Annotated in this window: 218 protein-coding genes, 1 tRNA gene and 1 pseudogene (2 of these 220 cut by a window edge); 133 read left to right on the top strand and 87 right to left on the bottom strand. The window is 60.2% G+C overall.

Annotation, left to right across the window (positions count from 1 at the left end; all coding sequences use genetic code 11):
* Nucleotides 1–452: the 5' end (the start) of an urease subunit alpha gene (gene ureC / locus J1W56_RS03440; RefSeq protein WP_223611795.1), read on the bottom strand. 1261 nt of this gene lie to the left of the window's left edge; 452 of the gene's 1713 nt are visible here — the first part of the coding sequence; its start codon is at nt 450–452; its stop codon lies off the left edge, out of view.
* 187 nt (nt 453–639) lie between these two features.
* Between ureC and J1W56_RS03435 the strand changes: the two genes are divergently transcribed.
* The gene (locus J1W56_RS03435; RefSeq protein WP_223611793.1) at nt 640–1008 is read left to right on the top strand and encodes a hypothetical protein; all 369 of its coding nucleotides are present in this window, start codon (nt 640–642) and stop codon (nt 1006–1008) included.
* A gap of 32 nt (nt 1009–1040) precedes the next feature.
* Here J1W56_RS03435 and J1W56_RS03430 read toward each other — a convergent pair whose 3' ends face one another.
* Genes J1W56_RS03430 through proC form a run of 4 tightly spaced genes read right to left on the bottom strand, consistent with a single transcriptional unit; the run spans nt 1041 to nt 3394 of the window.
* Nucleotides 1041–1346 carry an urease subunit beta gene (locus J1W56_RS03430; protein ID WP_223611791.1) on the bottom strand — a complete coding sequence of 102 codons (306 nt, stop codon included), beginning with the start codon at nt 1344–1346 and terminating at the stop codon, nt 1041–1043.
* A gap of 8 nt (nt 1347–1354) precedes the next feature.
* Nucleotides 1355–1657 (bottom strand): urease subunit gamma, encoded by a 303-nt coding sequence (locus J1W56_RS03425; protein WP_223611789.1) that lies wholly within the window; start codon nt 1655–1657, stop codon nt 1355–1357.
* A 50-nt stretch (nt 1658–1707) separates the two neighbouring features.
* Nucleotides 1708–2541, bottom strand: coding sequence for an urease accessory protein UreD (locus tag J1W56_RS03420; protein WP_223611787.1), 834 nt, complete (start codon nt 2539–2541; stop codon nt 1708–1710).
* A gap of 37 nt (nt 2542–2578) precedes the next feature.
* The gene (gene proC, locus J1W56_RS03415) at nt 2579–3394 is read right to left on the bottom strand and encodes a pyrroline-5-carboxylate reductase (protein ID WP_223611785.1); all 816 of its coding nucleotides are present in this window, start codon (nt 3392–3394) and stop codon (nt 2579–2581) included.
* A 255-nt stretch (nt 3395–3649) separates the two neighbouring features.
* On the opposite strand from proC, the gene J1W56_RS03410 reads away from it, so the two are divergent.
* Complete coding sequence (locus J1W56_RS03410; protein WP_223611783.1) at nt 3650–5770, top strand: GumC family protein; 2121 nt, start codon at nt 3650–3652, stop codon at nt 5768–5770.
* 8 nt (nt 5771–5778) lie between these two features.
* On the opposite strand, the gene J1W56_RS03405 is transcribed toward J1W56_RS03410, so the two are convergent.
* Nucleotides 5779–7032, bottom strand: coding sequence for a sarcosine oxidase subunit beta family protein (locus J1W56_RS03405; RefSeq protein ID WP_223611780.1), 1254 nt, complete (start codon nt 7030–7032; stop codon nt 5779–5781).
* 211 nt (nt 7033–7243) lie between these two features.
* Between J1W56_RS03405 and folD the strand changes: the two genes are divergently transcribed.
* Both folD and J1W56_RS03395 read left to right on the top strand, forming a co-directional pair.
* Nucleotides 7244–8143, top strand: a complete 900-nt coding sequence (gene folD, locus J1W56_RS03400; RefSeq protein ID WP_223611778.1) for a bifunctional methylenetetrahydrofolate dehydrogenase/methenyltetrahydrofolate cyclohydrolase FolD — start codon at nt 7244–7246, stop codon at nt 8141–8143.
* 38 nt (nt 8144–8181) lie between these two features.
* The gene (locus J1W56_RS03395; RefSeq protein ID WP_105736378.1) at nt 8182–9144 is read left to right on the top strand and encodes a GlxA family transcriptional regulator; all 963 of its coding nucleotides are present in this window, start codon (nt 8182–8184) and stop codon (nt 9142–9144) included.
* On the opposite strand, the gene edd is transcribed toward J1W56_RS03395, so the two are convergent.
* The 3 genes from edd to zwf are packed head-to-tail and all read right to left on the bottom strand — an operon-like array spanning nt 9145 to nt 13144.
* The gene (gene edd, locus J1W56_RS03390) at nt 9145–10962 is read right to left on the bottom strand and encodes a phosphogluconate dehydratase (RefSeq protein ID WP_223611776.1); all 1818 of its coding nucleotides are present in this window, start codon (nt 10960–10962) and stop codon (nt 9145–9147) included.
* 11 nt (nt 10963–10973) lie between these two features.
* Complete coding sequence (gene pgl / locus J1W56_RS03385; RefSeq protein WP_223611774.1) at nt 10974–11672, bottom strand: 6-phosphogluconolactonase; 699 nt, start codon at nt 11670–11672, stop codon at nt 10974–10976.
* 2 nt (nt 11673–11674) lie between these two features.
* On the bottom strand, nt 11675–13144 hold the full coding sequence (gene zwf / locus J1W56_RS03380; protein ID WP_223611772.1) for a glucose-6-phosphate dehydrogenase: 1470 nt from the start codon (nt 13142–13144) through the stop codon (nt 11675–11677).
* 159 nt (nt 13145–13303) lie between these two features.
* Here zwf and J1W56_RS03375 point away from each other — a divergent pair, with 159 nt between their 5' ends.
* The 3 genes from J1W56_RS03375 to J1W56_RS03365 all read left to right on the top strand — a co-directional run bounded on the left by J1W56_RS03375 (nt 13304) and on the right by J1W56_RS03365 (nt 16564).
* The gene (locus J1W56_RS03375; RefSeq protein ID WP_223611771.1) at nt 13304–14779 is read left to right on the top strand and encodes an aldehyde dehydrogenase family protein; all 1476 of its coding nucleotides are present in this window, start codon (nt 13304–13306) and stop codon (nt 14777–14779) included.
* Between the two features lie 54 nt (nt 14780–14833).
* Nucleotides 14834–15583, top strand: a complete 750-nt coding sequence (locus J1W56_RS03370; protein ID WP_223611769.1) for an SDR family oxidoreductase — start codon at nt 14834–14836, stop codon at nt 15581–15583.
* A gap of 135 nt (nt 15584–15718) precedes the next feature.
* Entirely contained in the window at nt 15719–16564 is an 846-nt protein-coding gene (locus J1W56_RS03365; RefSeq protein WP_223611768.1) for an oxidoreductase, read from the top strand.
* 44 nt (nt 16565–16608) lie between these two features.
* On the opposite strand, the gene J1W56_RS03360 is transcribed toward J1W56_RS03365, so the two are convergent.
* The gene (locus J1W56_RS03360) at nt 16609–18213 is read right to left on the bottom strand and encodes an inorganic phosphate transporter (RefSeq protein WP_223611766.1); all 1605 of its coding nucleotides are present in this window, start codon (nt 18211–18213) and stop codon (nt 16609–16611) included.
* A 131-nt stretch (nt 18214–18344) separates the two neighbouring features.
* Between J1W56_RS03360 and J1W56_RS03355 the strand changes: the two genes are divergently transcribed.
* Both J1W56_RS03355 and J1W56_RS03350 read left to right on the top strand, forming a co-directional pair.
* Nucleotides 18345–19469 (top strand): beta-ketoacyl-ACP synthase III, encoded by a 1125-nt coding sequence (locus J1W56_RS03355; protein ID WP_223611764.1) that lies wholly within the window; start codon nt 18345–18347, stop codon nt 19467–19469.
* A 1-nt stretch (nt 19470) separates the two neighbouring features.
* The gene (locus J1W56_RS03350; RefSeq protein WP_223611762.1) at nt 19471–20223 is read left to right on the top strand and encodes a YiiX/YebB-like N1pC/P60 family cysteine hydrolase; all 753 of its coding nucleotides are present in this window, start codon (nt 19471–19473) and stop codon (nt 20221–20223) included.
* Here J1W56_RS03350 and J1W56_RS03345 read toward each other — a convergent pair.
* The gene (locus J1W56_RS03345; RefSeq protein WP_223611760.1) at nt 20208–20831 is read right to left on the bottom strand and encodes a TetR/AcrR family transcriptional regulator; all 624 of its coding nucleotides are present in this window, start codon (nt 20829–20831) and stop codon (nt 20208–20210) included. The genes J1W56_RS03350 and J1W56_RS03345 overlap by 16 nt on opposite strands.
* A 91-nt stretch (nt 20832–20922) precedes the next feature.
* On the opposite strand from J1W56_RS03345, the gene J1W56_RS03340 reads away from it, so the two are divergent.
* Nucleotides 20923–21714: a crotonase/enoyl-CoA hydratase family protein gene (locus J1W56_RS03340; protein WP_223611758.1), complete on the top strand. Its 792-nt coding sequence runs from the start codon at nt 20923–20925 to the stop codon at nt 21712–21714.
* Nucleotides 21715–21721: 7 nt separating this feature from the next.
* On the opposite strand, the gene J1W56_RS03335 is transcribed toward J1W56_RS03340, so the two are convergent.
* From J1W56_RS03335 to aceA, 6 genes are all read right to left on the bottom strand, one after another.
* The gene (locus J1W56_RS03335) at nt 21722–23008 is read right to left on the bottom strand and encodes an NAD(P)/FAD-dependent oxidoreductase (RefSeq protein ID WP_223611757.1); all 1287 of its coding nucleotides are present in this window, start codon (nt 23006–23008) and stop codon (nt 21722–21724) included.
* Between the two features lie 176 nt (nt 23009–23184).
* A complete protein-coding gene (locus tag J1W56_RS03330) occupies nt 23185–24618 on the bottom strand; it encodes a glutamine synthetase family protein (protein WP_223611756.1) in 1434 nt (477 codons plus the stop codon).
* A gap of 155 nt (nt 24619–24773) precedes the next feature.
* Nucleotides 24774–25067 (bottom strand): addiction module antidote protein, encoded by a 294-nt coding sequence (locus J1W56_RS03325; protein ID WP_223611754.1) that lies wholly within the window; start codon nt 25065–25067, stop codon nt 24774–24776.
* Nucleotides 25064–25366, bottom strand: coding sequence for a type II toxin-antitoxin system RelE/ParE family toxin (locus tag J1W56_RS03320; protein WP_223611752.1), 303 nt, complete (start codon nt 25364–25366; stop codon nt 25064–25066). The genes J1W56_RS03325 and J1W56_RS03320 overlap by 4 nt, the downstream gene beginning before the upstream one ends.
* Before the next feature lie 149 nt (nt 25367–25515).
* Complete coding sequence (locus J1W56_RS03315; RefSeq protein WP_027230260.1) at nt 25516–25749, bottom strand: SMc00767 family acetate metabolism repressor; 234 nt, start codon at nt 25747–25749, stop codon at nt 25516–25518.
* A 105-nt stretch (nt 25750–25854) separates the two neighbouring features.
* The gene (gene aceA, locus J1W56_RS03310) at nt 25855–27144 is read right to left on the bottom strand and encodes an isocitrate lyase (RefSeq protein WP_223611751.1); all 1290 of its coding nucleotides are present in this window, start codon (nt 27142–27144) and stop codon (nt 25855–25857) included.
* A 250-nt stretch (nt 27145–27394) separates the two neighbouring features.
* Between aceA and J1W56_RS03305 the strand changes: the two genes are divergently transcribed.
* From J1W56_RS03305 to J1W56_RS03280, 6 genes are all read left to right on the top strand, one after another.
* Nucleotides 27395–28816 carry a helix-turn-helix domain-containing protein gene (locus J1W56_RS03305; protein WP_223611749.1) on the top strand — a complete coding sequence of 474 codons (1422 nt, stop codon included), beginning with the start codon at nt 27395–27397 and terminating at the stop codon, nt 28814–28816.
* A gap of 96 nt (nt 28817–28912) precedes the next feature.
* Nucleotides 28913–29860 carry a DMT family transporter gene (locus J1W56_RS03300; RefSeq protein WP_223611747.1) on the top strand — a complete coding sequence of 316 codons (948 nt, stop codon included), beginning with the start codon at nt 28913–28915 and terminating at the stop codon, nt 29858–29860.
* A 167-nt stretch (nt 29861–30027) separates the two neighbouring features.
* On the top strand, nt 30028–31119 hold the full coding sequence (locus tag J1W56_RS03295; protein WP_223611745.1) for a polyamine ABC transporter substrate-binding protein: 1092 nt from the start codon (nt 30028–30030) through the stop codon (nt 31117–31119).
* Between the two features lie 67 nt (nt 31120–31186).
* On the top strand, nt 31187–32332 hold the full coding sequence (locus J1W56_RS03290) for an ABC transporter ATP-binding protein (RefSeq protein ID WP_223611743.1): 1146 nt from the start codon (nt 31187–31189) through the stop codon (nt 32330–32332).
* A gap of 9 nt (nt 32333–32341) precedes the next feature.
* Nucleotides 32342–33253, top strand: coding sequence for an ABC transporter permease subunit (locus J1W56_RS03285; RefSeq protein WP_223611742.1), 912 nt, complete (start codon nt 32342–32344; stop codon nt 33251–33253).
* A 1-nt stretch (nt 33254) separates the two neighbouring features.
* The gene (locus J1W56_RS03280) at nt 33255–34073 is read left to right on the top strand and encodes an ABC transporter permease (RefSeq protein ID WP_223611740.1); all 819 of its coding nucleotides are present in this window, start codon (nt 33255–33257) and stop codon (nt 34071–34073) included.
* A gap of 12 nt (nt 34074–34085) precedes the next feature.
* Here the strand turns inward: J1W56_RS03280 and J1W56_RS03275 are convergent, their stop codons facing one another.
* The gene (locus J1W56_RS03275) at nt 34086–36032 is read right to left on the bottom strand and encodes an AsmA family protein (RefSeq protein WP_223611739.1); all 1947 of its coding nucleotides are present in this window, start codon (nt 36030–36032) and stop codon (nt 34086–34088) included.
* A 183-nt stretch (nt 36033–36215) separates the two neighbouring features.
* Nucleotides 36216–39380, bottom strand: coding sequence for a histidine kinase dimerization/phospho-acceptor domain-containing protein (locus J1W56_RS03270; protein WP_223611737.1), 3165 nt, complete (start codon nt 39378–39380; stop codon nt 36216–36218).
* Between the two features lie 290 nt (nt 39381–39670).
* Here J1W56_RS03270 and J1W56_RS03265 point away from each other — a divergent pair, with 290 nt between their 5' ends.
* From J1W56_RS03265 to J1W56_RS03245, 5 genes are all read left to right on the top strand, one after another.
* On the top strand, nt 39671–40126 hold the full coding sequence (locus tag J1W56_RS03265) for a phasin (protein WP_105736338.1): 456 nt from the start codon (nt 39671–39673) through the stop codon (nt 40124–40126).
* A gap of 224 nt (nt 40127–40350) precedes the next feature.
* Nucleotides 40351–40427, top strand: a tRNA-His gene (locus tag J1W56_RS03260).
* Nucleotides 40428–40633: 206 nt separating this feature from the next.
* The gene (locus J1W56_RS03255) at nt 40634–41311 is read left to right on the top strand and encodes a response regulator transcription factor (RefSeq protein ID WP_223612394.1); all 678 of its coding nucleotides are present in this window, start codon (nt 40634–40636) and stop codon (nt 41309–41311) included.
* Nucleotides 41301–42686: a sensor histidine kinase gene (locus tag J1W56_RS03250; protein WP_223611735.1), complete on the top strand. Its 1386-nt coding sequence runs from the start codon at nt 41301–41303 to the stop codon at nt 42684–42686. Before J1W56_RS03255 ends, J1W56_RS03250 begins: the two co-directional genes overlap by 11 nt.
* Nucleotides 42683–43786: an ABC transporter substrate-binding protein gene (locus tag J1W56_RS03245; protein WP_223611733.1), complete on the top strand. Its 1104-nt coding sequence runs from the start codon at nt 42683–42685 to the stop codon at nt 43784–43786. The genes J1W56_RS03250 and J1W56_RS03245 overlap by 4 nt, the downstream gene beginning before the upstream one ends.
* Nucleotide 43787: 1 nt before the next feature.
* On the opposite strand, the gene xseA is transcribed toward J1W56_RS03245, so the two are convergent.
* Nucleotides 43788–45371, bottom strand: a complete 1584-nt coding sequence (gene xseA / locus J1W56_RS03240; protein ID WP_223611731.1) for an exodeoxyribonuclease VII large subunit — start codon at nt 45369–45371, stop codon at nt 43788–43790.
* An 83-nt stretch (nt 45372–45454) separates the two neighbouring features.
* On the opposite strand from xseA, the gene J1W56_RS03235 reads away from it, so the two are divergent.
* Complete coding sequence (locus J1W56_RS03235) at nt 45455–46024, top strand: DUF2585 domain-containing protein (RefSeq protein ID WP_223611729.1); 570 nt, start codon at nt 45455–45457, stop codon at nt 46022–46024.
* Nucleotides 46025–46037: 13 nt separating this feature from the next.
* Here J1W56_RS03235 and J1W56_RS03230 read toward each other — a convergent pair whose 3' ends face one another.
* A complete protein-coding gene (locus tag J1W56_RS03230; protein ID WP_223611727.1) occupies nt 46038–46994 on the bottom strand; it encodes a LysR substrate-binding domain-containing protein in 957 nt (318 codons plus the stop codon).
* A 206-nt stretch (nt 46995–47200) separates the two neighbouring features.
* Here J1W56_RS03230 and J1W56_RS03225 point away from each other — a divergent pair, with 206 nt between their 5' ends.
* Nucleotides 47201–47488, top strand: a complete 288-nt coding sequence (locus J1W56_RS03225; protein ID WP_223611725.1) for a DUF1127 domain-containing protein — start codon at nt 47201–47203, stop codon at nt 47486–47488.
* A gap of 111 nt (nt 47489–47599) precedes the next feature.
* Here the strand turns inward: J1W56_RS03225 and J1W56_RS03220 are convergent, their stop codons facing one another.
* The 6 genes from J1W56_RS03220 to J1W56_RS03195 form a co-directional block, all read right to left on the bottom strand.
* The gene (locus J1W56_RS03220) at nt 47600–48559 is read right to left on the bottom strand and encodes a DUF937 domain-containing protein (protein WP_223611723.1); all 960 of its coding nucleotides are present in this window, start codon (nt 48557–48559) and stop codon (nt 47600–47602) included.
* A 78-nt stretch (nt 48560–48637) separates the two neighbouring features.
* Nucleotides 48638–49576, bottom strand: coding sequence for a phosphoribosylaminoimidazolesuccinocarboxamide synthase (locus J1W56_RS03215; protein ID WP_223611722.1), 939 nt, complete (start codon nt 49574–49576; stop codon nt 48638–48640).
* Nucleotides 49577–49652: 76 nt separating this feature from the next.
* Nucleotides 49653–50396, bottom strand: coding sequence for an SDR family oxidoreductase (locus J1W56_RS03210; protein ID WP_223611720.1), 744 nt, complete (start codon nt 50394–50396; stop codon nt 49653–49655).
* A 23-nt stretch (nt 50397–50419) separates the two neighbouring features.
* Nucleotides 50420–51793, bottom strand: a complete 1374-nt coding sequence (locus tag J1W56_RS03205) for a glutamate--cysteine ligase (RefSeq protein WP_223611719.1) — start codon at nt 51791–51793, stop codon at nt 50420–50422.
* 107 nt (nt 51794–51900) lie between these two features.
* Nucleotides 51901–52635: a 16S rRNA (uracil(1498)-N(3))-methyltransferase gene (locus J1W56_RS03200; protein ID WP_319025514.1), complete on the bottom strand. Its 735-nt coding sequence runs from the start codon at nt 52633–52635 to the stop codon at nt 51901–51903.
* Between the two features lie 46 nt (nt 52636–52681).
* On the bottom strand, nt 52682–53119 hold the full coding sequence (locus J1W56_RS03195; protein ID WP_223611716.1) for an Lrp/AsnC family transcriptional regulator: 438 nt from the start codon (nt 53117–53119) through the stop codon (nt 52682–52684).
* A gap of 133 nt (nt 53120–53252) precedes the next feature.
* On the opposite strand from J1W56_RS03195, the gene J1W56_RS03190 reads away from it, so the two are divergent.
* Nucleotides 53253–54152: a DMT family transporter gene (locus tag J1W56_RS03190; protein ID WP_223611714.1), complete on the top strand. Its 900-nt coding sequence runs from the start codon at nt 53253–53255 to the stop codon at nt 54150–54152.
* Between the two features lie 86 nt (nt 54153–54238).
* Nucleotides 54239–54766 (top strand): GNAT family N-acetyltransferase, encoded by a 528-nt coding sequence (locus J1W56_RS03185; RefSeq protein WP_223611713.1) that lies wholly within the window; start codon nt 54239–54241, stop codon nt 54764–54766.
* Nucleotides 54767–54781: 15 nt separating this feature from the next.
* Here J1W56_RS03185 and J1W56_RS03180 read toward each other — a convergent pair whose 3' ends face one another.
* Nucleotides 54782–55387 carry a hypothetical protein gene (locus tag J1W56_RS03180; protein ID WP_223611711.1) on the bottom strand — a complete coding sequence of 202 codons (606 nt, stop codon included), beginning with the start codon at nt 55385–55387 and terminating at the stop codon, nt 54782–54784.
* 72 nt (nt 55388–55459) lie between these two features.
* Here J1W56_RS03180 and J1W56_RS03175 point away from each other — a divergent pair, with 72 nt between their 5' ends.
* Nucleotides 55460–56158, top strand: coding sequence for a type 1 glutamine amidotransferase (locus J1W56_RS03175; protein ID WP_223611710.1), 699 nt, complete (start codon nt 55460–55462; stop codon nt 56156–56158).
* A 174-nt stretch (nt 56159–56332) separates the two neighbouring features.
* Nucleotides 56333–56473, top strand: coding sequence for a hypothetical protein (locus tag J1W56_RS03170; RefSeq protein WP_165401767.1), 141 nt, complete (start codon nt 56333–56335; stop codon nt 56471–56473).
* A gap of 8 nt (nt 56474–56481) precedes the next feature.
* On the opposite strand, the gene J1W56_RS03165 is transcribed toward J1W56_RS03170, so the two are convergent.
* Both J1W56_RS03165 and J1W56_RS03160 read right to left on the bottom strand, forming a co-directional pair.
* Entirely contained in the window at nt 56482–57219 is a 738-nt protein-coding gene (locus J1W56_RS03165; protein ID WP_223611708.1) for a metallophosphoesterase, read from the bottom strand.
* Nucleotides 57216–57998, bottom strand: a complete 783-nt coding sequence (locus J1W56_RS03160) for an FCD domain-containing protein (RefSeq protein ID WP_223611707.1) — start codon at nt 57996–57998, stop codon at nt 57216–57218. Before J1W56_RS03160 ends, J1W56_RS03165 begins: the two co-directional genes overlap by 4 nt.
* A 181-nt stretch (nt 57999–58179) precedes the next feature.
* Here J1W56_RS03160 and J1W56_RS03155 point away from each other — a divergent pair, with 181 nt between their 5' ends.
* Nucleotides 58180–59487: a DUF3422 family protein gene (locus tag J1W56_RS03155; RefSeq protein ID WP_223611705.1), complete on the top strand. Its 1308-nt coding sequence runs from the start codon at nt 58180–58182 to the stop codon at nt 59485–59487.
* Here the strand turns inward: J1W56_RS03155 and J1W56_RS03150 are convergent, their stop codons facing one another.
* Together J1W56_RS03150 and J1W56_RS03145 are read right to left on the bottom strand one after the other, a co-directional pair.
* The gene (locus J1W56_RS03150; protein ID WP_223611704.1) at nt 59488–60387 is read right to left on the bottom strand and encodes a LysR family transcriptional regulator; all 900 of its coding nucleotides are present in this window, start codon (nt 60385–60387) and stop codon (nt 59488–59490) included.
* A gap of 32 nt (nt 60388–60419) precedes the next feature.
* Nucleotides 60420–60971 (bottom strand): MFS transporter, encoded by a 552-nt coding sequence (locus J1W56_RS03145; protein ID WP_223611702.1) that lies wholly within the window; start codon nt 60969–60971, stop codon nt 60420–60422.
* Nucleotides 60972–61178: 207 nt separating this feature from the next.
* Here J1W56_RS03145 and J1W56_RS03140 point away from each other — a divergent pair, with 207 nt between their 5' ends.
* From J1W56_RS03140 to glcF, 3 genes are read left to right on the top strand one after another with little or no spacing between them, the layout of a single operon-like run.
* Nucleotides 61179–62675 carry an FAD-linked oxidase C-terminal domain-containing protein gene (locus J1W56_RS03140; protein ID WP_223611701.1) on the top strand — a complete coding sequence of 499 codons (1497 nt, stop codon included), beginning with the start codon at nt 61179–61181 and terminating at the stop codon, nt 62673–62675.
* Nucleotides 62676–62719: 44 nt separating this feature from the next.
* The gene (gene glcE, locus J1W56_RS03135; protein WP_223611700.1) at nt 62720–63931 is read left to right on the top strand and encodes a glycolate oxidase subunit GlcE; all 1212 of its coding nucleotides are present in this window, start codon (nt 62720–62722) and stop codon (nt 63929–63931) included.
* 1 nt (nt 63932) lies between these two features.
* Nucleotides 63933–65258, top strand: coding sequence for a glycolate oxidase subunit GlcF (glcF, locus tag J1W56_RS03130; protein ID WP_223611699.1), 1326 nt, complete (start codon nt 63933–63935; stop codon nt 65256–65258).
* A gap of 76 nt (nt 65259–65334) precedes the next feature.
* On the opposite strand, the gene J1W56_RS03125 is transcribed toward glcF, so the two are convergent.
* On the bottom strand, nt 65335–66129 hold the full coding sequence (locus J1W56_RS03125) for a L,D-transpeptidase (RefSeq protein ID WP_223611698.1): 795 nt from the start codon (nt 66127–66129) through the stop codon (nt 65335–65337).
* 195 nt (nt 66130–66324) lie between these two features.
* Here J1W56_RS03125 and J1W56_RS03120 point away from each other — a divergent pair, with 195 nt between their 5' ends.
* The 6 genes from J1W56_RS03120 (at nt 66325) to msrA (ending at nt 71778) form a co-directional block, all read left to right on the top strand.
* On the top strand, nt 66325–66972 hold the full coding sequence (locus J1W56_RS03120; RefSeq protein ID WP_223611697.1) for a DNA-3-methyladenine glycosylase I: 648 nt from the start codon (nt 66325–66327) through the stop codon (nt 66970–66972).
* A gap of 143 nt (nt 66973–67115) precedes the next feature.
* Nucleotides 67116–68630, top strand: coding sequence for a histidine--tRNA ligase (gene hisS, locus J1W56_RS03115; RefSeq protein ID WP_223611696.1), 1515 nt, complete (start codon nt 67116–67118; stop codon nt 68628–68630).
* Between the two features lie 6 nt (nt 68631–68636).
* Complete coding sequence (locus tag J1W56_RS03110) at nt 68637–69767, top strand: ATP phosphoribosyltransferase regulatory subunit (RefSeq protein ID WP_223611695.1); 1131 nt, start codon at nt 68637–68639, stop codon at nt 69765–69767.
* The gene (gene hisG / locus J1W56_RS03105; protein ID WP_223611694.1) at nt 69764–70462 is read left to right on the top strand and encodes an ATP phosphoribosyltransferase; all 699 of its coding nucleotides are present in this window, start codon (nt 69764–69766) and stop codon (nt 70460–70462) included. The genes J1W56_RS03110 and hisG overlap by 4 nt, the downstream gene beginning before the upstream one ends.
* 112 nt (nt 70463–70574) lie before the next feature.
* Nucleotides 70575–71069 (top strand): peptide-methionine (R)-S-oxide reductase MsrB, encoded by a 495-nt coding sequence (gene msrB, locus J1W56_RS03100; RefSeq protein WP_223611693.1) that lies wholly within the window; start codon nt 70575–70577, stop codon nt 71067–71069.
* A 22-nt stretch (nt 71070–71091) separates the two neighbouring features.
* On the top strand, nt 71092–71778 hold the full coding sequence (gene msrA, locus J1W56_RS03095) for a peptide-methionine (S)-S-oxide reductase MsrA (protein WP_223611692.1): 687 nt from the start codon (nt 71092–71094) through the stop codon (nt 71776–71778).
* 63 nt (nt 71779–71841) lie between these two features.
* Here the strand turns inward: msrA and J1W56_RS03090 are convergent, their stop codons facing one another.
* Together J1W56_RS03090 and fumC are read right to left on the bottom strand one after the other, a co-directional pair.
* Entirely contained in the window at nt 71842–72249 is a 408-nt protein-coding gene (locus J1W56_RS03090) for a DoxX family protein (protein ID WP_223611691.1), read from the bottom strand.
* Nucleotides 72250–72357: 108 nt separating this feature from the next.
* Entirely contained in the window at nt 72358–73749 is a 1392-nt protein-coding gene (gene fumC / locus J1W56_RS03085) for a class II fumarate hydratase (RefSeq protein ID WP_223611690.1), read from the bottom strand.
* A 159-nt stretch (nt 73750–73908) separates the two neighbouring features.
* Between fumC and J1W56_RS03080 the strand changes: the two genes are divergently transcribed.
* The 3 genes from J1W56_RS03080 (at nt 73909) to J1W56_RS03070 (ending at nt 75526) form a co-directional block, all read left to right on the top strand.
* Nucleotides 73909–74685 (top strand): helix-turn-helix domain-containing protein, encoded by a 777-nt coding sequence (locus tag J1W56_RS03080; RefSeq protein ID WP_223611689.1) that lies wholly within the window; start codon nt 73909–73911, stop codon nt 74683–74685.
* A gap of 69 nt (nt 74686–74754) precedes the next feature.
* Nucleotides 74755–75162 carry an SRPBCC family protein gene (locus J1W56_RS03075; RefSeq protein WP_223611688.1) on the top strand — a complete coding sequence of 136 codons (408 nt, stop codon included), beginning with the start codon at nt 74755–74757 and terminating at the stop codon, nt 75160–75162.
* Between the two features lie 10 nt (nt 75163–75172).
* On the top strand, nt 75173–75526 hold the full coding sequence (locus J1W56_RS03070; protein ID WP_223611687.1) for a VOC family protein: 354 nt from the start codon (nt 75173–75175) through the stop codon (nt 75524–75526).
* Between the two features lie 9 nt (nt 75527–75535).
* Here the strand turns inward: J1W56_RS03070 and J1W56_RS03065 are convergent, their stop codons facing one another.
* Together J1W56_RS03065 and J1W56_RS03060 are read right to left on the bottom strand one after the other, a co-directional pair.
* Complete coding sequence (locus J1W56_RS03065) at nt 75536–76216, bottom strand: glutathione S-transferase family protein (RefSeq protein ID WP_223611686.1); 681 nt, start codon at nt 76214–76216, stop codon at nt 75536–75538.
* A gap of 71 nt (nt 76217–76287) precedes the next feature.
* A complete protein-coding gene (locus J1W56_RS03060; protein ID WP_223611685.1) occupies nt 76288–76848 on the bottom strand; it encodes an NADPH-dependent FMN reductase in 561 nt (186 codons plus the stop codon).
* Nucleotides 76849–76940: 92 nt separating this feature from the next.
* On the opposite strand from J1W56_RS03060, the gene J1W56_RS03055 reads away from it, so the two are divergent.
* From J1W56_RS03055 to J1W56_RS03045, 3 genes are all read left to right on the top strand, one after another.
* On the top strand, nt 76941–77348 hold the full coding sequence (locus tag J1W56_RS03055) for a winged helix-turn-helix transcriptional regulator (protein WP_223611684.1): 408 nt from the start codon (nt 76941–76943) through the stop codon (nt 77346–77348).
* A 73-nt stretch (nt 77349–77421) separates the two neighbouring features.
* On the top strand, nt 77422–77676 hold the full coding sequence (locus J1W56_RS03050) for an AbrB/MazE/SpoVT family DNA-binding domain-containing protein (RefSeq protein ID WP_223611683.1): 255 nt from the start codon (nt 77422–77424) through the stop codon (nt 77674–77676).
* Nucleotides 77673–78074 carry a type II toxin-antitoxin system VapC family toxin gene (locus tag J1W56_RS03045; protein WP_223611682.1) on the top strand — a complete coding sequence of 134 codons (402 nt, stop codon included), beginning with the start codon at nt 77673–77675 and terminating at the stop codon, nt 78072–78074. The genes J1W56_RS03050 and J1W56_RS03045 overlap by 4 nt, the downstream gene beginning before the upstream one ends.
* Before the next feature lie 110 nt (nt 78075–78184).
* On the opposite strand, the gene groL is transcribed toward J1W56_RS03045, so the two are convergent.
* The 3 genes from groL to J1W56_RS03030 form a co-directional block, all read right to left on the bottom strand.
* A complete protein-coding gene (gene groL / locus J1W56_RS03040; protein WP_223611680.1) occupies nt 78185–79831 on the bottom strand; it encodes a chaperonin GroEL in 1647 nt (548 codons plus the stop codon).
* Between the two features lie 65 nt (nt 79832–79896).
* The gene (gene groES / locus J1W56_RS03035; RefSeq protein WP_105736255.1) at nt 79897–80193 is read right to left on the bottom strand and encodes a co-chaperone GroES; all 297 of its coding nucleotides are present in this window, start codon (nt 80191–80193) and stop codon (nt 79897–79899) included.
* 239 nt (nt 80194–80432) lie between these two features.
* Nucleotides 80433–80807 carry a winged helix-turn-helix transcriptional regulator gene (locus J1W56_RS03030; RefSeq protein WP_223611679.1) on the bottom strand — a complete coding sequence of 125 codons (375 nt, stop codon included), beginning with the start codon at nt 80805–80807 and terminating at the stop codon, nt 80433–80435.
* A 100-nt stretch (nt 80808–80907) separates the two neighbouring features.
* On the opposite strand from J1W56_RS03030, the gene J1W56_RS03025 reads away from it, so the two are divergent.
* On the top strand, nt 80908–81921 hold the full coding sequence (locus tag J1W56_RS03025; protein WP_223611677.1) for a zinc-binding alcohol dehydrogenase family protein: 1014 nt from the start codon (nt 80908–80910) through the stop codon (nt 81919–81921).
* A 44-nt stretch (nt 81922–81965) separates the two neighbouring features.
* Here J1W56_RS03025 and J1W56_RS03020 read toward each other — a convergent pair whose 3' ends face one another.
* The 4 genes from J1W56_RS03020 to J1W56_RS03005 all read right to left on the bottom strand — a co-directional run bounded on the left by J1W56_RS03020 (nt 81966) and on the right by J1W56_RS03005 (nt 85442).
* On the bottom strand, nt 81966–83210 hold the full coding sequence (locus tag J1W56_RS03020; RefSeq protein ID WP_223611676.1) for an MFS transporter: 1245 nt from the start codon (nt 83208–83210) through the stop codon (nt 81966–81968).
* A 96-nt stretch (nt 83211–83306) separates the two neighbouring features.
* A complete protein-coding gene (locus J1W56_RS03015; protein WP_223611674.1) occupies nt 83307–83603 on the bottom strand; it encodes an ArsR/SmtB family transcription factor in 297 nt (98 codons plus the stop codon).
* Nucleotides 83600–84604, bottom strand: a complete 1005-nt coding sequence (locus J1W56_RS03010) for a cation diffusion facilitator family transporter (RefSeq protein WP_223611673.1) — start codon at nt 84602–84604, stop codon at nt 83600–83602. The genes J1W56_RS03015 and J1W56_RS03010 overlap by 4 nt, the downstream gene beginning before the upstream one ends.
* A 133-nt stretch (nt 84605–84737) precedes the next feature.
* Complete coding sequence (locus J1W56_RS03005; protein ID WP_223611672.1) at nt 84738–85442, bottom strand: glutathione S-transferase family protein; 705 nt, start codon at nt 85440–85442, stop codon at nt 84738–84740.
* Nucleotides 85443–85576: 134 nt separating this feature from the next.
* On the opposite strand from J1W56_RS03005, the gene J1W56_RS03000 reads away from it, so the two are divergent.
* The 7 genes from J1W56_RS03000 (at nt 85577) to J1W56_RS02970 (ending at nt 94132) form a co-directional block, all read left to right on the top strand.
* Nucleotides 85577–85912, top strand: coding sequence for a winged helix-turn-helix transcriptional regulator (locus J1W56_RS03000; protein WP_223611671.1), 336 nt, complete (start codon nt 85577–85579; stop codon nt 85910–85912).
* 227 nt (nt 85913–86139) lie between these two features.
* Complete coding sequence (locus J1W56_RS02995) at nt 86140–86988, top strand: TIGR01459 family HAD-type hydrolase (protein ID WP_223612393.1); 849 nt, start codon at nt 86140–86142, stop codon at nt 86986–86988.
* 12 nt (nt 86989–87000) lie between these two features.
* A complete protein-coding gene (locus tag J1W56_RS02990) occupies nt 87001–87981 on the top strand; it encodes a bifunctional riboflavin kinase/FAD synthetase (RefSeq protein WP_223611670.1) in 981 nt (326 codons plus the stop codon).
* Nucleotides 87982–88085: 104 nt separating this feature from the next.
* The gene (locus tag J1W56_RS02985) at nt 88086–88934 is read left to right on the top strand and encodes a MipA/OmpV family protein (RefSeq protein WP_223611669.1); all 849 of its coding nucleotides are present in this window, start codon (nt 88086–88088) and stop codon (nt 88932–88934) included.
* A gap of 282 nt (nt 88935–89216) precedes the next feature.
* Nucleotides 89217–92135, top strand: a complete 2919-nt coding sequence (ileS, locus tag J1W56_RS02980) for an isoleucine--tRNA ligase (RefSeq protein ID WP_223611668.1) — start codon at nt 89217–89219, stop codon at nt 92133–92135.
* 191 nt (nt 92136–92326) lie between these two features.
* Nucleotides 92327–93001, top strand: a complete 675-nt coding sequence (locus tag J1W56_RS02975) for a hypothetical protein (protein WP_223611666.1) — start codon at nt 92327–92329, stop codon at nt 92999–93001.
* Nucleotides 93002–93145: 144 nt separating this feature from the next.
* A complete protein-coding gene (locus tag J1W56_RS02970) occupies nt 93146–94132 on the top strand; it encodes an Lnb N-terminal periplasmic domain-containing protein (RefSeq protein ID WP_223611665.1) in 987 nt (328 codons plus the stop codon).
* A 268-nt stretch (nt 94133–94400) separates the two neighbouring features.
* On the opposite strand, the gene J1W56_RS02965 is transcribed toward J1W56_RS02970, so the two are convergent.
* Nucleotides 94401–94832, bottom strand: coding sequence for a nucleoside deaminase (locus tag J1W56_RS02965; protein WP_223612392.1), 432 nt, complete (start codon nt 94830–94832; stop codon nt 94401–94403).
* 108 nt (nt 94833–94940) lie between these two features.
* Between J1W56_RS02965 and J1W56_RS02960 the strand changes: the two genes are divergently transcribed.
* Genes J1W56_RS02960 through J1W56_RS02940 form a run of 5 tightly spaced genes read left to right on the top strand, consistent with a single transcriptional unit; the run spans nt 94941 to nt 101131 of the window.
* Complete coding sequence (locus J1W56_RS02960; RefSeq protein ID WP_223611664.1) at nt 94941–96803, top strand: pseudouridine synthase; 1863 nt, start codon at nt 94941–94943, stop codon at nt 96801–96803.
* 11 nt (nt 96804–96814) lie between these two features.
* The gene (rsmD, locus tag J1W56_RS02955) at nt 96815–97372 is read left to right on the top strand and encodes a 16S rRNA (guanine(966)-N(2))-methyltransferase RsmD (RefSeq protein ID WP_223611663.1); all 558 of its coding nucleotides are present in this window, start codon (nt 96815–96817) and stop codon (nt 97370–97372) included.
* A 56-nt stretch (nt 97373–97428) separates the two neighbouring features.
* A complete protein-coding gene (locus tag J1W56_RS02950) occupies nt 97429–98895 on the top strand; it encodes a M16 family metallopeptidase (RefSeq protein WP_404927833.1) in 1467 nt (488 codons plus the stop codon).
* Nucleotides 98892–100211 carry a M16 family metallopeptidase gene (locus J1W56_RS02945; RefSeq protein ID WP_223611662.1) on the top strand — a complete coding sequence of 440 codons (1320 nt, stop codon included), beginning with the start codon at nt 98892–98894 and terminating at the stop codon, nt 100209–100211. The genes J1W56_RS02950 and J1W56_RS02945 overlap by 4 nt, the downstream gene beginning before the upstream one ends.
* A 17-nt stretch (nt 100212–100228) precedes the next feature.
* Nucleotides 100229–101131, top strand: coding sequence for a patatin-like phospholipase family protein (locus J1W56_RS02940; protein ID WP_223611661.1), 903 nt, complete (start codon nt 100229–100231; stop codon nt 101129–101131).
* Between the two features lie 44 nt (nt 101132–101175).
* Here J1W56_RS02940 and J1W56_RS02935 read toward each other — a convergent pair whose 3' ends face one another.
* Nucleotides 101176–101346 (bottom strand): hypothetical protein, encoded by a 171-nt coding sequence (locus tag J1W56_RS02935; protein WP_223611660.1) that lies wholly within the window; start codon nt 101344–101346, stop codon nt 101176–101178.
* Between the two features lie 81 nt (nt 101347–101427).
* Entirely contained in the window at nt 101428–103248 is a 1821-nt protein-coding gene (locus tag J1W56_RS02930) for a monovalent cation:proton antiporter-2 (CPA2) family protein (RefSeq protein ID WP_223611659.1), read from the bottom strand.
* 143 nt (nt 103249–103391) lie between these two features.
* Here J1W56_RS02930 and J1W56_RS02925 point away from each other — a divergent pair, with 143 nt between their 5' ends.
* The 6 genes from J1W56_RS02925 to lpxK are packed head-to-tail and all read left to right on the top strand — an operon-like array spanning nt 103392 to nt 108976.
* On the top strand, nt 103392–104735 hold the full coding sequence (locus J1W56_RS02925) for a TldD/PmbA family protein (protein WP_223611658.1): 1344 nt from the start codon (nt 103392–103394) through the stop codon (nt 104733–104735).
* The gene (locus J1W56_RS02920; RefSeq protein ID WP_223611657.1) at nt 104722–105531 is read left to right on the top strand and encodes a 3'(2'),5'-bisphosphate nucleotidase CysQ; all 810 of its coding nucleotides are present in this window, start codon (nt 104722–104724) and stop codon (nt 105529–105531) included. Before J1W56_RS02925 ends, J1W56_RS02920 begins: the two co-directional genes overlap by 14 nt.
* A 45-nt stretch (nt 105532–105576) precedes the next feature.
* Nucleotides 105577–105825, top strand: coding sequence for a DUF4170 domain-containing protein (locus J1W56_RS02915; protein WP_105736221.1), 249 nt, complete (start codon nt 105577–105579; stop codon nt 105823–105825).
* 30 nt (nt 105826–105855) lie between these two features.
* Complete coding sequence (locus J1W56_RS02910; RefSeq protein WP_223611656.1) at nt 105856–106629, top strand: lysophospholipid acyltransferase family protein; 774 nt, start codon at nt 105856–105858, stop codon at nt 106627–106629.
* Nucleotides 106626–107948, top strand: a complete 1323-nt coding sequence (waaA, locus tag J1W56_RS02905) for a lipid IV(A) 3-deoxy-D-manno-octulosonic acid transferase (protein ID WP_223611655.1) — start codon at nt 106626–106628, stop codon at nt 107946–107948. The genes J1W56_RS02910 and waaA overlap by 4 nt, the downstream gene beginning before the upstream one ends.
* Nucleotides 107945–108976, top strand: a complete 1032-nt coding sequence (lpxK, locus tag J1W56_RS02900) for a tetraacyldisaccharide 4'-kinase (protein ID WP_223611654.1) — start codon at nt 107945–107947, stop codon at nt 108974–108976. The genes waaA and lpxK overlap by 4 nt, the downstream gene beginning before the upstream one ends.
* On the opposite strand, the gene J1W56_RS02895 is transcribed toward lpxK, so the two are convergent.
* The 3 genes from J1W56_RS02895 to mutL form a co-directional block, all read right to left on the bottom strand.
* Nucleotides 108971–109426: a YbaY family lipoprotein gene (locus J1W56_RS02895; protein WP_223611653.1), complete on the bottom strand. Its 456-nt coding sequence runs from the start codon at nt 109424–109426 to the stop codon at nt 108971–108973. The two genes, lpxK and J1W56_RS02895, sit on opposite strands and share 6 nt — an antisense overlap.
* Before the next feature lie 3 nt (nt 109427–109429).
* Nucleotides 109430–109666 (bottom strand): DUF2093 domain-containing protein, encoded by a 237-nt coding sequence (locus J1W56_RS02890; RefSeq protein WP_223611652.1) that lies wholly within the window; start codon nt 109664–109666, stop codon nt 109430–109432.
* Nucleotides 109667–109732: 66 nt separating this feature from the next.
* Nucleotides 109733–111592: a DNA mismatch repair endonuclease MutL gene (gene mutL / locus J1W56_RS02885; RefSeq protein ID WP_223611651.1), complete on the bottom strand. Its 1860-nt coding sequence runs from the start codon at nt 111590–111592 to the stop codon at nt 109733–109735.
* A gap of 140 nt (nt 111593–111732) precedes the next feature.
* Here mutL and J1W56_RS02880 point away from each other — a divergent pair, with 140 nt between their 5' ends.
* Both J1W56_RS02880 and J1W56_RS02875 read left to right on the top strand, forming a co-directional pair.
* Nucleotides 111733–112923 (top strand): acyl-CoA dehydrogenase, encoded by a 1191-nt coding sequence (locus tag J1W56_RS02880; protein ID WP_223611650.1) that lies wholly within the window; start codon nt 111733–111735, stop codon nt 112921–112923.
* A 2-nt stretch (nt 112924–112925) separates the two neighbouring features.
* Nucleotides 112926–113777: an MBL fold metallo-hydrolase gene (locus J1W56_RS02875; protein ID WP_223611649.1), complete on the top strand. Its 852-nt coding sequence runs from the start codon at nt 112926–112928 to the stop codon at nt 113775–113777.
* Nucleotides 113778–113780: 3 nt separating this feature from the next.
* On the opposite strand, the gene J1W56_RS02870 is transcribed toward J1W56_RS02875, so the two are convergent.
* Both J1W56_RS02870 and J1W56_RS02865 read right to left on the bottom strand, forming a co-directional pair.
* Entirely contained in the window at nt 113781–115067 is a 1287-nt protein-coding gene (locus J1W56_RS02870) for an aminotransferase class I/II-fold pyridoxal phosphate-dependent enzyme (RefSeq protein WP_223611648.1), read from the bottom strand.
* Nucleotides 115068–115148: 81 nt separating this feature from the next.
* Complete coding sequence (locus J1W56_RS02865; protein WP_223611647.1) at nt 115149–115487, bottom strand: TIGR01244 family sulfur transferase; 339 nt, start codon at nt 115485–115487, stop codon at nt 115149–115151.
* A gap of 347 nt (nt 115488–115834) precedes the next feature.
* Here J1W56_RS02865 and urtA point away from each other — a divergent pair, with 347 nt between their 5' ends.
* From urtA to J1W56_RS02800, 13 genes are all read left to right on the top strand, one after another.
* A complete protein-coding gene (urtA, locus tag J1W56_RS02860) occupies nt 115835–117139 on the top strand; it encodes an urea ABC transporter substrate-binding protein (RefSeq protein ID WP_223611646.1) in 1305 nt (434 codons plus the stop codon).
* Nucleotides 117140–117255: 116 nt separating this feature from the next.
* Entirely contained in the window at nt 117256–118878 is a 1623-nt protein-coding gene (gene urtB / locus J1W56_RS02855) for an urea ABC transporter permease subunit UrtB (RefSeq protein WP_223611645.1), read from the top strand.
* A complete protein-coding gene (gene urtC / locus J1W56_RS02850) occupies nt 118875–120062 on the top strand; it encodes an urea ABC transporter permease subunit UrtC (protein WP_223611644.1) in 1188 nt (395 codons plus the stop codon). The genes urtB and urtC overlap by 4 nt, the downstream gene beginning before the upstream one ends.
* Before the next feature lie 5 nt (nt 120063–120067).
* Nucleotides 120068–120814, top strand: coding sequence for an urea ABC transporter ATP-binding protein UrtD (urtD, locus tag J1W56_RS02845; protein WP_223611643.1), 747 nt, complete (start codon nt 120068–120070; stop codon nt 120812–120814).
* Between the two features lie 36 nt (nt 120815–120850).
* Nucleotides 120851–121546 carry an urea ABC transporter ATP-binding subunit UrtE gene (urtE, locus tag J1W56_RS02840; RefSeq protein ID WP_223611642.1) on the top strand — a complete coding sequence of 232 codons (696 nt, stop codon included), beginning with the start codon at nt 120851–120853 and terminating at the stop codon, nt 121544–121546.
* 65 nt (nt 121547–121611) lie between these two features.
* On the top strand, nt 121612–122508 hold the full coding sequence (locus J1W56_RS02835) for a LysR family transcriptional regulator (protein ID WP_223611641.1): 897 nt from the start codon (nt 121612–121614) through the stop codon (nt 122506–122508).
* Nucleotides 122509–122610: 102 nt separating this feature from the next.
* A complete protein-coding gene (locus tag J1W56_RS02830; RefSeq protein WP_223611640.1) occupies nt 122611–123084 on the top strand; it encodes a formate dehydrogenase subunit gamma in 474 nt (157 codons plus the stop codon).
* Nucleotides 123081–124637 carry a formate dehydrogenase beta subunit gene (locus J1W56_RS02825; RefSeq protein ID WP_223611639.1) on the top strand — a complete coding sequence of 519 codons (1557 nt, stop codon included), beginning with the start codon at nt 123081–123083 and terminating at the stop codon, nt 124635–124637. The genes J1W56_RS02830 and J1W56_RS02825 overlap by 4 nt, the downstream gene beginning before the upstream one ends.
* 9 nt (nt 124638–124646) lie before the next feature.
* A complete protein-coding gene (gene fdhF / locus J1W56_RS02820) occupies nt 124647–127526 on the top strand; it encodes a formate dehydrogenase subunit alpha (protein ID WP_223611638.1) in 2880 nt (959 codons plus the stop codon).
* A gap of 2 nt (nt 127527–127528) precedes the next feature.
* Nucleotides 127529–128464 (top strand): formate dehydrogenase accessory sulfurtransferase FdhD, encoded by a 936-nt coding sequence (fdhD, locus tag J1W56_RS02815; RefSeq protein ID WP_223611637.1) that lies wholly within the window; start codon nt 127529–127531, stop codon nt 128462–128464.
* Nucleotides 128457–128708, top strand: coding sequence for a formate dehydrogenase subunit delta (locus tag J1W56_RS02810; protein ID WP_223611636.1), 252 nt, complete (start codon nt 128457–128459; stop codon nt 128706–128708). Before fdhD ends, J1W56_RS02810 begins: the two co-directional genes overlap by 8 nt.
* A gap of 167 nt (nt 128709–128875) precedes the next feature.
* Complete coding sequence (locus J1W56_RS02805) at nt 128876–130531, top strand: OFA family MFS transporter (protein ID WP_223611635.1); 1656 nt, start codon at nt 128876–128878, stop codon at nt 130529–130531.
* A gap of 196 nt (nt 130532–130727) precedes the next feature.
* Nucleotides 130728–134621: an autotransporter domain-containing protein gene (locus J1W56_RS02800; protein ID WP_223611634.1), complete on the top strand. Its 3894-nt coding sequence runs from the start codon at nt 130728–130730 to the stop codon at nt 134619–134621.
* A gap of 174 nt (nt 134622–134795) precedes the next feature.
* Here the strand turns inward: J1W56_RS02800 and J1W56_RS02795 are convergent, their stop codons facing one another.
* On the bottom strand, nt 134796–134987 hold the full coding sequence (locus tag J1W56_RS02795; RefSeq protein WP_223611633.1) for a hypothetical protein: 192 nt from the start codon (nt 134985–134987) through the stop codon (nt 134796–134798).
* Between the two features lie 108 nt (nt 134988–135095).
* On the opposite strand from J1W56_RS02795, the gene J1W56_RS02790 reads away from it, so the two are divergent.
* The 3 genes from J1W56_RS02790 to pbpC all read left to right on the top strand — a co-directional run bounded on the left by J1W56_RS02790 (nt 135096) and on the right by pbpC (nt 143635).
* Nucleotides 135096–135995 (top strand): LysR substrate-binding domain-containing protein, encoded by a 900-nt coding sequence (locus tag J1W56_RS02790; RefSeq protein ID WP_319025513.1) that lies wholly within the window; start codon nt 135096–135098, stop codon nt 135993–135995.
* 77 nt (nt 135996–136072) lie between these two features.
* Nucleotides 136073–141520, top strand: a complete 5448-nt coding sequence (locus J1W56_RS02785) for an alpha-2-macroglobulin family protein (protein ID WP_223612389.1) — start codon at nt 136073–136075, stop codon at nt 141518–141520.
* Between the two features lie 30 nt (nt 141521–141550).
* The gene (gene pbpC / locus J1W56_RS02780) at nt 141551–143635 is read left to right on the top strand and encodes a penicillin-binding protein 1C (protein WP_223611632.1); all 2085 of its coding nucleotides are present in this window, start codon (nt 141551–141553) and stop codon (nt 143633–143635) included.
* 46 nt (nt 143636–143681) lie between these two features.
* Here pbpC and J1W56_RS02775 read toward each other — a convergent pair whose 3' ends face one another.
* The 9 genes from J1W56_RS02775 to J1W56_RS02735 form a co-directional block, all read right to left on the bottom strand.
* Nucleotides 143682–144008 carry an RcnB family protein gene (locus J1W56_RS02775; RefSeq protein ID WP_223611631.1) on the bottom strand — a complete coding sequence of 109 codons (327 nt, stop codon included), beginning with the start codon at nt 144006–144008 and terminating at the stop codon, nt 143682–143684.
* 200 nt (nt 144009–144208) lie between these two features.
* Complete coding sequence (locus J1W56_RS02770; RefSeq protein WP_223611630.1) at nt 144209–145465, bottom strand: D-amino acid dehydrogenase; 1257 nt, start codon at nt 145463–145465, stop codon at nt 144209–144211.
* A 257-nt stretch (nt 145466–145722) separates the two neighbouring features.
* Complete coding sequence (locus J1W56_RS02765) at nt 145723–145932, bottom strand: cold-shock protein (RefSeq protein WP_091881096.1); 210 nt, start codon at nt 145930–145932, stop codon at nt 145723–145725.
* Between the two features lie 363 nt (nt 145933–146295).
* Nucleotides 146296–146562: a hypothetical protein gene (locus J1W56_RS02760; protein ID WP_223611629.1), complete on the bottom strand. Its 267-nt coding sequence runs from the start codon at nt 146560–146562 to the stop codon at nt 146296–146298.
* A 50-nt stretch (nt 146563–146612) separates the two neighbouring features.
* Entirely contained in the window at nt 146613–146957 is a 345-nt protein-coding gene (locus tag J1W56_RS26050) for a hypothetical protein (RefSeq protein WP_319025512.1), read from the bottom strand.
* Nucleotides 146958–147028: 71 nt separating this feature from the next.
* The gene (locus tag J1W56_RS02750) at nt 147029–147169 is read right to left on the bottom strand and encodes a hypothetical protein (protein ID WP_171974043.1); all 141 of its coding nucleotides are present in this window, start codon (nt 147167–147169) and stop codon (nt 147029–147031) included.
* A gap of 46 nt (nt 147170–147215) precedes the next feature.
* A complete protein-coding gene (locus J1W56_RS02745; protein WP_223611628.1) occupies nt 147216–147482 on the bottom strand; it encodes a hypothetical protein in 267 nt (88 codons plus the stop codon).
* A gap of 317 nt (nt 147483–147799) precedes the next feature.
* Entirely contained in the window at nt 147800–148066 is a 267-nt protein-coding gene (locus J1W56_RS02740) for a hypothetical protein (protein ID WP_223611627.1), read from the bottom strand.
* A 1-nt stretch (nt 148067) separates the two neighbouring features.
* Entirely contained in the window at nt 148068–148997 is a 930-nt protein-coding gene (locus J1W56_RS02735) for a LysR family transcriptional regulator (RefSeq protein ID WP_223612387.1), read from the bottom strand.
* Between the two features lie 119 nt (nt 148998–149116).
* Here J1W56_RS02735 and J1W56_RS02730 point away from each other — a divergent pair, with 119 nt between their 5' ends.
* From J1W56_RS02730 to J1W56_RS02720, 3 genes are all read left to right on the top strand, one after another.
* On the top strand, nt 149117–149716 hold the full coding sequence (locus J1W56_RS02730; protein WP_223611626.1) for an NADPH-dependent F420 reductase: 600 nt from the start codon (nt 149117–149119) through the stop codon (nt 149714–149716).
* Nucleotides 149717–149995: 279 nt separating this feature from the next.
* The gene (locus J1W56_RS02725) at nt 149996–151459 is read left to right on the top strand and encodes a Ppx/GppA phosphatase family protein (RefSeq protein WP_223611625.1); all 1464 of its coding nucleotides are present in this window, start codon (nt 149996–149998) and stop codon (nt 151457–151459) included.
* A gap of 20 nt (nt 151460–151479) precedes the next feature.
* Nucleotides 151480–152187 carry an RlmE family RNA methyltransferase gene (locus tag J1W56_RS02720; RefSeq protein ID WP_182547714.1) on the top strand — a complete coding sequence of 236 codons (708 nt, stop codon included), beginning with the start codon at nt 151480–151482 and terminating at the stop codon, nt 152185–152187.
* Nucleotides 152188–152195: 8 nt separating this feature from the next.
* Here the strand turns inward: J1W56_RS02720 and J1W56_RS02715 are convergent, their stop codons facing one another.
* Nucleotides 152196–153596: an MFS transporter gene (locus J1W56_RS02715; RefSeq protein ID WP_223611624.1), complete on the bottom strand. Its 1401-nt coding sequence runs from the start codon at nt 153594–153596 to the stop codon at nt 152196–152198.
* A 249-nt stretch (nt 153597–153845) separates the two neighbouring features.
* On the opposite strand from J1W56_RS02715, the gene J1W56_RS02710 reads away from it, so the two are divergent.
* A complete protein-coding gene (locus tag J1W56_RS02710) occupies nt 153846–154829 on the top strand; it encodes an MBL fold metallo-hydrolase (protein WP_404927817.1) in 984 nt (327 codons plus the stop codon).
* On the opposite strand, the gene J1W56_RS02705 is transcribed toward J1W56_RS02710, so the two are convergent.
* Complete coding sequence (locus tag J1W56_RS02705) at nt 154814–156133, bottom strand: chloride channel protein (protein ID WP_226904590.1); 1320 nt, start codon at nt 156131–156133, stop codon at nt 154814–154816. The two genes, J1W56_RS02710 and J1W56_RS02705, sit on opposite strands and share 16 nt — an antisense overlap.
* 178 nt (nt 156134–156311) lie before the next feature.
* Between J1W56_RS02705 and J1W56_RS02700 the strand changes: the two genes are divergently transcribed.
* The 3 genes from J1W56_RS02700 (at nt 156312) to J1W56_RS02690 (ending at nt 158969) form a co-directional block, all read left to right on the top strand.
* Entirely contained in the window at nt 156312–156731 is a 420-nt protein-coding gene (locus J1W56_RS02700) for a lysozyme inhibitor LprI family protein (RefSeq protein WP_223611622.1), read from the top strand.
* A 176-nt stretch (nt 156732–156907) separates the two neighbouring features.
* Nucleotides 156908–158413 carry an IMP dehydrogenase gene (guaB, locus tag J1W56_RS02695; RefSeq protein ID WP_223611621.1) on the top strand — a complete coding sequence of 502 codons (1506 nt, stop codon included), beginning with the start codon at nt 156908–156910 and terminating at the stop codon, nt 158411–158413.
* Nucleotides 158414–158429: 16 nt separating this feature from the next.
* Entirely contained in the window at nt 158430–158969 is a 540-nt protein-coding gene (locus J1W56_RS02690) for a DinB family protein (RefSeq protein ID WP_223611620.1), read from the top strand.
* A 20-nt stretch (nt 158970–158989) separates the two neighbouring features.
* On the opposite strand, the gene J1W56_RS02685 is transcribed toward J1W56_RS02690, so the two are convergent.
* Nucleotides 158990–160048, bottom strand: a complete 1059-nt coding sequence (locus J1W56_RS02685) for an SDR family oxidoreductase (RefSeq protein WP_223611619.1) — start codon at nt 160046–160048, stop codon at nt 158990–158992.
* Between the two features lie 106 nt (nt 160049–160154).
* Here J1W56_RS02685 and J1W56_RS02680 point away from each other — a divergent pair, with 106 nt between their 5' ends.
* Nucleotides 160155–161054 (top strand): LysR family transcriptional regulator, encoded by a 900-nt coding sequence (locus J1W56_RS02680; protein ID WP_223611618.1) that lies wholly within the window; start codon nt 160155–160157, stop codon nt 161052–161054.
* Nucleotides 161055–161109: 55 nt separating this feature from the next.
* A complete protein-coding gene (locus J1W56_RS02675; RefSeq protein WP_223611617.1) occupies nt 161110–161535 on the top strand; it encodes an MAPEG family protein in 426 nt (141 codons plus the stop codon).
* Nucleotides 161536–161570: 35 nt separating this feature from the next.
* On the opposite strand, the gene J1W56_RS02670 is transcribed toward J1W56_RS02675, so the two are convergent.
* Nucleotides 161571–162500, bottom strand: a complete 930-nt coding sequence (locus J1W56_RS02670) for a hydrogen peroxide-inducible genes activator (RefSeq protein WP_223611616.1) — start codon at nt 162498–162500, stop codon at nt 161571–161573.
* Between the two features lie 146 nt (nt 162501–162646).
* On the opposite strand from J1W56_RS02670, the gene katA reads away from it, so the two are divergent.
* The 4 genes from katA (at nt 162647) to J1W56_RS02650 (ending at nt 166696) form a co-directional block, all read left to right on the top strand.
* Nucleotides 162647–164143 (top strand): catalase KatA, encoded by a 1497-nt coding sequence (katA, locus tag J1W56_RS02665; RefSeq protein WP_223611615.1) that lies wholly within the window; start codon nt 162647–162649, stop codon nt 164141–164143.
* A gap of 115 nt (nt 164144–164258) precedes the next feature.
* Nucleotides 164259–165548: an RsmB/NOP family class I SAM-dependent RNA methyltransferase gene (locus J1W56_RS02660; RefSeq protein ID WP_223611614.1), complete on the top strand. Its 1290-nt coding sequence runs from the start codon at nt 164259–164261 to the stop codon at nt 165546–165548.
* 43 nt (nt 165549–165591) lie between these two features.
* Nucleotides 165592–166050: a TspO/MBR family protein gene (locus tag J1W56_RS02655; protein ID WP_223611613.1), complete on the top strand. Its 459-nt coding sequence runs from the start codon at nt 165592–165594 to the stop codon at nt 166048–166050.
* 1 nt (nt 166051) lies between these two features.
* Nucleotides 166052–166696, top strand: a complete 645-nt coding sequence (locus tag J1W56_RS02650; RefSeq protein WP_404927813.1) for a 5'-methylthioadenosine/S-adenosylhomocysteine nucleosidase — start codon at nt 166052–166054, stop codon at nt 166694–166696.
* Here the strand turns inward: J1W56_RS02650 and J1W56_RS26045 are convergent.
* Complete coding sequence (locus tag J1W56_RS26045; RefSeq protein WP_308526421.1) at nt 166691–166927, bottom strand: hypothetical protein; 237 nt, start codon at nt 166925–166927, stop codon at nt 166691–166693. The two genes, J1W56_RS02650 and J1W56_RS26045, sit on opposite strands and share 6 nt — an antisense overlap.
* On the opposite strand from J1W56_RS26045, the gene J1W56_RS26040 reads away from it, so the two are divergent.
* The 4 genes from J1W56_RS26040 to J1W56_RS02630 all read left to right on the top strand — a co-directional run bounded on the left by J1W56_RS26040 (nt 166865) and on the right by J1W56_RS02630 (nt 169468).
* Nucleotides 166865–167011, top strand: a complete 147-nt coding sequence (locus J1W56_RS26040) for a type II toxin-antitoxin system HicA family toxin (RefSeq protein ID WP_319025520.1) — start codon at nt 166865–166867, stop codon at nt 167009–167011. The two genes, J1W56_RS26045 and J1W56_RS26040, sit on opposite strands and share 63 nt — an antisense overlap.
* On the top strand, nt 167008–167337 hold the full coding sequence (locus tag J1W56_RS02640; protein WP_223611611.1) for a type II toxin-antitoxin system HicB family antitoxin: 330 nt from the start codon (nt 167008–167010) through the stop codon (nt 167335–167337). The genes J1W56_RS26040 and J1W56_RS02640 overlap by 4 nt, the downstream gene beginning before the upstream one ends.
* A gap of 129 nt (nt 167338–167466) precedes the next feature.
* On the top strand, nt 167467–169029 hold the full coding sequence (gene guaA, locus J1W56_RS02635) for a glutamine-hydrolyzing GMP synthase (RefSeq protein WP_223611610.1): 1563 nt from the start codon (nt 167467–167469) through the stop codon (nt 169027–169029).
* 85 nt (nt 169030–169114) lie between these two features.
* Nucleotides 169115–169468, top strand: coding sequence for a hypothetical protein (locus J1W56_RS02630; protein WP_223611609.1), 354 nt, complete (start codon nt 169115–169117; stop codon nt 169466–169468).
* A 4-nt stretch (nt 169469–169472) separates the two neighbouring features.
* On the opposite strand, the gene J1W56_RS02625 is transcribed toward J1W56_RS02630, so the two are convergent.
* Nucleotides 169473–170903 (bottom strand): hybrid sensor histidine kinase/response regulator, encoded by a 1431-nt coding sequence (locus tag J1W56_RS02625; protein ID WP_223611608.1) that lies wholly within the window; start codon nt 170901–170903, stop codon nt 169473–169475.
* Nucleotides 170904–171318: 415 nt separating this feature from the next.
* Between J1W56_RS02625 and J1W56_RS02620 the strand changes: the two genes are divergently transcribed.
* Nucleotides 171319–171981: a response regulator gene (locus tag J1W56_RS02620; RefSeq protein WP_223611607.1), complete on the top strand. Its 663-nt coding sequence runs from the start codon at nt 171319–171321 to the stop codon at nt 171979–171981.
* A gap of 22 nt (nt 171982–172003) precedes the next feature.
* Here the strand turns inward: J1W56_RS02620 and J1W56_RS02615 are convergent, their stop codons facing one another.
* Nucleotides 172004–172621 (bottom strand): LysE family translocator, encoded by a 618-nt coding sequence (locus J1W56_RS02615; RefSeq protein ID WP_223612384.1) that lies wholly within the window; start codon nt 172619–172621, stop codon nt 172004–172006.
* A 345-nt stretch (nt 172622–172966) separates the two neighbouring features.
* Between J1W56_RS02615 and J1W56_RS02610 the strand changes: the two genes are divergently transcribed.
* Entirely contained in the window at nt 172967–175726 is a 2760-nt protein-coding gene (locus J1W56_RS02610; RefSeq protein ID WP_223611606.1) for an autotransporter domain-containing protein, read from the top strand.
* On the opposite strand, the gene J1W56_RS02605 is transcribed toward J1W56_RS02610, so the two are convergent.
* Nucleotides 175709–176689 (bottom strand): AraC family transcriptional regulator, encoded by a 981-nt coding sequence (locus tag J1W56_RS02605; protein ID WP_223611605.1) that lies wholly within the window; start codon nt 176687–176689, stop codon nt 175709–175711. The two genes, J1W56_RS02610 and J1W56_RS02605, sit on opposite strands and share 18 nt — an antisense overlap.
* Before the next feature lie 123 nt (nt 176690–176812).
* On the opposite strand from J1W56_RS02605, the gene J1W56_RS02600 reads away from it, so the two are divergent.
* Nucleotides 176813–177706 carry an SDR family oxidoreductase gene (locus J1W56_RS02600; protein WP_223611604.1) on the top strand — a complete coding sequence of 298 codons (894 nt, stop codon included), beginning with the start codon at nt 176813–176815 and terminating at the stop codon, nt 177704–177706.
* Nucleotides 177707–177726: 20 nt separating this feature from the next.
* Here J1W56_RS02600 and J1W56_RS02595 read toward each other — a convergent pair whose 3' ends face one another.
* Entirely contained in the window at nt 177727–178716 is a 990-nt protein-coding gene (locus J1W56_RS02595) for a zinc-dependent alcohol dehydrogenase family protein (protein ID WP_223611603.1), read from the bottom strand.
* Between the two features lie 102 nt (nt 178717–178818).
* Here J1W56_RS02595 and J1W56_RS02590 point away from each other — a divergent pair, with 102 nt between their 5' ends.
* Complete coding sequence (locus J1W56_RS02590) at nt 178819–179718, top strand: LysR family transcriptional regulator (protein ID WP_223611602.1); 900 nt, start codon at nt 178819–178821, stop codon at nt 179716–179718.
* Nucleotides 179719–179727: 9 nt separating this feature from the next.
* Here J1W56_RS02590 and J1W56_RS02585 read toward each other — a convergent pair whose 3' ends face one another.
* The gene (locus J1W56_RS02585) at nt 179728–180345 is read right to left on the bottom strand and encodes an NAD(P)H-dependent oxidoreductase (RefSeq protein ID WP_223611601.1); all 618 of its coding nucleotides are present in this window, start codon (nt 180343–180345) and stop codon (nt 179728–179730) included.
* Between the two features lie 92 nt (nt 180346–180437).
* On the opposite strand from J1W56_RS02585, the gene J1W56_RS02580 reads away from it, so the two are divergent.
* Both J1W56_RS02580 and J1W56_RS02575 read left to right on the top strand, forming a co-directional pair.
* Entirely contained in the window at nt 180438–181055 is a 618-nt protein-coding gene (locus J1W56_RS02580) for a TetR/AcrR family transcriptional regulator (RefSeq protein WP_223611600.1), read from the top strand.
* 93 nt (nt 181056–181148) lie between these two features.
* Entirely contained in the window at nt 181149–181739 is a 591-nt protein-coding gene (locus J1W56_RS02575; protein WP_223611599.1) for a 2'-5' RNA ligase family protein, read from the top strand.
* Nucleotides 181740–181763: 24 nt separating this feature from the next.
* Here J1W56_RS02575 and J1W56_RS02570 read toward each other — a convergent pair whose 3' ends face one another.
* Nucleotides 181764–182711 carry a PLP-dependent cysteine synthase family protein gene (locus J1W56_RS02570; protein ID WP_223611598.1) on the bottom strand — a complete coding sequence of 316 codons (948 nt, stop codon included), beginning with the start codon at nt 182709–182711 and terminating at the stop codon, nt 181764–181766.
* A gap of 75 nt (nt 182712–182786) precedes the next feature.
* Here J1W56_RS02570 and J1W56_RS02565 point away from each other — a divergent pair, with 75 nt between their 5' ends.
* The 6 genes from J1W56_RS02565 (at nt 182787) to sbmA (ending at nt 188874) form a co-directional block, all read left to right on the top strand.
* Nucleotides 182787–183239, top strand: coding sequence for a MarR family winged helix-turn-helix transcriptional regulator (locus J1W56_RS02565; protein ID WP_223611597.1), 453 nt, complete (start codon nt 182787–182789; stop codon nt 183237–183239).
* Between the two features lie 247 nt (nt 183240–183486).
* The gene (locus tag J1W56_RS02560) at nt 183487–184161 is read left to right on the top strand and encodes a response regulator transcription factor (RefSeq protein WP_223611595.1); all 675 of its coding nucleotides are present in this window, start codon (nt 183487–183489) and stop codon (nt 184159–184161) included.
* Nucleotides 184161–185531 carry a sensor histidine kinase gene (locus tag J1W56_RS02555; protein WP_223611594.1) on the top strand — a complete coding sequence of 457 codons (1371 nt, stop codon included), beginning with the start codon at nt 184161–184163 and terminating at the stop codon, nt 185529–185531. Before J1W56_RS02560 ends, J1W56_RS02555 begins: the two co-directional genes overlap by 1 nt.
* A gap of 134 nt (nt 185532–185665) precedes the next feature.
* The gene (locus J1W56_RS02550) at nt 185666–186256 is read left to right on the top strand and encodes a class I SAM-dependent methyltransferase (RefSeq protein ID WP_223611593.1); all 591 of its coding nucleotides are present in this window, start codon (nt 185666–185668) and stop codon (nt 186254–186256) included.
* A 108-nt stretch (nt 186257–186364) separates the two neighbouring features.
* Complete coding sequence (locus tag J1W56_RS02545) at nt 186365–187516, top strand: YbfB/YjiJ family MFS transporter (RefSeq protein WP_223611592.1); 1152 nt, start codon at nt 186365–186367, stop codon at nt 187514–187516.
* A 107-nt stretch (nt 187517–187623) separates the two neighbouring features.
* Nucleotides 187624–188874: a peptide antibiotic transporter SbmA gene (sbmA, locus tag J1W56_RS02540; protein ID WP_223611591.1), complete on the top strand. Its 1251-nt coding sequence runs from the start codon at nt 187624–187626 to the stop codon at nt 188872–188874.
* A gap of 21 nt (nt 188875–188895) precedes the next feature.
* On the opposite strand, the gene J1W56_RS02535 is transcribed toward sbmA, so the two are convergent.
* On the bottom strand, nt 188896–189939 hold the full coding sequence (locus tag J1W56_RS02535) for a polysaccharide deacetylase family protein (RefSeq protein WP_223611590.1): 1044 nt from the start codon (nt 189937–189939) through the stop codon (nt 188896–188898).
* A gap of 147 nt (nt 189940–190086) precedes the next feature.
* Between J1W56_RS02535 and J1W56_RS02530 the strand changes: the two genes are divergently transcribed.
* From J1W56_RS02530 to J1W56_RS02490, 9 genes are all read left to right on the top strand, one after another.
* Nucleotides 190087–190668, top strand: coding sequence for an NnrU family protein (locus tag J1W56_RS02530; protein ID WP_223611589.1), 582 nt, complete (start codon nt 190087–190089; stop codon nt 190666–190668).
* Between the two features lie 152 nt (nt 190669–190820).
* Complete coding sequence (locus J1W56_RS02525) at nt 190821–191501, top strand: tetratricopeptide repeat protein (protein ID WP_223611588.1); 681 nt, start codon at nt 190821–190823, stop codon at nt 191499–191501.
* Nucleotides 191502–191518: 17 nt separating this feature from the next.
* On the top strand, nt 191519–192991 hold the full coding sequence (gene der / locus J1W56_RS02520; RefSeq protein ID WP_223611587.1) for a ribosome biogenesis GTPase Der: 1473 nt from the start codon (nt 191519–191521) through the stop codon (nt 192989–192991).
* A 252-nt stretch (nt 192992–193243) separates the two neighbouring features.
* Nucleotides 193244–194359 (top strand): cell wall hydrolase, encoded by a 1116-nt coding sequence (locus tag J1W56_RS02515; protein WP_223611586.1) that lies wholly within the window; start codon nt 193244–193246, stop codon nt 194357–194359.
* A 594-nt stretch (nt 194360–194953) separates the two neighbouring features.
* Nucleotides 194954–195364, top strand: coding sequence for an AtpZ/AtpI family protein (locus J1W56_RS02510; protein ID WP_223611585.1), 411 nt, complete (start codon nt 194954–194956; stop codon nt 195362–195364).
* A 35-nt stretch (nt 195365–195399) separates the two neighbouring features.
* A complete protein-coding gene (locus J1W56_RS02505; RefSeq protein WP_223611584.1) occupies nt 195400–196152 on the top strand; it encodes a F0F1 ATP synthase subunit A in 753 nt (250 codons plus the stop codon).
* Between the two features lie 71 nt (nt 196153–196223).
* Nucleotides 196224–196451: a F0F1 ATP synthase subunit C gene (locus J1W56_RS02500; RefSeq protein WP_008125314.1), complete on the top strand. Its 228-nt coding sequence runs from the start codon at nt 196224–196226 to the stop codon at nt 196449–196451.
* A 93-nt stretch (nt 196452–196544) separates the two neighbouring features.
* Nucleotides 196545–197171 (top strand): F0F1 ATP synthase subunit B, encoded by a 627-nt coding sequence (locus J1W56_RS02495; RefSeq protein WP_223611583.1) that lies wholly within the window; start codon nt 196545–196547, stop codon nt 197169–197171.
* An 11-nt stretch (nt 197172–197182) separates the two neighbouring features.
* Complete coding sequence (locus tag J1W56_RS02490) at nt 197183–197662, top strand: F0F1 ATP synthase subunit B (protein ID WP_223611582.1); 480 nt, start codon at nt 197183–197185, stop codon at nt 197660–197662.
* 73 nt (nt 197663–197735) lie between these two features.
* Here J1W56_RS02490 and J1W56_RS02485 read toward each other — a convergent pair whose 3' ends face one another.
* Nucleotides 197736–198395, bottom strand: coding sequence for a ribonuclease HII (locus J1W56_RS02485; protein WP_223611581.1), 660 nt, complete (start codon nt 198393–198395; stop codon nt 197736–197738).
* Between the two features lie 137 nt (nt 198396–198532).
* Complete coding sequence (locus J1W56_RS02480) at nt 198533–199684, bottom strand: PA0069 family radical SAM protein (RefSeq protein WP_223611580.1); 1152 nt, start codon at nt 199682–199684, stop codon at nt 198533–198535.
* Nucleotides 199685–199832: 148 nt separating this feature from the next.
* Between J1W56_RS02480 and J1W56_RS02475 the strand changes: the two genes are divergently transcribed.
* Nucleotides 199833–200339, top strand: a complete 507-nt coding sequence (locus tag J1W56_RS02475) for a glycosyltransferase family protein (protein WP_223611579.1) — start codon at nt 199833–199835, stop codon at nt 200337–200339.
* Between the two features lie 2 nt (nt 200340–200341).
* Here J1W56_RS02475 and moaB read toward each other — a convergent pair whose 3' ends face one another.
* The 6 genes from moaB to J1W56_RS02445 all read right to left on the bottom strand — a co-directional run bounded on the left by moaB (nt 200342) and on the right by J1W56_RS02445 (nt 203996).
* Nucleotides 200342–200884 carry a molybdenum cofactor biosynthesis protein B gene (gene moaB / locus J1W56_RS02470; RefSeq protein WP_223611578.1) on the bottom strand — a complete coding sequence of 181 codons (543 nt, stop codon included), beginning with the start codon at nt 200882–200884 and terminating at the stop codon, nt 200342–200344.
* Between the two features lie 2 nt (nt 200885–200886).
* The gene (locus tag J1W56_RS02465; protein ID WP_223611577.1) at nt 200887–201771 is read right to left on the bottom strand and encodes a 4-(cytidine 5'-diphospho)-2-C-methyl-D-erythritol kinase; all 885 of its coding nucleotides are present in this window, start codon (nt 201769–201771) and stop codon (nt 200887–200889) included.
* A gap of 6 nt (nt 201772–201777) precedes the next feature.
* On the bottom strand, nt 201778–201963 hold the full coding sequence (locus J1W56_RS02460; RefSeq protein WP_091880998.1) for a hypothetical protein: 186 nt from the start codon (nt 201961–201963) through the stop codon (nt 201778–201780).
* Nucleotides 201964–202048: 85 nt separating this feature from the next.
* Nucleotides 202049–202906 carry a S49 family peptidase gene (locus J1W56_RS02455; protein ID WP_223611576.1) on the bottom strand — a complete coding sequence of 286 codons (858 nt, stop codon included), beginning with the start codon at nt 202904–202906 and terminating at the stop codon, nt 202049–202051.
* A gap of 91 nt (nt 202907–202997) precedes the next feature.
* The gene (locus J1W56_RS02450; protein WP_223611575.1) at nt 202998–203771 is read right to left on the bottom strand and encodes a methyltransferase; all 774 of its coding nucleotides are present in this window, start codon (nt 203769–203771) and stop codon (nt 202998–203000) included.
* Between the two features lie 3 nt (nt 203772–203774).
* Nucleotides 203775–203996, bottom strand: a complete 222-nt coding sequence (locus J1W56_RS02445; RefSeq protein WP_117282345.1) for a putative signal transducing protein — start codon at nt 203994–203996, stop codon at nt 203775–203777.
* 173 nt (nt 203997–204169) lie between these two features.
* Here J1W56_RS02445 and J1W56_RS02440 point away from each other — a divergent pair, with 173 nt between their 5' ends.
* The 4 genes from J1W56_RS02440 to glyS all read left to right on the top strand — a co-directional run bounded on the left by J1W56_RS02440 (nt 204170) and on the right by glyS (nt 210567).
* Nucleotides 204170–205186, top strand: coding sequence for a polyprenyl synthetase family protein (locus J1W56_RS02440; RefSeq protein ID WP_223611574.1), 1017 nt, complete (start codon nt 204170–204172; stop codon nt 205184–205186).
* A 153-nt stretch (nt 205187–205339) separates the two neighbouring features.
* The gene (locus tag J1W56_RS02435; protein ID WP_223611573.1) at nt 205340–207154 is read left to right on the top strand and encodes a tetratricopeptide repeat protein; all 1815 of its coding nucleotides are present in this window, start codon (nt 205340–205342) and stop codon (nt 207152–207154) included.
* A 183-nt stretch (nt 207155–207337) separates the two neighbouring features.
* Nucleotides 207338–208273: a glycine--tRNA ligase subunit alpha gene (locus J1W56_RS02430; RefSeq protein ID WP_223612383.1), complete on the top strand. Its 936-nt coding sequence runs from the start codon at nt 207338–207340 to the stop codon at nt 208271–208273.
* Nucleotides 208273–210567 carry a glycine--tRNA ligase subunit beta gene (gene glyS / locus J1W56_RS02425; protein ID WP_223611572.1) on the top strand — a complete coding sequence of 765 codons (2295 nt, stop codon included), beginning with the start codon at nt 208273–208275 and terminating at the stop codon, nt 210565–210567. The genes J1W56_RS02430 and glyS overlap by 1 nt, the downstream gene beginning before the upstream one ends.
* Before the next feature lie 51 nt (nt 210568–210618).
* On the opposite strand, the gene J1W56_RS02420 is transcribed toward glyS, so the two are convergent.
* On the bottom strand, nt 210619–211047 hold the full coding sequence (locus J1W56_RS02420) for a hypothetical protein (RefSeq protein WP_223611571.1): 429 nt from the start codon (nt 211045–211047) through the stop codon (nt 210619–210621).
* A gap of 167 nt (nt 211048–211214) precedes the next feature.
* Between J1W56_RS02420 and J1W56_RS02415 the strand changes: the two genes are divergently transcribed.
* From J1W56_RS02415 to J1W56_RS02400, 4 genes are all read left to right on the top strand, one after another.
* Nucleotides 211215–212207 carry an L-threonylcarbamoyladenylate synthase gene (locus J1W56_RS02415; protein WP_223611570.1) on the top strand — a complete coding sequence of 331 codons (993 nt, stop codon included), beginning with the start codon at nt 211215–211217 and terminating at the stop codon, nt 212205–212207.
* On the top strand, nt 212204–213619 hold the full coding sequence (locus tag J1W56_RS02410) for an FAD-binding oxidoreductase (RefSeq protein WP_223611569.1): 1416 nt from the start codon (nt 212204–212206) through the stop codon (nt 213617–213619). The genes J1W56_RS02415 and J1W56_RS02410 overlap by 4 nt, the downstream gene beginning before the upstream one ends.
* Before the next feature lie 286 nt (nt 213620–213905).
* The gene (locus J1W56_RS02405; protein ID WP_223611568.1) at nt 213906–214478 is read left to right on the top strand and encodes a DUF6101 family protein; all 573 of its coding nucleotides are present in this window, start codon (nt 213906–213908) and stop codon (nt 214476–214478) included.
* Between the two features lie 94 nt (nt 214479–214572).
* Nucleotides 214573–215865: an aminotransferase class V-fold PLP-dependent enzyme gene (locus J1W56_RS02400; protein ID WP_223611567.1), complete on the top strand. Its 1293-nt coding sequence runs from the start codon at nt 214573–214575 to the stop codon at nt 215863–215865.
* On the opposite strand, the gene ubiA is transcribed toward J1W56_RS02400, so the two are convergent.
* A complete protein-coding gene (gene ubiA / locus J1W56_RS02395) occupies nt 215862–216872 on the bottom strand; it encodes a 4-hydroxybenzoate octaprenyltransferase (RefSeq protein ID WP_223611566.1) in 1011 nt (336 codons plus the stop codon). The two genes, J1W56_RS02400 and ubiA, sit on opposite strands and share 4 nt — an antisense overlap.
* Before the next feature lie 139 nt (nt 216873–217011).
* On the opposite strand from ubiA, the gene purD reads away from it, so the two are divergent.
* The 3 genes from purD to J1W56_RS02380 all read left to right on the top strand — a co-directional run bounded on the left by purD (nt 217012) and on the right by J1W56_RS02380 (nt 220338).
* Nucleotides 217012–218292 carry a phosphoribosylamine--glycine ligase gene (gene purD, locus J1W56_RS02390; protein WP_223611565.1) on the top strand — a complete coding sequence of 427 codons (1281 nt, stop codon included), beginning with the start codon at nt 217012–217014 and terminating at the stop codon, nt 218290–218292.
* A gap of 167 nt (nt 218293–218459) precedes the next feature.
* Nucleotides 218460–219791: a TolC family outer membrane protein gene (locus J1W56_RS02385; RefSeq protein ID WP_223612382.1), complete on the top strand. Its 1332-nt coding sequence runs from the start codon at nt 218460–218462 to the stop codon at nt 219789–219791.
* Between the two features lie 109 nt (nt 219792–219900).
* Nucleotides 219901–220338: a VOC family protein gene (locus J1W56_RS02380; protein ID WP_223611564.1), complete on the top strand. Its 438-nt coding sequence runs from the start codon at nt 219901–219903 to the stop codon at nt 220336–220338.
* A gap of 1 nt (nt 220339) precedes the next feature.
* On the opposite strand, the gene J1W56_RS02375 is transcribed toward J1W56_RS02380, so the two are convergent.
* On the bottom strand, nt 220340–220972 hold the full coding sequence (locus J1W56_RS02375; RefSeq protein WP_223611563.1) for a LysE family translocator: 633 nt from the start codon (nt 220970–220972) through the stop codon (nt 220340–220342).
* A gap of 195 nt (nt 220973–221167) precedes the next feature.
* On the opposite strand from J1W56_RS02375, the gene J1W56_RS02370 reads away from it, so the two are divergent.
* The gene (locus J1W56_RS02370; RefSeq protein WP_223611562.1) at nt 221168–221710 is read left to right on the top strand and encodes a helix-turn-helix domain-containing protein; all 543 of its coding nucleotides are present in this window, start codon (nt 221168–221170) and stop codon (nt 221708–221710) included.
* A 7-nt stretch (nt 221711–221717) separates the two neighbouring features.
* Nucleotides 221718–222248: a GNAT family N-acetyltransferase gene (locus J1W56_RS02365; protein WP_223611561.1), complete on the top strand. Its 531-nt coding sequence runs from the start codon at nt 221718–221720 to the stop codon at nt 222246–222248.
* Here J1W56_RS02365 and J1W56_RS02360 read toward each other — a convergent pair.
* Nucleotides 222245–223858: pseudogene (locus tag J1W56_RS02360) on the bottom strand (peptidoglycan D,D-transpeptidase FtsI family protein); the annotation flags it as partial. The gene J1W56_RS02365 and the pseudogene J1W56_RS02360 overlap by 4 nt on opposite strands.
* Before the next feature lie 432 nt (nt 223859–224290).
* On the opposite strand from J1W56_RS02360, the gene J1W56_RS02355 reads away from it, so the two are divergent.
* Nucleotides 224291–225355, top strand: coding sequence for a calcium-binding protein (locus tag J1W56_RS02355; protein ID WP_223611560.1), 1065 nt, complete (start codon nt 224291–224293; stop codon nt 225353–225355).
* Nucleotides 225356–225424: 69 nt separating this feature from the next.
* On the opposite strand, the gene J1W56_RS02350 is transcribed toward J1W56_RS02355, so the two are convergent.
* Nucleotides 225425–226313 carry the 3' portion of a glycoside hydrolase family 25 protein gene (locus J1W56_RS02350; protein ID WP_223611559.1) on the bottom strand. 362 nt of this gene lie beyond the right edge of the window, so 889 of the gene's 1251 nt are visible here — the last part of the coding sequence; its start codon lies off the right edge, out of view; the stop codon is at nt 225425–225427.

Genomic DNA, 226313 nt, shown 5'->3' with positions numbered 1-226313 from the left:
GACATCAGCGCTTCGTCGATCTGTTGCGGGCAGATGAAATGGATATGCGCGTCCATGCCGCCAGCCGTCAGTATCTTGCCCTCGCAGGCGATGATTTCCGTGCCCGGCCCGATAATGATGGTAACGCCCGGCTGCGTGTCGGGATTGCCGGCCTTGCCGATGGCGGCAATCAGCCCGTCCTTGAGCCCGACATCCGCCTTGTAGATGCCGGTATGGTCGACGATCAGGGCATTGGTGATGACCGTATCGACGGCGCCGTCAGCCCGGGCCACCTGGCTCTGTCCCATGCCGTCGCGAATAACCTTGCCGCCGCCGAATTTCACCTCTTCGCCATGGATGGTGAAATCCTTTTCCACTTCAATGAACAGCTCCGTGTCGGCAAGGCGCACCTTGTCGCCGGTTGTCGGGCCGAACATGCGGGCATAGGCGGAGCGGGAGATTTTAGCGGGCATGATGGTTCCCTCCTGGGCTGTAGGTCTGGCACGGTACGCGCACGGCGGCGGGAGACCGGAGCCACATTCCGGCCACGATATCGCCCCGGAATGACCCGATAACCGACCGCTTGAGATCGAATTCCGCAGGTGAACTGCGCCCGTCATCAAAAGATGATCGTTCGCCAATCACGTGAAAGGAAAAACGATGCGAAAGATGATGATCCTGGCCATGTGTGCCGCTTTCCCGCTCGCCACGTCCGCCGCCTATGCGCAGACTGCGGCACCAGCCACGCAGCAACCGGCCAGCAAGGCCCCGGCGCAATCCGGAGCGGTGCCGATCACGACGATCAACATTGTCGATATCAACGAATTGCCGGAGGGGACGAAAACCCAGGTCAACAATGCCGTGGCCAAACGCTCCGACAAGGACATACAGCAGCTGCGCACCTCGATCGATGCATCGCCGCAAGTCTCCGCAGCCCTGAAGGAAAAGGGCCTGACGTCGGCGGCGGTGGTTGTCGCGAGCCTCGATTCCAAGGGCCTTTTGACCCTTGTCACCAAAAAGCCGAGCTGACCGCGCGACAGAGCATTGGGGAAGCTGGTCGGTCAAAGCTTTCCCATGATCTTTTGCTGGAACCCGTAAACGGTCCTGTTGCCGCCAAGCGGCACGAGCGTCACGTCGCGCTCCTGTCCCGGCTCGAACCGCACCGCGGTTCCCGCCGCGATATCCAGCCGCATGCCGCGTGCCTGAGCACGGTCGAATATCAGCGCATTATTGGTTTCGAAGAAATGATAGTGCGAGCCGACCTGCACGGGACGGTCGCCGGTGTTTGCAACCTTTAGTGTTATAGTGGTTGCGCCGGCGTTCAGTTCGATCTCGCCTGCGGAAGGAATGATTTCACCCGGGATCATGGTGCCTCCTAACGGATCGGTTCGTGAACGGTGACGAGCTTGGTGCCGTCGGGGAACGTGGCTTCCACCTGAATGTCGTGGATCATCTCGGGGATGCCTTCCATCACCTGGGCACGGGTGATGACGTGGGCCCCGGCTTCCATGAGTTCGGCGACCGAGCGGCCGTCGCGCGCGCCCTCCACGACAAAATCCGTAATGAGCGCAATGGCTTCCGGATGATTGAGCTTGACGCCGCGTTCGAGGCGGCGGCGGGCGACTATTGCCGCCATGGCAATCAGGAGCTTGTCTTTTTCACGGAGTGTCAGGTTCATTTTGTCCTCTTGGCCATCCCATGTTTGTTCCGTGCGCCGCGGTCCAGGCCCTAGATTGACCAGACTTTAGGCACGCCTGCCTTTTGATTCAGCAGTTCGATCAGCGGTATCAGCCGTTTCCGCAGGGAATAGGCATCCTCATCCACCAGCCTCGCAAGAAGCTTGCCAGACCAGGCAGAAGCGCCGCCTTTTTCACCGATTATTTTTCGCGCCGGCTCCAGATACCGCTCCGCATCGTGGTCGAGCAGCAGGATGGTGGCCATTGTCCGCATTCCGCCGAGCAGGGCAGGCCGGGCAAGCATGGCTGCCGTATCGGGACCAATCGCAAAGTCTTCGGCGTGAACCAGCCTGTCCTGCCGGTAGATGCGCCAGCGGTCACGGAACGTGCAGGTCTGGACGTCCTCGCCCATCGCCTTGCGGCCGAACACCACCGGCTCGATGATCAGCGCGCGGCCCGTTCCGGCAAGCCGCGCCGTCAGCGTTCGCTTCAGGGCGGAGCGCTCAAACAGGATCGTCTCCTGCGGCAGCCAGGCGAGACTGGCGTTCTCGCCAACCGACAGCGTGGTTTCCACCTGGGCGACAGAAAACGAGGCTTTGTAGATACGCTCGCAGGCCTGCGTGGTGATCTGCGCGTGGCAATCATTGCCCGCGTCGAACTGCCAGCGCATGTCGTCGCCGCCGGTCAGGCCGCCGGATGTGTTGATCATCACGGCTTCCAGCGCCGCATCGTCCCGGTCCGGCAGCCGGATTTTCGCGCAGCCTTCCTGATAGAGCGTGGCGATGCGCGTACGCCCATTGACGGGTTTCACCGCCAGCCGGGCGTGCCCGTAGGCGCGCTGCGGCCTGGTTTCCGGTATCAGGTCAAGGGACGGGTGAACGTTCATACCGCAAGGCTAGCGCAGCCCGGCGGGGTGGGAAAGCTCAAACTTTCCCAAGTTCGATGGCGCGCTGGTGCGCCGCATGCACGGCCTCGGTCAGAAGGTTCTTCAGCCGGTCCTCGCCCATGAGCACCTTCAGCGCCGCAGCGGTGGTGCCGTTGGGGCTGGTCACCTGTTCGCGCAGCGTCGTCGGGGTGTCTGCGCTGGCCGCAGCCAGCGCACCGGCGCCATAAACGGTCTGCATGGCGAGAAGGCCGGCGATCTCCCGCGTCAGCCCGGCGGCAACACCGGCCTCGGTCAGGCCTTCGATGAAATGGAACACATAGGCAGGCCCGGAACCCGAAACGGCCGTCACAGCGTCGATCAGGCTTTCATCGTCAACGGAGGCGACAGCGCCGCTGGTTTTCAGCAGCCTATCGACAAATGCCGCATCGTCGTCACCGACATGGGGATTGCGGAAGGTAACGATCATGCCCTTGCCGATTGCCGCCGGGGTGTTGGGGATCGTGCGAATGATCGCGGTCTTGTCGCCCAGATGCTTCTCGAAAAAGTTTACCGTAATGCCGGCAGCCACACTCACGAATGTCGCGTGTTCCGCAAAGCGCTTGTAGGCGGGCAGGACGTCGCCCATCACCTGCGGCTTGACCGCCACCAGGATCACCCGCGGCTGAAGACCGGCGGCAAGCGATGCGGCGCCCGCGACGGCATTGACCCCGAGTGTCGCTGCCCGATCCCGCAAGGCATCAGTCGGTTCGACGACGTGGACCTGTCCCGGCTTCAGTATGCCGGCATCCAGCCAGCCCTTGAGCATGGCGAAACCCATATTGCCGCAACCAACCAGAACCACGCTGTCAACCATCTGTCTTCTCCCAAATCATGTGGCCGCACTTTGATCCGGTCCTAAGCGCCGGGTCAACTGGGCAACCCTGCGGCCGGTGCACCGATCATTGAAATAATGGGAGACACCGCGACACCGCAGGGCATCTTCGGATAAATTCCCCGGTGTTTCACCAATGATTAACGATTTATTTCCCATAGAACTTTAGGTTGGGTTAACCGTAAGCCATGCTTCGGGGGTAATGTATTGAACGGTTCTTATGGAGTGCGGACAGGAATGGGTGATCGGGACAACGGGATAGACAAGCGGCCACGACGCTCGCTGCTCTCGTTTGCCAGCCAGCCGGAAACGGCGGGCAGTGCGCCCGCACGCGTGGCGCCTGCAACACCCCCGCAAGCACCCCGCCGCGAAGACGATCTGGAATACTATCAGCGGATGCGGGCGCTGCGTCTGGCGGCCAGCAGCGAAATCACGCAGATCCCCGCGCCGGAGCCCGATAATGCCCTCACGGATGAAGACGCCGAGCAGATCGCCATCGATCGCATGCGTGCCGACATGGCGGCCATCAAGGCCGAACTCAACCGCCGGATCGACGATAACGCATCCGTCGCGCCGGTTTCGCCGACGGTTGCCGCCGATATACCCGTTGCACCGGCGACAAGCCCCCTTAAGCCTGTTGCTGACAACCATGTCGCGATGAAACGGTTCATCGAGCCGTCCAACGCCCTCAATCGCGTCATCAATTCCAAAAAACTGATTATCGCGACGACCCTGATCGGCACCTTGCTTGGTGCCGGCTATGCGATGACAATGCCGAAGCTCTACCCGTCAACCGCTGAACTGCTGGTAGACCCGAGCAACATCCCGTTGAGCGGGAAAGCGCCTGTGCCCGGTCAGCTGCCGACCGAGGCATCCCTGGCCATTGCCGAGAGCCAATTGCGCGCCATCCGCTCGAACCGTGTGCTTTCCCAGGTGATCGACCGGACGGGTCTCGCCAAAGACCCAGAATTCAATGGCAATCTGAAGGACAAGGGCTGGCTTGCGGCCGTTCGCGAGCTTTTCTCCACCGACAGCACGCCGGACACAGCGTCACGCGAAGCATTGCTGGTGCGCAATCTCTCCGACAATCTCACGGTCGGGAGGAGCGCACAGAATTTTGTTTTCGATATTACTGTCAGATCCAGCGATCCGCAGAAATCCGCGCGCCTTGCCAATACTCTGTCCGATGTCTTCATCGAAGAGCAGGGCAATCCGTCACCGGGTGCGGGAGCAGCGGCCCCGCTTGCCGGCCGGCTGAATGAACTGCGCAGTGCTGCGGAAGATGCCGAGAACGCGGCGCAGAAATTCAGGATCGACAACAATCTCGCCGATGCCCAGGGTGGACCGGCTGACGATGTTGCAAAGGCGGGCGATGCGCTCGCCGCCGCCCGCGATCAGACAATAAAGCTCAACGCGCAGGCTGCCGCCATTCAAGGCGCATCGGTGGATAGCGTTCTCGGCAACACGGTGCCGGATGCGTTGGGGTCCGACGCGATAGCAGCTTTGCGTTCGCAATATTCGGTTCTCAAGCAGCAGGCCGATGCGCTGGCGATCAAGCTTGGACCGCGCCATCCGCTGCTCATACAGGCGCGGTCGGAAGTCGAGGCAATCCGCAAGGAAGTGCGCAGCGAATTGAGCCGCATGGCGGTCTCGGCGCAGGCCGAACTCAAGCGTTCGGTGCAGCGGGAGCAGGATCTGGCAAACCAGCTTGCGCAGCTCAAATCGCGCACGGCCGGAACAAGCGGGGACATGACCCGGCTGCGAGCGCTGGAGCAGGATGCCGCAACAAAGCGCGCGGCCTATGACGCCTATGCGCAGCGCGGCCAGGCAAGCGCGCAAAACGCCGATATGAGCGGCACCAGTATCCGGGTTGTTTCGCCAGCGCAGCCATCCGCCGAGCCCGCAGGGCCGTCACGCGGTGTTCCCGTGATTGGCGGCATGCTGGCTGGCCTGCTTGCCGGACTGGGTGTCGCAATGCTGCGCGGGTGGGGTGCCCGCAACCGACCTGAGCCTTCACCAGCCGGTGCCGGAAACGACGGCCCGTTTGATTCGGGTCCGCCGTCGGGCGGAAAGCGGACGGAACATGGCACGGACAACACGGTTGCAGCGCCCGCCGAGTCACGCCTGGGTGCTGCCATCAAACAGGCCCAAACGCGCAATTCCGCTTCTGATGCGGCTGAAATGGCCGATGAAGATGCGGCATGGGCCGAGGATCAGGTCGCGGTTGCGCAGCTTCTCTACGAATATGCCGACATGCATTTCGCCCCGCGTCATCACGACAACTCCAATATCGAGGACATGCTCGCCGATATTGCCGAGATTCGCGATGTGTTGCGGCAGCGTGCCGCCGGAGACTAAAGCCGAGTTCAGTGCAGGCGCGGCGTGGGGCCCATGCCCTTGTCGTCAATGACGTAGCCGCGATAAAACCGGTCGAGCGTGAACGGTGCCGACAGCGGATGCGGCTCGTCCTTGGCGATGGTCCAGGCGAAGCATTTGCCGGAGATTGGCGTTGCCTTGAAGCCGCCGTAACACCAGCCGGTGTTGAGATACATGCCCGGCAGTGGTCCGGTGGTGATGATGGGGGAGCCGTCCATGGACATGTCCATGATTCCGCCCCAGGAGCGCAGCAGCTTGACGCGGGCCAGCGCCGGCATGAGGGCGACGAACTCGCTCATCACATCTTCCACCACGGGCAGGTTGCCACGCTGTGCGTAGGAATTGTAGCCGTCGATATCGCCGCCGAAAACCAGCCCGCCCTTGTCCGACTGGCTGAAATAGAGATGGCCGCCGCCGAATGTCGCAACCGTATCGACGACGGGCTTGAGCGCTTCCGAAACGAAGGCCTGCAGGACATGCGATTCCAGCGGCAGCCGGTCAACACCTGCCCGGCGCATCAGCTCGCTGGTGTGTCCGGCGACGGCGCAGGCGGTCTTTTTCGCATTGATCGGACCGCGTGTGGTCATGACGCCGGTGACCTTGTCGCCGTCCTTGATGAAGCTGGTGACTTCGCAATTCTCGATGATGTCGACGCCGAGCTGGTCAGCTGCACGCGCATAGGCCCACACTACGGCATCATGGCGCGCCGTACCAGCGCTGCGCTGCATCAGGCCGCCGATAATCGGAAACCGCGCGGATGCGCTGGTGTCGAGACCGGGTATGAGTTTTTCCAGCTGTTTGGGATTCATCAGTTCGCAGTCGATGCCGTTGAGGCGCATCTGGTTGCCGCGCCGGATATAGACATCGAGCTGCGGCAGGTTGTGCGCAAGATTGACCACGCCGCGCTGCGAGAACATCACATTGTAGTTGAGGTCGTGCGACATGGTCTCCCAGAGCTTCATCGATGCCTCGTAGAAGTGCTGGTTTTCCGTCAGGAGATAATTGGATCGCACCGCCGTCGTGTTGCGGCCGATATTGCCGGAACCGAGCCATCCCTTTTCCACCACGGCGATATTGCGGATGCCGTGTTCCTTGGCCAGGTAATAGGCGGTCGCCAGCCCGTGTCCGCCGCCGATGATCACCACATCATAGGCCGGCTTCGGATCGGGTTTGCGCCACGCAGGCTTCCAGTCCTTGTTGCCGTTGAGGGCGTTCTTGAGAAGGGAGAAAGCGGAATAGCGCATCGACGAATCCAGTTTGCAGGCGGAACAGTGTGATCATGCGTGGTTTTGGCGTATTCGCAAGCCCCAGAACCATCCTTGGGTCACATCATCGCATTGCCCTTATGGGCCGCTTTCGTTATTGCGTCAGTGAACGCCGTTCTGGCGGTATTGTATTGCCTAAGAATCCTCAGAATGACGTCCATTCCCGAAGCGCGATGCCCAGGAGCAGCACATGGCAGTGACGATTGATGGCAAGCAGATTGCCGAAGACGTGGTTTCAAAGGTCAAGGCGTCCGCCGCCGAGCTGATTGAGGTCACTGGCATCACGCCCGGTATTGCCGTGGTGATCGTCGGCGAGGACCCGGCCAGCCAGGTCTATGTCGCCTCGAAGGGACGCAAGGCCAAGGAATGCGGCTTCCATTCCGTGCAGCACACCCTGCCGGAACAGACGAGCGAAGATGAACTGGTCAGGCTGGTGGAAACGCTCAATGCCGATCCGGCCATCCATGGCATTCTCGTGCAATTGCCTTTGCCCAAGCACATCGATTCCGGCCGCATCATCCAGACCATTTCGCCCGACAAGGATGTCGACGGCTTCCACTTCATCAATGTCGGCAAGCTGGGGACCGGCGAGCTCGACACCGCATTCGTCCCCTGCACGCCCGAGGGCTCGATGCTGCTGATCGACCGCATTCTCGGCCGTGATCTCTCTGGCCTCAATGCGGTGGTTGTCGGCCGTTCCAATATCGTCGGCAAGCCGATGTTCAACCTGCTGCTCGCACACAATGCCACGGTCACGATTGCCCACAGCAGGACGAAGGATCTGCCAGGCCTTTGCCGCAATGCCGATATTCTGGTGGCTGCCGTCGGTCGTCCGCAGATGATCAAGGCGGACTGGGTGAAGCCGGGCGCGACTGTCATCGATGTCGGTATCAATCGCATTCCGGCTCCCGAGCGGGGTGAAGGCAAGACGCGTCTTGTCGGCGATGTCGATTTTGCCGATGTGGCTCCCGTCGCCGGCGCATTGACGCCGGTTCCCGGTGGTGTCGGGCCGATGACGATTGCCATGCTGATGGCCAACACGCTGGTTGCCGCCCACCGCAGTGCCGGAAAAACACCGCCCCGCTTCTAATTCATTGGTTTGCAACCGGATTGTCGTTAGAACAGCATATGCCCGAAGCCCTCAAGGTCAGTAGAACCTTCGCTTTTCTGCTTGTCGACAAATTCCCGATGTTCAGCCTTGCCGCTGCCATCGATACGATGCGCACGGCCAACCGGATGGCGGAAGAGCCATTCTACGGGTGGACCACCGTGTCCGCCACGGGTGCGCCGGTCACCGCATCCAACGGTCTGCAGATCAATGTGCAATATTCGCTGGCGGAGCTTCCCGCCGCCGATATTTTCTTCATCTGCGCCGGGCTGACCACCGAGTTTGAAGAAAAACCCAAGGTGATTGCAGCGCTGCGCAATCTCGGGCGGCGCGGTGCGGCGCTGGGCGGGCTCAACATCGGCAGTTACATCCTCGCCGAAGCAGGCCAGCTCGAAGGGCATCGCTGCACGATCCATTGGGAAAACCGCGCCGGTTTTCAGGAGCGTTTTCCGCAGATCGAATGCACCGGCAATGTTTTCGAGATCGACCGCAAGCGCTATACCTGCGCGGGCGGGACGACCTCGATCGATCTGATGCTGGAGATCATCCGGCAGGATTTCGATCCCGGCCTTGCCAATGAAGTGGCCAACCAGTTCCATCATGAGCGCATCCGCTCGCAGACGGATCGCCAGCGCATCGGGCCCGAGCGGGACCTGACCGGAAAATCCGAGAAGCTGCGCAAGATCGTCGAGCTGATGGCCGACAATCTCGAACAGCCGAAATCGGCGGTGCGGCTGGCCAAGGCCGTGGGTCTTTCGGTCCGGCAGGTGGAGCGCTTGTTCCTGCGCCATCTCAACATGACGCCGGGGCGCTATTACATGAGCCTGCGGCTTGAGCGGGCGCGCGAGCTGCTACGGCAGACGCATTCGCCTATTCTCGACGTGGCGCTGGCAACGGGATTCACGTCCCATTCCTATTTTGCCCAGAGCTACCGGGCGCAGTTCGGGCGCTCACCCTCCGATGAGCGCCGCACCACCTATTGATCAGCCGAAAACCGACGCGCCTTCGTCGGCGCGGCCCACCACGTTGCGGAAGGCGGCGAACAGTTCGCGGCCCATGCCGTAGCTGTTGTGGCTGAGATCCACGATTGGGTCAGGACGCGCAGCGAGAACTTCAGGGTCTTCCAGCACATCAAGCGTACCGATTTCCGCGTCGAGCCGCACCATGTCGCCGTCGCGGATCTTGGCGATCATGCCGCCACTCAATGCTTCCGGGGTCACGTGGATTGCAGCAGGCACTTTGCCCGAGGCGCCGGACATGCGCCCGTCCGTCACCAGCGCAACCATATGGCCGCGATCCTGCAGGACGCCGAGCGGCGGCGTGAGCTTGTGCAGTTCCGGCATGCCATTGGCTTTTGGACCCTGGAAGCGGACAACAGCGACAAAGTCACGGTCGAGCTTTCCTGCCTTGAAAGCGTCCTGCAGCGCCGCCTGGCTGTCGAACACGATGGCAGGCGCCTCGATAATGCGCCGTTCCGGCTTGACTGCCGATGTCTTGATGACGGCGGTGCCGAGATTGCCTTTCAGCATTTTCAGGCCGCCGGTTGCCTGGAACGGCTCCTTGACCGTGGACAGGACCTTCTTGTCGGCGCTTTCACTCGGGATAGGACTGCGTTCCACGGTGCCGTTTTCACCGAGCTTGACCTCGATGGTGTAGGCACGCAGGCCTTCGCCCCAGACGGTTTTCACGTCCTCATGCAGCATGCCTGCATCCAGCAATTCGCGGATGATGTAGCCCATGCCGCCCGCTGCGTGGAAGTGGTTCACATCGGCGAGGCCGTTCGGATAGACCCGCGCCAGCAGCGGCACCACGTCGGAAAGGTCCGAAATATCCTGCCATGTCAGCTTGATGCCCGCAGCCGCCGCCATGGCGACGAGATGCATGGTGTGGTTGGTCGAACCGCCCGTGGCATGCAGCCCGATAACGCCGTTGACGATGGTCTTCTCGTCGATCATTTCGCCGACCGGCGTGTATTCATTGCCGAGCGCGGTGATGGCAAGGGCGCGCTTGGCGGCCTCGCGTGTCAATGCTTCGCGTAAGGGGGTGCCGGGATTGATGAAGGACGAGCCCGGCGTATGCAGCCCCATGATTTCCATGAGCATCTGGTTGGAGTTGGCCGTACCGTAGAAGGTGCAGGTTCCCGGCCCGTGGTAGGATTTGGATTCCGACTCCAGCAATTTATCGCGGCCGACTTTGCCTTCCGCGTAGAGCTGGCGTGTCTTTGCCTTCTCGTCATTGGGAAGGCCCGTCGTCATCGGACCGGCCGGGATGAACACGGCGGGCAGGTGACCGAATGTCAGCGCGCCGATGACGAGGCCCGGCACGATCTTGTCGCAGACACCGAGATAAACAGCTGCATCGAACATGTCGTGCGACAGGCCAACGGCCGTCGCCATGGCAATGACATCGCGGGAGAACAGCGACAGGTCCATGCCCGGCTGTCCCTGGGTCACGCCATCGCACATGGCCGGCACGCCGCCGGCAACCTGCGCCACGCCGCCCGCCTCGTGCACGGCCGCCTTGATCAACTGCGGATAGGTTTCGAATGGCTGATGCGCCGACAGCATGTCGTTGTATGAGGTGATGATACCGATATTGGGCACAACATCGCCAGCCAGCGCAGCCTTGTCAGATGGTCCGCAGGCAGCAAAGCCGTGAGCGAGATTGGCGCAGGCCAATGCAGTGCGTTTCGGCTTGTGGGAAGCAGCTTCGCGCAGACGGTCGAGATAGACATCGCGGGTCGGGATCGACCTCTCACGGATGCGGTTGGTAATGCTTTTGACCCTTTGCAGGACGGTCATCGGTTTTCTCCTTATGGAGCCCAGAAAATCTCAAGATTGATGGGTGTGTGGCGCAGGACAGCGCGAACGGGCATGTCAGCGGTTGCCCCGTCGCCAAGCGCCTTGTCGAGGACGGCTTTTTTGCCGTCGCCTTCGATGTGCAGGACAACGAACCGGGAATGAACGATCACCGGCAGGGTGAGTGTCAGGCGCGGCTCGCCGGCGCCTTCCGCCTGCATCGGCAGGACGAGCGCCGGCTGCGTCATCGAAATCGCGTCGGCAAGGCGGTCGCCGCCGGGGAAGAACGAGGCCGTATGACCATCGCCGCCCATGCCAAGTATAGTCACGTCGAAAGGCTGGCCCAGTGCGGCGATGGCGGTCGCCGCGGATTGAACCGCAGCGTCCGCATCCGCAGACGCATGATAGAGCCCGACGAAATTGGCCTTCGCTGCGGCATTCTGCAGAAGCAGCTCCGTCACCAGCTTCTGGTTGGAGCGCTCATTGCTTGGCGGCACGAAACGTTCGTCCACCAGCGTGACGGTGATCCGGGTCCAGGGCAGGTCCTTGACCGACAGCGCCTTGAAAAAGCGGGCAGGGGTGGTTCCGCCCGATACGGCCAGAACCGCCTTGCCGCGCGCATCGCATGCGGCCTGCAGGTGTGCTGCAACACTGGTCGCCAGTGCTTCCGCAAGAGCGTTTCCATCGGCAAAACTGTTCAGTGTCTGCTGCATGATCATGTCTCGTGCCAGGTGCGTCCGTCGCGTTCAATCAAGGCGATGGCCGCGGATGGTCCCCATGTACCGGCGGTATAACCTGCTGCGGACTGGTCATTGTCGGTCCAGGCTTTCAGGATCGGATCGATCCAGCGCCATGCGGCAACAACTTCGTCGCGGCGCATGAACAGGGTCTGGTTGCCGCGCACCACATCCATCAGCAGGCGTTCATAGGCATCGGGGCTGCGCACCTGGAACGATTCCGCAAAACTCATGTCGAGCGGAACGTGGCGCAGGCGCATGCCGCCCGGACCCGGATCCTTGATCATCATCCACTGCTTCACGCCTTCATCGGGCTGCAAGCGGATCACCAGCTGATTGGCGACGACCCGGCCCGCGCTCTCGCCAAAGATCGAGTGCGGAATGGGCTTGAACGAAACGACGATTTCAGAGGCCCGCGTGGCAAGGCGTTTGCCGGTGCGCAGGTAGAACGGAACGCCGGCCCAGCGCCAGTTGGCGATCTCGGCCTTGATGGCGACGAAGGTTTCCGTGTTGCTCGTCGCGCCCAGTTCTTCCTGATAGCCCTTGACCGGGCCGCCGGCGGACGCACCGGCGCGGTACTGGCCGCGCACGGTCAGCTCTTCGGCATTCTTGCCATCGATGCGGGCAAGCGAGCGCAGGACTTTCAGCTTCTCGTCGCGCACGGCATCGGCATCCATGGATGCGGGAGGCTCCATCGCAACAAGGCAGAGAAGCTGCAGCATGTGGTTCTGCACCATGTCGCGCAGCGCACCGGCCGTATCGTAATAGCCGGCGCGACCTTCGAGGCCGACCGCTTCCGCGACGGTGATCTGCACGTGGTCGATATGCGCCGAGTTCCACAGGGGCTCGTACAGCGCATTGGCAAAGCGCAGCGCCATCAGGTTCTGCACCGTTTCCTTGCCGAGGTAGTGATCGATGCGGAAAATCTGCTGTTCGTTGAAGACGCTGCCGATCGTGTCATTGAGCGCAATGGCGGATTTAAGATCGCGGCCGATCGGCTTTTCGACGATGATACGGGTCTGATCGGTGATCAGCTCATATTTCTTCAAGCGGCTGGCAATGTCGCCGAACAGGCTCGGGCTGACCGCGAGGTAAAACGCCCTGATCTTCCTGTTCGCGTCGCCAATCGCGCTCTTGAGATCGTCCCAGCCATTGTCCGATGTCGCATCGACGGCAACATAGGACAGGCGCTGCAGGAATTGCTCCACCTGCTTCTTGTCGATCTCTTCCGGTTTGACATGTTCCTTGATCGCGGCTTCCGCAAACTTGCGGTAGTCGGCATCGGACATGGCCGAACGCGATGCGCCAATGATGCGCGTGGGCTCCGTCAACTGTCCGTCCCGCTGGCGTTGATAGAGCGCGGGGATCAGTTTGCGCTCGGCAAGATCGCCGCTGCCGCCGAAGACGATGCAGTCAAAAGGTTCAACCGGGATAATCTGGCTTGTCATAAGATTAAGTCTCGCTATGCCAAAAATAGGTGTTCCGCTGATGCAGGCCTGTATAATCTAATCGATTTAAAAAGGCCAGCACCGATCCGTCTTCTGCGTCAAAATGCATTCCCAAGACGGTTCAATTCCAATACCATCGGCGCAAAGCAGGAACCCGTCATGGATCAGAATCTCTCTCGAATTGTCGCACAGGATAAGAATTTCCTGAATATCATTAATGGCCGGCGGGTCGCCGCACTCTCGCAGGAAACGATCACTGTTTTGTGTCCGTCCGATGGTTTGCCCTTCGCCACCATCCCGGCGGGCAATGCCGATGATGTGGATCGCGCCGTGCGCGCAGCGCGGCAAGCCTTCGAACACGGACCCTGGAGCCGGATGCCGGCTTTCGAGCGTGGCCGCCTGCTGACACGGCTCGGCCAGCTCGTCGAAGAGCATGGCGACGAACTTGCGGCGCTCGAATCGCGCGATACCGGCAAGCCGGTCCGTCAGGGCAAGGCGGATGTCGCCGCGACCATGCGTTACTATGAATTCTATGGCGGTGCCGCCGACAAGATCCATGGCGATACCATTCCCTTTCTCGACGGCTTCACGGCGCTGACGCTGCGCGAACCGCACGGCGTGGTTGCCGGCATCATTCCATGGAACTATCCGATGCAGATCATGGCGCGCGTGGTTGGCGCCGCATTGGCGATGGGCAACACGCTGGTCATCAAACCGGCCGAGGATGCCTCGCTGTCCGCCATCCGCATCGGTGAACTGGCCATTGAGGCAGGATTTCCCGATGGCGTTCTCAATGTCATCACCGGTTATGGCCGTGATGCTGGTGCCGCACTGTCATCGCATCCGGGGATTGATTACGTCACCTTCACCGGTTCGCCCGTCACCGGGACCGCGATCCAGCAGGCCGCCGCCGCGAACAATCGCGGCGTTACCATGGAACTGGGCGGCAAGTCACCGCAAATCCTGTTTGCCGATGCGGACGTGGAAAAGGCCCTGCCGGTTCTGGTCAATGCCATCATCCAGAACGGCGGTCAGACCTGCTCGGCGGGAAGCCGTATCCTGATCGAGCGTCCTCTCTATAATGACGTCGCTGCCGCCCTTGGCGAGCGCTTCAGCAAGCTTGTCGCCGCACCGCACGATATGGACCTTGACCTCGGCCCGATGGTGAACCCGGCGCAGAAGTGCAAGGTCGAGAACTTCATCACTTCCGCTGCCGAGTCCGGGATCGAGGTTGTTGCCCGCGGCTCCATTCATGTCGAAGCGCCCGTGGAGGGCTACTACGTCGCTCCCGTGCTTTTCGGCGCTGTCGATCCCGCGTCGGTTCTGGCACAGGAAGAAGTGTTCGGGCCGGTATTGTCGCTTTTCGCATTCGATGATGAAGCGGATGCCATCAGGCTTGCCAATGGTACCGATTACGGTCTCGTCGCGGGCATCTGGACCCGGGACGGTGCCCGCCAGCACCGTGTCGCCAAGAAAGTTCGCGCCGGACAGGTTTTCGTCAACGCCTATGGTGCTGGCGGCGGCGTCGAACTGCCGTTTGGCGGTTTCAAGAAGTCCGGTCACGGGCGGGAAAAGGGCTTTGAAGCGCTCTTCGATATGTCCGCAACCAAAACGGTCGTGTTCCGCCACGACTGACCGGGCCGACACCCGGAACAATCCCATTCAAGATCAATAGCATGAGGAAATGACATGACCCGTTTGGCAGGCAAGACAGCGATCATCACCGGCGCAGCCGCCGGTTTCGGCGAGGGAATGGCGAAGCGCTTTGCCGAAGAGGGGGCCAATGTCGTCGTCGCCGACCTGAACCACAAGGGTGCGGAAACGGTTGCTGCCGCCATTGGAAAAAAGGCGATTGCCGTAGAGGTGGACGTTTCGCGCAAACACGATATCGATGCGATGGTTGCTGCCGCAATGGATGCATTCGGCCGCGTTGACATCATGATCAACAATGCTGGGTTCACGCACCGCAATGGCTCGATGCTCGAGGTGGATGAAAGCACCTTCGACCTGATTACGGCCGTGAATATGAAGGCGATCTACTATTCAACGCTTGCCGTGGTGCCGATCATGGAAATGCAGGGCGGCGGCTCCATCATCACCACGGCGTCCACGGCTGGCCTGCGTCCGCGTCCCGGCCTCACCTGGTACAATGCGTCCAAGGGCTGGGCCATCACCGCGACGAAATCCATGGCGGTTGAACTGGCACCGAAGAATATCCGGGTCAATTGCCTGTGCCCCGTGGCGGGCGATACCGCGATGCTCAGCCTGTTCATGGGCGAGGACACGCCGGAAAAGCGCGCGCAGTTCAAGGCTTCGATCCCGCTCGGCCGCCTGTCGACACCGCTGGATATCGCCAATGCGGCCCTTTGGCTCGCTTCCAGCGAGGCCGAGTTCATCACGGGCGTGGCGCTGGAAGTCGACGGCGGGCGCTGTATTTAGACGGGATCAACTGATTTTGTCTTGAACGGGAAGCAGATCGGCCTACATCCGGAGTGTCGTCCAATTTCCCCAATGGCTGTATCCGGCTGATCGTGGTCCGATCAGCGGCGCGGCTCATCCTTCAAGGACATGATCATGACATCGAAACCCGTCTGGTTTATCACTGGCTGTTCAACCGGTTTTGGCCGCGAGCTGGCGCGCCATACGCTTGAACTGGGTTATCCCACCGTCATCACCGCACGTAACCCCGCACAGGTCGAAGATCTGGCGCGGGGCAATGAAGACAAGGCACTTGTCCTCAAACTCGACGTGACCAATGCGGACGATATTGCCGCTGCCGTCCAGGCGGCGGAAGCCCGCTTCGGCCGTATCGATGTGCTCGTCAACAATGCCGGTATCGGCTATTTCGGTTCGCTTGAAGAGAGCGACATCGATGAAGTGCGCAAGATGTTCGAAATCAACGTCTGGGGTCTCGTCAACATGACCCGGGCCGTCCTGCCCGTCATGCGCAAGCAGCGGTCAGGGACCGTCGTCAATATTTCATCGATTGGCGGTCTTGTGGCCAATTCGGCCGTGAGCTTCTACAATGCCACCAAGTTCAGCGTCGAAGCGATTTCGGAAGCCCTGTCCAAGGAAGTCGCGCACCTTGGGATCAAGGTTCTGATCGTGGAACCCAGTGGTTTCCGCACGGACTGGGCCGGACGTTCGGCCAACGAGGCACCCACGACCATTGAGGATTATCGCGAGACGTCCGATCAGCGCATGCAGCAGATCAGGACATCCAGCGGCAATCAGCCGGGCGATCCTGTGCGGGCGGTCAAGGCGATCGTCCAGGCCGTGGAAGCGGACACGCCGCCCCTGCGCCTGCTGCTTGGCAAGTTTGCACTCGCCGGAGCCCGCAGCAAGATTACCGAACTGCAGCGGGATTTTGATGCCTGGGCCGAGGTAACCGAAGGCGCCGATGCGCCGAAGGGATCCTGATCAAGCGAAAATGGCCGGCATTGCCGGCCATTTTTCATTCCGGCCTAAATCAGTTGGCGCAGGATCACGAACAGGGTGAATGACAGGGCAATCGACACCGGCAGTGTCAGCACCCAGGCCATCAGCAGGTTGCGCACCGTCGACATCTGCAGGCCCGAGCCGTTTGCCACCATCGACCCCGCCACGCCTGACGAGAGAATGTGGGTCGTGCTGACCGGCAGGCCCAGCGTGTCGGCAGTGAAGATCGTGCCCATGGCAACCAGTTCGGCCGAAGCACCCTGCCCATAGGTGAGGTGCGTCTTGCCGATCTTTTCACCGACGGTGACGACAATCCGCCGCCAGCCGACCATCGTGCCCAGACCGAGGGCCAGCGCCACGGCAACCTTCACCCAGGTCGGGATGAACTTCGTCGCATTGTCGATGGCCTGGTGATAGGTCTTGATGGTGGCAAGGTCGGCGGGCTGCATCGGCAGCAGTTTGGCCTTGTCGATCAGCTTCAACGCTTCGCCGGTCAGATACATGTTGTTGCGGGTGTTGCTGACCATGCCGACCGGAACCGTCGACGCGGAGCCATACGGCGATATGCTGGCATTGGTCTGGTCAATGAACTGGCGCAATGCGACGGTGGTTTCATCGCTCCATGTCTTGTTGCGCACCGCATTGCTGACCACCGCATTGGCATCGGTGACGGTGATGCCGGGCTTTTCATAGGAGCGCAGCGTTGTCGCGGCTGCGGTCGCGGCGGACTTGTAGGCTTCGAGATAATTGATGTCCGGGGTGCGGTTGAGCGCGAAGGATGTTGGCACCACGCCGATCAGGATCAGCATGATCAGGCCCATGCCCTTCTGGCCGTCATTGGAGCCATGGGCGAAGCTGACACCGGTACAGGTGAAAATCAGCAGGCCGCGGATCCACAAAGGCGGAGGAGTCTGGCCTTTCGGTGCTTCATAGAGGGCTTTGTTTTTGATCAGCAGCCGCATCGCCAGCAGCAGCAGGGCGGCCATGCCGAAGCCGACGAGCGGCGAAATCAGCAGCGACATGCCGACTTCCGTGGCCTTCGACCAGTCGACACCGCTGGTGGCAGTGCCTGTCGGTGCCAGGAACTGATTGGCGAGACCGACGCCGACGATCGAACCGATCAGCGTGTGCGAGCTGGAGGCGGGCAGGCCCAGATACCAGGTGCCAAGGTTCCACAGAATGGCGGCGGTCAACAGCGAAAACACCATGGCAAGACCGGCGCTCGAACCGACCTGCATGATCAGTTCCACCGGCAGAAGCGAGATGATGCCGAAGGCAACGGCACCGCTTGCGGTCATGACCCCGAGAAAATTGAAAATGCCCGACCAGATCACGGCGATCTCGGCGGGCAGCGAATTCGTATAGATCACCGTTGCAACGGCATTGGCGGTGTCGTGAAAACCGTTGACGAATTCAAAGCCCAGGGCCGTAACCAGCGCAAGCCCCAGAAGAATCCACGGCACGGCGACCGAACTGGTCAAATCCTGGGTGAGTGAATATCCGACATAAAAAAGGCCGCCGATCAGGATGGCGACCACCGCATAATTAGGCCAATTGCCTAAATTGCTTGGTTTGTCGAGCGGGTGTTCGTCTTTCAACAGACGTGTGTCAGTCGCATTGCTTACCGTCATCAGGAAATCCCCAGTATTTGCTTCAAACACTAGGGGGAACGCTAAGGCCGGCGCGTGAACTCTTGATGACAACTTGCGCGCGGACGTTTGAGCGTCTAACGCTTGAGACAGATAAAAACTATGGAAACGCCATGCATAAGGTTGTCATAAGCGGTACCGGTGTCTTTACGCCGGAACTCTCCATCAGCAATGCCGAACTCGTTGAAGCATTCAACAGCTATGCCGCGCGGCAGAATGAAATCCATGCCGATGAGATTGCGGCAGGCACGCGCGCACTGATGACGATGTCCGCGGAAGACTTCATCGTCCGTGCATCGGGGATCGAGCGGCGCTATGTGCTCAACAAGTCGGGAATTCTCGATCCGGCGATCATGCATCCTGTCCTGCCGGAGCGCAGTGACGATGAACTGTCAGTCATGGCCGAAATGGCGGTCAAGGCGGCAACCGCGGCGCTGGCCAAGGCCGGCCGAACCGCTGCCGACGTGGATGCCGTGATCTGCGCCGCCTCCAATCACGAGCGCCCCTATCCGGCGATTGCCATCGAGGTGCAGGAAGCGCTCGGGATACAGGGTTTCGGCTTTGACATGAACGTTGCCTGTTCGTCGGCGACATTCGGCATCCAGGCGGCGGCCGACATGATCCGTTCGGGATCGGCCCGTGCCATCCTCATGGTCAACCCGGAGATTTGCTCCGCCCATCTCGAATGGCGTGACCGCGACTGCCATTTCATTTTCGGCGATGTCTGCACGGCGGTGCTGCTGGAGCGCGACGACCTTGCAACCGCACCGGACCGGTTCGAGATCATCTCGACCCGCTGCCTGACCCAGTTCTCCAACAATATCCGCAACAATAACGGGTTCCTGCGCCGCACGCGCGAGGGCCACATGACCGACCGCCGCGACATGCTGTTCCGTCAGGAAGGCCGCAAGGTGTTCAAGCAGGTCGTGCCGATCGTCTCCGACCTGATCCTTACCCACCTTGCCGACGAGAATATCGCACCGGCGCATCTGTCGAGGCTCTGGCTGCATCAGGCCAACAAGGGCATGAACGATCTGATCGGCTCGAAGGTGCTGGGGCGTGAACCGGAAACGGGGGAACAGCCGAATATCCTGCAGGACTATGCCAATACGTCTTCGGCAGGATCGATCATCGCCTTCTCCCAATATTCCGACGACCTTGCACCGGGCAGTCTCGGCGTCATCTGTTCCTTCGGTGCCGGCTATTCCGTCGGCAGCGTGATTGTGAGGAAGGTGTAGCTTGGCGGCATCAGAGCCTGTCACCACGGCGAAAACGTTGCGGCCAGATCCGTCGGAGTTCCAGTCAGGTGATTTTGTGTGGCCGAAGAAGCCGGGGGTTATCGTTCCCTATTCCGCGGCCTACGCGCCTGACATGCGGCAGGTTCCAACCGATTTTTACGACAGGCAAAAATTCGAGACTGAGAAGCGTGCTTACCTGGAGCAGGTGGCGAAATCCGATCCGGATTTCACCGCAGCGCGGGAAGCCCGGCTCAACAGGCTGGATTTTGAAGAGTTCGCAAAACTATATCACGGGCCGCAAAAGCTGAGCAAGGAATCGCTGGGGACGGGATCAATCGTCTACGTCGGACATGTCGCTATTCTTGAAATTTGCGATGGCAAGCCGTTTGTGATCGAAGCCGTTTCCGGCAGGGGCGTTGTCAGGCAATCCTATGAAAATTGGCTTGCTTCCCGTCCTGGGGAAGAGGTCTGGCATGGCCGCGTTGCGGACCTGCCGCAGGAACAGCGCTCGGAAATACCAGCCGAAGCAAAAAAATATCTTGACCGCCCCTATGAATTCTTCAATCTGGATTTGAATGACGATTCCGGCTTCTATTGTTCCAAGCTTGTCTGGCTGGCGATCTTCCGCAGTTTGCAATTTGCCATCGATGACGATCCTGAGAGCGAGAGATTTTTCTGGTTCTCTCCCAAGCAGTTGATGAACGCCAGGCGAGTCGAGCTTCTCTACAGTCCCGGAAGCTATTTGGACAACTGAGGCTTGTTTGAAAGCGAATATCGCTCGGCGTCCCTGATTTCAGACAGGTGAACAAGTGCCGCCGCCGCTTTGCCCGCCGCCTCGACATAGCTGGCATCACGATGGACAAGCATGATGGAAAAGGCCCCGTCCATCAGCAGCACGATCTGCCGGGCGAGGGCTGGCGGCTCTTCCACTCCGGCTGTTGCCAGAACATCCGCCAGCCACGCCTCGAATTTCTTCTTGTGCGCGGAACCGATCTTGATGGCGGGGTGGCCGGGCATGTTGACCAGTTCGGCAGCTGTCCGCAGGAAACCGCAGCCCTTCCATTTTTTGTGCCGCGCAGCCCTGGCCAGATGGGTGAAGATCGCTTCGACCTTGTCCGCAACCGTGCCGTCCGCCGCGTTGAACCACTTGGCAAACAGCGCAAGATTGGGCTGGTCGCGCGACTGGAGATAGGCGGCAACCAGATCGTCCTTGCTCTTGAAATGATAGTATAGCGTCCGCTTTGTGAGCTCCGCCGCTTCCGCAACGGCATCCACGCTGACAGCACGAATGCCCTCCGCATAGAACAGGCGGCTGGCAGCATCGAGAATGCGGTCGCGGGTCGGGTCGGATGTCTTTGGCATGGCGATAAAGTATACTAACCAGTGAATATACACAATGCGCATGGAGCATTACATCTTCGGCCTTGATCCTTCCCAGTGAAAGGCAAAATCGATGTCCGATCCCGTGCTCTTCGAAATCAACGGCAATATCGCGTTTCTGACCCTGAACCGGCCGGAAAAGCTCAATGCCCTGAACTACGCAACCAATGATCTGCTGCTGCAGCTTCTCGATCGCATCGAGGATGATCCCGGCATCCGCGCCGTCATTCTGACAGGCGCGGGCGACCGGGCATTTTCGGCGGGCGGAGACATTCATGAATTCTCGCAGAGCATAGGCGAAGGCATCGATATCGCCGTCAGGGCGTTCGTGCGGCGGGGGCAGGCGATGACCGCGCGGATGGAGGCGTTTGGCAAGCCGATCATCGCTGCCGTCAATGGCATTGCCTTCGGCGGCGGTTGCGAAATCACCGAGGCGGTGCATCTGGCCGTTGCGAGCGAGCGGGCCGTGTTTGCCAAGCCCGAAATCAATATCGGCATCCCGCCGACCTTTGGCGGTACCCAGCGCCTGCCGCGCCTTGCCGGCCGCAAGCGCGCGCTGGAACTGCTGTTGACCGGCGATACCTTTTCAGCGGCGAGAGCCCTGGAACTCGGGCTGGTCAACAGGGTGGTTCCCCATGAAGACCTGCTTCCGGCAGCGCTTGAGCTTGCCGGCCGTATTCTGCGTCATTCCCCGGTGGTGGCTGCGGGCATCATCACCGCCGTCACACGCGGGTTGAACATGCCCATCGGCGAGGGGCTGCAGATGGAAAGCGAACAGTTTGCCCGCGTCGCCGCCTCGCACGATACGCGGGAAGGGTTGAATGCCTGGATCGGGCGGCGGGCCCCCGTGTACCGGGGGAACTAGCTGGGATTCAGATCCGGTCCATCAGGGCATACCAGCTGAGCGCGAGAAACAGCAGCGGCGCGCGGAAGGTGCGCCCGCCCGGAAAGGCCGGTACTTTCAGCTCTTCCAGCAGTTTCAGGCGGTCGCGGTTGCCGGCGACGGTCTCGGCATAGAGCTTGCCGACATAGTTCGACAGCATCACGCCATGACCGGAATAGCCGCCCGCCGAAATGACGTTGGGCATGACTTCGCGCACGAAAGGCTGCCGGGGCAGGGTGATGCCGACGGAGCCGCCCCAGGCCTGCGTGATTTCCACGTCGGCGAGTGCCGGATAAATCTCGGCGATCTGCCGGCGGATATGGGTGCTGATATCGAGCGGATTGTCTGCGGTATAGGCTTCCCGTCCGCCGAACAGCAGCCGCCCATCCTTGGAGCGGCGGAAATAGCGCACGACAAAGCGCGAGTCGTCGACACTTTCGCCGCCGGGCAGGACCGGACTGTCTTGGCCAAGCGGCACCGTGGCGCCGATGAACGAGCGGATCGGCATGACATGCGAAGCGCTGATCGGTTCGAGGTTGCCGCCATAGGCATTGACCGCGATCAGGCATTTGGCGGCCGTCACGTTGCCTTTGGCCGTTGCCACCGTCACCCGTCCGTTCTGCGAGGTGATGCCGGTAACCCGGGTATTCTCGTGAAGACGGGCTCCGGCCCGGGCTGCTGCTTGTGCTGTGCCAACCACAAGTTTCATCGGCTGGATATGACCGGTGCCCGCATCGTAGACACCGCCGAGATAGCGCGTGGAGCCGAGGCGTTCCGCTGTCTCCGCCGCATCCATGTAATGAATATGCGGATAGCCGAAACGGTTTGCCATCAGTTCCGCGTGGGCGCGGTAATCTTTCAGATAGCGCTTCTTGTGCACAACGGACATTTGCCCCGGCACGAATTCGATGTCGATCTTGTGCGTGTCGGCGAACTGCAGAAGGTGCGCCTTCGCCTCTTCGGCAAGGTCGAACAGCGCCTTGGCGCGGGTAAAGCCATACTGTCCTTCCAGCTCCTCCGCCCAGGCGCGCTGCCCGGTGCCGAGCTGACCGCCATTGCGCCCGGAGGCGCCGTCACCGAAACGGTAGGCTTCCAGCAGGACGACGTCGACACCCGCCGAGGCGAGGTGAACGGCGGCGGAAAGGCCGGTAAAGCCGCCGCCCACGATGACAACGTCGGCGGTGCGCGAACCGTCCAGTGCCGGATATTCGGTGCGATCCGCAATGGTCGACTCATACCAGGAGACGCCGGGGGAAATCGGTGACTGATAGGGCATGTTATGAAGCAATCTTGTTTGCTGGTTTGCTGCGCGACCATTGTGCGTGGTTCGACAAGCTCACCATAAGGGGAAGGTATTGGCTGCAATGCCGATTCTGCGATCCTCCATCTCCCACATGGTGAGCTTGTCGAACCACGCACAGTGCTCCTGCAACCAAAGAAACCTCACTCAAATCAGACGTTCAACAGCAGATATTCGCGCTCCCATGGACTGATAACCTCCATGAAAGTCTCGAACTCCGCCCGTTTGATGGCTGCATAGGTGATGGCAAAGGACTGTCCCAGCATGGCCGTCAGGTCCTTGTCCTGCTCGAACAATATGGTCGCCTCGATCAGCCCGCGCGGCAGTTCGATCAGATTGTCATTGACCGTGGTCGAGGCCGGTGCATCCGGCTCGATCCGGTTGTTCATGCCGAGCAGGCCGCAGGCGAGGGACGCCGCCAGGGCAAGATAGGGATTGGCGTCGGACGACGGAATGCGGTTTTCCACACGCCGGGCATTGGGGTCCGAACGCGGCACGCGGAAGGCCGTCGTGCGGTTGTCATAGCCCCATTTGACATTGACCGGCGCAGAAGCCGCCGGTGTCAGCCGCCGGTATGAATTCACGTAAGGCGCGAACATGACCAGAGAGGCCGGAACATGCTTCTGCATACCGCCGATGAAGTGGCGGAATGCCTCGCTTTCACTGCCGTCGGGATTGGAAAACACGTTGCGCCCGGTCTTCTTGTCGACGATCGACTGGTGGATATGCATGGCCGATCCGGGCTGGCCCTGGATGGGCTTGGCCATGAAGGTTGCATACATATCGTGCTTCAGCGCCGCTTCGCGGATCGTGCGCTTGAACAGGAACACCTGGTCCGCAAGCTCGACGGGATCGCCATGGCGCAGGTTGATTTCCAGCTGCGCCGCGCCTTCTTCATGGATCAGCGTGTCGATCTCCAGGCCCTGGCCCTCGGAGAAATGATAGATATCGTCGATCAGTTCATCGAACTCGTTGACGCCGGCGATGGAATAGCCCTGGCCGCCGCCGATGGCACGGCCGGACCGGCCGACAGGCGGGGTCAGCGGATAATCGGGATCGGGGTTCTTCTTGACGAGATAGAATTCGATTTCCGGAGCCACAACCGGCTTCAGGCCCTTCTTGCTGTAGGCGGCCACAACGCGCTTCAACACGTTGCGCGGGGTGAATTCCACCGCAGCGCCATCCTTGTTCACGAGGTCGCAAATGACCTGCGCGGTCGGGTCGCTCTCCCACGGCACGACCGAAAGAGTCGAGAGGTCAGGCATCAATTTCAGATCGCCATCGTCTTCCGGATAGGAAAAGCCGTAACCGTCTTCCGGATAGTCGCCAGTGATCGTCGCCATGAAGACGGCGGATGGAAGTGCCAGTGACGTATTGGACGTGAATTTCTTCGACGGCATCATCTTGCCGCGGGCAACACCAGCCTGATCAGGCGTGATGCATTCAATGTCTTCGATATCCCGCCAGGCCAGCCATTCGGAAGCTTCGCGCCAGTTTTTCACGCCGCGTGTGGCTTTGACATAGGCAGGCGTGCGCCGCCGCGTTGAAGTCCGTGCGGGTTTCTTCTCAGGGGTTTCAGAAGGCATCAATCACCAGAATTTATTACGGTTTTCGGATGATAGATCAAAACTCATCGCTATGGGAAGGCTGGCGCGAGAAAATTGTGGTCGTGTTTTTTGCCGTCAAAAACCAAAACCGTCCGCAATCGCTTGCGGACGGTGCAAAGGTACGAAGCTGAACTCTATGCGGCGTGTTTCGGCGTAACAGCAAGCTGCACACCCAGCGCCTTCAGGACGCCAAGCAAGGTGGTCAGTTTGGGATCGCCCTTGGCGCTCAGCGTTTTGTACAGGGCTTCCCGCGTGACACCTGCTTCCCTGGCAATTTGTGTCATGCCTTTTGCGCGGGCAACGATTCCAAGGGCGTCGGCAATATAGCTTGCATCGCCTGTTTCAAATGCATCGCTCAAGAGTTCGGCCTGTGACTCCGGCGTATCGAGATAGCGCGCCGGGTCGAAGGGGGTTGTCCTGATCGTCATTTTTCTTTCTCCAAATCCGCAGCGAGAGCTTTAGCCTTCCGGATGTCTTTCTGCTGGCTGCTTTTGTCGCCACCGCACAGAAGAATGATCAAGACCGTTCCATGCTGGACAAAATAAAGGCGATAGCCGGGGCCGTGGTGAAGACGAAGCTCGCTGATACCCTCGCCGACAGGCTGCACGTCGCCGCTGTGCCCATGCCGAAGACGCACAATCCTTTGCGCTATCATATGCCTGGCGTGCCTGTCCTTCAGGCGATCCAGCCAATCCGCGAAGACCTGGGTTTGACGTATCTCAAGCATGTAATAATTAGATTACAAATGCGATGACGTCAATCAATCCAGACTTTCGGGTAATTCGCCGTCAAAAACCAAAACCGTCCGCAATCGCTTGCGGACGGTTCAGCGCGCCGTGCTGGTTCCAGACCGAAACCAGAGAAGGCCACGGTGAGCTATTGCCGGGTGACGACCACCGGGATCAGCAGGTCGCCCCAGTTGCCGTCGCCGCCATGGTGGCGGGCGGAGCGGACCAGCTCCACGGACACGCCGGCATCCACTGCCTTCATGACGGATTGGTTGAGGCGATGCAGATCATTCGCGACCATGCGAATGACAGCCTGCTGGTCTGCATTCATGGCCGATGATTGCTCCTCGGCCCGTTCCTTCACGCGTGTCTGCGGTGCCATGATGATGCTCCTTGTTTCTGGCGTTGCAGTGGAACAATCAAATGATTGTCCCGTATGGACCGGCGGCATGTAAGGGCCTCGCCGACGGTCCGGATTGGGTGCCTGTTACTCGGCTGCCGGACGGAACTGTGCCGTCTCGGTCGATTCCTTCATGGCCGTCGTCGACGACTGACCGCCCGTGATGGCCAGCGAGACCGCATCGAAATAGCCCGTACCAACTTCGCGCTGGTGTTTCGTGGCGGTGTAGCCGTTAACCTCGGCTGCGAATTCCGCTTCCTGCAGCTCCGAATAGGCGGACATCTGACGATCCTTGTAGCCGCGTGCCAGCTCGAACATGCCGAAGTTGAGCTGATGGAACCCGGCCAGCGTGATGAACTGGAACTTGTAGCCCATTGCACCCAGCTCGTGCTGGAACTTGGCAATCGTCGCTTCGTCCAGATGCTTCTTCCAGTTGAACGACGGCGAGCAGTTGTAGGCGAGCAGCTTGTCTGGATGTTGCTTGCGCACGCCTTCGGCAAAGCGCTTGGCCTGTTCGAGATCCGGCTTCGACGTCTCGCACCAGATCAGGTCCGCATGCGGCGCATAGGCAATCGCCCGGGCGATGCAGGAGTCGAGACCGTTCTTGACCTGATAGAAGCCTTCCGTGGTCCGTCCCGCATCATAATCGACGAAGGGGCGGTCGCGCTCGTCAATATCCGAGGTCAGAAGCTTTGCGGCTTCCGCATCCGTGCGGGCGATGACCAGGGTCGGCGTTCCCATGACGTCGGCAGCAAGCCGCGCGGCATTCAGGTTGCGGATATGGGCAGCGGTCGGGATCAGAACCTTGCCGCCGAGATGGCCGCACTTCTTTTCCGATGCCAGCTGGTCCTCATAATGCACACCCGCTGCACCGGCCTCGATGAAAGCCTTCATGATCTCGAAGGCATTGAGCGGGCCGCCGAAGCCGGCTTCCGCGTCGGCAACGATCGGTGCGAACCATGTATCGACTGACAGGCCCTTGCCTTCCGCGGTTTCGATCTGGTCGGCGCGCTGCAGCGTCTTGTTTATGCGTTTCGCAAGCTCCGGCGCAGCGTTTGCAGGGTACAGTGACTGGTCAGGATACATGGCGGAAGCGGTATTGGCGTCGGCTGCAACCTGCCAGCCGGAGAGATAAATCGCCTTAAGGCCCGCACGCACCATCTGCATCGCCTGGTTGCCCGACAGAGCGCCAAGGGCATTGACGAAGCCGTCTTCGTGGATGAGTTGCCACAGTCGGTTGGCGCCGTTTTCAGCAAGAGTATATTTGATCTGAACCGAACCGCGCAGTTTTTTGACATCGTCAGGCGTATAGGGACGTTCAATACCATCGAACCGACCTCCCGGAGCATTGGGTACGAGATTGTAAAAATCAGTCATTATCTTTCTCCAGCTTCTGTTGACGCGATCGCAGACAGGTCGTTTGGGAGTTTCGATGGCTGCGTTCATGTGACTGAATTTACATTGCGGTGCAGTAATTCCAATAAATATCGCCGTAATTGGCGGATTTATCGAGTTAGCATGTCTCTGCTTTGACAAATATGATTTGTAAATCTGTAAATTTTGTAATATTGGTTGATTGCCTGAAATTGTGTAAATTTTGTCAATATTGCTGACATAAGGGGTGGAAATGGCTGAAGGCAAGATTTTCGCCGGTCCCCGCATCCGGCGCATCCGCAATGAGCAGGGGCTGACGCAGACGGCCATGGCCGAAGCGCTGGGCATTTCGCCGTCCTACCTCAATCTCATCGAGCGCAACCAGCGTCCGCTGACGGTGCAGCTGCTGTTAAAACTGTCATCGACCTACAAGATCGAACTCGACACGCTGCAGGCCGAGACCGGCTCGTCCATGGCGGCACTGAAAGAAGTGTTTTCCGATCCTTTGCTCAATGGTGAATTGCCCGGCGACCAGGAGCTGATCGAGATCGGCGATGCCGCACCCAATGCGGCAGCCGGTGTCATCAAGCTTTATCGCGCCTATCGGGAATCGCTGGAGCGCCTGTCCGACCTCTCGGGAATGCTGGCAAAGGAAGGGCATGTGCCGTCGCTGTCGGCGACGCGTTTGCCGCTCAGCGAAGTGCGGGAAGTGCTGGAGCGCAAGCCCAATCATTTTGCCCGCACAGAAGGGGAGGTCGACAGCTTCATCCATCTGATCAAGCCGGGCGATGATCTCTCAGGCGCCTTGAAGGCATGGCTGAAAAGCGAGCATGGAATCACGGTGCGCGTCCTGCCGGTCGCGACCATGCCGAACTGGCGGCGGCGCTATGACCGCCATTCGCAGCGCCTGTTCATCTCGGAACGGCTGTCGCCATTCGATCAGCTGCGTGAACTGGCCATCGAGGCGGTGCTCATCCGCATGCAGGTGGTCATCGCGGCGGAGATCCAGGAGCTGAAGCTATCCTCCGACGAAGCGCGCCGCATCGCCCGGTTCGAATTTGCCCGCTATGCCGCCCAGGCCCTGATGATGCCGTATCAGGCGTTCCAGACCGCTGCCCTGCGCGCCCGCTATGATGTCGATGTGCTGCGCTCGCGTTTCAATGTCTCCTTCGAGCAGGCGGCCAATCGGTTGACGACCCTGCAAAGACAGGGGGCTGCCGGCATTCCGTTCTTCATGCTGGAGGTGGATCATGCGGGCAACCGCTTCCGCCGGGCCGGGGCACAGGGCTATCCGCAATCGCGCTTCGGCGGCGAGTGTCCGAAGCTGGCGGTGCATGCCGCCTTTGCCCAGCCGGGGCAGATTCTGGTGGAAGCCATCGAGATGCCGGGTGGCGCTGAATTCATGACCATTGCCCGCACGCTTGAGGGGCCGCAAGGCAGTTTCAATGAACGCCCGCGGCGCACGGCGATCCTGCTCGGCTGCGATATCGGTTTCGCCGATGAAACGGTTTATGGCGCTGCGCTCGGCGGCAGGAATATCGGTGCGACGCCGGTCGGTCCGGCCTGCCGTCTCTGCGAGCGGTCCGCCTGTCTTTCGCGTGCCGAGCCGCCGGTCACCCGTCCGCTGGGGCTGGATGAGATGGTGACGGGCCTGAGTGCTTTCGATTTTCAATGATGCCGCTGGATTTGCGGGCGAAAACGATGCAGAAAGCGACAATCGCCAGTCGTTTCCCAAACTCACCGCAGATTTGAAATTTGGCATTGTACCCGCATGAGTGTTTCGTCCGTCCCGCTGCCGCCGGTTGCTGCGCCCGATCCCGCAAAGAGCGCGTCGGAGACCGCGGTCGGCTGCCTGCTGGTTGCGGGCTCGGCAATCGCCTGGAGCACGGGCGGTGCTCTGACCCGCTTTCTCGATACGACGGATAACTGGACCGTGGTGTTCTGGCGGTCGGTATTCGCCGGGCTTTTTCTTTTGTGTTTCATGCTGGTCCGCGATGGTCCGCACGGAACGTTGCGGCTGTTCCGCAACATGGGGCTGGCCGGGGTGGGCGTCGGCATCTGTTTTGCCATCGCGTCGTCCTGCTTCATCGTTGCCCTGTCCTACACGACGGTCGCTAATGTCCTGCTGCTCCAGGCGGCGGTGCCGCTGCTGGCAGCGCTGATTTCCTGGGTGCTCTTTCGCGAAAGGGTCAGCCTTGCAACCTGGGGTGCCATTGCCGTGGTGATTGCCGGCGTTGCCATCATGGTTTCCGATTCGCTGGATGGCGCAGTTTCCCCCATCGGCGACCTTCTCGCCTTGCTGATTGCCATCGCCTTTGCGTCCGCCACGGTGATCACGCGGCGCAAGGCGCATCTGCGCATGACGCCCGCGGTTTTTCTCGGCGTGGTGATGGCCGCCTGTGCGGCCTCGGTGATGAGCGGATCATTCTCGGCGAGCGCGCGGGATTTCGGTTTCCTGTTTGCTCTTGGGGCTGTCAATCTCGGTCTTGGCCTTGCTCTTTTCGTCAGTGGCGCCCGTCTTATCCCCTCGGCGCTCGCCGCATTGATCGGAACGCTCGAGCCTGTGCTTGGGCCCGTCTGGGTCTGGCTTTTGCACAATGAAGTCCCGACGCAGCGCACCATCATCGGCGGCGGTATCATCCTTTGTGCGTTGCTCTTTCATCTGGGCTGGGAATACCGGCGCCAGCGTGCGGCTTCGACACGAAAGCCACCAGCCTGACGCCGTGCGCCAAAATGCGGCGATCAAAATTGCGTTGATCAGCAACTTTAGATGAGGGAGTTGCTGCAACCCTGTTGACGAAGTGATCGCAATCTAAAAAGGTAGGGGAAATTTGGGAACCCCTGGCACGGCTGAAAGATCAGGTGCCAGCAGCATGGAGGCATTTTATGGGTATCAAATCCATCCTTTTAACGGCCACTTTCGCCCTTGGGCTTGCCACGGCAGCCGGCGCGCAGGAACGCGTTGTCAATGTCTACAACTGGTCCGATTATATTGATGACAGCATCCTGGCTGACTTCACCAAGGAAACGGGCATCAAGGTTGTCTATGATACCTTCGACTCCAATGAAATCCTCGAAACCAAGCTGCTGGCAGGCGGAACCGGTTACGACGTTGTCGTTCCGACCGCATCCTTCCTGCAGCGCCAGATTGCCGCCGGTGTGTTCCAGAAGCTCGACAAGTCGAAGCTGCCGAACCTGAAGAACATGTGGGATGTGATCAACCAGCGCATCGAAAAATATGATCCGGGCAATCAGTACGCCGTCGACTACATGTGGGGCACCACGGGCCTTGGCTACAATGTCGACAAGATGAAGGAAATTCTCGGAACGGATGCGCGTCCGAACTGGGATATCCTGTTCAAACCGGAAATGGCGGCCAAGTTCAAGGATTGCGGTGTCCATGTGCTTGATTCTGCCTCGGATGTCCTGCCGTCCACGCTGGCCTATCTCGGCCTCGATCCGGACAGCAAGAATCCCGACGATCTCGCCAAGGGCGCGGACCTGTTGACAGCGGTTCGCCCGTCGATCCGCAAGTTCCATTCGTCGGAATATATCAATGCACTCGCTGCCGGCGATATCTGTCTGGCACTCGGCTATTCCGGCGATATCCTGCAGGCCAAGTCGCGTGCGGAAAAGGCCAATGCCGGTGTGAAGCTGGACTACGCCATTCCGTCGCAGGGTGCGCAGATGTGGTTTGACGTGATGGCCATCCCTGCCGATGCACCGCATGTGGCCGAAGCGCACGAGTTCATCAATTACATCATGCGTCCGGAAGTTGCGGCGAAAGCCTCGAACTTCGTGTCCTATGCCAATGGCAACAAGGCCTCGCAGGAATTCATCGACAAGGCCATTCTGGAAAATCCGTCGGTCTATCCGGATGCGGCCACATTGGCCAAGCTCTTTACCGTGACGCCTTATGACACGAAAACGCAGCGAACCGTCACGCGGCTCTGGACCAAAGTGGTAACAGGCCAGTAAATCTCGAGAAAACCCCGGCAGAAAATGCCGGGGTTTTTAACGTCAAGACCAAAATGCCGGGGCAATCATGAAATCACTGGGAAGCTTTCGCCGTAAATTCGCACCTTGGAATGATCCTGAAGCAAAACCCTATATTTCCTTCGAGAATGTAACCAAAAAGTTTGGTGACTTTACCGCTGTCGATGACTTGTCCCTGACGATCTACAATCGTGAATTCTTTGCCCTTCTCGGCGCATCCGGCTGCGGCAAGTCCACGCTCCTGCGCATGCTGGCCGGATTTGAAGAACCGACCTCGGGCCGTATCCTGCTGGACGGTCAGGATATGCGCGGCATCCCGCCCTACAAGCGGCCGGTCAATATGATGTTCCAGTCCTATGCCCTGTTCCCGCACATGACGGTCGAGGGCAACATCGCTTTCGGTCTGAAGCAGGATGGCATGCCGAAGAATGAAATCGACGCGCGTGTTGCGGAAATGCTCAAGCTGGTCAAGCTCGAGCAGTTCGCCAAGCGCAAACCGCATCAGCTGTCCGGCGGCCAGCGTCAGCGCGTGGCGCTTGCCCGCTGCGTTGCCAAACGGCCAAAGGTCCTGCTTTTGGATGAACCGTTGGGGGCACTCGACAAGAAGCTGCGTGAAGAAACGCAGTTCGAGCTGATGGACCTGCAGATGAAGCTTGGCCTGACCTTCGTCGTCGTGACGCACGACCAGGAGGAGGCCATGACCATGGCCGATCGCATCGCCGTCATGGACAAGGGTAAAGTCAAGCAGGTGGCAACGCCCGCGGAAGTCTACGAAGCCCCGAATTCCAAGTTTGTGGCGGATTTCATCGGCAATGTGAACATGTTCGAAGGTACGGCCTCGACAGTGATGCCCGGCAAGGTCGACATCGATGTCCCGGCCGACAGGATCACCATTCGCACGGATGCAACGCGCGACTGTTCCACCGGCCAGTCCGTCGGGTTTGCCATCCGCCCGGAGAAGATCCGCCTCAGCCGCAAGGAACCGGCAAACACTGCCGTCAACGCGGCGCATGGCGAACTCTACGATATCGCCTATTTCGGCGACATGACGGTTTTCCACGTCCGGCTTGAAAGTGGCCGGATCATCAAGGCTGCCAGTTTGAATGCGGTGCGCACGGTCGAAGACCCGCTTGGCTATGACGACAAGGTCTGGGTCAATTTCGATACCGACGCCGGCATCCTGTTGACGGCTTAGGGGGCTGCCATGCAAAAATTGATCGCGTCCGTCGTCAGCCGCCTCGTCATCAGCGTTCCCTATCTGTGGATGCTGATTTTCTTCCTCATCCCGTTCATCATCGTCTTCAAGATTTCACTCTCGCAAGTGACGATGGCGATACCACCCTATACGCCGACGATTGATGTCTGGGCGGGCTGGCAGGGGCTGATCAACAGCGTGTCGCAGTTCTCCTGGGACAACTATACCTTCCTCGGCAGCGACCCGCTCTATGTCAAAGCCTATCTGTCCAGCGTGATCATTGCCGCCATTTCGACATTCCTGACGCTGCTGGTGGGCTATCCCATCGCCTACGGCATGGCGCGCGCGCCCGCCACTGTCCGGTCAACCCTGCTGATGCTGGTGATCCTGCCCTTCTGGACAAGCTTCCTTATCCGCGTCTATGCGTGGATCGGTATTCTCAAGCCCGAGGGGCTGCTCAACCAGTTTCTCCTATGGGCCAATGTCATCCACACGCCCCTGAACATTCTCAACACCAATACCGCGGTGCTGATCGGCATTGTCTATTCGTATCTGCCGTTCCTGGTGCTTCCGATCTATTCGACGCTGGAAAAGATGGATTATTCCCTGGTTGAGGCGGCGGAAGATCTTGGCTGCCCGCCCATCACCGCCTTCTGGAAGATCACGTTCCCGCTGTCGCTGCCCGGCGTTGTCGCCGGATGTTTCCTTGTCTTCATTCCGGCCGTCGGCGAATTCGTTATTCCCGATCTTCTCGGCGGGTCGGAGACATTGATGATCGGCAAAACCTTGTGGAACGAGTTCTCCGCCAACCGTGACTGGCCGCTGTCTTCCGCGGTCGCCGTGGTTCTGCTGGCGCTGCTCGTCGTGCCCATCGTGCTGTTCCAGCGGTCGGAAGCCAAAGCCCAGGAAAGCGAGAAGTGACATGAACACCACCTGGTCCCGCTTCAATATCGTTTCGCTGGTCATCGGTTTCGCGTTCCTGTACCTGCCGATCGTGCTGCTGGTTGTCTTCTCGTTCAATGAATCCCGCCTCGTCACCGTCTGGGCCGGCTTCTCGACCAAATGGTATGTGTCGCTGTTCAACAACAAGAGCTTTATCGATGCGGCGTGGGTGACCATCCGCGTCGGGTTGATCTCGGCGACCTTCGCGACGATCCTGGGAACACTCGGTGCCCTCGCGCTCACCCGCTATACCCGTTTCCGCGGGCGGATGCTGTTTTCAGCGATGATCTATGCGCCGCTGGTCATGCCCGAAGTCATCACCGGCCTGTCGCTGCTCCTGCTGTTCGTCGCCATTGGCTTTGACCGGGGTATCTGGACCGTCACGCTCGCCCATATCACATTCACCATGTGTTTCGTGGCCGTCGTGGTGCAGTCGCGCCTGGTCACGTTCGACCGTTCGCTCGAAGAGGCGGCCATGGATCTCGGGGCGACGCCGGTCACCACCTTCTTCAAGGTTACCCTGCCGGTGATCATGCCGGCGGTGGTATCCGGCTGGATGCTCGCCTTCACGCTGTCGCTCGATGATCTCGTGATTTCAAGCTTCACTTCGGGTCCCGGTGCCACCACCCTGCCCATGCGCATTTACTCGCAGGTGCGTCTCGGGGTGACGCCGGAGATCAATGCCGCCTGTACCATCCTGATTGCCGTCGTCGCGGTGGGGGTGGTGATCGCGTCGATTGCCAATAAGCGCCGCGAGGTGCAGAAGGCGCGTGACGAGCAGGCCGCTGCCCGTCACTAACCTCTCGATGCACTAATTCGCCGGTGCGATGATCGGCGAGATAAACGGATTGTCCCAGGAACCGCCGATAAAGAAGCGCGTGTGATTGAATACTGGCGCAGGCTTCTGCTCGGCGGGTGCGGCTTGCGCCGTCGCGTCAGCGGGCGCTGCAGCAGGGGCTGCTGTTGCCGCTGGCGCCGGTGCGGGTACCGGTGCCGCAGCAGCAGGAACAGGCACCGCATAGTCTCCCGTCAAGGCCAGGCTTTTGCCGATAAGGGTGACAATGCCGGCAAAGCTCAGCACGCCGGATTTCATCTGGACTTGCGCGGTCTCGAGGGCCGCCACGCCGTCCATGATATTGGCCTTGATCTCCATCCGGTCGAATGCCAGCCAGGCGTCGGTTTTCTCGTTCAGGCTGAAAAACCGGTCCGTTTTGGCCCGGTTGAGCAGATTGTTGAAATCGATGCTTTTGATCTGCCCCGTGCCGAAGCGCATGCTGAGGGTGCCCTTGGCGTTCTCCATGGCTGACGACCACCGGGAGATCGGTCCCTTGAGAAGAAGGGATATCGTGCCTTTGCCGAGCTCGAACCGGTTGCCAAGCCCCAGCAGCGGAGCGATGGCCGCGCTGTTCACATCCGTGCCGTTGAGACGCAGTTCACCCGTGGCGCCGCCATCGCCTTCTTCGGCCAGCTGGAAACTTGCGGCAATGGAGCCATTGAAGGCTGCGGCCTCGCCGATGTCGAAAATGGCCCGGCCGTTGCGAACCTGCGCGGTTGCGGCAACGTTCGTCAGATTGACCGAGCCCGCCGTGGCCTTCTGGGTGGAGACGCGCAGGTCCACATTGGCCTGCTTGAGGAAGCGGGTATCGATAACCGCATTGGCGTTGGCCGATCCGTCGGGCAGCGGCATGAAGCCTGACAGCACGGAGCGGAGGTCAAGCGTCTCGAAGGCGAGCGTGCCGGTGATGCTTGGCGTTCCATCGTTCAGGACGATTTCAATGCCGCCCTTTGCCGGATTGTTGTTCAGGGTTGCCGTCAAACCGTCGAGCTTCATGCGGTTGGCGGAGCCGGAAACCGTGGCGTCGAGGGCGAAGCTGCCAATCGGCGCGCCGGGAATGGATGGGGTCTTCGACCATTCCAGCGTTCGGCGCAGGGACGGGGAGGTCAGCGACAGGGTGCCCTGAAAGAACTGGTTCTTGGCAATATTGGCCGAGCCGTTGAAAGCAAGGGTGAGCGGCGTCGATGTCAGGTTTACCTGCAGCGGGCTGGTGCCGCCGGCCAGCAGCAGCAGCGCCTTGCTGGCGGAGCTGTCGATCTCGGTTTCCTCGCCATGCCAGATGGCATTGCCGCGGAAGCTGGCGACGCCCGAGGTCTGCGGCCATTCAAAAACGCCGCTGATGCTGGAAATCTGCTCTTCCGACCCGTTGAGCGGCCGCTTGAAAGTTACCATCGCATCTTCAAGCCGGATACGTCCGAACGGCTGCGACGACACATTGCTCATATCCGGTTTTGCCGGATTGGCCTCGATGGCAGCCCGTGCCTCGCGCATGACGTCGCCGATGCGCCCATCGGTTTTTGCCAGGGATTCGCCGATCTGCGACAGGCTTTTGATCGGCTCGTCGATGACAAAACGCGGCCGGATAATGGTTGTCTCGGTGAATTCGGTCCGGCCCATCAGCGCGGAAAGCAGCGACAGATCGACTTCGATGCGCTCCGCCTTCATGAAGGGCGTGCCTTCACTCTGCCAGGGATTGCGGATGGTCACGTCGGCGAGCGAGGCGGAAAAGACCGGAAAGAACGAAATTTGCGGCGTCTGCCGCGATTCGACACTGTAGCCGGTCCAGTTGCTGAGTTCCTGAATGAGCCGGGCACGGATGACATCCGTGCTGACGAGATAGGGAATAGCGGCGAGAAGTCCCGCGGCGACGAGAGCCAATGCGATGATTGTCGCGAATATGTTCCTCGGCCGGTACCAGGACATGAATATTCCGATGTCTGCTGTTCTTCCGGCTGCACGCCGGAAGGTTTTACGCTTCTCCATCTACGGTTTAGCGATGATGCGTTGCAATTCAAGGGCCAGAGATCGTCAGGCGCCAATTTGTTGCAGAGCGTTTGCCATCGCATTGCGGACTGAATGAGGCGATGGGAAGCTGTCTTACAATTTTCAGTCGGCGAGGACGCGGGTTGACGGAAAACTGATTTCGACCATCGTGCCGCGCCCCGGCGCGGAATCGATGGCGAAGCTTGCGCGGTTTGCCTCGGCCATGGCCTTTGTTAATGGCAGGCCGAGACCCGTGCCGTCGGTGCGCGCATGTTTGGGCGTGGTGATCTGTTTGTAGGGGCGCAGGGCCTGTTCGACTTCCTGCCGCGTCATGCCGATACCGGTATCGCGCACCCGCAGGAGCACGTCGCCGCTGGGTTCGTAACTGGTCGAAACGATCACCTGTCCGCCCGGTCCGGTAAAACGCACGGCGTTCGACAGGAGGTTGAGGGCAATCTGGGTGATCGACCGCTGATCGGCGACAATATCGGGCAGGCGCGAGGTAAGGCTGGAGCGGATGATCACCCGCTCGCGGTTTGCCTGCGGCTGCATGATCGCCACGGCCTCGGTGAGGGCGTCGTTCAGCGAAACCGCCTGGAAGTCGAACTCCACCGCACCCGCCTCGATCTTGGAAATGTCGAGGAGGTCATTGACCAGCGACAGAACGTGATTGCCGGAACGGCTGATATCGTGGAGATAGTCGCGATACCGCTCATTGCCGACAGGGCCGAATTTTTCGTCGGCCATCAACTCGGAAAAACCGATGATGGCATTGAGCGGCGTGCGGATCTCATGGCTGATCCGGGCGAGGAATTCGCTCTTCTGGCTGGAGGTGCGCTCTGCCTCGCGCTTGGCGCTGAGCAGCTCTTCCTCGGCCTGTTTCCAATGGGTGATGTCCCGCAACACGACGCAAAAGCCTTTTGACGCATCGAGCTTGCCGATGGTCATGAACAGCGGGATGAACCGCCCCTTGCTCTCGCGGCCGATGACCTCGCGGCCGTCATTGAGAACGCTGGCAACCCCGTTGTCCGACAGGCTGCTGACATAGTCCATGGCCGTCCGCTGGCTCTCAATGGCAAAGAGCAGGGAGAACGCCTTGCCTTCCACGTCTTCCGGATTATAGCCAAACAGCGCCGCCGCCGAATGATTGACCGAACGGATGGCACCGGCGGAATCAAGCAGGATAACCCCATCCGTCGCGGTATCCAGAATCGCATTCAGCTCATCGATGCGGGTTTGCAGGAGCTGCCGCTCGCTGTCGTCGAACCGCTGTTCGGGCGATTGCACCACGGGCGGCTGCGCCTCGGGCGACAGGGCCAGCAGCAGGGCGCGTTCGCCGTCCTCGTCCCAGCGCACGGCCTGAAGGTGCGCCTGGACGCGCCGGGTCGTGCCATCGCTCAGACGCAGGTTCACACCGTCCGCCGTCTCGCTGTCGGCCTGTTCCGGATTCTCGGCGAAAAGTGCATTCAGGCCGCCTGCCGCGTTGATGCTCGCATGCGTTGCATAAAGCGTGGCGTCGAGCAGGGCCGTGTTGGCATAGAGAAGAATGCCATGGCGATGGATGAGGACCGGAAGAGGCAGGGCCGCCAGAACAGCGGTATCGACGCCTTGCCGGGCTTGTGTGCGGATATTCTCGGCAAAATCCGTCTGCGGTGCCGGATCGGCTGCAGTTGCCTTTGCCTCTTTGTCTGCCGACACGGTGAAACCGGGGCCGACGACTTCCGCATCGGGAACCGGCGGCACGACCGGATTGGGCACTGCCGGCTGATCCGATGGCGCTTCGGCGTTGGTTACGGCAGCCGCAGGGGCAGCTTCCTTCGGGTTGTCGGCCAGAACTTCGCGGCGCAGCCGTTCGGCGATTTCCCTGAAGGCATTGCGTTCCGCATCGTTCAGGCGCCCGTCATCGCGCGGAAGACGGTTGGTCTTCAACGGGATGACATTGCCTTCGATGATTTCAGCCCTGGCTTCGTCGCGGGCAGGCTCAACCGGTGCGGCCGGTGTGATGGCAATGGCGGGTTTTTCGCCATTGAATGCATCGACGGGAGCAACGGGCTTGGGCGCGAGCGCCTTGCCGATCGCCTCGGGATCGGTCGTAACGTCACCCATGCGGGCAACGCCGAACCCGCGAAAGCCCATGAACACCCGCTCGCGCGAATAGATCGGCAGGGCCGCCAGTTCGATGGGCACGCGTAAATCGGTGCCTTCAATCGGCCACAGGACGGAGCGGCCCGACCATGTGTCGCGCCGTTCGAGAAGTTCAGCAATCTCGCCGCCGCTGTCGAGCCCGTAGACGTTGGCGACGTCGCGGAAGGATTTTCCGATGACCGCCGCCGAGTTGGGACCTACCGCGCCGACAAATTCGGGAGATATTTCGTCGAAATGCGCATCCGCATCCACCTTCCAGACAAAACGGACAGGGTTGTCGGAGGGCCTGTACTGAAAAGGTTCATCCTCGGGCGCCGCGTTTTCCGCCTGTTGCCCCGCTGGTTCAACGGCAGTGGTGCTGTGCGGCGGTTCCGTGGCTTCGACGCCGCTGTCCCGGACATCATGGACAACGGTGATGGGCGGTGCCGCGGGCGGTTCGGGCTGCTTGTCCGCGGCTTTTACCGGTTGCTCTGCGCTTGCATGGACGTCGCGGATGGCGAAGAGAAGATGCAGGGCAGGGCTGTCGGTCAGCCGCGCTATGCCGGCCGGCACAAAACCGTTGGCTGTCTGCACCGGGCGTTTCACCAGCCGGTTGCGTTCGAGGCGCACTTCGCGCACCAGATCGCCCAGCATCTTGTCGTTGAAGCCGATGCTGCGGAACTGCTCGGAGGCTGCCAAGACCGTGCCGGCGGCATCGATCATGGCCGCATGGGTGGTGCTGTCTCCAAAGCCCTTGATGGCCAGCGCGGCGATCTCCGCTTCGGATGTCAGTCGAGCCGTATTGGCGATGGACAGCAGGATGGCGGCTTCGCCGCGCGGCAGGGTCAGGTCGCTTGCCTGGAATGTCAGGATGCGGCTGGCCAAGCCGAAGGCCACGCGCAATGACACCGTGCGGCCATGGCCGATGGCAGGGAAACCGTCGAGCGCCATGAGCTGGCGTCTTGCCTGTACATTGAGCACGGAGCCGGCATCGAGAATATCGTCGATGGTCGCATAGCCAAGCGCGTTTGCACCCTGGCCATTCGCCCAGATGACATTCTCCAGATCCGGCGAAATGACCACAAGCGCATCGCCATTGGCAAAATGCTCGCGAATTTCATCCAGAACGGCAATATCGATGAATGGGTAAGTTCCAGACGTCATCGTTTGACCGGTGCACTCCACAATAAAGCATCCGCTGTCTGCGGATTGTCTTAATACTCTGTTAATAATCGTCTGGCGATCAATCGTCCACTCACAGTCCCTTACGTCACACGTCTTTCTCTTGGTTTAGTTAACTTGGAAGACGCTCCACAAAAATATTTGGATGAAAAATCAGACGTTTGATTGTGCGGTGCGAAAGAAATGTTGCAATGCACAATAAATTGGGTTATACACGTGTCATGAATTCACAAGCAGTCGCATAGACCGGCTGCACATGGAAGGAACATATTATGAGCAAGACCACCAAACAGACTGCTGATGCGTTCTCGATCCCTGCCTTTGATGCGACCGCTGTAACCGATCAGGTTCGCGAATTCACCGAGAAGGGCGTTGCCCAGTCCAAGGAAGCCTATGCCAAGATCAAGGATCAGGCCGAAGCTGCCCAGAAGACACTCGAAAGCACCTTTGAAACTGCACAGTCGAACACTGCTGCTCTCTCCCTCAAGGCTCTGGCTGCGCTGCGCGCCAACACCGAAGCCAGCTTCGCTCATATCGAAGCCCTGATCGGTGTTAAGTCTTTCGGCGAAGTCATCGAACTGCAGAGCGCATTCGTTCGCAAGCAGGCTGAAGCCCTGACCGACCAGGCCAAGGAATTCCAGACAGTTGCAACCAAGGCTGTTGAAGAAATCTCCGCTCCGGTCAAGTCGGCTGTCGAGAAGGCAATCAAGGACGTCAAGGTCGCCTGATTTAAAGGCCTTTGATGAAAAAATACTCCGGCGGCACTCCTCCTCCCAGCCGCTGGACAAGCAAGACCCGATAGTTCCTCCCGTATGGGTCTTGCATTAATGGAAAAGGCCGGTTCCTCCCCCGGCCTTTTCTTTTTTGTTGGTTTTTACCTTTCTGTTGCATCGGGTGCTTGCCAAAAGCATCAATCTTACGTATGTGACCCCTGTCGAAAAGAAGACGGTGCGCGGTCGTAGCTCAGTTGGTTAGAGCGCAGGATTGTGGCTCCTGAGGTCGGTGGTTCGAATCCACCCGTCCGTACCACTTCTTCCCAAAGCTCCCTAAAATACAAAGCCGAATGAAACCAGCCGTGACTGCGGTGCGGCGTCTTTGTGCGCTGCGGCTGATGCCGTGAACCGGCAGCTGCGCCTGTTCTCAAGCCGGTCTCGCCGCCCGCTGCATTCAATCCCTGCATGGTAAAAGCATTCATCGTCAATTGATCCCGGCGGGCGTTCATGCCAATGAAAACCATGCGCATATTGCTGGTTGAGGATACGCATGATGTGGGGGAGGCTATCGCCAAGCGTTTCGAGGCGATCGGCCATGCTGTCGATTGGGAAACCGACGGCCGTGCCGCAGCGGAAATCATCGATTTCACTGAATATTCGCTGATCATCCTCGATGTCATGCTGCCGGGCATGGACGGCTTTGAGATTCTCAAGCGCCTGCGCAGATCCGGCAATGCCGTTCCCGTCCTCGTGCTGACGGCGCGTTCCGAGATCGAGGACCGCGTCGGCGCCCTCGATCTGGGGGCGGATGATTATCTCGTCAAGCCCTTCGATTTTCGCGAGCTTGAAGCGCGCGCCCGCGTGCTGATCCGGCGGCGCACCGGCGGCGAGGCAACCAATCTGATCAAATGCGGCGATATCGCCATCGACCGCGGCGCACGGTCCGTCCATGTCGGCAAGCGCGAAGTCCAGTTGAAGCGGCGCGAACTGACATTGCTTGAAGTCATGGCGGCGCGGCCCGGCCGTGTTTTCAGCAAGGACGAACTGCTCGACCAGATCTTCGGGTTCGACGAGGCCGCCAATGCCAATGCCATCGAGCTCTATGTCGGCCGGTTGCGCAAGAAACTGGAAGGCGCGCAGGCGCGCATCGTGACGGTGCGCGGGCTCGGCTATCAACTGGTGGCCGGCGATGCAGCATGAGCCGTCCCTCTTTGCCCGTCTGGCCCGGCGTATTTCGCTGGTTCTGGGTATCGGTGCGGCGATTCTTGTCAGCGCGGCCTGGTATTACGCGGAAACAGCGGCCGACAAGGCCTATGACCGGCTGCTTGTCGGCGCTGCCCTGCAAATGGCCGAGAGTCTTTCCGTTGAAAGAGGCGCGCTCAGCGCCCGTTTGCCCACATCGGCATTCGAATTGCTGGGACTGGCCGAACGCGACCGGATTTTCTACCGCGTCATCGATACCAACGGCAAGACCGTGACCGGATATGACGATCTGCAAAACCCGGCGCCACCGGATGGCGCGCGCGACGCCGTCAGCATCAGCGAAGGCATCTACAAGGGCGAGGCGGTGCGCATTGCCCGCGCCACCCGCGTGCTGGCGGACCCGTCGGTGACGGGGCATGCCTATGTCGTCGTGGCGCAGACCAATGAGGCGCGCTCCGCCCTGACGCGGGAACTGACGCTGCGTGCCACCATCCTTGTCGTCGTCATGAGCTTTCTCGCCTTTGCCGGTGCCATGCTGGCCATCCGCTATGCCTTGCAGCCCGTGGAGCGATTGGGGGCGGCTGTGCGCCGCCGTGACCCGCATGACCTGACGCCCGTCTCGGTCGGCGTTCCGCGCGAACTCGATCCGTTTGTCAGTTCCATCAATCATTTCATGGGCCGCCTGAATGAACGTGTCGACCTGCTGCAGCGGTTCATCGCCGATGCTGCCCATCAGATCCGGACACCGCTGACGGCCCTGTCCGCGCAGATCGACCTTCTCGGACACGACAAGCTGGACAAGACCGGACGGCAGCATTTCGAGCGGGTGCAGCAGCGCACCGGCGAGCTGGCGCGTCTGACCAACCAGTTGCTCAGCCACGCCATGGTCATCCACCGCGCCGACTCCATCCAGCTCGAGCCGATCAGCCTCGTCGATGTGGCCCGCCGTGCCTACCGCGCCGCCATTCCCATCACCGTGGACCCCGATATCGTCATCTCGTTCGAAGCGCCCGATGACCGCCCCTTTGTCCTCGGCGATGCGGTCAGCCTGCGCGAGGCTATCGTCAATGTCATCGACAATGCCCTGCGGCACGGAACGGATCAGCGGCTTGAGGTGCGGGTGCGCTCCGATGCGCTCGACGCCTATGTCGAGGTCGAGGATGACGGCCCCGGCATTCCGCCGGAGGGCTGGGAAAAAGCCACCCAGCGTTTCGCGACATCGAAATCGCACGAAGGCAGTTCCGGCCTCGGCTTCGCCATTGCCCAGGAAGTCGTCAATGCCCATGGCGGCACGCTGGGTTTTCGCGCACGGGACGAGAAGAGCTTCACGGTTATCCTGACATTGCCGTTGCACAAGGGGCCCGCGAAATGATGAAACGTTTCACGGCCGCCCTGATTGCCACGATCCTAGCCCTGACATCGCAGGTTCTGGCTGCAACCGACAATCATACGCGATTTCCGGCGCTGCAGACGGAAACCGGCAAGCTGACGATCTATTCGACCACCGATCTGGCCGCCATGAAGCCGCTGATTGACGATTTTCAGCGCACCGCGCCGGGCATATCGATTGATTACATCGAGTATCTCACCAATGAACTGCATGCGCTGGCCAGTGAGGCCTGCCGCAAGGACGAGCCGCTCGGAGACCTGCTCCTGTCGTCGTCAGTGGATCAGTTGCTGAAACTGGCCAATGATGGCTGTGCCGCGTCCCACACATCGCCGGAAACGCTGCGTGTGGCGGATTGGGCCAACTGGCGCGACGAGGTTTTTGGTTTCACCTATGAACCGGCCGTCTTCGTCTACAACACCCGCAAGGTGCCGCCGGCCGAGGTGCCGCGCACCCATGTGGAACTCGCCGACCTCCTGCGCGAACGTCTCGATTACTATCGCGGCCATGTCGGCACCTATGATATCCGCCTCTCGGGCATCGGCTATTTGCTGGCCTTCAACGACGCCCGGCAGACGAACACCGTCTTTGGCCGCTTGCTGGAAAGCATGGCACGCGCTTCAGCGGTGGCGCGATGCTGCACCGGCGAAATTCTCGAGGAGGTGGCGAGCGGCCGCCTCTATATCGGCTACAACATGCTGGGTTCCTATGCCTATGACGCGGCGCGAAGGCATCCCGACCTCAGGGTTGTCGTGCCGCGGGACTATACGCTGGTGCTCAGCCGCGGAGCGCTCATTCCCAAATCCGCAGAGCGCAGCGACCTCGGCGCGCAGTTTCTGGATTATCTCCTGTCGGAGCGCGGCCAGTCGATTGCGCGGAGCAATGCGTTCTATTTTTCCGAAACGGGCGGCCTGCCGCCGGATGTCGACGGGCCGCAGAACCTGAAGGAATCGGGAATCGCGCAACCCATCCGCATCGGGCCGGGGTTGCTGGCAGTGCAGGATTGGGCGCAGAGACAGCGCTTCATCGAGGATTGGTCGCGCTCATTGATCGAGCTCAACAGTCCGGAATGGACACGGGAGTAAATTAAAAAAGCGAGCCTTGGTCCGTGCCGGGCGCGGCAGGCTTCTTTGCCGGAGCCGGGCGTTCCGGCTTTGGCCGCACCGGATTGGCTTCACCTTCCCCGGCCACGGCTTGAACCTCGCCATCCTGGAAGCGCAGCGTCAGGTGATCGCCGCTGGCAATGGCAGCGGCGCGTTTTACAGGTGCGCCCGCCGTGTCGAGCACGATGGCAAAACCGCGCTCGAGTACGCTCTCGTGCGAAAGGGTCTTCATCAGCCGTTCGAGTTCGCTGCCGCGTCGCCTGGCCCGATCAAGCGTGATGCCGATGGCCTGATCCTGCCGCCGTTCCAGCTGGGTAAGCGATTGGCGGCCCCGCACGGCAAGGCGGGCAATCGGTTCAGGCGACAGACGCTGGGTATGACGGGCAAAGACAGCGCGCCGGTCACGCAGGAAGACGCTCAGGCTGCGCGGCAGGCGGTCGCCGAAAACAGTCACTTCCCGCTGCTTTTCGCGGAACCGCTGCTGCAGCACCCGCGGCGACAATTGCCGGGCGCGACCATCGAAATGCGCACGCTTTTTCTGGGTGTTCGCCTGCAGGGCGCGGCCGAGTCGGGCGGCGGTTTCGTCGAAATGCCGCCGGGGCAGGGCAAGCAGCTGGTCGGCGGAGGGCAGGGCGCGCGACAGGGCGCGCTGGGCCTGACGGCGATTGTCAAGGTAACGCGACATGCCCGCCGCCAGCCGCGCGCCATAGGTGGCAACGCTCGCCTGCAGGTCAGCCCGCACGGGTACGGCCATCTCAGCCGCGCCGGTCGGTGTTGGAGCACGGACGTCGGCGGCAAGATCGATCAGCGTCCAATCCGTTTCGTGCCCGACGGCTGAAATGACAGGAATATCGGAGGCCGCAACGGCGCGCACGACGATTTCGTCATTGAACCCCCAGAGATCTTCCAGGCTACCGCCGCCACGTGCCACGATGAGAACATCGGGCCGGGGCAAGGCGCCGCCCGGCTGCAGGGTGTTGAAGCCATTGACGGCGGCGGCCACTTCCGCGCCGGAGGTTTCGCCCTGCACGCGCACCGGCCAGACCAGCACATGCAGCGGAAAGCGGTCGGTAATGCGGTGAATGATATCGCGGATAACCGCGCCGGTCGGCGAGGTGACCACACCGATGACGCGCGGCATGAAGGGCAGCAATTGCTTGGCGGCCGGATCGAACAGGCCTTCGGCGCCGAGCTTGCGCTTGCGTTCCTCCAGAAGCGCCATCAAAGCCCCGGCACCGGCCGGTTCCATCTGCTCGATGACGATCTGATATTTCGACGAGCCGGGATAGGTGGTCAGCTTGCCCGTCGCGATGACTTCCATGCCCTCTTCAGGCTGGAATTTCAGCCGGCTCATGCTGCCGCGCCAGACGACGGCCTCGATACGGGCCTTGTCGTCCTTCAGGGAAAAATAGGCATGGCCCGACGAATGGGGGCCGCGATAACCGGAAATTTCGCCGCGCACGCGCACATGGCCGAACGTGTCCTCAACAGTGCGCTTTAGCGCTCCCGAGATTTCAGATACGGAATATTCGGCAACGTTGGACGTCGATTCGGACTTTTCGGTCATTCCCTATTCCTAACGGGGTGATGAATGGCGTCAAGTCTTGGAGGCCTGTGTTGCAGGGCCGGGGGATGAAAAGGGGAATGCTCATGACGCAACGTCTCAGTCTGCGCCATTATCTGATGATCGGCGCCGCGATGATCGCTCTGACCGCCATCATCCTGCTGTGGATGGGCCGCAATCCCATCTGCACCTGCGGAACGGTCAAGCTCTGGGTGGGCGAAGTCAATTCGTCCGACAATTCCCAGCACATTTCCGACTGGTATTCCCTGTCGCACATCATCCACGGCTTTCTGTTCTACGGCCTTTTGTGGCTGGTTGGGCGCAGCAAGCCGGTGGGCTTCCGCCTGCTCCTTGCCATTGTGGTGGAAGCAGCGTGGGAGATTTTCGAGAACACCGACATGGTCATCAACCGCTACCGTGAGGCGACCATTGCGCTTGGTTATACCGGGGACAGCGTGCTGAACTCGGTGTGCGATATCCTGTTCATGGTGATCGGCTTTTTCTTTGCCTCCCGCGCGCCGCTCTGGCTGACGATCATCATCGCCATCGTCTTCGAATTGCTGGCGGGATATGTCATTCGTGACAATCTCACACTTAATATCGTGATGCTGGTCTATCCGCTCGATGCCATCAAGGCATGGCAGGGCGGGCTGTAAGCAGCCCTGCCTGCTACCAGCCCGGAACCAGCTCTGTAGAGCGCACCTGCCGCAGGCGCTGGTTGACCTGGTTTGGCGCGGCCGCCGGCGCCATGCTGACCGGGGTTGGCATCGACAGGTTATCGAGGCTTTCGACGATATGCTGCGCCAGCGCATCCACGATGGCGGAGGGCTTGGTGTGGCCGCGCATGATGCCGATGCCGAACTCAGGCAGGCGGCCAAAGCCGTCGGCTTCGGTGAGCACACGCATGCCGGGGCGCAGGGCGCATTCCGGCAGGATCGAGACGGCAAGGCCGGCAAGCACCGCTGCTGCCAGGACCGTCGCCGACCAGCTGGTGAACAGGATGCGATAGTCGTGATGCATGGTGTCGAGCACGTCGATTGCCGCGGCGCGCCAGATGCAGGTGGGTCGGCCAACGGCAAGCGGCAGCACCTTCTCCTCATGCACCGTATGGTGCGCCGAGGTGACCCAGAGCAACTGCTCGCTTCGCACCACTTCCGAACGGCGCATGTCGTCGCACTGGGTGACCAGCGCCAGATCAAGCTGCCCCTTGCGGATCATCTCGTCGAGATTGACCGTGGGTTCGCACACCACCGAAAGTTCGACACGCGGGTTGGACCGGGAAAAGCGCGCCATGATTTCCGGCAGGAAGCGGTCGGCATAATCGTCGGGCGTGCCGATGCGGATATGGCCCTGCAGCTGCGTGTCGTCAAAGGCGGCGATGGTTTCACCGTTGAGCTGCATCATGCGCCGTGCATAGGCCAGCAGACGTTCGCCGTCTTCGGTCAGCTTGTTGGTGCGGCCATCGCGCTCAAACAGTGCCTTGGAAACCCGCTCTTCCAGCCGGCGCATCTGCATGGAGACCGCTGACTGAGTCTTGTTGACCGCATCGGCAGCTCTGGTGAAGCTGCCGCTGTCGGCAATGGCGATAAATGTCTGCAATTGGTCAAGATCAAGAGGCGCACTCATGGCTTTGCTCCCGGACGGTTCAATCCATCATTATTATTGAACGTTTACATGAAAAACATTCGTTTGAATAATCAATTTTTGTGGATCATTCTACGGATGTTCAGGAGACGCCTGTGTTGAAACGATACCGGGCGTAATGCGTAGAAAATGGTTTCCACGCGATTCAACCCTTCTTGATCAGCGCCATTCAAAAAAGGAGTAGGGCGATGACGACGACAACGAGAACGACTGAAGTAAATGGATTGGTGCCCGCGATCACTTTCGCGCTGGCTCAGGCCTTTGGCTTTGTCACCCGAATGATCGTCGCCCGCCGCAATCGCAAAACGATTTTGAGCCTCGGTGAGTGGAACGATCAAATGCTGCATGACATCGGTGTCACGCGCGGTGATCTGCATTCGGCCCTTGGCACGTCGCTGCTTGAAGATCCGAGCGAAAAACTGGGCGCATTGGCCGATGTACGGGCCCGTTTGCGCGCAGCACGCTCGATCAGCTGAGCATCGATTTTGACGGTTTAGCAGGCGTCCCATTCACACCGGAATCCCCTCCCGGTGCCCCGCCTGCCCACTGCCCGGCCTTCTGGCCGGGCTTTTTCTTTATGGGGCCGACTATTTGTTGCGATCCATGCCGCGCAGATACTGGTCGAAAATGGATTCCACACCCTTCTGATACTGCTCGTTGGTTTTCCGGCCCGTTTCGAACATCTGGTCGAGGACATCCTTGAACGGATTGTTGGCAGCGGGCGGCTGGTCCGGCTGCCGGGGCTGAGGCTCCGGTGCCGTGCGCTGTTGCGCGCCGCCGCCGAGCATATCGCCGAAGATTTTGCCGAGGGGATTGTCGCCGAACGGGTTCTGCGCGTTTCCTGTCGGCTGCTGCCCTTGCGGCGTTGCGCCGGGAAACCCGCCGCGCGTCATCTGTTCGAGGATTTGGCCAAGCGGATTGTTACCCCACGGATTGGCCTGGCCCTGCGGCTGCTGCGGCGCTCCGGCAGCGCCGCCGCCGAGCATGCTTTCCAGAATCTGGCCCCATGGGTTGGCGGCGCCCGGCTGGTTCGGGGCGGTCTGGCCGCCGATGCCACCGCTTTGCCGCATCATCTGCTCGATGAAATCGCCAATGACATTGCCGCCGCCGAGCCCGGCCGCCGCAAACTGGCCCGTCGACTGCTTGTAGAGCCCGCCCATCGTCATCGATGCGAGCACGGGCAGCATCTGCTGCAGCGTGCTGACAGCGATCCCGGTCATTCGCGCGGCATGATCGGCGACGGCACGTGATAATTCCTTCGAGCCGAACAGATTGTTCAAAATGGCATTGCCGTCGGCAATGCCTGCCGGATTGAAGGCCGCCTGCGGATTATCAAAATAATTGACGTGCTGGCCCGACGACAGCGACTGGATGAAGGCGCCGACACCCATCGGATCGGCGGTATTGCGCTGCAAGCCCTGCGAAAAGGCGGGCATCAATGCCTCGATGGCGGCGATTGTCTGTTGTTGTGAGAGCTGAAACTGGCGGGACAATGCCTCCACGGCCTGCCCACCCTGTCCCTTCAGGAACATGTCTACGAGATTCATGGCGCCGATCCTCCTTCGGGCTGATGCACGAGAGAAGAGTAGCCCTGCCGATAAGCAAAGTTCAATCTTTTTATCGGCTTAGAAGTACTTCGCCAGATTGTTCCTGATGCGCTCCAGCGGATCGACGGCGGGATCGCCTGGCGTGAATGTTGCACCGGTAATCGTTTCATAGGCCTGGATATAGACCTTGGTCGTCGCGTCGATCATATCCTGCGGAATCTCGGGGATATCGTCCTTATACGGATCGCAGCGCTCGACCACCCAGGTGCGGATGAAATCCTTGTCGAAACTGACCGGGCGCTTGCCCGGCGCATAGCTGTCGGCAAACCAGTAGCGGCTGGAATCCGATGTGTGGATTTCATCGGCCAGCACGATGTTGCCATCCGCATCCGTGCCGAATTCGTACTTGGTATCGGCCAGGATGAGGCCGCGGCTGGCGGCGATTTCCTGTCCGCGCGCGAAAAGCTTGAACGCATAGGCGGAAATCGTATCCCACTGCTCCTGCGTCAGCAGCTTCTGGTCGAGTATTTCCCGGGCGGTCAGCGGTTCGTCGTGGCCGCCATCGAACGCCTTGGATGTCGGCGTGATGATCGGTGCGGGAAGCTTTTCGTTGTCCTGCAGGCCGTTGGGGAAGGTCGTGCCATACATCTCCCGCTTGCCGGCCTTGTAGAGCGTCAGGATCGACGTGCCGGTGGTTCCGGCGAGATAGCCGCGCACGATGATTTCGACCGGCAGGATATCGAGGCGACGGGCAACCACGACATTCGGGTCGGGATAATCGAGCACATGGTTGGGACAGATATCCTTGGTCTGCTCGAACTGGTAACGCGCGGTCTGCGTCAGCACTTCGCCTTTCAGCGGAATGCAGGCAAGAATCCGGTCAAACGCGCTGATGCGGTCCGTGGCGATAATGATGCGCCGTCCATCCGCCAGATCATAATTCTCCCGGACCTTGCCGCGGTAATAGTTCGGCAGTTCGGGAATGAAGGCTTCAGTAAGCGCTTTGTGTGTGGGCATGGTGTGAAGAATCCGCGTCAGACAATCTGGCTTCCGCATAACACATAAGTCGGGGAACGGGAGTCAAATTCTGTAGCTAGCGCCCGCCGGTTACATCGAGAAGCGCCCCGGTCACATCGGACGCGGCATCGCTGAGCAGCCAGACGATGGATTCGCCGACTTCGTCAGCCGTGCCCGGCCGCCCGAGCGGTGCCGTCACGCCGAGGCGCTGGGCCCGGTCGGGCTGGCCGCCGCTGGCATGAATGTCGGTCTCGATCAGCCCGGGGCGGATGGCATTGACGCGGATGCCTTCGGGGCCAACTTCCTTGGAAAGGCCGATGGTCAGCGTATCCATCGCCCCCTTTGATCCGGCGTAGTCGACATATTCCGATGGCCCGCCAAGACGGGCGGCGGCGGATGACAGGATGACGATTGATCCACCCTTGCCGCCGCGAGACCGCGCCATCCGGCGGACACCCTCGCGGGCGCAGATGTAGGCGCCGAGAATGTTCACATCGAACATGCGCTTGAGACGTTCGGTGTCGATATCCATCAGCTTGGATGCGGGCGCTACGATACCGGCATTGACGACGAGGCCGTCGAGCGGGCCGAGTTCCTCGGTCTGCCTGAACATGGCGATGACGTCGGCCTCGTTGGCCACATCGCCCTGTATGGCTTTTGCCTTGCCACCCGCTGCCATGACTGCCGCAACGACGTCGTCAGCAGCGGCCTTGTTGCCGATGTAATTGACGCCGACCGACCATCCCTTTTGACCGGCAAGAATGGCCGCCGCACGGCCAATGCCACGGCTCGCACCGGTGATCAGGATGGTCTTGGTCATCGCATGTCTCCCAAAGGGTGGAATTAGTAGGCATACTCCAGAAAGGCGGGTTCAACCGAGCCGCCCCAGACGGTGTTGTATTGGCTAAGCATCTGCTCGGCGGAGGTTGTACCGCGTGCGACAACTTCCTCAAGCGACGCGAGATAATGCGTCTCGTCAAAGCCTTCGCTGTTGAGCAATGCGCGGTTTTTCAGGCCAAGGCGCGAAATCGCCAGCACGTCGCGGGAAATGTCGTGCACCGAGCGGTTGCGCAGCGTGGCGCGCAGGCCTTTTGCCGGCACCTCGTCGCGCAGGGCCTGCACTTCCGGGTAGGTCCAGTCGCGGGTGAGGGCTTCCGCGGCATCCAGTGCCTCGGCGTCGTAGAGAATGCCGACCCAGAATGCCGGCAGCGCGCAGATGCGCCGCCACGGGCCGCCGTCGGCGCCGCGCATTTCAAGGAAGCGCTTCAACCGTACTTCCGGGAACAGCGTTGAAAGATGGTTCGTCCAGTCGCCCATGTTGGGCGTGGCGTCCGGAATGGAATCTTTCAGCGCGCCGTTCATGAACTGGCGGAAGGTCACATGCGTGCAGTCATGGTAACGGCCATGGCGCAGGACAAAATACATCGGCACGTCGAGCGCCCATTCCACGTAATCGGCAAAGCCGAAATTCTCGTTGAAGATGAACGGCAGCACACCGGAGCGGTTGTTGTCCGTATCGCGCCAGATATTGGAGCGCCAGGACAACAGGCCGTTCGGCTTGCCCTCGGTAAACGGCGACATGGCGAACAGCGCCGTGGCGATGGACTGCAGTTTCACCGAAACCTGCATCTTGCGGCGCATGTCGGTTTCCGAGGCGAAGTCGAGATTCACCTGGATGGTACAGGTGCGGTACATCATGTTCAGCCCGTCCTTGCCGACTTTCGGCATATAGTTGGACATGATGTTGTAGCGGGACTTCGGCATGCGCGGCGTTTCCGCCAGGGACCATTTCGGACTGCCGCCAAGACCCAGGAAGCGGATGCCGAGCGGCTCGGCTATCTCGCGCACCTGCGCCAGATGCGCATTGGTTTCGCGGCAGGTCTGGTGAATGGTGGAGAGCGGTGCGCCCGACAGTTCGAACTGGCCGCCCGGCTCAAGCGAAATAGCGCCCTGGCCGGTCGGTTCGACGAGGCCGATGATATTGCCTTCGTCAATGATCGGTTCCCAGCCCAGTTTCGACTGCATGCCTTCCAGAATGGCCCGGATGCCGCGCGGACCGTCATAGGGAACCGGGCTGTTGTCTTCGGTATAGAACGGGAATTTTTCGTGCTCTGTGCCGATGCGCCATGCGGATTGCGGCTTGGAGCCCTGGGCGAGGTAGGTCGCCAGTTCTTCCGTGCCGGAAAGGGGCGTCTCGTCTGTTGTATCGCGCGCCATGGATGGTGCTTCCCCACTAGAATTTTTGAACTTGCGGCGTGATTGGCTGTTTTCGGAAACGAGCGCAAGCAAATTTCGCTGATGCACTCATCAAGAGAATTTGTAACTCACCAATCGCCGATCGTCGCCTGAATAAGCGCGAGTGCGGCAACGGCGGCAGTGTCGGCGCGCAGAATGCGTTGACCCAGCGGAATGGCGGTGACGAACGGCAGCTTGCGCAGGGTTTCGCGCTCCGCATCCGAGAACCCACCTTCCGGCCCGATCAGAACGCCAAGCGGCCCGCGCGGCAGACTTTGTAGCAGCGGCAGCGGGTTATGGGTATCATGACCTTCGTCGCAGAAGATAAGGCGTCGGTCCGGACCCCAGCCATCCAGCAGTTTCTCGAGCCTGACCGGCTCGCGTGTTTCCGGGATGGCCAGAACGCCGCATTGCTCCGCCGCTTCGATGGCGTTGGCCTCGATCCGATCCATGCCGATTCTGGCGACCTGCGTGTGCTGGGTAATCACCGGTTGCAGAACCCCGGCGCCCATTTCGACGGCCTTTTGCACGAGGTAGTCGAGCCGTCCCTGTTTGAGCGGGGCAAAGCAGTAGATGAGATCGGGTGATTCCAGCTGCCCCCGCGTCAGTTCAAGCGGCTCCAGCGCCAGCTTCTTCCTGCTTTCAAAGCGCAGGGCAGCGCGCCATTCGCCATCCCGACCGTTGAAAACGAGGATTTCATCGCCGTCCTTCATCCGCAGCACATTGGCGAGATAGTTGACGGCTTCCGCCGGGGCGTCCGCCCGCCTGCCGGCCGCCAGATCCGCGGTAATATAAAGCCGTTGCATTCTGTAATTTGCGCGCATGGGAGATGGATGCCAGAGAGGGGATGGGGCGGTCAAGCAGGCGATGTCAGCCGAGAGGCGGCAGGCGTCGTTTCACCGGCGAGGATTTGACGATGGAGGTGTTGGTTTCGGCCTTTTCCGCCAGCCGGTCGAGCAGCGTGTCCAGCTGTTCCATGGTGCGGAAATGCAGCTTGCCGACAAAGCAATCGTCGCCCGTCACCTTGTCGCATTCGGTGATTTCAGGCATCTCCTGGATCAGCCGCTCGACAATATGCAGCATGCCGGGCAGGGGCCTGACCCGCACGATGGCTGTCAGATTATAGCCGAGCGCCGCCGGGTCGATATCGACGGTGAAGGCGCGGATCACCTTCTTTTCCTCGAGCCGCCGCAATCTCTCGGACACGCTGGGAGACGAGAGCCCGACTTTCTGGCTCAGTTCCTTCAGCGAGATTCGCGCATCTTCGATCAGGATGCCGAGGATGGTCTTGTCCATTTCATCGAGCATAGCAACCTCGTAAGGCAGATCAGGCGTTTTGCCTGCATTAAACAGGTCAAGCGAACTTTACGCCTTTTTCCATATATATCAAACTACCATTGCTCCGAATAGTCTCGTGGTGCGAGACGAAAGGACAGGTGGCATGGAACGGGATATGGCGAGAGGCAGCGTGGAAATGACCGCTGCGATGATGATTTCGGGCACGATCGGCTGGTTCGTGCTGATGTCCGGTCAGCCGGTCTTATCAGTCGTGTTCTGGCGCTGCGCCTTTGGTGCACTGACATTGCTCGGCGTTTGCGCCGCACTCGGTCTGCTGCGTCCGAATGTTATTTCTTTGAAGCTGTTCGGCCTTGCTGTTCTTGGCGGCATCGCCATTGTCCTCAACTGGGTTCTGCTCTTTGCCGCCTATTCCCGTGCGTCCATTGCCATTGCGACGACGGTCTACAACGTGCAGCCGTTCATGCTCGTCGTGTTGGGCGCCCTGATCTTCAAGGAGAAGCTGACATTCACCAAGCTGTTCTGGCTGGCGGTCGCATTTGCCGGCATGCTGCTGATCGTTCAGGCCAAGCCCGGCGGCGGTTACACGGGCACGAACTACATGGCCGGTATCGGCCTGTCGCTGGGTGCAGCCTTCCTCTACGCCATCGCATCCATCGTGGCCAAGCGGCTGAAGGGCACGCCGCCGCACCTGATTGCGCTGATTCAGGTCTGTGTCGGTATCGTGCTGATGGCGCCGCTTGCTGATTTCAGTGTCATGCCGAAAGGCGCAGCCGAATGGGGCAGCATCGTCACGATCGGTGTCGTTCATACGGGATTGATGTACATTCTGCTGTATAGCGCCATCCAGAAGCTGCCGACCCATCTCACGGGATCGCTGTCCTTCATCTATCCCATCGCTGCCATTCTGGTTGACTATTTTGCCTTCGGGCATCAGCTGCAACCGATACAGTTCCTGGGTTCTGCAGCCATTCTCGTCGCAGCGGCCGGCACCAGCCTTGGATGGAAGCTGGGCCGGTCGGTGCCGGCAAGTGTCAAAATCTGATCGCGGATACCACTTGATTGCCATGCTACATTTGTTCTATATGCCACTAAAGAGCATATTATGTCTGACGTATATAGAGCAGGAACATGGAACTCCGTGCACTGAAACGCAGCGAGATCGAACAGGTCTGGACCATCGATCGCCGCGAGATCATTGAAAACCTTTATACGCTGCGGGGCGGCAAGCTCGTCCTGCATGCGGAATATTTTGATGTTCCCGGCTGGGAAGAAGGCGAGGCGAAGAAATACACGCCCCTGCTGCAGGAAAGTTTCGATCGGGGTGGAAAATTCTTCGGCTTCTTCGACGGCGATACACTGGCGGGCGTTGGGGTCGTGGATACCATCTGGCGTGGCCCCGGGAAGGATCTCCTGCAGTTGAGTTTCCTTCATGTCGGCAATGACTATCGCGGCCGGCGCTTGGGTGTGCAGCTCTTTGAGCACTGCAAGGATGTGGCCAGGGAAATGGGCGCACGAGGGCTGTACGTTTCTGCGATACCATCCGAAAATACGGTCAATTTTTACCGGCGTCTCGGTTGTGTCGTCACGGAAGCTCCAGACGCGGATCTGGCGGCCCTGGAGCCGGACGACATTCAATTGGAATGCATTTTCAGATAGAATAACGCATATGAGTTATATCCCCAGAACGACCGGGATATAACCGGCGGCCAAAGTCCGCACCGTCGAGGGCGGTGTCAGCAGGCTGATATCCCTTGTGGGCGGCGGGCAGGCCTCATAGCCATCCCACGACCAGAGATAGGTCTGGCCCCGATGCACCAGATAGGCATTGTCGCCGGAGGCGATCATGCTGCCGTCCGGCAGGTCCAGGATCGCCGTTGCAAGCGGGTGGTGTTTCTTGCCGCCGTTCCCCTCGACGCGCTCCCCGTGCAGCACGCGATCCATTTCCGGCGCCGATGGTTTGGCCATGCCATCGGCCCATGCGGCCTGAAAAGCCTTCGCCCGTTGCCGCTGGCAATAGAAGCATGGGCGGTGTCCGGCGCTGAGCGCCGTCGCTTCATCGAGGAAGAACAGCTCGGTCCAGCTTTGCCGGGCCATGACGGCGCGCCGGACGTTCCTGAAGTCGCAGACGCAGATGATCCACGCTCTCGTCGACCAGCGCCGTTTCAGCAGGGTGCGCGTTGACGGGTCGTGGATGATGCCGCGATTGCCCATAAAGGTCCCGCGCTGGGGAACGGCGGTGATATCGCCGAAGGGTGTGACACGGTTTTGCAGGGGCATTTGATGGCTTCCGGCTGTGAGGGGTCCATGCTATCGCAGGATCATCGTCAATGCGATCATCAGGCAGGTAGAATGCGCGTTCTCGTTGTACAGAATTATCAGAATACCGGATTGGGACTGGTTGGACAGGCCTTGGCGGAGGCCGGTGCACAGATTGATCTGGTGCAGGCCCATACCGGTGAACCGCTGCCTGCCGATGATGCGGGTTACGACGCACTGATCTCGCTCGGCGGCGATCAGAATGCCCTTGCCGACGACCAGTTTCCCTATCTTCCCGCGCTTGCCAGGCTGATCCGGCGTTTTGGCGATGCGGACAAGGCGGTGCTTGGCATCTGCCTGGGCAGCCAGCTTGTCGCACGCGGTTACGATGCCGAAAACATTCTCGGACGCCCGCAGGAATTCGGCTGGCATGCGGTCACTGCGACGGCCGAAGCGGCAGCCGATCCCGTGCTGTCCGCTGTTCCCCACGCCTTTCCGATCTTCCATTGGCACAGGGATACATTTTCCCTGCCGGAAGGCGCCGTGCATCTCGCTTCGAGCGCGATGACGCGCAATCAGGCCTTCCGCATCGGGCGGGCGGTGTACGGCATCCAGTTCCACTTCGAGGCGGACACTGCACTGGTCGAGGAATGGCGGCATGTTTTTCACGACGAGATCATGAGGGACAACCCGGCCTGGCTTGAAAACTATCCGGCGCGGGTCGCGGAAAGTGGCGCTGCCGCCGATGCCGCGGGTCTTGCTTTGGCGCGCGCCTGGGTGGCGCTGATCTAGCGGCGGGCGATTCAGTTGCATCTGTGCAACAGGCAAAATTTGAATCAAATTGCCCCGTCGGTATTCATGGGGAGCGTGGCTTTCGTTCACTTGCTGGAAAGAATTGTGCGCTGTAGTTGCCGGGCCGGTTAGCTGGCATGAAGCCAGGCCGTAGAGACTGATGGAAACGCCCGAATGACTATGAAAAGTGCCGCCCTTTTGACCGCAATGATGCTTGCATCGATCCTGTTCATGGGCGCCGAACTGGTATCGGTTGATGCCGGAGGCCGCACCGTATCGAGCGACGGCTACGGAATCAGCTCCGCTTCGCGTTAAGACTTGTTCTAGACAATCGCTTCCAGAAAAGACTTGCCTTCAGCGTCGATCTTGATGGCGCTGAGGCGCCCGCTGGCATAGGCGCCGGTATCGAGATTGACCCGGTTCTGCCGCACTTCCACATCGCTGGCCGGTGTATGGCCATGCACGACAACCTTGGAATGCAACCGGGGATCGTCGAGAAATTCCCAGCGAATCCAGATCAGATCTTCGGGATTTTGCCGGTCGAGATCAACGCCGGGTCTGATGCCGGCGTGACAGAAGAAAAAATCGCCCAGTGTCATCGAGCGCCGCAAACCGCGCAGAAACTCCACATGGGTTGCCGGCACGGCGCGCAGCAGGGCGGAGCGTCCCGCCGATACCGAGGCCGGATCGTCAAAATCGATCGTCACGCCATAGGAGCGGGCCGTCTGCCTGCCGCCGTGCCGGGCGAAGATTCCATTGATGTCGCCGGTGGCCAGAAAATCCAGAAATCCGATATCGTGATTGCCCGCCAGCGTCAGCATGCGGTGATTCTTCCTCTGGGCATTGACCAGATGGTCCAGTACCCCCCTGGAATCCGGGCCCCGATCCACATAGTCGCCAAGATGCACCGCCACCCAGTCGAACGGCGGCGACTTGGCGTTTTCGGCCAGAATGCGCCGGTGCATCTCCTGCAGCAGATCGAGGCGGCCATGCACGTCGCCGATGGCATAAACCCGCAGGCGGTCGGGACCGCGCGCATGCTTGAAGTCGACTGTCTTCATGGGCGGTCCAGCTCCCTCTGCCTGCGCCGTAGCCGCGACGTTTCCTGCCAGGCATTGCTGCGTGCCGCGTCCTTTTGTGCCTGCTCGATAAAGTCGATGTGCCTGTGCACGGCAGCCCGCGCGCCCTCGGGGTCTGACGCCATGATGGCATCGGCGATGGATGTGTGCTGTTGCAGCAGCTTTTCCCGGGCGCCTGGAAAACCGTAGATGATGGTACGATTGTAGAACACATCGTCGGCGAGAAGCCGGTAGCACGACCGCAGCGTGTGCAGCAGAATGATGTTGTGGGCGCATTCTCCGATGGTGCTGTGCAGTTCGACATCCAGCTCGGCTTCCCTTTTGAAGTCATCGGTCTCGTAGGCGCGCTGCATCGCGTCAACAATCCCGCGCAAAAGCAGGCGGTCATCATCCGTTGCCCGGCGGGCGGCATACTCCGCTGCGATGCTTTCAATCTCCCGGCGGTATTCGAGATAGTCCGCCGCGGCCTTCGGATGGCTCGAGATCAGGTCCATGACGGGCTTGGAAAAAACCTCGCCGATGACGTCGGCAACGAACGTTCCGCCGCCGTGGCGGACGACAAGCAATCCCTTGGCCTCCAGCACTTTGAATGCGCTGCGCAGGATCGGGCGGGATACATCGAATTGCACAGCAAGGTCCCGTTCGCCGGGCAAACGGTCGCCCACGCGCAGAACACCCTCAAGGATCAATGTTTCGATCTGGCTGACGATGTCGTCGGCCGTTCGGGAAGAATGGATGCGGGCAAAGACCGGGCTGCTCATGTTGAAAGTCGTCCGCAGGAGTGATGTGTCGTGCCAGCGTATCGGCAAATCACGAAACTGGTCAATTCTTTGATCCAGTGGGCAAGCGTCGCATAGCCGCAGCCTTCCGGCGCAAAGGAGCATTGAAAGGGCCGGCCATTGCGTTCACCATCTTGTGAACAGTCTATACCAAGGGGCCGATATGAAGGGGAAAAGACTGAAAACCGCAGCGGCGTTTTCAAATTCCGCCACGAGTCCGGGTGTGATGGGCTTTCCGGGGCATGCGGAGCGTTCCGTGGCGCTGGGAGAAGTGCATGCGCGGCCCTATCCATTGATCGATACGCCGCGCATTCTTATCCAGCTTGCATTCATGACCGAGGGCGGGTCCACCGTCGATCATGCGGTTCTGGCGGAACTCAGCCGCAGCATAGGTGTAGCCTCTCCGGCGCGCGATGCCCGTCACCACATCATGCCCTGGGGCAATGGCACGCTGCGCTGGGAGCGGCACACGGAATTCTCGACCTATCTGTGGGAAGGTCCGCTGCCGCGCACCGGCCAGGCTGCGCAGCATCCCTTCGGAGAAGGCTTCAATCCGCCTGGCACGGTGATCGACGGTGTGCGGCTGGAGATCATCCGCAAGGACGCCGGCGCCGCGGCTTTGATTGAGGCATTCGATCCGACGAGCCTGTGCTATAGCGATGTCGAGAACGGACTTGCCTCCATTGTGACGGATTTCCGGCAGGACGGTGACGGGATGACCCGCATTCTCATCCTCGATGATGGCCTGTCGCCCGCCCGTGCCGGCGCCTTGTCGCAGCGTGTGATCGAAATCGAGACCTACCGTACCCTCGCCATGCTCGGACTGCCGCTGGCGCATTCCCTGTCGCCGCGCATTCGCCGCATCGAAGACCGCCTGGCGGGCCTGACGACGGAAATGCGCGCGCCGGATGCCGACAATCACAAACTGTTGGACGAGTTGACATCGCTTGCGGCGGAACTCGAAGCCGATGCGGCCTCGAGCCTCTACCGGTTCGGAGCGAGCCGGGCTTACAATGGCATCGTGCTGGAACGGCTGGCCGCGCTGCAGGAAGAGCCGGTGACCGGTTATGAAACCTGGGCGGCGTTCATCCAGCGGCGCATGGCGCCGGCCATGCGCACATGCCATTCCGTCAGCGGAAGACAGGAAAACCTGTCGGAAAAACTGTCGCGCGCCGCCACGCTGCTGCGCACGTCGGTGGATGTGGAACTGGAACGGCAGAACCGTGATCTCTTGAGCTCGATGGACCGGCGCGCGCAATTGCAGCTGCGCCTGCAACGGACGGTGGAAGGCCTGTCGGTGGCCGCGATTTCCTACTATGTCGTTGGTCTGTTCTATTATCTTGCCAAGGGTGCCGAGGCATATATGCCGGAACTGCACTCGTCGGTTGTCACGGCGGCGTTCGTTCCCATAGCGATCCTCGCCATGTGGTTCGTGGTGAAATCGATCCGCAGATCGCACAAGGATGAATGATCAGACCCGGTCCCACGGCGCCACGGGGCCGTAGAGGCCCGCGAGATAGTCGATGAACACCCGCACCTTTGCCGGGAGAAACTGCCGCGAGGGATAAATCGCATAAATCGCGATATTATGCGAAGCGGCATAGTCGGTCAGCACGCGCACCAGCTGGCCGGCGGCAAGCTCCGGCCCGATATCCCAGGTGGAGCGCAAGGCTATGCCAAGCCCGCCAAGCACCGCGGCGCGCACCACCTCGCTGGAATTGGTCAGGATCGGCCCGGTCGGGCGCAGGGATACGCTGCCATCCGGTCCGTTCAATCGCCAGGGGTCGCCGTTGTGGGCGGCGAGGCAGATGTGGTTGTCGAGATCGGCAATGGAGCGCGGGGCTCCGTGTTCTGCGATATAGCGCGGCGACGCGACAAGATACCGTTGCACCGGCGCGAGCTTGCGCGCCACCAGGCTGGAATCGGACAGTTCGGCAATGCGGATGGCAAGATCATAGCCTTCCCCGACGATATCGACGAATTCATCCGTCAGCACGAGATTGATGGACAGATCGGGATTGGCCCGCATGAAGGGTTCGAGATGCGGCGCAATATGCATGCGCCCGAACGTGGTGGGCGCCGAGACTTTCAGCAGGCCATGTGCCTGTTCGGAACGGCGCGATACGAAAGCTTCCGCTTCCTCGACGCCCGACAGGATCGCCAGGACCCGCTCGTAATAGCCTTGCCCCGTTTCGGTCAGGGCAATCTGCCGGGTGGTGCGCTGCAGAAGGCGCGTGCCCAGCCGTTCCTCAAGCCGCCGCAGCCGCTTGGAAATGACGGCGGGCGATACGCCGAGCTCCCGTCCTGCCGCCGACATGCTGCCGGATGAAACCACGCGCGCAAAAATTTCCATGTCATTCAGATGATCCATCGGCGCACTCTTTCCGCGGGATCAGTACAAGGTCAAGCCCCTGAAGGGCCTGCCGCCCGGCGATAGGCGATGGCGCGCAGCAACGGAACGCAGGGAATGTACAGCATCGCGCCGGAAATCCAGACAAAGCCGCTCCAGTCGGTCCGGGTGGCGGCGTAGATGGCGGTAAACGCCACCGGCCCGATGATGCCGGTCAGGCTTGTTGCGCTGGCAAGGATGCCCTGGACTTCGCCGAGCCTGGTTTCATCCACCTGCCGCGTGATGATCGACTGGAGCGCGGGGATCTGGCCAACAAGCTGCATGAGGGTGAACACGACAATGAGCGGCGTCAGGTTTTTGATGCCGGTCGCCCAGCGGAAACCGCCGAGCGGATTGAGGTTTTGGACCGCAAGCAGCGTTTTTACACCTTTGCTGGTTTCCGGCAGGAAGAAGAGCGCGAGCAGGAAGTTGACGCCGTTGAGCGCCATGGCCAGCAGAAACGGATAGTGGATGCCGAATCCTCCGGCAATGCCGCCGAGCAGGGGACCGGCGATGAAACCGAGGCCGAAACAGGCGCCGATCATGCCGAAGCGCTGCTCGGTCAAGCCTTCCGGAAGCTTGAAAATGTCTCGCCGGATGAAGGTTTTGAATTCGGGCTTGTCGCGCTTGTTGCGGGCTTTGAAAGTCTGCTGTGAGACGCGTCACTTTGGCTGTGTGCCACCTCCGTTCAACAGTTTAGACTGTTTACAAACTCGAACGGACACTGGTAAACATAATTTACCAGTTGATGGAGTTTGCTGGGAGGAGGTTTCATGTCCGGATTGGTGATGCCGAAGGCCGATGCGGCGACCATGTCGCGCCGCAAGGAGATCGTTGCTGCCTTGCAGGCCATCGTTCCGGGTGAAGGCGTTGTCGACGTTACCAACGAAATGCGCGCGTTCGAATCCGATGCACTGACCGCCTATCGCCAGCTTCCGCTCGTCGTCGTGCTGCCGCAGACCGTGCGGCAGGTTTCGCAAATCCTGAAATATTGCCACGACAACAATGTGAAGGTCGTGCCGCGCGGGTCGGGAACATCGCTGTCTGGCGGCGCCCTGCCACTCGAAGACGCGGTGCTGCTGGTCATGTCGCGGTTCAACCGCATCCTTGAAATCGACTATCCCAATCGCGTCGCTGTCGTGCAGCCGGGCGTGACCAATCTCGGCATCACCAAGGCGGTGGAGCACGAAGGTTTCTATTACGCGCCGGACCCGTCATCGCAGATCGCCTGTTCGATCGGCGGCAATGTCGCGGAAAATTCCGGTGGCGTGCATTGCCTGAAATACGGGCTCACGGCCAACAATGTCCTCGGGCTGGAGATGGTTCTGATCAGCGGCGAGGTCGTGCGGCTTGGCGGCAAGCATCTCGATTCGGAGGGCTATGACCTGCTCGGCCTGATGACCGGCTCGGAAGGGCTGCTCGGCGTGGTGACGGAAGTCACCGTCCGCATCCTGCAAAAGCCCGCAACGGCGCGGGCCTTGATGGTCGGGTTTCCCTCAAGCGAAACCGCCGGGCAATGCGTTGCCGATATTATCGCTGCGGGCATCATTCCGGGGGGCATGGAAATGATGGATCGTCCGGCGATCCACGCCGCCGAGGATTTCGTCCATGCGGGCTATCCGCTTGATGTGGAAGCGCTGCTGATCATCGAACTCGACGGCCCGGCGGTGGAGGTCAACCACCTGATCGACATGGTCGAGAAGATCGCCGGCAGGAACGGCGCGTCCTCCTGCATCATATCACAGAGCGAAGAGGAGCGGATGACGTTCTGGGCGGGCCGCAAGGCGGCCTTTCCGGCCGTCGGGCGCATTTCACCGGATTACCTCTGCATGGACGGCACGATTCCGCGCAAGGAACTGCCGCAGGTTCTGGCGGGCATGCGCGCGCTTTCGGAAAAATACGGGCTGCGCGTCGCCAATGTCTTCCATGCGGGGGACGGCAATCTGCATCCGCTCATCCTGTACGACGCCAATATTCCTGATGAACTGCGCAAGGCGGAAGATTTTGGCGCCGATATCCTGCGGCTGTGCGTCAAGGTGGGCGGCGTTCTCACCGGTGAACATGGCGTGGGCGTCGAGAAACGTGAGCTGATGCCGGAAATGTTCAACGAGATCGATCTCAACCAGCAGATCCGTGTGAAATGCGCCTTCGACGACAAGCACCTGCTCAACCCCGGAAAGGTTTTTCCGCAGTTGCATCGCTGTGCCGAACTGGGGCGGATGCATGTGCATCGCGGCCAACTGCCCTTTCCCGATATTCCGAGATTCTGATCGATGCTGTTGAAGATATACACGTTTGAGACCATGGCGCTGACATGACCATATTGACCCCTTCAACCGAGACCGAAATTGTCGAGGCGGTGCAATGGGCATTGTCCGAGGGCGCGCCGGTGGAAGTCTGCGGCCATGGGTCGAAGCGTGGACTTGGCCGTCCGCTGCAGACCGAGCACACGATTGCCTTGTCGAACCATTCCGGCGTGACGCTCTATGAACCGGATGAACTGGTATTGAGCGCCAGGGCCGGAACACCCATCGCGGAGCTGGAAGCCCTGCTTGCCTCCAAGGGCCAGGCCTTTCAATTCGAACCCATGGATTACGGACCATTGCTGGGACAGGCGGCGGGGCAGGGCAGTCTTGGCGGTGTCCTTGCCGCCAACCTGTGCGGTCCGCGCCGGTTGAAGGCGGGGTCCGCCCGCGATCACGTGCTGGGCGTACGCGTCGTCTCGGGGCGCGGCGAACTGTTCAAATCAGGCGGCCGGGTGGTCAAGAATGTGACCGGCTATGATCTGTCCAAGGGCATGGCCAATTCGTGGGGTACCCTTGGCATTGCCACGGAAATCACCTTCAAGGTCCTGCCTGCGCCGGAGACGGAGACGACACTGGTCGTTCGCGGATTGATGGATGACGAGGCCGCACGGGCCATGGCCATCGCCATGGGATCGAGCGGCGAGGTGGCGTCTGCCGCGCATTTGCCGGTGAACATTTGCGGACGGTTTATCGAGGGCGTTCTGAAAGGCGAGTCTTCGACACTGCTCCGGCTGGAGGGCTTTGCCCCTTCCGTTGCCGACCGTGTGGCGATGCTGCGCGGCCTGCTGTCGTCCGCTGGTGCCATCGAGGAAATTTCCGGGAAGATATCGCGCAAGCTCTGGCAGGAGGTGCGCGACGTCATTCCGTTCGCCGATGGAACCGAGCGGCCGGTCTGGCGCGTGTCCATGGCACCGATGGAAGCCCACAAGCTGGTGGCATCCATGCGCATGGGCGCTGCGGCCGATGCCTATTATGACTGGCAGGGCGGACTCATCTGGATGCGGCTCGACGGTGAACCCGAAGCGGAGGCAGTCCGGGCCCTCGTCCGCAAATATGGCGGTGGCCATGCCACGCTGGTGCGCGCGCCCGACGCGGTCCGCGCGGCCACAGCCGTCTTCGAACCGCAGCCCGCAGCACTGGCGGCCCTGTCGAAGCGGCTGAAACAGCAGTTTGACCCGGACGGTATCCTCAATCCCGGCCGCATGGTTGCAGGAGTGTAGCATGCAGACCAACTTCACCCCGCAGCAGTTGCTTGACCCCGGTGTTGCCGAATCCGAAAAGATCCTGCGCAAATGCGTTCATTGCGGGTTCTGTACCGCCACATGCCCGACCTATGTCACGCTGGGCAACGAACTCGACAGCCCGCGCGGCCGCATCTATCTCATCAAGGACATGCTGGAAAACGGCCGACCTGCCGATGAGCAGATTGTCAAGCATGTCGATCGCTGCCTGTCCTGCCTTGCCTGCATGACCACCTGCCCGTCGGGTGTGAACTACATGCATCTGGTCGATCATGCCCGTGCCCACATCGAAAAAACCTATAAGCGCCCCGTGATGAACCGTTTCATCCGGGCGCTGCTGGCGTTTGTTCTGCCGCATCCCCAGCGCTTCCGGCTGTCATTGACGGCGGCGAAATTCGGTCGTCCCTTGGCGCCGCTGTTCCGGTCCATCCCGGCGCTGAAACCGGTTGCAGCCATGCTTGAACTCGCGCCGAAATCCGTTCCGGCAAAATCACGCTTTGCCGAACCGGGCCTGCACAAGCCGGCGCGGGAAAAGCGCGGCCGTGTCGCCATCCTGACCGGCTGCGCCCAGCCGGTGCTGAAACCAGGCATCAACGAGGCGACGATCCGTCTTTTGACCCGCCTCGGCGTTGAAGTCGTCGTGCCGAAGGGCGAGGGCTGCTGCGGCTCCCTCGTCCACCATATGGGCCGCGATGAGGCTGCGCTGGATGATGCCCGCCGCAATGTCGATGTCTGGACGCGTGAGTTGAACAGTGGCGGGCTCGATGCCATCATCGTCACCGCTTCGGGCTGCGGCACGACGATCAAGGATTACGGCCATATGCTGCGGCTCGATCCGGACTACCGCGACAAGGCGGCTGTCATCTCCGGGCTTGCCAGGGATATTACCGAATATCTGACGACCCTCGATCTGCCTGCGCCGTCGCAACCGGCGGATCTCGTCGTCGCCTATCATTCCGCCTGTTCGATGCAGCATGGGCAGAAGCTGACACGGCAGCCGAAGGATTTGCTGAAAGCCGCCGGCTTTACCGTCCGCGAGCCCGCCGAGGGGCATCTTTGCTGCGGATCCGCCGGGACCTACAACATCATGCAGGCGGAGATTGCCCGCACGCTGCGCGACCGCAAGGTGAAAAACATCGAGGCGACCGGGGCAAGCGTCATTGCGACGGGCAATATCGGCTGCATCACCCAGATTGCCAGTGCGGCGAAAATGCCCATCGTCCACACGGTCGAATTGCTGGACTGGGTCTATGGCGGACCGCGGCCCGAAGGCGTGCATGCGCCTGTCTTGCGCGCTGCCGAGTAGGCAAAAGAAAGGCGGTGGCTCCTATGGAACCACCGCCCAGTTTCGGCACCGCCCCCGGTGCCGTCCCCACTAACTCTCACATCACAACGACTTTTGTGCCGACTTTGACGCGTTCGTAGAGATCCGTGACATCCTCATTACGCATGCGGATACATCCGCTGGAGACGGCGTGGCCGATCGTCCAGGGCGCGTTGGTGCCGTGAATGCGATACAATGTATTGCCAAGATAAAGCGCGCGGGCGCCGAGCGGGTTGGCCGGGCCGCCTTCCATGTGAACCGGGAGAATCTTGCCCTTTTCTTTCTCGCGCTCGATCATCGAAGCAGGCGGGCGCCAGTCCGGCCATTCCGCCTTGCGTGTGATGTTGTTGGTGCCGTTCCAGCCAAAGCCTTCCTTGCCGACGCCAACACCATAGCGGCGGGCCTGGCCATCGGCTTCGACGAGAAAGAGGAAACGCTGGGAGGTATCGATAACGATGGTGCCGGGCGCCTGGGGTCCGTCATAGGCAACGGTCTGCGGCAGGAATTTCGGGTCCATGCTGCGTTTCTTGGGTTGTGCTTCCGCCGCGGGTTCAGCCGGGCGGCGGAACGACACTTCGCGCACGGCCGGGTTGGCCGCCTCTTCGGTCCGGGCGGGACGGCGTGCCTCGCGGCGATGCACGCTTGAGCCGCGTGCCGGCGGGTCGCTCAGGACAACGCGGTCGCGTATATTGGCCGAGGTGCCAATGGGGCGTTCCCGCAGCTGCATCACCCACGGCGCGGACAGGTCGGGGCTCATCACCACCGGCGGCCGGGTCGCGTAGCGCTCGCTGGCATTGGCGTGGACAGTAAAGGCGGTCAGGCAGGAGGTGACAAGCAGCAATGCGGTCTTCATCGGGCAATTCTCTTGGCAATCAACGCTCCTGACAGGATTTGTCAGGTTTCGGATTGAGTTTGCGCGCGTGGCGGTAGAAAAAAGTGAACGAGGATCAATAAAAACCGATTCTTTCCGGAAACTATTTGTTGTGGTTACCGGATGGTTTCGCACACTGGTTAATGCCAGGTGAACATGTTCCGGAAGGACAGGCAGATGACGGAAGAAGCGCCGGTAAAGACGGGTTTGATGACAGGCGATGATGGTGAAACCAGATGTTCCTGGCCCGGAGCGCTGCCGGAATATATCCACTACCACGATCATGAGTGGGGACGGCCCGTAACGGACAACTACCGCCTTTTCGAAAAGATATGTCTGGAAGGCTTTCAATCCGGCCTGTCGTGGCTGACCATCCTGCGCAAGCGCGAGAATTTCCGCGAGGCGTTCGACGGTTTCGATTTCGAGCGCATCGCCCGCTATGGCGAGAAGGATATCGAGCGGCTGCTGGCCAATGCCGGGATCATCCGCCATCGCGGCAAGATTACCTCGACCATCAACAATGCCAGACGCGTCCTTGAGCTCCTTGAGGAGAAAGGTTCGCTTGCCGCCTATTTCTGGAGCTTTGAACCGCCTGTTGATGAGCGACCCAGAATTGTCGATTATGGCACGCTGATGGCCAATCCGACGACACCGGCGTCGGTGCGCCTCTCCAAGGATTTGAAGAAACGCGGTTTCAGCTTTGTCGGACCCACCACCATGTATGCGCATATGCAAGCCATGGGGCTGGTGAACGACCACGTGGAAGGCTGCAAGTGCCGGGCGGAGATCGAAAAAATCCGCGCCAATTTCAAACGGCCTGTCTGATCCATCTGTAGTAAACTGAAAACGACATGCGGGCTTGCTTTGCTGCGGCAATTGCGAGCCGGTAATTCCTTGCCCTCCATGCCCTGATCGGTTAGAGCAAACTCCAATTCAAAGTTGATACTTCAAGGCATCGGATCAAAATCATGACAACGAAGGCAGACAGGTTGAAGGCGCGGCTGCCGCGCGGTTTTGTGGATCGGGTTCCCGATGATCTGCGTGCTGCCGACACGATGATGGCCGACATCCGCAAGGTCTATGACCTCTACGGTTTCGAGCCTGTGGAAACACCGCTCGTCGAATATACCGATGCGCTCGGCAAGTTCCTGCCCGACCAGGACCGGCCGAACGAGGGCGTGTTTTCCTTCCAGGACGATGACGAGCAGTGGCTGTCGCTGCGCTACGATCTGACGGCGCCTTTGGCGCGTTTTGTGGCCGAAAACTTTGAGAGCCTGCCAAAGCCCTATCGCAGCTATCGCGCGGGCTGGGTATTCCGCAATGAGAAGCCGGGTCCCGGCCGTTTCCGCCAGTTCATGCAGTTCGATGCCGATACGGTCGGCGCGCCCTCCGTCTCGGCGGATGCGGAAATGTGCATGATGATGGCTGACGTGATGGAAGCTGTCGGCATCAAGCGTGGCGATTACGTCATCCGCGTCAACAACCGCAAGGTGCTGGACGGTGTGCTGGAATCCATTGGGCTCGGCGGTGATGACAAGATGGGCCAGCGTCTGGTCGTGCTGCGCGCTATCGACAAGCTCGACAAGTTTGGCGTTGACGGCGTGCGTCTTTTGCTCGGCAAGGGCCGTCTTGACGAAAGCGGCGACTTCACCAAGGGCGCGGGCCTCGACGAGGCGGCGATCGCCAAGGTGCTGGCATTTACCTCAGCCGGTGGCGCCAATGGCAGTGAGACCATTGCCAATCTGGAAGCCGTTGTCGCCGGAAACGACAAGGGTGTCGAAGGCGTTGCCGAACTGGCGACCATCGAGGCTCTGTCCTCGGCTGCCGGTTATGGCGCGCGCATCCGCATCGACCCGTCCGTGGTGCGCGGTCTCGAATATTACACCGGCCCTGTCTTTGAAGCCGAACTGACCTTCGACGTGACCAATGAGAAGGGCGAAAAGGTCGTTTTCGGTTCCGTTGGCGGCGGCGGCCGTTATGACGGTCTGGTGTCGCGCTTCCGCGGCGAGCCCACGCCGGCAACGGGCTTTTCCATCGGTGTATCGCGTCTGATGACGGCGTTGAAGAACCTTGGCAAGCTCGATACCTCGGATAATGTCGGGCCGGTGGTCGTGCTGGTCATGGACCGCGACACGGCAAGCCTCGGCCGCTACCAGAAGATGGTTTCGGACCTGCGGCAGGCGGGCATTCGCGCCGAAATGTATCTCGGCGGTTCCGGCATGAAGCCGCAGATGAAATATGCCGATCGGCGCGGCGCACCCTGCGTTATCATTCAGGGTTCGCAGGAACGCGACAATGGCGAAGTGCAGATCAAGGACCTGATCGAAGGTGCGCGTCTTTCGTCCGAGATCGAGGACAATACGGTGTGGCGTGAAGGCCGTCAGGCGCAGATCACTGCCAAGGAAAGCGATCTCGTCGCGGAAGTGCGCAAGATTCTCGAAGCCCAGGCTGAGGATCGCGCCAACGCCTTGAAGGCTGGCTGATCCGCTATGACCGGTTCCCGCGCTCCTGTCTTTGCCAGTGACCTTGCCGCGCTGATTTCCGCGCGGGATGCGGAGCTTGTGGATATTCCGGTCATTCAACCAGCCGACCAGTTTCTCGACATGGCAGGCGAGGATTTGCGCCGCCGGATTTTCCTCACCGAGAACGAGAACGGCCAGAGCCTGTGCCTGCGCCCGGAATTCACCATACCGGTCTGCCGCAACCATATCGAGCTCAATGCCGCGACGCCCAAGCGTTATGCCTATCTGGGGGAAGTGTTCCGCCAGCGGCGCGAGGGCGGCAACGAGTTCTTTCAGGCCGGGATCGAGGATCTGGGCGATGCCAACCGCGCCCGTGCGGACGCCCGTTCGCTGGCCGATGCCATTGCCTCCATCCGTCTTGTCGCGCCGAAGGCTGAACTCGAAACGCTGCTCGGCGATCAGGCGATTTTCGAAGCGGTTCTCGCGGCACTGGGCCTGCCGCGCGGCTGGCAGAAAAAGCTGGCGCGCGCCTTTGGCAATCCGGGTCAGCTGAAGGGCCTGCTCGCCGATCTTTCGTCCAGCCAGAAGAACGGTTCTCTGCCCGACCGTCTCACTGCGCTGGTAGCGGACGGTGACGAGACCGGACTTGCCGCCGCGCTGGAGCAGGACATGCAGGTGGCGGGTATTTCGCCGGGCGCCGGGCGCAGTCCGCACGAGATTGCGCGCCGTCTGATCGAAAAAGCCAATCTGGCTTCGGTCAAGCTGCCGGCACAGGCCTTTGCCGCGCTCGAAACATTCCTCGCCATCCGGGTGCCATTGCAGACGGCTTCAACACACCTGCGCACTTTCTCGCGGGCCAATGAATTCGACCTCGGGCCGGCGCTCGACCAGTTCGAAGCCCGGGTTGTCGCCGTGCGCGAGGCGGGAATCGAGCAGGAAAATATCGTCTACGATGCCGCTTTTGGCCGTCCGCTCGATTACTACACCGGCCTTGTCTACGAGACCCGCGCGCTCGCCAGTCCTGATCTTGGCGCCATTGTCGGCGGCGGGCGCTATGACCGGCTTTTGACCATGCTTGGCGCCGTCGATTCCATTCCCGGCGTCGGTTTCTCGATCTGGCTCGACCGGCTCGAGAAAATTGCCGGAGATGCGCGATGACCATTACCCTTGCGCTTCCCTCCAAGGGCCGCCTCAAGGAACAGGCCCTTGAGGTCCTTGAAAAAGCCGGGCTGAAAGTCATCCTGCCCAAGGACCAGCGCAACTATCGCGCGCAGGTCGAGGGTGACAGCAGGATCGACATCCTGTTTCTGTCGGCCTCGGAAATCGCCCGCGAGCTTGGCTATGGCAGCGTTGATCTCGGGGTAACCGGCGAGGACCTGATCCGTGAGAGCCTGTCGGCAGCCGACGAGCGCGTGCAGATCGAAGCGCGGCTTGGCTTCGGCCATGCGGATGTGGTCGTGGCCGTGCCCGAAGTCTGGTACGACGTGTCAACGATGGCTGACCTTGACGACGTGGCTGCCGAGTACCGCCAGCGTCACGGCCGGCGTTTGCGGATCGCCACCAAATACTGGCGCCTGACCCAGCAGTTTTTCTCGCAGATGCACGGTATCCAGGTCTACCGCATCGTTGAAAGCCTTGGCGCCACCGAGGGCGCTCCGGCATCAGGATCCGCCGATATCATCGTCGATATCACCTCGACGGGCTCGACCCTGCAGGCCAATCACCTGAAGGTTCTGGAAGACGGCATCATCCTCAAATCCGAGGCGTGCCTCGTTTCCTCGCGCCGCAGTGCCGATCCGACGGCGGTTGCGGCTCTGGCGCAACGGATACAGGCCGCGATAGCGCGCGGCTAAGCATCAACTATCCGTGATATCACGTGGCTTTGTAACTTTTACGGCCGCTCATACGTATTTCCCAACGAGATGACTGATATGTTTCGGTCATCCTGTTCAGGGAGACTTTGTCATGATGACACGCCGATCGCTTTTTGGCGGAGCTGTTCTGGGACTTGGAGCGCTGATTGCCGCGCGCTTTTCCTCCCAACCCAAAGCCTATGCAGCCGGTACTTTTGAAGTCGAGCATACGGATGCCGAATGGAAGAAGCTGCTCACCTCAGACCAATATGATGTGCTGCGCAAGGAAGGCACGGAGCGCCCGTTCACCAGCCCGCTCAACCATGAAAAGCGCAAGGGGACATTTGCCTGTGCCGGGTGTGATCTGGCGCTCTTCGATTCCGACACCAAATTTGACAGCGGCACCGGCTGGCCGAGTTTCTGGGCGCCGATCAAGGGTGCCGTGACGGAAGTATCGGACAGTTCCTTCGGCATGACACGCACCGCCGTCAACTGCCACCGCTGCGGCGGCCATCTGGGCCATGTCTTTGACGACGGGCCGCAGCCGACCGGTCTGCGCTATTGCATGAACGGCGTTGCCCTTACCTTCAAACCAGCCGCCGCCTGATATCCGGGAAAGGATTATCGATATGAAATTGCGTCAAATTCTGCTCGCTTCCTGCCTCATCTTCACGCCGGTCACTGCCTTTGCCGAAAGCATCACCATGGTTCCGCCACCCGCCATGGACCAGACGGCAACCGCAAAGACGGAAACGATCGTTCTCGCCGGCGGCTGCTTCTGGGGCGTGCAGGGTGTCTACCAGCACCTGAAGGGTGTCACCAATGCCGTGTCCGGTTATTCCGGCGGCAAGAAGGAAACCGCGAGCTACGAGATTGTCAGTTCCGGCAACACAGGCCATGCGGAATCCGTCGAGGTGACGTTCGATCCCAAGGTGGTCAGCCTCGGCAAGATCCTGCAGGTCTATTTCTCCGTAGTGCACAATCCGACAGAGTTGAACCGGCAGGGCCCGGATTCGGGAACGCAGTATCGCTCGGCGATTTTCACCACGAATGAGGATCAGGCGAAGATTGCCAGCGCCTATATCGCCCAATTGGACAAGGCAAAGGCCTATTCGGGACCGATCGTCACCAAGATTTCCGCGCTGGACAAATTCTATCCCGCGGAGGGCTATCATCAGGATTACGCGACGCTGCATCCTTCGCAGCCCTATATCGCCTATTATGATCTGCCGAAGATCGAGGGGCTCAGCAAACTCTTCCCGCAGGACTACCGGGACAAACCCGTTCTGGTCAGCGAGGCGAAAGCGTCAAACTGACGGGAAACCGGGACAATAAAAAGGCCGCGTTAAGCGGCCTTTTCTATGTAACATGGATCGATTTCAGCGAAGCTTGGCATCGACCGAAAGCGTGCCTGCACCATGCTGGGCCAGAACGAAGAAACCGCCGGCGATTGCAAGGTTCTTGAAGAACTGGATGCTTTCGAAGGGTGCCCAGTGACCGACATAGGCGGCGCCGAGTGTAAAGAGGCCGAGAAGAATGGCTGCGTAGCGCGTCTGGAAGCCGAAGAGAACGGCAAGGCCGCCCACGAGTTCGACGAGACCGACGATAGCAGCTGTTACGGTTGGCAGCGGCAGGCTCTTGGCTGCAAAATATTCAGCCGTACCGGCCAGGTTGGTCAGCTTGCCATATCCCGCCGGGATGAACAAAAGAGTCAGCAGAATGCGGCTGATCAGCGTGACGATGGCATTGCTGGACGTTGTTGAGTTGGCAAGTGCGTTGTCTGACATGGGATCGTTCTCCAGAGTTTGTCGTGACAATCGAATACCTAAATTCGATTGTCAAACAAAGCCACTATTTTCTCGACGCATTGTTCACAATGAAATGATTTTCTCTTCTCATTCCGGTGCGATCATGCGTTCCGGGCGAACGAGACGGTCATAATCCTCGGCCGAAACGTGGCCGCTGGCCAGTGCTTCCTCGCGCAAGGTCGTGCCATTCTTGTGGGCGGTCTTGGCGATTTTGGCTGCATTGTCGTAGCCGATGGCGGGCGCAAGCGCCGTGACCAGCATCAGGGAACGCTCAAGCAGGTCCTTGATGCGCACTTCGTCCGCTTCGATGCCCTCGACGCAATTGTCGGCGAAGGACACCATCGAATCGGCAAGCAGGCGGATCGACTGCAGGACGTTGAGGGCAATGACCGGCTTGAACACGTTGAGCTCGAAATGGCCCTGGCTGGCTGCAACCGTCACAGTCGTCTGGTTGCCAAACACCTGTGCTGCAACCATCGTCAGCGCTTCCGCCTGGGTCGGGTTGACCTTGCCCGGCATGATCGACGAGCCCGGTTCGTTTTCCGGCAGCTTCAGTTCACCGAGGCCAGAACGCGGGCCTGAACCCAAAAAGCGGATGTCGTTGGCGATCTTGAAGAGATCGGTGGCAAGCGCGTTCAGGCTGCCGTGGAAGTTGGCGAGCGCGCCGTGGCTGGCAAGCGCTTCGAACTTGTTCGGTGCCGTCCTAAAGCTGAGACCGGTGATATCCGACACCGCTTCGGCAAAGCCCGTATCGAAACCAACCGGTGCATTGAGGCCGGTGCCGACGGCTGTGCCGCCCTGCGCCAGCAGGAACACATCGGCAAGGCTCTGTTCGATGCGCTTGCGGGCATATTCCAAAGCGGCGCGATAGCCGGAGAATTCCTGGCCGAGCGTGACTGGTGTCGCATCCTGCGTGTGCGTGCGGCCGATCTTGATGATGTCGGCAAAGGCCTTTTCCTTCTTCGCGAGCGCCGCGGTCAGATGGTCAAGGGCAGGATAGAGCCGCTTGGTCGCCTCGACGGCGGTGGCGATATGGATGGCGGTCGGGAACGTATCGTTCGACGACTGGCTCATGTTGACGTGATCGTTGGGATGAACCGGCTTCTTCGAGCCCTTTTCTCCGCCGAGCATCTCGATGGCGCGGTTGGAGATGACTTCATTGGCGTTCATGTTCGACTGGGTGCCGGAACCGGTCTGCCAGACGACGAGCGGAAAATGATCGTCCAGCTTGCCTTCGATGACTTCTTCCGCCGCAACGGTGATGGCGCGGCCGGTGACTTCATCAAGCTTGCCGAGCGCCATGTTGGTCTCTGCGGCAGCACGCTTGACGATGCCAAGGGCGCGGACGAGCGGGATCGGCATTCTTTCGCCGCCGATCTTGAAATTATGCAGCGAGCGCTCGGTTTGCGCGCCCCAGTATTTGTCCGCGGCGACTTCGATGGGACCAAACGTATCTGTTTCGGTGCGGGTATTGCTCATCGTGCTTTCTATCCTGTTGGAAGTTGCCGGAAGAACTACTGCTAACCTCCGCGCGAGGCAAGGTTTGCCAGGAGAATGTTGTTCTGGAAATCGTTCGGCAATGGGATAAAATCGATTATACGGCGTTCTGCGCAAATGAAAATTTCGGCAAGGTTACCCATGAATTCACCCCAGGAGACGCCTGTTCTTGCCAATTGCTCGGGACAGTATCGTGAGTCGGCGCCCCAGGCAGCGCTGAGGCCGCATTTTCTCTGTGTCTGGAGCCATGTAAGCCCGCTTGCCTGGGGAAAGCCGGTGACCGTTGTCCCCGATGGTTGCGTCGATATTCTGTGGTCGCAAGGCCGTTTGAGCGTGGCCGGTCCCGATATCGCACCCCATGTGGTTGATCCGGGTATTACGAGCGTTGTCGGCATGCGCTTCGCGCCGGGCGCTGCCGCAAAATGGCTCGGCCTGCCCATGTCCGAACTCGTGGGATTGCGCGTTGATCTCGGCGAATTGTGGGGTGCAAAAGCCGAGGCGCTTGTGGACACGCTGAGCCCGGCGCAATCGGAGACAGAGGCAATGCAACGGCTGGAATCGGCTATTGCCGCAATGGCGGGTTCGATGGACCGGCCTGATGCGGTCATGGCCCGTACCTTTTCGGCGCTCGGCCGGGTGGGTGAGGGTTCGCACGTATCCCGGCTCGCAAGGCTTCTCGATATGAGCGAACGCACGTTGCGGCGGCACTGCCGGACGCATTTCGGTTATGGTCCGAAAACACTCGAACGCATCCTGCGCTTCCAGCATTTCCTCCGTTTGGCACAGTGCACGCCGGAAAGCAGCCTTGGCATGCTGGCATTTGAGGCGGATTATGCCGATCAGGCGCATTTGAGCCGGGAGGTAAAAGCGCTGGCGGGCATATCGCCCGGCGATGTCGTGCAGCAGATGGCGGCCTGATTGGCCGTTTTGTTCAAGACAGGCCGGTGCGATAAGCGATAGGTAACATGCAAATGGGGAGGACAGGCCGTGGTGACGCGTGACTCGCGAACTCTACAGGTTTCCATCGAACGGGATTGGCATGCGGTCTACGACTTCGCGTCCAATCCGGAGAATGTGCCGAAATGGGCATCCGGGCTGGCATCCGGTTTGCAAAAGCTCGGGGATGAGTGGCTTGCGGACGGGCCGGTCGGGAAGCTGCGCATCCGCTTCGCCCCGTTGAATGCCTATGGGGTTCTGGATCATTGGGTTATGACGGAGACCGGCGAGGAGGTCTATGTGCCGTTGCGCGTGATCCCGAACAATGATGGCTGCGAGGTCAGTTTCACGCTGTTCCGCATGCCTGACATGAGCGAAGGCAAGTTTGCGGAAGACGCCGCATGGGTTTTGCGAGATTTGACGGCATTGAAAGCCGTTTTGGAAACGCAGCAGATATGAAGGACGGATGATGGCTCAATCGGGCAGGGACAAACGGATCGACTATATCGAATTCAACGTCAGCGACGTCGGCCGCATGCGCGCATTTTATGGCGAGGCGTTCGGCTGGACATTCAAGGATTACGGTCCGGAGTATTGCGAATTTTCCGATGGCAATCTCACGGGCGGCTTTGCCGTCGGCGGTGACGTGCGAACCGGCGGCCCGTTGGTCATTCTGTTCGCCGATGACCTTGCCGATGCCCAGAAACGTGTCGAAAGCGCCGGCGGGAAAATCGTCAAGCCTATTTTTGATTTCCCGGGCGGGCGGCGCTTTCACTTCGCCGACCCCGATGGCTATGAACTCGCGGTCTGGTCCGACAAATAGACAGGCCGTTCAGGCGGCCAGTTTCAGCATGTGCGCGTCGTAGCGCTCCATGAACTGGCGCAGCAGCTGCGGATATTCCGGCGTGACCGCCGCCTTGACGCTCGGACGCTCCGACAGGGCCTGGCGCCACGCCCGGACCTTCGGGTAAGCGGCAAACACGCCATGTTCTGTGAGTGTGTCGAAGGTGTCGAAATAGCGGAAAACGGGGGCGAACACCGCATCGACAAGGCTGAATGTCTTACCCGCAAAGAACGGCCCGTCGCCGAGAACCTCTTCGAGGCGGGCAAACTTGGCTTTCAGTGTCGCAAGCTTGTCGTTGAACAGCGCCGCATCCCCTGTGGTTTCCAGTGACCAGATATCCGAAAGGATGGTCGAGCCGAATTCCATCCAGCCACGATGGCGGGCACGCTCGAGGGCATTGTCCGGATGCAGGCGCGGTTCACCTTCGGTCTCTTCGATATATTCGGCAATGACCGTGCTTTCGAACAGGACAGCCTCGGAGCCATCGTCCTGTTCCACCTTCAGCAGCGGGACCTTGCCCAGCGGCGATATCTTGAGGAACCAGTCCGGCTTGGCATTGAGATCAATGTAAATCTTCTCGAAGGGCACGCCCTTTTCCGCCAGTGCAATCGCCGCGCGCTGCACGTAGGGGCAAAGGAGATGGCTGATCAGGGTAAGTTTCTTGGTCATGGCGGGTCTCCCTATTCGTGATGGCTGAACAAGCAAAAAGGGCGGCCGTCGAAACGGCCGCCCTTTGGAATTTATGCGGAGCGCGCTGCCTTCAGGGCCTTGCCCCACCAGACGAGCTGATCGAGCTGGTTGGTGGCTGCCTCATTCAGATGGGCATAATCGCCAAGCGTCTTTTCGCCCTTGACCACGCTCAGATATTCCGGGAACGAGATGTGGATACCTGTCTTGACCGAGGCTGCACTCATCTCGACGAAAATCCCGCGCAGGTGCTCGATGGCGCGTGCGCCGCCGACACCGCCATAACCGACGAAACCGACCGGCTTGTGGATGAAGTCGCCAAGATCGATCGCGTTCTTCAGAACTCCCGTTGGTGCGTGGTTGTATTCGGCGACCGTAATGACATAGGCATCGAATTCACGCAGCTTCTCCTTCCAGCGTTCCGCCGTCTCGCTCTGTTCCGTGGTTGCGCGCTCTTCACCGAAAAACGCCATCGGATAGTCGATGAGATCAAGGATTTCGACCTCGACATCGTCGCGTTTGCCCGCAACGTCGGCGATCCATTTCGCCGGGAACTCGGCAAAGCGGCCAATGCGCGTGCTGCCAACGATGATGCCGATCTTCAGTTTCGTCATATTCAGAATTCCTCAGGTTTTTTGCTGTGGTAACTATTGGTTACTGGCGCTATATAAGTGACTGTTGAAAATACCCGCAAGGAGGCACTTTTTTGAAACCGAAGCACTTCCAAGTAACCTCTGCCTGTACGGCGGTGAATCACATTCTGGCCCGTGTCGGTGACAAATGGACCGTGCTGGTTATCAACTATCTGGGCAATGGTTCAATGCGCTTTAACGAGCTGAAACGAACCATCAACGGAATTTCGCAGAAGATGCTGACCAGCACGTTGCGCGGGCTTGAGCGTGACGGCTTCGTCACCCGGACCGTCTATCCGACCATTCCGCCGCGCGTGGATTACGAGTTGACTGATCTTGGCCGTGAACTGCTGGTGCCGGTGCGCGGGCTGGCAGATTTTGCCATTCAAAACGAGCAACGTATCGCCAATGCGCGGGCACGGTTCGACAACGCCACCGGCGTGGCTGACATTGCCGCATCATTCGCCCACGCAGCTGAGTAACGCGTTCATCACTACTCTTGAAAGTAAGGTAAAAATGCCTTACTTTGTTGTGGGTTAAACAGGTGGCGATGTGATGAGCGTACTGACAGTGACGGCAAAGGGCCAGGTTACTCTTCGAAAAGATGTACTTCAGCATCTGGGTGTGCAGCCCGGCGACAAAATCGTGGCAGAGCTTCTGCCTAATGGAAAAGTTGAGGTTCATGCCGCCAAGCGGTCTGGTTCGATAGAGGATTTTATCGGACTTCTAAGCCGCCCGGATCAAAAACCGCTCAGCGTCGAAGAGATCAATGAGATCATTGCTGACGGATGGGCTGGTCTCAAAAAATGAAGGCCACGCTTGATACCAACGTTCTCCTCAGGGCCGTTGTTCAGGACGATCCGGTCCAGTCCGCCACCGCAGCCAACCTGCTTAGAGACGTTGAATTGGTGGCTGTCAGCACGACATCCCTGTGTGAATTCTGCTGGGTGCTCGCCAGAGGCTATAAGTTTGATCGAAGCGATATTGCGCGAGCCGTGCGTGCATTAACCGAAAGCGAAAATGTGGCCTCCACCAAAGCTGCCGTCGAGGCCGGTCTTGCGGTGCTCGATGCGGGTGGTGACTTTGCCGATGGCGTGATCGCCTTCGAAGGGCAGCGATTGGGCGGTGAAGTATTCGTCACTTTCGATAAAACTGCTGCCACTCTCGTTGGAGCAAGTGGTGTGTCGGTAAAGCTCCTATCGGCTTAACAGGCTGTAACCGAGCGATAATCCTCTTCGATAGAACCCTGCTTAAAATACAGACAACAAAAAAGGCGGGCCAAGGCCCGCCTTTTCCGTATGCGATTGGCGTGGACTGATTAGAAGTCCATACCGCCCATGCCGCCCATTCCGCCACCTGGCATCTGGGGAGCGCCGCCATTGTCCTTCTTCGGAGCTTCGGCGATCATGGCTTCTGTCGTAACAAGAAGACCGGCAACCGATGCTGCGTCCTGCAGAGCCGTACGAACAACCTTGACCGGGTCGACGATGCCCATGACGATCAGATCGCCATACTCACCATTGGCCGCATTGTAGCCGTAGGTTTCCTTCTTGCTCTCAAGGATCTTGCCGATAACGATGGAAGCTTCATCACCTGCGTTCGTTGCGATCTGGCGAGCCGGAGCCTGCAGCGCACGACGAACGATGTTGATGCCAGCGTCCTGATCGGAGTTTGCACCCTTGAGTGTCAGGTTTGCCGAAGCGCGGAGCAGGGCAACGCCACCGCCGGGAACGATGCCTTCTTCAACAGCAGCACGTGTTGCGTTGAGAGCGTCGTCGACGCGGTCCTTCTTTTCCTTCACTTCAACTTCCGTTGCACCGCCAACGCGGATAACGGCAACACCGCCAGCGAGCTTGGCAAGACGTTCCTGCAGCTTCTCACGGTCGTAGTCGGACGTGGTTTCGTCGATCTGCTGCTTGATCTGGCCGACGCGGGCGTTGATTTCGCCCTTCTTGCCATGACCGTCAACGATCGTGGTGTTTTCCTTGGTGATCGACACCTTCTTGGCGCGGCCGAGCATGTCGAGCGTAACGCTTTCGAGCTTGATGCCGAGATCTTCGGAAATAACCTGACCACCGGTGAGGATCGCGATGTCTTCCAGCATGGCCTTGCGGCGATCGCCGAAGCCAGGAGCCTTGACGGCAGCAATCTTCAGGCCGCCGCGCAGCTTGTTGACAACGAGCGTTGCAAGAGCTTCGCCTTCGACGTCTTCGGAGATGATGACGAGCGGCTTGGAAGTCTGGACGACAGCTTCGAGAACCGGCAGGAGAGCCTGGAGGTTCGAGAGCTTCTTCTCGTGCAGAAGGATGTAGGCGTCTTCGAGGTCAGCAACCATCTTTTCAGGGTTGGTGACGAAGTATGGGCTGAGGTAGCCGCGGTCGAACTGCATGCCTTCGACGACTTCGAGTTCGGTGTCAGCGGTCTTGGCTTCTTCGACGGTGATAACACCCTCGTTGCCGACCTTCTGCATTGCCTTGGCAATCATTTCACCGATTTCGGTCTCGCCATTGGCAGAGATCGTGCCAACCTGCGCAACTTCTTCCGAAGTCTTGATCTTCTTGGCGCTCTTGCCGAGCTGCTTGACGACTTCTGCAACAGCAAGATCGATGCCGCGCTTCAGGTCCATCGGGTTCATGCCGGCAGCAACAGCCTTGCCGCCTTCCTGAACGATTGCCTGGGCCAGAACAGTCGCAGTCGTGGTGCCGTCACCGGCAATGTCGTTCGTCTTCGAAGCGACTTCACGGACCATCTGTGCGCCCATGTTTTCGAACTTGTCTTCAAGTTCGATTTCCTTGGCAACGGTTACGCCGTCCTTGGTGATGCGCGGAGCGCCGAAGGACTTGTCGATAACGACGTTGCGGCCTTTCGGGCCGAGCGTTACCTTGACAGCGTCAGCAAGGATATTGACACCGCGCAGCATGCGCTCACGCGCGTCGCGGCCGAATTTTACTTCTTTGGCAGCCATTTTATCTCTCCTGGGATTGAACCCGGTTTGATCGAAATTCGTTGATTAAAGGGTAAACCGGCTGATTAGCCGAGGATGCCCAGAATGTCGGATTCTTTCATGATCAGCAGATCTTCGCCGCCGATCTTGACTTCCGTGCCCGACCACTTGCCGAACAGGACATGATCGCCTGCCTTGACATCGAGCGGGATGAGCTTGCCGGCTTCGTCACGAGCGCCGGTACCGACGGAGACGATTTCGCCTTCCTGTGGCTTTTCCTTGGCAGTATCCGGAATGATGATGCCGCCTGCAGTCTTTGCTTCGGATTCGATACGGCGTACGACGACGCGATCGTGAAGCGGGCGGAACTTGGTCTTGGCCATGGTTAGAACCCTTGATGTTGGTGTCAAAACGGTGAAGCGAACGAGTGATCGTCCGCGTTATTAGCACTCACAAGTGACGAGTGCTAACTGGGCTCGGAAATAGTGGGCAGCCATGGAAGAGTCAAGGGAGAGGTTTGCCGAATTTTCGGCGAATGACTGAAAAGCAATGCACGCCGGCGCGTCTTCAGCCACGCAAAATCATCCCATGCAATTGTGAACCAATGATGACGCGTCTGCGGCTATGCGGCCCGCGACCGCACCGTTGCAGCCTTTGCCGCTTCGGAACGCAGATGGGTATCTCCCCAGACCTTGAGGGCCAATATGATCGGCTCCAGGCTGCGGCCATGTTCCGTCAGGGAGTATTCCACCTTGGGTGGTACCTGTGCATAGACCTTGCGTGTGATGAAGCCGTCGGCCTCCAGCTCGCGCAGCTGGTTGGTCAGCATGCGCTGGGTAACGCTGTTCAGGTGACGGCGGATTTCGTTGAAGCGCAGCGTACCGGACATCAGGTGAAAAAGGATCATACCCTTCCATTTGCCGCCGATGAGATTGAGCGTTCCTTCCACCGGACAACCCGGTGCGCAATCAAAATTCGTATGGCGGATGCGCGGCATCACGGTATCCTTTATGACACTATATGCAATTTATGTGCATTCTTGCACTGTTCGAACATAGCGCGCATTTGAACAGCGTCAACTTATCTGGAGAATGCCTATGCGCGCCGTCGCCTATTATGAACCGCAGCCGATCACTGCGGAAACCTCACTCGTCGATATCGATCTGCCCAAGCCCGAAGCGCAGGGGCGCGACCTTCTGGTCGAAGTGAAAGCCATATCGGTCAATCCCGTCGATACGAAAATCCGCGCAGGTGCAAAGCCGGAAGCGGGCCAGCCGAGAGTTCTCGGCTGGGATGCGGCCGGTATCGTTACAGCGGTGGGGCCGGATGTCCGGCACTTCAAGGTTGGCGACGAGGTGTTCTATGCGGGAGCGGTGGATCGCCCGGGAACCAATGCCGAGTATCATCTTGTCGATGAGCGTATCGTTGGCACGAAGCCGAAGTCCCTCGATTTCAGCGCCGCGGCTGCCCTGCCGCTGACGTCGATTACCGCATGGGAAATGCTGTTTCACAGGCTCCACATCGACATACCGGTGGTTGGCGCAGCCAACGCCATTCTGATTATCGGCGGTGCCGGTGGGGTCGGTTCGATTGCCGTGCAGCTTGCGCGCAAACTGACCAACCTGACGGTGATCGCCACGGCCTCGCGCCCGGAAACCCGCCAATGGGTGGAGGAACTGGGCGCCCATCATGTCATCGATCATTCAAAGCCGCTCGCCGCGCAGGTGGAAGCGCTCGGTCTCGGCGCACCCGCCTTTGTCTTTGCGACGACAAACTCCGATACGCATCGCACGGAGATTGCGGCACTGATTGCGCCGCAGGGCCGGTTCGGCCTGATCGATGATCCGAAAAGCTACGATATCATGCCGTTCAAATGGAAAAGCGTTTCCATCCATTGGGAGGTGATGTTCACCCGCTCGCGTTACGATACCGCCGATATCGAGGAGCAGCGCAAGCTGCTCAACAGGGTGGCGGAACTGGTGGATGCCGGCACGCTGCGCACCACACTTGCCGACAATCTCGGACCGATTTCAGCCGCCAATCTGAAGAAGGCCCATGCGCTTATTGAAAGCGGGCGAGCCCGCGGCAAGATTGTCCTGACCGGCTTTTAAACAACTGCGGCGGGCAGGGCGTCCATGCTCTGCCCGCTATCGCTTTATCGCGCAAACCGCAGCCAGCCAATGATGGCCACCGCGAGATAGGTGCCGCCGCAGATGAGGAGGAGATCGCCGGCGCTGACGCGGCTGCTCATCATCGGGGCAACGAGCATGCCAAAGAGCATGCCGGCGTGAGAGGTCACGATATAGATGCGTGTGGCCGGTGCGATATCGGCTGACGGCAGCAGGGTCTGGCGCAGGGTTGCAAAGGCGACGTCCTTGAAGGGGCCGCCGAAACCCGACACTCCCGAAGCGATGACAAAGCCGATGAGACGCCAGTGCACAGGCATGGGTGCAAGGGCGGCCAGCGCCATCAGCAGGATACCTGTGCCGGTTGCACACACGCCGAGATAGATTATCCGCGCCGGATGTTCCGGCATGGGACGGTTGCCAACAATGAGATTGGCGATGAGATTGCTTACCCCGAATGCCGCGATCACCAGACCGTAGAGCCCGAAACCGGTTGTCAGCGACGCATCGAACTGGCTGGAAATGATCAGGGGAACAGCGAGGAAGAAGGCCACATACCATGCACCGCCGATGAAGGCATTGCTGTCGAGCAGGAAGCCGAGCAGCGGTTGCCTGTGCATGGCGCGATAACCATAGGACAGGCTGGCGAGCGGGTGTTTTTTCTGCTGGTTCACGGGCGGCGCGACCGGTGTCGAAGACAAAGGCAATGCCATGATCGCTGCCGCTGAAAGCAGGAAGCTCAGGGCATTGGCGGTGAAGAAATGAATGGGGGAAATGATCGCGCCAGCCAATGCAATCAGTCCGGGACCAAGCAATCGCGCCAGCCGGTTCGTCGCATCGAGCAACGCATTGGTGCCGGCCAGCAGGCCCGGTTCATTGGCGATCAGCTGCGGCAGAATGGTCTGCAGCGCCGGCAGGAACAGGGCTTCACCGGCGGCAAGAACCGCGACGGCCAAGGCAAGCACCCAGGCGTCCGGTTGTCCTTCGATCATCCAGACGAGAACCACGAGCACCAGGACCGCGCAGCGGCAAAGGTCGGCGCCGATCATCGTGCGGCGGCGGTCCCAGCGATCCGACATGGCGCCGCCCAGGAACAGGACGGCAAGGATGATCGCCGATTTGACCGCGGCGATGTAACCGGCGGCCGGGCCGAATATATCAACGGCAATCCAGCTCAGCGCGACCGTGTAGAGTTGGTCGCCGATGGCGGACAAAGCAAGGCCGGACCAGAGCAAACCGATGGAGCGTCGGCGAAGCAGTGTGATGAATTGCATGGGGCGAAAACAGGCTTGCGGAGGAACAATCCGGTCAGACTAGTGCAAAATCTTTGCAGTGAATATGACGACCCTGACGGTTTATGTCAGGAACCTTCAACCGTCTTCGCGCACGTGGTGGGCCATATCCATCAGCATGCCGCTGACATGCGCATCGGAAAGCGCATAGAAGATTTGCCTGGCACGCCGGTCGCCGCGCACGAGGCGGGCGCTGCGCAACAGGCGCAAGTGATGGCTGACCAGCGATTGCGACAGGTGAAGGCTTTCCGCGATATCGCCGACGGATCGCGGCGCATCGAGGCAATAGAACAAAATGCGCAGGCGGGTCGGATCACCGAGGAGTTTGAAGGTTTCAGCCAGGCTTACGGTGTCGGATTCGGTTGGCATCGTCATGGCTGTCTATGCTTGTGTCCCGCGTGGCTGTGATCGTGGCTTGCGTGCTTGCCGTCCGTCTCGTGATCTCCCGAGGCGGATGCCGGCTGTAGCCCGATTTCGCCTTCGTCATGCGGCATATCCGGCCAATCGATGGCGATGGTGGCATGCTGGATGTCGAAGCGTTTGGCGAGCTCCGCCTCGACGGTCTTCACAAGATGGCGCGGGTCGGTGCCGTCCTTTGGCTGGACATGCAGCGTGGCAAGCGCCTTGCCTGACGTGATCAGCCAGACATGCACGTGCCTGACGGCGGCAAGCCCTGTAACCGCTCCCATGAGATATGTCTGGATTTCTTCCGGTTTGGCATTTTCAGGCGCGCCTTCCAGCAGGATGTGCAGCGCGTTGCGCAGCAGGGCCCAGGCGCTGCGCAGGATCAGCACGGAAACCAGGATGGAGAGAATCGGGTCGATGGGCGTCCAGCCGGTAAAATAGATGACGATGGCTGCGCTGATGGCGCCGACGGAGCCGAGAAGGTCGCCCATGACGTGCAGGACGGCGCCCTTGATGTTCACGTGTTCCTTGTCGCCGCGGGTCAGGATCCAGAACACCAGCATGTTGATGAGCAGCCCGATGACGGCCACGAGGAACATGGGGCCCGCCAGAATTTCACCGGGTGAGCGGAAGCGGTTGATCGCTTCGATGGCGATCCAGACGACAATGGCAAAGAGCGCGATGGCATTGATGAGGCCGGCAATAACCTCGAAGCGCAGATAGCCATAGGTGCGGCTTTGGTCTGCCGCGCGCTGGCCAAAGCGGAACGCGGCATAGGACAGGGCGAGTGCGCCCGCATCCGTCAGCATGTGTCCCGCATCGGCAATCAGCGCCAGCGAACCGGACATTACGCCGCCGATCACCTCGATGATCATATAGGAGAACGTGATGACGAAGGCGATCAGCACCTTGCGCTGATTGTCGTTGTTTATTTTGGGGCCATGGTCGTGCCCTGCGTGCGACTGCGACATTGTTCCGGCTCGTCCCGTTGATGACATACAACATATAAATACATGTTCATATGTTGTATGTCAATCGCAGCGGGTCCGAACGGCAGTGTGTTCGATCCGCCGGAAGGGCCCCGGCGGATCGTCATCGGCGCGATCAGGCGGCCAGCCGCGTTCCAGCCTCGTCCAATGTGATATGGCCGAGGAATTGTCCGCTGGTAAAAGCCGGGGTTTCATCCTCGATGGCATGGGCAAAAATCACGGCCTTTTCGGCTTCCAGCTTCTGCAGATAGGCGTGAAGGCCGGGATACTCCGTTTTGAGGTCGAAGAGACCGAGATCCTCGCCCCAGCGGGCGATGCCGATCATGTAGGCGTCGGCAATCGTCCTGTTGGCGCCGACAAGCCAATCCCGCCCCAGCAGATGGGATTGCAGATGGGCATAGCCGGAGGCGGCCTTCTCCCGCGCCAGGTCGCGCAGTATTTTGATCGCCGGATCGCCCTCTTTCAGCTTGTAGGCGGTCCAGGCCGACGAAAAGGCCGAGTGAAAGCTGGTGTGCAGATAGGCCAGCATCTGGTTGAGCCTGTCATGCGCCTCGGTGCCCTGGGCAAACCCCAGCTGCCTCCCAAGATCGCGTGCGGCGATGTTGTGGAGAATGGCAAAGCTTTCGCGCAGGCTCCTGCCGTTTTCCAGAAGCAGCGTCGGTGTCTGGTGCATGCTGTTGACGCGGCCATAGATTGCGCTCTTTGACTTGGCCAGCATGTCGATACGGGCAAGACGATAGGGTTGGCCGAGCCATTCCAGCGCGACGATTGAACCGAACGAGCAGCCATGCGGCACGCCATAAAACAATACGGGTTCCATTTTCATTTCCTCATTTTTTGAATGTCATACCGCGGTGAAAATGAAGATGGCGATATCGGTAACTATTGTAAAGAAGGCACAAAAATGTCATGTTGGTACAAATTTTATACCAACAGTCGGATGGAATGGGCGTCATGAAAGACCTGGTTTCCAAATGCCCCGTCGAAAATGCCATGCTGGTGCTGGGCGGGCGCTGGCGCATCCTGCTCATCTACTATCTGCTGGAGGGAACGAAGCGTTTCAGTGAGCTGCGCCGTGACATGCCGAAAATTTCGCAGCGCATGCTCACCCTCGACCTGCGCGCCCTCGAAGAGGCCGGCTACGTGACCCGCACGATCATTCCGCAGGTTCCGGTGCGTGTCGAATACAGCCTGACGGAGGAGGGGTGGGGCCTCAAGACGCTGGTCGAAGTGCTCGGCGAATGCGGTGACCGGCTGGCCAGCCGCGGCTACGTCAAGGCTGCAGCGTGATTACCAGGGGTGCGTGGTTCGACAAGCTCACCATGAGGGAAGTTTGTGGGCTGCAATCAAACCACCTCCCTCATGGTGAGCTTGTCGAACCACGCACGATTGTTCTGCCACATTCCAGATGAACTGAAGAGCCAGAAGCGACAATCACAGGTGACACGATTGCCGCTATCGGCTAAGCGATGCCATCTTATTCGCTCCGGCAATCTGAAAGGACCGGCATGACCGACATGGTACATTTGCAGCGTCTCGATGCGCTCAGAGACCGATATGATGTTCTCCTGTGTGATGTCTGGGGTGTTCTGCACAATGGTATTGATTCCTTCGCCGCCGCATCCAACGCGTTGCAGCGGGCACGGGAAGCCGGGCAGACGGTGATCCTGATCACCAATGCGCCGCGGCCATTTGCCGGTGTGGCCCAGCAGATCAAGATGCTCGGTGTACCCGACGCCGCCTATGACCGCATCGTCACATCGGGCGATGTCACGCGCGACCTGATCCGCAACGCGCCGCGCCGCGTGTTCCATCTGGGGCCGGAACGCGATGAAACGTTGTATGAAGGGCTTGATGTCGAGCTGACCGAAGAGCGTGAAGCGGATGTCGTGGTCTGCACCGGCTTTTTCGATGATGATGCCGAAGGTCCGGACGACTATGCCGACATGCTCACGCGCTTTCGCTCGCGCAACCTGCCGTTCATCTGCGCCAATCCCGACATCGTCGTCGAGCGTGGCGACCGGCTGATCTGGTGTGCAGGTGCCCTGGCGCGCGATTATGGCCAGTTGGGCGGGCGCACGCTCATTGCCGGAAAGCCGCATCGCCCCATTTACGAAGCGGCCATTGCCGCGGCGGAGGCCGTGCGCGGCGGGCCTGTCGACCTTGCGCGCGTGCTCGCCATTGGTGACGGCATGTTGACGGATGTGAAGGGCGCCGATCTCTTCGGAATCGATGTGCTCTATATTTCCGGCGGCATTCACGCCGGCGATTATGTGAGAGGCGGCATATTTGATCTGGAAAAGCTGCTCGCCTTTCTCAAGAAGCACGGCAGCAACCCCGTTGCCACCATGCCGGCTCTCGCCTGAGGTACACGCACCATGCCGATTCTACGCCTGACCGACCCTTCGCATCTGCCGCAGCATCTGAAGGGCGCCGTGGTGGCGATCGGTAATTTTGACGGTGTGCATCGCGGCCATCAGGCTGTTCTGGGGCGGGCGCTTGATGCCGCCAACACCGCCGGAAAGCCTTCGCTGGTTCTGACCTTCGAGCCGCATCCGCGCAGCGTCTTCGTGCCGGATCAGCCGGTCGACCGGCTGACACCCGCGGCGGAAAAAGCTTCCATCCTGGAAGCCCTCGGTTTCGATGCGGTGGTGGAATGCCATTTCACCCGGGATTTCTCACAGCTTACGGCCGATGTGTTCGTGGACGAGATTCTTGTTGCCGGTCTTGGAGCGAGCCGCATCGTGGCGGGGTTTGACTTCCACTTCGGCAAGGGACGCCAGGGCGGTCCGGCCTTTCTCATGGATGCCGGGGAAAAGCGCGGCTTTCAGGTCACGCTCGTCGATGCGTTCCGCGACGAGGGCGGGCAGGCCATTTCATCCAGCCGCATTCGCGAACTTCTGGGTGCGGGCGACATTGTCGAAGCGTCGGGGCTTCTGGGGTACCGCCACCGGATTCGCGCGGAAGTGGTGCATGGCAAGCAGCTTGGCCGCACGATCGGCTTCCCCACGGCCAATATGGTGCTGCCACCCGAGACGCATCTGCAGGAAGGCATTTATGCCGTGCGTTTTCGCCGTGCGGACGGCACGCTCCATGACGGTGTGGCCAGCTTTGGCCGCAGGCCGACCGTGGATACCGACGGCGCGCCGCTGCTCGAAACCTATGTCTTCGATTTCACCGGCAATCTCTACGACGAAATCTGCGCGGTTTCGTTCTTCGGCTATTTGCGCGGCGAGGAAAAGTTCGACGGGCTTGAGCCGATGATGCAGCAGATCAGGCGCGACGAGGAAGAAGCGCGTGCTCTGTTGCAGGGAGTGAAACCGTTATCCGCTCTGGACGACACGATTAATTTTCGATGAAACGGTAAATTGTTTACCATAAGAATAAATCCAATTTTATCTATCCTTCGCTAGCGTCATTCTCAAATCTGCCGCCCTCCCAGGCGAAATTTTGGAGTGATTTCATGCATGTTCGTCTCGTCGCCGCTCTTTCGGGCGTCCTTATACTTGCCGGTGCCGTCCCGGGCTCTGCCGATGATTATTATTACGAAGGCCAGCAGAACCAGACGGCGGCTGCGCCCCGCCAGCATTGGTGGTCGGGCGACTGGTACCTGACCCTCGGCGCCAAGGGCTTCATCGCTCCGCGCTATGAAGGCGCCAAAGACTATCTTCTGCGGGCCGCGCCGGTTATCTCGCTGGGCCGTGCCGGAGCCGCCGCCCGTTTCAGCTCCCTCAATGACAATGCGTCGATCGGCCTGATCGATACGGGCGTGTTCCGCACCGGTATCACCGGCAAGCTGATCACCGGCCGCGACAGCGGTGACGCGAATCTCAAGGGCGTGCATGATGTCGATTGGGGTGTCGAAGTGGGCGGCTTCGCCGAATTCTATCCGACGGACAATATTCGCGGCCGTGTCGAGGTGCGCCGGGGTATCGGTTCGCATGACGGCGTCGTTGCCGACTTTGCCGTCGATGCCTTCAAGGACCTGACGCCGACCGTGCGCGTTTCGGCCGGGCCGCGCGCCACCGTGGCGTCGCGCGATTACTTCAAGCAGTATTACGGGGTGAACCCGACGGAAGCGGCTGCATCCGGTCTGTCGACCTACCGTCCCGATGGCGGCGGTCTCAAATCGCTTGGTCTCGGCGGCCAGATCACCTGGAAGGCGACGGACAAGATCGAAACCAGTGCCTATGCGGAGTATAGCCGCCTGATGGGACCGGCGGCCGATTCCAGCATCGTCAAGGAGCGCGGGTCGGCCAATCAGGCGACCTTCGGCCTGCAGGCAACCTACCGTTTCGACTTCGCGCTTTGACCGATATATCGGGCTGACGCGAAGTTTATTGCGTCAGCCCCTTTATTCTGGAAGCAGTGATTGCTAAAAGCGCGCTCATGAAAACTGTTTCCTGGACCCTTGCACAGTCCATACCGCTTCAGACACCACGAATTACTGGCCCGGCCTTCCGGTTTGCCTGAAGCCTAGGCTTGCGGGTGCGGAAGGTCCGGGTTTTCCGGATGCGCCATTGCGCTCTTTTTTGATTTTCGTCACATCTTTGCCTGCTGCGATCACGCGCGGGCCTGTTCACAAGCTGGAAAAATGACCGACACCGCCAACCCACTCGACTATTCGAAAACACTTTATCTGCCGCAGACAGATTTTCCGATGCGCGCCGGCCTGCCCGCCAAAGAGCCGGAATTCGTCAAGCGCTGGGGCGAGATGAATCTCTACAGGAAATTGCGCGAAGACGGGAAGGGGCGCCCGCTCTATGTGCTGCATGACGGTCCTCCCTATGCCAATGGCAATATCCATATCGGCCATGCGCTGAACAAGATCCTCAAGGACGTCATCACCCGCTCGTTCCAGATGCGCGGTTTCGATTCCAATTATGTTCCCGGCTGGGATTGCCACGGCCTGCCGATCGAATGGAAGATCGAGGAACAGTACCGCGCCAAGGGCAAGGACAAGGACGACGTGCCGATCAACGAATTCCGCAAGGAGTGTCGTGAGTTCGCCGCCAATTGGATCAAGATCCAGTCCGCCGAATTCAAGCGCCTCGGCATCGAGGGCGATTTCGACAATCCCTATACGACGATGGCTTTCCATGCGGAAAGCCGCATCGCCGGGGAATTGCTCAAGTTCGCCATGTCCGGCCAGCTCTATCGCGGTTCGAAGCCGGTGATGTGGTCGGTGGTCGAGCGCACGGCGCTGGCGGAAGCCGAGGTCGAGTATCAGGACTATGAAAGCGACACCATCTGGGTGAAATTCCCGGTCGCAGATGGGGCGGGCGATCTTGGTGCGGCGCATGTGGTGATCTGGACCACGACACCATGGACCATCCCGGGAAACCGTGCGGTCAGCTATTCCCCGCGCATTGCCTATGGGCTTTACGAGGTCGAAACCGCTGAAAATGATTTTGGACCCCGGCCGGGCGAAAGGCTGATCTTCGCCGACGCGCTTGCGGAGGAATCCGCGGCCAAGGCCAAGCTGACCTTCAAGCGGATCAAGACCGTTGCGGCCGACGAGTTTGCCGCCATGACCTTGGCGCATCCTTTCAAGGGGCTGGGCGGCGGCTATGAATTTGTGGTTCCGCTGGTTGCCGGTGATCACGTTACCGACGATGCCGGTACGGGTTTCGTGCATACCGCCCCAAGCCACGGCCGCGAGGACTTTGACGCCTGGACCGCTGCTGCGCGTGAACTCGAGGCGAAGGGTATTTCTCCGGCTATCCCGTTCACCGTTGATGATGCCGGTTTCTATACCAAGGACGCTCCGGGCTTTGGGCCGGACCGCGAAGGCGGCGCCGCGCGTGTCATCGACGACAACGGCAAGAAGGGCGATGCCAACAAGGCCGTCATCGAGGAGCTTATCGCGCGCAGTGCGCTGTTTGCCCGCGGCCGGCTGAAGCACTCGTATCCCCATTCATGGCGTTCGAAGAAGCCGGTCATCTTCCGCAACACGCCGCAATGGTTCGTCTATATGGACAAGGATCTGGGCGATCTGACCACATTGCGTTCGCGCGCCCTGGCGGCGATCGACGAGACCCGTTTCGTACCCGCCGGCGGCCAGAACCGGCTGCGTGCCATGATCGAAGACCGTCCCGACTGGGTCCTGTCGCGCCAGCGCGCCTGGGGTGTGCCGATCTGCGTGTTTGCCGATGAGAATGGCAACGTGCTCAAGGACGATGCGGTCAATGCCCGTATTCTCGAAGCATTCGAGCAGGAAGGCGCCGATGCCTGGTTTGCCGAAGGCGCGCGCGCGCGTTTCCTTGGCGAAAAGGCAAACGAGCCGTGGGTGCAGGTGCGCGACATTCTCGATGTCTGGTTTGACTCCGGCTCGACCCATGTCTTCACGCTTGAGGACCGCCCTGATCTGAAATGGCCTGCCGATGTCTATCTGGAAGGCTCCGACCAGCATCGCGGCTGGTTCCATTCGTCGCTGCTGGAAAGCTGCGGTACCCGTGGCCGGGCGCCCTACAGCACCCTCGTCACCCATGGTTTCACCATGGACGAGGAGGGGCGCAAAATGTCGAAGTCGCTCGGCAATACGGTCACGCCGCAGGATGTGATCAAGGATTCCGGCGCCGATATCCTGCGCCTGTGGGTCATGACCACGGATTATTGGGAAGACCAGCGTCTGGGCAAGAACATCATCCAGACGAACATCGATTCCTATCGCAAGCTGCGCAACACCATCCGCTGGATGCTTGGCACCCTGGCCCACGATGCCGGGGATGAAATCGCCTATGCTGATATGCCGGAACTGGAAAAGCTGATGCTGCACCGTCTCACCGAGCTCGATGAGGTGGTCCGCTCGAGCTACGATGCCTTCGAATTCAAGCGCATCACGCGTTCCCTCATCGATTTCATGAACGTCGAATTGTCGGCGTTCTATTTCGATATCCGCAAGGATGCGCTGTATTGCGATGCGCCGTCCAGCATCAAGCGCCGTGCGTCCCTGCAGGTTGTGCGTCACCTGTTCGACCGTCTGGTGACCTGGCTTGCGCCCATGCTGCCGTTCACCACGGAGGAAGCCTGGCTCGACCAGTATCCCGCCGCCGTCTCGGTTCACCTTGAGCAGTTCCGCGCGACGCCGTCCGAATGGAGGAACGAAGCCCTGGCCGAGAAGTGGCGCAAGGTGCGCGATGTCCGGCGGGCCGTCACCGGCGCGCTGGAGCTGGAGCGGGCGGACAAGCGCATCGGTTCGTCGCTCGAGGCTGCGCCGGTGGTCTTTGTCGCCGATCCGGAATTGTTCGCTGCCGTTTCCGATCTCGATATGGCTGAAATCTGCATCACCAGCGCCATCACGATCAGGAACGAAGCCGCTCCGGCCGGGGCATTCATTGCCGAGGACGTGAAGGGCGTGGCGGTCGTTCCCGAGCGCGCATCGGGTACAAAATGTGCCCGTTCATGGCGTTATACCCATGATGTCGGCTCCGATCCGGCCTATCCGGATGTCTCGGCCCGCGATGCGGCGGCACTGCATGAACTGGCAAAACTCGGCAAACTCGCCATTTAAGTGTATAAATGCGGATCATTCTCTGGATGATCCGCATTTTGCTTAACAATAGGTTGCTTCGGCTTGCTTATTGGGACGGGCCTCATGTAAAAGGCTTGCCATTGAGTTGCCTGATTTAACAGGCAGGGCATTGATCAAGCATATTGACTCGGCGGAGTCGGCAATATGAGCTTGAGGCGAAAGTGGCGAGTATGGATTTGAACGGACGTATTACGGTTCTTGGTGCAATGCTGGCGTCCTTGACGCTGGCCGGGTGCATGTCGTCACCAACCTATGGCACCAACAAGACATCTGGCAGCCAGTTGCTGGACGACGTTTCCAATATCGCTTCGTTCGGACCCAAGAAAAAAGACCCGATAACCTATAATCCGCGCCCGGATCTCGTTCGCCCTGTCGCTGGCAAGCCAGGCCAGTTGCCGGCGCCGCAGGAAAATGCCGTCGCCGCGAACGGTGCGAAGTGGCCGGAATCACCGGAACAGCGGCGCAAGCGTTTGCGTGATGACGCTACGGCCAATCAGAACAATCCCAACTATGTGCCGCAAATCGAAAATGACACGCCGCCCGCAACAAGGGCTGTCGATAATGGCGAGCACGGCGTCTACAACGACAGAAACCCGCCGCCCTCGGGTGTGAGCACGGCAAGCAAGCAGTCTGCGGAATTCCGCGCCCGCCGCCTGGCTTCGACCGCCGGCTCGGCGACCACGCGGCGTTATCTGAGCGAGCCGCCGCTGGCCTATCGCGCCCCGGCGCCGACAGCCGCTGCCGATGAGCTTGGTGAAGACGAAGCCAAGAAGGAACGCGACCGCAAGGCCGCTGCCCGCAAGGACAAGGGCTTCAGCTTCAAGAACCTCATTCCCTGGAATTGATGCCACCGGAATTTGAACCGCTGCATGACACGTGAAAGGCTCCCTCAGGGAGCCTTTCTTTTTTGGACGTCAGAAAGCGTCTTGCCTTTGCCTTGATGTACCGAGACTATTGCGTCACAGCTTGTCAGTTGAGGGCCACCGATCTTGCGTCTTTTGCGTCTTCCCGGATTGATTATTCTCATTCTCCTGACAGCCTTCGGTTTTTTCTGGGGCGGATTTGCGCTCTGGTATCAACTTCCTCTGGACCTGCCCGGTGTGACCGGCGGTGTAATTGTCTGGGGCCTGATCGGGCTTGTGGTTCTTTGGCTCGAGGTAACGGGGCGGGTGCGGCGCGCCCTGATTGTGCTCATTCCGGTCATGGCGGCCCTCCTGTTCTGGTGGAGCACCATAACTCCGTCGCTCAATCGCATCTGGGCGGATGATGTGGCGCAGACCGTTACGGGAACACTGGTCGGCAATCATGTGACGCTGGCCAATGTCCGCAATTTCGAATGGCGCAGCCAGACGGATTACACGCCGCGCTGGGAAGTCCGGTCCTATGATCTGGAAAATCTGGCTTCGGTGGATGTGTTTTTGTCGTACTGGTCGAGCCCGGCCATTGCGCATACGCTGGTGAGTTTCGGTTTCAACAATGGCGATCAGGTGGTTTTCTCGGCCGAGATCCGCAAGAAGCGGCACGAGCAGTTCTCGGAAATCGGCGGCTTTTTCAAACAGTTCGAACTGGCGATGATCGCCGCCGACGAGCGCGACATCATCCGGTTGCGCAGCAATATCCGCAAGGAGGATGTGTATCGGTATCGGGTCAACCTGACGCCGGAAATGCGGCAAGCGCTGTTTCTGTCCTACCTCGACACCGGCAACCGGCTGTCCAAGCAGGCGCAATTCTACAATACGGTGACGGCCAATTGCACGACGGTGATTTTTGACATGATCCGGGCAATCACCCCCGGAGTGCCGCTGGACTACCGCGTCGTCCTTTCCGGTTACCTGCCTGGCTATCTCTATGATCTGGGCGCCATTGACCGGAGCAGGCCGCTCGAAGCGGAGATCGAGGCGGCTTCGATCAACCAGCGCGCCATGGATGCCGACAAGGCGGAAGACTTTACCGCCCGGATACGCGCCGACAATTAGAGCCTTTCCTGCTTAAATAGAATCGTTCTGCCGGAGGGAATTTGGTTCAAGGTCGAGGGGTTAGGCGAGACCGATGTCTTTCCATCGGGCGAAGCCGAAGCCCGATGGGATTGGGCCAAATTCACCCGGCCCTTCGGGTTTCCGGCTGGCGGACACCCACTTTGTCAGGCAGCTTCGTCCGATGGGTAAACATCGGTCTTGCTACCTTCCTAGTGGATTGTCTCGCCATCCGGGAAACAGAACGGGTTCTATTTAAGCAGAAAAGGCTCTAAAGCCGCTTTGCGCGGAAGAATTCCTTGAGGATGGTTTCGGCTTCCTGCTCGCGGAAGCCGGAATAGACCTCCGGCGCGTGATGGCAGGTGGGCTGGGCAAAAAATCGCGCGCCGTTTTCCACGCCGCCGCCCTTGATGTCCTGCGCCCCGTAGTACAATCGCCGGATACGGGCGAAGGAAATGGCGGCAGCGCACATCGTGCACGGCTCGAGCGTGACATAGAGATCGCAACCCGTCAGACGCTCATCGTTCAGCGCTTCGCAGCCCTGCCGGATGACCAGAATCTCCGCATGGGCGGTGGGATCGTTGCGTTCCCGGGTGCGGTTTCCGGCCTGGGCCAGAACCACACCGTCCTTCACCAGAACGGCACCGACGGGCACTTCGCCGCGTTTTGCCGCTGCCTTCGCCTCGGCCAGGGCAAGGTCCATGGGTCCCATAGGATCAGTTTTTTGGTTCACGCTGCACTCATGGTCCAGAATTTACTCGCAAGCTGCCGTCATAGCTGGTAGTTAGCCCCGCTGAAAGGCAAACATTCCATGACCAGTTCAAATGATGACGGAAAGGGCGGTAAACGTCCCTTTGAAAAGCGCAGCTTCGACAAGAAGGGCGCCGATGGCGGCCGCGGTGGCCGTCCGGCTCCGCGCAAGTTCGATGACGGAGCGCGGGATCCCGCGACGCGCGGTCCGCGCAGATCATCGCATGAGGAAGCGCCGGTCGACGACAGCGAGCGCATCGCCAAGCGCCTTGCCCGCGCAGGGATAGCCTCGCGCCGCGAAGCCGAGACAATGATTGCTGCAGGCCGTATCTCGGTCAATGGCAAGGTGCTTGCCAGCCCCGCGATCAATGTCAAGCGTGAAGACCGCATCGAAGTCGACGGCAAGCCGTTGCCGCAGAAAGAACGCACGCGCCTGTGGCTCTACCACAAGCCGGCCGGTCTGGTGACAACCAACCGCGATCCGGAAGGACGCCAGACGGTTTTCGAATCCCTGCCGAAGGATATGCCGCGTGTCCTTTCCGTCGGACGTCTGGATATCAATACCGAAGGTCTTTTGCTGCTGACCAATGATGGCGGCCTGTCGCGCGCCCTCGAACTGCCGTCCACCGGCTGGCTGCGCCGCTACCGCGTGCGTGCCCATGGCAGCGTGACCCAGGAAAAGCTTGATACGCTGAAGGATGGCATTGCGGTCGAAGGCGTGTTCTACGGCGCGATCGAAGCCACGCTCGAACGCGAGCAGGGCTCCAATGTCTGGATCATGATGGGCTTGCGCGAGGGCAAGAACCGCGAAGTCAAGAATGTGCTCGGTGCGCTTGGCCTGTCCGTCAATCGCCTGATCCGTATCTCCTATGGTCCGTTCCAGCTTGGCGATCTGCCGGAGGGTTCGGTGCGGGAAATGAACGGCCGCACCCTGCGTGACCAGCTGGGCGAGCGCCTGATCGAAGAATCCGGTGCCGATTTCGAGGCGCCGATCATCAATGTCTTTTCCAACGATGCGGTGAAGGGCGAGGCGGTACAGCAGCCAGCTGCCGCCGATCGTCCGGCGCGCCGTTCCTCCGAATGGATATCGAGTGCACCGGTGGCGAAAAGCCGTGGCCCGCGCAAGTCCAAGGACGAAAGGCGCGAAGAAGGCCTGTCGCGCCTGACGACCGATCGCAGCGAACGGCCTGGAGCCTCGCGCGACGCACGCGGCGGCCGCGACGAACGTCCGGCCCGTGCACCGCGTGCGGACGACCGCAAGCCGCGCGATGCCGCAGGCCCCAAGGGTGCGCGCGGCGCAAAGGCTGAAGAGGCCGCGCCTCCACGTGCCCGTTCGGCCAATGTCTGGATGGCGCCGGGTGCACGCCCGGTTGGCAAACCCAAGGCAAAGACCGGAGAACCGCGCGGCGAGCGCCGCCATTCCGATGCACCGCGCACGGAACGGCCGCGCCGTTTCGAGGAAGGTTCCGCGCGCCCTGCGGGGGACCGGCCGCAGCGTGAGCGTCCTGCCGGTGCCTATGCGGGCGGCGACAAGCCGCGCAGCTATTCCCCGCGCCCGCCCCGCGGCGACGATGACAGAGCCGAGCGCCCGAAGCGTTCCTTCGGATCGGATCGGCCGGAAGGTTCACGCGATGGCCCGCGTCCACCGCGCCCGCCACGGGTGGGCAAGCGCGAACGCGCCGAACTGAAGGAGCGGGAAGCAGCTGGCGACAAGCCGTCCTTCCAGTCCGAGCGCCCCAATCGCGCCGAACGTCCATACGGCACCAGCGGCCGCCCAACCCGGCAGGATGGCCGCTCCGGTGACCGGCCCTATGGCGGGCCGAAAGGCGCGGCACCGCGTGGTGCGCCATCAGGTGCTCCCAAAGGTCCGCGCGGCGGTTCCGGCGGCGGCGCAGGCCGTCCGCCACGCAAGCCCAAGCCATAGGCGTGGACTTCATGCGGATTGTCGGCGGCAAATTTCGCGGGCGGGCATTGGCGACGCCGAATACCAATGCCATCCGGCCGACCACGGACCGGACGCGGGAAAGCCTGTTCAACATTCTGGTGCACAATTATCCGGAAAAGTTTGAAGCGACCCGCGTGCTGGATCTTTTCGCCGGAACAGGCGCCCTGGGGCTTGAAGCCATATCGCGGGGCGCGCGCTATGGCGTCTTCATCGAGGAGTCTACGGAAGGGCGCGGCCTGATCCGCACCAATGTCGAAGCTTTCGGTTTGCTGGGAAACACCAAGATTTTCCGCCGCGATGCCGCCAAACTCGGCGATGCCGGCACGATCGAGCCATTCGATCTCGTTTTTGCCGACCCGCCCTATGGCAAGGGCCTAGGCGAACTCGCCTTCAAATCCGCTCTTGAAGGCGGCTGGCTCAATCCCGACACACTTCTCGTGCTTGAAGAAGAAGCCGAGGCCGTGATCAACCTGGATTCGCGATTCTCGGTGGCCGAAGAACGCCACTACGGCGGAACAATCATACGATTTGTCACGTTGAACGGCTAAGCAGACGACCGGACCGGAAAACTTCCGGCTTTGAACAGAATTGCGAAGGAAGATTGATGTCGCAAATAGTGAGCCGTACCATTGCGGCATTGGTTTTGGCCGGAACAGTATCGACCGCCGGTTTCATTCTTCCCGCACATGCCCAGACGATGGCGCAGCTCACCGCGGAGGTCCAAAAGGCCGATAGTGCCGGTGTCTCGTCCTTCCATTTGGACAATGGTCTGGAAGTGGTGGTGATACCCGACCATCGCGCGCCCGTCGTCACCCATATGCTCTGGTATCATGTCGGATCAGCCGACGAAGATCCGGGCAAGTCGGGCATTGCGCATTTCTTCGAACATCTGATGTTCAAGGCCACCAAGACCTATCCGGCCGGTGAATTCTCCCGCAAGGTGGCTGAAATCGGCGGCCGCGAGAATGCGTTCACCTCCTATGATTACACCGCTTTCTTCCAGCAGGTGTCGCCGCAGGCGCTTGAAATGGTCATGACCTATGAGGCGGACCGCATGGAAAACCTCATCCTGAACGAGGATGTGGTGAAGACCGAGCGCGACGTGGTGCTCGAAGAGCGCCGGTCGCGCACTGATACCAATCCCGCCGCCCTGCTGTCGGAAGAGGTCAACGCGACGCTCTATCAGAACCACCCCTACCGCTTCCCGGTGATCGGCTGGTTGCACGAGATGCAGCAGCTCAACCTCAAGGATGCGCTCGCCTTCTACGAAAAATTCTACACGCCAAACAATGCGACGCTGGTTGTCTCGGGCGATGTCGATGCAGCGGCGGTAAAGGCGCTGGCGGAAAAGACTTATGGCAAGGTGCCGCGCCGTTCGGAACCCGGCAAACGCATGCGGCCGCAGGAACCGGAACAGAACACCAAGCGCACCGTATCCCTTGCCGACCCGCGCGTGTCGCAGCCAAGCTTCCAGAAAATATGGCTGGTGCCATCCTATAACAATGCCAAGCCCGGTGAAGCCGAGGCGCTTGATCTCCTGAGCGAAATCCTCGGCGGGTCCACGCGCAGCCGCGTCTATCAGGCACTGGTCGTGCAGGATGGATTGGCCGCCAGCGCCGGCGTCTATTACCAGGGCGGCGCGCTTGATGACGGCACGTTTGCCGTCTATGGCGCACCGCGCGGTTCAGCCTCCCTGCAGCAGGTGGAAGCCGGCGTGGATGCGCAGATTGCCCGCATCATCAAGGACGGCATTACATCAGATGAACTGGAGAAAGCCCGCAACCGCTTTCTGAAGAGCGTTATCTTTGCCCGTGACAGCCAGGCGGGCATGGCCCGCATCTATGGCTCGACGCTGTCGACCGGTCAGACGATCAAGGACATTCAGGAATGGCCGGATCGCATCCAGGCGGTGAAGGTTCAGGATATTCAGGACGTGGCCAAGCGCTATCTCGTCGATTCGCGCTCGGTGACCAGTTACCTGATGCCGGAGAACGGCAAGCCTGACGAGAAGATACCGTCGACGGGTGAGACCGCGCCGATGCAACCACAGACCGAGGGAGTCATCCAATGATCCGCCTGTTGACACCCGCTTTCAAGCGGATGGCCGCCGCCTTGCTGCTGGTCATCCTCGCCGTGGCACCGGTCTATGCGGTGGAAATCAAGGAAGTCGTTTCTCCCAAGGGGATTCGCGCCTGGCTGGTGCAGGATGATTTCGTTCCGCTGATTGCCCTGCGGTTTTCCTTTGAGGGCGGTTCGGCGCAGAACCCCAAGGGCAAGGAGGGCCTCGCCAATCTGATGACCGGGCTTTTCGATGAGGGTGCCGGCGATCTCGATTCCGATGCATTTCAGGAGAAGCTCGACGATGTCGGCGCTGAAATGGCTTTCAGTGCCGAGGATGACCGTATTTCCGGCGCCATGCGCATGCTTGCCGACAAGCGCGATGAAGCGGTCGATCTCTTGGCGCTCGCCGTCAATAAGCCGCGCTTCGATCAGGCGCCGATTGACCGGATCCGCCAGCAGGTGGTTGCCAACATCAAGGCCGCCGAGCGCGATCCGAACACCATCGCCGGCCGCAAGTTCGCCGAAGCGCTGTATGGCGATCATCCCTATGGCCGCCAGTCGCAGGGCACCGAAGCCAGCCTGGCATCGATCACCCGCGATGATCTCGCCGCTTATCACAAGCGGGTCTTTGCCCGTGACCATCTTATTGTCGGCGTTGTCGGTGCAATCAGTCCGGAACAGCTGGGACCGCTGCTCGACAAGGTGTTTGGCGATCTGCCGGACAAAGCCCAGCTTGATCCGATTGGCGATGCCAAGCTGGCCTTGGGCAAAACAACCCGCGTCGATTATCCCCTGCCGCAGACATCCATTTCCATGGTTTATCCGGGCGTGCGGCGCCAGGATGCGGATTTCTTCCCGGCCTACATCATGAATCACATTCTGGGCGGCGGTACCTTCTCCTCGAGAATTTACAGCGAAGTGCGCGAGAAGCGCGGTCTTGCCTATTCCGCCGGTTCCGCCCTCATCAGCAGGGATCACATGGCCGCCCTGACCATATCCACGGCAACCCGCTCCGACCGGTCCGGGGAAACCCTGCAGATCCTCAAGGATGAGGTTGCCCGCATGGCCAAGGACGGTCCGACCGAGCAGGAACTGGTCGAGGCCAAGAAATATCTCGTCGGCTCCTATGCCATCAACAATCTGGATTCGTCATCGGCCGTCGCCAGCACGCTGATCGGCCTGCAGGATGAGCATCTGGGCCGCGACTATATCGACAAGCGCGCGGATCTGATCAATGCTGTGACATTGGATCAGGTGAAGGCAGCGGCGCGGAAACTGCTTGAAACCGATCCGGCCATTCTGATCATCGGGCCGCCCCAATCCTGATCAGCCGGGGATATGTCATGAGCGCACGCGATCTCGAAAGTGTTTCCGGTTCTGCGGGAACCGGCGTCGTCAGCAGTTCGCCAAGCTTTGCGGTTGCTTTTGGCGGCGGCGGGGCGAGGGGACTGGCGCACATCAATGTCATCGAGGCGCTGGACGAACTCGGCATCAGGCCGGTCGCCATTTCCGGTTCTTCCATCGGCGCCATCATGGGCGCGGGCATGGCAGCGGGCATGTCCGGCCGGGATATACGCGACTATGCGGTGGCAACATTGTCGCGGCGCGCCGAAATCGCCGCGCGGCTCTGGCGCCTGCGCCCGGCGACCTTTGGCGAAATGTTCGGCGGCGGCATCCGCTTCAGCCAGTTCAACATCGAAAAGCTGCTCAAGACATTCCTGCCGGAACAGATACCCGATACGTTCGAGGAACTGCCCATTCCGCTCAGCGTCACCGCAACGGATTTTTACGGTCAACGGGAAATTCCCATCCATCAGGGCGATCTCTTCAACGCCATAGCCGCTTCCGCGGCCATCCCGGCGCTGTTCCGTCCGGTGCGCCGCGACGACCGTGTGCTGATCGATGGTGGCATCTACAATCCGGTGCCCTTCGATCATCTCAAGGACAAGGCGCAGTTCGTCATCGGTATCGATGTGGTCGGCGGCCCGGAAGGCGACGGCCGCAAGTTTCCGTCGTCGATTGACGCGATGTTCGGCGCGAGCCAACTGATGATGCAATCGATCATCGCCACGCGGTTGCGGACCGATCCGCCGGCAATTTTCCTGCGGCCCAGCGTTGCCCGGTTTGGCGTGCTGGATTTTCTGCGGGTCGAACAGGTGCTGAACGAGTCGATCGGTATCAAAGATGAATTAAAGCGGGCTGTTGATGCCGCCATTGCCTATACGGAACATGCCGAACAGGAATAGCGGCCTATAATCAAGAGGTGGCCTGTTCCGTTGGCCGCGTCCATTCACAGGAACGACAGGACCTCGAGATAGACGGCCCACCAGAAACCTATTCCGAACGCCGCCATGCCATACCACAGGAGTGCCATGGCAAAACGGTTGCGCTTTCCTGTCCAAAACCCGCGATGCAGGGCGGGTTTTGGTTTGTCGGCGGCTGCAAGTGCGAATGTCACCATGATAAATGAGCCTGACTGAGTGTACGTTCGTCGCTTTTTATCAGGATCAGGGTTTCATCTGAATCCGTAGTCTTACCGACCTCACTCCGCCGGCTCGGGATCGGGAAGCATCTCTTCCGTGTCGATGCGCTTGGATTCGCGGGTCGGCTTGATCAGCGGCTCCGGCGTGACCGGGCGTGTCAGCAACAGGTCATTGCCCGCCATCAGGCCTTCGGCCGCCTGGATGTGCAGCCGATCCTCGTCACGGCGGCGGATGTCTTCCATGATCTCGTAGGCCACATCTTCGCTGGTTCCGAGCTCTTCGAGCGTGCGGCGGCCGAACAGCAAGCCTGATTCAAAGGTCTCGCGCAATTCGTACTGCACGCCGCGGGCGCGCAGTTTCAGCGTGTGGCCCCGGTCATAGGACCGCACGAACAGTTTGATATCGGGATATTCCGACTGGATGAGCTCGACGATCCGGTCGGTGGTCTCCTTCTTGTGCGTGCAGATGGCAACGATTTTCGCCTGGCGGATACCGGCTGCCTCCAGCACTTCCTTGCGCGTGCCATCGCCGAAATAGATGCGGAAGCCGAATTTCGAGGCGGCGCGGATGCGGTCGGCCGAGGCATCGATCAGCGTGACGCTGGTGCCGCCCGCCAAAAGGATCTGCGCTGCGATCTGCCCGTAGCGGGAAAAGCCGATCATCAGCACGTCGGCACCGGCAGCACCGTCGAAATCCTCGTCGATCTGTTCTTCCGCATGGGCGTCGACGAGGAAGCGGTTGCCAAGGGCGACCGACAGCGGCATCACGGCCATGGACAGCGTGACCACCGCGATCATCTCCGATGCCGTCGAGGTGCTGAGCAATCCGGCCGCCGCCGCCGTGGTGAACAGGACGAAGCCAAACTCACCGCCCTGCGGCAGGAAGAACGCGATGCGGGTCGCGTCATTGTGATTGCATCGGAAGAGCCGCGCCAGGATGTAGACGACCAGAGCCTTCACCGCCATGAACACGGGCACCGCAAGAAGAATCGCCTCCCAGTCGGCAAGGATGACCTTGAGGTCAATCGACAGCCCGACGGCCATGAAGAACAGGCCGAGGAAAATACCGCGGAACGGTTCGATGTCCGCCTCCAGCTCGTGCCGGTAGGACGATTCGGCCAGCAGGACGCCGGCGATGAACGCGCCCATGGCCATGGACAGCCCGGCAAACTGCATCAGCAGCGCGGCGCCGAGCACGACGAACAGGGCGGCGGCAATCATCACCTCGCGCGCGCCGGTATTGGCAATGAACCGGAACAGCGGATTGAGGAGATAGCGGCCCACCGCAACGATGGCGCCGATGCAGATGATGGCGATGAGGAATTTACCAAGCGGATCCGCCTGATGCTGGGCGGAACCGGGTGCAAGCACGGGAATCATGGCCAGCAAGGGAACGATCGCCAGATCCTGGAACAGCAGGATGGCAAAGGATGTCTGCCCGTGCGGCATATTGGTCTCGCCGCGCTCTTCCAGAATCTGCATGGCGAACGCCGTGGACGACAGGGCAAGGCCGAAGCCGATGACCAGAGCCGCCTGCCAGTTGACGAGATGGAAGGCGAGGATGAGCCCGGTCAATGCCGCACCGGAAACAATGACCTGCGCCGCACCGAGGCCGAAAATCGCATGGCGCATGTTCCACAGGCGCGTGGGTTTCAATTCGAGGCCGATCACGAACAGCAGGAAAACCACGCCCAGTTCGGAAAAATGCAGAACCTGTTCGCCATCGGTGATGAGATTCGCCAGCGGCCCGATCAGCAGGCCCGCCGCGAGATAACCCAGCACCGTCCCAAGCCCGAGCCGTTTGAACAACGGGGCGGCAATGATCGCCCCAGCCAACAGAGCCAGAGCCTGAAAGTAGAGATTGCCGCTTTGTGAAAGCATGAGCCTGACCCAGTCTGTTGCGAATGTTACCAGTGTTTGCCTTGATAGACCCCAATTTGCACCATATAGGAGGCAGTGCATTGTCTGATCATTGGTCAGATATGTCCTTGCATCCTATCATGCAATCAACTCTAGGGATGAATATGATCGAGCCGGCCAATTCCCGCGAATTCGTTGACAATGCTGCTGCGCTTGTCGAAGCCGCCCGCCGGGCCGGAGCCGACGCCGCCGATGCGGTTGTCGTGCGTTCGCGGTCCACGGGTGTCAGCGTCAGGCTTGGCAAGGTCGAGGCGACCGAATCGTCGGAAAGTGACGATTTCTCCCTGCGCGTCTTTGTTGGCAGGAAAGTGGCAAGCATATCGGCAACCGCCGGTTCCGACCCGAAAATTCTGGCCGAGCGCGCCGTCGCCATGGCCAGGGTTTCGCCGGACGATGCGTTTGAAGGCCTGGCTGATCCAGCCAATCTGGTGCGCACCATCCGTGATCTTGATCTGTATGATCCGACCGTCGTTGCGGCAGCGCGGCTGACCGAAGATGCATTGGCTGCGGAGGCTGCCGCCCTTGAAGTTGACGGCGTTACCAATTCCGGCGGTGCGTCGGCTTCCGCCGGGCTCGGCGGCATGGTTCTGGTGACATCGGGCGGGTTCGTCGGCCATTACATGGGGTCGCGCTTTTCCCGTTCGGTCAGCGCCATCGCCGGTACGGGTACCGGGATGGAACGCGACTACGATTTTTCCTCGCGCCAGCATTTCGATGCGCTCGAGGACCCCGCAGCCATCGGCCGTTCGGCCGCCGCGCGCGCGGTCAAACGCCTTGGCGCCCGGCAGGCCAAGACCGGCGTGGTCAATGTGGTTTACGACCCGCGCGTGGCACGCGGCATCGCGTCCCATCTTTCCAGCGCCATCAATGGCGCATCCGTTGCGCGCAAGACCAGTTTTCTGAAAGACCGCATGGGCCAGAAGATTCTCGCGGACAGCATCAATGTCACGGATGATCCGCTGCGCATCCGCGGCTCGTCCTCGCGGCCCTTCGACGGTGAAGGAATTGAAGGCGAAGCACTGACCATGGTCGAGAACGGTGTTTTGAAGCACTGGTTCCTGTCCACATCAACGGCTGCGGAATTGGGGCTGAGCACCAATGGCCGCGGTGTGCGTTCAGGGTCGACCGTTGTTCCGTCGTCCACCAATTTTGCCATCGAGCCGGGGGATGAAGCGCCCGAGGCCCTGATCCGCGCTGTCGGCAATGGCTTCTATGTCACGGAGCTTTTTGGCCAGGGCGTCGATATGATCACCGGGCAGTACAGCCGTGGCGCGTCCGGTTACTGGATTGAAAATGGCGAACTGGCCTATCCCGTCAGTGAAGTCACGCTTGCCTCCAACCTGAAGGATATGTTCCTGAACATGGTCGCGGCGAACGATATTGACCGTAACTTTGGCGTCGCCAGTCCGACACTCCTGATCGAAGGCATGACTCTTGCCGGCAAGTGAAAAAAATCGCGATGATCTAGCCCTGATCCGGGAAGCGGCGGAAGGCGCCGGGCGTATCGCCCTGTCCTATTTCCGCCAGGACCCGCAGGTCTGGATGAAGACCGGCAATTCGCCGGTGAGCGAGGCAGATCTTGCGGCGGACAAGTATCTCAAGGACATGCTTCTGACGGCCCGGCCCGACTATGGCTGGATTTCCGAGGAAACCCTCGATGACCGCGCGGCGACAGCGCGACGGCGCTTTTTCGTCGTCGATCCCATCGACGGTACGCGCGCCTTCATCGAAGGGTCGGATGTCTGGTGCGTCAGCGTGGCGGTTATCGAGGATGGCCGGCCGGTGGCCGGTGTGCTGGAATGTCCGGCGCGCGGCCAGACGATCACAGCGCTTCCAGGGCAGGGAGCTCAACAGAACGGCACAGCCATTCATGTCAGCACCAGCGGCGTTCCGTTCAAGGTCGCGGGTCCGGGGCCTTTCCTGAAGAAGCTGCCGGACCATTTCCAGCAATCCATGATTGCCGCGCCCTACATCGCTTCGCTGGCCTATCGCATTGCCATGGTTGCCCGGGGTGACATTGCTGGGACCTTCGTCCGGCCGAATTCCCACGACTGGGATCTGGCGGCGGCGGACCTGATCCTTGCAGAGGCGGGCGGCCATGTCCTGACGGCAAACGGCAAGCCGCTGACCTATGGTTTGCGCAACAATGAAACGGGCGATTATCGCCATGGCGCGCTTGTCGCTGCCAGCGGTTTATTGATGGACAACATGTTGGACGTTGTCGCCGAAACCGCCTTCGGTTAAACAGACTGAAAATTCAACGATTGATCACTGAACGGATGGGCGACCATGAGCGAAAATACAGCAGAACCGAAGCAGTTGCTTCACCTGGTTTTTGGCGGCGAACTGAAGAAGCTCGGCGGTGTTGAATTCCGCGATCTGGAAAAGCTGGATATCGTCGGCATCTACCCGAATTTCGAAACGGCACAGCGCGCCTGGAAGTCCAAGGCCCAGCAGACCGTCGACAACGCACATATGCGCTATTTCATCGTGCACATGCACAAATTGCTCGATCCCGACACGGGCAAGGCAAGCTGACCGGTTCTCCGGTCACGCATTGACAACGGCATGATTGACAACAGCACAGCAACCGCCAAGGCGCCCCGCAAGAAGAACGGGGTGCTGAAACGGTTTTGGCGTTCCATCCGGGGCCCGCTGGCGAAGTCGCGTTTCGTCCGCTTCCTCGTGGTCTGGCTGATTACCCAGTTCTTCCGGCTGGTGAATGCCACCAACCCGCGTCTGCCCGGCTCGTCCGATCTGGAGGATATGAAGCGGGGCGGTGAGCCGTTCATTGCCGTGGCCTGGCATGGCCAGCATCTGATGGCGCCCTTTCTGATGCCGCGCGGCGTGCGCTTCGCCGCCATGTTCTCCAAGAGCAAGGATGCGGAACTCAACGCGCGGGTGGCCGAACGGTTCGGTGTCGAGATCATCCGCGGTTCCGGCGGGCGGGAGCCGACGAAAAGCATCGAAAAGGGCGGGGTAAGGGCCTTGCTCGCCCTGAAAAAGGCATTGAAGGACGGTAAGACCGCGGCAATGATTGCTGATATTCCCCATGGGACACCCCGCGATTCCGGTCAGGGGGTCATTCTCCTTGCCAAACTGTCGGGCCGCCCGATCATTCCCATCTGCTATATGACGTCGCGCAGGAAAATTCTCGAGAAGAGCTGGGATAAGACAACCATTCCCTTGCCATTCGGCAGGTCAGGGTTGATTGTCGGCGACCCGATCTTTGTCCCCGAGGATGCCGATGATGCAATGCTTGAAGCCAAGCGTGTCGAATTGACCGCCAGCCTGAACGCCAATACGGTACGGGTGCAGGCGCTTGTGGATGGCCGGGCATGAGCGAACGGTGGGCGCGCATTGTCCTGAGCACCTATCGCTGGGTGGGTGCCATGGTCTTTCCGGCTGTCGGCGCCTATGTCGCCTTCCGCGCCAGCAAGGGCAAGGAAGAACGCGGACGTCAGGGTGAGCGTTATGGCGTGGCCAGCGTTGCACGGCCGGCGGGACCGCTGGTTTGGGTCCATGCGGCGAGCGTCGGCGAAACCTCTGCCGTCACGCCGCTGGTTGAAACCATCGTCGACATGGGAATCAATGTCGTTCTCACCACCGGGACCGTGACATCGGCCAAGATGGTGCAGGAACGTCTGGGTGACCGGGTCATCCATCAATATGTGCCGCTCGACCTGAAGCCGGCGGTCGACCGGTTCCTCAGCCACTGGCAGCCCGATCTCGCCGTTATCTGCGAATCCGAGATCTGGCCGATGACCATTCTTGAACTGGGACTGCGGCGGGTGCCGCAGGTTCTGGTCAATGGCCGCCTGTCCGACAAATCCTTTGCTGCCTGGCAGAAACGGCCGTCCATCGCCGAAGCGCTGTTTGAAAATCTCGCCCATGTGGTGGCCCAGTCCGACATTGACGGCGAACGGTTCCGCGCGCTCGGAGCCCGTCCGGTCACGGTATCGGGCAATCTCAAAGTCGACACCGCAATCCCGCCGGTCGTGGAGTCGGAACTCGAGGCTCTGCAGAGGCAGATCGGCAAGCGCAAGACCTGGGCAGCGATTTCCACCCATCAGGGTGAGGAAGATGTCGTCGCACAGGTTCATCACATGCTGAAGGTCAGGCATCGCGACCTCCTGACGATCATCGTGCCGCGTCACCCCGACCGCGCCCCGGCAATTGCCGAAGAAATCGAAAAGCTCGGCATGAAGGTGGCATTGCGCAGCCGCGGCGATGTCATCGCGCCGGATACCGACATCTATCTCGGCGATACGATCGGCGAGATGGGCCTGTATCTGCGGCTGACGGAAATCGCCTTTGTCGGGCGGTCGCTCATGGCGCAGGGCGGCCAGAATCCGCTGGAGCCCGCCATGTTGAAGACGGCAATCCTTTCGGGCCGCAACGTGCAGAATTTCCGCGATTCCTACCAGCGCCTGATCAAGAATGGCGCGGCCAAGCTCATCCGCGACAAGGACATGCTGGCTGGGGCCGTCAACTACCTCTTCAACAATCCCGCTGAACGCCAGGTGATGATTGATGCGGGAACGAAGACGGTCGAGGACATGCGCGGTTCGCTTGATCTGACCATGACGGCGCTCGAGCCCTTCATCCAGCCCTTGGTGCTGAAGGCGCGGTTGAGCGCGCGTGAAGGTGGCTGGAAATGACCAGCGAAGCGCCTCCTTTCTGGTGGGAAAAGCCGGATTGGCGCGCGCGGGCCCTCAGCCCCCTGTCAAAGATTTACGGTATGGTTGCCGGACGGCGCATCCGCCGCGCCAAGCCGCCTGCCGTGTTGGTGCCGGTGCTTTGCATCGGAAATTTCACCGTTGGGGGCGCGGGCAAGACCCCGACGTCCATTGCCTTTGCGCAGGCCGCTGTTGCCGCTGGTCTCAAACCTGGCATTGTCTCGCGCGGTTATGGCGGCGCCTTCTCCGGACTGCACCGGGTCGATCCCGATCACGACAGCGCCCGGCATGTCGGCGATGAACCCATGCTGCTTGCCCGCCATGCGCCGGTGGTTGTCTGCGCCGACCGGTTTGCCGGGGCCACTGCACTGCAGGCGGCGGGATGCGATTTCATCATCATGGATGACGGGTTCCAGAGTGCCCGCCTGCATTTCGACTATGCGCTCATGGTCGTCGATGCGGGGCGGGGTATCGGCAACGGCCACGTCATTCCCGGCGGCCCGCTGCGCGCGCCACTGACGGATCAGCTGGTGCGCACCGATGCCCTGCTCAAGATCGGTTCGGCCAATGGTGCGGACCAGCTTGTCAGGAACGCCGCACGTGCTGCCAAGCCGGTGTATGAAGCCACGCTCCGGCCCAAGGCGGCGCTTGCGGTTGCGGGCAAACCGCTGCTCGCCTTTGCCGGCATTGGCGATCCCGCGAAGTTCTTCCGCACGCTGGAAGAAGCCGGTGGAACGATCAAAGAGGCACGTCCCTTTCCGGATCACCATCCCTATACGGACGAGGAAATCGCCGATCTCCTCAAAAGTGCCGATGCGGACGGTTTGACCCTGATCACCACGGCGAAGGATCATGTCCGCCTGCTCGATGGCAGCGAAACCGCCAGGGCATTCGCCGCGAGAACGCAGGTGCTGGATGTGGAGCTGGTTTTTGCGCACCCGCGGACCGTATCGCGCGTCATCAGTGAAACCCGGGAAAGGGCGCGCCTGCGAACGATCCGGCGCCTATAATCCGCGGCGGAAGTTGCGTATGCGTGGCGGCGTTTCACCCATGGATATATCCATGGAGCGGCCGGTTGTCTGGCTGTATTGCCGGTCATTTGCAAAGAGGATTCGCCCTGGCGTGCCGATCTGCACTGACAGGGCTACCTTCGGCGCCGATTTCGCCGCCGGGATTTCAATCTCGTAGGCAATGGGGAAATAGCCGCTGCGGCCCAGCGTGAAGCTTGTCTCGCCGATCACCGGCATGGGTTTGGAGTTGCCGTTGGTCGCATCATAGGCGGTGATGTAAACGAGGGAGCTTGGTGAAAGCCGTGCCAGCGGCGAGCCGCGCAGATAGCCCTTGATCGTCTTGGTCGGTCCGCTATAGGCCGGTTCGCGTTTGGCACCCATCGTGGTGCAGCCGCCGGCCAGAAGCGCGGTCGCGGCAAGGGCCAAAAGCGTGGACCGGCGATTGATCACCGGTCAGGCCTTGCTGCGCTGGCGCAGCGATGGGTTCATTTCAAGCTCGCGCTCAAGCGAAATCGTTGCATCCGCATAGGCTTCCTGGCGGGCAACGCTCCAGTACCGCAGTTCATCCAGCGCGATCTTTTCCGACGTCACGGCGCAGAGCACGTAGGAGCCCGGCGACAGGACCTGAAAGTCGCCGTCGAGGTAGCGTATCTTGGCTTCGCGTGAGCCGGGGCCTTCAAACCTGTTCATTGTCCGGTGGTTTCCAATTCTTTTCGTCAGCTCATTTAGGCGGCAGATGCCCCGCGGGTCAAGACGTCAGCGCCTGCCGAAAAGCCGCTCGATATCCGTGAGCTTCAGTTCGATGTAGGTGGGCCGGCCGTGATTGCACGTGCCTGAGCCGGGCGTGTCTTCCATCTGGCGCAACAGTGCGTTCATCTCGTCCGGCTTCAGCCGCCGGCCGGAACGCACGGAGCCATGGCAGGCCATCGTGGCGGCAACATGGTCGAGAATGGCCTTCAAACCGTCGGATGTATCGTGTTCGGCAATCTCGTCTGCGAGGTCGCGGATGAGCTGCTGCACGTCGATCTCGCCCAGCATGGACGGGGTTTCCCGCACGGCGACCGCACCGGGACCGAAGGCCTCCACGCCCAGACCGAAGCGCAACAGGGTTTCCGCATGGGCCACCAGCCGCTCCACGTCCTCTTCCGGCAGATCGACGATCTCGGGAATGAGCAGCATCTGCGCGGGCAGGGGCCTTGAATGCAGCGCCGTCTTCAATGCCTCGTAGACAAGCCGCTCATGCGCGGCGTGCTGATCGACGATGATGAGACTGTCTTCCGTCTGCGAGACGATGTAGTTCGCATGTATCTGCGCGCGTGCAGCGCCGAGCGGCGCGGCCAGCAGGGCTTGCGGCACCTCTGCAGTGCTTGCCCGCGTATCGGTGGCCAGCACGTCCGCTTCAGCCAGGAAGCCGCGTAGCGGTTCCGCAAATCCGTTGCCCGCATGGGATGGTGCCGGGTCCGGTGTGATGGGACGAAAGGCAGACTGCTGGGTTGTATAGTTCTGGTTGACCGACGGCGAACCCTGCCAGTGCGGTGCCGGTTGGGCCGGGCGCAAAGGCTCCGCTCCGCCGAGCCGGAAGGACTGCAGCATGGCTTCCGCCCCGCTGGTGGCAGCGCGAATGCCGGACTGGCCGAGCGCCTGGCGGATCGCACCGACGATCAGCCCGCGCACCAGGCCCGGATCGCGGAAGCGCACATCGGCCTTGGCCGGATGCACATTGACGTCGACCAGCGCCGGATCGAGGTTGAGGAACAGCACCACGACCGGGTGCCGGTCGCGCGAGATCACATCCGCATAGGCGCCGCGGATGGCGCCCCATATCTGCTTGTCGCGCACCGGCCGGCCGTTGACATAGGCAAACTGATGCAGGCTGTTGCCGCGGTTGAAGGCCGGTATCCCGGCAAACCCGGTCAGACGCACTCCGTCACGCTCGGCGTCGATGGCAAGCGCGTTCTCCGGGAATTCCCTGCCCAGCACCTGCGAAATCCGTTCCAGCATGCCGGCGGAGCCAATGCCCGTCGCCGCAAGCTCGAGCGGCGTGCGGTCGCTGCCCGCCAGGGAAAAGCGGATATGCGGGAAGGCAATGGCAACCCGCTTGACGATATCGCTGATGGCGGAGGCCTCAGCCCGGTCGGTCTTCATGAATTTCAGGCGCGCGGGTGTAGCAAAGAACAGATCGCGCACCTCGGCAATCGTGCCGTTGTTCATCGCCGCCGGGCGCGGTCCGTCCATATGGCCGCCATGCACGCTGATCTCAAAACCGGAATCGGCCTGTGCCGTGCGGGATTTGACCGACAGGCGCGAGACCGAGCCGATGGAGGGCAGGGCCTCGCCGCGAAACCCCAGCGCCCGGATATCATGCACGTCATCCGTCAGTTTCGATGTGCAATGGCGCGAAACGGCCAGCGTCAGTTCATCCGATGGGATGCCCGATCCATTGTCGGTGATGCGGATGAGGTTCTTGCCGCCGCCCGCCGTCACCACTTCGATGCGGGTTGCCCCGGCATCGATGGCGTTTTCGACAAGCTCCTTCACCACGCTTGCGGGGCGTTCGATGACTTCACCCGCAGCGATCTGGTTGATGATGGTTTCGGTAAGCTGTTTGATGGCCATGCCATACATATAGGGGATTCGTCCGGCGACGGAAATTGTTCGCTGCCAAAGCGCACCGGAATATATTTTAAGCCAAAACTATCTGGTCATCGACGCGATTTTGGTGCTAGGTCTGGGAAAAGCATTATGGAGGAAATTACATGGCGCATTCCAAAGCTTCCTTTGTCTGGACGGATCCGTTTCTGCTGGAAGATCAGTTGACCGAAGACGAACGGATGATCCGGGACAGTGCGCGCGCCTTCGCGCAGGGAGAGCTGGCACCGCGTATCGAGGAAGCCTATCTTGAGGAAAAGACTGATCCGGCGCTTTTCCGCATGATGGGCGAGGCCGGGCTTCTGGGCGTCACGTTGCCGGAAGAATACGGCACCGCCGGTGCGTCCTATGTCGCCTATGGTCTGGTTGCACGTGAAGTCGAGCGTGTCGACAGCGGCTATCGCTCGATGATGAGCGTGCAGTCCTCGCTGGTCATGTATCCCATCTACGCCTATGGCTCGGAAGAACAGCGCAAGAAATATCTGCCGAAGCTGGCTTCGGGCGAGTGGATCGGCTGCTTTGGCCTGACGGAGCCCGATGCTGGTTCCGATCCCGCCGGTATGAAGACACGCGCCGAGAAGGTTGCCGATGGCTACCGGATTTCCGGTTCAAAAATGTGGATTTCCAATTCACCCATCGCCGACGTCTTCGTGATCTGGGCCAAGTCCGATGCGCATGACGGCCAGATTCGCGGCTTCGTGCTCGAGAAGGGCATGAAGGGGCTTTCCGCTCCGAAGATCGGCGGCAAATTGTCATTGCGCGCGTCGATCACCGGCGAAGTCGTCATGGACGGCGTTGTCGTCGGCGAAGAACACCTTCTTCCCAATGTTTCAGGCCTCAAGGGGCCGTTCGGCTGCCTCAACCGTGCCCGTTACGGCATTTCCTGGGGTGTGATGGGGGCCGCGGAAGATTGCTGGCAGCGCACGGTGCAATATGGTCTCGACCGCAAGCAGTTCGGCAAGCCGCTGGCGGCCACCCAGCTGTTCCAGAAGAAATTTGCTGACATGCAGACGGAAATCGCGCTGGGCCTGCAGGCGAGCCTGCGGGTCGGGCGCCTCATGGATGAAGACCGGATGGCACCGGAGATGATCAGTCTGGTCAAGCGCAACAATTGCGGCAAGGCGCTGGATATTGCCCGCGTTGCCCGTGACATGCATGGCGGCAACGGCATCCAGATCGGCTATCACGTGATGCGCCATGCGCAGAACCTTGAAACGGTCAACACCTATGAGGGCACGCACGATGTGCACGCGCTCATTCTCGGGCGCGCCCAGACCGGCATTCAGGCATTCTTCTAGGAATGGCCGACAGGCTCGTCCTGCTTGGAACCAAGGGTGGCCCGGCAATCCGTCCGGGCGGCCCGTCGCCGACATCGTCGCTGCTGGACATATCCGGACGGCGGATCGTCATCGATTGCGGCCTTGGCGTCACCCGGGCCTTGGTCAATGCGGATCTGTCACTCAAGGATCTGGATATGATCCTGATCACGCATCTGCATTCCGACCATGTGCTCGAATTCGGCCCGCTCGTGCATACGGCATGGACGTCGGGGCTGGCGCACAAAATCACGGTCTACGGCCCGGCCGGAATTGAAGACTACTGGTCAGGCTTCCTGCAATCCATGCGCTACGACATTGATCTGCGCATCGAGGACGAGGGGCGGCCCGATCTGCGCGATCTTGTCGATCTGCAGGTCTTCGCCGATGGTTTGGTCTATCAGGGCGCGAGCCTGACGATCACCGCCTTGCGCGTCGATCACCCGCCGGTTGTCGATTGTTTTGCGCTGAAGATCGAAGCATCAGGCAAATCCATCGTCTTTTCGGCGGATACGGCCTATTTCCCGCCACTGGCCGGTTTTGCCCGGGGGAGCGATATCCTCGTGCATGAAGCGATGCTGCCGGAAGGCGTGGACCGTCTCGTCGCGCGGACGGGCAACGGCGCCCGCCTCAAAGAACATCTTCTCGCCAGCCATACGCTGGTTGAAGATGCCGCGCGGATCGCGGCGGCCGCCGAGGTGAAGCATCTTGTGCTGCACCACCTCATTCCCGCCGACGATCCGCAATTCGACGAAGCCGACTGGATTAAAGCTCTGGATGGCAAGTGGGATGGCCGTTTGACCATCGGCCGCGACGGTCTGGTCATCCCGCTTTAGACATCAGCCATTCCGGGCCGAATGCAGCTTTTCCAGTGCCGCCAGCAGAATGCACAGCGCGATACCCTGCGAGGCCAGTTCCACTTCCTGCAGGGAAGGGAATGTCGGCGCCAGCCGCAATGTGCGGTCATGCGGGTCCTTGCCGTGCGGTGAGGTCGATCCTGCCGGCGTCAAGGTCACCCCTGCCTGCTTGGCCAGTTCGACCACATGCTTGGCCGTGCCTTCCATAGCATCGACGCAGATGAAATAGCCGCCCTGCGGCTTCGACCATTCGGCGACGCCCGTGCCGGCGAGGCGCTTTTCCAGGGCTTCGTTGACCATGTCGAATTTCGGCGCGATCAGGGCGCGATGCGCCGCCATATGCTTGCGTATGCCGTCCTCGTTCTTGAGGAATCGCACATGCCGCAGCTGGTTCAGCTTGTCCGGTCCGATTGTCCGCTTGCTGGCGCTGGCAAGGTACCAGCGCACATTGGCTGCTGACGAGGCGAAGAAGGCAAGGCCGGCACCCGCCAGCGTTACCTTGGACGTGGAGGCGAAGACAAAGGCGCGGTCGGGATGTCCGGCATTTTCGCACAGGTCGAGAATATCCGGGATCTGATGCTCGGTTTCCGTGAGATGATGCACCGCATAGGCATTGTCCCAGAACAGGCGGAAATCAGGAGCACCGGTTTTCATCGCGGCAAGACGTTCGATCACCGCGTCGGAATAGGTTTCGCCCGACGGGTTCGAGTATTTCGGCACGCACCACATGCCCTTGACGCTCGGATCGGCAGCGAGTTTCTCGACCATGTCCATGTCAGGCCCATCGCCCTTGAGCGGTACGGGCAGCATGCGGATGCCGTATTCCTCCAGAATGGAGAAATGCCGGTCATAGCCGGGCACCGGGCAGATGAAAGCCGGGGCTTCCGTCTTCTGCCAGGGTTCAGTGCCGCCGGGAACGCCCTTGACCCAGGCCCAGAGCAGGCAGTCGTGCATCAGTGCCAGACTGGAATTGTCACCGACAACGATCCGATCCGGCGAGGTGCCGAGCGTCGGCGCGAACAGCGTGCGCACTTCCGCCAGTCCCTGCAGATTGCCGTAATTGCGGGCATCTTCACCGGCTTCGCTGAAGTGATCGCCATTGCCGGGCAGGGTCAACATGCCGTTGGCGAGCGCCAATTGCTCGGGGCTCGGTTTGCCGCGGGTCATGTCGATTTTCAGTCCACGGGCACGGAAGGCCTCGTATTCTTTCAAAGTCTTTTGGCGCAGGGCGGCGAAATCGTCACTGTTCAGATCGGCAATACGGCTCATGGGAACGTCAGCTCTGTTGTCTATAGGCTTGGGGAGGTCAACGGTAAGACGGCTGCGGGGTCCGCAGCCGTCCTTGCATGGTCAGCCTTTCTGCTGCTGAACGATGCCGTAAATATTGGTCGAACGGGCGCCGGAGCGGCAATAGGCCAGCACCGGGCCTTCCGCTTCTTCGAGTGCGGCGGCCATCGCGTCCACGTCGTCCTGGGTCAGCTGGCCTGAAACCACGGGGACGTAGTAGATCGGGATGCCTGCCTTTTCGGCGACCTTGGCGATTTCGGCGAATTCCGGCTGATCCGGCGATTCACCATCGGGGCGGTTGCAGATCAGGGTCTGGTAGCCTGCCGCAGCAATATCGCGTACATCGTCGGGTGAAATCTGCCCGGTCACGGCAAAGCCTTCGTCAATCTGACGGATATCCATTTTCTTTCCTTGAGAATGTGATTGGTGGCAGCACCATACATCAAACGCTGACCAATGCTACATCAAAGCCAATTGATCGGAGCCGCAAATTGCGAGCATTGCTCCATAAATAGGCATATGCGACTAATTGATAATAATATAGGCATTTGATTGCCGAAACGGTGCTGGCCGCACCGTTGTTTCCGCCGCTGCGGTCTTCATAATATTCAAGGCCTGTGGCGCTTGACCGTTGTAATCTCGGGCTAATCCAAAGATTTCACACGAGCATGACGCTGCAATCCGCAGTTGGCACGGTCGTTGCATAGTATTCCCTCGGTACAAACAACCATAAAGAGGGGTTTACCTGAATGTTCAGTCTAACAGCCAGATTTATTGGAACCTTGGCGGCCGCCGCCGTGGGAGCGACACTGACCCTTGCACCGGCAAAGGCAGCCGAGGACACAATCAAGGTCGGTATTCTGCATTCGTTGTCCGGTACGATGGCGATTTCCGAAACCACGCTCAAGGATACGATGCTCTTCCTCATTGACGAGCAGAACAAGAAGGGCGGGGTTCTCGGCAAGAAGCTTGAAGCCGTCGTTGTCGATCCGGCGTCGGATTGGCCGCTGTTTGCAGAAAAAGCCCGTCAGTTGATCGAACAGGACAAGGTTGCGGCGGTTTTCGGCTGCTGGACATCGTCCTCGCGCAAATCCGTGCTTCCGGTTTTCGAGGAACTGAATTCCCTGCTGTTCTACCCGGTTCAGTATGAAGGCGAGGAAAGCTCGCGCAACGTCTTCTACACGGGCGCTGCACCGAACCAGCAGGCCATTCCCGCCGTGGATTATCTCGCCAAACAGGAAGGTGTGGAGCGCTGGGTTCTCGCCGGCACGGACTATGTCTATCCGCAGACCACCAACAAGATCCTGAAGGCCTACCTCAACGCCAAGGGCGTGAAGGATGAGGACATCATGATCAACTACACGCCGTTCGGTCATTCCGACTGGCAGACGATCGTGTCCGACATCAAGAAATTCGGCTCGGCCGGCAAGAAGACTGCCGTTGTTTCCACCATCAACGGCGATGCCAATGTGCCGTTCTACAAGGAACTCGCCAACCAGGGCATCAAGGCCGAAGACATTCCCGTTGTCGCCTTCTCGGTGGGCGAGGAAGAGCTGGCCGGTCTCGACACCAAGCCGCTGGTCGGCCATCTCGCCGCCTGGAACTACTTCGAATCCGTCGATTCCGACGCCAATGCCGACTTCATCAAGAAATGGCACGCCTATATCAAGAACGACAAGCGCGTGACCAATGATCCGATGGAAGCAACGTTCATCGGTTTCAACATGTGGGTAAAGGCCGTCGAAGCCGCCGGCACCACCAAGTCGGATGCCGTCATCGATTCGATCGTCGGCGTCTCCGTCCCGAACCTGTCCGGCGGTTACGCGGCAATGATGCCCAACCATCACATCACCAAGCCGGTCCTCATCGGCGAAGTGCAGGCCGATGGCCAGTTCGACATCGTCTACCGGACGCCGGGCCTCGTCGTCGGCGATGAATGGTCCGACTATCTGCCAGGCTCGAAGGACCTGATCTCCGATTGGCGCAAGCCGATGTCGTGCGGCAATTTCAACGTTGTCACCGGCAAGTGCGGCGGCGCGACCAAGACGAACTAAGCGCTAAAATCAGGCTCCGGCTTCGGGTCGGGGGCGACAACGCCGAAGCCAACTCCATCCCCGTCTCGTGGCGGGGATGGAGCTCCTCCCAGGAATTTCAAATCCAGGATTGTTGAATGTCATTGAGCCGCTTCCTGTCCATCATCGCGATACTCGGGCTTTGCCTGTTTCCTGCGGCCGCCGGTGCGCAAGCCATGGACGACGCCAAACTCAAATCGCTGGTCCAGGCGCTGGCCGGTGATAATTTCGACGAGACGAGCAAGGCCGTTTCAGAACTTGCCAAAAGCGGTACGCCGCGCGCCGCTGCCATTCTCAACGCATTGAGTGCCGGCGATCTCTATGTTTCGAAGGCTGACAAAGCGGTGTTTATCGGTACGCGCGATGGCGCGGATTATGCCGCAACCGATCCGCTGAGCGGTGCAAAACTGCCTCCCGTTCCGCGCAACACGGCCGATAAGATCAAGGTCAACAACCGGCTGCGCCGCGATATCGCCGCTGCCATCGGCGGCCTGACACTGATGAGCACCGACGCGGCGGAGCGCCGGTCCGCTGCCGAAGCAATCCTGAAGAACCGCGACCCTGAATCCATTCCGTTGCTGGACCAGGCGCTGTCGGCGGAGAAGGATGCGGGGATCAAGGTGCTGATGCAGCGCGCCAAGGCTGCTGCCGTTCTCAATTCCAGCGCGGCAGACGATGTGAAGATCGCCGCCATTGCCGCAATCAAGTCCGGGAACGGGCGCGAGTCGCTCGGTCTGTTGACGCCGCTCGCCGGCGTTCCGGGACCGGTCGGCGAAGCCGCCAGTGCCGCCATATCCAGCATCAACGCAGAACTCGAAATCTGGAACGGTATCCAGAATGTCATTTACGGCCTGTCGCTTGGCTCGGTCCTGCTGCTCGCGGCTATCGGCCTTGCGATCACATTCGGTGTCATGGGTGTCATCAACATGGCCCATGGCGAAATGGTGATGATCGGCGCCTACACGACCTTCGTGGTGCAGCAGATCATCCGCACATCCATGCCGGGGCTGTTCGAATATTCACTTCTCTTTGCCTTGCCTGCGGCCTTTCTCGTCTCCGGCGCCATCGGCGTCGTCATTGAGCGCGGGATCATCCGCTTTCTCTATGGCAGGCCGCTGGAGACCCTGCTCGCCACCTGGGGCATATCGCTGGTGTTGCAGCAGGCGACGCGGTCGTGGTTCGGTGCCTCGAATGTTCAGGTCAGCAGCCCGTCATGGATGTCGGGCTCCTTCGATGTCGGCATGCTGACGCTGACATGGTCACGCCTCTGGATCATCGTGTTCGCCCTGTCGGTCTTTGCCGTGCTGCAGCTGGTGCTGAAGAAAACCATGCTCGGCCTGCGCATGCGGGCGGTCACGCAGAACCGGCGCATGGCATCGTCCATGGGCATCCGCACGCCATGGGTCGATGCGCTCACCTTCGGTCTTGGTTCCGGTATTGCCGGCATTGCCGGCGTTGCGCTCAGCCAGATCGACAATGTCAGCCCCAATCTGGGCCAAGGCTATATCATCGACAGTTTCATGGTCGTGGTCTTCGGCGGTGTCGGCAATCTCTGGGGAACGTTGGTCGGTGCCATGTCGCTCGGCATTGCCAACAAGTTCCTCGAGCCCTTTGCCGGGGCCGTCCTTGGCAAGATTCTCGTGCTGGTCCTCATCATCCTGTTCATTCAGAAGCGCCCGCGCGGTCTCTTCGCACTCAAGGGAAGGGCCATCGAGGCATGATCACCCAATGGTTTTTCAGACATGGCGACCGGCGCAGCCTGATTGCGATCATCATTCTGGTGGCGGTTGCCTGTCTCGTGCCCGTCCTCAATCTGCTGGTGCCGGACACGTCGCCCTTTCACGTACCGACCTATCTGGTTTCCCTGCTCGGCAAATACCTCACCTATGCACTGCTCGCCGTGGCGCTCGATCTGGTCTGGGGTTTTTGCGGCATTCTTTCGCTTGGCCATGGCGCGTTCTTTGCCCTCGGCGGCTATGCCATGGGCATGTATCTGATGCGCCAGATCGGCCCGCGCGGTGTCTATGCCGATCCGGTCCTGCCGGATTTCATGGTGTTCCTCAACTGGAAGGAACTACCGTGGTTCTGGTACGGTTTCGACAATTTCTGGTTCGCGGCCCTGATGGTCGTGCTGGTGCCGGGCGTGCTGGCCTTCGGCTTCGGCTGGCTGGCCTTCCGCTCGCGTGTGACGGGTGTCTACCTCTCCATCATCACCCAGGCCCTGACCTATGCGCTGCTGCTCGCTTTCTTCCGCAACGACATGGGCTTTGGCGGCAATAATGGCCTCACGGATTTCAAGGATATTCTCGGCTTCAATGTGCAGGCGGGAACGACCCGTTCAGCGCTGTTCGCAGCAACCGCCCTGTTTCTGGCGCTGGCCGTCCTTGTGTCCAGTTTCATCATTCGCTCGAAGCTCGGCAAGGTGCTGGTCGGCGTGCGCGACGCGGAAAGCCGCATGCGCTTCCTCGGCTATCGCGTCGATCGGTACAAGCTGTTCGTCTGGACGGTCTCTGCCATGATGGCGGGCATTGCCGGGGCGCTCTATGTGCCGCAGGTGGGCATTATCAATCCGTCCGAGTTCGAACCCGCCAACTCCATCGAAGCGGTCATCTGGGTGGCGGTCGGCGGGCGCGGCACGATCATCGGTCCGATCATCGGCGCGATCCTCGTCAATTTCGGCAAGACCTACTTTACCGCGGCGTTTCCGGAGATTTGGCTGTTTGCCCTCGGTGCGCTGTTCATCCTCGTCACGCTGTTCCTGCCCAAGGGCATTCTCGGGCTCTATGGCTCGTGGCAAGCCCGCAGAGCCAGCCATGCGGCACAAAAAGACGATGAAGTGCTGCCGCCCGTCGTGAAGCAAAGCAGCAAGCGATTGGCAGAACCCGAACCCCAGGCTGCGGAGTAGCTCCCATGAAGGCCAAGGACACATTGCTTTATCTCGATGGCGTTTCGGTTTCCTTTGATGGATTTCGTGCCATCAACAATCTTTCGCTCGTGCTTCAGTCGGGCGAGATGCGGGCCATCATCGGTCCGAATGGGGCGGGGAAAACCACCATGATGGATATCATCACCGGCAAGACCAAGCCGGACAGCGGCGATGTCTATTTCAACGGCACGGTCGACCTGACCGGGCATGACGAAGCCGACATTGCCATGCTCGGCATCGGCCGCAAGTTCCAGAAGCCGACGGTCTTCGAAAGCCACACGGTGGAGGACAATCTGGTGCTGGCATTGTCCGGGCCGCGCTCGGCCCTGTCAGCGCTGTTTCATCGTCAGAGCAGGGATGAAACCGACCGCATTCACGAAATCCTCTACACGATCCGGCTGTTTGAAAAGCGCCACTGGCTGGCCGCCAGTCTCTCGCACGGCCAGAAGCAATGGCTGGAGATCGGCATGCTGCTCGCGCAGGATCCGAAATTGCTGCTGGTGGATGAGCCGGTCGCCGGGATGACCGACGCGGAAACCGCAGAGACGGCGAAACTCCTGCGCGACATCGCCCGCACCCGCTCGGTGATCGTGGTGGAGCATGACATGCATTTCGTGCGCGAACTCGGCGTGAAGGTCACCTGCCTGCACGAGGGCTCGGTGCTGGCTGAGGGCTCGCTCGATCATGTCAGCAACGACCCGCGCGTTATCGAGGTCTATCTCGGGCGATGAGGCGGTGTGTGGCACATCAATGGGAGGGAATTTCTGATGCTTACGGTTGAAAATGCTTCTCTTCACTACGGCGCCGCGCAAGCGTTGCGCGGCATATCGCTTGAGGTGAAGCCGCAATCCATCACCTGCGTTCTTGGCCGCAATGGGGTTGGCAAGACGAGCATGCTCCGGGCGATTGTCGGCCAGCACCCGCTATCGTCGGGGTCGATCAGCTTCGATGGTGCGCCGCTCGGCAGGAAGCCGCCCTACGACCGGGCGCGGGCCGGCATTGCTTTCGTGCCGCAGGGGCGCGAGATCTTTCCGCTGCTCACCGTGCGTGAAAATCTGGCGACGGGCTTTGCCGCCGCCAGACGCGGCAACCGCAATGTGCCGCCGGAGGTCTTCGAGCTTTTCCCGGTGCTCAAGACCATGCTGGGCCGGCGCGGCGGGGATCTGTCCGGCGGTCAGCAGCAGCAGCTCGCCATCGGCCGTGCGCTGGTCACGCGCCCGCGGCTGCTTGTTCTGGATGAGCCGACCGAAGGCATCCAGCCGTCGATCATCAAGGATATCGGCCGCGCCATCCGGTTTCTGCGCGATCAGACCGGCCTCGCGATCCTTCTCGTCGAACAATATCTCGATTTCTGCCGCGAGCTGGCAGACCATGTCTACATCATGGATCGCGGCGAGATCGTCCATTCCGGCGATGCGGCAAGTCTCGACAGGCCGGAGGTGCGCAAGTTCCTGACGGTCTGAATGGACCACCGCTCTTGCTGTCGGCGGGTAATCATCGATAGAGTCTTCTCGGAGGACGGATTTCGATGATCGACAAGCTGGAATTTTTTATCGCTCTGGCGCGCAACCAGCATTTTGGCCGCGCGGCGGAGGAATGCGGCGTCACGCAGCCAACCCTTTCGGCCGCGATCCGCCAGCTTGAAGATACACTGGGTGTCGTCCTCGTTCAGCGCGGCTCACGCTACAAGGGATTGACGCCGGAGGGCCAGCGCGTGCTCGAATGGGCGCGGCGCATTGTCGGCGATACGCGGACGATGCGCGAGGAAATCCGCGCTGCACGCTATGGTCTGTCCGGGCATGTGAAGATAGCGGCAATCCCCACGGCGCTTGCCATGGTTTCGCGCCTGACGACGCCATTTCGTGAAAAGCACCCCGATGTGACCTTTTCGGTGACCTCGCGCACCTCGCTGGAAGTCCTGACGCTGCTCAGCAATTTCGAGATCGATGCGGGAATCAGCTATCTCGACAATGAGCCGCTCGGGCGGGTGACTTCGGTTCCGCTCTATTCGGAACGCTACCAGTTGATCACCTCCACGGGCAGTACCTATTCGGATCGCGAATTTGTGACCTGGGCGGAGGTTGGTCAGTTGCCGCTCTGCCTGCTCACCCAGGACATGCAGAACCGCCGCATCATCAACAAACATCTGCACGAAGCGGGGGTGGACGTGCATCCGACGCTGGAATCCAATTCGATGATTGTGCTGTTCTCGCACATACGGACCGGCAAGTGGGCGAGCATCATGCCGCTCAACCTTGCGGAAACACTGGGTTTTTCCGAGCCGATCCGCGCTATTCCCATTGTCGAGCCCGATGCACGCCATCTTGTCGGGCTGGTGGCCGCCGACCGCGAACCCCATACGCCGCTGGTGTCCGCCCTGCTGCATGAGGCCCGGGCGCTTGCCATCGAACTCAATATGGTTTGATAGAAATCTTCTATCGACCAACGGGACTGGTATATTGATTAGTTGTGTCGTTTTTGATCTGTTCTAACCTACGAGGAGCATTTAGGGAGGGCGCTGCACGAAATGCAGACCGCAAGTACCGATATCGCTGGGAGAGCGATAGACATTATCAATCAGTTGAAGGGTCAAGAAGGCCCGCTCCTTCCGATTCTGCACGAGTTGCAGGGCGAGTTCGGCTATGTGCCGCAGGAGACTTTGCCGCTGATTGCCCAGGCGCTGAACATATCGCGCGCCGAGGTGCATGGTGTTGTCACATTCTATCACGATTATCGCGATCATCCGGCAGGCCGGCATGTGTTGAAACTGTGCCGTGCGGAGGCCTGCCAGTCGATGGGCGGCGATGCCATGGCGCAGAAAGCCCGCGAGCTGCTCGGCATTGATTGGCATGGAACCACCGCCGATGGCGCCGTCACGCTTGAACCCGTTTATTGCCTTGGCCTTTGTGCCTGTGCGCCCGCCGCCATGCTGGACGGCGAGGTCATTGGCCGCCTGGATGACGAAAAACTCGAAGAAATAGCGACGGGAGTGCGGCTATGACGGTCACATTCTTTGTCCCGCGCGATTCCGGCGCGCTTGCCCTCGGCGCCGAAAAGGTTGCCCGGACGCTGCAGGATGAGATTGTTGCCCGCAATCTCGATGCGCGCATCGTTCGCAACGGGTCGCGCGGCATGTACTGGCTCGAACCGATGGTCGAGGTGGAAACACCGTCCGGCCGCGTGGCTTATGGCCCGGTCAAACCTTCCGACCTGGCTTCGCTTCTCGATACCGGCATGGCTGAAGGCCGAACCCACCCGCTGTGGCTTGGCCTGACCGAGCACTTGCCATTCCTGGCAAAACAGACCCGCCTGACCTTTGCCCGTTGCGGCATAACCGATCCTGTCTCGCTCGATGATTACCGCGCCCATGACGGCTTGAAGGGGCTGGAGAAAGCCCTTGCCCTTTCGCCGCTCGAAATCGTCACCCAGGTGACGGAATCCGGTCTGCGCGGGCGCGGCGGTGCCGGTTTCCCCACCGGCATCAAATGGAAGACCGTCCTCGATGCGGCGGGCGAACGCAAATACATCGTATGCAATGCCGATGAGGGCGACAGTGGCACCTTTGCCGATCGCATGATCATGGAAGGCGATCCCTTCGTTCTGATCGAAGGCATGACCATTGCCGGTATCGCCGTCGGCGCCACCAAGGGTTACATCTATACCCGCTCCGAATATCCGCATGCGATTGCCGTGATGAATGAGGCCCTTGATATCGCCCGCAAGGCTGGCGTGCTCGGCGCTTCGGTGCTGGGGTCTGCCCATGCTTTCGACATCGAAGTGCGAGTCGGTGCGGGCGCCTATGTCTGCGGCGAGGAAACCGCGCTGCTGGAAAGCCTCGAGGGCCGCCGCGGCATCGTCCGCGCCAAGCCGCCTCTGCCTGCGCACAAGGGGCTTTTCGGCAAGCCGACGGTCATCAACAACGTGATATCGCTTGCCTCCGTGCCGGTCATTCTCGACAAGGGCGCGGCATTCTACAAGGATTTCGGCATGGGCCGCTCGCGCGGCACCATTCCGCTGCAGATCGCCGGCAATGTTCGGTATGGCGGGCTTTTCGAAACCGCCTTCGGCCTGACACTCGGCGAAATCGTCGATGATATCGGCGGCGGTACTGCGACAGGACGTCCGGTCAAGGCGGTGCAGATCGGCGGCCCGCTCGGCGCCTATTTCCCGCGTGAACTCTTCGATACGCCCTTCGACTACGAGGCCTTTGCCGCCAGGGACGGGCTCATTGGCCATGCCGGGCTCGTTGTCTTCGATAACAGCGTCGACATGCTGAAACAGGCACGTTTCGCCATGGAATTCTGCGCTGTCGAGTCCTGCGGCAAGTGCACGCCCTGCCGTATCGGCTCGACCCGCGGTGTCGAGGTCGTCGATCGCATCGCTGCCAATATCGAGCCTGAAAAGCAGATCGCGGTTCTCACCGACCTCTGCAACACGATGAAGTTCGGTTCGCTCTGCGCGCTGGGCGGTTTCACGCCCTATCCGGTGATGAGCGCGCTGACGCATTTTCCTGAAGATTTTCGTCCTGCGCCCGTCGCGCAAGCGGCGGAATAGGAGCCCAAAATGTCCCTGATCCACGAAATCGATTTCGGCACGCCAGCCTCCAAATCTGAAAAGATGATCACACTGACCATCGACGGCAATGAGATCACGGTACCCGAAGGCACCTCGATCATGCGCGCCTCGATGGAAGCGGGCATCAAAGTGCCCAAACTCTGCGCGACCGACATGGTCGATGCCTTCGGTTCCTGCCGTCTTTGCCTGATCGAGATCGAGGGGCGTAACGGCACGCCTGCCTCCTGCACAACCCCGGCCATGGAAGGCCTTGTCGTTCACACCCAGACCCAGCGCCTGAAGGACATCCGCAAAGGTGTGATGGAGCTCTATATTTCCGATCATCCGCTGGACTGCCTGACCTGCGCGGCCAATGGCGATTGCGAACTTCAGGACATGGCCGGTGCGGTCGGCTTGCGCGATGTACGTTATGGCTATCACGGCGACAACCACGTCTTTGCCAAGGCCGACAACGCTGCCAATGACCGCTGGCTGCCCAAGGACGAATCCAATCCCTACTTCACCTACGACCCGTCGAAATGCATTGTCTGCTCGCGCTGCGTGCGGGCCTGCGAGGAAGTGCAGGGCACGTTTGCGCTGACCATCGAAGGGCGGGGTTTTTCCAGCCGCGTTTCGCCCGGCATGCACGAACATTTCATCGACAGTGAGTGCGTTTCCTGCGGTGCCTGCGTGCAGGCCTGCCCAACCGCAACGCTGACGGAAAAGTCGGTTATCCAGATCGGCCAGCCGGAACATTCCAAGGTAACCACCTGCGCCTATTGCGGCGTCGGTTGTTCGTTCAAGGCGGAAATGCGCGGCGAGGAACTGGTGCGCATGGTTCCCTACAAGGATGGCAAGGCCAATCGCGGTCATTCCTGCGTCAAGGGCCGGTTTGCCTATGGCTACTCGACCCACAAGGATCGCATCCTCAACCCGATGATCCGCGAGAAGATTTCCGATCCGTGGCGCGAAGTCTCCTGGGATGAAGCCTTCAAGCACGTTGCCAATGAATTCCGCCGCATCCAGTACCAGTATGGCCGCAACTCCGTCGGCGGCATCACCTCGTCGCGTTGCACCAACGAGGAAACCTACCTTGTGCAGAAGCTGGTTCGTGCCGGTTTCGGCAACAACAACGTCGATACCTGCGCCCGTGTCTGCCATTCGCCGACCGGTTACGGCCTGAACAAGACATTCGGCACATCCGCCGGCACGCAGGATTTCGACAGTGTCGAGCACACGGATGTGGTTATCGTCATCGGTGCCAACCCGACCGATGGTCATCCGGTCTTTGCCTCGCGCCTGAAGAAGCGTCTGCGCAAGGGCGCCAAGCTCATCGTCATCGACCCGCGCCGCATCGACCTCGTGCGCTCGCCCCATGTGGCGGCGTCGTACCACCTGCCGCTGCGCCCCGGCACCAATGTGGCCGTGGTCACCTCGCTGTCCCACGTCATTGTCACGGAAGGCCTGTTCGACGAAAAATTCATCCGCGAGCGCTGCGACTGGGATGAGTTCCAGGATTGGGCTGCCTTTGTATCCGCACCTGAACACAGCCCCGAAGCGATCGAACAACTGACCGGCGTGCCGCCGCAGACGCTGCGTGAAGCCGCCCGGCTGTTCGCGACCGGCGGCAATGGCGCCATCTACTATGGCCTCGGCGTGACCGAGCACAGCCAGGGATCGACAACGGTCATGGCCATCGCCAACCTCGCCATGGCCACCGGCAATATCGGCCGCAAGGGCGTTGGCGTGAACCCGCTGCGCGGCCAGAACAATGTGCAGGGTTCCTGCGACATGGGTTCGTTCCCGCACGAGCTTCCCGGCTACCGCCATGTTTCCGGTGAAGCCACCCGCGATATCTTCGACAAGCTGTGGGGCGTCAAATTGCAGGACGAGCCGGGCCTGCGTATCCCCAACATGCTGGATGCGGCCGTCGATGGCACGTTCAAGGGCATCTACATCCAGGGTGAGGACATTCTCCAGTCCGACCCCGATACAAAGCATGTGGCTGCCGGTCTTGCCGCCATGGAATGCGTCGTGGTCCACGATCTCTTTCTCAACGAGACCGCCAACTACGCCCATGTGTTCCTGCCGGGCTCGACCTTCCTCGAAAAGGACGGCACCTTCACCAATGCCGAGCGCCGCATCAACCGTGTGCGCAAGGTCATGAGCCCCAAGAACGGTTTTGCCGACTGGGAAGTTACCCAGAAACTGGCGCAGACCATGGGTCTCAACTGGAATTATACGCACCCGTCGCAGATCATGGATGAAGTTGCCCTGACGACGCCAAGCTTTGCCGGTGTGTCCTATGACCTCCTGGAAAAGGAGGGCTCCGTTCAGTGGCCGTGCAATGAAAAGGCGCCGCTGGGCACACCGATCATGCACATCGAGAGCTTTGCCCGTGGCAAGGGCAAGTTCGTCCGCACGGAGTACGTGGCAACCGACGAAAAGACCGGGCCGCGATTCCCGCTTCTCCTCACCACCGGACGTATTCTCTCCCAGTACAATGTCGGTGCGCAGACCCGCCGCACGGACAACGTGGTCTGGCACGAGGAAGACCGGCTGGAGATTCATTCGCACGACGCCGAACAACGCGGTATCCGCGATGGCGACTGGGTGAAGATATCAAGCCGCTCGGGCGAAACCACCTTGCGCGCGCTGATCACTGACCGGGTTTCGCCGGGTGTGGTCTATACGACCTTCCACCATCCGACGACGCAGGCCAATGTCATCACCACGGATTTCACCGACTGGGCAACCAATTGCCCGGAATACAAGGTGACGGCGGTGCAGGTAGGTGCATCCAACGGGCCGAGTGACTGGCAGGTCAAGTATGACGAGCAGGCCCGCCAGAGCCGGCGCATCGCCCAGACGCTCGACGCGGCGGAATAACCATGGCCGGGCGCCCCACACGGTTGCAGGTCCCGCGCATCACCCGCCGCCGCAAGGGCGAGGGCGATGTCTACGCAACCAGCAGCCGCATGGTGCCCGAGGAAACGCCCGTCGCGTTCAGCTACAACGGCACCACCCATGCGGTGATGATGGCAAGCCCGGCCGACATGGAGGATTTCGCCGTCGGCTTCAGCCTGTCGGAGGGCATTGTTGCCCGGCTCGACGAAATCAGCGAAATTGCCATTGAAGATCATGGCGAAGGCATCGATATCCAGCTGCGGCTGGCTGATGAGGCCGGACAGGAACTCACCGACCGCCGCCGCCGCATGGCGGGACCCGTTGGCTGCGGGCTGTGCGGCATCGAGTCCATCGAGCAGGCGTTGAAGCCGGTGGCTTCGGTCGACGCGACGCGCCTGCAACTGACGCCGGGCGATCTGGCGCAGGCGGTGCGACTGCTGTCGCCGCTGCAGCCGCTGCACAATGAAACCGGTGCGGTGCATGCCGCCGGATTCTATGTTCCCGGCCAGGGTATCGTGGCCGCGCGCGAAGATGTCGGCCGCCACAACGCCCTCGACAAGCTTGCCGGTGCCCTGTGCCGAACCGGCATCAGCGGTGCATCGGGCGCCGTCGTGATCACCAGCCGCGTCTCCATCGAAATGGTGCAGAAGGCGGCAATCATCGGCGCCTCCGTACTGATTGCCGTATCCGCGCCAACGGCCTTGGCTGTGCGTACCGCGCAGGCGGCGGGCATGACGCTTGTTGCGCTGGTCCGCGGCGATGAGTTTGATGTCTTCACGCGTGCCGAGCGTATTCCGATCGCTGTAAATGCCGTGGCGAGTGCAACCGATGACACCGCTGTGTCCGGAAAATCCAACCTGGATCAGGCCTCGCCCACCCTTGTGCAAAGTCCAACTGTTCGATTGGTGCAATATGGATAATGAGAATCATCGGCAGTCAACTGCCGACAAGCTGGTCTATATGGCCAACCAGATCGCCACCTTCTTTCACACCCAGCCCAAGGATGAGGCGGTAGAGGGTGTGGCCGGCCACATCAACAATTTCTGGGAGCCGCGCATGCGTGCCCAGCTCTTTGCCATCCTGGAAAAGGATGACAATGGCCTCGACCCGCTTGTGGTCGAGGCAGCGTCCCATATCCGCAAGCCGGCTCCCGCCTCGGCTTGAACGTTGCAAGGGTGGCATTTTTGGCCGCTCGACGTGCGTTGCCTCTTGATGACCAGAAGGCCGGAGAACACCCGAACAAGAAGACGATCAGGCCGCCCGGAACCGGCCGATAAACTGAAATACTAAAACATGAATCACCGCCATAAGGGCTTGGAGGAGGAATTCACATGTCAGCAACCGACAGGGCAGAGCCGAGGATTTATGAAAACCCGGGTATTCTCGACCGGGAACGCATCGTTGCCAAAGCGGGTTTCAACCGCTGGCTGGTGCCGCCCGCAGCGCTTGCCATTCACCTTTGTATCGGCATGGCCTACGGGTTCAGCGTGTTCTGGCTGCCGCTGTCGCGCGCCATCGGTGTCGAGCAATCGGTCGCCTGCGCGGATCTCAACCTTCTGACAGCGCTTTTCACCACGAGCTGTGATTGGCGCGTCAGCGATCTCGGCTGGATTTACACGCTGTTTTTCGTGCTTCTTGGCTGTTCCGCCGCCATCTGGGGCGGCTGGCTTGAACGCGTCGGGCCGCGCAAGGCTGGCGTGGTCTCGGCCGTGTGCTGGTGCGGGGGTATGGTGCTGGCGGCCATTGGCGTCATCACGCACCAGCTCTGGCTGATGTGGGTCGGCGCCGGCGTGATTGGCGGTATCGGCCTCGGGCTCGGTTACATCTCTCCGGTGTCCACGCTGATCAAATGGTTTCCCGACCGGCGCGGCATGGCGACCGGCATGGCCATCATGGGCTTCGGTGGCGGTGCCATGATCGGGGCGCCGCTGGCTAACCTTCTGATGAATCATTTCAAGGCACCGGATACTGTCGGCGTCTGGCAGACCTTTCTGGTCATGGCCGCCGGCTATTTCGTGTTCATGATGTGCGGCGCCTTCGGCTACCGCATTCCGCCGGCCGGCTGGCGTCCGGAAGGCTGGGCACCGCCGACGGATGCCAAGGCGATGATCACCACGCGGCACGTGCATCTGCGCGATGCCCACAAGACGAAGCAGTTCTGGCTGATCTGGGCCGTGCTCTGCCTCAATGTGTCCGCCGGTATCGGCGTGATCGGCATGGCCTCGCCCATGCTGCAGGAAATCTTCGCGGGCAAGCTCATCGGCCTGCCTGACGTCAGCTTCACCCAACTGGATGCGGGCCAGAAAACCGCCATCGCCTCCATTGCGGCTGGGTTTGCCGGCCTGATTTCACTGTTCAACATCGGCGGGCGGTTCTTCTGGGCCTCGCTCTCCGACCGGATCGGTCGCAAGGCCACCTATTTCACCTTCTTTGCGCTTGGCATCGTGCTCTATGCGCTGGCGCCGACCGCCGCCCATATGGGCAGCCAGGCGCTGTTCGTCGCGATTTTCTGCGTGATCCTGTCGATGTATGGCGGCGGCTTTGCCACGGTTCCGGCCTACCTCGCCGATATTTTCGGGACGCAGTTCGTCGGCGCCATCCATGGCCGGCTGCTGACGGCCTGGGCAACGGCTGGCATCGTCGGGCCTGTCGTGGTCAATTATATCCGTGAGTTCCAGATCAATGCGGGCGTGCCGCGCGATCAGGTCTATGACCGCACCATGTATATTCTCGCGTGCATGCTGGCGCTGGGCTTCATCGCCAATTTTTTTATCCGCCCGCTTGCATCGAAATGGTTCATGTCCGACGCCGAGGTTGCTGCCCTGCAGGCCAAGACCAAGACAGCCGATGCCGGCGCCACCGGCTCGTTCGGCATCGGCCATGGCGGGCTCGACGCCAAGGCGGCGCTCGCCTGGGCCGCCGTGGGTATTCCCATTCTCTGGGGTGTCTGGGTGACCGTCCAGCAGGCGGTCGTGCTGTTCCGATAACAGTGTTCATACGCGTCAAGGCAGGCTCCGTTCGCGGGGCCTGTTTTGCTGTTGCTGGGCGTTGCTATTCTCAAAGCGGATTTGCCTGCAACTTAAGTAGCTCTTGACTGCAACATGCGATCATCACCCTATAAGTCTCATACTGCATATTCTGTTGTTTTTTGTTGAATGAGAATTATATCGGGAACCATATTTCATGTTTTTTCACGACTCTGGCGCGGTGTTTTCCGCGCGTTCTGATCGTTTGTCCAAATTCCGCAACCATCTGATGAGCAGCGTCTGTGCTGCGCTGATCATCGCCGCTGCCGGCCCCGGAGCCCATGCGCAGGAAGCGCCGGCCAAGTATTTCAATGCCGATGGAAGCAGGACGAATGATCTGGAGGCGGCAAAGAAAAGCTGGCGGGAAGATGCGGAATTTATCGGAAAATCGATGGGTGCCTCACCGTTTAAACCGCAGAACTTTCCGCTGCGGGCCATCAATGCAGATACGGCCTATGCAAGAGGATTTACCGGTAAAGGCGTCAAGATCGGTGTCATTGATCAACCTGTCTGGCATGCCCATCCAGAATTTGCCGGCATCGACAAACTCACCGTCGTCCCGATCAGCGGCATCCGCACCTACAGCGATGTTCTTATCCATGTAAAAGCCGGTGATCCATATGTCTATGATGGCAGAGCTTATGTCGACGGAAGGCATGACATTGCCGTTCATGGTACACACGTGGCGGGCATTGCTGCAGGCAATCGCAACGGCATCCATAATGGCGAAGGGATGCAGGGCGTTGCTTTTGATGCGCGGGTCTTTGCCGTTGATAATGGCGATCCGGGCCCGGAAGATGGCATCGTCAAAGGCAATGATGGCGGCGTCTATAGCAAGTCCTGGGATGCGATGATCGACAGTGGTGTTGATATCATCACCAATAGCTGGGGGATCGGCGTTAATCCAAACTTGCCCCGATGGACTTATTCCGAAGCCCACGCGCAGTTTAAGGAGATAAAGGCAATTCTCGGTACACCGGAAGGCGGCGCCTATGATGGTGCTCTCAAGGCAGCGCGTCATGGTATCGTCGTTGAATTTTCGGCTGGCAATGATCACGGCAAAGAGCCCGATGCCATGGCGGGGCTTGCAACCTTTGTGCCCGATGTCGAAAAAAACTGGCTGGCAACAATGAGCCTCAATGCCGATAAGAATAATCCGCAAGGCTATTCGAGGAGTAATTTTTCCAGCATTTGCGGTTATGCGAAATATTACTGCGTTGGCACGCCCGGAACACAAATCAACAGCAGTCTGCCCGATGGCGATATAAGCCGCAAAAAGAATGGCGATGTTCTGGAAGATGCCGACCTGCATCCCATATACAAACTTTACAACGGTACATCCATGGCAGGTCCTGTGGCCACTGGTGCTTTTAGTGTTGTAAAACAGCGCTTTTCTTATCTCGCCAATGGGGAAGTCAATGAGATACTCAAGACCACGTCCACGGACCTTGGCGATGCGGGTGTTGATAAGGTCTTCGGCTGGGGCTTGATCAATCTTGACAAGGCCATGAACGGCCCTGCCCAATTCCTCGGCCGGTTCGATGCCAATCTGGGTGCCGGCGTCAAGGACACGTGGAGCAACGACATCTCGCAGGTGGCGCTGGACGAGCGCAAGCGGGAAGAAACGGAAGAAGTGGCGGTTTGGGCTGTGCGAAAGAAGGTGCAGGGCTGGGAAAGCGGTTTTGGCGAAAAACAGCGCTCGGAACTGGCGAAGATAATCGAACCGCAGTTTTCTTCTGATAAGATCGCTACCGCCGAAGCCCTGTTGGCTGATCTCTTCAAAGCCATGGCCGCGGGAAAACCTTCCCCTGTTTTTGATCTGGAAGCGTATAATCTTGACAAGGGTGCTGCTTATTCTGCGGCTTCAACCGCCGCGAATAAAGCCAATGCCCCAATAAACGCAGCCAACAGCAAAATCATAGCTGATCCGCTTGCATCGGCCCTGCTTGCGGATTTTAAAAAGGCTTATCCGAAAGCAGTCACAACCTACGGAACAGATCCCAGCGCAGATTTTGCAGCTTACAAAGCCGGTCGAAAGGACGATCCGCTCGCGGTGCTGAAACAGAAAATGCTGGCTGAACAGATAACGCCGCTGGAAACAGAATATCAAGTCACCGAGCCCCGCACGGCCTATCTCTCCGGCAAGCTTGCCGATCCCAAATCCTACGATGCGGGGCTGACGAAATCCGGGCCGGGCTCATTGTGGTTGACGGGAAAGGACACGTATCGCGGCGATACGGTGATCAATGGCGGCGAACTTGGCATCGGGCTTGGCGGTTCTGTGGTTTCAACATCGGTCATCAATGATACGGGCCTTTTGACCGTCGATGGCACGGCGGCTGCGGTGACGGCGAATGCGGGCGGGCAGTTGAAGGTCAATGCCACGGGTGCGACCGGCGGTCTCATGCTGAATGGCGGCTTTGCCTCCGTCGATGGCCGCAGCGGCACGACGATTGTCAACACCGGCGGCGTGCTCGGCGGCATCGGCACGGTGGAGCGTCTGGCCATGCATGAGGGCGGCGTGGTCGCGCCAGGCAATTCCGTCGGCACGCTGCATGTGGCAACCGATGCCAGCTTCGACAAACATACAGGCTTGGTCATTCAGGTGGCTGCCGACGGGCGCAGCGACCGTTTGGAGGTTGCAGGCAAGGCGACGCTGCTCGGCGGCGTGGTGACTGTGACGACCGAAGACGGCACGGCACCATTGTCTCCGGCCGAAACGCTCGCGCTGCTGGGTAAGACATACACGATACTATCAGCGGTGGGCGGCGTGAGCGGAACGTTCGATACGGCCCTGCCGCACTATTACTTCATCGGCGCCGCACTCGCCTATGCAGCCAATGACGTCACGGTGAGCCTTGCGCGCAACAATGTTGCCTTTGCCGCTATCGGCGAAACGAGAAACCAGAAGGCGGCGGCTTCCGGGGTTGAGAGCCTGGGTCGCGGCAATCTCCTCTATGACACGGTAGCTGTCTCAACCGTGACGCAGGATCTGCCCGCCGGTTTCTCCGCCCTGTCCGGCGAGGCGCATGCCACCTTGCGCGGCACGCTGCTGCAGGATGCCGGGCTGGTCAGCGGAGCGGCGTCTGAGCGGGTGCGCGCGGCCTTTGACGGTGTCGCCGCCAAAGCCGCACCAGTTGCAACGCCGCTCGCCTATGGTCCCGATGACAAGGCCAAGGGCAAGCAGAGTGCCGCTGAGGCTTTTGATACAGCAACCCCGGTCGCCGCAACCACCGCTTTGTGGGGACAGGCCTATGGCGGTTGGAGCCATGGTGCCGGCGATGGCAATGCTGCCGCCTATAGCAGAAACACCGGCGGGTTTGTCACCGGCATGGACGGCGTGATTGCCGGGACATGGCGGCTCGGTGTGCTGGCCGGTTATGGCTCGACATCGCTGCATGGGGCGGGGTCGTCCGTCTCCGCCGACAGCTATCAGGTTGGCATCTATGGCGGCACGAAAATCGATGCACTGACATTGAGCCTTGGCACGGTGCTGGCGCATCACGAGATCGATACGCGTCGCACGGTCGCCTTCGGCTCGTTGGCCGAGACGGACACCGCCGGTTACAGCGCCAACACGGTGCAGATCTTCGGCGAGGCCGCTTACCGCATCGAGACGCCCTATGCGGCGCTCGAACCCTTTGCCGCGGCGGCCCATACCCACCTGAAGACGGCAGGCTTCAGCGAGACCGGCGGCATTGCCGCCCTGTCGGCGCCATCATCCACCACGGACCTGACGACGACGACGCTGGGACTTCGTGCATCGCGCGCCTTCACCCTCGGCAATGCCGCAAGCCTGACGGCACGCGGCATGGTGGGCTGGCGGCATGCCTATGGCGATGTCACGCCGCAGGCGCAGCTGGCCTTTGCCAGCGGCGGCGAAAGTTTCGATGTCAGCGGCCTGCCCATTGCCGCCGATGCGGCGCTGGTGGAAGCCGGCCTCGCCTATAATATCGGCAGGACCACCACGCTGGGCCTCACCTATACCGGACAGTTCTCCTCCGGCGTCAACGACAATACAGTCAAAGCCGATCTGACGGTCAGGTTTTGAGGCAGCGCAGAAAATAAGCCCGCCAGAGGAACCGGCGGGTTTGATCTGGGCCATGAAGGTCACTTCGCGCGCGGCCATTGCCGGATAGAAATACGATCTTACTCCTTCCATATCGCTGTCCCATTCCGATACGGTTGGCAGGCAGGCTACGCTTAACCTCCGGTGCTCATTTTGTCAGCAACTGCGCAGACCGCATGGATCGAAGGGCAGGTCGGCCAGTTCATCGAGGCCCATGGCTTGCAGTGCCGGGTGAGAGAGCGGATCACGGCGCCAGTGATCCAGCGCATCATGATCGACAGGACTGCTGTCCTCGCTGGGCGGAACGAGAGTCTCTGCAAACCATTTTATTAGCCAGAAAATCTTCATCACACAGCTCCCATGAATCGAGGAATATGCTATTTTGATCCGGTTCTCTGCGGTCAGCAATCAAGAATGGCGATATCTTGATGTAGAAAAACTGGATGAAGAATTTGCATGATGAAGAATTTGAATAGGGTTCACATCAACGGATTGCGCGCCGTCGAGGCAATCGGGAGGCTGGGATCATTGCCGAAAGCCGCCGCCGAGCTTGGTGTTTCGGTCAGTGCGGTCAGCCAGCAATTGATCCGGACGGAAGCACAGATCGGCCATGCGGTGTTCGACAGGACCCGGGCGGGGCTGGTCCCGACCTTCTTCGGCAAGGCGTTCATCGCCCGGCTCGAAGAGGGCTTTCAGCATCTGTCGCGCGCCGTGGCGCTGGCGGACGATGTCGAGCAGACCCTGCTTCTCTCCGTCGCCCCGACCTTCGCGTCAAAATGGCTGGTGCCGCGACTGGGCCGGCTGCGGGCAACGCATCCCGAGATGAAGATCCGCATCGATCCTTCGCCTGGGGTGCTCGACCTGAAGAGTTCCGACATCGATCTCGCGATCCGGCTTGGCAGCGGCGAGTGGCGGGATGGCACGCCGGAATGCCTGCTGCCGCAAAGGATGTTCCCGGTCTGCACGCGCGGCTTTGCCGAACGCCTGACCGGACCGGCGGATATTTTCCGCCAGCCGATCATCTGTTACGAGAACCCCATGTTCAGCTGGGACGAATGGCAGGCCGCTGCCGGGCTCGATGGCCCGCTCGCCTTTGATGGCCCGACATTCTCCGATCCATGGCTGGCGGTCGAAGCAACGATCAGCGGGCAAGGCATCATGCTGGCCTGGGAGCTCTTCGTCGAAGACGCGCTGGCAGACGGCCGGCTGGTCGCACCCTTTCCGCTGCGCGTGCCCTCCAATATCGCCTATTGGCTGGTTTCGCCGAAAAACCGCAAGCCGACCCAGCAAATGCAGCATTTCCAGGCGTGGATCCGTTCGGAAATCGCCGAAGACAACCGCGCTCCCACCGCATGATCTGTTGACAAGTTATACTGAAGTTTGAACAGTGCGGCTCACCACCATACGGGTTGCGTTGGGAGGACTTCATGTCTATGCGCGCGGTTATCGGCTTTTCGGTTTTTCTTCTCTCAGCCTTGGTTTCAGGGGCACCTACCGGTGCCGCCGAAACGAATCGCGACATTGTCACGACCAAGGATGGCGACTATTTCGGTTTTGATCTGCGCACCGAACAGGACGTGACCCTCGACCAGTGCGAGGCGGTCTGTCTGGCCGAGACAAGCTGCAAGGCCTTCACCTACAACCCCAAGGTGAAATGGTGCTTCATGAAGTCCGACTTCAATGAACTGCACAGTTTTCCCGGCGCCATCGCCGGCAAGGTGGTCGAAACGACGAGCGAGCCGGATATCGGCGCGCCGCCAAGACTGGCATTCCTGTCCGACCAGCTTGTGCAGGATGCGCGCCAGGTCAAGACACGTCTCGCCCTGACGGACGAGCAGAAGGGGCAGGGCGCCGCCAGCCTGAAGGAAACGGCCCGCGCGCAGCTCGCCGCCGGCAATATCGAGAATGCGTTGAATGCCTTCAAGGGCGCGCTGGCGGTTTCGCCGGAGGATGCGGATCTCTGGGTGGAGACCGCCCGCGCTGCCAACCGCGCCGACAAGAACACTTATGTCGCCGGCCAGGCGGCGCTGGCCGCCTATAGTGGCTATCTCTTGACGCGCACGACCCAGAGCCGTGCCGACGCTCTCGCGGTGCTGGCAACCGCGTTGCAGAATGCCCAGAACTATCGCGCCGCGCTCAACGCCTACAAGGCGAGCCTTGCGCTTGTCGATGCGAAGACCGTCAACGCCGCCTATCTCGATCTGAAGGCCCGCCAGGGATTCCGTATCGTCAATCACACCATCGATGCGGATAGCGCCGCGCCGCGCGCCTGCGTGCAGTTCTCCGAGCCCTTGGTCAAAATGGGTACGGATTATGCGCCGTTCGTGACGCTGGACGGCGTCGCCCCCAAGGCGGTCGAAGCCAAGGGTAGTGAGATTTGCGTGGAAGGCCTGACCCACGGCCAGCGCTACAAGCTGGCGCTGCGTGCCGGCCTGCCATCTTCGGTCGGCGAAGCGCTGGAAGGCCAGGTTGATCTCGAAATCTACGTCAAGGACCGCTCGGCCGTCGTGCGCTTTACCGGTGACAGTTTCGTGCTGCCCAGCACGGCGCGCCGTGGCATCCCGATTGTCTCGGTCAATACCACCAGCGCCAACCTGAAGCTGTACCGCATTGGCGACCGCGGCATCGCCTCACTGCTCACCAGCTCGCAGTTCCTCACCCAGATTGATAGCTACAACGCCCAGAAACTGCAGGATGAGTCCGGCGAACTGGTCTGGCAGGGGGCGATCGATATCCAGTCCGACCTCAACAAGGATGTCGTCACCAGTTTCCCGGTTGACGAGGCTTTGCCGAAACGCAAGCCGGGCGTCTATGTCCTGACCGCCGTCTCCACCGATGCCCACAGCAATGAATGGGATTCGCAGGCGACCCAGTGGTTCGTCGTTTCCGATATCGGGCTCTCCACCTATACCGGTACCGATGGGCTCAATGTCTTTGCGCGGTCGCTCGCAACCGCCCAGCCGTTGATCGGCGTGGAACTGCAGCTCCTGGCCAAAAACAATGAAATTCTCGGCACCGCGATCACCGACACGGACGGGCGTGCGACATTTACCGCCGGATTGCTGCGCGGCACGGCCGCCATGACACCGGCTGTCATCACCGCCAAGAACGGCGATGCGGACTATGTCTTTCTTGATATGACGCGGGCCGGCTTTGACCTCTCCGACCGCGGCGTGACCGGCCGCACGGCTCCCGGCGCAATCGATGTGCTCGCCTGGACCGAGCGCGGCATCTACCGTGCCGGTGAAACCGTGCACGCATCGGCCCTTGCCCGCGATATCGGCGCCAAGGCGATCGAGAATCTGCCATTGACCTTCGTATTCCGCCGCCCGGATGGGGTCGAAGACCGCCGCATGGTCAGCGATGGCGCAGCGCTTGGCGGCCATACGCTTGATCTCGCCCTGCAGGCGAATGCCATGCGCGGCACCTGGAACATGCAGATCTACACCGACCCGAAGGGTTCGCCCATCGCCGAAAAATCTTTCATGGTCGAAGATTTTGTTCCCGACCGGGTCGAGTTCGACCTGACGAGCGAGGCAAAGGCCATTACCATGGGCACGCCCACGCCGGTCAGTGTCGATGGCCGTTTCCTCTATGGAGCACCGGCGACAGGCCTCACGCTGGAGGGCGAGGTCAGCCTCAAACCGACGCACGAGGATGCCAATTTCAAAGGCTATCGCTTTGGTCTGGCCGATGAACAGGGTAACCAGGACACGCGCATTCCGCTCGAGGATTTGCAGGCACTCGACGAGAACGGCAAGACAACGTTCGATGTGACGCTGAACGAAGTCCCGTCAACGACCCAATTGCTCAACGCCAATATCGTCGTGCGCATGCAGGAGGCGGGCGGGCGGGCCATTGAACGCAATTTGACGTTGCCGGTGAAATCACAGGGCGCGAAGATTGGCATCAAGCCTGAGTTCGATGGGGATCTGGCCGAAAATGCCATCGGCAAATTCCATGTGATCGGCATCGACAACAACGGCCAGAAACAGGCCATGAGCGGCCTGAGCTGGAAACTTGTTGCCGTCGAGCGCAATTACCAATGGTACCGGGATGGCAGTTCGTGGAAATATGAGCCCATCATTTCGACCAAGCTGGTTGCCAACGGCACGGTCGATGCAACCGCCGATGGTGCAGAGATTTCCGTTCCCGTGACCTGGGGCCGCTTCCGCCTGGAGGTTGAAACGGCAGACGTCGAAGGCCCGACATCCAGTGTCGAATTCGACGCGGGATATTATGTTGCCGCCACCTCGACCGAAACCCCGGACGGGTTGGAGATCGCCCTCGACAAGCAGAATTATGCGCCGGGCGATACGGCAAAGCTAAAAGTATCGCCGCGTTTTGCCGGCGAGCTTCTGGTGACGGTCGGTGCCGAGAGCCTGGTGGCGACCAAGCGCCAGAGCATTCCCGCTGAAGGCGGCGAGGTGGAAATTCCGGTCACTGCGGACTGGGGTGCCGGTGCCTATGTCACCGCAACGCTCTACCGTCCCGGCAATGACCGGGACAGTCACATGCCGATGCGCGCCATTGGCGTGAAATGGTTGGGGGTCAATCCGGGGGACCGTAATCTCGCGGTGAAGCTGGATACGCCCGAGAAAACATTGCCGCGCCAGCCACTGAACATTCCGCTTCAGGTGACCGGCGCAGGCGTTGGCGATACGGCCTATGTCACGGTTGCTGCCGTCGATGTCGGTATCCTCAATCTCACCCGTTACGAGGCGCCCAATCCCGATGGCTGGTATTTTGGCCAGCGGCAGCTGGGCCTGGAAATCCGCGATCTCTATGGCCGTCTGATCGACGGCTCGCAGGGTGCGGCCGGCCGTCTGCGCACCGGCGGCGATGGCGCACAGATGCCGTTGCAGGGCAGCCCGCCCACGGAAAAGCTCGTTGCGTTCTTCTCCGGTCCGGTCAAGCTTGACGCGGGGGGCAAGGCCAATGTGAGCTTCGATATCCCGCAGTTCAACGGGACGGCGCGGGTCATGGCGGTTGCCTGGTCCAAGGCCGGTGTCGGCCATGCCAGCAAGGATGTGATCATTCGCGATCCCGTCGTGGTAACGGCAAGCCTGCCGAAATTCCTGGCGCCCGGAGACAAGACGGCGCTGCGGCTTGATATCGCCAATACGGATGCCCCGGCAGGCGACTACCAGTTGCAGGTGACGAGCAATCAGGCCGTCGGCGTCGAGCAGCAGGCGGCCGCGCAGACCGTCAAGCTGACGGCGGGCGGAAAGTTCAATCTGACACTGCCGCTCAAGGGCCAGCAGCCGGGTGACGGCGTTGTCTCGGTCAAACTGTCAAACGCGGCAGGTATTTCGCTGGAGCAATCGCTGAACATTCCGGTCCGCCCGGCGTCGCTGCCGATCACGGTGCGCAATCCCATCAAGATCGCACCGAACAGCACGCTGAAGATCGACCGCGAATTGCTGGCGAGCAGCCTGCTGCAGGGCGCATCGGTCAGCCTCAACGTGTCGCGGTCGTCGGCCTTCGACATACCGGCCTTGCTCATGACGCTCGACCGTTATCCCTATGGTTGCGCGGAGCAGACGACAAGCCGCGCCATGCCGCTGCTTTACCTCAGCGAACTGGCCAAGCAGTCGGGCCTGGCCGACGATGGCGATGTGCAGAAGCGGGTGCAGGAGGCAATCTTCCGCGTCTTGTCCTACCAGTCCTCTTCCGGCAGTTTCGGCCTGTGGGGTCCGGGTTCGGGTGATCTCTGGCTTGATGCCTATGTCACGGACTTCCTGACCCGCGCACGCGAACAGAAATATGACGTGCCGGAAAAGGCGCTCGTCCAGGCGTTGGAAAACCTGCAGAATTCGCTGAGCTATGACGTGAATGTCAAGGATCAGGGCAATCAGATCGCCTATGCGCTCTATGTTCTCGCCCGCAACCGCAAGGCTGCCGTCAGCGATCTGCGTTACTACGCCGATACGAAGCTGTCCGAATTCCCGACGCCATTGTCGCGCGCCCATCTGGCTGCGGCCCTGGCGCTTTACGGGGATGCACAGCGGTCGCAGAGCATCTTTACCAATTCGCTGCAGATGTCGACCAAGGCCACCAATGTCAGCCTTGTGCGCTCGGATTATGGCTCGTCCCTGCGTGACGATGCGGCGGTTCTGGCTCTGGCAGCGGAAAGCCGTCCGGTCCCGGCCATCATTCCGCAGCTGTCGCAGATCGTTGCCAAGGAATGGGAGCGCAAGATCTATACCAGCACGCAGGAACAGACCTGGATGCTGCTGGCTGCCCGCGCCATCCAGGGCGGCGACAACGATCTGAAGCTTGCCATCAATGGCGTGGCGCACGCGGGCGGCTATGCCGCGCGGATGACCGGCGACGAGCTGATCGCCCAGCCAGTCAGCATCACCAACGGATCGACCGAGGCCGTTTCGGCTGTCGTGACAACCGTTGCCGCACCAGCCCAGCCTTTGCCCGCTGGCGGCAATGGCTTCAACATCCAGCGGACCTACTACACGCTCGACGGATCGGAAGCCAATGTCAGCGAAGCCAAGCAGAATGAGCGCTATGTCGTTGTCCTCAAGGTCACTGAGAACAACAACTGGCCGTCGCGGGTGCTGATCACCGATCTTCTGCCCGCCGGTTTCGAGATCGACAATCCCGGCCTCGTCAACAGTGCGCAACTGTCGAATTTCGACTGGATCGGCGAGGTGGAAGCCGCCCATACGGAATTCCGCAGCGACCGTTTCGTTGCCGCCTTCGATCGCAACACCGGCGACAACAGGGAAATCACCCTGGCCTATGTGGTCCGGGCCGTGACGCCGGGTACCTACGATCATCCGGCGGCCAGCGTTGAGGACATGTATCGTCCGCAATTCTCCGCACGCACGGCCACGGGCCGGATGGAGGTCGTGGCGGCACAGTAAACAAACCTTGGCTCAAGACCGGTTGATCCGATGATCACATGGCGCGCATTCTGTATCGGCATCTCCGCCAATCTGGTAGTGGCGACGGCGCTGGCCTTCGGCCTTGATCTTGCCGACAAAAAGTTTCCGCCGCCGCTGGAAAAGGCGGTGGAAGTCTCGCCGGAAGTGGTCGATGCCAATGGCCAGCTGCTCCGTGCCTTCGCCACATCGGAGGGGCGCTGGCGCCTGCGGACGACGGCCGCGGATGTCGATCCGCAGTTCATTCGCATGCTTGTCGCCTACGAGGATCAGCGCTTCTGGCAGCATCGCGGCGTCGACCCCCGAGCCGTGGCCCGCGCCGCACTGCAACTGGTCCGCAATGGCCGCATCGTTTCCGGCGGTTCGACCCTGTCCATGCAATTGGCGCGGCTGATCGAACCGCGGGAAGGGCGCTCGCTTAGCGCGAAGTTTGCCCAGTTGGTGCGTGCGCTGCAGATCGAACGCCGTCTGACCAAGGCGCAGATTCTCGATCTCTATCTCACGCACGCGCCCTATGGCGGCAATCTGGAGGGTATCCGTGCCGCCAGCCTCGCCTATTTCGGCAAGGAGCCGCGCCGCCTGACCGTATCCGAATCCGCCTTGCTTGTGGCGTTGCCGCAATTGCCGGAAAAGCGCCGGCCCGACCGCAATCTCGCTGCAGCAGAGACAGCGCGCGAGCGGGTTCTGGACCGCATGGCCGTTGCCAAAGTGGTGGGTGAGGGTGAGGCCGAACGTGCCGGGCTGGTGCCCATTCCTGCCCGCCGCCTGCAGCTTCCGGCCTATGCCGCGCATCTGGCGGAAGCCGCCTTGCGCCGGGAGCCGCAGGTCAACCGGCATCAGACCACGCTGCGCCGCCCGATCCAGCAGGGCCTTGAAGCCGTTGCCAAGGCTGCGGCGGCCAAGCTTGGCCCCAAAGTATCGATCGCCATGGTCATGGCCGATGCCCGCAGCGGTGAAATCGTCGGCGAAGTGGGCTCTGCCGATTATTTCGATGCCAGCCGCTCCGGCTGGATCGACATGACGCGGGTGATGCGCTCGCCCGGATCAACGCTGAAACCCTTCATCTACGGCCTCGCCTTCGAGGACGGGCTCGTTTCGCAGGAGACGATCATCGAGGACCGTCCAGCCGACTTCTTCGGTTACCGGCCACGCAATTTCGACATGAGCTATCAGGGCGACGTCAGCATCAGGCAGGCGCTGCAACTGTCGCTGAACGTGCCTGCCGTCCGCCTGCTTGACGCCGTGGGTCCGACGCGTCTGCTGGTCCGCTTCCGCCGGGCGGAGGTGAGACCCGTGCTTCCCGCCAATGAAGCCCCGGGTCTGGCGATCGGCCTCGGCGGTGTCGGCATTACGCTGAAAGACCTGGTGCAGCTCTACGCTGCGCTGGCCAATCGCGGCAGGCCCGTGCTTCTGGGGGATGGCATTCAGGGTAAGCCGCAGCCCATCGAAGCCGAACCGTTGCTGGAACCGGTGGCCGCATGGCATGTCGCTGATATCCTGTCGGGTGTCATGCCGCCGCTGGGCGCAGCGCAGCGCGGCATCGCCTACAAGACAGGGACGAGCTACGGCTACCGCGATGCGTGGTCTGTCGGTTTCGATGGCAACTACGTGCTTGGCGTCTGGGTCGGCCGTCCGGATAATGGCGCTGTGCCGGGTATCACCGGTTTCGGCACGGCGGCACCGATCCTGTTCGAGGGATTTGTCAAATCCGGTGTGCCAGTTGCGCCGCTGCCGCGCGCGCCGGGCGGTGCGGTGCGCATCGCGCAGGCGCAACTGCCGATCAGCCAGCGCCGCTTCACCCGGACATCGAGCGGTCTGCTGGCTGCAACGACGCGCGAACCGGCGCCGCAGATCGTCTATCCGCCGGAAGGCGCGCGGATCGAGCTTGGGGCGAAGACCGGCGGGACCCTGTCACCCCTCGCGCTGAAACTGCAGGGGGGGCGGGCGCCGTTCCGCTGGCTGGCCAATGGCAAGCCTCTGCCCGATATGTCGCGTCGTCGTGACAATCAGTGGGTGCCGGACGGAGCTGGTTATTCGACCTTGACGGTCATCGATTCTGCCGGCCGTGCCGCAAGCGTCCGGATATTTGTCGACTAGAAACAAAAAGCGGCGCCGAAGCGCCGCTCTGGTTTGACCGGGATAATTACCGGCCGTGGATCATCGATGCGATGATGCCGGATGCGATGCTGACCATGACGTAGTCATTGTTGACGCGCACCCAATGATAGCCGCGCGGCGGTGTCTTCAGGTGATAGCGATGATAGTCGCGCACCACGTTGCGGCGATAGTTGCTGGGCAGCTTGTGGCCGCGCACCCAGCGCGTCTTCTTCACGACGGTGCGTTCGTTGACGACCCGCTTCTTGACCATCCGGTCCTGCTGCTGGTGGCCATAGCCTTGCTGCTGCTGCGCAAAGGCTGCAGGTGTTGCAATCAGGGAAATGGCAAGGGCTGCCAGGGCGATCTTTTTCATGTTGGTTCCTCGTTCATTGCAGGGTTCATGATCAAACACCATGCTGTTTTACGAGGGGCGAGATGAACCAAAACTGAACGTCAACCTAAACAATTTGTAATGTTTTAAATGGCTTAGCTGGCGCATGCATGGTGTCGTGGATTGGTTGCCCTCCGCCCGTGGCAGCATGCGCGGGGCGGAAGGCACCTGCTTCACAAAGCTCAGGCGTAGCGGCCGATGCCGAGTTCCGATGCGTCGACATCCGGCGTTTTGCCGGAAATAATGTCAGCCAGCACCCGGCCGGAACCGCACGACATGGTCCAGCCAAGGGTGCCGTGGCCGGTGTTGAGGTAGAGGTTCTGGTATCTGGTGCCGCCACCGATAATGGGCGGGCCGTCCGGAGTCATCGGGCGCAGGCCGGTCCAGAAGGTTGCCTTCGACAGATCGCCGCCACCGGGGAAGAGATCGCCGACCGAATGCTGCAATGTGGCTTTGCGCGCATCGCGCAAGGTCAGGTCATAGCCGGAGATTTCAGCGGTGCCCCCGACGCGGATGCGGTCGCCGAGCCGGGTGATTGCCACCTTGTAGGTCTCGTCCATGACAGTGGATTCCGGCGCGCAACTGGCATCGGCGATGGGTACGGTGATGGAATAGCCCTTGATGGGGTAGACCGGCACCGGTACGCCGATGCGGCGCAGCAGAAATGGTGAATAACTGCCGAACGCAACCACATAGGCATCCGCCGTCAGTTCTTCCGTCTCCGTCGACACGCTGGCAATGCGATTGCCGCTGGTGTTGATCGAGGTAACAGTGGTGTTGTAGCGGAAGGTCACACCCTTCTCGGCCGCAAGGGCCGCCAGCTTCTCCGTGAAAATCTTGCAATCGCCGGTTTCGTCGCCGGGAAGACGCAGACCGCCGACGAATTTCTCCCGCACATTGGCAAGGGCCGGCTCGACGGCGATGCAACCTGCGGGATCAAGGAGTTCATAGGGCACGCCGAACTGCTTGAGCACTTCGATATCGCCGCCCGTGCCGTCATACTGGCTCTGCTTGCGGAAGAGTTGCAGGGTGCCCTGACTGCGCTCGTCATAGGCGATCCCGGTTTCCGCACGCAAATCACGCAGCGAGTCGCGGCTGTATTCAGCGATGGGGACCATGCGGATCTTGTTGCGGGCGTAGCGCGCCGACGTGCAGTTGCGCAGCATACGCACCAGCCACAGCGCCATGTAGGGGTCGAATTTCGGCCGCACGACGAGCGGACCGAAATGCATCAGCATCCACTTGATGGCTTTGAGGGGAACGCCGGGACCCGCCCATGGCGAGGAATAGCCGGGAGAGATTTCACCGGCATTGGCAAAACTCGTCTCCAGAGCCGGACCGGGCTGCCGGTCGACCACCACCACCTCGTGGCCCGCCTGGGCGAGATACCAGGCTGACGTGACGCCGACGACGCCACTTCCAAGGACGAGAACTTTCATAAGCGGAACGCTCCTTCAAACAACGCGAGATATGCCAGCCATTTCCGATGCCGGCGCAAGAGTGACTCGCACTCTGGGATGCCGCGGAAATTCTTTCCAGAGTTTTCTTGGGGAATGCGCTGAAATGTCTTGGTTTTTTGGAGTGCGCGCCTGAATTCAGGGCAAAATAAAAGGCCGGGTAAACCCGACCTTCTCAAATTCATCTCTGCTGTCAGTGCCAGTACATCCGTGGTCAAAGACGCGAAGACGAATTATTTTTAGCCAGCCTGAAGCTGGTCAGCAGTCATCTTGCCGGACTTGTTGTCACGAACCAGCTCGAAGCTGATCTTCTGACCGTCATTGAGGCTGCGCATACCAGCGCGCTCAACTGCGGAGATGTGAACGAACACGTCTGCCGAACCATCGTCTGGCTGAATGAAGCCGAAGCCTTTTGTGGAATTAAACCACTTTACTGTTCCAGTGCTCATAATGAACCCTTTCAAGGAATATGTTTTGGTCACCTACCATGCGACTGCACGATAGTTTTAGCTCGATTTTTGAAGAAGGATCGTTGAGAGCGCTTTGGCGCAATAAAACTAATAACAAACTACCAAATACCGATGGGGCATACATAGTGACTGTGAGACATTCCGTCAATGCTGCGCCAGAAAAAATAATTTAATTATAAAAACTTAGCGGAATTCGACTAATGATTCTGATGTTTTTATTGAACAATATTTCGCCAATACCAGCGATCATTGAATAAAGCGCAAGCATTTCCCGATGCGGATAAACGGGTTCACACGCGGCCGCAAGGCCTCGTCAACGTCGGGCATGATAAGTATGGGGCGCTATTTGCCCTTGGTGGCGAGCGTCACCTTTGCCTTGGCCCTTGCCGGCTTCTTGGCTGGCTTCAAGGCGTTCTCAGCTTCTTCTTCCGCTTCCTTGGCCAGACGCAATGCCTTCAGGCGCGCGGTCTTGCTTTCCCACTTTGCGGTCTCGTCATTGATAATGGCGGATGCAGCTGCGGTTGTGGCCAGGCTTTTCTGTTCCGAAGGACTGAGAACCCGCTTCGGGCGGACACCAACTTCAGGCAATTGTTTTGGACTGTGTTTCATCGTGTCTCGCATTTTTGAGCCACAATCATCGCACGCGGCGGTTCACAAGTCTATCGTGCAATCCGATTCTGTCCCGGTGTCCAGCCCCGCGCAAAGCCATAGGACATGGCCAGGGAGGCATATTCAATCTCCCGCAACAGGAACTCACGCTCGGCCAGAAGCGCCGCTATTGTCGCGCGAACATCACCCTGATGATAAGCCAATGCCTCGTCAATTTCGTCGTCCGGCTGTTTCAATATCGCATTCATTGGATTCTCCTTCGCAATCCAGAATGGCACAATCCGGTCCACGTGAAAAGAAATTTGTTCCTGTTTTGTTCTAATTTTACTCTTGACGCGTGTTTCGGGTTGTATTGCTGGAAGAAGGGGAGTGACCGCAGGGACAGTGGTATCCATGTGCGGTGCGGCGCCATCATCGGGATGGCGCCGCACCTGAACAATCGGGTGTTGGCGTGCCAGGCATGCCCTTAGCTCTTGGGCTTGCCCTTGCTGGCGACTTCCGTCTGTTTGCCGATCGAACTTGCAAACGGAACAGCGGTCTTTACCTCTACCTTGTCCTTCTTTGGTTTGCGTACTTCGCGGTTGCTGCGTTGTTGACCTTTAGCCATGGTGGTTCTCCTTCAGGTTTCGGGTAGGGATCGGGGCGGGAAGTGATTAGCCGGGCCGGGACTGATCCTCGAGAAGTGCAGCTTCCAGATCGAAATGGTCGATCGGGAAAACCTGCCGGGTGCCAAGCTTCGACGACCGGGCCGGAACATGGATGTAGGTGGCCACGCGGCGATACGCAGCGCGGGACAACCCGTCAATGAGTTCTTCATCTTGATCCACGTCGTAATCGCCGGCGGGCAATGGCTTGTCCACACCCTTCAACACGAATGGTGCGTCGAAGTGGACGATGGAATGTGATGTGCGCGTGAACATGCCAATCCTCCTTTGGAAGTGGCAAGCAGCGGAAGCTGGCCTGCTGTGTTCTCATCCCGGCGGGTGCCGGAGATCAGTCGTCATGCAACGTTCAAAAAACCGTCGTCATTTTGGAACGAGATTGGCGGGTCGAGAACCTCTGACGCTGCGAAGAGCCAAATCTGAAACGAGGATATCCAAAAGGCGATAGCAAAACAATCGTCATGATTTGCGGTTTATTTGCGGCCCTGTATCTCTGGTGGCGGAACGGTGATAGGGTGCGTCCACTTGCCAAAATACTGCACGTCTAACCGCTGGATCACCGGTCCACAGCGGCCCTATGGCATTTCCGTTGGAGGAAAAATCATGATGTTATTACGAGTGTTGAGCTTTCTGAAAGGCATGAGGATGCCGGTTACCCAAGCACCGGTTGCCACTGTCAAACCAGCCAAGCCCATCCCGTCGGTCAAAAGCAAGGCGCGGCGCGACATTGCGGACAGCGACGGTAAAATACGGCGCCAAAAGCATATGGTTGAATGCAACCGGCTGATCTGAAGCAGGGCGTGGCGCCGCTCCCCGGTGGCGCCGTTCTCAAGAGAGTTCATTCTATCCCAGAACGCCCGCAAAGCTTTTCGTCAGCTTTCCCTGCCGGAACGCCTCGGCGATAAAATCAACGAATACCCGCGTTTTTGCGGGCAGCAGCCTGCGGCTGGCATAATAGATCGATACGGCCCCGGCGTCGGCATACCAGTCCGGCACGAGGCGCACGAGCTCGCCATTTTCTAGGTGCGGCAGGGCAACGGGGGCCGAGAGGATGGTCACGCCCAGGCCGAGCAGAGCCCCCTGACGCATGGCGGCGGGGTCGTTGACCACAATCCTGTCCCGGATATGCGCCGGCATTTCCATGCCAGCGCTGTTGCGCATCATGCGCACCGGAATGCGCCCGGTGCGCTGCTGGCGCAGCACAATCCCGTCCATCGTCGCCAGCCCGGCCGGATCCGCTGGAAATGCGCGGCCCCGCATGTAGGCCGGAGACGCCACGGCTATGAGATGAAGGGTTGCAAGCGATCGGGACACGACACCGGGCAGAAGTTCGAAGCCGCCGCCGATAGCTGCATCGAAACCTTCCGCGATCAGGTCGACCTGCCGGTTCTCGAAATGCCATTCCGGCCGGATCAACGGAAAGCGCTCGAGAAAGGCCGGGAGCAGCGGCATGACAAACCCGATGCCGAGCGTCGGGCTCATGCTGACCTTGAGCACACCGGCGGGTTCGTCGCGATGCGCCGCAACGTTGGCGATCGCCGCCTGCAGATCCTCGAGATTTGTGCGGACCGCCTGCAGGAAGCGCTCGCCTTCCTCCGTCAGGGCCAGAGTTCGTGTGCTGCGATGAAACAGCCGCACGCCAAGATTGCGTTCAAGCATGGCCACGTTCCGGCTGACCGCCGCAGGCGTCAGTGACAGGCGCCGCGCCGCTGCCGAGAAACCTCCGGTTTCGGCGCTGCGCACGAACGACTCCAGATTGGCCAGGGTCTCCATATCCATACCTTCAACTAATGATTGAAAATATTTAAAGCCATTACCTGCTTTTCGTCAATGAATGGATGGCCCATTCTCATGTCATGCAATTTCATGCATTCGCAAAGAGGAACAAGATCATGAGCATTGGTATTATCGGAGCCGGGCTGATCGGCACGGCTTTTGCGCGGACATTGGCCCGGGCCGGTATCGAAGCAACCATTTCCAATAGCCGCGGACCGGACTCGTTGAAGGAACTGGTTGGTGAACTCGGGTCGTCCATCAAGGCCGGCACCGTAGAGCAGGCGGCAAGCGCGGATATTGTCGTGATTGCCGTCAACTGGTCGAAACTGCCGCAGGCTTTGGCCGGTCTGCCCGCCTGGAACGGACGCATCGTCATTAACGCCAACAATGCCATCGAAGCCCCGTCCTTCAAGCCCGTTGATCTCAAGGGGCGCTTGCCGAGCGACGTCGTCGGCGATCTCGTGCCGGGCGCAAAACTGGTGAAGGCGCTCAACCATCTGCCCGCAGCCGTGCTTGCCGGCGACCCCAAGGCCGAAGGCGGTCAGCGCGTGCTGTTCTATTCCGGCGACGATGCGGACGCCAAGGCGAAGGTCGGCGCCCTGTTTGAAAAGCTTGGCTTTTTCCCGCTCGATCTGGGCAGCCTGGCGACGGGTGAGAAGATGGCGGGATTCCCCGGCGGCCCGCTTGCCGTCCTCAATCTGGTGAAGTTCGGCTGACGACAAGCGCAGGGCCTGTCCCACGGGCAGGCCCTTGCAGAATTATGCGGCCGCTGCCGCAAGGCGGCCTGCAGGCCCGCATCGGGCTGGGGCTCATGGCCGCCGATATCGGGTGCATGGAAATGCCCGGTTCCACCTCTCAACATGCTGTCCTGGCCGCCTAATTTGCCTCAGGCACTTTTATATTCGGCAAATGATGTTACATTGGCTTCAACGTTAATGAACAAGCGCCTTGCCTGCGTCCTCCAGAGGTTCGCGCGGCGCCCGAAGGATAAGATTTTGAAAGACCCCGAATCGGGCGCCCGCAAAGCGTCGAATGAAGGGGCGTCTGGCGGTCATACGGTGTCGAATGGCATCCCAGGTCCCGCCAAGAACGGACCCGGACCACAAGGGGATTCTGCGCGTCAACCGCAGGAGAGCCGGTCCGATTCCCAGGAAGGACGCTTCGAGAAAAACCCCAAGAAACGGGCACGCCGCCGTCGGCGCGGCAAGTCGAAACACGGTGCTGTTTCGGCACAAAACCCTGTTGCCTCCGCCGCACCTGCGCATCCGGCGGGAGAAGCCGATGCCGCAGCGCCGGTCAAAACCGGCAAAAAGCGCCGCCCCAACCGCCACAGGCGCCGGGGGCGTTCCGGCGCAAAACAACAGGAAACCGTTGTCGCGGCGACTGTGGAACAGAACAGTCCGGCCAAACCATCCGAACCTGACAACCCGCGGCGCGAACCCAGATATGCCGGTGCTCCGCTCTATGCAGCGCTGGATCTGGGCACGAACAACTGCCGCCTGCTGGTGGCAACGCCGACGCGGCCGGGCCAGTTCCGTGTGATCGATGCGTTTTCGCGCATTGTCCGTCTTGGCGAGGGGCTGGGTGCAACCGGGCGCCTGAGCCCGAATGCCATGAGCCGAGCCATCGAGGCGCTGAAGATTTGCCGCGACAAGCTGGAAAACCACGATGTACGGCGCGCCCGCCTCATCGCCACCGAAGCCTGCCGCCAGGCGGAAAACGGTGCCGAATTCCTGCATCAGGTCAAGCATGAGACCGGCCTTGATCTGGAGATCATCAACCGCCAGACCGAGGCCCGCCTTGCGGTTTCCGGCTGCGGCACGCTGGTCGAGCGCGAAACCGATGCGGTTGTTCTGTTCGATATTGGCGGCGGTTCCTCCGAGATTGCCCTGATCGACCTGTCGGAGCGCCGTTCGCCGCGTCTGGCCGAGCATATCATTGCCTGGACATCGCTGCCTGTTGGCGTCGTCACGCTGGCGGAGCGTTTTGGCGGCCGCGATGTGACGACTGACAATTTCGCCGTCATGGTCAATCACGTGGCGGAACTCCTCAATGATTTCTCGGAGAGGCACAAGCTCGGCGATCTCGTCAACAGCCAGAATTTTCACCTGCTCGGCACCTCCGGAACGGTGACGACGCTTGCCGGCATTCATCTTGGTCTGGACCGCTATGACCGGCGCCGCATCGATGGTATCTGGATGCAGAACGACGACGTGACCGAGATGACGAGCAGGCTCCTGTCGTGGAGTTTTGACGAACGGGTTGCCAATCCCTGCATCGGTGCCGACCGGGCGGATCTTGTTCTTGCCGGCTGTGCCATTCTGGATGCAATCCGCAATGTCTGGCCCAGCCAGAAGCTGCGCGTGGCTGATCGCGGCCTGCGCGAAGGTATTTTGACTGAACTCATGTCGCGCGATGGCGCGTGGCGCAATCGGTGGTTTCGCGCCAATGTCGCGTAAAAGAGGGGCGTACATTCCCAATGGCTAAGACAACAACAGGCGGGCGCGGCGGTACGGGTACGCGCGGCCTGCATACCAAGATCAAGAAGAAGGCGGGCACGATCAAGGAATCGTCGCGCCGCTGGCTGGAACGTCATATCAACGATCCCTATGTGCAGCGGTCAAAGGCCGATGGCTATCGGTCGCGCGCGGCCTACAAGCTGATCGAGATCGACGACCGCTACAAGATCCTGAAAAAGGGTCAGCGCATCATCGATCTGGGCGCCGCCCCCGGTGGCTGGAGCCAGATTGCGGCGGGGATCGTCGGCTCTCCCGAGGATGCGCCGACGGTTGTCGGCATCGATTATCTGCACATCCCCCCCTTGCCGGGCGTGACGCTGCTCGAGATGGATTTCCTCGACGATGCGGCACCGGATAAACTGATCGAAGCGCTGGGCGGGCAGCCGGATATCGTGTTGTCGGATATGGCGGCTCCCACCACGGGGCACCGCCGCACCGACCATATCCGCACGACGCATCTGTGCGAAGTGGCGGCGGACTTTGCGGTTTCCGTTCTGCGGCCGGGTGGTCACTTCCTGACCAAGACCTTCCAGGGCGGCACGGAAAACGAAGTGCTGACCCTGCTCAAGCAGCACTTCAAATCCGTGCATCACGTCAAGCCGCCGGCCTCGCGCGCCGAGTCCGTGGAGCTTTACCTGCTCGCCCGTGATTTCAAGGGCCGGTCTTAAACGACGGTCTATTCGGCAGGCGCGGGCTTCGCATCCGGGTAATGCCCGGATACTTCCGCGCCCGCATCCGGCTTCATCGGCATGAACGAGAAGAATGCCAGCGACGATATGGCGGCCACCAGGAAGAATGCCGTGTGGAAATCCGAGAGCTGCAGCGGCCCGCCATGCAGATTGGTGGACACTTCCAGAATGCCGCCGGCAACCGCAACGCCCAGGGCAATGGATATCTGCTGGGCGACCGATGCGATCGGTGTTGCAAGGCTGGTCTGTTCATTCGGCACTTCCGCATAGGCAAGTGCGTTGGCCCCGGTAAAGAACAGTGAGCGGAAGAAGCCGCTGACCAGAAGCAGGCCAAGAATGAGCGCGGTCGGTGTTTCCGGCGTGAAGAAACCATTCATGGCAATGAAACTTGCGGCAATCAGCGATCCATACATCAGCGCATTGCGGAAGCCCGTCTTGCGGAAGAACCATTTGGTCACGAATTTCATGCCGATGGCACCGGCAGCCGATATGAAGGTCATGAGGCCGGACTGGAACGGTGTCATGCCGAAGCCGATCTGGAACATCAGCGGCAGCAGGAACGGTGTTGCACCGACGCCGATGCGGAAAAGACTGCCGCCAAAAATCGACGCACGGAACACCTGGTTCTTGAACAGGTCGAGCGCCAGCAGCGGTTCCGGAGTGCGCTTGGCATGGATGAGGTAGAGCACCGTCGAAACGATGCCGACGCCGAGCGTCGAGAACCCGACCCATGCGGGGAGCGCCGGCAGGCTGACCACGGAAAGCCCGAACACAACGCCGGATGCGGCGATGCCGCTGAGGAAGAAACCGGGCACGTCGAGCTTGCGCTGGATCAGCGTTTCCACATCCGGCAGGTAACGTGTTGCGAACCAGATGCCAAGCACGCCGATCGGCACGTTGATCAGGAAAATCCAGTGCCAGGTGAAATAGGTGGTGAGGAACCCGCCGATGGGCGGCCCGACCAGCGGCCCGACCAGTGCCGGCACGGTCAACCAGGCCATGGCGCCGACAAGCTCGCTGCGCGGCGTCGAGCGCACCAGAACCAGGCGGCCGACCGGCGTCATCATGGCACCGCCGACCCCCTGCACGAAGCGTGAGACGACGAAGGCCAGCAGCGAGTTGGAGGCTGCGCAGGCGATCGACCCAAGCACGAACACGACGATGGCCGCGCGGAACACATTCTTTGCGCCGAAACGGTCGGCCATCCAGCCGCTGACCGGGATGAACACGGCGAGCGAGACGAGATAGGCGGTCAGCGCGAGTTTCAGCGCGATGGGGCTCGTACCGATGTCGGCGGCAATGGCGGGCAGGGATGTGGATATGACGGTCGAGTCCATCTGTTCCATGAACAGGGCGACAGCGAGCACGAGTGGAACAATGCGATTCACAATGAATTCCAGTTCTCAATAAAGAGCTTCGTCAGCAATCGGGGTCCGTCGCGGGACTCACAATAAAAAGCAACCCTTGCTGGCGCTGCGATAGCACCAGTGTGGCGGGTGCTCAAGCACCGATCAATCAGATGTGATCCAGCACAATACGATTTTCCGCTATGCAAAAGGGAACGGCCCGGCAGCCATGACGTTGCCTGTGCACGATCTCAACCGCAGACCCCAAGACTGCCAGAAGGAGATGAACTCATGACGTCATACGAGATTTCCCGCCGCGACCTGTTTCTTGCATCGAGCGCCATAGCCGGTGGGCTCGCCATGTCGCAGGTCATGCCGGATCCTGCCGCCGCAGCGGTTCCGCTTTCGCCGGTGAAGTCGCCGGGTTTCAAGCGCTTCAAGCTGGGTGAATTTGAGGTCACCACGCTTCTCGATGGCCTGCGCCTGTCCGATGGCCCGTTTCCCACCTTCGGTGCCGATCAGTCACAGGAGAAGGTGGCAGAACTGATGCGCGTCAACTTTCTGCCCGAAACGAAGTTCGTCAATGGTTTTGCCCCGGTGCTGATCAATACCGGTGCTGAACTGATCCTGTTCGATACGGGTTTTGGCGCTGCAGGGCGCGACAACGGTTTCGGCCAGCTGGAAGCCAATATGAAAGCGGCGGGTTACACGCCCGATCAGGTGAGCGTTGTCGTCATCACCCATATGCATGGTGACCACATCGGCGGCCTGATGAACGGCGAAATGCCTGCCTTTGCCAATGCGCGCTATATCGCGGGGCAGATCGAATATGATTTCTGGACCGATCCGGCCCGGGCGGGCACGCCGGCGGAAGCGGGGGCCAAGGGTGTTGCGGCCAAGGTGAAACCGCTGGCGGAAAAGACCACCTTCATCAAGGCGGGTGATGCGGTTGTGTCAGGGATTACCAGCGAAGCGGCTTACGGCCATACGCCCGGCCATATGATTTTCCACGTGGAATCCGCGGGCAAGCGTCTGGTGCTGACCGCCGATACCGCCAATCACTACGTTGCAGCCCTGCAGCATCCGGAATGGGAGGTGGCTTTCGATACGGACCGGGCCAAGGGCATCGAGACGCGCAAGCGGGTGCTCGACATGATTGCCACCGACCGCGTGCCGTTCATCGGTTATCACATGCCGTTCCCGTCGGCTGGTTATCTCGACCGGCAGGGAAGCGGCTATCGCTTCGTGCCGGTGACCTATCAGTTCGATGTCTGACCCTGTCCGGGCGTTGCCGCTGCGGCTTCGGCGCGCTTGCGCCGGATCGCATCCGCAATGAACACCCGTGACAATGCGTGGTAGAGCGGTTCGTGCGAGATGATGCGTGCCGTGCCGTAACCGAGCATGGATGTGCACATCAGGGCAATGACGCTGTCATGGCTGCCGGTCATTTCCAGAATGATGACAAAAGCCGTCATCGGCGCTTGCACCACACCGGCAAAATAACCGGCCATGCCGAGCACGGCGGCGAGGCCGATATTGCTGCCGGTCAGCAAACCGACCGTGCTGCCGAAGCTCGCGCCGACGGAGAGAGACGGGGCAAAAATGCCGCCGGGAATGCCGGAGACCATGGAAAGGAAACTGGCGAGCAGTTTCTCCAGGAAGAAATACCACGGCAGGGCATGGCCTTCCACGGCGCCGCGCGCTTGCGCGTAACCTGTGCCGAAGGTTGTACCGCCTGAAGCAACCCCGATCAGCGCCACGGCGAAACCGCACACAGCGGCGAGCAGCAGGGTACGGCGAAACGGATCGGGTGTCGTCCAGCGCTTGATCCTGCGCAATGCCCTGACAGCACCGGCGCTGAAGCAGGCACCGAACGCACCGCCGCCGACACCGCACAGGATCACCAGAAGCCAGTCGGAAAAGCTGGTTGCAACGGCAACGGATGAACCGAAATAGGTGTAGTTGCCGACAAGCCCGATGGCGGCGAGGCCGGAGAGGATGACGGCGGTCAGAACAAGGCCGTTGGTGCGTGCCTCATAGGAGCGGCCCATTTCCTCGATGGCAAAGACGATACCGGCGAGCGGCGTATTGAACGCCGCGGCAATACCGGCGGCGGAGCCTGCAAGGATGAGCCCGCGCGCCTGCGCCATGCCGCCCCAGCGCGCCACCTGCAGCATCAGCGACGCGCCGACCTGGACTGTGGGGCCTTCACGCCCGATGGAGGCACCGGAAAACAGGCCGACAACGGTCAAAAGGATCTTGCCGAAAACCATGCGCAGAGAAAGCAGCCTGACGCGATCCTCGTGATCGTTGAGATGACGGGCCGCGATGGCCTGCGGAATGCCGCTGCCCTGGGCATTGGGAAAGAAACTGTAGGCCATATAGGCGCAGAAGATGAAGCCGAGCGGCGTGATGATCAAGGGCAGGAATATCGTCCAGCCGCTGGTTCCGATCACGCCATGAAACGTTTCCTGGGCAAGATCCGCCAGCTTGGCGAAGAGGACGCTGATCACACCAATGGCAACCGCCCCCGCCCAGAACACCAGGCGCGGCCGCCAGACCCGCGTGTTGCCCCACATGGCACGGGACCGGCGCAGGAAGGAAACTTTTCGGTAAATCGGGCGCACCACATCTCCTGCGTTCAACCGTCCAAGGGATCGTATGGTCCTAACATGGGGGAAAGCGATGGGCCAGTCTCAACAATTCACCCTTTTGCTGCCAAGATGCATAGGGCATTTTGCCACCAAGGAGGACGTCATGAAACGATTCTTTGCCATGCTTTGTGTCTCACTGTCGCTCGGGGCTGTGTCGTCGGCGGTCGCCGCTTCACCGGAGGAAAAGGTCGATCCGATCGACAAGGCGGCAACGGAATGCCTGAACAGCCCGGCAGGACAGACGACCGTAGGAATGGTCGACTGCTCGCACAAGGCCTTTGTCGCCTATGACAAGCAGCTGAACGAGATTTACAAGAAAGTCCTAGCATCGGTCGATCCGGAATCAGCCAAACAGATTCGCGATGCGCAGCGCAAATGGGTGGCGTGGCGCGAGGCGCAGATCAAGGCCGACAACGGCCCATGGCGCGCCGACCGGGGTTCCATTGCCAGCATGGATATCGAGGCGCTGAATGTGGACGCCGTGCGGGCGCGCATCAAGGAACTTCAATATTATGCGCAGTAGGCGCGGCATCCATCCACCCCTAGAGGGAGATCGCGTATCGCTGATTGCGGAATAAATACGTTTCCACCTTTCCAAACCGACATATCCATGTTACCAGCCCGTGCCAATTCACCGGAACATTACTGACTCGGCGCACCGCCATCGTGGTGCGCTTGTCGCATTTTAAGGAATTGGTTATGGCAAAAATTGTTGAATCCGCGACGGGCGCGCTGGCACTGACATTTGACGATGTCCTGCTTCAGCCGGGTCATTCCGAGGTCATGCCCGGCCAGACTGACATTCGCACCCGTATTGCTCCCGATATCGAACTGAACCTGCCGCTGCTCTCCGCTGCCATGGACACCGTCACCGAGTCGCGCCTTGCCATTGCCATGGCTCAGGCTGGCGGCATGGGCGTCATCCATCGCAATCTGACACCGGAACTGCAGGCCGAAGAGGTCCGGCAGGTCAAGAAGTTCGAATCCGGCATGGTCGTCAACCCGGTCACCATCGGCCCGGACGCAACGCTTGCCGATGCGCAGGCATTGATGCGCGCCCATGGCATTTCCGGCATTCCGGTGGTCGAGAACGCCGGCGAGGGCAGCCGCAAGCCGGGCCGTCTCGTTGGCATTCTGACCAACCGCGACGTGCGCTTTGCGTCCGATCCCAATCAGAAGATTTACGAGCTGATGACGCGTGAAAACCTCATCACCGTGCGCGAAAACAATGTCCAGCACGAGGAAGCCAAGCGTCTTCTGCACCAGCACCGCATCGAGAAGCTGCTGGTGGTGGACAGCAAGGGTCATTGCGTCGGTCTGATCACCGTCAAGGATATGGAAAAGTCGCAGCTGAACCCGAATGCTGCCAAGGATGCGCAGGGACGCCTGCGGGTTGCCGCTGCATCCAGCGTCGGCGAAGACGGTTTCGAGCGTGCCGAACGGCTGATTGCCGCCGGCGTCGACGTGCTCGTCATCGATACCGCTCACGGCCATTCGCAGCGTGTGCTGGATGCGGTCACCCGCGCCAAGAAGATGTCGAACGCCGTGCGCATCATTGCCGGTAACGTTGCAACGGCTGCGGGCACGCAGGCGCTGATCGATGCGGGTGCCGATGCGGTCAAGGTCGGTATCGGACCGGGCTCCATCTGCACCACGCGCATCGTTGCCGGTGTCGGCGTGCCGCAGCTTTCCGCCATCATGTCGGCCGTGGAAGCCGCGCACAAGGCCGGTGTTCCGGTCATCGCCGATGGCGGCATCAAATATTCCGGCGATTTCGCCAAGGCGCTTGCGGCCGGTGCCGCTGCTGCCATGGCAGGTTCCGCCCTTGCCGGAACCGAGGAAAGCCCCGGCGAGGTCTATCTCTACCAGGGCCGTTCCTTCAAGGCTTATCGCGGCATGGGTTCGGTTGGCGCCATGGCCCGCGGTTCGGCGGATCGCTACTTCCAGGCGGAAGTCCGCGACGAGCTCAAGCTTGTGCCGGAAGGCATTGAAGGCCAGGTGGCGTACAAGGGGCCGGTGTCGGGCGTACTGCACCAGCTTGCCGGCGGTCTTCGTGCATCAATGGGCTATGTCGGTGCCAAGAACCTGGAAGAGTTCCGCGACAAGGCGACCTTTGTCCGCATCACCAATGCGGGCCTGCGGGAAAGCCACACCCACGACGTGACGATTACGCGCGAAAGCCCGAACTATCCCGGCGGCAACTGATCGGGGCGCGGAGGCCATGTCTGACAACGCCCTCCGCGACCACTTCTCGGCCATGGCGCGCAACAGCGCCTGGTCGAACCATCGGCTGCTCGGCGCCTGTGCGGGGCTGACGGATGCCGAATTTGCGCAGGAGCGGATCAGTTTCTTCCCGTCGCTGCAGATGACGTTGAATCACAATCTCATTGTCGATCACATCTATCTGGCTGACGTGACCGGCGTCGGCCGCAAGAACATCAGCCTCGTCGGGGATATTCCCTTTCCCAAACTGGCTGATCTCCGAGAAGCGCAGGAGGCGTTCGACGCCGATCTGATCGCCTTTTGCGACAGTCTGAGTGCGCCGGATCTCGACCGGATCGTTATGATCGAATGGCAGGACGGGCAGGTTTCACAGGAGCCGATCCGGCTTATTCTGTCCCATCTGTTCGTGCACCAGATTCATCATCGCGGGCAGGCGCATGCGATGCTGGCGGGAACAAAAGTGCCCCCGCCGCAGCTTGATGAATTTTTCCTGAACTACGATATTGCGCGCCGAAAGGGCGAACCTTTCGCGACTTGACCTCCCTCAAAGGGGGCAGTTCACGGAATAATCTTCCGCGCCCGCAAGTCCCGGAAGACATTCAGGAACATTTCTTCCGTATCGATATGGTCGTGGAAGCCGGCGCGCCGCAGTTTGCTGCCGTCGGCGAAGAAATCGTAATTCCAGCCGAACACTGCATCGCCGAAACCCCATGAAGAAACATCCTTGTACGGCACGTCGGCAAGGCCATGCTTGCGCACCATCATATCCCAGAGCGGTTCCTTGTCGGCCATGACGACATTCAGCGACATGGGCAGGGGTGGGGCAACCTCCAGATCGAAAAACTTGGCAATTTTCGGCCACATCTCGCTCCAGCGGAAGAGATCGCCATTGTTGATGTTGTAGGCCTGATTGCCTGCAGCAGGATTGGTGGCGATGAACACCGTTGCCCGCGCCAGCAGACCGGCATCGGTCATTTCAAGCAGGCTGTCATAGGCTCCGGGCTTTCCGGGAAAGCGCAGGGGAATGCCAAGTTCCTTGGACATCGAGGCATAGACGGCGATTACCGAGGCAAGGTTCATCGGGTTGCCCAGCGCATATCCGATAACGACGGACGGGCGCAGCGCGGACCATGTCCAGCGTTTTCCCTTTTGTGCGGCTTCGAGAAAATCCTGCTGGTCGATGTTGAATTCCGGCGGCATGTGATTGGCATCGCTCTCGCGCGCCGGGGTCTTGAACGGGCCGAGATGCGCACCGTAGACCTTGTATCCCTGCATGAGGCTGATGTGCCGGAGGCCGGGTGCGATGGGTTCAATGGCGTTGACGACATTGATCAGCATGGCAAGGTTCGGCGGCACCAGCTCGGCCCAGGTCGGACGGTCCTGATAGGCCGCATAAAAGATATGGGTGACATCGGTGAGGTGCGCGAGCTTTGCCTTGGCATCCGCCGCATCAAGCAGATCGACGGCGATGTGGCTGAGCCTGCCATCTGCAATCCCGCCGCGCCGGGACAGGCCGATAATCTCCCAGTCACCCAATTCCTTGAGATATGCAATGAGATTGCCGCCGATGATGCCATTGGCACCCACAATCACGGCCTTTTTCATGTCCTGCGTCATTTCAACAGCTCCATATTGGTTGGTGCCGTTAGCATCATCCATTTGCATAGATTTGCGTAGCCTATCAATTGTGATATCATTCATAAGAAAATTTTTGAGGTGATGAGTGGACCGCTTTGCTGCAATGAAGACGTTCGTGCGGGTGGCGGAGCTTGGCTCTCTGTCGGCGGCGGCGCGGGAACTGGGGCTCACGCAACCGGCCGTCAGCCAGCAGATGGCGGCGCTGGAACGTCATCTGAACATGCGCCTTCTGCATCGCTCGACACGCCAGCTGGCCCTGACCGACCGCGGCGAGACCTATTACCAGCGGGCGCGGCATATCCTGCAGACCGTCGACGAGGCGGAAGAGGCGGTGGCTGGCCTCACAGCTTCGGTTCAAGGCAACCTTCGCGTGCATGCGCCTGTCGGGTTCGGCCAGATGCACCTGACGCCGCTGCTGATCGATTTTCAGCGCCAGCACCCGGATTTGACTGTCGAATTCATTCTCGATGACCGCTTTGCCGATCTGGTGGCCGAGGGTGTGGACGTTGCCATCCGGTTCGGCGCACTCGCCTCCTCCGGGCTGGTGGCACGGAAACTGGCGACGTTCGAGCGCATTCTCGTGGCTTCGCCGGATTATCTCGCGCGCCATGGCAGCCCCCTGCTGCCGGAGGAACTGTCAGAGCATCGGCATGTCAGGTTCATCTGGTCGCCGCAGGGCGAGGCGGTGCCGCTGATCGGCCCGGAGGGGCCGATTGTCGTGCCGGTCAAATCAGGCTTTCTTGCCAACAACGCTTTTGTGCTCAATCAGGCTTTGTGTGCGGGCGTGGGGATTGGCGGGGCGCAGGTGCCGCTGGTCCAGCCGTTTCTCGAGGACGGCACGCTGGTTCGCGTGCTGCCCGCTTACCGCTATGCCCCCATGGATATGCACGTGGTCTATGCCTCGGCAAAGTTTCTGCCGCGCAAGGTAAAGGCGTTTGTCGATCATCTCGCGGCTGGCTTGTCCGGAATTCCCGGGTTGAATTAACAGCTTGCGGAAAAAATGAACGTAGACGTAAGATGCGCCAACGTTGGAGGACCCCATGTCGCAGACCGCAATTTTCTGGCCGATGATCGCACTGACCGCGCTGATCTATATCGTCTACGGCCTGGTATTCCTTCGCCGGATGGAGGCGGTGAAGAGCGGCCAGGCGTCGCCCCGCGATTTCAAGCTGCCGCTGAAGGAGCCGGAAGTCAGCGTCACGGTGATCCGCAACCTGATCAATCTTTATGAGCTGCCCGTCCTGTTCTACGCCGTCTGCATTTCGCTTTATGTGGTCAATGGCTCATCGTTTCTTGCCGTCATTGTTGCCTGGCTGTTTGTGGCAGCACGCGTCGCCCACACCGTCGTGCATGTGACGTCGAACCGTTTGAGGCTGCGCCAGCCGATTTTCACCATCGGCTATCTCTTGAACGGTATTCTCTGGGTCATTCTCGCGCTGCATCTGGCGATACCCGCAACGGCTTAGAAAGCGGTGAAGGGATTGCGGGGAACGGCCAGGAACTAAGCCGCCAGATCGTCCAGCTCTTCGGCTGAGATCAGCAATCGCCTGCCACACTCGACAATCGTAGCGGCAAGGGCCTCGAAATCGTCGCGTCTTTCGCTTTGCCGGCGCCAGATCAGGCCGATCTCCCGCGAGGGTTCGGGATCGGCAAAGGCAAGGATGCGCACATTGTTTCGGCTGGCTTCCGTGCGCACGGCAATTTCCGGGATCAGCGTCAGGCCCATGCCATGGCTGACCATCTGCAGCAGGGTTGTCATGCTGGTGGCGCCATAATTGACCAGCTGCCGCTGCTTGACGCTGGTGCACACCGCCAGGGCCTGATCGCGCAGGCAGTGGCCTTCTTCGAGCAGCAGCAGCCGCTCCAGCGCCACGCTCTCCTGGGTCATCGGCGAGGTGAGAATGTCGGTATCATTGCTTGACGTGGCAATCAGAAACCGGTCGCGGAACAGCGGTTTGGCGACAATGCCATCGCTGTCGATCGGCAAGGCGGCGATCAGCGCGTCGAGATCGCCGAGCCGCAGATCCTCGACCAGTTTTGACGTCACCGCCTCGCGCAGCTCGATGGTCAGCTCAGGATAGGCTTCGCGCAGTTCCGGAATGAGAATGGGCAGGAGATAGGGCGCTATGGTCGGGATGATCCCCAGCCGCAGGCGGCCCTGCAGAATGCCGCGCCGCTGCGACGCCAGTTCTTCCAGCGATCGGATGCCGTTCAGGATGCCGCGAACCCGCGGCAAAAGCCGCTTGCCCATATCGGTCAGAACCACCGTGCGGCGCGTCCGCTCAAACAGGGGTGTTCCCAGCCGCTGCTCCATCTCCGCGATCTGCGCCGAAAGCGCCGGCTGCGAAATGCGTGCGAGTTCTGCGGCCTTGCGGAAATGCAGAGTGGTGGCGAGGATATCGAAATAGCGCATCTGACGGACGGAAAACATGATAACCAAATCCTATCAATAATAATTCTAAATTCAATTGGAAACTATGATTGGAATAGTTCTATGGTCACCCCTGAGATCGCAGAGAGCCCGCGCGCCGTGCGATTCTGAAAATAGTGTCAAAAACGAAATTCAAGGAGAAGCCAATGGCTGACCGTCCGACGTTGACAACAACTGCCGGTGCACCGGTATCAGACAATCAGAATTCGAGGACTGCGGGCGAACGCGGTCCTGTTCTCCTGGACGACTATCAGCTGCTTGAAAAGCTTGCCCACCAGAACCGTGAACGTATCCCGGAACGTGTTGTTCACGCCAAGGGCTGGGGCGCATTCGGCACGCTGAAGATCACCGGCGATATCTCCCGCTACACCAAGGCCAAGGCCTTGCAGCCGGGCACCGAAACGCCGCTGCTGCTGCGTTTTTCCACGGTTGCCGGTGAACTTGGCGCTGCCGATGCCGAGCGCGACGTGCGCGGTTTCGCCCTCAAATTCTACACGAGCGAAGGCAACTGGGATCTGGTCGGCAACAATACGCCGGTGTTCTTCGTGCGCGATCCGCTGAAGTTCCCTGATTTCATTCACACGCAGAAGCGCCATCCACGCACCAACATGCGTTCGGCCACCGCCATGTGGGATTTCTGGTCGCTGTCGCCGGAAAGCCTGCACCAGGTCACCATCCTGATGTCGGATCGCGGTCTGCCCGTAGCACCGATGTACATGAACGGTTACGGCTCGCACACCTATTCCTTCTGGAATGACAATGGCGAGCGTTTCTGGGTAAAATTCCACTTCAAGACCCAGCAGGGCCACAAGCATTATACCAATGCGGAAGCTGAAACCCTGATCGGCAAGTCACGCGAAACCTACCAGGAAGAGCTGTTTGGCGGCATTGAACGCGGTGAATTCCCGAAATGGACCGTTCAGGTTCAGATCATGAGCGAAAGCGATGCGGAAAAGACCTCCTACAATCCGTTCGATCTGACCAAGGTCTGGCCGCATGGTGAATTCCCGCCGATCGAAATCGGCGTCATGGAACTCAACCGCAATGCCGACAATTATTTCGCCGAGATTGAACAGGCTGCCTTCTCGCCGTCGAACGTCGTTCCCGGCATCGGTCATTCGCCGGACAAGATGCTGCAGGCACGTGTGTTCTCCTATGCGGATGCGCATCGCTACCGCCTTGGCACGCACTATGAAGCACTGCCCGTCAACCAGCCGAAGTGCCCGGTCCATCACTACCACAAGGATGGCCAGATGAACTTCTTTGGCCAGAAGACCGGCAATGTCGATGCCTATTACGAGCCCAACAGCTTCTCGGGCGCCGTCGAGCAGCCGTCGGCAAAAGAGCCGCCGCTGGCTCTTTCCGGCAATGCGGATCGCTACAACCACCGCATCGGCAACGATGACTACGGTCAGGTGACGGCACTGTTCAACCTGTTCGACGCCGGTCAGCGTACGCGCCTGTTCTCTAACATTGCCGCGGCAATGGGCGGTGTTCCCGGCGCTATCATCGAGCGCCAGCTGGCGCACTTCAAGCGCGTTCATCCCGCGTATGAAGCCGGCGTGCGGGCTGCCCTCAAGGAAGCGCATGGCTATGAAGCCAACGCGATTTCCAACGAAGAAAAGCACGCCGCGGCCGAGTAATCGCTGCCTGCAACAACTTTGTTGTTCAATGTGGAAGCCGGAGCGTGATGCTCCGGCTTTCTTTTATTGGCTTTGCCATGTATGCGAAGCCGGTAGACAAAAAGAAGGAATTCCCATGCGACTTGGCGGACGCCTGCAGGCGGCAATCGAAGTACTGGACGATATTGAGACCCGCAAACGCCCGGCTTCCGATGCGCTCAAGGATTGGGGACTGTCGCACCGCTTTGCCGGTGCGGGTGACCGCGCGGTCATCGGCAATATCGTTTATGACGCCTTGCGGCGGAAATTGTCGCTCGGCTGGCGCATGGACAGCAACGCGGCCCGTCATATTGCCTTTGGCGTGCTCCTGTCCGATGCCGAACTGGTTATCGATGAAATCAATGCCGCGCTGGATGGTGACAAGTTTGCGCCCGCACCGCTCGAAGCCGACCGCATGGCTATCTGGCTGGAGCGTGACCTCGCAGCGGCGCCCGATCATGTGCGCGCCGACGTGCCGGAATGGTGCGTTCCGCATTTCCAGGCAATTTTTGGCGATGCCTGGGTAAACGAAGCCGCTGCCCTCAGCGCCCGCCCGCCGGTCGATCTGCGCGTCAACACGCTGAAGGCCGATCGCGAAAAGGTGCTGAAGGAACTGGTTCGCGCCGGAGCCAGCGCCGCGCCGCTGCTGGAAACCGCCGTGCGGGTGCCGCCGCTGCGCGCCATGGGCCGTCATCCGAACGTGCAGGCGGAACCGGCCTTCCAGCGTGGCCTTTTCGAGGTGCAGGATCTCGGCTCGCAGATCGCCGCCAAACTCAGCGGTGCCAGGCCGGGCGAACAGGTGCTCGACTACTGCGCCGGAGCCGGCGGCAAGACGCTGGCGCTGGCGGCCCAGATGGGCAACAAGGGGCAGATTCACGCCTATGACGCGGAACGTGCCCGGCTTGCCCCCATTTTTGACCGGCTCAAACGGGCAGGGGTGCGCAATGCGCAGGCCCACGCCAATTCCAGCGAACTCATTCCGCTTGAAGGCCAGATGGATCTCGTTCTGGTCGATGCGCCTTGCACCGGTTCTGGCACTTGGCGGCGCCGGCCGGACGCGAAGTGGCGCCTCAGCGAGCAGCAGCTGGAACGGCGTGAGGTGGAACAGCGTGAGGTGCTTGACGCGGCCAAGGCCTATGTGAAACCGGGCGGGCGGCTGGTCTACATCACCTGTTCGCTGTTTGCGCCGGAAAACGGCCAGCAGGTCGCTGCGTTCCTGGGGGCAAACCCTGATTACACCCCGGTCGATACCCGCCCGCTTTGGCAGGAGGCGGTGTCGGCGAGCGACGGTCTCGGGCCCTTGTTCAAGGATGGCAACACGATCCTGTCGCCATTGTCGACGTCGACAGACGGCTTCTTCATTTCTGTTCTCAGACGCGAGAAATAGCGGTACAACCATCCGCGACATTGTCCGCAGGAAAGGTTCTTCCATGTCCCGGTCCGTAGGGTTTCTCTTGTTTCTCGTGTTGGCTGTCGGTGGCGGTCTTGCTATCGGCTATATCACGCTGCCGGGCGAATGGTATGCCGGGCTGGTCAAGCCTTCATTCAACCCGCCGAACTGGATTTTTGCGCCGGTGTGGACGATCCTGTATGTCCTGATCGCCGTTGCCGGGTGGCGGGTGTGGGATCTCGATATGACCTCCGCCCAGCAATTCTGGTGGGCGCAGCTCGTCCTGAATTTCCTGTGGTCTCCGACCTTTTTCGGCTTCCAGCAGATGGGATTTGCCTTGCTGGTCATCGCGCTTTTGCTGGTCTCGATCATCGCCTTCATCCGGGTGACATGGGAGCCCGATAGATCGTCGGCTGTCATCTTCATTCCCTATCTCGTCTGGGTCGCCTTCGCCACGCTTCTCAACGCATCGCTGTATCTGCTCAATCCGGTGTCCTGACATGAGCTTGCCCTATCAACTGGCCGCTATTGGCGGCAAACAGGTGCTGTTCGTCATGGCGGTGGATGCGGAGTATGGGGCGCATCTGCAACGGCTGTTCCGGCCGCTGATGACCGGTGTCGGACCGGTGGAGGCAGCGGTCAGCCTTGCAGCCAATCTGGCGGCGCTGGAACGGGATGGAATCGTACCGGACCTCGTTGTATCGCTGGGATCAGCCGGGTCGCGGACGCTGGAGCAGACCGAAGTCTACCAGGCGACAAGCGTCTCCTATCGCGACATGGACGCTTCGCCGCTTGGCTTCACCAAGGGGGCAACGCCGTTTCTCGATCTGCCGGTCACCGTGCCTTTGCCGCTGCGCATCCCGGGCGTGAAGGAAGCATCGCTTTCAACCGGCGCGAACATCGTCTCGGGCAGCGCCTATGACCGGATCGATGCGGATATGGTGGAGATGGAAACTTTTGCCATATTGCGTGCCTGCCAGCGTTTTGGCCTGCCGTTGATCGGGCTGCGCGGCATTTCCGACGGTGCTGCCGATCTGCGCCATGTTGGCGACTGGACCGAATATCTGCATGTGATCGACGAAAAACTGGCGCTGGCCGTGGAAGCCATGGGCCATGCGCTGGAGGCCGGGGCGATCACGCTATAATTTTTTGATTTTCTTATCGACTATTTTATTGATACTGAAAAGTGATATCATTATGTGGATCTCAACCGGAAGCATCGGGCGACGCTTGCCGCCATTTTTGCCAAACCCGTGCGTGCAGGTATTGCTTGGCGGGATGTTGAGGCGCTCATCCTCGCTTGTGGAGGCGAGATTACGGAAGGGCAGGGCTCGCGGGTTCGTATCGCCCTGAATGGCATCCGCGCGGTGTTTCATCGACCGCATCCGCAAAAGGAAACGGATAAGGGCGCGGTGAAATCAGTGAGGCGCTTTCTGCTGGAAGCGGAGACAAGACCATGAGTACGATGCACTACAAGGGCTATGAAGCGGTTATCGAATACGATGAAGATGCTTCTCTTTTCCACGGTGAGGTTATCAATCTTCGCGACGTCATTACCTTTCAGGGAACATCTGCGGCAGAGCTGAAGCAAGCGCTTGCCGGCTCCATCGAGGATTATCTGGCCTTTTGCGCCGAGCGTGGCGAGGAGCCGGAGAAACCATTTTCCGGTCAGTTTGTCGTGCGTGCGGAACCGGTTCTGCACAAGGCCATTTCCAGTGCCGCGCGCCGCGCCGGGGTGAGTCTCAACAAATGGGTTGTCATGACGTTGGAGCGATCGTTGCGCTAGAGGTTCGGATACGAACAAACACCACAACACAAGGATGATTCCTCTCAAATTGTGAACAAATGCAATTGGCATCCGCGTGTGGTGGAGTGACCCATTGCATCGACTCGGCAATTGCTTTAAAGGCCCGCCATGAACACACCCACTCATCCCGATACAGTCCTCATCGTCGATTTCGGCAGCCAGGTAACGCAGCTGATTGCACGCCGTGTGCGCGAAGCTGGTGCCTATTCCGAGATCGTTCCTTTCCAATCCGCTGACGAAGCATTCCGCCGCATCAAGCCGAAGGCGGTCATTCTTTCCGGCAGTCCGCATTCCACCGTGGATATCGGCAGCCCGCGCGCGCCGCAGGCCGTGTTCGAATCGGGCATCCCGGTTCTCGGCATCTGCTATGGCGAGCAGACCATGTGCGCGCAGCTTGGCGGCAAGGTCGAAAGCGGCCATCATCGCGAATTCGGCCGCGCTTTCCTCGACATTCAGGAAGAATGCGCCCTGTTCGACGGCATCTGGGCCAAGGGGACACGCCATCAGGTCTGGATGAGCCATGGCGACCGCGTCGTTTCCATTCCCGACGGTTTCAAGGTTGTCGGCACATCGACCGGCGCGCCGTTCGCGGCCATCGCCAACGAAGCCAAGAAATTCTATGCCGTGCAGTTCCATCCGGAAGTGGTGCACACGCCCGATGGCGCCAAGCTCCTGCAGAATTTCGTGCATCGCATTGCCGGCATCAAGGGCGACTGGACCATGTCCGCCTATCGCGAACAGGCCGTCGCCGCGATCCGCAAGCAGGTTGGCGACAAGAAGGTAATCTGCGCCCTCTCGGGCGGTGTTGATTCCTCCGTTGCTGCCTTGCTCATCCATGAAGCGGTTGGCGATCAGCTCACCTGTATTCTTGTCGACCACGGTCTGATGCGCAAGAACGAGGCTGCCGATGTGGTTGCCATGTTCCGCGAACATTACAACCTGCCGCTCATCCTCGTGAACGCGCAGGACCGTTTCATCGACGCGCTGGAAGGCGAATCCGATCCGGAGAAGAAGCGCAAGACCATTGGCCGCCTGTTCATCGAAGTGTTCGAGGAAGAAGCCAAGAAGCTTGGCGGCGCGGATTTCCTCGCACAGGGAACGCTCTATCCGGACGTGATCGAAAGCGTCTCCTTCACTGGCGGCCCTTCGGTGACCATCAAGTCGCACCACAATGTCGGCGGTCTGCCCGAGCGCATGAACATGCAACTGGTCGAGCCGCTGCGTGAGCTGTTCAAGGATGAAGTACGCGTGCTTGGCAAGGAACTGGGCTTGCCCGATTCCTTCATCGGTCGCCATCCGTTCCCCGGTCCCGGCCTTGCCATCCGCTGCCCCGGCGGCATCACCCGCGAGAAGCTGGAGATTTTGCGTGAGGCCGATGCGGTCTATCTCGATGAAATCCGCAAGGCGGGCCTTTACGATGTGATCTGGCAGGCATTCGCCGTGCTTCTGCCGGTGCAGACCGTCGGTGTCATGGGCGACGGCCGGACCTACGAATTCGTCTGCGCCCTGCGTGCCGTCACTTCCGTCGACGGCATGACAGCCGACTTCTACCACTACGATATGAGCTTCCTTGGCCAGGCGGCCACGCGGATCATCAACGAAGTCAAGGGCATCAACCGCGTCGTCTATGACGTCACGTCGAAGCCGCCAGGCACGATCGAGTGGGAGTAAGAAAAATTGACGGCCATCGTGTCCCTTTGGCGGGAGTGCGACGAAGCCGTGATTTAATCGTTCGGCGCCACACGAAAGGGCAATCATGAACGACTCCGAGCAGGACAGTGCAAACATAGCCAGGAATTTTGAGGCTATGGGCAATTTCATCGAGCATTTTGGCATCAACCGGGATCGGGGTGAGCGGTGCCGTTTCGACGCCGATGTTATCTTTCAAAGTGCGCGGCTGGCACATGAACACACGCGGGTATATCTCAGCTTTCGCGACGACGATGTTTCGTCCGTGCGGTTTGCCGAGAAGGGCGAGCTCAATCCCGTCTTTGTCCATACGGAATTCCGGGTCACGTCCTCGCATTTTCAGTTTGAAAACAATGAGCTGCAGATTACCGGTTCCTCGCCCAAAGTAGGCACGTACAAGGTCCGCATCATACCATCATAGCTGATCAGGAAAGGCTCTGAGGCATGTTCCGGTGCACGGCTTTGTCGATAGCGGCCTGAAGAGCGTCGCCATCGACGGGTTTGTTGAGCATTTGCAGGCCGCTTTCAGCTATCTGTTTCAAGACGGACGGGGATGTATCGCCTGTCAGCAGGAGCGCCGGAACCGTATAGGTCAGATGGTTGAACAGGTCGGCAATCGCCTCCAATCCGGTTGTTCCGGCGGCCAGTCTGTAATCGGCGATGATCAAATCCACCGGCGTCCGTTCCGGTGCCGAAGCGTGTAGCCGTATCACAGCCGCCGCAGATTTGTCCGCGTAAACCCTATGCCCCAGGACCGTCAGCAGTTGAGTGATGGCGTCAAGAACATCCGGTTCATCATCGACCACCATGATGCAGAGAGAGCCGGAAAGTGCAGCCTGCCGCGCGGGGAGAGACGCCGGCGGGCGCAACGTCAGCGGAACAAGGATCGAGAACATCGAACCGCGTCCCTCCCGCGACACGAGCCTCAAGGGATGACCGAGCAATTGTGCCGTACGGCGGACGATTGCCAGACCAAGGCCCAGCCCCTTGTCGCGATCCCGCGCCGGATTGTTCAACTGGTGGAATTCGTCGAACACCGTTTCCTGCTGGTCGGGAGGAATGCCGATACCGGTATCGAGCACCTGTATCTCGACATTTGAACCGCGCTTGCGGCAACCCAGAAGAATTTTCCCGTGGTCGGTGTAGTTGAATGCGTTGGTGAGGAGGTTTGCCAGGATACGCCGCAGCATCATCGGGTCGGTGTAGACCCAGAGATCGCGATCAGCCAGACGCCATTCGAGGTTGCGCTCCCGCGCGGTTCCGCTGAATTCGTCATGCAGATCATCGAACAAGCGCGACAGTGAAACGGGTTCTTTTGCGCTTGTGACGATGCCGGCGTCCAGGCGCGACATGTCGAGCAATGCATTCAGCAAGCCGCTGAGGTTTCCCGTGATCGATTTTACCCGCTTCGCCAGCGTGCGTGCGTCTACACCGCGGACGTCGCCCCGTTCGCCCAGTGTGGCCAGCGTCGAATTGAAAAGGCTGAGCGCGTGCAGGGGCTGGCGCAGGTCATGGCTTGCCGCCGCCAGAAAACGCGACTTGGCGCGATCGGCCGCCCGGGCCTTGTCCCGCTCTTCCTTCAATTGGGTAATGAGTGTCATGTTCTCAAAACGCAGCAGAACGGTCTCGACCATCGATTTGTATGACACACGGCTGTAGTAAAGATTGACACCGGCAAGGCAAACAACAAACACCAGATAAACGTCATTGATTGCTGCTTCCGCCGTCAGCGCGCGGATTGCCATAGGCAACAGCATGGCAATCAGCGAACCGGCATAGGCCGGCGGAAATGCGGACAGTGATGGAATGGCGCCGCATACCAGGCCGGTGAGTACGATGGTGGTGAAAGCCTGCATTTGCGGCTCTGCCGATAAAAACCCGTACCAGCCAAGCAAACCCCACAATGCGCTCGATGCCCACGACAGGGTTGTGAAACGCCAGGCCCAGGCCGACAAAGCCGTGCCGGCTTGTTCCGCCTCGGATTTAGGGCGCCCGAAATAGCGTCTTGATGTCAGGACACGAGCGATTGTCAGGCAGTAAATCGCCCCCACCCACGACACAAGAAGCTCGCTTTGTACAAAATTCCAGAGAACATACAAAACCGGAAGGGGAATAATGAAGTTGGCAAATAATACTGCGTAAGATTGTCGGTATAAAAGATCGATAAGATGAGGCTGTAAATGTTGATCAATTCTCATTGCTGTTTTAACTCTGGCTCGGGAATGCGAGCATGATGCACGCCGTTGGTTTTTTAACAAGAAGGTACGCCTTATGCTCGAGTTTTCGCGGGTCATCCTTGCTGACGATCATGCTCTTGTGCGTGAAGGGCTCAAGCTCCTGCTTTCGACCATCGACGGCGTGACGGTTGCCGGCGAAGCGGCGGATGGCGACACGGTCGACCGCCTGCTCCGGGAAACGGCCGCCGATCTTCTCATTCTTGACCTTGGCATGCCGGGCGTGAACGGATTTCAGTTCATCAGGAATGTGCGAGCGGCCTGGCCCGAGCTGAAGATTCTGATTGTGACGGCAAATCTGGAACCGCGTTCTGTGCGCGCCGCCTTTGATGCCGGCGCGAACGGCTACTTGACGAAAAGCGGCGACGCGACAGAATTTCTGGCCGCCATCGAGGCCATGCGATGCGGCGAACCCTATGTTGCCGACGAGGTGCGTTTTGCCGTCGACCAGCACGGCAAGCGAGACGGCTTCCATGAGCCCAAACCTGCTATTGCGTCTCCCGTCGAACTGACGCGGCGCGAGCAGCAAATCCTGACCCTTATTCCTCACGGCATCTCCACACGTGATATTGCCGAGCGTCTCGGGATCAGTCCGCTCACGGCACGCAAACATCGCGAAAACCTCATGCGTAAACTCAATCTGCACAGTGGAGCCGAACTGACGGCCTATGCCATCCGTCTTGGACTGTCCGCCGGCTGAACGCCGGCAAGGCCGTGTCCCGTCAGATATTCTTGGTTGCCAATGTGACGCCCAGACCAATCAGAATGGACCCGCAGACCTTTGGAACAATCCATCCTGATCCGGCCCTCGTCATCCGGCCAAGCGTGACCGAGGCAATGCCCACAGCCGCAACGTCCGCCGCTGAAAAGGCGAGATTGACGATGATGCCAAGCAGCAGAAACTGCAGCCAGACTGGAGCACTCAGATTGGCGTCGATAAACTGTGGCAGAAATGTCAGGAAGAATAGCGCCGTCTTCGGGTTGAGGACCTCAACGACGACACTGTCGCGAAAAACACCGGGACCCGCGGAAACGGTGTCTTTATGCCCGCCATTTCCGCCCATGAACATGGTGATGCCCAGCCAGACGAGATAGGCGGCGCCAGCAAACTTGATCACCGTGTAAAGCAGTGGTGCGCTGTGAAGGAGTGCTGCCAAGCCCAGCGCCGTCGCGACAATGTGCACGTAACAGCCGAGATGAATACCGCAGGCAGCCTTCAGCCCGGCACCGGTTCCATGCGTCAGCGTCTGGGCGGTCATGTAGAGAATCGCTGGCCCCGGCATGCAGGCAAAGAGCAATGTTGCCAGGACAAATGGCATCAGTTGTTCGAGCGGCAACATCATTATTCCTCCGGCAGATGGGACCGCTCTCATTATCCGGAGCGATTTTGGTCGATCGCGACATTGATCGAACCAAGCGACGACATCATGCGGAGGGACAATTACGGCCGGAAACGCGCAGGGAACATACGGCACTCGTCGTACTTCGACAGCATGGGCGCCGGAACAGAACGACAGGGTTAACAGTCTGCAACGGAAAGCGCGGGGAGCTTCCCTGCCCTCTGTATGGCACGAAATACGGCAAATGCCGTATGGCTGATCGAATCGCTGGACTATATCCCTCCAACAATTAGAAGTTGTGCTGTCGTTCCCAGGGGGGGCACGGTGGAGCTGGGGGAAACGACCATGAAACTTGCCAGCAAGTGCCGGCAGCACGTTGCCGTGTTGCTTTTAAGCGTATGCTTTTCCGGGACAGCATTCGCGCAAGCGGCAGGCGACCCCACCGATCCAGAGACGTGGCGGACACCTGAGTATAAGACCCAGTTTTGGCTCGATTACATTTTCGCCGATTATGCCTATGCCATGGGCGTGGACGGCAGCGGCGTTAAAGTTGGCGTTATCGATTCAGGTTTTGCCAGAGATCACCCGGAATTTGCCGGACGCTATGATGAGGGTATCACCGTCCAGCCCGACAAGCCCTGGTATGTCGATTCAAGCTCGGTGACGCACGGTTCTGCTGTTGCAGGTGTGATTGCAGCAAACAGGGATGGCAAGGGAATGCATGGTGTTGCGCCAGGCGCGACGATCGTTGCCGTGAATGCTGAAGAGGAAGACGGATATATCGATGCAAAGGCTGTCGTCGCTGGAATATATGGTTTGGTTTCCCGCAACGTGCATATCATCAACAACAGCTATGGCTCAGAAGCTGGAATCACGGATTATACGCCCGACGTCGTCTCTTCGATGTACAAGGCCGAAATCGCCGCGTACAGGCACGCCGTAGCCAACGACACCCTGATGATCTGGGCAACCGGCAACGACAGTCGTAGCCAGCCCTCCATTGACGCTGGGTTGCCCTATCTCATTCCGGAGCTGGAACGCGGCTGGCTGGCAGTGACCGGTTATGATTATGAATATGGCAATCAGTGTGGTGTTGCCAAAAACTGGTGTCTGGCCGCGCCCGCTTATGCCGTCTTTACCGTAGACGGACGAGGCGGGTATCAGGCGATGAGTGGAACGTCCTTTGCGGCTCCGCACGTTGCCGGTGCCGCAGCCCTGGTCAAACAGATGTTCCCTTACATGACGATGGATCAGGTCCGGCAGGTTCTGCTAGGAACCGCTTTCGACATTGGCGCTCCCGGTGTGGATGATGTCTACGGATACGGGCTTCTCGATGCCGGCCGTGCCGTGCTTGGGCCGGGGAAATTTGATTGGGGCGATTTCAACGTCAAATTTGACGGCGGTCAGAGTAGATGGTTCAACGACATTACTGGCGCAGGCGGCTTGGTCAAATCGGGTGATGGCGCGCTGTTGATGTTTGGCGACAGCACCTATGCCGGCAAAACCCGGATTGATGGCGGTACTCTGGCGCTGGCGGGGAGCATCGCATCCGATACGCTGGTAAGCCGTGGCGGCGCCCTTTCCGGAGACGGCATCATTTACGGGAATGTCGACAATCAGGGCATCGTCTATGGCGGCTGGGGCGGCGCCGGCGGAACGCTGACAATTGATGGCAACTATCACCAATCCGCCGATGCCAGCATGCGGGTCAAGATCGGCGCAGCGGCGGGTACCAGCCGTGTCGACGTGACGGGCACGGCGCAGCTTGATGGTGGCACAGTTGATGCTTTCCTCAATCCGGGCACGTTTCGCGGTGATGCCCGATACACGATCCTTGCTTCGGGCGGGCTCACCGGAACGTTCAGCCGTGTGCAGGCTGACTACGCCTTCCTCGACCTGACACTCGGCTACGATGCCACCAATGTCTATCTGAACGTTTTGCGGAACAGGACGGCTTTTGCCGATATTGGCACGACGAAGAACCAGAGATCGGTGGGTGCCGGTGTGGAAAGTTTCGGCGGGCTGGTGCTGTCCGGTACTGCCGGGACAGGCAATCCCGCCGCATCCATCTACGACCTGATTATCGGGTCGAATGCCCATGATGCGCAGACAATATTCGACAAGCTCTCCGGTGAAATCCATTCGAGCGTCAAATCGGCACTGCTCGACGAAAGCCGGTTTGCCCGGGATGTCATCTCCGCGCGGCTGCGCGCGGCATCGGGGGCTGCTCCGTCTCCGTCGATGCCTCTTCTGGCCTACGGTCCGGGTGGTCAGATTCCGGCCGCACCCGATGCGTCCTCGGCGGTCTGGGGGCTGGCCTACGGTTCATGGGGACACCTGTCGGGCAATGCGAATGCTGCGAAGCTCGAGCGCTCCTCGGGCGGATTCTATATTGGGGCTGACGGCGAATTCGGGCAGTCATGGCGCGCAGGCTTTGCCGGAGGATATGGCAGCAGTTCGCTTGACGCTCCGGCACGCGCGTCCTCGGCGTCCGTCGACAGCTATACGATCGCTGCCTACGCCGCTGCGCAGATGGATGCGCTGGCCTTGCGTTTTGGCGCGGCCCACACGTGGCACGCGGTGGAAACAAGCCGTTCCACGGCATTTGGTGCATCCGCTGCCGATTACGCTGCGAGAACGGTGCAGGTTTTCGGGGAGGCAGGCTATGCCTTCGATTACAACCGTGTGGCATTGGAGCCATTCGCAGGTCTCGCCTATGCAAACCTTCACACCGACGGCATCGGGGAAAGCGGGACTGCAGGGCTCAAATCCCGCGGCGACATTGATGACAACGTCTATGCAACGCTGGGCCTGCGTGCCCGGACGGATATTCCCGTCGGTGACACGGCCAAGCTGGCGGCAAGGGGAATGCTCGGATGGCAGCATGCCTTTGGCGATGTTGCTCCGGATACAACATTTGCCTTGGCCGGAGGGTCGCCATTCCCGGTCGAGGGTTCGCCCATTGCGCGGGATGCTCTCGTTGCTGAAGCCGGACTGGATTTCTCGCTGACAAAGGCTGTCACGCTGGGTGTTTCCTATACCGGCCAGATGTCGTCTGCGGTGCAGGCGCATGGGGTGCGTGGTGATCTAAGCTGGCGATTCTGAAAGGGCACGCCGCACGAGGGGCGATGCGAGGGGGCTCTCCGATGATAAGGCGGTCCTCCCGCTATGGCCGTATTGGCGCGGCGAACAGCCCATGACCCGTTTGAAGGCAGTACTGAAGGCGTTTTCGGAGTCATAACCCAGTGACAGGGCAATGGCGGACACGGGATCGCTTGAATTCTCCAGCCTGTCTCCCGCCACCAGCATGCGCCAGCGTGTCAGATATTCCATGGGGGACTTTCCGACGGTCTGCTTGAATTTGAGTGCAAAGGTTGAGCGCGACATGCCGGCCCGTTCCGCCAGTGTCTGCAACGTCCAGTGGCGCGCCGGATTCTCATGCATGGCGTTGATCGCCGCGCCCATTTGCTTATCCGCCAGAGCGAACAGCCAGCCGACGCCGCCTTGCAATCCTCCGGCCAGATGCAGTCGCAGCGCCTCGATCAGCATCATATGGGCCAGGTGCTGCACGAGGAGAAAGCCGCCGGGCTGCCGTTCGCGCAACTCCCGCATCATCAGTTCCACGGGCCAGCGCAACACGGACTGATCCGAGTCTTTGCGGATGTGCACGATCGGCGGCAGCATTCCCAACAGCACGCTTGCATGATTGCCGGTCAGGGCAAAACGGCTGCTGACAAGAAAGCAATCGCCGCCGCCTTTATGCACGGCGATGCCACCATTGCGCGCAGCGGAAAAAACCGTGACAGCCTCGACGGACGACAACGTCAGATCGCTTGCCAGGCGAAACGGCCGACCGTACGGCAACAGGAAGCAGTCGCCCGTGCCGAGGTGCACGGCATCGGCAACGCCCTCCACGGACAGCCAGCATTGACCGGAAACCACGGCGCCACATTTGATACTGTCCCGGCTTTCCGGAAACTGGATCGACCATTCACCCCCGGCATCGAAGCCGGCGGACATGTAATTATGCGGTTTCAGCAGGGACAGGACGTCTGAGAGCGGATCCATGGTCATTCCGGACGATTGCGAAGATAATGCGGACTTTACAGCATAGATCGTATTTCTCCAACCGCCTATCTTCTCCACTACGGCCGTGATTGCGGTCATTTCATTCTAAAATGGAGAAGTGGAATGCGTGTTTTCGTTACCGGTGCCACCGGCTTTGTCGGCTCTGCCGTCGTGGAGGAACTTGTCAAGGCGGGCCATCAGGTGCTCGGCCTTGTCCGCACGGACGCGGCGGTCAAATCGCTTGCCGCCCTCGGCGCGCAGGCGCATCGCGGCGATCTCGACGATCTGCCAAGCCTGCGCGATGGCGCCGCCGCCGCAGATGGAGTGATCCACACGGCGTTCAATCATGATTTCTCGAAATTCGCGCAGAACTGCGAGATGGACCGCCGCGCCATCGAGACGCTTGGCGCTGCGCTCAAAGGCTCGGATCGCCCCTTGCTTGTCACCACGGGAATGGCGCATCTGGGACGGGATCGCCCGGCGACGGAAGAAGACCTGCCCGGCCCGGCTTCCGCGGCTGTGCCCCGCGTTTCGGAAGCGACCGCTGCGGCGCTCGCGGCGGATGGAGTGCGCGCGTCGGTGGTTCGTCTTCCTGCGTCGGTTCATGGTGACGGCGACCATGGCTTCGTACCGCACCTCATCAACCTCGCGCGCGAAAAAGGCGTGTCTGCCTATGTCGGCGAAGGGCTCAACCGCTGGCCCGCGGTGCACCGGCTGGATGCGGCTTCCGTCTACCGGCTTGCCCTTGAACGGGGGACCGGCGGCGACCGTTATCATGCGGTTGCCGAGGAGGGTGTGCTGTTCAAGGACATCGCCACGCTGATCGGCCGCCGGCTGAATGTGCCTGTTGTGGCCAAGACTCCCGAGGCGGCGGCCGAACATTTCGGCTGGTTCGCCGTCTTTGCCGGCATGAGCGCTCATGCCGCAAGCGCACGAACCCGCGAATTGTTGAACTGGCAGCCGAACCAGCCCGGGCTGATGTCCGATCTCGACCGGCCGCGCTATTTCGAAATGTAGGGGACGGAGGCTCCAGCCCTTCAAATCGTCACGACGATCTTGCCGAACTGCTCGTTCGATTCCAGAAAGCGATGCGCATCGACGATCTGGTCGAACGGGAAGGTTCTGGCGATGACCGGCTGCAGGGCACCGGATGCCAGGCCGTCCAGGATGAAAGCCTTGGCTGCTTCCAGCCGCGCGGGATCACCAATAATCTCGTGCACGAGATAGCCCCGCAGCGTCAGGGATTTGCTCAGGACGGTAAACAGCGGGAAAGGGGTCGGTTCCGGGCTCAAGCCGCCATATTCCACGAGGATGCCGCCCGGTGCCATGGCAGCGGTCAGCGGGCCGAATATCGGACCGCCGATGGGGTCGAGCACCACGCGCACGCCGTCCGGCCCGGTGATGTCCTTCAGCCGCGTCTCCAGGTCTTCCTCGGCGGCGGCAATGACATGGGCGGCGCCGAAAGCCAGCAGCTCCTGTTTCTTGCCGGAGGTGCGCGTCACGGCAATAGCCGTCGCGCCAACCCTGTTGGCAATCTGGATCGCCGCAAGTCCCACGCTGCTTGACGCCGCGGTGATGACGATGAAATCTCCCCGGCGCAGCTTGGCGATGTCGATCAGCGCGCCGTAAGCGGTCAGGTAAGGCATCCACAGCGCCGCCGCCTTTTCCCAGCTGAGCCATTGCGGATGTTTGACAACCGATCCGGCGGGGAAGGTCACCAGTTCGCCATAGGCCGGCCAGCGCACCATCGATTTGGGCGGTATGACGCTGACCGTATCACCCGGCGCAAAGTTCTCGACGCCTTCGCCAATCGCTTCAACGATACCCGCTGCCTCAAGGCCAAGACCGGACGGCAAAACCGGCGTCTCGATGTAGGTGCCGGTACGCAGAAGCGCTTCGGCACGGTTCAACCCCAAGGCCTTGACGCGGATTTGAACCTCGCCCGGGCCGGGCTGGGGAATCTCGACATTCTCGATGCGCAAAACCTCGGGACCGCCGAATTCATGGAAACGAACAACACGTGCCATAGTCATAACTCCAAACCATTTGAACGGAATAGGCTATGCCAGCAGGAGAAATGCGGATAAATGGCGCATAATGAAGTTCTGTAGAAACCAGGAGTTTCGAATATGGATCGCCTCGCCAGCATGGCCGTGTTTGTCAGAGCCGTTGATCTCGGCTCCTTTGCCGCGGCTGCGGACGCGCTTGGCCTGTCCGGCCCGATGGTCGGCAAACATGTCCGGTTTCTGGAAGAGCGGCTGGGCGTACGCCTGATCAACCGCACGACACGCCGCCAGAACCTGACCGATTTCGGGCGTGCCTATTATGAACGTTGCCGGGTGATACTGGCCGAAGCGGAGGCCGTGGATGCGCTCGCGGATGATCAGCTGTCCGAACCGCGCGGCCGGTTGCGGGTGACGATGCCCGCGCATTTCGGCCGGCACTGCGTCACCCCCGTATTGCTCGGGCTCGCCCGGCAATATCCCATGCTGGAACTTGACCTGTCGCTGAACGACCGCTTCGTCGATCTCGCCGAGGACGAATATGACCTTGCCATCCGGACCGGCACTCCCGACGACAGGGGCGGCGTGATTGCGCGGCGGATCGCCCGCCAGCATATGGTTGTCTGCGCCGCGCCGGCCTATATCGCGAACCATGGCGAACCACGGGCGGTCGACGACCTTGCCGGGCACCAGGCCATCATGTATCGCCGGTCGGGCCGCATCCGCCCATGGCTGTTCCCGCGCGGCGACCAGCCGCCGGCCGAGGCGATGCCGGTCAATCGCGTGCGGCTGGATGACCTCGACGCCATAGCCGACGCTGCCATGGCCGGCATGGGGCTGGCCTGGCTGCCGTCCTGGCTCATCCGCGACCGGATTGCCGCGGGAACACTTGTGCAATTGCTGCCGGATCAGCCGGATTATCTCTACGACGCCTATGCGTTGTGGCTGCCGGTGCCGCATTTGCCGCTGCGGGTCCGCCTGGCCGTGGATGCACTCGCCGCCGCTTTGCCCCGGCTGATGGGGTGAACGGCGCCCTCAGGCTGCCTGCATTCCGCATAGCGGCGATGCTTCAAACAGCCTGCTGCCAATGGTTCGCGCCCTGTCGAGGTGTATTGCCGGATCCTGCGTTTCCGAATCGAGCAGCAGCTCCGACGTGACGACACAGGCACCGCAATAATCGAAGATGCCGTGATCGATCTGCGTCTTCATGGCATCGAAGTAACCGCGCCGGGTATAGGTTCGCGCATCGGCACCTCCAACGCCGATGAGATGCACCTTGAGGTGGCGGAGCTTCTTTTCCAGGCCGCCGTCCAGGCTGAAGTCGAAAGCCCAGCCATTGGAAAAGACCCGGTCGATCCATCCCTTGAGCAGCCCCGGCATCGACCACCAGTAGACGGGAAAGACCAGCACAACAGCATCGGCACGGTCGATCCGCGCCTGTTCGGCAGCGACATCGGCGGGCGGTGCCGCCCGGGTGCGGTGAACGGCGAGATCGGCAGCGGAGAAGCGCGGATCGAACCCTTCGGCCGCGATGTCGGCGATTTCGTGGGAATTACCGGAACCGCGCAGCGACAAACCCTCCGCGATCTGTGCAGCAATGCCGTGGGTGAGGGATGCGGGTTCGGGATGTGCGACAACGATGAGGGCGTGCATGACAAAACTCCTGTCAACGGATTGCAGATGGCGCGTTGATGTTATATACTTTTGGTAAGTTATAATCTGTAAGTTACTTTTGGTATATAGTGATGTCAAGCACGCGAACGAAGGATGCAACGGCGGCTGTCCGTCCGCGCCGGCGGCTGACGCGGGAGGACCGCTTCCGCCAGCTCATGGATGTCGCCTGGCGGATTGTCCGGGAGGAGGGGACAGAAGCCTTGACGCTCGGCTGGCTTGCCGAAAAGGCTGAGGTGACGAAGCCGGTGGTCTATGATCATTTCGGCACGCGCGCCGGTTTGCTGGCAGCGCTTTACCGGGACTTCGATGCCCGCCAGACAATGCTGATGGACGCGGCGCTCGCCGCGAGCAAACCGGCGCTGGCGGATCGGGCTGCGGTCATCGCCTCGTCCTATGTGGACTGCGTGCTTGTGCAGGGGCGCGAAATCCCCGGCGTGATCGCAGCGCTTGCCGGATCGCCCGAACTGGAGAAGATCAAGCGCGAATATAACGGCGTCTTCATCGAGAAGTGCCGGGTGATGCTCGCGCCGTTTGCCGGAGCCGGGACCATTGCTTCGGCGGGCTTGTGGGCGATGCTCGGTGCCGCGGAAGCGCTGTCCTATGCCGCCGCAACGGGCGACGTCACCGCTGCGCAGGCGGAGCACGAGCTGTTCGAAACCATCATTGCTATGGTTGCCAGGAACAGGTGACGAGACAGGCGTTCGCAAAAATACTTGCGGATTGTTCCCTTTTTGTTCTAATGTGCTCGATCGGAAATGCGGTTGCATTTCGGGAGGTCGGCCATGCAGGGCGAATTGAATCTGGGCGATAACTGGCAAAACCGACCGAAACGGCCTGCTTTGCAGGAGCGGCTTTTCTTCGGCATCATGCTCGATCCCGATATGCAGGAGATTGTCGATGCCTGCAGGACCGGCGTAATCAACGATCATGGTCTGACGCGAAAGAGCTTGATCGGGTCTTGCCGTTTTCATATTTCGCTGCACCACTTGGGGGATCACAAGCGCGTGCCAAGCCCTATCCTTTTCGCGGCCAAGCGGGCCGGGAGCGCCGTGTCCACGCCGCCGTTTGAGGTGGCACTACGCTCGCTTAAGAGTTTCGAGGGTGGCGGGCCGGGCCGGAAGCCGCTGGTGCTGATCGGCGAGGGCGAGGGGTTGACCCGGCTCCACACGATTCTCGGTGCTTGCCTCGAGCGCAACGGGCTGCCGGGCAATCGCGGCGCATTCACCCCGCATTTGACGCTTCTCTACAATTCCCGAACGATCAGCGAACAGCCGATTGCGCCGATCCGCTTTGTCGTCAGGGATTTTGTCTTGATCCACAGCAAGCGGGGACTTTCCGAATACGAGATACTGCAGCGCTGGACGCTGCATTGAAGCGCTCCGTTGCGGTCCGCATTCCTATTTCCTGCTCAGATATTTCATGCCGGTGTCGCACATGACGGTGACGACGGTTGCACCAGGGGCAAGCGTATCGGCCAGTCGCAGCGCCGCAATCACATTGGCTCCGGTGGAGGTTCCGGCAAACAGTCCTTCTTCGCCGGCCAGCCGCTTTGCCATGGCGCTGGCTTCCCCCGTCGAGACCTGTTCGATCCCGTCGGCGATGTCGTCCTGCCAGAGCGGCACGACATAGCCCGCGCCAATCCCGTCAATTTTATGCGCGCCGGTCTTGCCACCGGACAGGACGGGCGATTCCGCCGGCTCCACCGCAACGATGCGGATCTGGTCATTGTATCGGCGCAAGACCTCGCCGGTTCCCCGGAGGGAAGCCGCCGTGCCGACACTTTGCACAAAGCCGTCGATGCGTCCGTTTGTCTGGTCCCAGATTTCGGCGGCCATGGCGTGATAGGCCGCCAGCTGATCCCTGTTGTTCATCTGGTCGGTCCAGAAACTGCCGGGGGTTTGCCTCGCGATGATACGCGCCGCTTCGATCATGTCGCGCGTCAATTTCTCGGTCATGCGTCCGCTGTCGCTTGGCACGATGTGCAGTGTGGCGCCGAGAATTGCCATGTGGTCGAGTTTTTCCCGGGCAAAGGCGTCCGAGGTGACGATGTGCAGGGGATAGCCTTTGACCGCGCAGACGAGCGACAGGGAAACGCCGGTGCTGCCGCCGGTATATTCCACCACGGAGCCGTTGGCAGCTAACCGCCCATCCGCCTCCGCCGCCTCGATCATGGCAAGCGCCATGCGGTCCTTCATGCTGCCGGTGGGGTTTTCGCTTTCAAGCTTCACGAGGATGCGGGCGCCGTTGGCGGGACGGATGGTCCGCAGGGCCAGCAGCGATGTGTTGCCGATGGTGTCAAGGATCGTTCGTTGCGAGGCGTGCATGGTCTCGATACTCCGCGTCAAACTGCACTATCCGGTTCGGGGGGGGCGCAAAAACCGGTTTCCATGTAGATACATATTATGTATATGCATATATCCATGACCTTGGCAAAACAACCGAAAAAAACCTTGCGGACCGACGCCCGCGCGCTGGTTGAGAATTGCGCGGGCTGGAACAGCCGTCTGGCGGCGCGCCGCATCACGGCTTTTCTGGATCGCGAATTGGCGGATCTTGGCCTTAGCGCGGCGCAGCTTGGCCTGATGGCGCAGATTGCTGCCCTGACCGATGATACGCTGGGCGCGCTCGCCCAGCGCAGCGGCCTGGAGCAATCCACCCTGTCGCGCAACTTGCGCACGCTTGAGCGCGAACAACTGATCGAAATCACCCTGGTGGAAACCGACCTGCGTCGCCGCGCGGTGTGGCTGACGGAAACAGGCGCGCGCCGTCTCGAAGCGGCGATACCCGTGTGGCGGGAAGCGCAGGCCAGGCTCGCGCAAGTCGTGCCGACGGATATTGTTCGCCAGCTGGCGGATCAAAGCGAGGCGCTCTGAGGCGGGAAAAGCCTGCCCGACGCGCAGTTGCCCTGATGTTGCAGGGCGCAACCTTGGTGCAATGTGAGTGGCCTAATTGTGTTGCGGCGAATGAAGAGTGCGGGCAGGGCACAGCGATTGCGGCGTATGAAATGGGAACGGGCCTCGCCATGGCGGCCCGAACGGTACTATTTTGCCAAAGCAACGGCCGGTGTCCAAATTCCTTGTGTCGCCATGTTTTAACCCCGTACATGACTGGTCCTGAATAGTGCGTATTTTGCTGGTGGAAGACGAGCCTGAAATGGCCGCTGCCCTTGGGGAGGCTCTCAAGAATTACGACATGATCGTTGATCACGTGGGCTCGCTCGCCCACGCCGAGGAGGCCGTGTCGCTCAACGCCTATGCCGCCATTCTGCTGGACCGGCAGTTGCCCGACGGCGATGGCCTGACCATCGTGCCGCGTCTGCGGGCAAAAGGTGCGGGCGTGCCGGTCATCGTGCTGACGGCGCGCGGTGAGCTGGCGGACCGTGTCACCGGTCTCGACAAGGGGGCGGACGATTATCTTGCCAAGCCCTTTGCCGTGGAAGAACTGCTGGCGCGGCTGCGCGCAGTGCTGCGCAGGCCCCTCAACATGCCCTCGGAACCCCTGAATGTCGGCAACCTGTCCTTTGACCTGATCAACCGCGAAGCCAGCATCGGCGCCAACCGGTTCGACCTGCCGCGCCGCGAACTTCTGGTGTTGGAAACGCTGTTGCGGCGCATGGGGCGCACGGTGCTACGTTCTTCGCTGGAAGAAGCAGTCTACGGCATTGGCGATGAAATCCAGTCGAACGCCCTCGACACCCATGTTTCCCGGCTGCGCCGCAAGCTGACGGAATCCGGCGCCGGCGTTGAAATTCACGCCATTCGCGGCGTCGGCTACCTGTTGAAGCGCCTCTCCTGATGGCGCAGGCAAGGCCGCATTCATTGAAATGGCGGCTCGTCAGCCACCTTGTCCTTCTGCAGGCGGTCATGCTGACGCTGTTCGTGGTGCTGGTGCTCTGTGCGCTCTGGTACACCGGATTTCTCGGGTCGGTCGATCCTGAAGATACGACGATCAACGCCGTGCGCGATTCCATCGGGCGCAGTGCAAATGGCGCCCTCGTCTTGCGCGAAACACCCGCACTGGCGCGCGAGCGGGTGACAAGCCCGAGTTTTTGGTTTGTGGCGCGCGACATGCAGGGACAGACCTTGTCGGAGGGCGAGGTCCCGCCGGAATATGCGCGCATCGGCGATGCGTTGAGCGCCGTGGGACAGGCGCGATTTGGCTGGAATCTCGGTGATCCGCCCCGTTCCAACGCCCGGTTCAAACGCGTGACAACCACCGCCGGCGTGGTCCAGATCCTTGCCGGACCCGGAAGTACAGTCCCCTTCGGCTTTTATCTCTCGGCGCTCGGTACGGTTCTTGCAACCATCATTGTCCCGCTCATCCTTGTGATGGCGCTGGCGACGCTCCTGGTAACGCCATTTGTCGTGCGCAGGGCCCACAGGGGTCTGGGGCATGTGGCGAACCAGGCTGAAAAGATCAATATTGACGAGCGTGGAACGCGCTTGCCGCTGGATGATGTGCCGCAGGAGGTCACGCCGCTGGTGACGGCTGTCAACAGCGCGCTCGGCCGGCTCGACGACGGCTATGAACGGCACAAACGGTTTCTGCTGGATGCAGCCCATGAATTGCGCACACCGATCGCTATCCTGCAGACCCGCCTGGAATCGCTCCCGGCCAGCCCGACCAACGGGCGTCTGCTGGAGGATGTCGCCCGTCTTGGCATTCTCGCTGAACAATTGCTGGATCTGCAGCGACTGAGCCAGAACGGAATGCAATTTGCCGCCGTTGATCTTGTCGCCGTCGGCCGGCGGGTGGCGGCCGATCTCGCGCCGCTTGCCATCGCGGCGGGTTATGCCATGTCGTTTGAACCCGAAATCGCGCGTGTTGCCGTGCGGGGCGATCAGGCGGCGCTGGAACGGGCCATGATCAACCTTGTGCAAAATGCCATCCAGCACGGCGGACGCAAGGGCACCATCACCATCCGGGTGAAGCCGGATGCGGCCGTCGTGGTGGAAGACGAGGGGGCGGGCGTGCCGCCCGATCAGCGCAGTGCCATCTTCGAGCCTTTCCGGCGCCTGCACGCCCGGGATCGCGGCGTCGGTCTGGGCCTCAACCTCGTCCAGGAAATCGTGCAATTGCATCGGGGGCAGGTTGTGGTAACAGAGGCATCTGGCGGCGGCGCCTGTTTCACCATGAAGTTTGCTGCCGCATCTATAATATCGTAACATTCAGTCAATAATTCAGTCCTGTTTAAGCCATTTTGCTGTGGGTATCGTTGCCGCAGAAGGTGCACGCAATCTTCCCTCAATATTGGCGCGCCATACAGATGCAGCCTTAAGAACGTTGGAGCTTGATTTTTATGACGACGGGAAGTGTTTGGACTTTCGTGCGGGCACTGCTGACCGATCCGTTTCGCGTCAGTGCGATTGCCCCTTCGGGAGCGGCCCTTGCAAGATTGATCACCAGCGAAATCACCCCGGCCTCGGGTCCCGTGCTTGAATTGGGACCGGGCACCGGCGTGTTCACCGACGCGCTGCTTGCCCGCGGTGTTCGCCCCAAGGACCTCACCCTGATTGAATACGGTGCCGAATTTGCGCGGCTTTTGCAGGCGCGCTTTCCCGGCATGCGCATCCTGCAGATGGACGCGGCCCAGCTCGACCTGCACGAGTTCTTCGACATTCAGCCCGCCGGTGCCGTTGTCAGCGGCTTGCCGCTTCTCAGCATGACGCAGGAAAAGGTGGCGGCAATTCTCGGCGGCGCATTCAGCAATCTGCGGCCGGAAGGCGCCTATTACCAGTTCACCTACGGCTTCCGCTGCCCGGTGCCAAAACCGGTGCTGGATCAATTGCAGCTGGAGGCTGTCTGCATTGGCCGGGCATTCCGCAACCTGCCGCCTGCGGCGGTCTACAGGATCACCCGCAGAGGTGTCACCACACCTGTCGCCATCTGATCCCCGTCCGGCGGACAGGTGGTGGGTGATCCGAACGATCACCGATCGTAATCGGTCGATCAATTTTATTGTCTTGTCATGCTGCATCGCAGCGATAATGTCCGCGGCATGACCCCACCAGCCTCTTCTCCCGTTCGTTACGCCCTTGGCGGATTTGTCACGATGGCAGTCGCAATGGGGATCGGCCGTTTCATTTTCACGCCGATCCTGCCGGCCATGATGACCGATCTCGGCCTGTCGCCGGGTGATGCCGGAATCATCGCTTCGGCCAATTATGTCGGCTATCTCCTCGGTGCGATCATTGCGGGTTACGGCTGGGCGTCAGGCATGGAGCGCGCCGTGGTTCTGGCCTCCCTTGCCGCCAGTGCGGCACTGTGTCTCGCCATGAGCCTCAGCGACGGCATCATCGTCTTCTCGATCCTGCGGTTCCTGGCCGGCATGGCCAGCGCGTTCATGCTGGTGCTTGCTGCAACCATCGTCTTCAGTCATCTCGCTGCGGCCAACCGGCCGGGTTTGCAGGCACTGCATTTCGGCGGCGTCGGTGCCGGCATTGCGCTCTCCTCGGTGCTGGTGGCGGCAAGCGCCGCAAGCGGCTACAACTGGCGTCAGGATTGGGTCGGTGCGGCTATCCTCTCCATCCTCGGGCTGTTTGCCGTGCTGTGGCTGCTGCGTGAAGGGCCGGTTCGTGCGGGAACCCAAATCAAGGAACCGCCGGTGCGCTGGACGCCCGCATTCCTCAAGATCAACATTGCCTATGGCATTTTCGGCTTCGGCTACATCATCACCGCCACATTCATCATTGCCATCGTGCGCACCAGCCATGGCGGCGCCTCCATGGAAGCGCTGGTCTGGTTCGTGACCGGTGTGAGCGCCGCCCTGTCCGTCTGGTTGTGGGGGCCGCTGCTGCGCCAGGTCGGCCCGTTTGCCGTCGTGGCGCTCGGCATGCTGGTGCAGGCCGTGGGCGTGGCCGCCAGCGTGGTCCTGCCGCCTCCCGTAGGGCCGCTTCTCGGAGGCGTGCTCCTGGGGTTGACCTTCATCGTGATCACCGCCGCCGGTTTTCAGGCGGGGCGGGCCATTCTGCCGCAGTCGCCGCGCCGGGTCATGGCCGTCATGACGGCGGCCTTCGGCATCGGCCAGATCATCGGGCCGCTCGTCGGCGGCTATCTCGCCAATATCACCGGCAATTTTACCATCGCGACCCTTGCCGCCGCCGCCAGCCTCGTCGTCGGGGCGGCCTTTGCGTTTCTTTCCAGAGCGTGAACATTACAGCAATTTAATTGCTGGCGTTCATTCTTTGCCCTATTCGTGGTGGTAGGCTCACATCAAATCAACCCTGATTTGTGTGTTTATGCGAGGGTCCATCTGCCGTGTTTGTCTCATTTTTTCCCAAGCCGAAGTTGTTTTTCATCTCGGCGCTTCTGTGGGCCTTGGCCGCAGTTCTGCTCTGGTATGCCGGAGGTCAACAATTTGGTTCCTACGTGGGACTGGCTCCCGCTGACCCGGCGGTACCTCCCATCGTTGGCATCACGGTCTTTTTCACAAAGCCCTATCTTTGGGTCTATGTCTATTTTGCTGTATTCATTGGTATTTTTTATGCGTTCTGGGCGTGGTATTCGCCTCACCCATGGCAGAATTGGTCAATTCTGGGCTCCGCTCTTATCCTGTTTTCGTCGTATTTTTCCGTCCAGGTCGATGTTGTTTTGAACAACTGGCGCGGCTCGTTCTTCGACATGGTTCAAAAGGCAATGGGCGGTAAAAATGTTGTTGCTGCCACCGATCTTTATGCCGGCGTTATCACGTTCGCGGTGATCGCCTGCGTGGCAATTGCGGTAGCGGTCGCAACGCTTTTCTTTACCAGCCACTACGTCTTCAGATGGCGAACGGCCATGAACAGCTACTATATGGAACATTGGGAAAGGCTCCGGCATATTGAGGGTGCGGCACAGCGCGTTCAGGAAGACACGATGCGTTTTGCATCGATTGTTGAAGGTCTGGGTATCACCTTCATACAGTCGGCCATGACACTGATAGCGTTCCTGCCCTTGCTCGCACAGCTCTCCAGCCATATCGTCGCCTTGCCTGTTTTCGGTGTCATACCACATCCGCTGGTTTTCGCGGCCATTGCTTGGGCAATCTTCGGAACCGGCTTGCTGGCAATGGTCGGGGTAAAGCTTCCGGGTTTGCAGTTTCGCAATCAGAGAGTTGAAGCGGCCTACCGAAAGGAACTTGTTTATGGTGAAGATCATGGCGATCGTGCCCAGCCGCTTGCCGTAAAGGAGCTCTTTGCAAACGTCAGGAAGAATTACTTCCGTTTGTATTTCCACTACGTCTACTTCAACATCTTCCGCTACGTCTATCTGCAGGCCGACAATGTCTTTGGCCTTTTCCTGCTTGTTCCGACATTGGCAGCCGGCACGATCACCCTGGGTATCTTCCAGCAGATTTTGTCAGCGTTCTCGAATGTGACGAACTCTTTCCAATTTCTGGTCAATTCGTGGACGACAGTTATCGAACTGCTTTCGATCCAGAAGCGCTTGAAAGCCTTCGAGGCTACATTGGAGGGCGAGCCTCTGCCATCCATCGATCAGCTTTATCTGGAAACAGGGACTGAACGCTAAGAATGCAGTGACGGGCGGCGGTCAGATGCCGCTGTCCGTTACCTTCCTCCGGTTGATCGCCGGAGCGACGACGGCGGCCGCTTCGGCGCCGGTCTGTTTGAGATAATCGCTATAGGTCGTGCAACGCACGTCAGGCTGCGTGCAGACGTCGGATGTGAAGCGTTCCAGTGCCCGCCAATAGGCGTCGCCGTTCATCAGCGTAAAATGGATGCCGATCTGGAAGGGAATGCGCTCGCCCTTATACTGGCGGTCAAAGGCACCCTTGAACGCGTCATAGGCGCGGTTTTCAAATTCGTTGAGGTGATCCGCCCGCTCGAAGCCGCCGGAATGGCGCACGAACATGTTGTAGTCCATCGCCACAACCGGGCGGTGTTCCGGGCCTTCGCTGATGGTGGGCAGCGCAAACTGATATAGCCCGCCGGCATGGATCGGCAGAGCCGGACCCTTGGAAACGCTGCTGGCGTCAAAGGCATAACCCATGTCTTTCAATGCCGACAGCAGGGCAGGGCTGGCGGAGAGATATGGAGCCCGGAAGCCGCGCACTTCCGTGTCGACAAAGGCTTTCCAACCCTCCGGTTCGGGATCGCTGCCATATTTTGCCCAGGCCGTGCGCAGCACCTGCTTGTAGGCGGTGAATTCCCTGATCCAGTCCGCCTTCGACCAGGTGCGTCCATCAAAGTGGCCGCAGGCGTGGCTGGCAATCTCATTGCCCTCATTGCGCGCCCGCCAGATATTGTCGAGCCGTTTGGCAATGTCGTCCTTCGATGCGGCATAGCCGATATTGGAGCGGCCATTGGATTCGCCGGGGGCCTGATAGGATTTGCGGTCAGCGCGGTCGATCAGAAAGACACAGGAGAGAAAGTAGGTGAATTTGGCATTGGAGCGCTCGGCGAGCGCCCGGCTGCGCTCCCACAGGGCATTGCTGCCGGAATTGTCGAAGGAGATCAGCACATATTGCGGCTTGCTGCCAAGGGAGCCGCGCAGTTGCGTGCCTTCGCTGGCAAAAGCGGGCATGCATGCCGTGAGGGCAAGGGACGCGGCAAGGGCACAAGAAATCAAACGCATAATGCTGATACGACGCTGTCAATGGGAGGAATGATTCTCGCTACAGGGGAATTGTGGCGATGATCGGACGCGTCGATCCACCGCAAGCACCTGTCTTGGAACTGTTCCAACGCCGCTGTACTCTCCCGGCAAACGGGGGAACCGGTCATGCTGGTGCTGATTCTGGGTATTGTTGTCTTTTTGGGAATTCACTCGGTCCGCATCGTTGCGCCGCAATGGCGTCTCGACAAGATCGCCGCATGGGGCGAGAACAAGTGGAAGGGGTTTTACTCCGTCATTTCCTTCCTTGGTTTGATACTTATCATCTGGGGGTATGTGCTGGCGCGGCCTTATTCGCTGTTCATTTATGAGCCGCCGATCTGGCTGAAGCACATCACCCTGCTTCTGATGCTGTTTTCGTTCATCTCGCTGATGATTTCGAATTTCAAGCCGGGAAAGCTGAAGCCCATTCTCAAGCACCCCATGCTGATTGCCGTTAAAATCTGGGCGCTGGCGCATCTCATGGCCAATGGCGATCTGGCGTCGCTCGTCCTGTTTCTGTCATTTCTGGCCTGGGCCGTGGTCGATCGCATTTCCATCAAGCGGCAGGAGCGGGCGGGCCTGATGCGCACGGTGATTGTGCCCGGACCGGTTTCCAACGATATCATGGCCATTGTCGCCGGTGTGGTGCTCTATGCCCTGTTTGTCTGGAAACTGCATGCCTGGCTGATCGGGGTATCACCAGTTTAAACCGCCGGCTGAGGGCTATTTTTCACTTGGCCCTTACATCCCGAGGATTTTCCGACTAAAAGCGCTCTAACTGTGTGCGCGGAGTGGCGAGGGCTGCTTCGCGCATCTGCAATTCATTTCATCGCAGGCCCCAAGGGCACCAATGAGGCACTATGACTGACGACGGCTTTTTCCGTGAGGTAAATGAGGAACTCCGCTCCGACAAGATGCGGGCGTTTTGGAAGCGCTTTGGCGGCCTGCTGATCGGCGCTGCCGTGGCCCTTGTCGTCGGCACGGGTGTTTTCGCCTTCTATGAATACTGGACCGAAAAGCAGGCGTCGAAATCCGGCGACCAGTTTCTGGCTGCGCTCAATCTTGTCCGGGACGGCAAGAATGATGAAGCGCTGAAGACGCTGGGTGAACTGGAAAAGACCGGTTACGGCGCTTATCCCGTGCTGGCACGCATGCGCGCTGCCGGCGTGCAGGCGCAAAAGGGTGACCCGGCAGCCGCAGTGGCTGCGTTTGACGAAGTAGCGGCGGATGCCTCTGTTCCCCAGTCCCTCCGGGATCTGGCAAAACTGCGCGCTGCCCTGCTGCTTCTCGACACGGGCTCCTACGACGATGTTGCCAAACGCGTCGAATCTCTTTCGTCCGACGGCAATCCGATGCGCCATTCCGCGCGTGAGGCCCTTGGCCTTGCCGCATGGAAAGCTGGTCGCGGCGGTGATGCGGAAAAGCTGTTCAAGCAGATTTCCGATGATCAGGCCGCTCCCGCCAATATCCGCCAGTTTGCCGACACGATGCTCGACATGCTTCGCAGCACTGGCGCAGCACCCGCTGCTGCTGCCGGTTAACACAGGAATTTGAGTCTTTGAGTTTCACCCTCGCCATTATCGGCCGTCCGAATGTCGGTAAGTCCACCCTCTTCAACCGGCTTGTCGGCCGCAAGATCGCTTTGGTGGATGATCTGCCGGGCGTTACGCGCGACCGCCGTGTCCATGCCGCCAAACTCTACGATCTGAAGTTCGATGTCATCGATACCGCAGGTCTCGAGGAGGTCCCCAGCGATTCGCTGGAAGGCCGCATGCGTGCCCAGACGGAACTGGCCATCGGGGAGGCTGATCTCATCCTGTTCCTTGTCGATGCCAAGGCCGGTATCACGCCCACCGACGTAACCTTCGCCGACCTCGTCCGCCGTTCCGGCAAGCCGGTTATTCTGGTTGCCAACAAGGCCGAGGCGCGCGGTGCCGAATCCGGCATGTACGATTCCTATCAGCTGGGACTGGGCGAACCTTGCCCGATTTCGGCCGAGCACGGGCAGGGCTTCCCTGATCTGCGCGATGCGATCGTCGAAATACTGGGAGAAGAGCGCGTTTTCCCGGATGAGTACGAGACGAAAGATCCCGAGAGCGACGCGGTCGCCGTCACCATTCCCGCCGTTGCGGGGCCGAAGGACGATCTGATCGGCGACGACATCGACGATCCGGATGCCGAAGACATCCCGGCCTATGATTCCAGCAAGCCGCTCCGCATCGCCATCGTCGGGCGCCCGAATGCCGGTAAATCGACACTGGTCAACACGATGCTCGGTGAGGATCGGCTGCTGACCGGACCGGAAGCGGGGATCACGCGCGATTCCATTTCCGTCGACTGGGAGTGGAATGGCCGCAAGATCAAGCTGTTCGACACCGCTGGGCTGCGCCGCAAATCCCGTGTTCAGGGTAAGCTCGAAAAATTGTCCGTGGGCGATGCGCTGCGGGCCATTCGGTTTGCCGAGGTCGTCATTATCGTGCTTGATGCGACGATCCCCTTCGAAAAGCAGGATTTGCAGATCGCCGATCTGATCATCCGTGAAGGCCGCGCACCGATCATCGCCTTCAACAAATGGGATCTGGTCGAAAACCGCCAGATGGTGCTGGCCGATCTGCGCGAAAAGACCGAACGGCTTCTGCCGCAGATTCGCGGTATCCGTGCCGTCCCGATCTCGGGTGAACGCAACCAGGGCATCGACAAGCTGATGGCCGCCGTTGCCTCGACGGACGAGGTATGGAACCGCCGTATTTCCACCGGTCGCCTGAATCGCTGGATGGAAGGTGTGACGACGCATCACCCGCCGCCCGCCGTCGCCGGCCGCCGTCTCAAAATCAAATACATCACGCAGGTCAAAACCCGCCCGCCGGGCTTTGTCATCTCCTGCTCGCGGCCGGAAGCGTTCCCGACCTCCTATGTGCGCTATCTGACAAACGGACTGCGCGAGACGTTCGATATGCCGGGTGTTCCGCTGCGGCTGGTCCTGCGCACCTCTGATAATCCATTTGCCGGACGGGCAAAAAAGAAGCGCTAGTCTATTCCACTGCAACAAATCCTGCCGCCCTCGTGTTTTTGCACGGGGGCGGTTTGCGTTTGCACGGGTCCGCCAAACCAACCGGCTACGCTCTTTCGCGAGGGCTGTTAACTCTCCATCAAGGTTAATGCTTCATTTTTGCAACCAGTATTGTTCGGTTGTGAGTGGGGTATCGGCGTGCGTTTCTCTGAGTTTTCTAGGGCATTGAAGCCCCTGCAAAAGAATCGGACAAACAGGAATTTTATCGGTCCGGTGATTATCGGCACGGCCATCTATCTGTTCTCGCCCACGATCGTCGCCTATCAGGACATGGCCAGCATGCTGTCGGGTGCCGAATCCGGCAAGGGCCGCTGGACGGCGTATCTGGAAAAGTCACCCGCCGGCTCCATCCAGAAAGCCAATATGTCCCTTGTCGACGACAAGGCCATCACCTCGAGTGTTCCCGCCAGTGGTATCGACGTGCCGGGCATCGGTCCGATCGTTGTCAACGGCACCGGGAAATCACCCGGCGCGACACCCGATGAAGATCGCATCAACCGGGCCGAGAAGCAGGGGCGCATCGTCACCATCAGCAAGAAGGCCCCGCCCAAGGCGTTCAGTGCAGGTTCCATCCTCCAGCGATCGAGCATGCTGATCCGCCCGACCCATGGCGTCGAAGTCGAAATGGCTTTTGCCAAGCCGAAGATCGCCGGCAAGGAAATCCAGATCGCTCTGGCATTTCATAATCGCGCACCGGCCAAGGCCGATCCGCAGGTCTCGCCCATGCTGGCCAGCCTGATCACCAACAACACGCCGGATGTCCTGGCATTGGGTTATGCGCCGGCTGAACCTGATTACGCGAAAACCTCGCCTTTCGACAACATTCTCAATGAGCCAAAGCAACCCGGGCGATTTGTCCCGCAACTGGGGGCTGGCGATCATGCCTGGCTGGCATCACCGCTGCCGCCGGTCGTTTTCACCAAGGAAGAACAGAAATGCCTGGCGACGGGCATTTACTTTGAGGCGAGAAGCGAAAGCCTGAAGGGGCAGGCCGCCGTTGCGCAGGTCATTCTCAACCGTGTCCGCAACCCTGCTTACCCAAAGACCATTTGCGGTGTCGTCTACCAGAACGACGACTGGATCAACCGCTGTCAGTTCTCGTTCGCCTGTGAAGGACGCAAGCTGGTCGTGACGGAACCGAAATACTGGAAAATGGCGCAGGAAATAGCGATGGCTGTTACGTCAGGGCGCATCTTCCTGCCGGAGGTCGGCTCGGCCACCCACTATCACGCCGTCTATGTCCGGCCAAACTGGGCGCACACCATGAAACGCGTCGACAAGATCGGCCAGCACGTCTTCTACCGCACCTATGGCGGTGGTTGGATTTGATGCCACTTGGAAGCTCAGCGAAAACTGCTATATTGGACTTGGAGTGAGGGACAGGCTTTCGCCCGCCCCTCCTTCCTGATTATTTGAATTGAACCCGGATTGACAGCGACCAACTGGTCCGGGTTCTTTTCAATATCAGGGTGATGCTAAGTGGCAGTTTCCACACAGATCACCTCCAAGTTTGAGAGCAAGGCCATTGCTGTGGTCGGGAGGCCCATCGTCCCGATACACCGGTTGGCTCGGTGCTTTCTGCTTCACTCTCAAAACGTCACGAGCGTTATTTATTGTTTGGTTCGCTTTCTGCCGCAAGAAACGCTGGGTTGCGCCGGGGGCGGAATCGGCGATTGAAAAGTTGCATTGCCCCAGCCCTCAAGCGCCCTCGAATGGGGGTGTCGTCCACAGGATTCGCGCGCGATTTTTGCCCTCAGAGGTGAGACATAAAGTCATATTTACCTAAGGTATTGAAATTTCCCGCGAAAATTACCCTTGAGACTCCTGCTTCTGCGCCTTGACTAGCGCGGATCGTAACAATATGTTGCGCGCGACTTCGAAGCGGGGGTGAAGCCTCGCATTCAGCGTGTAAAGGACATGCCATTGGCCACGGGAAACAAGCCCGATCAGTCAGGTTCTGTCGGTAATACGCCGGATGCCGGAAAGCCGCTGACTTCGGATGAACTGGAAAGTCGCCGCCGCGATCTGGAAGCAAAACTGGCTTCAAAGGGCGTAGGCGGGAAGACCGGTTCGAAAGACGAGGGGACGGGGACCGCCTCCGGTGTCGCGCAGGCCATGAAACTGTCGAGCGAATTTATCGCCGGCGTTCTGGTTGGTGCGGGGTTGGGCTGGTTAGCTGACCGATTTTTGGGCACTTCACCCTGGGGGCTGATCATTCTGCTCCTTCTGGGTTTTTGTGCCGGAACGCTGAACATCCTGCGCTCCGCAGGACGTGTGGCGGAGAACCGCGGATTTGAGCTCGACAAGAGCGATGACCGTGAGAAACCGGAATAAGCCTGCGGGCATGGAACGATATAGACGAGGTTAGCGTGGCCAACGATCCGATCCATCAATTCCAGATTGCACGATGGATTCCCATTGATGTCGGTGGAATTGACCTGTCCTTCACCAATTCGTCCGCCTTCATGGTGGCGACGGTTGCGGTTGCTTCGGCGTTTCTCTACCTGACTTCTTCCAATCGCGGCCTGATCCCGACCCGTTTGCAGTCGGTTTCCGAGATGGCCTACGAATTCGTGGCTTCCACGCTGCGTGATTCGGCCGGAACCTCGGGAATGAAATTCTTCCCGTTTGTGTTCTCGCTCTTCATGTTCGTGCTTGTGGCCAATATGCTCGGCATGTTCCCGTATTTCTATACGATTACCAGCCAGATCATCGTGACATTCGCGCTTGCGATCCTCGTGATCGGTACGGTTCTCGTTTATGGTTTCGCCAAACACGGCTTCAAATTCCTTGGTGTTTTTGTGCCGTCCGGTGTTCCGGCGCCGCTGCTGCTTCTCGTGGTGCCGATTGAAATCATTTCTTTCCTTTCCCGCCCGATCAGCCTTTCAGTTCGTCTTTTCGCCAACATGCTTGCTGGCCACATCACGCTGAAAGTGTTTGCTGGTTTCGTGGTGTCGCTGAGTGCGCTCGGAGCTGCCGGTATCGGCGGCGCGATTCTGCCGCTCGCCATGACGGTCGCTTTGACCGGTCTCGAATTCCTGGTGGCTTTCCTGCAGGCCTACGTCTTCACCGTGCTGACATGCATGTACCTGAATGACGCAGTGCATCCTGGCGGTCACTGAGAACGAACTTCGCCGGCGGGGCTCCGCCAAACGCAATCGATCAATAACTATTCTATCCAAAGGAGTTTAACATGGATCCCGTAGCAGCAAAGTACATCGGTGCAGGTCTCGCCTGCTTTGGTATGGCCGGAACGGCCCTCGGCCTTGGCAACATTTTCGGCAGCTACCTCTCCGGTGCATTGCGCAACCCATCCGCAGCTGATGGCCAGTTCGGCCGTCTGGTATTCGGCTTCGCCGTTACTGAAGCTCTGGGCATCTTCTCGCTGCTCATCGCTCTTCTGCTTCTGTTCGCTGTTTAATCAGCAAGCAATTCATACTGGCTGCGCTCTGCGCGGCCAGTATAATATTTAAAGTCAGCAGATCGGGAAATGCCCGAACCAAGGGGACAACATATGTTTGTGTCTTCGGCTCATGCCGCATCCACAACCGCTCAGACCGAGACACCTGCGCATGCCGACACGGCTGCAACGGGTGGCGCGTCTGATGCCCATGCCACTGCGACCCACTCCGAAACGGGTGTGGCGCATAAAGGTGTTTTCCCGCCTTTCGACTCCAGCCATTTTGCTTCGCAGCTGCTCTGGCTGGCACTGACATTTGCATTTTTCTACCTGTTCCTGTCGCGTGTGGTTCTGCCACGTATCGGCGGCATCATCGAGACCCGCCGCGATCGCATCGCAACCGATCTCGATCAGGCTGCCCGCATGAAGCAGGAATCGGATGAGGCGCTCGCCGCCTATGAGCAGGAACTTGCCGAAGCCAAGAAAAAGGCCGGCAGCATTGCTCAGACCGCCCGTGATGAATCCAAGGCCAAGGCAGACGCTGAAACAGCGGAAATCTCTGCTGCCCTGGAAAAGAAGCTGGCTGAAGCCGAGGCAAGCATTGCGTCCATCAAGGACAAGGCAATGGCTGGCGTCGGTGCCATCGCCGAGGAAACGGCGGCGGAAATCGTCAAGAAGATCATCGGTGGAACTGTCGATACGGCAAGTGTTTCCGCTGCGGTCAAAGCCGTGCGCGGTTAAGGAGAAGCATGATGGACGCAACATTTTGGGCCCTGATTGCGCTGGTTATCTTCCTGGCGCTGATGGTTTACCTCAAGGTTCCGGGCGTTGTCGGCAAGTCGCTTGACGGCCGCGCCGAGCGTATCCGCGACGAGCTGGAAGAAGCCCGCCGCCTGCGTGAGGAAGCGCAGTCGCTGCTGGCCGAGTATCAGCGCAAGCGCAAGGAAGCCGAAAAGGAAGCTGGCGAGATCGTTGCCGCAGCGCAGCGCGAAGCCCATGCTATCATTGAGGAAACCAAGCAGAAGACGGAAGAGTATGTTGCACGCCGCAACAAGCTTGCCGAGCAGAAGATCGCCCAGGCCGAGACCGAGGCCGTCAACGACGTTCGCGCTTCCGCAGTCGATATCGCTGTTGCCGCTGCGGGCCGTATCCTCAAGGACAAGGTTGACGCCAAGACATCGGCCGACCTGTTCAAGTCTTCTCTGAGCGAAGTGAAGACCCGCCTGAACTGATTGAGGGCAAATGGAATTTGAGAAAGCCGCCGCGAGGCGGCTTTTTCTTTTGGGCGAAGGAGCGGTTGCCGCTTTAAACGTCCCGGTTCTTCAGCGGTGCGAAACTGAAACGGTGCAGGCCAGCTACCGGTCCGTGGGTTAGCATCGCGCTGCGATGAAACGCTGTTCCGTAGCCTGCATGGGTCTCAAGTCCATAGGCCGGGTAGTGGCGGCCGGCCTGCGCCATCATCCGGTCGCGGCTGACCTTGGCGAGAATGGAGGCCGCGGCAATGGAGACCGAACGCTGGTCGCCCTTGATCATCGCCGTGCCGGGGCAGGGAAGGCCGCGCGGCACATCCCGCCCGTCGATGAGTGCGTGGCCCGGCAGGATGGAAAGGCTGCAGGTGGCGCGGCGCATGGCCTCCAGCGCGGCTTTCAGAATATCTGTCGCATCGATTGCCGGCGCGGCGACACTGGCAATACCCGACGCCAGCGCTGTCTGCAAAATGATGTCGAACAATTCCTCGCGCTTCCTGGCGGTCAGGCGTTTTGAATCGTCAAGACCATCGGGAATCCGCTCGGGATCAAGGATGACCGCGGCGGCGACAACAGGGCCTGCCAGTGGCCCGCGACCGGCTTCGTCGATCCCTACGACAAAAGGCACGCCATCGCGCATGAGCCGGCGCTCCGTCGCAAAATCGGGTTTGCCGGTATCGAGAGGAAGAAGCAGAGAATCAGAACGCGATCGAGCCATGTTGCGGCGAGACTCGCATTCGTTCTGATTCTCTGCAAGGCCCCGATGCGGATGGGGTAGGGCATCGGGACTTCCGTCAGCGGGATGGGGGGCGCCCGACGGATTTTCAGAAACGGGTCGGAGACCCGTTTGATTGGTTAAAACAGCGACAACTGTTCGCTGCCGGCGGTTGGTACGAACAGATCGGTGCGCAGACGGCGCTTGGCGAGATTGAGACCAAGCCGCTTGGCAGCGATTTCAAACCGGCGCCCGATCTGCCAGGCATAGGGACCATCGCCGCGCATGCGCTTGCCCCATTCCGCATCGTAATCCTTGCCGCCGCGCATGGAGCGCACGAGGGAAAGAACATGGCGATAACGGTCCGGGTAGTTGCGCAGCAGCCATTCCTTGAAGATGGGACTGACCTCGAGCGGCAGGCGCAGGAGCACGTAGCCGGCTTCGCGCGCGCCCATGGCATACACGCTGTCAAGCACGCGCTCGATCTCGTGATCGTTGAGACCCGGAATGATCGGGGCCACCAGGGTTCCCGTCGGAATGCCCGCATCCGAAAGGGCGCGCAGTGCCTGCAACCGCCGCGTCGGGGTTGAGGCCCTCGGTTCCATCGTCCGGGCAAGCTTGCCGTCCAGCGTCGTGACGGAAAGGCAGACCTTGGCAAGACCCTTCTCGGCCATGCGGGCGAGAATATCGATATCACGCATGATCAGCGCCGATTTGGTGACGATGCCAACCGGGTGCTGATGCTCTTCGAGCACCTGCAGAATCTCGCGCATGATGCGCCATTTCTTCTCGATCGGCTGATAGGGATCCGTATTGGTGCCGATAGCGATGGTCTTGGCGGTATAACCCGGTTTGGACAGTTCGCGGTCGAGCATCCTGGCGGCATCGGGCTTGGCAAACAGTTTCGATTCAAAATCGAGACCGGCTGACAGGCCCATATAGCTGTGGGTGGGGCGGGCGAAGCAATAGATGCAGCCATGCTCGCAACCGCGATAGGGATTGATCGAGCGGTCGAATCCGACATCCGGCGAGTCATTGCGCGTGATGATCGTGCGCGGCTTCTCGATCTGCACCTCGGTCTTGAAGGCGGGCAAGTCCTCGATTGTCTCCCAGCCATCGTCAAAGACATGGCGCGTTTCCGGCTCGAACCGCCCGGACGGGTTCACGCCCGCGCCGCGTCCGCGCCGGCGTCCATGGTCGATCCGCAACCCGGCTTCGTCGACCAGCACATTGGCATGTTCGGCCCGGCCTTGCCCGAAAGCGGCCTTGTCCGCCTGTACCATGATGTTCATTGACATTCTCCTTGAGACCGGAGCGAGACTGAGTCGCTCATACCGTCGCAACATGAATGTATTCCTAACAAATTATGAGAACAAAGCAAGAACAATCTGCTGAAAAAGGATGATGGAAATTTCAATAATAATACTATAACTGAAATGGATGATTTCCGTCCTGATTGAAACCCGCAATGCCGATGAACCCTTGGCCAGAACGCTCGGCGGACTGGTGGGCGGAGCTGTCGAAGGTGTGTTGAGCGATGTCATCGTCATCGATCACGGCTCGACTGACCAGACTCACCGTGTGGCCGATGCGGCCGGGTGTATTTTCCTGCAGGACCAGACATTGATCGACGGTCTGCGCCGCGCGCGCAGCGACTGGATTTTGTTCATCGAACCCGGTGCGCGGTTGATCGACGGCTGGATCGAGGCTGTCTCCCTTCATGTGGAACGCATGCAGGGGCCAGCCTGTTTCACCCGTTCCCACGCGCATCGGAAGCCGTTCTTCGCGCGGGTTTTCGCGCCCGGAAATCCTCTCGCCAATGGGCTGCTGATTTCAAAGCGTCAGGCGATGGCTTTGTCGGCTCCGGGCAAGAGTGCGGCGGACCTGGCGCGCGGTCTCGCCATGAAGCGTTTGCGGGCGGAGATTATTCCCGGGGCGTTGAAGTAGTCTCAGCCCCGTTTGAGATGTTCACCCAGCCGGGGCATGATCTCGACGAAATTGCAGGGCATGTGGCGGTAGTCGAGCTGGAACTGGAGAATATTATCCCAGGCATCCCTGCAGGCGCCGGGTGAGCCCGGCAGCACGAAAACGAATGTTGCATTGACCACACCGCCGGTTGCCCTGGACTGGATGGTCGATGTGCCGATCTTGTCGTAGGAAATGCGGTGGAATACCTCGGAAAAGCCGTCCATCCGCTTTTCGAAGATCGGCTCCAGCGCTTCAGGGGTCACGTCCCGGCCGGTAAAGCCCGTACCGCCTGTGGTGATGACCACATCCACATCGGGGCTGTTTGACCAGGCAAGCACCTTGTCGCGTATCGCTTCGCGATCATCAGTCACGATGGCGCGGTCCACCAGGCGGTGTCCTGTTGCCGTGATGCGGTCGGCCAGCGTCGTGCCGGATTTGTCGTCATCCAGAGTGCGCGTATCGGAAACGGTCAGCACGGCAATCCCGACGGGTACAAAGGGGCGTGTCTCGTCAATGCGGGCCAAGATCAGTTCCCTTCCATGTTGCTGCTGGTGGCGACGACAAACCACGCGGGCTGGCTTTGGCGCAACCGCATTGCGGCTGCATCAGCCGCCGCGTCATCGCTGTAGAGTGCAAAGCAGGTGCCGCCCGAGCCGGACATGCGCGCGAGCAACGGGTTGGTGTCCAGCAATGCCTGCATGCTTCCGTTGATCGAAGGCGCAAGCTTTTGCGTGGCTGCGAAAAGATGGTTGTCCGTCTGCCGGAGATAGGCGCAAACCTCCGCAAGGCATGTCAGGCGAGGCAGCGCGGGCAGGGGAGGATTGTCGCGGCGGGTCAGCGCGGAAAAGACCTGCGGTGTCGACACCGTCACCCCATTGTTGACAAGGACCATGGGCAGGCGCGGAAAGGTTGCGATGCGCTCGATCTCTTCGCCGATGCCGCGCGCGATCAGCGCCTCGCCGTGCAGGCACATCGGCACGTCGGCACCCAGCGGCAGGCCGAGTGCGGCCAGGTCCGTCAGGCTGGCATCGATAGCCCACAGGGCTGCCAGAGCGCGCAGGGCAGCAGCAGCATCGCTGGAGCCGCCGCCGATGCCGGAGGCGACAGGGAGATGTTTCTCCAGATGGATGGCGACGGGCGTTGCCTGCCTGCCATACCGCCGGCGCAGGGCGTCCCGCGCCCGCAGCACCAGGTTTGTATCGTCGGCGGGAAGGCCCATGCCATAGGGACCGGACAGGGTGAAGGAATCTGCCGCTGCTTTCGTCACGCTCAGCCGGTCGCCGAAACGGGCAAACACGACGAGACTGTCGAGCAGATGGTAGCCATCGTCACGTCTGCCGGTCACATGCAACGCGAGATTGATCTTGGCCGGGGCGGTGAGGCTGATTGTATGGTCAGGACTGGCAAGCATGGACGCTCAGTCTTTGCGCAGGCGGTATTCACCGGTTTCGGGATCCTGGACCAGTGTTCCCTGTGCACGATTCTGTGCCTCTTTTTCGGCCTCGCGCACGCGCTGCGAGACGCGCTGCGCTTCCTTCTTGAACGAACGATAGCCGTAATAGGCGGCGGCGCCGACAAGAGCAAAAAAGATCAATTGTGGCATCGTCTGTAACCCTCGACTACCGATATCATTCCTATCCGCATTCATAGCACGGAGTTCCGGCCTTGCCAAAAAATCCTGCGCCGGTTTACAGGCCGAAACGCGACCAGAGCGCCCGTTCCTCGGCCGCGTCCATCAGCCCATTGGCCAAACCGCTGCCAAGCCCTTCGATCTGCACGCTGGCGGATGGAATTCTGCGCCCGAACAGGCCGCGCGGCTGCGAGATCAGTTTTAGCTTGGTTTTGGGGCCATATTGCGACTGGAGATAGGAGCGCATGTCGCCAAGACCGTCGACCAGACCGAGTTCAACACCGCGTGTTCCCGTCCAGAACTGGCCGGTGAAGAGATCGGCGCTGTCGCTCAGCTTGTCGCCGCGCCGTTCCTTGACCAGATCGATGAAGGTGTCGTGGATTTCCAGCTGCAACGCCTTCAGATGTTCGATATCAGCCTTGTTTTCCGGCTTGAAGGGATCGAGCGTCGCCTTGTTCTTTCCTGCCGTATAGACGCGCCGTTCCACGCCGATTTTCTTGATCAGTTCCGTAAAGCCGAAACTTGCGGAGACAACGCCGATCGAGCCGACGATCGATGATGGATCGGCAATGATCTCGTCACCGGCAACGGCGATCATATAGCCGCCGGAAGCCGCGACGTCCTCGACGAAGACATAGACCTTCTTGTTCTTTTCGGCTGCCAGGTCACGGATGCGCCGGTAAATCAGGCGCGACTGTACCGGAGAACCACCCGGCGAATTGACCGAAATCGCCACTGCAGGTGAATCCTTGTCGTCAAAGGCTTTTTCCAGAACCGATGCGACGGACGCAAGGGAAAGATTTTGCCGGAATTGACCACCGCCAGACATGATGGCGCCATGCAGGCGAACCACTGGTATCTCCACGAAATCGGGGCGCCAGCGGCGCGGCAGCAATTTTCGGATCAATCGGGCCAATGCTTTCTCCTTCTATGCGTTCGGGCACGGGGTTGGGTCATGCGCATGTAAGCGGTGCACATCAAATCACAATGGCACCGTGCGGAAAATGCTACAAAAGTGACGTCAGGCCATTGTTTATCGCCGTTGCACGCTCGGTAAAGCCGTTGCCCGTCTCATGATGCATGATCAGGGCAGGAGCAAGCGTAAGGCCCGCACGGCTGCCGCGAATACCTTTGATAATGATGCGGATGGCCGCATCCTGCGGTCTTGGCTGCACCGGCACGATGACCAGTCCGCCAAAGCGGCGCTGCAAGGCATCGAGCAGTTCGGCTATCGAAGCCGGGCGGGCGATGATGGCCAGCGCGCCGCCGGGTTTGACGATGGCAGCGGCTGTGCGGATCCATTGCTCCATCATGCCGTCGGTCATGACATGGGCTTCCGCCTTCACGGGATCGGGCGTTGCGCGGTCGGTGGGCCGGTTGAAGGGCGGGTTCATGATCACGAAATCAAAGCTATTGTCGGCAAGCCCTGCCGCAACCCGTGCCTTGCCGGTCAGGGTGACATCCGCCTGCACAAGTTCGGTGCGGGCAGCGATGGCGGCATTTTCCGGCAGCGCGAGTGATCTGCGGGCGAAGTCGGCCATGAAATCGGAACGCTCGATCAAGACCGCCTTGGCCTTGCTGCAGCGCGCGAGCACGGCAAGACCTGCCGCCCCGGCACCGGCGCCAAGGTCGGCGACACGGCCGGAAAAATCATCGGGTACGGCACTGGCAAGCACCATGGCATCGACCCCGGACCGGTGCCCCTTCAGCGCAGGCTGGAGCAGGTGGAACCGGCCGCGATGGAACGCATCCAGCGTATGGGGCGTATCGGTCGATGGCATGGATCAGCCGCGCAGCTCGCGCTCGAGGCAGGCGTCTTTGAGCAACCGCCGGACTTCGTCCTCCCGGTTGGCATCGACCAGCACCCGGCGTGCGAGAATGCCGACGGAACCTTCGAGGACGCTCATGTTGGAATCGGCGATAAAGTGCCGGATGCCGGCATCCTTGAGCAGTGATTCGACAAAGGAGATCAGAACAGGATCGTTCGTACGCATGATTTCGATCATTGCCATTACCCATATGACTGGCCCGGAAGTGCCGTAAGTCCTGTAGCATATGTGTGGGCTTTATCACGAATTTGTAACCCCTGCCATTTTTGCGCGCCAATTCGCCGCTTGCGGGTTATAGCCTGTCAAAATAAGGTGTCGCCGCATTATGCGAGAAGTTTAGGAGTTTCGTTTTGGGCGTTGTTGTCAGTCTGGACGATAAGAAGAGCAGCACGGGATCGGTGCAGCCGCTGATTGATCTTACCAAGGCCGACATGGCCCGTGTCAACGAACTGATCCTGTCGAAAGCAGGTTCGGACGTCGAGATGATTCCCGAAGTGGCGAACCATTTGATCTCGTCCGGCGGCAAACGCCTGCGCCCGATGATCACGCTCGCGGCTGCCCGCATGTTCGGTTACCAGGGCGATGGCCACGTCAAGCTCGCCACCAGCGTCGAGTTCATGCACACGGCAACGCTTCTGCACGACGACGTGGTTGACGAGAGCGACCTGCGCCGGGGCAAGAGCACGGCGCGTATGATCTGGGGCAATCAGGCCAGCGTTCTCGTTGGTGATTTCCTGCTCGGCCAGGCGTTCAAGATGATGGTGGATGTCGGCTCGCTCGAAGCGCTCGATGTGCTGGCAACGTCGGCTTCGGTCATTGCCGAAGGCGAAGTCATGCAGCTTGCGGCGGCAAAAAATCTTGAGACAACCGAAGATGAGTATCTGGCGGTGATCAAGGCCAAGACAGCCGCGCTGTTTTCCGCTGCGGCGGAAGTGGGGCCGATCATTGCATCCTCCTCGCGCACGGATCGCCAGGCACTGCGCTCCTACGGCCTCAATCTCGGCCTCGCATTCCAGCTGGTGGACGATGCGCTGGATTACGGCGGCAATGCCAAGGACCTCGGCAAGAACACCGGCGATGATTTCCGCGAAGGCAAGATTACCCTTCCCGTGGTTCTGACCTATCGACGCGGCACGGCGGAAGAGCGCCTGTTCTGGAAGGAAGCGCTGGAGAACGGTGTCAACGACGACAAGGCGCTGGAAAAGGCCAAGGGCTTGATGACCCGCTATGGTGCCCTTAGCGATACGATCCAGCGCGCCCGGCATTTTGGCGGGATTGCCCGCGATGCATTGGCCCCGCTCGATCAGTCGCCGCAGAAGGATGCCCTTCTGGAAGTCATCGACTTTTGCATCAGTCGGGTGAACTGATCCGTTGTGGATCGAACGCCTGCCATGGCCTCTGGCAGGCAATTGCCTTTATTCTTTCGATGAAACTTGAGAGTAGACCGTAAAAAGGCCATGCTTTTCCTGAGGATTCGGGCGATCATTTCATGATGACGACAATGAAGAGGGATTTTGTATATGCAGCGCAGTAAATTGCTTGGCTCCGTGATGGGCGCAACACTCGCTGCCTTGACCATCAGTGTCATTTCCGCACCGGCGGCGACCGGCAAGGATCTGGTAACTGCTGCGGGATCATTGTCCGGCGCCTTCCTCTCTGCCCGCACCGCTGAACGCAGCAATGATTTCGACAGCGCCATTTCCTTCTACCGGCAGGCTCTTGCCTATGATCCGAAAAACAAGGAACTGCGCCAGAGCCTCCTGCTGGTTCTCCTGACCGACGGTCAGTTCAAGGAGGCATTGCCGATTGCGCAGGAACTGAAATCGGTTCCGGAGATCGAACGCTTCTCGCGCCTGGCGCTCGGCATCGATGCCCTGAACAAGAAGCAGTACCAGAAGGTGGATACCCTGATGATGCTGTCGCTCCAGTCGGATCTCGACAGAATGATCACCGGTCTGATTTCGGCCTGGGCCAAGGCCGGGGCGGGCAAGCCCAATGAAGCGCTGGCCATGATCAGCAAGCTGAAGGGCCCGGACGGTTTTGCCCTGTTCAAGATCTACAATTCGGCGCTCATCGCCGACATGGCTGGACAGAAAGACAAGGCGGCAGCGTTCTATCAGAGTGCTCTTGAGGACCGCCCGAGCCTGGCTGCGGCGCCCGATACCTATGAAAGACTGATCGAGGCCTATGCCTCGTTCAAGATGCGCAACGGTGACAAAGCCGGCGCGGAAACGCTGATCAAGGACGCATCGGAAGTGCTGTCCGGCCGCATGGTTCTGGTCGAATTCGGCAAGCAGCTTTCGTCCGGCAAGGCCGTCAAACCGCTCGTGGAGACCCCGCAGCAGGGCGCGGCAGAAGTGCTCTATACCTTGGCAACCGCGATCAACCGCAGCGGAGCGGAAGCTTTTTCCAAACTCTATCTGCAGATGTCGCTACCGCTGCGCCCCGATCACGATGCAACCCTTTTCCAGATCGGTGACATCAGTGCCAAGCTGGAGCAGCCGGAAAAGGCCGTCGAATACTTCACGCGCATTCCTGCCGATTCCGCCTATAACCGCGATGCGGAAATGCAGATTGCCATCAATCTTGCCATCTTGAAGCGCCATGACGAGGCGATCACGCATTTGAACGGACTTCTGGCGGCCGATCCGAAGGATATCCGCACCTACCTTGCCATCGGCAGCATCTATGCGCAGGACAAGAACTACGCCAAAGCCGCTGAAACCTATGACAAGGCTGTTGCAGCGATCGAAAAGCCCGAACGCAACGACTGGATGATTTTCTACCAGCGTGGCATTGCCTATGAGCGGCTGAAGCAGTGGGACAAGGCAGAGCCGAATTTCACCAAGGCGCTTGAACTCTATCCGGATCAGCCGCAGGTGCAGAATTACCTCGGCTATTCCTGGATCGACATGAATATCAAGCTGGAGCAGGGGCTGGACCTGATCAAGAAGGCCGTCGCCTCGCGCCCGCAGGATGGTTATATCGTCGACTCGCTCGGCTGGGCCTATTACCGGATGGGCAATTATGCCGATGCTGTCATCCAGCTGGAGCAGGCGGTGAAGCTGCGTCCCGAAGATGCAACCATCAATGATCATCTGGGTGATGCCTATTGGCGTGCAGGGCGCAAGCTGGAAGCGACTTTCCAATGGGCCCACGCCCGTGATTCCAAGCCTGAGCCGGAAGATCTGGTCAAGATCGAGGAAAAGCTGAAGAACGGCCTTCCCGATGCAAAGGAACCGGGCGTTGCCAAGAATGGCGGCGATGCCCCGAAAGCACCGGAACCTCCAGCGCCGCAACCGGCTCCTGTCCCGGCTCCGGACAACAAGGGCTGATCATCATGGGAAACACGGGTGCTGTTCCCGGCACCCTTGCCATGATTTCCGCTGCGGGTGCCTGGGAAAGCCATTGTCATGGCGTCCTTTCTCTTGACCGGCCAGACGGCACGCCTTAGGACGGGCACTCCATTTCCGTTCGTCAAAAAGGCCTGACCGGTGACCGTCCCATTGCCCGATCATATGCACCCGACCCGTTCGTTCCAGGGTCTCATCCTGACGCTTCATAATTACTGGGCCCAGCATGGATGTGTCATCCTGCAGCCCTATGACATGGAAGTCGGCGCGGGTACGTTTCACCCGGCCACAACATTGCGTTCGCTCGGTCCCAAGCCGTGGAAGGCAGCCTATGTCCAGCCATCGCGCCGCCCCAAGGATGGCCGTTACGGCGAGAACCCCAACCGCCTGCAGCACTATTACCAGTATCAGGTGATCATGAAGCCATCGCCTGCCAACCTGCAGGAGCTTTACCTCGGCTCGCTGGCGGCCATCGGCCTTGATCCGCTGCTGCATGATGTGCGTTTCGTTGAAGATGACTGGGAAAGCCCGACGCTCGGCGCCTGGGGTCTGGGCTGGGAATGCTGGTGCGATGGCATGGAAGTGTCGCAGTTCACCTATTTCCAGCAGGTCTGCGGCATTGAATGCGCGCCCGTTTCGGGTGAGCTGACCTATGGTCTGGAGCGGCTCGCCATGTATATCCAGGGCGTCGACAGCATCTACGACCTGAATTTCAATGGCCTCGAGGGCGATGAAAAGGTCACCTATGGCGATGTGTTCCTGCAAGCGGAGCAGGAATATTCGCGGCACAATTTCGAACATGCCAACACGTCGGTCCTGCTGCGGCATTTCGAGGATGCGGAAGCCGAGTGCGCAGCGCTTCTGCGCGCGGGCGCACCCAAGGACGGCGACAACAGCCCGATGCACCGGATGGTCCTTCCGGCCTACGACCAGTGCATCAAGGCTTCGCATGCGTTCAACCTGCTCGATGCGCGCGGTGTGATCTCGGTGACGGAGCGGCAGAGCTATATCCTGCGGGTCCGCAATCTCGCCCGGCAGTGCGGCGAGGCGTTCCTTTTGACCGAAGCCGGCGGCGTTAATTTCAAGAGTGAGTCCGTATAATGCCCGATCTTTTGCTCGAACTTCGCTCGGAAGAAATTCCCGCCCGCATGCAGCGCAAGGCGGCCGGCGATCTGAAAAAGCTCGTCACCGATGGTCTGGTCGAGGCTGGCCTCACCTATGAAGCGGCTGGTGACCACTGGACGCCGCGCCGCCTCACGCTGGATATCCGCGGCCTGACCGCACGGTCGAAAGACGCGCATGAGGATCGCAAGGGGCCAAGCGTCAGCGCGCCGGAGGCGGCCATCGCAGGCTTTCTGCGTTCCGCCGGCCTGACGGATATTGCACAGGCCCACGTGCACACCGACCCGAAGAAGGGTGATTTCTACGTCGCCCATCTGACAAAGCCGGGCCGGCCCGCCGAAGAAATCATCGCGGAACTCCTGCCAAAAATCATCCGCGAATTTCCATGGCCGAAATCCATGCGCTGGGGGGCAGCCTCGGCAAAGGCTGGCAGCCTGCGCTGGGTGCGTCCGCTTCAGTCGATCGTCTGCATGTTCGGCGGTGAGACCGAAGAACCGGTTGTCGTCGATTTCGAGGTGAGTGGCCTGCGTTCCGGCAATATCACCTATGGGCACCGGTTCCTGAGCAACGGCCAGCCGATCACCGTTCGCCGCTTTGACGATTATGTCGCCAAGCTGGAAAAGGCCAAGGTCGTGCTCGATGCGGATCGCCGCAAGGAGATCATTCTGGCGGATGCGCAGAATATAGCCTTTGCGTCGGGCCTTGAACTGGTTGAGGACGAGGGCCTGCTGGAAGAGGTGTCGGGTCTCGTCGAATGGCCCGTCGTGCTGATGGGCGAATTCGAGGACAATTTCCTCGCCATCCCGCCGGAGGTCATCCGTCTCACCATCAAGACGAACCAGAAGTGCTTTGTCACGCGCAAAGCCGGCGAGACGGACAAGCTCTCCAACAAGTTCATCCTGGTTTCCAACATCGTGGCCAGCGATGGCGGCAAGGAGATCGCCTACGGCAATGGCAAGGTCGTCCGTGCCCGTCTTTCCGACGCGCTCTACTTCTGGACGACCGACCAGCACGATCTGCCCGATATGGAAAAGCTCGCGGCTGCCGCCATCCGCTTCGATCTCGATCTGAAGAAGCCGCTCGATCAGCGCATGGCGCGGCTCGATGCCCTGAATGTAACCTTCCACGCCAAGCTCGGCACCCAGGGCGAACGCGTCACGCGGATCAAGGCGCTGGCACGCGATATCGCGCCGCTGGTCGGGGCCGACCCGGTACTGGCCGCCCGCGCGGCCGCACTGGCCAAGGCCGACCTTACGACGGAAATCGTCGGCGAGTTCCCGGAACTGCAGGGTGGCATGGGCCGCAAATATGCGCTGCTGCAGAATGAACATCCATCGGTCGCAGCCGCGATTGAAGAACATTACAAGCCGCAAGGACCATCCGACTTTGTGCCGAGCGATGCGGTTTCCGTGGCTGTCGCGCTTGCTGACAAGCTCGATACGCTGGTCGGTTTCTGGGCCATCGACGAAAAGCCGACAGGCTCGAAAGACCCCTATGCCCTGCGCCGTGCGGCGCTTGGCGTCATCCGCCTGTTGCTTTCAAGCGACTGGCAGATCGCGCTTCTGCCGCTCTTCCAGGCCGCCTTTGCGCAACTGCGCGAAGACGCCGTCGAAAAGCATGTCGAGCGCTACGAAGCGCAGCAGGCCGCCCAGAATTCTGGCGATGTCGATGGTGAGGAAGATGTCACCAACGCCATTTCCGGTTTTGAAAAGCGCTTGCGCGGCGAGGTGGCCGAGCATGCGCAGCCGGTTCTGCTTGACCTTCTGGCGTTCTTCCATGATCGCCTGAAAGTGCATCTGCGCGAACTCGGCGCACGGCATGATCTGATCGATGCGGTGCTGACCGACGGCGCCGATAATCTTCTGCTGATCGCTCGCCGCGTTGAAGCGCTGGTGGTCTATCTCAACTCGGAAGAGGGCAAGAACCTTCTGGCCGGCACCAAGCGCGCGGCCAATATTCTGAGCGCCGAGGAGAAGAAGGGTACGGTTGTCGCCGATACGGTTGACCCGGCGCTGCTTGCCCTCGATGCGGAAAAGACGCTCTTTGCCGCGATGAATCAGGCTGAGAAGGACGCGGCGCAAGCGATTCAAAAACAGGATTTTTCCGGCGCCATGATTGCACTGAGTGCTTTGCGTGAACCGGTTGATTCATTTTTTGAAGATGTGCTGGTTAATGACGAGAATCCGGCCGTTCGAGCCAATCGCCTGGCGCTGCTTGCCCGTATCCGCACAGCCACGAACACGGTCGCTGATTTCTCGAAAATTGCTGGATAATCAACGGGCAGGCGCGAAAACCTCGCGCTTGTCCGGTTGCCTTGCGCTGGCTTATTGCATGCTGGCGCGCAGCGGCGTCGCTTCGACTGCCAGCAATCCGCTGGCGGCGGCGGGTGCCGCTGGTGCCGGCGTCGCCGTGGTTTGCGCGACCGGTGCTGCGTGTGCTGCCGGCAGTGTCGCTGCATTGGCGGTGGCGATAAAAGAGTCCGGTTTGGGGCCGTTGCCCTGAAGGCGGGCCATGTATTGGCGTGAGCGTTCGCGGCGTTCCAGATAGGCCTGAAGCTTGGCGGCTTCCGCCGCGCGCTGCTCGATGCAGGGCGTGCAGACAGGATTGCCATTGGCATCGAAACTGTCATAGCCGACAAAGGTGACCGAGTTTGGCCGTGCCGACGGGCCCTTGAGCTTGATGGATTCTCCGGCGTGCGCAATGGCCGGTGCGATAAGGGCAGCAGCTATGATGGCAAGCAGATGGCGGAACATGTGGCTCTATCCTCGTTGACCGCCCATCTCTATCAGCCAAACCTTGCTAATTTTTACCACGGGTGGATTCAATTTTACGCATCACCTCATACGGTGAGTTCATCAGCGCAGGCTTGCGGCGAGCCCTGCCCATCGTGTAGGCAATGCGCACGATCGGAGAAGCGCCCTTGGCCGAGACAATAGCACCAGATGAACAGGCAATTCTGAAGGCGGCCCAGACGCTGGCTGCAGGCCAGCTTGTCGCCATTCCGACCGAGACGGTCTATGGCCTGGCGGCTGACGCCACCAATGGCGATGCCGTTGCCGGTATCTTCGAAGCGAAGGGCAGGCCGCATTTCAATCCGCTGATCTGCCACGTTTCGGATATCGCCATGGCGGAACGCTATGCGGTGATCGATCCGTTGTCTCGCAAACTGATGGATGCGTTCTGGCCCGGTCCCCTGACACTGGTCCTGCCGTTGCGGCCCGACACCCATATTCATCCCCTGGTGGCCGCCGGTCTCGATACGGTGGCACTGCGCATGCCGCGCGGTGTCGCCGGAAAGATCATCGCAGCGCTCGGTCATCCGCTGGCTGCCCCCAGCGCCAACACATCCGGCAGGATCAGCGGCACCAATGCCCAGGCAGTCGCCGATGATCTCGGCAGCAAGATTGCCCTGATCCTCGATGCCGGACCGTCCGAGGTCGGATTGGAATCGACCATCGTCAAGGTGGACGGCGACGCGGTTCTGTTGCTGCGGCCCGGCGGGCTTGCCGCCGAGGATATCGAAGCTCTCATTGGTCAATCGCTGCGGCGCATGGACCAGCGTGCCGCGATCGAGGCGCCCGGCATGATGGCCTCGCATTACGCTCCTGCCGCCGGTGTCCGCCTCAATGTGCACGAGGTGCGGGATGGCGAGGCACTGCTAGCCTTCGGTCCGGACCGCGCTGCGGATGCCCATAGGGCGAGCGCGCGCCTCAATCTCAGCGAGACGGGCAATCTGCGGGAGGCCGCCACCAATCTTTTCGATTACATGAAGCGTCTCGACCGTCTCGGCGGTGCCGTCATTGCTGTCGAGCCGATCCCCTTCACCGGACTGGGCGAAGCCATCAATGATCGCCTTGTCCGCGCTGCCGCGCCGCGCGTGCCTCCCATAGAAGAGTTGGAACAGATCAAATGACCCTGACGCCAGACCTTGTTGCCCGTTTTACTGCCATCGTGGGTGAGAAAAACGCCTTGCATGACGCGCAGGACATCGAACCCTACCTGATCGAGCCACGGGAAAAATTCGGCGGCAAGACGGGACTGGTTTTGCGGCCGTCCACCGTCGATGAGGTTTCGGCAATCCTCAAACTGGCGACTGAAACCGGTACGGCCATCGTGCCGCAGGGCGGTAACACCGGTCTTGTTGGCGGTCAGATGCCCGATGAAACGGGCCAGCAGGTCATCCTGTCACTGTCGCGTCTCAACAAGATCCGCTCGGTCGAGCCGGCCGGCAATCTTATCATTGTCGAGGCTGGTGTCGTCCTGCAGAAATTGCAGGAAGCAGCCGAGAAAGCCGGCCGTCTGTTTCCGCTTTCGCTGGGCTCGGAAGGCTCCTGCCAGATCGGCGGCAATCTCTCCTCCAATGCGGGCGGTACGGCGGTGCTGGCCTACGGCAATACGCGCGAGCTCTGTCTTGGCGTCGAGGTCGTGCTGCCGACCGGCGAGATTCTCAACGATCTGCGCTACGTCAAGAAAGACAACACCGGCTACGACCTGAAGGATCTGTTTGTCGGCGCGGAAGGCACGCTTGGCGTCATTACCGCCGCTGTCATGAAGCTCTTCCCGCTGCCCAAGGGCAAGGGTGTCGCCTATGCCGGGCTGAACAGCCCCGAAGACGCCCTGAAACTTCTGGGGCTGGCGCAGAGCCATGCGGGCGCTGCACTCACCGGCTTCGAACTGATGCCGCGCATCGGTGTCGAGTTTTCGGTGGCGCATACGGAAGGTGTGCGCGATCCGCTGCAGGGCGTGCACAACTGGTATGTGCTGATCGATATTTCCTCGTCGCGCTCGGCTGAAGATGCGCGCGAGACCATCGAGGCCATTCTGACGGAGGCTTTTGAGGCGGGACTGGTGGAAGACGCCACGATTGCCGACAGCACCGCCCAGGAAAAATCCTTCTGGCATATGCGCGAAGCCATGTCGATGGCGCAAAAGCCCGAGGGCGGCTCGATCAAACACGACATTTCGGTGCCCGTGGCGCGCATCCCGGAATTTATTGCCGAAGCCGATGCGGCCGTGCTCGCGATGATACCCGGTGCGCGCATCGTGTCCTTCGGTCACATGGGCGACGGCAATCTGCATTATAACATCACCCAGCCCATCGGTGCCGACAAGGAAGCGTTCCTTGCACGCTGGGGCGAGGTGAATGCCCGCGTGCACGGGATCGTCCGCGCCTACAAGGGATCGATCTCCGCCGAGCACGGCATCGGCCAGTTGAAGCGCAAGGAATTGTCGGAAACCAAGTCGCCGGTGGCGCTCGATCTGATGCGCCGGATCAAGGCTTCCTTCGATCCGGCCGGCATCATGAATCCCGGCAAGGTGATCTGAGCGCGCTGTTTCATGGCTTTATCGATGGCGGGGAAGTGTTTCGATGCAAGTCGAGCTTCCCCGTCAGTCTTTTGTTTATCTCTCTTTTTGAAACCTTACCGATGGTCGAATTTCGATAACCATTCCCCGCGATGAGAAATGGTTAACCGCGTTCGTTAAGCCGAAGCGGGGGGATTGGCGCCTATTGTTTCCCCATACGAGACCAGAAAAAATTGGTCCGCTTCTACAGGGAAATACAAAAGAGAAGACCGGAAAACCGGCTCTCAGGATCGACAGAAGGCGTCACATGAAAAAAGCCGGAGCAAAGCCGGTTTGGGCAGGCCAGGAATTCCGGCTCGACCCATTCCACCTGCCACAGACCGTCACCTACGCCACGCGCGATGACCGGGGCGACATTACCTTCTCGCTGCATGAGCGCGGCGCGGTGGTCAAGCGCGTACTGCCGAACAGCAACCTGCCGGTGTCGCTGGCCCTGCCGGTCTGCGCCTTTCAGGGCGTGACGGCCCGTGCCGCCGAGGACGAGCTCGGCGACATCACCGTGACGCTCGAACTGATGCACAGCGATCCGCATCTTTCGGTGCCGTTGCTGGTCGCCCACGATCTCAATGACATCGCCGCGGACTGGCGCGCCTGGTCCAATCTGTTCAAGCTGCCGATGATGCTGGTCGAGGAAGACGGCGAAGCCCGCCAGCTCGAGCAGAGCATCGGACCGGTTGCCGTGGGCGAACCCGTGGAACGCCGCCAGGGCCGTGAACCGCGCCGCCGCCGTCCGCGTTTTCTGGCCCGCCGCAAGATGGGCAATCTCGGACTGCGTCTCGTCGTCGGCGGTGAGGAAATCATCACCTCCGGCAACCGCTGAACAATCGGCTTCACCGTCAATTCCTTCATGCAGCTGTGACATTGGAGTCCTAATCAGGAACCAGATGGAACACAGCGCGTGAAGGATCGGTCCGATGCCAGGTATAGAACGTCGTCATTTTCTGATGGGCAGCGCGGCAACCGCGCTCGCCGCAACAATCGTCAAGGCATCAGCCATGGAAACAGCGGTGCTTCCTGCCGCCAATGACACGGCCATTGCCACGGACCGCGCCTATTGGGCCGCCGTGAGCGATCTCTACGATGTGGAGCGCTCGATCGCCAATCTCGAGAATGGCTATTGGGGCATCATGGCCCGCCCTGTGCTGCAGGCCTATCTGGAAAATACGCAGCGCGTAAACCGGCAGAATACGGTCTATGCCCGCAATGCCTTTGGCAAGGACGCCGAGGATGTGCGCAACCGGGTTGCCGGGGCGGTTGGTGCAGCGCCGGAGGAAGTCGCCCTGACGCGCGGCGCCACCGAAGCCCTGCAAAAGCTGATCACCGGTTACAACAAGCTGCAGCCGGGCGATGCGGTGATCTATTCCGATCTCGATTATGATTCCATGCAGTATGCCATGAATGCGCTGGCGGGCCGCAGGGGTGTCGAGGTCAAGACCTTCGCCATTCCGGAGCCGGCGACGCGGGAAGCCGTGCTGGATGCCTATCGCACCGTGCTGGAGGCGACCCCCAAGGCAAAGCTGCTGCTTTTGACCCATCTGTCCCATCGCACCGGGCTTGTCATGCCCATTCGCGAGATTGCCGACATGGCCCGTGCCCGCGGTGTGGATGTGGTGGTCGACGCGGCCCATTCCTGGGGGCAGATGGATTTCAAGGTAACCGATCTCGGCGCGGATTTCGTCGGCTTCAACCTGCATAAATGGATCGGCGCACCGGTTGGCATGGGCTTCCTGTACATTCGCAAGGAAAGGCTGGCCGATATCGACCGCGATCTGGCCGATGAAGACTGGTCGAAGGACGATATCCGCTCACGTGTTCATACCGGCACGACCAACTTCGCCGCGACCTTGAGCGTGCCTGCCGCGCTTGACCTGCACGAGATGATCAGCTCGAAGCGCAAACAGGCACGCCTGACCTATCTTCGCAACTATTGGGTGAAACAGGCGCGGGCGATCGAAACTGTCGAAATCCTCACGCCCGACGACGACACCATGCATGCCGGCATCACGTCGTTCCGCATCAAGGGCAAGATCAGCAAGGACGATAACAACGTCTTGATGACGGCACTGCGCGACAAGCATCGCGTCCTGACTGTACGACGCACCGGGGTGGCCAAAGGCCAATGCCTGCGGGTTTCGCCAGCGCTCTACACGACCGAGGCTGAGCTTGACCGATTGGTTGAAGGCTTGAGTGCGATCAGTTCAAGCTAAAAGAACGGTTTGACCACCGTCCACAGCGCGCCGAGTACCAGCCCGGCAAAAATCAGCCAGCCGACAACTTTGTTGGAGTGGAAGAGGCGCAGGCATTGTGCGGGATCGTCGATGTCGAGCACCATGATCTGGCGGTACATATGTGCTCCTGCCGCCAGAAGACCGGCAACAGCGGGCATGGGCACTTCCGCCATGGCAAAGGCTCCGAGGAACAGCACCAGCGCACCGCCATAGAGCACCATCAGCGCTTCGCGGGTGCGGCTGCCGAACAGCCGCGCGGTCGAACCCACGCCGACGAGGGCATCGTCCTCCTTGTCCTGATGGGCGTAGATCGTGTCATAGCCGATCACCCAGAGGATCGAGCCGGCATAAAGCAGCAGCGGCGGGAGAAAGTCTTTCAGCGTCGCTGGTGCCCCGAAATGCGCGGACCAGCCGACAAGGGCACCCCAGGAGAAGGCGAGCCCGAGCACAAGCTGCGGCCAGTTGGTGATGCGCTTCATGAACGGATAGATCGCAACGATCACCAGCGAGGCGATGGAGAGAAGAATGGTGAAGAGGTTGAACTGGATGACCACCAACAGCCCCACAAGCGCTTGCAGCACTATGAATATTTTGGCCTGTTTGCGCGTCACCTGGCCCGAAGGCAGCGGACGCGAACGGGTACGCGCCACCTGATTGTCGATGTCCTCGTCGGCCAGATCATTATAGGTGCAGCCCGCGCCGCGCATGGCGACCGCACCGATCAGGAACAGGGCGAGGTGCCAGGGGGAAGGAATGATCGACCAGACGGAATCGCCGACCTTGGCGCCGGCACTTGCCGCCAGGGCGACGGACCACCAGCAGGGCCAAAGCAGGAGCCACCAGCCGATGGGGCGGTCCCAGCGCGCCAGCTGCGCGTAGGGCCAGAGCCAGGCTGGCAGTGCGCGATAAACCCAATGTCCCGACGGCGCGTCGAAAACGCGGCCCCGGCCTTGGCTTGACTGTATGATGTCTTTTTCCGGTGTCATGGCGTGACCTTGCAGCGGGCGCTGCGCCAGTCAAGTAAATTACGCCTGAATTCAGGGCAAATCTGTGATTGCGCGCTTGACCCTTCGCGCCCGAGGCCATACCGACACAGCAACCCCTTCATGCACGGAGCAGAAAACGATGAACGTCTTGCTTATTGGTTCCGGTGGCCGCGAACACGCTCTGGCCTGGAAGATCGCGGCGTCTCCCGTGCTGACAAAGCTCTACTGCGCTCCCGGCAATCCCGGCATTGCGCATGAGGCCGAATGCGTGGCACTCGATCCGGCCGATCACGCCGCCATCGTTGCATTCTGCAGGGAAAAAGCGGTTGATTTCGTCGTCGTCGGCCCGGAAGCACCATTGGTTGCCGGTATCGCCGACGATCTGCGCGCCGCAGGCATTTCCGTATTCGGCCCGTCCAAGGCGGCTGCGCAGCTGGAAGGCTCAAAGGGCTTCACCAAGGATCTCTGCGCCCGCTTCAACATTCCGACCGGCGCCTATGGCCGCTTCAGCGATGCCGCAGCCGCCCGGGCCTATGTGGAAAAGCAGGGCGCGCCCATCGTGGTGAAGGCGGACGGTTTGGCGGCGGGCAAGGGTGTCGTGGTGGCCATGACCGTGCAGGAAGCCCTTGACGCGGTGGACGCCTGCTTTGACGGTGCCTTTGGTGGCGCCGGCGCCGAAGTGGTGGTGGAAGAATTTCTCGATGGCGAGGAAGCCAGCTTCTTCTGCCTCTGCGATGGCAAGACAGCCCTTCCTTTCGGCACGGCACAGGATCACAAGCGCGTCGGCGACGGCGATACCGGTGCCAATACCGGCGGCATGGGTGCCTATTCGCCCGCACCGGTCATGACACAGGCGATCATTGACCGCACCATGCGTGAACTGATCGAGCCGACCATGCGCGGCATGGCGGAAATCGGTGCGCCGTTCAGCGGCGTGCTGTTTGCCGGCCTGATGATCACCGGGGACGGCCCGAAGCTGATCGAATACAACACCCGCTTCGGTGACCCGGAAACACAGGTGCTGATGCTGCGGCTGAAGGACGATGTGCTCCTGTTGTTGAAGGCAGCCGCCGATGGCGCACTGGACCAGATGTCGGTGCGCTGGAACGACGATCCGGCGCTGACGGTCGTCATGGCCGCAAAGGGCTATCCCGCATCTCCGCAGAAGGGCAGCGTGATCCGGGGTGCCGATGCGGCGCAGTCGGACACGGTAAGAATATTCCACGCGGGCACCGCCGAGAAAGACGGCGCGCTTGTCGCCAATGGCGGGCGTGTGCTTAATGTCACAGCGAGCGGCAAAACGGTGCAGCAGGCGCAGGATGCCGCCTATGCTGCGATTGCCCGGATCGACTGGCCGGAAGGCTTTTACCGGCGTGATATCGGCTGGCGCGCTATCGCCCGCGAGAAGGGTGAGGTATAGTAAAAACGCCGCTCATCCGGTTTTCAACATTGACATCGGCGGTTCGTAGCGCAATGTCTCATGCAAATCGGAACGAGCGGTTCGCTGAGCCGAGTCCTCTGTTCAAACTGTCGGAGAAATTCACCGTGTCCATAACAGCCAAGCGAAGCCTCACTGCGATCCTGCTGATGACTTCGGTTCTGACAGCAACGCCTTCCATGGCCGAAACGATTTTCGGTGCGATGTCGAAGGCCTATCAGAACAATTCGACGCTGAATGCGAACCGCGCCGGCGTCCGGGTGACGGACGAGAACGTGGCGATTGCCAAATCCGGTTACCGCCCGCGCGTGACCGGCCAGGTCTCGGTCAATACCGAGCGCAGCAAAATTGATGGCCAAAGGGCAGGAACAAAAAGCTCCTCCACCGAAGGTGTTGAGGTTGACCAGATGCTGTTCGACGGTTTCCAGACCAGGAACAACGTTGCGGCGGCAGAGACCGGCGTGCTTGCGGCCCGCGAAAACTTGCGCGGCAGTGAGCAGACCATTCTGGCGACGACCGTGCAGGCCTATATGGATGTCTACCTCAACCGCCAGATTGTTGCCCTGCGCGAAAAGAACCTGGCATTCCTCAACGAGCAGGTGCGCTCCAACCGTGCACGGTTCGATGTGGGCGAGGGCACCCGCACCGATGTTGCCCAGGCAGAAGCATCGCAGGCGACAGCGGTCAACGACCGCAATACCGCCCGTGCCAATGTGAAGATTGCCGAAGCCACCTACGTCCAGACCGTCGGGGCCACTCCAGGGTCTCTGACTGCGGCGGCAACCGCCAAATCCTTGCCTAAATCGCTTAATCAGGCCTATTCCATCGCCGATGCCAATCATCCGCTGATCGGGGCTGCGAAACTCAACACCGATGTTGCCGGGTATCAGGTCAAGGTGAACGAGGGTGTACTGCTGCCGCAGGCCGGCGCCACGGGAACGCTCAGCCGGACGGATTTTTTCCAGGGCGGATCGGCGACCTCACCCAACAATTCCGCGGCATCGGCCAAACTGAACGTGACGATTCCGATCTATGGGGCCGGTCGAACAGCGGCAACAGTGCGCCAGTCGAAGGAAAATCTCGGCCAGCGGCGCATCGAGGTGGATGTGTCGAAAGACAGCGTCCGTCAGGCCGTTGCCGCCGCGTGGTCAAGACTGGATGCCGCCAGAGCCTCCATTGTGGCGCAGAGGAGCGTTGTGGCCGCAGCCCAGCTTGCGCTCAATGGCGTGATCGAGGAGCGCAAGGTCGGTCAGCGCACAACCCTCGACGTCTTGAATGCTCAGGCCGATGTTATCACGGGTCAGCTCGCGCTGGTGCAGGCAGAGCATGACAGCGTCGTCAGCAGCTATCAGGTTCTTTCCGCCATGGGCCGCCTGACGGCAAAGCAGGTTGGCCTGCAGGTTGCCGAATACAAGCCGGAAGAGCATTTTGACGCCGTGAAGGACAAATGGGGCGGTACAAAAACCCCCGACGGCCGCTGAACAGGTCCTTTGAGTATTACAGTTCCGGAGCGCCCTGGCAGGGGCGTTCCGGATTTTGTTTTACGGGATGCGGTTCACACGCAGGATATCAGAACCCGAGGAGACATCCATGCAGGCAGCGAGTGTTCCGTTTTCTCTGGTGGGCATCGATCATGTGGTCTTTCTCGTCGATGACATGCCGTCCGCGCTGAAATTCTACTACGAGGTTCTCGGCTGCCGGCCTGGCTATATCTATCCGGCGCTCGGGATGGAGCAGGTCTGGTGCGGGTCGGCGCTGATCGTCCTGTGGGACATTACCCACCCCGGCGCCGCCAGTGCTGTTCCGCCGGTGTCGGGCGGGCGCAACGTCGATCATGTCTGCATCGCAACCGGGCCGTTCGATCATGATGCGCTGCGCGCCCATCTCGATGCCCATGGGGTCGAGATCGAGCGGGAGGCGATGCATGGCGGCGCCCGCGGTATGGGGCACTTGTTTTACATCCGCGATCCCTTCGGCAACAAGATCGAGATCAAGGGACCGGCGGTCTATCCGGACGGACGAGGCTAAATCAGCTCTTCTGCAGAGCGAGATGCACACCGAGCCCCACCAGGATCGTTCCGCCGGCGCGCTGCATCAGCCGCTGGGCATGGCTTGAGCGCTTCAGGCGCGTGACCACGGCTCCCGCCAGGATCACGCAGGCCAGGTCGGCGGAAGAGAACATCAGATTGACCATGGTTCCGAGCAGCACGAACTGCAGCCAGACCGGAAACGCCGCCGAAGTGTCGATGAACTGCGGCAGGAACGCCATGAAGAAAATCGCCGTCTTCGGGTTGAGAACCTCGACGCTGATGCTTTCAAGAAAGGCCCGGCGGGCGGATTTCTGCTCCACGCCCGGCATGGTGACGTCGCCATTGACCTTGGCACGAAACAGCGAAATGCCGAGCCAGACCAGATAGGCCGCGCCGCAGAACTTGACCGCGAGATAGAGCATCGGCACGGCATGGAACAGCACCGACAATCCGGCCGCCGCAGCAAACACATGCACATAGCCGCCGAGATGAATGCCGAATGCCGCCATCAGCCCGGACCAGCGGCCGCGCGCAATGGTTTGCGCCGCCGCGTACAGCATGGCGGGACCGGGAATATAGGCAAAGATCGCCGTGGTGATGAAAAAAGCGATCAAAAGTTCGGTGGATGGCATGTGCGGCTCCGGACGTGGGTCCCAAGGGAATGGAACTGGAATTATAGACAAAAAGTGTCCGGGCGGAAGCGGCATTCGGTTTTGGCCGTGAGGCGGCGTCAACATCCGGCAGACATCTTCGAAATGCGATTGACTTCATCTCCATATAGAGATAATTTCTCATATATGGAAAATAACTCGATTGATACCGCTGCTATGGATCAACGCATCGCCAAGCGCCTCAAAGGATTGCGGGCGGAACGCGAGTGGTCGCTGGATGAGCTTGCCCGCCGCAGCATGGTGAGCCGTGCGACGCTGTCCCGGCTCGAAAATGCCGAGGTCAGTCCCACCGCCCAGGTGCTCGGCAAGCTGTGCTCCACCTATGGCCTCACGATGTCGCGGCTGATGCATATGGTCGAGGATGAGTTCGCGCCGCTGATCAGCCGCGATGCGCAAGCCGTGTGGATTGATCCGAGTGTCGGCTTCAAGCGCCGTTCCGTATCGCCGCCGGCGCAAACCCTGGCGGGCGAGATGCTGGAATGCGAACTCGATCCCGGTGTCCGCATTTCCTATGACAACCCGCCACGCCCGGGTCTCGAACATCATTTGCTGCTGATCGAAGGCCAGCTTGAGGTGGCCGTCGATGGTCAGACCCATGCTCTCAATCCCGGCGACTGCCTGCGCTATCAGCTGTTCGGGCCCAGCGCCTTTGCCACATCCGAACATTCCGGTGCACGCTATGTGCTTTTCATGCTGTGAGGCTCCATTGACCAACGATACTGCTGTTTTTGATGCCGATGACATCGAGGCCCATGTGCAGGCGCTCGGCGCGCTCCTGCATGCCTGTGTGCATGGCGGTGCCAGCATCGGCTTTGTCTTGCCGTTCTCGCAAGCGGACGGGGAGGCGTTCTGGATGATGAGCGTGCTTCCAGCGGTCCGGCAAGGCAAACGATTGTTGCTCGTGGTCCGTAAGGATGGAAAGATCGCGGGAACCGGCCAGCTTGATTACGATACGCCGCCCAATCAGCCGCACCGGGCCGAAATCCGCAAGGTGATGGTGCATCCAGATTTCCGCCGCCAGGGAATCGCCAAGGCGTTGATGGTCGCGCTGGAAAGCGCGGCGCACCGGTTGGGGCGGGGTTTGATCACCCTCGACACGCGGACCGGCGACAACGCGGAACCGCTTTACCTCAGCCTGGGTTATCAGATTGCCGGGATTATTCCGGACTACTGCCGTGATCCGTTCAAGGATCATCTCGACGCCACCACCATCATGTTCAAGGCCATCTCGGCCTAATCCTCTGCCGTCTCGAACACCGGAAGCACGCCGAGAATATTGGCCGAGCGCCGGATGATTTCTGCAGCCATCGGCGCTGCGTTGAGGCCGGCGCCGGCGGCGACCTGCCCGTCGACAGGCTTGGGTTCATCGATGATTGTCAGCACGACATAGCGCGGGTTCTCGATGGGGTAGGCGGCGATGAAGGTGTTGAAGCGCACGTCCTTGGAATAGCGTCCGTTGATGACTTTTTCGGCGGTTCCGGTTTTGCCGCCCACACGATATCCGGGAACTTGCGTCCGGCTGGCGGAGCCGCCCGTGCCCTTCTGGGCATTGAGCCGGTAGAGATAGCGCAGATCATCGCTGGTCTTCTTGCTGACCACCCGCTTGGCCATGGTCCGCGCTTCTTCAACGCCGCGCGGCAGGAATGTCGGCGCGATCAGCATGCCGCCGTTGAGCAGGGCTGCGGCACCGACTGCGGTCTGCAGCGGCGTGGTGGCCATGCCATGACCGAAGGAAATCGTGATCGAGTGAACCTTCTTCCAGACTTTCGGCTCTGTCGGCCGCGCCACCTCGGGCAATTCCGTCTGGATCCGGTCGAGCAGGCCAAGCCGGACCAGGAATTCGCGATGCCCTTCGATGCCGACCACATCCGCTTCCTTGGCTGAACCGATATTCGAGGAAAACAGGAATACTTCCGGCAAAGTCAGCACGCGGCGTTTGCCGTGGAAATCGTGGATGGTCTGGCGGCCGATGGTGATGGGGCGGGTGGCGTCGAAGGTGCTGTTGAGATCCACCTTGCCGGAATCGAGCGCCATGGCCGTGGTGAAGGTCTTGATGGTCGAGCCCATCTCGTAGACACCGGCCGACATGCGGTTGAGCCGGTCCTTCTCCAGCGCGTTGAACGGATTGTTCGGATCAAAATCTGGCACCGAACCCATCGCCAGAACTTCGCCGGTATCGGCGTCGAGCACCACGGCGCCCGCTGCAATGGCGCGGTAGCGTTCGACCGCATTGACCAGCACGTCGCGCACCACGTGCTGGACTCTGAGGTCAATGGAGAGCTTCACCGGTGCGAGCTTGCGCGCATGGGCAAGGCCGACATCGCGCAGGTCGGACAGACCCTGCGAGTCGATATATTTCTCCATGCCGGCAATACCCTGATTGTCGACATTGACCAGGCCGAGAATATGCGCCGCCGTCGGGCCACCGGGGTAGAAGCGGGATTTCTCCGTGCGAAAGCCGATCCCGGGTATGCCCAGTGCCATGATCTGGCTCTTGTGCTTCGGCGTCAGGCCGCGCTTGAGCCAGGCAAAGCCGGCCTTGCCCTTCAGGCGGGCGTAGGTTTGCTCGAAATTGAGATCGGGCAGGACGGTGGCAAGCAGTTCGAACGCCTCGTCCGGATCGATGATCTTGCGCGGTTCGGCATAGAGCGAGACGGTGTTGATATCGGTCGCCAGCACCGCACCATTGCGGTCGAGAATGTCCGGACGCGAGGCCAGAATGGAGCCCGTCGGTCCGTTGAAATCCACCGGATCGTCCTTCATGCCGTAAAAGACCAGCCGCCCGCTGATAATGCAGAAAATCCCGATGAAACAGGCCATGATGATCAGGATACGGTTTTGGGCGCGGGCGCTGCGTGGGGTCATTATCTCATTGTGAAACTGTGGATTGGGGCTGATCGCGCAAAGGTAGCATCGTTTGATCAGCTGCAATTCTCACGATTTCCGGAATGTCTTGTTAACCTGAACAAATGCTTAATATCGGTTTTTAGCGTGGATAACTCCGGGAAAATGCCGGTCACCTCTGGTCAAAATCCGGATGTGGCCGTTGCGCGAAACGGACCTTGCACACATTTTCCGCGAAGGCGGCAGGAGGTCCGGATGAAAAAATTCATGCCTGCGCGTCGACCCGAAGGTATTGTAAATTTTACTTATAAATTTGAAATATTTTACAAGTAAAACTGGTATACATATTGTTTTTTGTTTTCATAAAACGACACTTGCTTGTCACATGTCCTTACATATACTCCGCCATCACAGGCTTTTTGGGAGATCATTTCGATGGCAAAAATAGTGGGTGGTGGCACAAGCGACGTTCTGCACGGGACAGATGAGAACGACAATCTCTGGGGTCTTGGCGGCAATGATATTCTCGACGGCGGCGCGGGCAATGACTTTCTCTATGGCGGGGCTGGAAACGACATCCTGACCAGTTCGAGCGGTTTTGACCAGCTTGAAGGCGGTGATGGAGACGACCGGCTGGTGTTCAACGGCGTTGGCGGCGCAGCGCGCGGCGGCGCGGGTATCGACACCCTTGCGGTCGATCTTTCCCACTCTGCCGAACCGGTCACGTTCAACGGTTCCAGCGGCCACCTCTTTTTCGGGGATGCGACGGTTCCGGCCAATCATCTCTATTTCATCGACCTGGAGCGGCTTGAGCTGACGACAGGCGCTGGCAATGACAAGATCATTGCGACGAATTTTTCCCATATCGATGTCAACGCCGGCGCAGGTGACGACCGCGTCGAAGGCGGCGACGGCAATGACCGCATATTTGGCGGTGATGGCAATGACACGCTGTTCGGCGGCGGCGGCAATGATGAGATGCATGGCGATGCCGGCAACGATTACATCGACGGCGGCAATGGCGATGACAGCATCTGGGGCGGTGATGGCAAGGATGTTCTCTTCGGCGGCCGGGGCAATGATTACCTCGATGGCGGTGCCGGCAACGATACGCTGAATGGCGGCGACGGCAATGACACGCTGCTGGGCGGCGCGGGTGACGACATCCTCAAGGGCGGATCTGGCAACGATTTCCTGGATGGCGGTACCGGCACGGACCATCTCTTCGGTGGCGCGGGCGCGGATACATTCATATTCGATGCCAAAACCCTTGGCGGTGTCGACCACATCGCGGATTTCAATGTGGTGGAGGGTGACGTTATCAATCTTCGCGATTTCACCGCGGGCAGCACCGGCATTCACGATTTCGACAGTTTTCTCGCCGCGTCGCACGACACGGCTGACGGCGTCTATGTCAGCTTTGACGGCGATTCCAGCGGCATTCTGATCGAGCATGTGTCCCTTGCCGATCTCTCGCCGGATGACGTTGTTTTTTCTTGAGATTGCGCAAACACGTGGATGAGCTTTGAAGCAGGCGCATGCGCTCACGTGCCTGCTTCTCTCTGAAGATCAGCGCTGCATGGCATAAGCCGGCAGATGGCTCACGTCCGTGCTGGTTTCATCAAAGCAGAAACCGACCAAGCCGGCGATCATCCGGCTGTCCGGGTGGTCATCGGATGTTGCCATCGGTGCTCGCAGGCTGTTCCCGATCGTTTCCAGTGTCAGTTTTTCACTTGCATGTGATTTGGCAATACGGATGACGGACGCCGTCACCATGGTATCGACCGCCTGCGGTGTGTCGCCCAGGCCATCGATAGAGGCCTGCACGGTAGCAGCCAGTCCTTTCGCAGCGGCGATGAGCAGGTCCGGTATCTGCCGCAACCCGCTATAATCGACAAGCGGCGGCTCCATCGACGCCATCAGAATATCGCTGGGCAAGGCAGGCCGCTCGCCGGGTTTCGGCATGTCGTCGGGCAGCACCGCCGGTACGAGGGTGTCGAACGGCCATGCGCGTTTCAGTTCCGCCACCGTCATATCGGCGATGTTCACATCGATGTCGCGGTTCGTGCCATTGGGCCGGTAGGGGCAGCGCGTCTTGCTGCAATTGTTCTGCGAGGCAAATTGCCAGAGCGCATAGTCCTGCCAGTTGCCTTTCGGAAAATGCGGGGCGATATCGGCCTCATATCGCGCATACCAGAGCGGCAGGCGCGACAGGATCGGCAGTGCCAGCCGGTGATCGGCAATATATTTGGCCGTGGTGCCATTGGTGTAGAGCACGGGATAGCGGCCGGTGCGCAGTTTGATCTGTGCGACGAATATCTCGCCGTCCGCCAGCGACATGAACCGGGCGGGATCATTGTCCTCGATATCGATGGCCATCAACTCGTCACTGGTTGGCTCGGCATAATCGATGAAATGGTTTGCCTGTTCTATCGGGTTGCCGGGACGGGCCAGGTGG

Origin of the sequence: Phyllobacterium calauticae (genome assembly GCF_019991125.1) — a bacterium.
Taxonomy (GTDB): domain Bacteria; phylum Pseudomonadota; class Alphaproteobacteria; order Rhizobiales; family Rhizobiaceae; genus Phyllobacterium; species Phyllobacterium calauticae.
The sequence above is the reverse complement of the archived record's forward strand: the minus strand, read 5'-3'. Positions and strand labels throughout refer to the sequence as shown.

What these genes read in the sequence shown, in the direction of transcription:
- J1W56_RS03435 (WP_223611793.1), top strand. Translation starts at nt 640, where the DNA reads ATGCGAAAGATGATGATCCTGGCCATGTGTGCCGCTTTCCCGCTCGCC.
- J1W56_RS03430 (WP_223611791.1), bottom strand. Translation starts at nt 1,346, where the DNA reads ATGATCCCGGGTGAAATCATTCCTTCCGCAGGCGAGATCGAACTGAAC.
- J1W56_RS03425 (WP_223611789.1), bottom strand. Translation starts at nt 1,657, where the DNA reads ATGAACCTGACACTCCGTGAAAAAGACAAGCTCCTGATTGCCATGGCG.
- J1W56_RS03420 (WP_223611787.1), bottom strand. Translation starts at nt 2,541, where the DNA reads ATGAACGTTCACCCGTCCCTTGACCTGATACCGGAAACCAGGCCGCAG.
- proC (WP_223611785.1), bottom strand. Translation starts at nt 3,394, where the DNA reads ATGGTTGACAGCGTGGTTCTGGTTGGTTGCGGCAATATGGGTTTCGCC.
- J1W56_RS03410 (WP_223611783.1), top strand. Translation starts at nt 3,650, where the DNA reads ATGGGTGATCGGGACAACGGGATAGACAAGCGGCCACGACGCTCGCTG.
- J1W56_RS03405 (WP_223611780.1), bottom strand. Translation starts at nt 7,032, where the DNA reads ATGCGCTATTCCGCTTTCTCCCTTCTCAAGAACGCCCTCAACGGCAAC.
- folD (WP_223611778.1), top strand. Translation starts at nt 7,244, where the DNA reads ATGGCAGTGACGATTGATGGCAAGCAGATTGCCGAAGACGTGGTTTCA.
- J1W56_RS03395 (WP_105736378.1), top strand. Translation starts at nt 8,182, where the DNA reads ATGCCCGAAGCCCTCAAGGTCAGTAGAACCTTCGCTTTTCTGCTTGTC.
- edd (WP_223611776.1), bottom strand. Translation starts at nt 10,962, where the DNA reads ATGACCGTCCTGCAAAGGGTCAAAAGCATTACCAACCGCATCCGTGAG.
- pgl (WP_223611774.1), bottom strand. Translation starts at nt 11,672, where the DNA reads ATGCAGCAGACACTGAACAGTTTTGCCGATGGAAACGCTCTTGCGGAA.
- zwf (WP_223611772.1), bottom strand. Translation starts at nt 13,144, where the DNA reads ATGACAAGCCAGATTATCCCGGTTGAACCTTTTGACTGCATCGTCTTC.
- J1W56_RS03375 (WP_223611771.1), top strand. Translation starts at nt 13,304, where the DNA reads ATGGATCAGAATCTCTCTCGAATTGTCGCACAGGATAAGAATTTCCTG.
- J1W56_RS03370 (WP_223611769.1), top strand. Translation starts at nt 14,834, where the DNA reads ATGACCCGTTTGGCAGGCAAGACAGCGATCATCACCGGCGCAGCCGCC.
- J1W56_RS03365 (WP_223611768.1), top strand. Translation starts at nt 15,719, where the DNA reads ATGACATCGAAACCCGTCTGGTTTATCACTGGCTGTTCAACCGGTTTT.
- J1W56_RS03360 (WP_223611766.1), bottom strand. Translation starts at nt 18,213, where the DNA reads ATGACGGTAAGCAATGCGACTGACACACGTCTGTTGAAAGACGAACAC.
- J1W56_RS03355 (WP_223611764.1), top strand. Translation starts at nt 18,345, where the DNA reads ATGCATAAGGTTGTCATAAGCGGTACCGGTGTCTTTACGCCGGAACTC.
- J1W56_RS03345 (WP_223611760.1), bottom strand. Translation starts at nt 20,831, where the DNA reads ATGCCAAAGACATCCGACCCGACCCGCGACCGCATTCTCGATGCTGCC.
- J1W56_RS03340 (WP_223611758.1), top strand. Translation starts at nt 20,923, where the DNA reads ATGTCCGATCCCGTGCTCTTCGAAATCAACGGCAATATCGCGTTTCTG.
- J1W56_RS03335 (WP_223611757.1), bottom strand. Translation starts at nt 23,008, where the DNA reads ATGCCCTATCAGTCACCGATTTCCCCCGGCGTCTCCTGGTATGAGTCG.
- J1W56_RS03330 (WP_223611756.1), bottom strand. Translation starts at nt 24,618, where the DNA reads ATGCCTTCTGAAACCCCTGAGAAGAAACCCGCACGGACTTCAACGCGG.
- J1W56_RS03325 (WP_223611754.1), bottom strand. Translation starts at nt 25,067, where the DNA reads ATGACGATCAGGACAACCCCCTTCGACCCGGCGCGCTATCTCGATACG.
- J1W56_RS03320 (WP_223611752.1), bottom strand. Translation starts at nt 25,366, where the DNA reads ATGCTTGAGATACGTCAAACCCAGGTCTTCGCGGATTGGCTGGATCGC.
- J1W56_RS03315 (WP_027230260.1), bottom strand. Translation starts at nt 25,749, where the DNA reads ATGGCACCGCAGACACGCGTGAAGGAACGGGCCGAGGAGCAATCATCG.
- aceA (WP_223611751.1), bottom strand. Translation starts at nt 27,144, where the DNA reads ATGACTGATTTTTACAATCTCGTACCCAATGCTCCGGGAGGTCGGTTC.
- J1W56_RS03305 (WP_223611749.1), top strand. Translation starts at nt 27,395, where the DNA reads ATGGCTGAAGGCAAGATTTTCGCCGGTCCCCGCATCCGGCGCATCCGC.
- J1W56_RS03300 (WP_223611747.1), top strand. Translation starts at nt 28,913, where the DNA reads ATGAGTGTTTCGTCCGTCCCGCTGCCGCCGGTTGCTGCGCCCGATCCC.
- J1W56_RS03295 (WP_223611745.1), top strand. Translation starts at nt 30,028, where the DNA reads ATGGGTATCAAATCCATCCTTTTAACGGCCACTTTCGCCCTTGGGCTT.
- J1W56_RS03290 (WP_223611743.1), top strand. Translation starts at nt 31,187, where the DNA reads ATGAAATCACTGGGAAGCTTTCGCCGTAAATTCGCACCTTGGAATGAT.
- J1W56_RS03285 (WP_223611742.1), top strand. Translation starts at nt 32,342, where the DNA reads ATGCAAAAATTGATCGCGTCCGTCGTCAGCCGCCTCGTCATCAGCGTT.
- J1W56_RS03280 (WP_223611740.1), top strand. Translation starts at nt 33,255, where the DNA reads ATGAACACCACCTGGTCCCGCTTCAATATCGTTTCGCTGGTCATCGGT.
- J1W56_RS03275 (WP_223611739.1), bottom strand. Translation starts at nt 36,032, where the DNA reads ATGTCCTGGTACCGGCCGAGGAACATATTCGCGACAATCATCGCATTG.
- J1W56_RS03270 (WP_223611737.1), bottom strand. Translation starts at nt 39,380, where the DNA reads ATGACGTCTGGAACTTACCCATTCATCGATATTGCCGTTCTGGATGAA.
- J1W56_RS03265 (WP_105736338.1), top strand. Translation starts at nt 39,671, where the DNA reads ATGAGCAAGACCACCAAACAGACTGCTGATGCGTTCTCGATCCCTGCC.
- J1W56_RS03255 (WP_223612394.1), top strand. Translation starts at nt 40,634, where the DNA reads ATGCGCATATTGCTGGTTGAGGATACGCATGATGTGGGGGAGGCTATC.
- J1W56_RS03250 (WP_223611735.1), top strand. Translation starts at nt 41,301, where the DNA reads ATGCAGCATGAGCCGTCCCTCTTTGCCCGTCTGGCCCGGCGTATTTCG.
- J1W56_RS03245 (WP_223611733.1), top strand. Translation starts at nt 42,683, where the DNA reads ATGATGAAACGTTTCACGGCCGCCCTGATTGCCACGATCCTAGCCCTG.
- xseA (WP_223611731.1), bottom strand. Translation starts at nt 45,371, where the DNA reads ATGACCGAAAAGTCCGAATCGACGTCCAACGTTGCCGAATATTCCGTA.
- J1W56_RS03235 (WP_223611729.1), top strand. Translation starts at nt 45,455, where the DNA reads ATGACGCAACGTCTCAGTCTGCGCCATTATCTGATGATCGGCGCCGCG.
- J1W56_RS03230 (WP_223611727.1), bottom strand. Translation starts at nt 46,994, where the DNA reads ATGAGTGCGCCTCTTGATCTTGACCAATTGCAGACATTTATCGCCATT.
- J1W56_RS03225 (WP_223611725.1), top strand. Translation starts at nt 47,201, where the DNA reads ATGACGACGACAACGAGAACGACTGAAGTAAATGGATTGGTGCCCGCG.
- J1W56_RS03220 (WP_223611723.1), bottom strand. Translation starts at nt 48,559, where the DNA reads ATGAATCTCGTAGACATGTTCCTGAAGGGACAGGGTGGGCAGGCCGTG.
- J1W56_RS03215 (WP_223611722.1), bottom strand. Translation starts at nt 49,576, where the DNA reads ATGCCCACACACAAAGCGCTTACTGAAGCCTTCATTCCCGAACTGCCG.
- J1W56_RS03210 (WP_223611720.1), bottom strand. Translation starts at nt 50,396, where the DNA reads ATGACCAAGACCATCCTGATCACCGGTGCGAGCCGTGGCATTGGCCGT.
- J1W56_RS03205 (WP_223611719.1), bottom strand. Translation starts at nt 51,793, where the DNA reads ATGGCGCGCGATACAACAGACGAGACGCCCCTTTCCGGCACGGAAGAA.
- J1W56_RS03200 (WP_319025514.1), bottom strand. Translation starts at nt 52,635, where the DNA reads ATGCGCGCAAATTACAGAATGCAACGGCTTTATATTACCGCGGATCTG.
- J1W56_RS03195 (WP_223611716.1), bottom strand. Translation starts at nt 53,119, where the DNA reads ATGCTCGATGAAATGGACAAGACCATCCTCGGCATCCTGATCGAAGAT.
- J1W56_RS03190 (WP_223611714.1), top strand. Translation starts at nt 53,253, where the DNA reads ATGGAACGGGATATGGCGAGAGGCAGCGTGGAAATGACCGCTGCGATG.
- J1W56_RS03185 (WP_223611713.1), top strand. Translation starts at nt 54,239, where the DNA reads ATGGAACTCCGTGCACTGAAACGCAGCGAGATCGAACAGGTCTGGACC.
- J1W56_RS03180 (WP_223611711.1), bottom strand. Translation starts at nt 55,387, where the DNA reads ATGCCCCTGCAAAACCGTGTCACACCCTTCGGCGATATCACCGCCGTT.
- J1W56_RS03175 (WP_223611710.1), top strand. Translation starts at nt 55,460, where the DNA reads ATGCGCGTTCTCGTTGTACAGAATTATCAGAATACCGGATTGGGACTG.
- J1W56_RS03170 (WP_165401767.1), top strand. Translation starts at nt 56,333, where the DNA reads ATGACTATGAAAAGTGCCGCCCTTTTGACCGCAATGATGCTTGCATCG.
- J1W56_RS03165 (WP_223611708.1), bottom strand. Translation starts at nt 57,219, where the DNA reads ATGAAGACAGTCGACTTCAAGCATGCGCGCGGTCCCGACCGCCTGCGG.
- J1W56_RS03160 (WP_223611707.1), bottom strand. Translation starts at nt 57,998, where the DNA reads ATGAGCAGCCCGGTCTTTGCCCGCATCCATTCTTCCCGAACGGCCGAC.
- J1W56_RS03155 (WP_223611705.1), top strand. Translation starts at nt 58,180, where the DNA reads ATGAAGGGGAAAAGACTGAAAACCGCAGCGGCGTTTTCAAATTCCGCC.
- J1W56_RS03150 (WP_223611704.1), bottom strand. Translation starts at nt 60,387, where the DNA reads ATGGATCATCTGAATGACATGGAAATTTTTGCGCGCGTGGTTTCATCC.
- J1W56_RS03140 (WP_223611701.1), top strand. Translation starts at nt 61,179, where the DNA reads ATGTCCGGATTGGTGATGCCGAAGGCCGATGCGGCGACCATGTCGCGC.
- glcE (WP_223611700.1), top strand. Translation starts at nt 62,720, where the DNA reads ATGACCATATTGACCCCTTCAACCGAGACCGAAATTGTCGAGGCGGTG.
- glcF (WP_223611699.1), top strand. Translation starts at nt 63,933, where the DNA reads ATGCAGACCAACTTCACCCCGCAGCAGTTGCTTGACCCCGGTGTTGCC.
- J1W56_RS03125 (WP_223611698.1), bottom strand. Translation starts at nt 66,129, where the DNA reads ATGAAGACCGCATTGCTGCTTGTCACCTCCTGCCTGACCGCCTTTACT.
- J1W56_RS03120 (WP_223611697.1), top strand. Translation starts at nt 66,325, where the DNA reads ATGACGGAAGAAGCGCCGGTAAAGACGGGTTTGATGACAGGCGATGAT.
- hisS (WP_223611696.1), top strand. Translation starts at nt 67,116, where the DNA reads ATGACAACGAAGGCAGACAGGTTGAAGGCGCGGCTGCCGCGCGGTTTT.
- J1W56_RS03110 (WP_223611695.1), top strand. Translation starts at nt 68,637, where the DNA reads ATGACCGGTTCCCGCGCTCCTGTCTTTGCCAGTGACCTTGCCGCGCTG.
- hisG (WP_223611694.1), top strand. Translation starts at nt 69,764, where the DNA reads ATGACCATTACCCTTGCGCTTCCCTCCAAGGGCCGCCTCAAGGAACAG.
- msrB (WP_223611693.1), top strand. Translation starts at nt 70,575, where the DNA reads ATGATGACACGCCGATCGCTTTTTGGCGGAGCTGTTCTGGGACTTGGA.
- msrA (WP_223611692.1), top strand. Translation starts at nt 71,092, where the DNA reads ATGAAATTGCGTCAAATTCTGCTCGCTTCCTGCCTCATCTTCACGCCG.
- J1W56_RS03090 (WP_223611691.1), bottom strand. Translation starts at nt 72,249, where the DNA reads ATGTCAGACAACGCACTTGCCAACTCAACAACGTCCAGCAATGCCATC.
- fumC (WP_223611690.1), bottom strand. Translation starts at nt 73,749, where the DNA reads ATGAGCAATACCCGCACCGAAACAGATACGTTTGGTCCCATCGAAGTC.
- J1W56_RS03080 (WP_223611689.1), top strand. Translation starts at nt 73,909, where the DNA reads ATGAATTCACCCCAGGAGACGCCTGTTCTTGCCAATTGCTCGGGACAG.
- J1W56_RS03070 (WP_223611687.1), top strand. Translation starts at nt 75,173, where the DNA reads ATGGCTCAATCGGGCAGGGACAAACGGATCGACTATATCGAATTCAAC.
- J1W56_RS03065 (WP_223611686.1), bottom strand. Translation starts at nt 76,216, where the DNA reads ATGACCAAGAAACTTACCCTGATCAGCCATCTCCTTTGCCCCTACGTG.
- J1W56_RS03060 (WP_223611685.1), bottom strand. Translation starts at nt 76,848, where the DNA reads ATGACGAAACTGAAGATCGGCATCATCGTTGGCAGCACGCGCATTGGC.
- J1W56_RS03050 (WP_223611683.1), top strand. Translation starts at nt 77,422, where the DNA reads ATGAGCGTACTGACAGTGACGGCAAAGGGCCAGGTTACTCTTCGAAAA.
- J1W56_RS03045 (WP_223611682.1), top strand. Translation starts at nt 77,673, where the DNA reads ATGAAGGCCACGCTTGATACCAACGTTCTCCTCAGGGCCGTTGTTCAG.
- groL (WP_223611680.1), bottom strand. Translation starts at nt 79,831, where the DNA reads ATGGCTGCCAAAGAAGTAAAATTCGGCCGCGACGCGCGTGAGCGCATG.
- groES (WP_105736255.1), bottom strand. Translation starts at nt 80,193, where the DNA reads ATGGCCAAGACCAAGTTCCGCCCGCTTCACGATCGCGTCGTCGTACGC.
- J1W56_RS03030 (WP_223611679.1), bottom strand. Translation starts at nt 80,807, where the DNA reads ATGCCGCGCATCCGCCATACGAATTTTGATTGCGCACCGGGTTGTCCG.
- J1W56_RS03025 (WP_223611677.1), top strand. Translation starts at nt 80,908, where the DNA reads ATGCGCGCCGTCGCCTATTATGAACCGCAGCCGATCACTGCGGAAACC.
- J1W56_RS03020 (WP_223611676.1), bottom strand. Translation starts at nt 83,210, where the DNA reads ATGCAATTCATCACACTGCTTCGCCGACGCTCCATCGGTTTGCTCTGG.
- J1W56_RS03015 (WP_223611674.1), bottom strand. Translation starts at nt 83,603, where the DNA reads ATGACGATGCCAACCGAATCCGACACCGTAAGCCTGGCTGAAACCTTC.
- J1W56_RS03010 (WP_223611673.1), bottom strand. Translation starts at nt 84,604, where the DNA reads ATGTCGCAGTCGCACGCAGGGCACGACCATGGCCCCAAAATAAACAAC.
- J1W56_RS03005 (WP_223611672.1), bottom strand. Translation starts at nt 85,442, where the DNA reads ATGGAACCCGTATTGTTTTATGGCGTGCCGCATGGCTGCTCGTTCGGT.
- J1W56_RS03000 (WP_223611671.1), top strand. Translation starts at nt 85,577, where the DNA reads ATGAAAGACCTGGTTTCCAAATGCCCCGTCGAAAATGCCATGCTGGTG.
- J1W56_RS02995 (WP_223612393.1), top strand. Translation starts at nt 86,140, where the DNA reads ATGGTACATTTGCAGCGTCTCGATGCGCTCAGAGACCGATATGATGTT.
- J1W56_RS02990 (WP_223611670.1), top strand. Translation starts at nt 87,001, where the DNA reads ATGCCGATTCTACGCCTGACCGACCCTTCGCATCTGCCGCAGCATCTG.
- J1W56_RS02985 (WP_223611669.1), top strand. Translation starts at nt 88,086, where the DNA reads ATGCATGTTCGTCTCGTCGCCGCTCTTTCGGGCGTCCTTATACTTGCC.
- ileS (WP_223611668.1), top strand. Translation starts at nt 89,217, where the DNA reads ATGACCGACACCGCCAACCCACTCGACTATTCGAAAACACTTTATCTG.
- J1W56_RS02975 (WP_223611666.1), top strand. Translation starts at nt 92,327, where the DNA reads ATGGATTTGAACGGACGTATTACGGTTCTTGGTGCAATGCTGGCGTCC.
- J1W56_RS02965 (WP_223612392.1), bottom strand. Translation starts at nt 94,832, where the DNA reads ATGGACCTTGCCCTGGCCGAGGCGAAGGCAGCGGCAAAACGCGGCGAA.
- J1W56_RS02960 (WP_223611664.1), top strand. Translation starts at nt 94,941, where the DNA reads ATGACCAGTTCAAATGATGACGGAAAGGGCGGTAAACGTCCCTTTGAA.
- rsmD (WP_223611663.1), top strand. Translation starts at nt 96,815, where the DNA reads ATGCGGATTGTCGGCGGCAAATTTCGCGGGCGGGCATTGGCGACGCCG.
- J1W56_RS02950 (WP_404927833.1), top strand. Translation starts at nt 97,429, where the DNA reads ATGTCGCAAATAGTGAGCCGTACCATTGCGGCATTGGTTTTGGCCGGA.
- J1W56_RS02945 (WP_223611662.1), top strand. Translation starts at nt 98,892, where the DNA reads ATGATCCGCCTGTTGACACCCGCTTTCAAGCGGATGGCCGCCGCCTTG.
- J1W56_RS02940 (WP_223611661.1), top strand. Translation starts at nt 100,229, where the DNA reads ATGAGCGCACGCGATCTCGAAAGTGTTTCCGGTTCTGCGGGAACCGGC.
- J1W56_RS02935 (WP_223611660.1), bottom strand. Translation starts at nt 101,346, where the DNA reads ATGGTGACATTCGCACTTGCAGCCGCCGACAAACCAAAACCCGCCCTG.
- J1W56_RS02930 (WP_223611659.1), bottom strand. Translation starts at nt 103,248, where the DNA reads ATGCTTTCACAAAGCGGCAATCTCTACTTTCAGGCTCTGGCTCTGTTG.
- J1W56_RS02925 (WP_223611658.1), top strand. Translation starts at nt 103,392, where the DNA reads ATGATCGAGCCGGCCAATTCCCGCGAATTCGTTGACAATGCTGCTGCG.
- J1W56_RS02915 (WP_105736221.1), top strand. Translation starts at nt 105,577, where the DNA reads ATGAGCGAAAATACAGCAGAACCGAAGCAGTTGCTTCACCTGGTTTTT.
- J1W56_RS02910 (WP_223611656.1), top strand. Translation starts at nt 105,856, where the DNA reads ATGATTGACAACAGCACAGCAACCGCCAAGGCGCCCCGCAAGAAGAAC.
- waaA (WP_223611655.1), top strand. Translation starts at nt 106,626, where the DNA reads ATGAGCGAACGGTGGGCGCGCATTGTCCTGAGCACCTATCGCTGGGTG.
- lpxK (WP_223611654.1), top strand. Translation starts at nt 107,945, where the DNA reads ATGACCAGCGAAGCGCCTCCTTTCTGGTGGGAAAAGCCGGATTGGCGC.
- J1W56_RS02890 (WP_223611652.1), bottom strand. Translation starts at nt 109,666, where the DNA reads ATGAACAGGTTTGAAGGCCCCGGCTCACGCGAAGCCAAGATACGCTAC.
- mutL (WP_223611651.1), bottom strand. Translation starts at nt 111,592, where the DNA reads ATGGCCATCAAACAGCTTACCGAAACCATCATCAACCAGATCGCTGCG.
- J1W56_RS02880 (WP_223611650.1), top strand. Translation starts at nt 111,733, where the DNA reads ATGGCGCATTCCAAAGCTTCCTTTGTCTGGACGGATCCGTTTCTGCTG.
- J1W56_RS02875 (WP_223611649.1), top strand. Translation starts at nt 112,926, where the DNA reads ATGGCCGACAGGCTCGTCCTGCTTGGAACCAAGGGTGGCCCGGCAATC.
- J1W56_RS02870 (WP_223611648.1), bottom strand. Translation starts at nt 115,067, where the DNA reads ATGAGCCGTATTGCCGATCTGAACAGTGACGATTTCGCCGCCCTGCGC.
- J1W56_RS02865 (WP_223611647.1), bottom strand. Translation starts at nt 115,487, where the DNA reads ATGGATATCCGTCAGATTGACGAAGGCTTTGCCGTGACCGGGCAGATT.
- urtA (WP_223611646.1), top strand. Translation starts at nt 115,835, where the DNA reads ATGTTCAGTCTAACAGCCAGATTTATTGGAACCTTGGCGGCCGCCGCC.
- urtB (WP_223611645.1), top strand. Translation starts at nt 117,256, where the DNA reads ATGTCATTGAGCCGCTTCCTGTCCATCATCGCGATACTCGGGCTTTGC.
- urtC (WP_223611644.1), top strand. Translation starts at nt 118,875, where the DNA reads ATGATCACCCAATGGTTTTTCAGACATGGCGACCGGCGCAGCCTGATT.
- urtD (WP_223611643.1), top strand. Translation starts at nt 120,068, where the DNA reads ATGAAGGCCAAGGACACATTGCTTTATCTCGATGGCGTTTCGGTTTCC.
- urtE (WP_223611642.1), top strand. Translation starts at nt 120,851, where the DNA reads ATGCTTACGGTTGAAAATGCTTCTCTTCACTACGGCGCCGCGCAAGCG.
- J1W56_RS02835 (WP_223611641.1), top strand. Translation starts at nt 121,612, where the DNA reads ATGATCGACAAGCTGGAATTTTTTATCGCTCTGGCGCGCAACCAGCAT.
- J1W56_RS02830 (WP_223611640.1), top strand. Translation starts at nt 122,611, where the DNA reads ATGCAGACCGCAAGTACCGATATCGCTGGGAGAGCGATAGACATTATC.
- J1W56_RS02825 (WP_223611639.1), top strand. Translation starts at nt 123,081, where the DNA reads ATGACGGTCACATTCTTTGTCCCGCGCGATTCCGGCGCGCTTGCCCTC.
- fdhF (WP_223611638.1), top strand. Translation starts at nt 124,647, where the DNA reads ATGTCCCTGATCCACGAAATCGATTTCGGCACGCCAGCCTCCAAATCT.
- fdhD (WP_223611637.1), top strand. Translation starts at nt 127,529, where the DNA reads ATGGCCGGGCGCCCCACACGGTTGCAGGTCCCGCGCATCACCCGCCGC.
- J1W56_RS02810 (WP_223611636.1), top strand. Translation starts at nt 128,457, where the DNA reads ATGGATAATGAGAATCATCGGCAGTCAACTGCCGACAAGCTGGTCTAT.
- J1W56_RS02805 (WP_223611635.1), top strand. Translation starts at nt 128,876, where the DNA reads ATGTCAGCAACCGACAGGGCAGAGCCGAGGATTTATGAAAACCCGGGT.
- J1W56_RS02800 (WP_223611634.1), top strand. Translation starts at nt 130,728, where the DNA reads ATGTTTTTTCACGACTCTGGCGCGGTGTTTTCCGCGCGTTCTGATCGT.
- J1W56_RS02795 (WP_223611633.1), bottom strand. Translation starts at nt 134,987, where the DNA reads ATGAAGATTTTCTGGCTAATAAAATGGTTTGCAGAGACTCTCGTTCCG.
- J1W56_RS02790 (WP_319025513.1), top strand. Translation starts at nt 135,096, where the DNA reads ATGATGAAGAATTTGAATAGGGTTCACATCAACGGATTGCGCGCCGTC.
- J1W56_RS02785 (WP_223612389.1), top strand. Translation starts at nt 136,073, where the DNA reads ATGCGCGCGGTTATCGGCTTTTCGGTTTTTCTTCTCTCAGCCTTGGTT.
- pbpC (WP_223611632.1), top strand. Translation starts at nt 141,551, where the DNA reads ATGATCACATGGCGCGCATTCTGTATCGGCATCTCCGCCAATCTGGTA.
- J1W56_RS02775 (WP_223611631.1), bottom strand. Translation starts at nt 144,008, where the DNA reads ATGAAAAAGATCGCCCTGGCAGCCCTTGCCATTTCCCTGATTGCAACA.
- J1W56_RS02770 (WP_223611630.1), bottom strand. Translation starts at nt 145,465, where the DNA reads ATGAAAGTTCTCGTCCTTGGAAGTGGCGTCGTCGGCGTCACGTCAGCC.
- J1W56_RS02765 (WP_091881096.1), bottom strand. Translation starts at nt 145,932, where the DNA reads ATGAGCACTGGAACAGTAAAGTGGTTTAATTCCACAAAAGGCTTCGGC.
- J1W56_RS02760 (WP_223611629.1), bottom strand. Translation starts at nt 146,562, where the DNA reads ATGAAACACAGTCCAAAACAATTGCCTGAAGTTGGTGTCCGCCCGAAG.
- J1W56_RS26050 (WP_319025512.1), bottom strand. Translation starts at nt 146,957, where the DNA reads ATGGATACCACTGTCCCTGCGGTCACTCCCCTTCTTCCAGCAATACAA.
- J1W56_RS02750 (WP_171974043.1), bottom strand. Translation starts at nt 147,169, where the DNA reads ATGGCTAAAGGTCAACAACGCAGCAACCGCGAAGTACGCAAACCAAAG.
- J1W56_RS02745 (WP_223611628.1), bottom strand. Translation starts at nt 147,482, where the DNA reads ATGTTCACGCGCACATCACATTCCATCGTCCACTTCGACGCACCATTC.
- J1W56_RS02740 (WP_223611627.1), bottom strand. Translation starts at nt 148,066, where the DNA reads ATGAACTCTCTTGAGAACGGCGCCACCGGGGAGCGGCGCCACGCCCTG.
- J1W56_RS02735 (WP_223612387.1), bottom strand. Translation starts at nt 148,997, where the DNA reads ATGGAGACCCTGGCCAATCTGGAGTCGTTCGTGCGCAGCGCCGAAACC.
- J1W56_RS02730 (WP_223611626.1), top strand. Translation starts at nt 149,117, where the DNA reads ATGAGCATTGGTATTATCGGAGCCGGGCTGATCGGCACGGCTTTTGCG.
- J1W56_RS02720 (WP_182547714.1), top strand. Translation starts at nt 151,480, where the DNA reads ATGGCTAAGACAACAACAGGCGGGCGCGGCGGTACGGGTACGCGCGGC.
- J1W56_RS02710 (WP_404927817.1), top strand. Translation starts at nt 153,846, where the DNA reads ATGACGTCATACGAGATTTCCCGCCGCGACCTGTTTCTTGCATCGAGC.
- J1W56_RS02705 (WP_226904590.1), bottom strand. Translation starts at nt 156,133, where the DNA reads ATGTGGGGCAACACGCGGGTCTGGCGGCCGCGCCTGGTGTTCTGGGCG.
- J1W56_RS02700 (WP_223611622.1), top strand. Translation starts at nt 156,312, where the DNA reads ATGAAACGATTCTTTGCCATGCTTTGTGTCTCACTGTCGCTCGGGGCT.
- guaB (WP_223611621.1), top strand. Translation starts at nt 156,908, where the DNA reads ATGGCAAAAATTGTTGAATCCGCGACGGGCGCGCTGGCACTGACATTT.
- J1W56_RS02690 (WP_223611620.1), top strand. Translation starts at nt 158,430, where the DNA reads ATGTCTGACAACGCCCTCCGCGACCACTTCTCGGCCATGGCGCGCAAC.
- J1W56_RS02685 (WP_223611619.1), bottom strand. Translation starts at nt 160,048, where the DNA reads ATGACGCAGGACATGAAAAAGGCCGTGATTGTGGGTGCCAATGGCATC.
- J1W56_RS02675 (WP_223611617.1), top strand. Translation starts at nt 161,110, where the DNA reads ATGTCGCAGACCGCAATTTTCTGGCCGATGATCGCACTGACCGCGCTG.
- J1W56_RS02670 (WP_223611616.1), bottom strand. Translation starts at nt 162,500, where the DNA reads ATGTTTTCCGTCCGTCAGATGCGCTATTTCGATATCCTCGCCACCACT.
- katA (WP_223611615.1), top strand. Translation starts at nt 162,647, where the DNA reads ATGGCTGACCGTCCGACGTTGACAACAACTGCCGGTGCACCGGTATCA.
- J1W56_RS02660 (WP_223611614.1), top strand. Translation starts at nt 164,259, where the DNA reads ATGCGACTTGGCGGACGCCTGCAGGCGGCAATCGAAGTACTGGACGAT.
- J1W56_RS02655 (WP_223611613.1), top strand. Translation starts at nt 165,592, where the DNA reads ATGTCCCGGTCCGTAGGGTTTCTCTTGTTTCTCGTGTTGGCTGTCGGT.
- J1W56_RS02650 (WP_404927813.1), top strand. Translation starts at nt 166,052, where the DNA reads ATGAGCTTGCCCTATCAACTGGCCGCTATTGGCGGCAAACAGGTGCTG.
- J1W56_RS26045 (WP_308526421.1), bottom strand. Translation starts at nt 166,927, where the DNA reads ATGAAACACCGCGCGGATGCCATTCAGGGCGATACGAACCCGCGAGCC.
- J1W56_RS02640 (WP_223611611.1), top strand. Translation starts at nt 167,008, where the DNA reads ATGAGTACGATGCACTACAAGGGCTATGAAGCGGTTATCGAATACGAT.
- guaA (WP_223611610.1), top strand. Translation starts at nt 167,467, where the DNA reads ATGAACACACCCACTCATCCCGATACAGTCCTCATCGTCGATTTCGGC.
- J1W56_RS02630 (WP_223611609.1), top strand. Translation starts at nt 169,115, where the DNA reads ATGAACGACTCCGAGCAGGACAGTGCAAACATAGCCAGGAATTTTGAG.
- J1W56_RS02625 (WP_223611608.1), bottom strand. Translation starts at nt 170,903, where the DNA reads ATGCAGGCTTTCACCACCATCGTACTCACCGGCCTGGTATGCGGCGCC.
- J1W56_RS02620 (WP_223611607.1), top strand. Translation starts at nt 171,319, where the DNA reads ATGCTCGAGTTTTCGCGGGTCATCCTTGCTGACGATCATGCTCTTGTG.
- J1W56_RS02615 (WP_223612384.1), bottom strand. Translation starts at nt 172,621, where the DNA reads ATGTTGCCGCTCGAACAACTGATGCCATTTGTCCTGGCAACATTGCTC.
- J1W56_RS02610 (WP_223611606.1), top strand. Translation starts at nt 172,967, where the DNA reads ATGAAACTTGCCAGCAAGTGCCGGCAGCACGTTGCCGTGTTGCTTTTA.
- J1W56_RS02605 (WP_223611605.1), bottom strand. Translation starts at nt 176,689, where the DNA reads ATGGATCCGCTCTCAGACGTCCTGTCCCTGCTGAAACCGCATAATTAC.
- J1W56_RS02600 (WP_223611604.1), top strand. Translation starts at nt 176,813, where the DNA reads ATGCGTGTTTTCGTTACCGGTGCCACCGGCTTTGTCGGCTCTGCCGTC.
- J1W56_RS02595 (WP_223611603.1), bottom strand. Translation starts at nt 178,716, where the DNA reads ATGGCACGTGTTGTTCGTTTCCATGAATTCGGCGGTCCCGAGGTTTTG.
- J1W56_RS02590 (WP_223611602.1), top strand. Translation starts at nt 178,819, where the DNA reads ATGGATCGCCTCGCCAGCATGGCCGTGTTTGTCAGAGCCGTTGATCTC.
- J1W56_RS02585 (WP_223611601.1), bottom strand. Translation starts at nt 180,345, where the DNA reads ATGCACGCCCTCATCGTTGTCGCACATCCCGAACCCGCATCCCTCACC.
- J1W56_RS02580 (WP_223611600.1), top strand. Translation starts at nt 180,438, where the DNA reads ATGTCAAGCACGCGAACGAAGGATGCAACGGCGGCTGTCCGTCCGCGC.
- J1W56_RS02575 (WP_223611599.1), top strand. Translation starts at nt 181,149, where the DNA reads ATGCAGGGCGAATTGAATCTGGGCGATAACTGGCAAAACCGACCGAAA.
- J1W56_RS02565 (WP_223611597.1), top strand. Translation starts at nt 182,787, where the DNA reads ATGACCTTGGCAAAACAACCGAAAAAAACCTTGCGGACCGACGCCCGC.
- J1W56_RS02555 (WP_223611594.1), top strand. Translation starts at nt 184,161, where the DNA reads ATGGCGCAGGCAAGGCCGCATTCATTGAAATGGCGGCTCGTCAGCCAC.
- J1W56_RS02550 (WP_223611593.1), top strand. Translation starts at nt 185,666, where the DNA reads ATGACGACGGGAAGTGTTTGGACTTTCGTGCGGGCACTGCTGACCGAT.
- J1W56_RS02545 (WP_223611592.1), top strand. Translation starts at nt 186,365, where the DNA reads ATGACCCCACCAGCCTCTTCTCCCGTTCGTTACGCCCTTGGCGGATTT.
- J1W56_RS02535 (WP_223611590.1), bottom strand. Translation starts at nt 189,939, where the DNA reads ATGCGTTTGATTTCTTGTGCCCTTGCCGCGTCCCTTGCCCTCACGGCA.
- J1W56_RS02530 (WP_223611589.1), top strand. Translation starts at nt 190,087, where the DNA reads ATGCTGGTGCTGATTCTGGGTATTGTTGTCTTTTTGGGAATTCACTCG.
- J1W56_RS02525 (WP_223611588.1), top strand. Translation starts at nt 190,821, where the DNA reads ATGACTGACGACGGCTTTTTCCGTGAGGTAAATGAGGAACTCCGCTCC.
- J1W56_RS02500 (WP_008125314.1), top strand. Translation starts at nt 196,224, where the DNA reads ATGGATCCCGTAGCAGCAAAGTACATCGGTGCAGGTCTCGCCTGCTTT.
- J1W56_RS02495 (WP_223611583.1), top strand. Translation starts at nt 196,545, where the DNA reads ATGTTTGTGTCTTCGGCTCATGCCGCATCCACAACCGCTCAGACCGAG.
- J1W56_RS02490 (WP_223611582.1), top strand. Translation starts at nt 197,183, where the DNA reads ATGGACGCAACATTTTGGGCCCTGATTGCGCTGGTTATCTTCCTGGCG.
- J1W56_RS02485 (WP_223611581.1), bottom strand. Translation starts at nt 198,395, where the DNA reads ATGGCTCGATCGCGTTCTGATTCTCTGCTTCTTCCTCTCGATACCGGC.
- J1W56_RS02480 (WP_223611580.1), bottom strand. Translation starts at nt 199,684, where the DNA reads ATGAACATCATGGTACAGGCGGACAAGGCCGCTTTCGGGCAAGGCCGG.
- J1W56_RS02475 (WP_223611579.1), top strand. Translation starts at nt 199,833, where the DNA reads ATGATTTCCGTCCTGATTGAAACCCGCAATGCCGATGAACCCTTGGCC.
- J1W56_RS02465 (WP_223611577.1), bottom strand. Translation starts at nt 201,771, where the DNA reads ATGCTTGCCAGTCCTGACCATACAATCAGCCTCACCGCCCCGGCCAAG.
- J1W56_RS02460 (WP_091880998.1), bottom strand. Translation starts at nt 201,963, where the DNA reads ATGCCACAATTGATCTTTTTTGCTCTTGTCGGCGCCGCCGCCTATTAC.
- J1W56_RS02450 (WP_223611575.1), bottom strand. Translation starts at nt 203,771, where the DNA reads ATGCCATCGACCGATACGCCCCATACGCTGGATGCGTTCCATCGCGGC.
- J1W56_RS02445 (WP_117282345.1), bottom strand. Translation starts at nt 203,996, where the DNA reads ATGATCGAAATCATGCGTACGAACGATCCTGTTCTGATCTCCTTTGTC.
- J1W56_RS02435 (WP_223611573.1), top strand. Translation starts at nt 205,340, where the DNA reads ATGCAGCGCAGTAAATTGCTTGGCTCCGTGATGGGCGCAACACTCGCT.
- J1W56_RS02430 (WP_223612383.1), top strand. Translation starts at nt 207,338, where the DNA reads ATGCACCCGACCCGTTCGTTCCAGGGTCTCATCCTGACGCTTCATAAT.
- glyS (WP_223611572.1), top strand. Translation starts at nt 208,273, where the DNA reads ATGCCCGATCTTTTGCTCGAACTTCGCTCGGAAGAAATTCCCGCCCGC.
- J1W56_RS02420 (WP_223611571.1), bottom strand. Translation starts at nt 211,047, where the DNA reads ATGTTCCGCCATCTGCTTGCCATCATAGCTGCTGCCCTTATCGCACCG.
- J1W56_RS02410 (WP_223611569.1), top strand. Translation starts at nt 212,204, where the DNA reads ATGACCCTGACGCCAGACCTTGTTGCCCGTTTTACTGCCATCGTGGGT.
- J1W56_RS02405 (WP_223611568.1), top strand. Translation starts at nt 213,906, where the DNA reads ATGAAAAAAGCCGGAGCAAAGCCGGTTTGGGCAGGCCAGGAATTCCGG.
- J1W56_RS02400 (WP_223611567.1), top strand. Translation starts at nt 214,573, where the DNA reads ATGCCAGGTATAGAACGTCGTCATTTTCTGATGGGCAGCGCGGCAACC.
- ubiA (WP_223611566.1), bottom strand. Translation starts at nt 216,872, where the DNA reads ATGACACCGGAAAAAGACATCATACAGTCAAGCCAAGGCCGGGGCCGC.
- purD (WP_223611565.1), top strand. Translation starts at nt 217,012, where the DNA reads ATGAACGTCTTGCTTATTGGTTCCGGTGGCCGCGAACACGCTCTGGCC.
- J1W56_RS02385 (WP_223612382.1), top strand. Translation starts at nt 218,460, where the DNA reads ATGACTTCGGTTCTGACAGCAACGCCTTCCATGGCCGAAACGATTTTC.
- J1W56_RS02380 (WP_223611564.1), top strand. Translation starts at nt 219,901, where the DNA reads ATGCAGGCAGCGAGTGTTCCGTTTTCTCTGGTGGGCATCGATCATGTG.
- J1W56_RS02375 (WP_223611563.1), bottom strand. Translation starts at nt 220,972, where the DNA reads ATGCCATCCACCGAACTTTTGATCGCTTTTTTCATCACCACGGCGATC.
- J1W56_RS02370 (WP_223611562.1), top strand. Translation starts at nt 221,168, where the DNA reads ATGGATCAACGCATCGCCAAGCGCCTCAAAGGATTGCGGGCGGAACGC.
- J1W56_RS02355 (WP_223611560.1), top strand. Translation starts at nt 224,291, where the DNA reads ATGGCAAAAATAGTGGGTGGTGGCACAAGCGACGTTCTGCACGGGACA.